At 61.3% G+C, this 230,686-nt stretch carries 200 protein-coding genes and 1 other RNA gene (2 of these 201 only partly in view); 90 read left to right on the top strand and 111 right to left on the bottom strand.

Annotation, left to right across the window (positions count from 1 at the left end):
- The 3 genes from fadA to AC30D9_RS17840 form a co-directional block, all read right to left on the bottom strand.
- Positions 1-1,067: the 5' portion of an acetyl-CoA C-acyltransferase FadA gene (fadA, locus tag AC30D9_RS17850; RefSeq protein WP_024618393.1), read on the bottom strand. 109 nt of this gene lie to the left of the window's left edge; only the first 1,067 of its 1,176 coding nucleotides appear in the window; the start codon lies at positions 1,065-1,067; the stop codon falls past the left edge of the window.
- 30 nt (positions 1,068-1,097) lie between these two features.
- Positions 1,098-3,245 carry a fatty acid oxidation complex subunit alpha FadB gene (gene fadB, locus AC30D9_RS17845; RefSeq protein ID WP_490144497.1) on the bottom strand — a complete coding sequence of 716 codons (2,148 nt, stop codon included), beginning with the start codon at positions 3,243-3,245 and terminating at the stop codon, positions 1,098-1,100.
- 489 nt (positions 3,246-3,734) lie between these two features.
- Entirely contained in the window at positions 3,735-4,172 is a 438-nt protein-coding gene (locus AC30D9_RS17840; RefSeq protein WP_134923507.1) for a hypothetical protein, read from the bottom strand.
- A 101-nt stretch (positions 4,173-4,273) separates the two neighbouring features.
- Here AC30D9_RS17840 and AC30D9_RS17835 point away from each other — a divergent pair, with 101 nt between their 5' ends.
- Entirely contained in the window at positions 4,274-4,717 is a 444-nt protein-coding gene (locus AC30D9_RS17835; RefSeq protein WP_490144496.1) for a universal stress protein, read from the top strand.
- A 164-nt stretch (positions 4,718-4,881) separates the two neighbouring features.
- Here the strand turns inward: AC30D9_RS17835 and AC30D9_RS17830 are convergent, their stop codons facing one another.
- Positions 4,882-6,801 carry an ATP-binding cassette domain-containing protein gene (locus AC30D9_RS17830; protein WP_134923505.1) on the bottom strand — a complete coding sequence of 640 codons (1,920 nt, stop codon included), beginning with the start codon at positions 6,799-6,801 and terminating at the stop codon, positions 4,882-4,884.
- 213 nt (positions 6,802-7,014) lie between these two features.
- On the opposite strand from AC30D9_RS17830, the gene AC30D9_RS17825 reads away from it, so the two are divergent.
- A complete protein-coding gene (locus AC30D9_RS17825; protein ID WP_490144495.1) occupies positions 7,015-8,943 on the top strand; it encodes a transglycosylase SLT domain-containing protein in 1,929 nt (642 codons plus the stop codon).
- A gap of 56 nt (positions 8,944-8,999) precedes the next feature.
- Here AC30D9_RS17825 and AC30D9_RS17820 read toward each other — a convergent pair whose 3' ends face one another.
- Both AC30D9_RS17820 and AC30D9_RS17815 read right to left on the bottom strand, forming a co-directional pair.
- Positions 9,000-10,028, bottom strand: coding sequence for a Fic family protein (locus tag AC30D9_RS17820; RefSeq protein ID WP_490144494.1), 1,029 nt, complete (start codon positions 10,026-10,028; stop codon positions 9,000-9,002).
- 61 nt (positions 10,029-10,089) lie between these two features.
- A complete protein-coding gene (locus tag AC30D9_RS17815; RefSeq protein WP_490144493.1) occupies positions 10,090-11,865 on the bottom strand; it encodes an ABC transporter transmembrane domain-containing protein in 1,776 nt (591 codons plus the stop codon).
- Between the two features lie 249 nt (positions 11,866-12,114).
- Between AC30D9_RS17815 and AC30D9_RS17810 the strand changes: the two genes are divergently transcribed.
- Positions 12,115-12,294, top strand: a complete 180-nt coding sequence (locus AC30D9_RS17810) for a PA1571 family protein (RefSeq protein ID WP_003199629.1) — start codon at positions 12,115-12,117, stop codon at positions 12,292-12,294.
- A gap of 223 nt (positions 12,295-12,517) precedes the next feature.
- On the opposite strand, the gene pdxB is transcribed toward AC30D9_RS17810, so the two are convergent.
- Complete coding sequence (gene pdxB / locus AC30D9_RS17805; protein ID WP_490144492.1) at positions 12,518-13,660, bottom strand: 4-phosphoerythronate dehydrogenase PdxB; 1,143 nt, start codon at positions 13,658-13,660, stop codon at positions 12,518-12,520.
- A 294-nt stretch (positions 13,661-13,954) separates the two neighbouring features.
- Here pdxB and AC30D9_RS17800 point away from each other — a divergent pair, with 294 nt between their 5' ends.
- Entirely contained in the window at positions 13,955-15,358 is a 1,404-nt protein-coding gene (locus tag AC30D9_RS17800; protein WP_490144491.1) for an MATE family efflux transporter, read from the top strand.
- Here AC30D9_RS17800 and tusA read toward each other — a convergent pair.
- Both tusA and rlmM read right to left on the bottom strand, forming a co-directional pair.
- Positions 15,355-15,606, bottom strand: a complete 252-nt coding sequence (gene tusA / locus AC30D9_RS17795; protein ID WP_014339369.1) for a sulfurtransferase TusA — start codon at positions 15,604-15,606, stop codon at positions 15,355-15,357. The genes AC30D9_RS17800 and tusA overlap by 4 nt on opposite strands.
- A 187-nt stretch (positions 15,607-15,793) precedes the next feature.
- Positions 15,794-16,867: a 23S rRNA (cytidine(2498)-2'-O)-methyltransferase RlmM gene (rlmM, locus tag AC30D9_RS17790; RefSeq protein WP_134923499.1), complete on the bottom strand. Its 1,074-nt coding sequence runs from the start codon at positions 16,865-16,867 to the stop codon at positions 15,794-15,796.
- A 172-nt stretch (positions 16,868-17,039) separates the two neighbouring features.
- Between rlmM and acnA the strand changes: the two genes are divergently transcribed.
- From acnA to AC30D9_RS17775, 3 genes are all read left to right on the top strand, one after another.
- A complete protein-coding gene (gene acnA / locus AC30D9_RS17785; RefSeq protein WP_134923498.1) occupies positions 17,040-19,781 on the top strand; it encodes an aconitate hydratase AcnA in 2,742 nt (913 codons plus the stop codon).
- A gap of 125 nt (positions 19,782-19,906) precedes the next feature.
- The gene (locus AC30D9_RS17780; protein ID WP_490144490.1) at positions 19,907-20,695 is read left to right on the top strand and encodes a CPBP family intramembrane glutamic endopeptidase; all 789 of its coding nucleotides are present in this window, start codon (positions 19,907-19,909) and stop codon (positions 20,693-20,695) included.
- 87 nt (positions 20,696-20,782) lie between these two features.
- Positions 20,783-22,348, top strand: coding sequence for a methyl-accepting chemotaxis protein (locus AC30D9_RS17775; RefSeq protein WP_490144489.1), 1,566 nt, complete (start codon positions 20,783-20,785; stop codon positions 22,346-22,348).
- A 190-nt stretch (positions 22,349-22,538) separates the two neighbouring features.
- Here the strand turns inward: AC30D9_RS17775 and AC30D9_RS17770 are convergent, their stop codons facing one another.
- Positions 22,539-23,231, bottom strand: coding sequence for an alpha/beta family hydrolase (locus AC30D9_RS17770; protein WP_490144488.1), 693 nt, complete (start codon positions 23,229-23,231; stop codon positions 22,539-22,541).
- Positions 23,232-23,327: 96 nt separating this feature from the next.
- Here AC30D9_RS17770 and ccoN (AC30D9_RS17765) point away from each other — a divergent pair, with 96 nt between their 5' ends.
- From ccoN (AC30D9_RS17765) to AC30D9_RS17680, 18 genes are all read left to right on the top strand, one after another.
- Positions 23,328-24,752, top strand: coding sequence for a cytochrome-c oxidase, cbb3-type subunit I (gene ccoN / locus AC30D9_RS17765; protein WP_490144487.1), 1,425 nt, complete (start codon positions 23,328-23,330; stop codon positions 24,750-24,752).
- A gap of 10 nt (positions 24,753-24,762) precedes the next feature.
- On the top strand, positions 24,763-25,371 hold the full coding sequence (gene ccoO, locus AC30D9_RS17760; RefSeq protein ID WP_134923493.1) for a cytochrome-c oxidase, cbb3-type subunit II: 609 nt from the start codon (positions 24,763-24,765) through the stop codon (positions 25,369-25,371).
- 3 nt (positions 25,372-25,374) lie between these two features.
- Entirely contained in the window at positions 25,375-25,578 is a 204-nt protein-coding gene (locus tag AC30D9_RS17755) for a cbb3-type cytochrome oxidase subunit 3 (protein WP_109751562.1), read from the top strand.
- Positions 25,575-26,528, top strand: coding sequence for a cytochrome-c oxidase, cbb3-type subunit III (ccoP, locus tag AC30D9_RS17750; RefSeq protein WP_307571376.1), 954 nt, complete (start codon positions 25,575-25,577; stop codon positions 26,526-26,528). Before AC30D9_RS17755 ends, ccoP (AC30D9_RS17750) begins: the two co-directional genes overlap by 4 nt.
- A gap of 481 nt (positions 26,529-27,009) precedes the next feature.
- Positions 27,010-28,452 (top strand): cytochrome-c oxidase, cbb3-type subunit I, encoded by a 1,443-nt coding sequence (gene ccoN / locus AC30D9_RS17745; protein WP_134923492.1) that lies wholly within the window; start codon positions 27,010-27,012, stop codon positions 28,450-28,452.
- Positions 28,452-29,060: a cytochrome-c oxidase, cbb3-type subunit II gene (gene ccoO, locus AC30D9_RS17740; RefSeq protein WP_003199605.1), complete on the top strand. Its 609-nt coding sequence runs from the start codon at positions 28,452-28,454 to the stop codon at positions 29,058-29,060. Before ccoN (AC30D9_RS17745) ends, ccoO (AC30D9_RS17740) begins: the two co-directional genes overlap by 1 nt.
- A 5-nt stretch (positions 29,061-29,065) precedes the next feature.
- The gene (locus AC30D9_RS17735; protein ID WP_003183474.1) at positions 29,066-29,251 is read left to right on the top strand and encodes a CcoQ/FixQ family Cbb3-type cytochrome c oxidase assembly chaperone; all 186 of its coding nucleotides are present in this window, start codon (positions 29,066-29,068) and stop codon (positions 29,249-29,251) included.
- Positions 29,248-30,231, top strand: a complete 984-nt coding sequence (gene ccoP / locus AC30D9_RS17730) for a cytochrome-c oxidase, cbb3-type subunit III (protein ID WP_134923491.1) — start codon at positions 29,248-29,250, stop codon at positions 30,229-30,231. The genes AC30D9_RS17735 and ccoP (AC30D9_RS17730) overlap by 4 nt, the downstream gene beginning before the upstream one ends.
- Positions 30,232-30,381: 150 nt before the next feature.
- Positions 30,382-30,636, top strand: a complete 255-nt coding sequence (locus AC30D9_RS17725; RefSeq protein ID WP_109751559.1) for a type II toxin-antitoxin system Phd/YefM family antitoxin — start codon at positions 30,382-30,384, stop codon at positions 30,634-30,636.
- The gene (locus AC30D9_RS17720) at positions 30,637-31,065 is read left to right on the top strand and encodes a type II toxin-antitoxin system VapC family toxin (RefSeq protein WP_307571378.1); all 429 of its coding nucleotides are present in this window, start codon (positions 30,637-30,639) and stop codon (positions 31,063-31,065) included.
- Between the two features lie 280 nt (positions 31,066-31,345).
- Positions 31,346-32,761 carry a cytochrome c oxidase accessory protein CcoG gene (ccoG, locus tag AC30D9_RS17715; RefSeq protein ID WP_134923489.1) on the top strand — a complete coding sequence of 472 codons (1,416 nt, stop codon included), beginning with the start codon at positions 31,346-31,348 and terminating at the stop codon, positions 32,759-32,761.
- 11 nt (positions 32,762-32,772) lie between these two features.
- Entirely contained in the window at positions 32,773-33,312 is a 540-nt protein-coding gene (locus AC30D9_RS17710) for a FixH family protein (protein WP_134923488.1), read from the top strand.
- Between the two features lie 138 nt (positions 33,313-33,450).
- Positions 33,451-35,901, top strand: coding sequence for a heavy metal translocating P-type ATPase (locus AC30D9_RS17705; protein WP_490144486.1), 2,451 nt, complete (start codon positions 33,451-33,453; stop codon positions 35,899-35,901).
- Between the two features lie 24 nt (positions 35,902-35,925).
- The gene (gene ccoS / locus AC30D9_RS17700; RefSeq protein WP_047227179.1) at positions 35,926-36,144 is read left to right on the top strand and encodes a cbb3-type cytochrome oxidase assembly protein CcoS; all 219 of its coding nucleotides are present in this window, start codon (positions 35,926-35,928) and stop codon (positions 36,142-36,144) included.
- Positions 36,137-36,820: a sulfite exporter TauE/SafE family protein gene (locus AC30D9_RS17695; RefSeq protein WP_134923485.1), complete on the top strand. Its 684-nt coding sequence runs from the start codon at positions 36,137-36,139 to the stop codon at positions 36,818-36,820. The genes ccoS and AC30D9_RS17695 overlap by 8 nt, the downstream gene beginning before the upstream one ends.
- Positions 36,821-37,011: 191 nt before the next feature.
- The gene (gene hemN, locus AC30D9_RS17690) at positions 37,012-38,394 is read left to right on the top strand and encodes an oxygen-independent coproporphyrinogen III oxidase (RefSeq protein WP_307571381.1); all 1,383 of its coding nucleotides are present in this window, start codon (positions 37,012-37,014) and stop codon (positions 38,392-38,394) included.
- A 94-nt stretch (positions 38,395-38,488) separates the two neighbouring features.
- Complete coding sequence (gene fnr / locus AC30D9_RS17685) at positions 38,489-39,223, top strand: fumarate/nitrate reduction transcriptional regulator Fnr (RefSeq protein WP_109751553.1); 735 nt, start codon at positions 38,489-38,491, stop codon at positions 39,221-39,223.
- A 76-nt stretch (positions 39,224-39,299) separates the two neighbouring features.
- Positions 39,300-39,848, top strand: a complete 549-nt coding sequence (locus tag AC30D9_RS17680) for an adenine phosphoribosyltransferase (protein WP_003183509.1) — start codon at positions 39,300-39,302, stop codon at positions 39,846-39,848.
- A gap of 131 nt (positions 39,849-39,979) precedes the next feature.
- Here the strand turns inward: AC30D9_RS17680 and recR are convergent, their stop codons facing one another.
- The 4 genes from recR to dnaX form a co-directional block, all read right to left on the bottom strand.
- Positions 39,980-40,582 (bottom strand): recombination mediator RecR, encoded by a 603-nt coding sequence (gene recR, locus AC30D9_RS17675; RefSeq protein WP_490144485.1) that lies wholly within the window; start codon positions 40,580-40,582, stop codon positions 39,980-39,982.
- 66 nt (positions 40,583-40,648) lie between these two features.
- Positions 40,649-41,683 carry an NADP-dependent oxidoreductase gene (locus AC30D9_RS17670; RefSeq protein ID WP_490144484.1) on the bottom strand — a complete coding sequence of 345 codons (1,035 nt, stop codon included), beginning with the start codon at positions 41,681-41,683 and terminating at the stop codon, positions 40,649-40,651.
- Between the two features lie 286 nt (positions 41,684-41,969).
- Positions 41,970-42,308 (bottom strand): YbaB/EbfC family nucleoid-associated protein, encoded by a 339-nt coding sequence (locus tag AC30D9_RS17665; protein WP_003183512.1) that lies wholly within the window; start codon positions 42,306-42,308, stop codon positions 41,970-41,972.
- 64 nt (positions 42,309-42,372) lie between these two features.
- The gene (gene dnaX / locus AC30D9_RS17660) at positions 42,373-44,445 is read right to left on the bottom strand and encodes a DNA polymerase III subunit gamma/tau (protein ID WP_490144483.1); all 2,073 of its coding nucleotides are present in this window, start codon (positions 44,443-44,445) and stop codon (positions 42,373-42,375) included.
- 142 nt (positions 44,446-44,587) lie between these two features.
- On the opposite strand from dnaX, the gene AC30D9_RS17655 reads away from it, so the two are divergent.
- Positions 44,588-45,358: a substrate-binding periplasmic protein gene (locus tag AC30D9_RS17655; RefSeq protein WP_490144482.1), complete on the top strand. Its 771-nt coding sequence runs from the start codon at positions 44,588-44,590 to the stop codon at positions 45,356-45,358.
- Here AC30D9_RS17655 and AC30D9_RS17650 read toward each other — a convergent pair.
- A complete protein-coding gene (locus AC30D9_RS17650; RefSeq protein WP_490144481.1) occupies positions 45,304-47,052 on the bottom strand; it encodes a putative bifunctional diguanylate cyclase/phosphodiesterase in 1,749 nt (582 codons plus the stop codon). The genes AC30D9_RS17655 and AC30D9_RS17650 overlap by 55 nt on opposite strands.
- 338 nt (positions 47,053-47,390) lie before the next feature.
- Between AC30D9_RS17650 and AC30D9_RS17645 the strand changes: the two genes are divergently transcribed.
- Positions 47,391-47,705 (top strand): helix-turn-helix domain-containing protein, encoded by a 315-nt coding sequence (locus AC30D9_RS17645; protein WP_134923479.1) that lies wholly within the window; start codon positions 47,391-47,393, stop codon positions 47,703-47,705.
- Between the two features lie 198 nt (positions 47,706-47,903).
- On the top strand, positions 47,904-48,410 hold the full coding sequence (locus AC30D9_RS17640) for a DUF4823 domain-containing protein (RefSeq protein ID WP_134923478.1): 507 nt from the start codon (positions 47,904-47,906) through the stop codon (positions 48,408-48,410).
- 175 nt (positions 48,411-48,585) lie between these two features.
- On the opposite strand, the gene ffs is transcribed toward AC30D9_RS17640, so the two are convergent.
- The 7 genes from ffs to AC30D9_RS17605 all read right to left on the bottom strand — a co-directional run bounded on the left by ffs (position 48,586) and on the right by AC30D9_RS17605 (position 58,846).
- Positions 48,586-48,682: signal recognition particle sRNA small type (gene ffs / locus AC30D9_RS17635), an RNA gene on the bottom strand.
- Positions 48,683-49,087: 405 nt separating this feature from the next.
- Complete coding sequence (locus AC30D9_RS17630; RefSeq protein WP_307571385.1) at positions 49,088-49,438, bottom strand: hypothetical protein; 351 nt, start codon at positions 49,436-49,438, stop codon at positions 49,088-49,090.
- A gap of 150 nt (positions 49,439-49,588) precedes the next feature.
- Entirely contained in the window at positions 49,589-50,749 is a 1,161-nt protein-coding gene (locus AC30D9_RS17625) for a zinc-binding metallopeptidase family protein (RefSeq protein WP_307571386.1), read from the bottom strand.
- Positions 50,750-50,979: 230 nt separating this feature from the next.
- Positions 50,980-53,337 (bottom strand): NAD-dependent DNA ligase LigA, encoded by a 2,358-nt coding sequence (ligA, locus tag AC30D9_RS17620; protein WP_307571387.1) that lies wholly within the window; start codon positions 53,335-53,337, stop codon positions 50,980-50,982.
- Positions 53,338-53,592: 255 nt separating this feature from the next.
- Complete coding sequence (gene zipA / locus AC30D9_RS17615; protein WP_490144480.1) at positions 53,593-54,438, bottom strand: cell division protein ZipA; 846 nt, start codon at positions 54,436-54,438, stop codon at positions 53,593-53,595.
- Between the two features lie 258 nt (positions 54,439-54,696).
- Positions 54,697-58,185 (bottom strand): chromosome segregation protein SMC, encoded by a 3,489-nt coding sequence (gene smc / locus AC30D9_RS17610; protein ID WP_490144479.1) that lies wholly within the window; start codon positions 58,183-58,185, stop codon positions 54,697-54,699.
- A gap of 1 nt (position 58,186) precedes the next feature.
- Positions 58,187-58,846 carry a GntR family transcriptional regulator gene (locus AC30D9_RS17605; RefSeq protein ID WP_490144478.1) on the bottom strand — a complete coding sequence of 220 codons (660 nt, stop codon included), beginning with the start codon at positions 58,844-58,846 and terminating at the stop codon, positions 58,187-58,189.
- 395 nt (positions 58,847-59,241) lie between these two features.
- On the opposite strand from AC30D9_RS17605, the gene xdhA reads away from it, so the two are divergent.
- From xdhA to guaD, 4 genes are all read left to right on the top strand, one after another.
- Positions 59,242-60,696 carry a xanthine dehydrogenase small subunit gene (gene xdhA, locus AC30D9_RS17600; protein WP_490144477.1) on the top strand — a complete coding sequence of 485 codons (1,455 nt, stop codon included), beginning with the start codon at positions 59,242-59,244 and terminating at the stop codon, positions 60,694-60,696.
- Positions 60,689-63,088 carry a xanthine dehydrogenase molybdopterin binding subunit gene (gene xdhB / locus AC30D9_RS17595; RefSeq protein ID WP_490144476.1) on the top strand — a complete coding sequence of 800 codons (2,400 nt, stop codon included), beginning with the start codon at positions 60,689-60,691 and terminating at the stop codon, positions 63,086-63,088. The genes xdhA and xdhB overlap by 8 nt, the downstream gene beginning before the upstream one ends.
- 123 nt (positions 63,089-63,211) lie before the next feature.
- Positions 63,212-64,054, top strand: a complete 843-nt coding sequence (gene xdhC, locus AC30D9_RS17590) for a xanthine dehydrogenase accessory protein XdhC (RefSeq protein ID WP_490144475.1) — start codon at positions 63,212-63,214, stop codon at positions 64,052-64,054.
- Positions 64,055-64,073: 19 nt separating this feature from the next.
- Positions 64,074-65,378 carry a guanine deaminase gene (guaD, locus tag AC30D9_RS17585; RefSeq protein WP_490144474.1) on the top strand — a complete coding sequence of 435 codons (1,305 nt, stop codon included), beginning with the start codon at positions 64,074-64,076 and terminating at the stop codon, positions 65,376-65,378.
- Between the two features lie 131 nt (positions 65,379-65,509).
- Here the strand turns inward: guaD and AC30D9_RS17580 are convergent, their stop codons facing one another.
- A complete protein-coding gene (locus AC30D9_RS17580; RefSeq protein WP_003183531.1) occupies positions 65,510-66,274 on the bottom strand; it encodes a GntR family transcriptional regulator in 765 nt (254 codons plus the stop codon).
- A 243-nt stretch (positions 66,275-66,517) separates the two neighbouring features.
- Between AC30D9_RS17580 and AC30D9_RS17575 the strand changes: the two genes are divergently transcribed.
- On the top strand, positions 66,518-67,708 hold the full coding sequence (locus AC30D9_RS17575) for a benzoate/H(+) symporter BenE family transporter (protein WP_490144473.1): 1,191 nt from the start codon (positions 66,518-66,520) through the stop codon (positions 67,706-67,708).
- A gap of 161 nt (positions 67,709-67,869) precedes the next feature.
- On the opposite strand, the gene AC30D9_RS17570 is transcribed toward AC30D9_RS17575, so the two are convergent.
- A complete protein-coding gene (locus AC30D9_RS17570) occupies positions 67,870-68,214 on the bottom strand; it encodes a YggL family protein (protein WP_134923465.1) in 345 nt (114 codons plus the stop codon).
- Between the two features lie 231 nt (positions 68,215-68,445).
- Between AC30D9_RS17570 and dacB the strand changes: the two genes are divergently transcribed.
- Positions 68,446-69,912 (top strand): D-alanyl-D-alanine carboxypeptidase/D-alanyl-D-alanine endopeptidase, encoded by a 1,467-nt coding sequence (dacB, locus tag AC30D9_RS17565; protein WP_490144472.1) that lies wholly within the window; start codon positions 68,446-68,448, stop codon positions 69,910-69,912.
- Between the two features lie 153 nt (positions 69,913-70,065).
- Here the strand turns inward: dacB and AC30D9_RS17560 are convergent, their stop codons facing one another.
- Together AC30D9_RS17560 and rlmKL are read right to left on the bottom strand one after the other, a co-directional pair.
- Complete coding sequence (locus tag AC30D9_RS17560) at positions 70,066-72,450, bottom strand: sensor domain-containing diguanylate cyclase (RefSeq protein WP_307571394.1); 2,385 nt, start codon at positions 72,448-72,450, stop codon at positions 70,066-70,068.
- Positions 72,451-72,592: 142 nt separating this feature from the next.
- Complete coding sequence (gene rlmKL, locus AC30D9_RS17555; RefSeq protein ID WP_134923462.1) at positions 72,593-74,863, bottom strand: bifunctional 23S rRNA (guanine(2069)-N(7))-methyltransferase RlmK/23S rRNA (guanine(2445)-N(2))-methyltransferase RlmL; 2,271 nt, start codon at positions 74,861-74,863, stop codon at positions 72,593-72,595.
- A gap of 531 nt (positions 74,864-75,394) precedes the next feature.
- On the opposite strand from rlmKL, the gene rmf reads away from it, so the two are divergent.
- Positions 75,395-75,610 carry a ribosome modulation factor gene (gene rmf, locus AC30D9_RS17550; protein WP_003223300.1) on the top strand — a complete coding sequence of 72 codons (216 nt, stop codon included), beginning with the start codon at positions 75,395-75,397 and terminating at the stop codon, positions 75,608-75,610.
- A gap of 360 nt (positions 75,611-75,970) precedes the next feature.
- Here rmf and AC30D9_RS17545 read toward each other — a convergent pair whose 3' ends face one another.
- The 11 genes from AC30D9_RS17545 to AC30D9_RS17495 form a co-directional block, all read right to left on the bottom strand.
- Positions 75,971-76,990 (bottom strand): quinone-dependent dihydroorotate dehydrogenase, encoded by a 1,020-nt coding sequence (locus tag AC30D9_RS17545; protein ID WP_307571395.1) that lies wholly within the window; start codon positions 76,988-76,990, stop codon positions 75,971-75,973.
- Between the two features lie 98 nt (positions 76,991-77,088).
- Positions 77,089-78,450 carry a hypothetical protein gene (locus AC30D9_RS17540; protein WP_307571396.1) on the bottom strand — a complete coding sequence of 454 codons (1,362 nt, stop codon included), beginning with the start codon at positions 78,448-78,450 and terminating at the stop codon, positions 77,089-77,091.
- A 45-nt stretch (positions 78,451-78,495) separates the two neighbouring features.
- On the bottom strand, positions 78,496-78,933 hold the full coding sequence (locus AC30D9_RS17535; protein ID WP_490144471.1) for a hypothetical protein: 438 nt from the start codon (positions 78,931-78,933) through the stop codon (positions 78,496-78,498).
- Positions 78,923-79,630, bottom strand: a complete 708-nt coding sequence (locus AC30D9_RS17530; protein ID WP_490144470.1) for an oxygen-regulated invasion protein OrgB — start codon at positions 79,628-79,630, stop codon at positions 78,923-78,925. Before AC30D9_RS17530 ends, AC30D9_RS17535 begins: the two co-directional genes overlap by 11 nt.
- Positions 79,602-80,168, bottom strand: coding sequence for a secretion system protein (locus tag AC30D9_RS17525; protein ID WP_490144469.1), 567 nt, complete (start codon positions 80,166-80,168; stop codon positions 79,602-79,604). Before AC30D9_RS17525 ends, AC30D9_RS17530 begins: the two co-directional genes overlap by 29 nt.
- Complete coding sequence (locus AC30D9_RS17520; RefSeq protein ID WP_490144468.1) at positions 80,155-80,877, bottom strand: EscJ/YscJ/HrcJ family type III secretion inner membrane ring protein; 723 nt, start codon at positions 80,875-80,877, stop codon at positions 80,155-80,157. The genes AC30D9_RS17525 and AC30D9_RS17520 overlap by 14 nt, the downstream gene beginning before the upstream one ends.
- Positions 80,874-81,182: a type III secretion system inner rod subunit SctI gene (sctI, locus tag AC30D9_RS17515; RefSeq protein WP_490144467.1), complete on the bottom strand. Its 309-nt coding sequence runs from the start codon at positions 81,180-81,182 to the stop codon at positions 80,874-80,876. Before sctI ends, AC30D9_RS17520 begins: the two co-directional genes overlap by 4 nt.
- A 59-nt stretch (positions 81,183-81,241) precedes the next feature.
- Entirely contained in the window at positions 81,242-81,505 is a 264-nt protein-coding gene (gene sctF, locus AC30D9_RS17510) for a type III secretion system needle filament subunit SctF (protein WP_307571402.1), read from the bottom strand.
- Positions 81,505-82,689, bottom strand: a complete 1,185-nt coding sequence (locus tag AC30D9_RS17505; RefSeq protein WP_490144466.1) for a PrgH/EprH family type III secretion apparatus protein — start codon at positions 82,687-82,689, stop codon at positions 81,505-81,507. The genes sctF and AC30D9_RS17505 overlap by 1 nt, the downstream gene beginning before the upstream one ends.
- A gap of 117 nt (positions 82,690-82,806) precedes the next feature.
- Positions 82,807-83,280 carry a transglycosylase SLT domain-containing protein gene (locus AC30D9_RS17500; RefSeq protein WP_307571404.1) on the bottom strand — a complete coding sequence of 158 codons (474 nt, stop codon included), beginning with the start codon at positions 83,278-83,280 and terminating at the stop codon, positions 82,807-82,809.
- Positions 83,277-84,536 carry a winged helix-turn-helix domain-containing protein gene (locus AC30D9_RS17495; protein ID WP_490144465.1) on the bottom strand — a complete coding sequence of 420 codons (1,260 nt, stop codon included), beginning with the start codon at positions 84,534-84,536 and terminating at the stop codon, positions 83,277-83,279. The genes AC30D9_RS17500 and AC30D9_RS17495 overlap by 4 nt, the downstream gene beginning before the upstream one ends.
- 413 nt (positions 84,537-84,949) lie before the next feature.
- On the opposite strand from AC30D9_RS17495, the gene AC30D9_RS17490 reads away from it, so the two are divergent.
- Positions 84,950-85,963 (top strand): m7GpppX diphosphatase, encoded by a 1,014-nt coding sequence (locus AC30D9_RS17490; RefSeq protein ID WP_307571406.1) that lies wholly within the window; start codon positions 84,950-84,952, stop codon positions 85,961-85,963.
- 339 nt (positions 85,964-86,302) lie between these two features.
- Here the strand turns inward: AC30D9_RS17490 and AC30D9_RS17485 are convergent, their stop codons facing one another.
- From AC30D9_RS17485 to AC30D9_RS17395, 19 genes are all read right to left on the bottom strand, one after another.
- Positions 86,303-86,695: a hypothetical protein gene (locus AC30D9_RS17485; RefSeq protein WP_490144464.1), complete on the bottom strand. Its 393-nt coding sequence runs from the start codon at positions 86,693-86,695 to the stop codon at positions 86,303-86,305.
- 410 nt (positions 86,696-87,105) lie between these two features.
- On the bottom strand, positions 87,106-87,408 hold the full coding sequence (locus AC30D9_RS17480) for a phosphopantetheine-binding protein (protein ID WP_307571408.1): 303 nt from the start codon (positions 87,406-87,408) through the stop codon (positions 87,106-87,108).
- A 22-nt stretch (positions 87,409-87,430) separates the two neighbouring features.
- Positions 87,431-88,528, bottom strand: coding sequence for an IpaD/SipD/SspD family type III secretion system needle tip protein (locus AC30D9_RS17475; protein ID WP_307571409.1), 1,098 nt, complete (start codon positions 88,526-88,528; stop codon positions 87,431-87,433).
- 13 nt (positions 88,529-88,541) lie between these two features.
- Entirely contained in the window at positions 88,542-89,825 is a 1,284-nt protein-coding gene (locus AC30D9_RS17470; protein WP_490144463.1) for an IpaC/SipC family type III secretion system effector, read from the bottom strand.
- Positions 89,826-89,921: 96 nt separating this feature from the next.
- Positions 89,922-91,691: a type III secretion system translocon subunit SseC family protein gene (gene sctE / locus AC30D9_RS17465; RefSeq protein WP_490144462.1), complete on the bottom strand. Its 1,770-nt coding sequence runs from the start codon at positions 91,689-91,691 to the stop codon at positions 89,922-89,924.
- A 2-nt stretch (positions 91,692-91,693) separates the two neighbouring features.
- On the bottom strand, positions 91,694-92,176 hold the full coding sequence (sicA, locus tag AC30D9_RS17460; protein WP_307571412.1) for a type III secretion system translocator chaperone SicA: 483 nt from the start codon (positions 92,174-92,176) through the stop codon (positions 91,694-91,696).
- Positions 92,177-92,465: 289 nt separating this feature from the next.
- Positions 92,466-93,500, bottom strand: a complete 1,035-nt coding sequence (locus AC30D9_RS17455; protein WP_490144461.1) for an EscU/YscU/HrcU family type III secretion system export apparatus switch protein — start codon at positions 93,498-93,500, stop codon at positions 92,466-92,468.
- The gene (gene sctT, locus AC30D9_RS17450) at positions 93,475-94,278 is read right to left on the bottom strand and encodes a type III secretion system export apparatus subunit SctT (RefSeq protein ID WP_490144460.1); all 804 of its coding nucleotides are present in this window, start codon (positions 94,276-94,278) and stop codon (positions 93,475-93,477) included. Before sctT ends, AC30D9_RS17455 begins: the two co-directional genes overlap by 26 nt.
- A 3-nt stretch (positions 94,279-94,281) precedes the next feature.
- The gene (locus AC30D9_RS17445) at positions 94,282-94,536 is read right to left on the bottom strand and encodes an EscS/YscS/HrcS family type III secretion system export apparatus protein (RefSeq protein ID WP_109751523.1); all 255 of its coding nucleotides are present in this window, start codon (positions 94,534-94,536) and stop codon (positions 94,282-94,284) included.
- Between the two features lie 10 nt (positions 94,537-94,546).
- Positions 94,547-95,206: an EscR/YscR/HrcR family type III secretion system export apparatus protein gene (locus AC30D9_RS17440; protein WP_280633895.1), complete on the bottom strand. Its 660-nt coding sequence runs from the start codon at positions 95,204-95,206 to the stop codon at positions 94,547-94,549.
- Entirely contained in the window at positions 95,199-96,122 is a 924-nt protein-coding gene (locus AC30D9_RS17435) for a FliM/FliN family flagellar motor switch protein (RefSeq protein ID WP_490144459.1), read from the bottom strand. The genes AC30D9_RS17440 and AC30D9_RS17435 overlap by 8 nt, the downstream gene beginning before the upstream one ends.
- On the bottom strand, positions 96,119-97,012 hold the full coding sequence (locus tag AC30D9_RS17430; RefSeq protein ID WP_307571416.1) for a SpaN/EivJ family type III secretion system needle length determinant: 894 nt from the start codon (positions 97,010-97,012) through the stop codon (positions 96,119-96,121). The genes AC30D9_RS17435 and AC30D9_RS17430 overlap by 4 nt, the downstream gene beginning before the upstream one ends.
- Positions 97,009-97,464, bottom strand: coding sequence for a type III secretion protein (locus AC30D9_RS17425; RefSeq protein WP_134923441.1), 456 nt, complete (start codon positions 97,462-97,464; stop codon positions 97,009-97,011). The genes AC30D9_RS17430 and AC30D9_RS17425 overlap by 4 nt, the downstream gene beginning before the upstream one ends.
- Positions 97,448-98,734 carry a type III secretion system ATPase SctN gene (gene sctN, locus AC30D9_RS17420; RefSeq protein WP_307571417.1) on the bottom strand — a complete coding sequence of 429 codons (1,287 nt, stop codon included), beginning with the start codon at positions 98,732-98,734 and terminating at the stop codon, positions 97,448-97,450. The genes AC30D9_RS17425 and sctN overlap by 17 nt, the downstream gene beginning before the upstream one ends.
- Positions 98,731-99,129 carry an InvB/SpaK family type III secretion system chaperone gene (locus tag AC30D9_RS17415; RefSeq protein WP_490144518.1) on the bottom strand — a complete coding sequence of 133 codons (399 nt, stop codon included), beginning with the start codon at positions 99,127-99,129 and terminating at the stop codon, positions 98,731-98,733. The genes sctN and AC30D9_RS17415 overlap by 4 nt, the downstream gene beginning before the upstream one ends.
- A 22-nt stretch (positions 99,130-99,151) precedes the next feature.
- Complete coding sequence (locus tag AC30D9_RS17410; RefSeq protein WP_490144458.1) at positions 99,152-101,203, bottom strand: EscV/YscV/HrcV family type III secretion system export apparatus protein; 2,052 nt, start codon at positions 101,201-101,203, stop codon at positions 99,152-99,154.
- 23 nt (positions 101,204-101,226) lie between these two features.
- Positions 101,227-102,333 carry a type III secretion system gatekeeper subunit SctW gene (gene sctW / locus AC30D9_RS17405; RefSeq protein WP_490144457.1) on the bottom strand — a complete coding sequence of 369 codons (1,107 nt, stop codon included), beginning with the start codon at positions 102,331-102,333 and terminating at the stop codon, positions 101,227-101,229.
- On the bottom strand, positions 102,330-103,982 hold the full coding sequence (gene sctC, locus AC30D9_RS17400; RefSeq protein WP_490144456.1) for a type III secretion system outer membrane ring subunit SctC: 1,653 nt from the start codon (positions 103,980-103,982) through the stop codon (positions 102,330-102,332). Before sctC ends, sctW begins: the two co-directional genes overlap by 4 nt.
- Positions 103,983-103,986: 4 nt before the next feature.
- A complete protein-coding gene (locus AC30D9_RS17395) occupies positions 103,987-104,718 on the bottom strand; it encodes a helix-turn-helix domain-containing protein (protein ID WP_490144455.1) in 732 nt (243 codons plus the stop codon).
- Positions 104,719-104,963: 245 nt separating this feature from the next.
- Here AC30D9_RS17395 and AC30D9_RS17390 point away from each other — a divergent pair, with 245 nt between their 5' ends.
- The 8 genes from AC30D9_RS17390 (at position 104,964) to cobA (ending at position 116,919) form a co-directional block, all read left to right on the top strand.
- Entirely contained in the window at positions 104,964-106,175 is a 1,212-nt protein-coding gene (locus AC30D9_RS17390; protein WP_307571423.1) for a CmpA/NrtA family ABC transporter substrate-binding protein, read from the top strand.
- A gap of 14 nt (positions 106,176-106,189) precedes the next feature.
- Complete coding sequence (locus tag AC30D9_RS17385; RefSeq protein ID WP_003199539.1) at positions 106,190-106,765, top strand: ANTAR domain-containing response regulator; 576 nt, start codon at positions 106,190-106,192, stop codon at positions 106,763-106,765.
- A 449-nt stretch (positions 106,766-107,214) separates the two neighbouring features.
- Entirely contained in the window at positions 107,215-108,426 is a 1,212-nt protein-coding gene (locus AC30D9_RS17380; RefSeq protein WP_025212688.1) for a nitrate/nitrite transporter, read from the top strand.
- 9 nt (positions 108,427-108,435) lie between these two features.
- On the top strand, positions 108,436-110,106 hold the full coding sequence (locus tag AC30D9_RS17375; RefSeq protein WP_490144454.1) for a bifunctional protein-serine/threonine kinase/phosphatase: 1,671 nt from the start codon (positions 108,436-108,438) through the stop codon (positions 110,104-110,106).
- 562 nt (positions 110,107-110,668) lie between these two features.
- Complete coding sequence (gene nirB / locus AC30D9_RS17370; protein WP_490144453.1) at positions 110,669-113,122, top strand: nitrite reductase large subunit NirB; 2,454 nt, start codon at positions 110,669-110,671, stop codon at positions 113,120-113,122.
- Complete coding sequence (nirD, locus tag AC30D9_RS17365) at positions 113,119-113,436, top strand: nitrite reductase small subunit NirD (protein ID WP_014337336.1); 318 nt, start codon at positions 113,119-113,121, stop codon at positions 113,434-113,436. Before nirB ends, nirD begins: the two co-directional genes overlap by 4 nt.
- On the top strand, positions 113,436-116,153 hold the full coding sequence (locus AC30D9_RS17360; protein ID WP_490144452.1) for a nitrate reductase: 2,718 nt from the start codon (positions 113,436-113,438) through the stop codon (positions 116,151-116,153). Before nirD ends, AC30D9_RS17360 begins: the two co-directional genes overlap by 1 nt.
- A 10-nt stretch (positions 116,154-116,163) precedes the next feature.
- A complete protein-coding gene (gene cobA, locus AC30D9_RS17355) occupies positions 116,164-116,919 on the top strand; it encodes a uroporphyrinogen-III C-methyltransferase (RefSeq protein ID WP_490144451.1) in 756 nt (251 codons plus the stop codon).
- A 223-nt stretch (positions 116,920-117,142) separates the two neighbouring features.
- Here cobA and AC30D9_RS17350 read toward each other — a convergent pair whose 3' ends face one another.
- The 8 genes from AC30D9_RS17350 to ppsA form a co-directional block, all read right to left on the bottom strand.
- Positions 117,143-118,177, bottom strand: coding sequence for an OmpA family protein (locus tag AC30D9_RS17350; protein ID WP_134923430.1), 1,035 nt, complete (start codon positions 118,175-118,177; stop codon positions 117,143-117,145).
- A gap of 107 nt (positions 118,178-118,284) precedes the next feature.
- Positions 118,285-118,875, bottom strand: coding sequence for an RNA polymerase sigma factor SigX (gene sigX / locus AC30D9_RS17345; RefSeq protein WP_092197526.1), 591 nt, complete (start codon positions 118,873-118,875; stop codon positions 118,285-118,287).
- 91 nt (positions 118,876-118,966) lie between these two features.
- Positions 118,967-119,791 carry a mechanosensitive ion channel family protein gene (locus AC30D9_RS17340; RefSeq protein ID WP_053183230.1) on the bottom strand — a complete coding sequence of 275 codons (825 nt, stop codon included), beginning with the start codon at positions 119,789-119,791 and terminating at the stop codon, positions 118,967-118,969.
- Between the two features lie 2 nt (positions 119,792-119,793).
- Positions 119,794-120,039 carry a hypothetical protein gene (locus tag AC30D9_RS17335; RefSeq protein WP_014337331.1) on the bottom strand — a complete coding sequence of 82 codons (246 nt, stop codon included), beginning with the start codon at positions 120,037-120,039 and terminating at the stop codon, positions 119,794-119,796.
- A gap of 62 nt (positions 120,040-120,101) precedes the next feature.
- Positions 120,102-121,097: a zinc transporter ZntB gene (locus tag AC30D9_RS17330; RefSeq protein ID WP_307571428.1), complete on the bottom strand. Its 996-nt coding sequence runs from the start codon at positions 121,095-121,097 to the stop codon at positions 120,102-120,104.
- 25 nt (positions 121,098-121,122) lie between these two features.
- Positions 121,123-121,614, bottom strand: coding sequence for a ribonuclease E activity regulator RraA (gene rraA / locus AC30D9_RS17325; protein WP_134923428.1), 492 nt, complete (start codon positions 121,612-121,614; stop codon positions 121,123-121,125).
- A gap of 126 nt (positions 121,615-121,740) precedes the next feature.
- Positions 121,741-122,730 (bottom strand): alpha/beta fold hydrolase, encoded by a 990-nt coding sequence (locus tag AC30D9_RS17320; protein ID WP_490144450.1) that lies wholly within the window; start codon positions 122,728-122,730, stop codon positions 121,741-121,743.
- Positions 122,731-122,946: 216 nt separating this feature from the next.
- Entirely contained in the window at positions 122,947-125,322 is a 2,376-nt protein-coding gene (gene ppsA / locus AC30D9_RS17315; RefSeq protein ID WP_134923426.1) for a phosphoenolpyruvate synthase, read from the bottom strand.
- Between the two features lie 184 nt (positions 125,323-125,506).
- Between ppsA and ppsR the strand changes: the two genes are divergently transcribed.
- On the top strand, positions 125,507-126,325 hold the full coding sequence (gene ppsR, locus AC30D9_RS17310) for a posphoenolpyruvate synthetase regulatory kinase/phosphorylase PpsR (protein WP_109751501.1): 819 nt from the start codon (positions 125,507-125,509) through the stop codon (positions 126,323-126,325).
- A gap of 124 nt (positions 126,326-126,449) precedes the next feature.
- On the opposite strand, the gene AC30D9_RS17305 is transcribed toward ppsR, so the two are convergent.
- Positions 126,450-127,295: a type 1 glutamine amidotransferase domain-containing protein gene (locus AC30D9_RS17305; protein WP_490144449.1), complete on the bottom strand. Its 846-nt coding sequence runs from the start codon at positions 127,293-127,295 to the stop codon at positions 126,450-126,452.
- Between the two features lie 103 nt (positions 127,296-127,398).
- On the opposite strand from AC30D9_RS17305, the gene AC30D9_RS17300 reads away from it, so the two are divergent.
- Positions 127,399-128,295, top strand: a complete 897-nt coding sequence (locus AC30D9_RS17300; RefSeq protein WP_134923424.1) for a LysR family transcriptional regulator — start codon at positions 127,399-127,401, stop codon at positions 128,293-128,295.
- Positions 128,296-128,482: 187 nt separating this feature from the next.
- On the opposite strand, the gene AC30D9_RS17295 is transcribed toward AC30D9_RS17300, so the two are convergent.
- From AC30D9_RS17295 to AC30D9_RS17275, 5 genes are all read right to left on the bottom strand, one after another.
- Positions 128,483-128,710, bottom strand: a complete 228-nt coding sequence (locus AC30D9_RS17295; protein WP_134923423.1) for an MbtH family protein — start codon at positions 128,708-128,710, stop codon at positions 128,483-128,485.
- Positions 128,711-128,794: 84 nt separating this feature from the next.
- Positions 128,795-130,207, bottom strand: a complete 1,413-nt coding sequence (locus AC30D9_RS17290) for an aspartate aminotransferase family protein (protein WP_490144448.1) — start codon at positions 130,205-130,207, stop codon at positions 128,795-128,797.
- Positions 130,208-130,299: 92 nt separating this feature from the next.
- On the bottom strand, positions 130,300-130,821 hold the full coding sequence (locus AC30D9_RS17285; RefSeq protein ID WP_490144447.1) for a GNAT family N-acetyltransferase: 522 nt from the start codon (positions 130,819-130,821) through the stop codon (positions 130,300-130,302).
- A 271-nt stretch (positions 130,822-131,092) separates the two neighbouring features.
- Positions 131,093-132,424 (bottom strand): ATP-binding protein, encoded by a 1,332-nt coding sequence (locus AC30D9_RS17280; RefSeq protein ID WP_490144446.1) that lies wholly within the window; start codon positions 132,422-132,424, stop codon positions 131,093-131,095.
- Positions 132,421-133,101 carry a response regulator gene (locus AC30D9_RS17275; RefSeq protein ID WP_092166779.1) on the bottom strand — a complete coding sequence of 227 codons (681 nt, stop codon included), beginning with the start codon at positions 133,099-133,101 and terminating at the stop codon, positions 132,421-132,423. Before AC30D9_RS17275 ends, AC30D9_RS17280 begins: the two co-directional genes overlap by 4 nt.
- 176 nt (positions 133,102-133,277) lie before the next feature.
- Between AC30D9_RS17275 and dsbD the strand changes: the two genes are divergently transcribed.
- Genes dsbD through dsbG form a run of 3 tightly spaced genes read left to right on the top strand, consistent with a single transcriptional unit; the run spans position 133,278 to position 136,617 of the window.
- Positions 133,278-135,005 (top strand): protein-disulfide reductase DsbD, encoded by a 1,728-nt coding sequence (gene dsbD, locus AC30D9_RS17270; protein ID WP_490144445.1) that lies wholly within the window; start codon positions 133,278-133,280, stop codon positions 135,003-135,005.
- Positions 135,005-135,874, top strand: coding sequence for a TlpA disulfide reductase family protein (locus AC30D9_RS17265; protein WP_134923418.1), 870 nt, complete (start codon positions 135,005-135,007; stop codon positions 135,872-135,874). Before dsbD ends, AC30D9_RS17265 begins: the two co-directional genes overlap by 1 nt.
- A complete protein-coding gene (gene dsbG, locus AC30D9_RS17260; RefSeq protein ID WP_490144444.1) occupies positions 135,850-136,617 on the top strand; it encodes a thiol:disulfide interchange protein DsbG in 768 nt (255 codons plus the stop codon). The genes AC30D9_RS17265 and dsbG overlap by 25 nt, the downstream gene beginning before the upstream one ends.
- Positions 136,618-136,786: 169 nt before the next feature.
- On the opposite strand, the gene AC30D9_RS17255 is transcribed toward dsbG, so the two are convergent.
- Positions 136,787-137,599, bottom strand: a complete 813-nt coding sequence (locus tag AC30D9_RS17255; RefSeq protein WP_490144443.1) for an alpha/beta fold hydrolase — start codon at positions 137,597-137,599, stop codon at positions 136,787-136,789.
- A 171-nt stretch (positions 137,600-137,770) separates the two neighbouring features.
- On the opposite strand from AC30D9_RS17255, the gene AC30D9_RS17250 reads away from it, so the two are divergent.
- On the top strand, positions 137,771-138,031 hold the full coding sequence (locus tag AC30D9_RS17250; RefSeq protein ID WP_134923415.1) for a hypothetical protein: 261 nt from the start codon (positions 137,771-137,773) through the stop codon (positions 138,029-138,031).
- Positions 138,032-138,132: 101 nt separating this feature from the next.
- Here the strand turns inward: AC30D9_RS17250 and AC30D9_RS17245 are convergent, their stop codons facing one another.
- Positions 138,133-151,119: a non-ribosomal peptide synthetase gene (locus tag AC30D9_RS17245; protein WP_490144442.1), complete on the bottom strand. Its 12,987-nt coding sequence runs from the start codon at positions 151,117-151,119 to the stop codon at positions 138,133-138,135.
- Between the two features lie 282 nt (positions 151,120-151,401).
- Here AC30D9_RS17245 and AC30D9_RS17240 point away from each other — a divergent pair, with 282 nt between their 5' ends.
- A complete protein-coding gene (locus tag AC30D9_RS17240; RefSeq protein WP_025212663.1) occupies positions 151,402-151,950 on the top strand; it encodes an RNA polymerase factor sigma-70 in 549 nt (182 codons plus the stop codon).
- 137 nt (positions 151,951-152,087) lie between these two features.
- On the opposite strand, the gene AC30D9_RS17235 is transcribed toward AC30D9_RS17240, so the two are convergent.
- The 3 genes from AC30D9_RS17235 to AC30D9_RS17225 all read right to left on the bottom strand — a co-directional run bounded on the left by AC30D9_RS17235 (position 152,088) and on the right by AC30D9_RS17225 (position 154,690).
- Complete coding sequence (locus AC30D9_RS17235; RefSeq protein ID WP_490144441.1) at positions 152,088-153,101, bottom strand: GNAT family N-acetyltransferase; 1,014 nt, start codon at positions 153,099-153,101, stop codon at positions 152,088-152,090.
- 70 nt (positions 153,102-153,171) lie between these two features.
- Positions 153,172-153,948: a substrate-binding periplasmic protein gene (locus AC30D9_RS17230; protein WP_167659382.1), complete on the bottom strand. Its 777-nt coding sequence runs from the start codon at positions 153,946-153,948 to the stop codon at positions 153,172-153,174.
- A gap of 115 nt (positions 153,949-154,063) precedes the next feature.
- The gene (locus AC30D9_RS17225; protein WP_116831802.1) at positions 154,064-154,690 is read right to left on the bottom strand and encodes a TetR/AcrR family transcriptional regulator; all 627 of its coding nucleotides are present in this window, start codon (positions 154,688-154,690) and stop codon (positions 154,064-154,066) included.
- A gap of 179 nt (positions 154,691-154,869) precedes the next feature.
- On the opposite strand from AC30D9_RS17225, the gene AC30D9_RS17220 reads away from it, so the two are divergent.
- The 6 genes from AC30D9_RS17220 to ppnP all read left to right on the top strand — a co-directional run bounded on the left by AC30D9_RS17220 (position 154,870) and on the right by ppnP (position 162,784).
- Positions 154,870-156,660, top strand: a complete 1,791-nt coding sequence (locus tag AC30D9_RS17220; RefSeq protein WP_134923412.1) for an acyclic terpene utilization AtuA family protein — start codon at positions 154,870-154,872, stop codon at positions 156,658-156,660.
- A 209-nt stretch (positions 156,661-156,869) separates the two neighbouring features.
- Entirely contained in the window at positions 156,870-158,486 is a 1,617-nt protein-coding gene (gene atuC / locus AC30D9_RS17215) for a geranyl-CoA carboxylase subunit beta (protein WP_307571439.1), read from the top strand.
- 31 nt (positions 158,487-158,517) lie between these two features.
- The gene (gene atuD / locus AC30D9_RS17210; protein ID WP_307571440.1) at positions 158,518-159,675 is read left to right on the top strand and encodes a citronellyl-CoA dehydrogenase; all 1,158 of its coding nucleotides are present in this window, start codon (positions 158,518-158,520) and stop codon (positions 159,673-159,675) included.
- A gap of 156 nt (positions 159,676-159,831) precedes the next feature.
- On the top strand, positions 159,832-161,802 hold the full coding sequence (locus tag AC30D9_RS17205) for an acetyl/propionyl/methylcrotonyl-CoA carboxylase subunit alpha (protein WP_490144440.1): 1,971 nt from the start codon (positions 159,832-159,834) through the stop codon (positions 161,800-161,802).
- Positions 161,803-161,864: 62 nt separating this feature from the next.
- Positions 161,865-162,407: a 3'-5' exonuclease gene (locus AC30D9_RS17200; protein ID WP_134923408.1), complete on the top strand. Its 543-nt coding sequence runs from the start codon at positions 161,865-161,867 to the stop codon at positions 162,405-162,407.
- Between the two features lie 92 nt (positions 162,408-162,499).
- Positions 162,500-162,784 carry a pyrimidine/purine nucleoside phosphorylase gene (gene ppnP, locus AC30D9_RS17195; protein WP_109751480.1) on the top strand — a complete coding sequence of 95 codons (285 nt, stop codon included), beginning with the start codon at positions 162,500-162,502 and terminating at the stop codon, positions 162,782-162,784.
- 240 nt (positions 162,785-163,024) lie between these two features.
- Here ppnP and AC30D9_RS17190 read toward each other — a convergent pair whose 3' ends face one another.
- Both AC30D9_RS17190 and AC30D9_RS17185 read right to left on the bottom strand, forming a co-directional pair.
- Positions 163,025-163,834, bottom strand: a complete 810-nt coding sequence (locus tag AC30D9_RS17190) for an MOSC domain-containing protein (RefSeq protein WP_490144439.1) — start codon at positions 163,832-163,834, stop codon at positions 163,025-163,027.
- 71 nt (positions 163,835-163,905) lie between these two features.
- On the bottom strand, positions 163,906-164,829 hold the full coding sequence (locus AC30D9_RS17185; protein ID WP_039588994.1) for a chemotaxis protein CheV: 924 nt from the start codon (positions 164,827-164,829) through the stop codon (positions 163,906-163,908).
- Between the two features lie 480 nt (positions 164,830-165,309).
- Between AC30D9_RS17185 and AC30D9_RS17180 the strand changes: the two genes are divergently transcribed.
- The 3 genes from AC30D9_RS17180 to AC30D9_RS17170 all read left to right on the top strand — a co-directional run bounded on the left by AC30D9_RS17180 (position 165,310) and on the right by AC30D9_RS17170 (position 167,563).
- Positions 165,310-165,780: a hypothetical protein gene (locus AC30D9_RS17180; RefSeq protein ID WP_134923406.1), complete on the top strand. Its 471-nt coding sequence runs from the start codon at positions 165,310-165,312 to the stop codon at positions 165,778-165,780.
- A 233-nt stretch (positions 165,781-166,013) separates the two neighbouring features.
- Positions 166,014-166,907, top strand: coding sequence for a sensor histidine kinase (locus AC30D9_RS17175; RefSeq protein WP_134926595.1), 894 nt, complete (start codon positions 166,014-166,016; stop codon positions 166,905-166,907).
- Positions 166,904-167,563, top strand: a complete 660-nt coding sequence (locus AC30D9_RS17170) for a response regulator (RefSeq protein ID WP_134923405.1) — start codon at positions 166,904-166,906, stop codon at positions 167,561-167,563. Before AC30D9_RS17175 ends, AC30D9_RS17170 begins: the two co-directional genes overlap by 4 nt.
- Here AC30D9_RS17170 and yegS read toward each other — a convergent pair.
- On the bottom strand, positions 167,547-168,464 hold the full coding sequence (gene yegS / locus AC30D9_RS17165) for a lipid kinase YegS (protein ID WP_307571443.1): 918 nt from the start codon (positions 168,462-168,464) through the stop codon (positions 167,547-167,549). The genes AC30D9_RS17170 and yegS overlap by 17 nt on opposite strands.
- Positions 168,465-168,811: 347 nt before the next feature.
- Between yegS and AC30D9_RS17160 the strand changes: the two genes are divergently transcribed.
- Complete coding sequence (locus tag AC30D9_RS17160; protein WP_245150903.1) at positions 168,812-169,120, top strand: hypothetical protein; 309 nt, start codon at positions 168,812-168,814, stop codon at positions 169,118-169,120.
- A gap of 59 nt (positions 169,121-169,179) precedes the next feature.
- Here the strand turns inward: AC30D9_RS17160 and AC30D9_RS17155 are convergent, their stop codons facing one another.
- Positions 169,180-170,367: a molybdopterin molybdotransferase MoeA gene (locus AC30D9_RS17155; RefSeq protein ID WP_307571632.1), complete on the bottom strand. Its 1,188-nt coding sequence runs from the start codon at positions 170,365-170,367 to the stop codon at positions 169,180-169,182.
- 22 nt (positions 170,368-170,389) lie between these two features.
- Positions 170,390-170,929, bottom strand: coding sequence for a molybdenum cofactor biosynthesis protein B (gene moaB, locus AC30D9_RS17150; protein WP_053120541.1), 540 nt, complete (start codon positions 170,927-170,929; stop codon positions 170,390-170,392).
- A 78-nt stretch (positions 170,930-171,007) separates the two neighbouring features.
- Here moaB and mobA point away from each other — a divergent pair, with 78 nt between their 5' ends.
- Entirely contained in the window at positions 171,008-171,610 is a 603-nt protein-coding gene (gene mobA / locus AC30D9_RS17145; protein ID WP_134923402.1) for a molybdenum cofactor guanylyltransferase MobA, read from the top strand.
- Positions 171,611-171,685: 75 nt separating this feature from the next.
- Complete coding sequence (locus AC30D9_RS17140) at positions 171,686-171,907, top strand: YgdI/YgdR family lipoprotein (protein ID WP_092197592.1); 222 nt, start codon at positions 171,686-171,688, stop codon at positions 171,905-171,907.
- A gap of 212 nt (positions 171,908-172,119) precedes the next feature.
- Here AC30D9_RS17140 and AC30D9_RS17135 read toward each other — a convergent pair whose 3' ends face one another.
- From AC30D9_RS17135 to AC30D9_RS17125, 3 genes are all read right to left on the bottom strand, one after another.
- Positions 172,120-173,010, bottom strand: a complete 891-nt coding sequence (locus AC30D9_RS17135) for a pseudouridine synthase (RefSeq protein WP_490144438.1) — start codon at positions 173,008-173,010, stop codon at positions 172,120-172,122.
- A 72-nt stretch (positions 173,011-173,082) separates the two neighbouring features.
- Positions 173,083-173,403, bottom strand: a complete 321-nt coding sequence (locus AC30D9_RS17130) for a hypothetical protein (protein ID WP_003199451.1) — start codon at positions 173,401-173,403, stop codon at positions 173,083-173,085.
- A gap of 92 nt (positions 173,404-173,495) precedes the next feature.
- Positions 173,496-173,732 carry a glutaredoxin family protein gene (locus AC30D9_RS17125; RefSeq protein ID WP_134923400.1) on the bottom strand — a complete coding sequence of 79 codons (237 nt, stop codon included), beginning with the start codon at positions 173,730-173,732 and terminating at the stop codon, positions 173,496-173,498.
- A 189-nt stretch (positions 173,733-173,921) separates the two neighbouring features.
- Between AC30D9_RS17125 and AC30D9_RS17120 the strand changes: the two genes are divergently transcribed.
- Positions 173,922-175,634 (top strand): cation:proton antiporter, encoded by a 1,713-nt coding sequence (locus AC30D9_RS17120; protein WP_134923399.1) that lies wholly within the window; start codon positions 173,922-173,924, stop codon positions 175,632-175,634.
- A gap of 8 nt (positions 175,635-175,642) precedes the next feature.
- Here AC30D9_RS17120 and AC30D9_RS17115 read toward each other — a convergent pair whose 3' ends face one another.
- On the bottom strand, positions 175,643-176,851 hold the full coding sequence (locus AC30D9_RS17115; RefSeq protein ID WP_307571445.1) for an ammonium transporter: 1,209 nt from the start codon (positions 176,849-176,851) through the stop codon (positions 175,643-175,645).
- Positions 176,852-177,189: 338 nt separating this feature from the next.
- Here AC30D9_RS17115 and AC30D9_RS17110 point away from each other — a divergent pair, with 338 nt between their 5' ends.
- From AC30D9_RS17110 to AC30D9_RS17080, 7 genes are all read left to right on the top strand, one after another.
- The gene (locus AC30D9_RS17110) at positions 177,190-177,504 is read left to right on the top strand and encodes an ElaB/YgaM/YqjD family protein (RefSeq protein ID WP_092166820.1); all 315 of its coding nucleotides are present in this window, start codon (positions 177,190-177,192) and stop codon (positions 177,502-177,504) included.
- A gap of 2 nt (positions 177,505-177,506) precedes the next feature.
- Complete coding sequence (locus AC30D9_RS17105; protein WP_024618372.1) at positions 177,507-177,896, top strand: phage holin family protein; 390 nt, start codon at positions 177,507-177,509, stop codon at positions 177,894-177,896.
- The gene (locus tag AC30D9_RS17100) at positions 177,893-178,219 is read left to right on the top strand and encodes a hypothetical protein (protein WP_134923397.1); all 327 of its coding nucleotides are present in this window, start codon (positions 177,893-177,895) and stop codon (positions 178,217-178,219) included. Before AC30D9_RS17105 ends, AC30D9_RS17100 begins: the two co-directional genes overlap by 4 nt.
- Positions 178,220-178,339: 120 nt before the next feature.
- A complete protein-coding gene (locus AC30D9_RS17095) occupies positions 178,340-179,668 on the top strand; it encodes a deoxyguanosinetriphosphate triphosphohydrolase (protein ID WP_134923396.1) in 1,329 nt (442 codons plus the stop codon).
- 387 nt (positions 179,669-180,055) lie between these two features.
- Positions 180,056-180,682, top strand: coding sequence for a response regulator transcription factor (locus AC30D9_RS17090; RefSeq protein WP_014337291.1), 627 nt, complete (start codon positions 180,056-180,058; stop codon positions 180,680-180,682).
- Positions 180,683-180,691: 9 nt separating this feature from the next.
- On the top strand, positions 180,692-184,312 hold the full coding sequence (locus tag AC30D9_RS17085; protein WP_307571446.1) for a transporter substrate-binding domain-containing protein: 3,621 nt from the start codon (positions 180,692-180,694) through the stop codon (positions 184,310-184,312).
- Between the two features lie 116 nt (positions 184,313-184,428).
- Positions 184,429-187,377 (top strand): HD domain-containing phosphohydrolase, encoded by a 2,949-nt coding sequence (locus AC30D9_RS17080; RefSeq protein ID WP_490144437.1) that lies wholly within the window; start codon positions 184,429-184,431, stop codon positions 187,375-187,377.
- On the opposite strand, the gene AC30D9_RS17075 is transcribed toward AC30D9_RS17080, so the two are convergent.
- Positions 187,378-187,860 (bottom strand): GAF domain-containing protein, encoded by a 483-nt coding sequence (locus AC30D9_RS17075; RefSeq protein ID WP_134923394.1) that lies wholly within the window; start codon positions 187,858-187,860, stop codon positions 187,378-187,380.
- Entirely contained in the window at positions 187,857-188,747 is an 891-nt protein-coding gene (locus tag AC30D9_RS17070) for an ATP-binding protein (RefSeq protein ID WP_134923393.1), read from the bottom strand. The genes AC30D9_RS17075 and AC30D9_RS17070 overlap by 4 nt, the downstream gene beginning before the upstream one ends.
- 163 nt (positions 188,748-188,910) lie before the next feature.
- Here AC30D9_RS17070 and AC30D9_RS17065 point away from each other — a divergent pair, with 163 nt between their 5' ends.
- On the top strand, positions 188,911-191,232 hold the full coding sequence (locus tag AC30D9_RS17065) for a hybrid sensor histidine kinase/response regulator (protein WP_307571448.1): 2,322 nt from the start codon (positions 188,911-188,913) through the stop codon (positions 191,230-191,232).
- On the opposite strand, the gene AC30D9_RS17060 is transcribed toward AC30D9_RS17065, so the two are convergent.
- From AC30D9_RS17060 to msrB, 3 genes are all read right to left on the bottom strand, one after another.
- Positions 191,216-191,677, bottom strand: a complete 462-nt coding sequence (locus AC30D9_RS17060; protein WP_490144436.1) for a MarR family winged helix-turn-helix transcriptional regulator — start codon at positions 191,675-191,677, stop codon at positions 191,216-191,218. The two genes, AC30D9_RS17065 and AC30D9_RS17060, sit on opposite strands and share 17 nt — an antisense overlap.
- Positions 191,674-192,159, bottom strand: coding sequence for a glutathione peroxidase (locus tag AC30D9_RS17055; protein WP_490144435.1), 486 nt, complete (start codon positions 192,157-192,159; stop codon positions 191,674-191,676). The genes AC30D9_RS17060 and AC30D9_RS17055 overlap by 4 nt, the downstream gene beginning before the upstream one ends.
- Before the next feature lie 248 nt (positions 192,160-192,407).
- Entirely contained in the window at positions 192,408-192,803 is a 396-nt protein-coding gene (msrB, locus tag AC30D9_RS17050; protein ID WP_134923391.1) for a peptide-methionine (R)-S-oxide reductase MsrB, read from the bottom strand.
- A gap of 221 nt (positions 192,804-193,024) precedes the next feature.
- On the opposite strand from msrB, the gene AC30D9_RS17045 reads away from it, so the two are divergent.
- Positions 193,025-194,236, top strand: coding sequence for a pyridoxal phosphate-dependent aminotransferase (locus AC30D9_RS17045; protein WP_018603142.1), 1,212 nt, complete (start codon positions 193,025-193,027; stop codon positions 194,234-194,236).
- 302 nt (positions 194,237-194,538) lie between these two features.
- Positions 194,539-195,426: a protease HtpX gene (htpX, locus tag AC30D9_RS17040; protein ID WP_003199411.1), complete on the top strand. Its 888-nt coding sequence runs from the start codon at positions 194,539-194,541 to the stop codon at positions 195,424-195,426.
- Between the two features lie 99 nt (positions 195,427-195,525).
- Here htpX and AC30D9_RS17035 read toward each other — a convergent pair whose 3' ends face one another.
- Positions 195,526-196,179 (bottom strand): thiopurine S-methyltransferase, encoded by a 654-nt coding sequence (locus AC30D9_RS17035; RefSeq protein WP_490144434.1) that lies wholly within the window; start codon positions 196,177-196,179, stop codon positions 195,526-195,528.
- Between the two features lie 103 nt (positions 196,180-196,282).
- Between AC30D9_RS17035 and AC30D9_RS17030 the strand changes: the two genes are divergently transcribed.
- Positions 196,283-197,050, top strand: coding sequence for a DODA-type extradiol aromatic ring-opening family dioxygenase (locus AC30D9_RS17030; protein ID WP_490144433.1), 768 nt, complete (start codon positions 196,283-196,285; stop codon positions 197,048-197,050).
- 215 nt (positions 197,051-197,265) lie between these two features.
- On the opposite strand, the gene AC30D9_RS17025 is transcribed toward AC30D9_RS17030, so the two are convergent.
- Together AC30D9_RS17025 and AC30D9_RS17020 are read right to left on the bottom strand one after the other, a co-directional pair.
- Complete coding sequence (locus tag AC30D9_RS17025; protein ID WP_307571453.1) at positions 197,266-198,939, bottom strand: DEAD/DEAH box helicase; 1,674 nt, start codon at positions 198,937-198,939, stop codon at positions 197,266-197,268.
- A 504-nt stretch (positions 198,940-199,443) separates the two neighbouring features.
- Entirely contained in the window at positions 199,444-200,199 is a 756-nt protein-coding gene (locus AC30D9_RS17020) for a spermidine synthase (protein WP_025212625.1), read from the bottom strand.
- A gap of 155 nt (positions 200,200-200,354) precedes the next feature.
- Between AC30D9_RS17020 and AC30D9_RS17015 the strand changes: the two genes are divergently transcribed.
- Entirely contained in the window at positions 200,355-201,701 is a 1,347-nt protein-coding gene (locus AC30D9_RS17015) for a class II 3-deoxy-7-phosphoheptulonate synthase (protein ID WP_134923386.1), read from the top strand.
- Between the two features lie 135 nt (positions 201,702-201,836).
- On the opposite strand, the gene AC30D9_RS17010 is transcribed toward AC30D9_RS17015, so the two are convergent.
- On the bottom strand, positions 201,837-203,066 hold the full coding sequence (locus AC30D9_RS17010) for a winged helix-turn-helix domain-containing protein (protein WP_490144432.1): 1,230 nt from the start codon (positions 203,064-203,066) through the stop codon (positions 201,837-201,839).
- 64 nt (positions 203,067-203,130) lie between these two features.
- On the bottom strand, positions 203,131-203,349 hold the full coding sequence (locus AC30D9_RS17005) for a DUF1127 domain-containing protein (protein ID WP_134923384.1): 219 nt from the start codon (positions 203,347-203,349) through the stop codon (positions 203,131-203,133).
- A gap of 97 nt (positions 203,350-203,446) precedes the next feature.
- On the opposite strand from AC30D9_RS17005, the gene AC30D9_RS17000 reads away from it, so the two are divergent.
- Complete coding sequence (locus AC30D9_RS17000; RefSeq protein WP_018603125.1) at positions 203,447-204,301, top strand: LysR substrate-binding domain-containing protein; 855 nt, start codon at positions 203,447-203,449, stop codon at positions 204,299-204,301.
- On the opposite strand, the gene AC30D9_RS16995 is transcribed toward AC30D9_RS17000, so the two are convergent.
- Positions 204,291-205,040, bottom strand: a complete 750-nt coding sequence (locus tag AC30D9_RS16995; RefSeq protein WP_490144431.1) for a sulfite exporter TauE/SafE family protein — start codon at positions 205,038-205,040, stop codon at positions 204,291-204,293. The genes AC30D9_RS17000 and AC30D9_RS16995 overlap by 11 nt on opposite strands.
- A 145-nt stretch (positions 205,041-205,185) precedes the next feature.
- Here AC30D9_RS16995 and AC30D9_RS16990 point away from each other — a divergent pair, with 145 nt between their 5' ends.
- From AC30D9_RS16990 to AC30D9_RS16980, 3 genes are all read left to right on the top strand, one after another.
- Positions 205,186-205,647, top strand: a complete 462-nt coding sequence (locus AC30D9_RS16990) for a MarR family winged helix-turn-helix transcriptional regulator (RefSeq protein WP_134923382.1) — start codon at positions 205,186-205,188, stop codon at positions 205,645-205,647.
- Positions 205,648-206,068: 421 nt separating this feature from the next.
- Positions 206,069-206,488, top strand: a complete 420-nt coding sequence (locus AC30D9_RS16985) for an organic hydroperoxide resistance protein (protein WP_003199389.1) — start codon at positions 206,069-206,071, stop codon at positions 206,486-206,488.
- 33 nt (positions 206,489-206,521) lie between these two features.
- Positions 206,522-207,535: an alpha/beta hydrolase gene (locus AC30D9_RS16980; RefSeq protein ID WP_307571458.1), complete on the top strand. Its 1,014-nt coding sequence runs from the start codon at positions 206,522-206,524 to the stop codon at positions 207,533-207,535.
- A gap of 207 nt (positions 207,536-207,742) precedes the next feature.
- Here the strand turns inward: AC30D9_RS16980 and AC30D9_RS16975 are convergent, their stop codons facing one another.
- Both AC30D9_RS16975 and earP read right to left on the bottom strand, forming a co-directional pair.
- On the bottom strand, positions 207,743-208,312 hold the full coding sequence (locus AC30D9_RS16975) for an elongation factor P (RefSeq protein WP_003199385.1): 570 nt from the start codon (positions 208,310-208,312) through the stop codon (positions 207,743-207,745).
- Between the two features lie 48 nt (positions 208,313-208,360).
- Positions 208,361-209,494 carry an elongation factor P maturation arginine rhamnosyltransferase EarP gene (gene earP, locus AC30D9_RS16970; RefSeq protein ID WP_490144430.1) on the bottom strand — a complete coding sequence of 378 codons (1,134 nt, stop codon included), beginning with the start codon at positions 209,492-209,494 and terminating at the stop codon, positions 208,361-208,363.
- Positions 209,495-209,614: 120 nt separating this feature from the next.
- Here earP and AC30D9_RS16965 point away from each other — a divergent pair, with 120 nt between their 5' ends.
- Together AC30D9_RS16965 and AC30D9_RS16960 are read left to right on the top strand one after the other, a co-directional pair.
- A complete protein-coding gene (locus tag AC30D9_RS16965; RefSeq protein WP_490144429.1) occupies positions 209,615-210,001 on the top strand; it encodes a hypothetical protein in 387 nt (128 codons plus the stop codon).
- Between the two features lie 2 nt (positions 210,002-210,003).
- Positions 210,004-210,486: a GreA/GreB family elongation factor gene (locus tag AC30D9_RS16960; protein ID WP_307571460.1), complete on the top strand. Its 483-nt coding sequence runs from the start codon at positions 210,004-210,006 to the stop codon at positions 210,484-210,486.
- Between the two features lie 7 nt (positions 210,487-210,493).
- Here AC30D9_RS16960 and cysB read toward each other — a convergent pair whose 3' ends face one another.
- The 4 genes from cysB to AC30D9_RS16940 form a co-directional block, all read right to left on the bottom strand.
- Positions 210,494-211,468 carry an HTH-type transcriptional regulator CysB gene (gene cysB / locus AC30D9_RS16955; protein ID WP_003199376.1) on the bottom strand — a complete coding sequence of 325 codons (975 nt, stop codon included), beginning with the start codon at positions 211,466-211,468 and terminating at the stop codon, positions 210,494-210,496.
- Between the two features lie 110 nt (positions 211,469-211,578).
- Positions 211,579-212,079, bottom strand: coding sequence for a universal stress protein (locus AC30D9_RS16950; protein ID WP_014337270.1), 501 nt, complete (start codon positions 212,077-212,079; stop codon positions 211,579-211,581).
- A gap of 96 nt (positions 212,080-212,175) precedes the next feature.
- Positions 212,176-213,081, bottom strand: coding sequence for a 5'-nucleotidase (locus AC30D9_RS16945; protein ID WP_134923377.1), 906 nt, complete (start codon positions 213,079-213,081; stop codon positions 212,176-212,178).
- 21 nt (positions 213,082-213,102) lie between these two features.
- Positions 213,103-214,056, bottom strand: coding sequence for a putative 2-dehydropantoate 2-reductase (locus AC30D9_RS16940; RefSeq protein WP_307571461.1), 954 nt, complete (start codon positions 214,054-214,056; stop codon positions 213,103-213,105).
- A 266-nt stretch (positions 214,057-214,322) separates the two neighbouring features.
- Here AC30D9_RS16940 and AC30D9_RS16935 point away from each other — a divergent pair, with 266 nt between their 5' ends.
- Positions 214,323-215,399, top strand: coding sequence for a 3-deoxy-7-phosphoheptulonate synthase (locus tag AC30D9_RS16935; protein WP_092176958.1), 1,077 nt, complete (start codon positions 214,323-214,325; stop codon positions 215,397-215,399).
- Positions 215,400-215,484: 85 nt separating this feature from the next.
- Here AC30D9_RS16935 and AC30D9_RS16930 read toward each other — a convergent pair whose 3' ends face one another.
- Positions 215,485-215,766, bottom strand: a complete 282-nt coding sequence (locus AC30D9_RS16930; RefSeq protein WP_053120470.1) for a GNAT family N-acetyltransferase — start codon at positions 215,764-215,766, stop codon at positions 215,485-215,487.
- A gap of 634 nt (positions 215,767-216,400) precedes the next feature.
- Here AC30D9_RS16930 and oprI point away from each other — a divergent pair.
- Positions 216,401-216,652 carry an outer membrane lipoprotei OprI gene (oprI, locus tag AC30D9_RS16925; RefSeq protein WP_011335311.1) on the top strand — a complete coding sequence of 84 codons (252 nt, stop codon included), beginning with the start codon at positions 216,401-216,403 and terminating at the stop codon, positions 216,650-216,652.
- A 124-nt stretch (positions 216,653-216,776) separates the two neighbouring features.
- On the opposite strand, the gene AC30D9_RS16920 is transcribed toward oprI, so the two are convergent.
- From AC30D9_RS16920 to AC30D9_RS16910, 3 genes are all read right to left on the bottom strand, one after another.
- Positions 216,777-217,748, bottom strand: a complete 972-nt coding sequence (locus tag AC30D9_RS16920) for a L,D-transpeptidase family protein (RefSeq protein WP_109751439.1) — start codon at positions 217,746-217,748, stop codon at positions 216,777-216,779.
- 241 nt (positions 217,749-217,989) lie between these two features.
- Complete coding sequence (locus AC30D9_RS16915) at positions 217,990-218,283, bottom strand: hypothetical protein (protein WP_003199347.1); 294 nt, start codon at positions 218,281-218,283, stop codon at positions 217,990-217,992.
- A gap of 56 nt (positions 218,284-218,339) precedes the next feature.
- Positions 218,340-218,945 (bottom strand): arylesterase, encoded by a 606-nt coding sequence (locus tag AC30D9_RS16910; RefSeq protein WP_307571462.1) that lies wholly within the window; start codon positions 218,943-218,945, stop codon positions 218,340-218,342.
- Positions 218,946-218,955: 10 nt separating this feature from the next.
- Between AC30D9_RS16910 and AC30D9_RS16905 the strand changes: the two genes are divergently transcribed.
- The 3 genes from AC30D9_RS16905 to greB are packed head-to-tail and all read left to right on the top strand — an operon-like array spanning position 218,956 to position 222,675.
- Entirely contained in the window at positions 218,956-219,639 is a 684-nt protein-coding gene (locus tag AC30D9_RS16905; protein WP_109751437.1) for an ABC transporter ATP-binding protein, read from the top strand.
- The gene (locus tag AC30D9_RS16900; protein ID WP_490144428.1) at positions 219,639-222,143 is read left to right on the top strand and encodes an ABC transporter permease; all 2,505 of its coding nucleotides are present in this window, start codon (positions 219,639-219,641) and stop codon (positions 222,141-222,143) included. Before AC30D9_RS16905 ends, AC30D9_RS16900 begins: the two co-directional genes overlap by 1 nt.
- 34 nt (positions 222,144-222,177) lie before the next feature.
- Complete coding sequence (gene greB, locus AC30D9_RS16895; RefSeq protein ID WP_134923374.1) at positions 222,178-222,675, top strand: transcription elongation factor GreB; 498 nt, start codon at positions 222,178-222,180, stop codon at positions 222,673-222,675.
- Positions 222,676-222,693: 18 nt separating this feature from the next.
- On the opposite strand, the gene AC30D9_RS16890 is transcribed toward greB, so the two are convergent.
- The 3 genes from AC30D9_RS16890 to AC30D9_RS16880 all read right to left on the bottom strand — a co-directional run bounded on the left by AC30D9_RS16890 (position 222,694) and on the right by AC30D9_RS16880 (position 225,207).
- Complete coding sequence (locus AC30D9_RS16890; protein ID WP_134923373.1) at positions 222,694-223,002, bottom strand: class I SAM-dependent methyltransferase; 309 nt, start codon at positions 223,000-223,002, stop codon at positions 222,694-222,696.
- Between the two features lie 248 nt (positions 223,003-223,250).
- A complete protein-coding gene (locus AC30D9_RS16885; RefSeq protein WP_134923372.1) occupies positions 223,251-223,685 on the bottom strand; it encodes a DoxX family protein in 435 nt (144 codons plus the stop codon).
- Between the two features lie 100 nt (positions 223,686-223,785).
- On the bottom strand, positions 223,786-225,207 hold the full coding sequence (locus tag AC30D9_RS16880; RefSeq protein WP_134923371.1) for an MltF family protein: 1,422 nt from the start codon (positions 225,205-225,207) through the stop codon (positions 223,786-223,788).
- A 236-nt stretch (positions 225,208-225,443) separates the two neighbouring features.
- Between AC30D9_RS16880 and AC30D9_RS16875 the strand changes: the two genes are divergently transcribed.
- From AC30D9_RS16875 to AC30D9_RS16865, 3 genes are all read left to right on the top strand, one after another.
- Complete coding sequence (locus tag AC30D9_RS16875; RefSeq protein WP_307571465.1) at positions 225,444-226,253, top strand: TatD family hydrolase; 810 nt, start codon at positions 225,444-225,446, stop codon at positions 226,251-226,253.
- A gap of 245 nt (positions 226,254-226,498) precedes the next feature.
- Positions 226,499-227,980, top strand: coding sequence for a methyl-accepting chemotaxis protein (locus AC30D9_RS16870; RefSeq protein ID WP_307571466.1), 1,482 nt, complete (start codon positions 226,499-226,501; stop codon positions 227,978-227,980).
- A 154-nt stretch (positions 227,981-228,134) separates the two neighbouring features.
- Entirely contained in the window at positions 228,135-228,509 is a 375-nt protein-coding gene (locus AC30D9_RS16865; RefSeq protein ID WP_116831775.1) for a terminase, read from the top strand.
- Positions 228,510-228,535: 26 nt separating this feature from the next.
- Here AC30D9_RS16865 and AC30D9_RS16860 read toward each other — a convergent pair whose 3' ends face one another.
- The 3 genes from AC30D9_RS16860 to AC30D9_RS16850 all read right to left on the bottom strand — a co-directional run.
- On the bottom strand, positions 228,536-229,333 hold the full coding sequence (locus AC30D9_RS16860; protein ID WP_307571468.1) for an acyl-CoA thioesterase: 798 nt from the start codon (positions 229,331-229,333) through the stop codon (positions 228,536-228,538).
- A gap of 221 nt (positions 229,334-229,554) precedes the next feature.
- A complete protein-coding gene (locus AC30D9_RS16855; RefSeq protein WP_490144427.1) occupies positions 229,555-230,316 on the bottom strand; it encodes a CHAD domain-containing protein in 762 nt (253 codons plus the stop codon).
- A 110-nt stretch (positions 230,317-230,426) separates the two neighbouring features.
- On the bottom strand, positions 230,427-230,686 hold the 3' portion of the coding sequence (locus AC30D9_RS16850; RefSeq protein WP_134923365.1) for a hypothetical protein. Its footprint extends 31 nt past the window's final position; 260 of the gene's 291 nt are visible here — the last part of the coding sequence; its start codon lies beyond the right edge, outside the window — the gene reads right to left on this strand; its stop codon occupies positions 230,427-230,429.

Raw genomic sequence — 230,686 nt, 5'->3', positions numbered from 1 at the left:
ATACGCGCACCGGAGCAACCGAACGGGTGACCCAGGGCGATCGCGCCGCCGTGCAGGTTAACCTTCTCGTTCATCTTGTCGAGCACTTTCAAATCTTTCAGCACGGGCAGGGCCTGTGCGGCGAAAGCTTCGTTGAGCTCGAAGAAGTCGATATCGGCAATACCCAGGCCTGCACGCTTCAAGGCTTTCTGCGTGGCCGGTACTGGACCATAGCCCATGATCGCCGGGTCAACACCCGCCACGGCCATCGAACGAATCACCGCCATCGGCTGGATACCCAGGTCCTGGGCACGCTGGGCCGACATCACGATCATGCACGAGGCACCGTCGGTGATCTGCGACGAGGTACCGGCCGTCACGGTGCCGCCCTTTGGATTGAATGCCGGCTTGAGGGCCGCCAGGCTTTCCAGGGTGGTTTCCGGACGAATGGTTTCGTCGTAGTCGAACAGTTTCAGGAAACCGTTCTCGTCATAGCCCTGCATCGGGATGATCTCATCCTTGAACTTGCCTTCCACGGTCGCCTTATGGGCGAGTTGGTGGGAGCGCACGCCAAAGGCGTCCTGCTGCTCGCGGGTGATGCCGTGCATCTTGCCAAGCATTTCCGCGGTCAGGCCCATCATGCCCGAGGCTTTTGCCGCGTACAGCGACATGTGCGGGTTCGGATCGACGCCGTGCATCATGCTCACGTGGCCCATGTGCTCGACCCCGCCGACGACGAACACATCACCGTTGCCGGTCATGATCGCCTGGGCGGCGGTGTGCAACGCGCTCATGGACGAACCGCACAGGCGGCTGACAGTCTGGCCCGCCGCGGTGTGAGGAATCTGGGTCATCAGCGAGGCCATGCGGGCGATGTTCCAGCCCTGCTCCAGGGTCTGGTTCACACAGCCCCAGATCACGTCTTCGACTTCGTTGGGGTCGACCTTGACGTTGCGCTCCAGCAGCTTGCTGATCAGGTGCGCCGACATGTCTTCGGCGCGGGTGTTGCGGTGCATGCCGCCCTTGGAGCGGCCCATCGGCGTACGACCGAAGTCGACAATCACGACGTCTCTAGGATTCAAGCTCATAAATGTTCTCTCGCTCTAGTCGTTGGGCGCTTAACCGAAGAAGCTTTGGCCGTTCTTGGCCATTTCACGCAGCTTCGCGGTCGGGTGGTACAGCGCGCCCAGATCAGCGTACTGGTCAGCCAGGGCAACGAACTCGGCCACACCGATCGAATCGATGTAGCGCAGCGCACCGCCACGGAATGGAGGGAAACCGATACCGTAGACCAGACCCATGTCGGCTTCGGCGGCGGTCTCGACAATGCCGTCTTCCAGGCAACGCACGGTTTCGAGGCACAGAGGGATCATCATCCAGTTGATGATGTCCTCGTCGGTGACTTCGCGCTGCTCGTAGACGATCGGCTTGAGCACTTCCAGCACCGACGAGTCGGCGACTTTCTTCTGCTTGCCGCGCTTGTCGGTCTCGTAGGCGTAGAAGCCCTTGCCGTTCTTCTGGCCCAGGCGCTTGGCCTCGTAGAGCACGTCGACGGCCGAACGACGGTCATCCTTCATGCGGTCCGGGAAGCCTTCAGCCATGACGTCGCGACCGTGGTGGCCGGTGTCGATGCCGACCACGTCCATCAGGTACGCCGGGCCCATCGGCCAGCCGAATTTTTCCATGATCTTGTCGATGCGCACGAAGTCCACACCGGCGCTGACCAGTTTGGCGAAACCGCCGAAATACGGGAACAGCACACGGTTGACCAGAAAGCCCGGGCAGTCGTTGACGACGATCGGGTTCTTGCCCATTTTCTTGGCGTAGGCGACGGTGGTGGCAATCGCATGTTCGCTGGACTTCTCACCCCGGATCACTTCCACCAGTGGCATCATGTGCACCGGGTTGAAGAAGTGCATGCCGACGAAGTTTTCCGGACGCTTGAGGGCCTTGGCCAGCAGCGAAATGGAAATGGTCGAGGTGTTCGAGGCGAGGATGGTGTCCTCCTTGACCTTGTCTTCGACTTCAGCCAGTACCGCTTGCTTGACCTTCGGGTTCTCGACAACGGCTTCGACCACCAGGTCGACGTGGCCGAAATCGCCGTAGGACAAGGTCGGACGAATGCCGTTCAGTACTTCGGCCATCTTCGCAGCGGTCATGCGACCTTTGTCGACACGGCCCACCAGTAGCTTGGCGGCTTCGGCCAGGCCCTGTTCGATCCCGTGCTCGTTGATGTCCTTCATCAGGATCGGCGTGCCCTTGGACGCCGACTGGTAGGCGATACCGCCGCCCATGATGCCGGCGCCGAGCACGGCAGCCTGCTTCACATCACTGGCGATTTCGTCGTAGGCCTTGGCCTTTTTCTTCAGTTCCTGGTCATTGAGGAACAGACCGATCAGGCTTTGCGCAGCCGAGGTCTTGGCCAGTTTGACGAAGCCGGCGGCCTCGACTTCCAGGGCCTTGTCACGACCGAAGCTCGCGGCTTTCTGGATGGTCTTGATCGCTTCGACCGGCGCCGGGTAGTTCGGGCCTGCCTGACCGGCCACGAAACCCTTGGCGGTTTCGAAGGCCATCATTTGTTCGATGGCGTTGAGCTTGAGCTTCTCCAGCTTCGGCTGACGCTTGGCCTTGTAGTCGAACTCGCCGCTGATAGCGCGCTTGACGGTTTCAAGGGCTGCTTCCTGGAGCTTGCCAGGTTCGACCACGGCATCCACGGCGCCGACTTTCAGCGCGTCTTCAGCACGATTTTCCTTGCCGGCGGCAATCCACTCGATGGCATTGTCGGCACCGATCAGGCGTGGCAGGCGCACGGTACCGCCGAAGCCCGGGTAGATGCCCAGCTTGACTTCCGGCAGGCCGATCTTGGCCGTGGTGGACATGACGCGGTAATCCGCCGCCAGGCACATTTCCAGGCCGCCACCCAGGGCAATGCCATTGATGGCCGCGACGGTCGGTACGTTGAGGTCTTCGAAGTCGCTGAAAATACGGTTGGCTTCGAGGTTGCCAGCGATCAGTTCGGCATCGGGCAGCTTGAAGTTATCGACGAATTCGGTGATGTCGGCGCCGACGATGAAGACGTCCTTGCCGCTGCTGACGATCACACCCTTGATCGAAGCATCTGCCTTGATAGTGTCCACGGCCTGACGCAATTCATTCAGGGTTAGACGGTTGAACTTGTTGACGGACTCACCCTTGAGATCGAACTTCAGTTCGACGATGCCACTTTCAAGAGCCTTAACCGTGATGGCTTTACCTTCGTAAATCATCAACTGATCTCCACGATATGGAAGCTGAACAGTACACGTTGAACGCTGGCTGCTGGTTCGGCATTGACGTCTCCGCCGATGCTACGCCAATCCGCCAGGCACACCCGTCAACGCGATAGTCGGGGTTCTGTAGGAGCATTCTGAAAATACAAACGCTCAATTCATACGCCCGTTTGATTTGGGTACGTCACCTTCACGGAATTTCCGACAATTGTCAATCGCCCTAAACAGGGGCCTGAACGCGACTTTACGGTCATTTCCGTACCATACGGATCCGCAACACGGCCCCGCATGAGCAGCTATTCATAGAATCAATAATTAGAAAAATCGCCCTAATTCCACACATAACGGATCCAACCGACTACGCTGTCGAGTGCGCGATTGAAAATTCAGGAATGAAGGGCGTTACGAACGCACGCCCTGGCACAAGCTTGATTACCGGCCTGCCTGGCCAACCCGCCCGATGAGACTGTCGGGCTTTTTTATGTCTCAGGCCAATGCCTTGAGCACATCGGCAATGACCAGCAACACACTGGCTTCGCCCTTCTCGCCCCAGTACAAGGCGATCATTTGTCGGTCGGCTTCGACCTTGTAGACGTTGGCCGGCAATTTTTCGAAATGATTGAGCAGAGATTCATCCAGGCAGACTTCCCGCCACTGATTGACCCAGACGCCCGGCGCAGTTTGCCAGTAGCTCCAACAGGCTGGCTGGCTGCCTCGTCGAGGCCGGTGGTACTGCGCGCAGGGGTTGGGCGGCTGCTGGCCGAGCCAGTGCGGCCACTCCTGCGGCGCCAGTTGCATGGCCAGGCCCAGGCGTCGCGCCTCCATGCGCAAGGCCATACGACCGCTCTGGACACGGGACGGCCGCAACCATGCAAGCGGACTTAACACCACCAACAGGATTGACAGCACTATCCAGACCGTCATATTCGTACTCCCAATTCTGATGAGCCCATTGACCCAGGTTGCCGTCAATGCGCTTGAAACCAGCCATACTTACCGTATCGCAATTCTCTGGAGTGCTTTCCATGTACGACTACACACACGTCCTGGTCGCCGTCGACCTCACGGAAGAATGCGATCCCGTCGTCAAGCGCGCCCTCGCCCTTTGCGCGGGCCGAGACACCCAACTGTCGCTGGTACACATCGTCGAGCCGATGGCCATGGCCTTTGGCGGTGATGTGCCAATGGACCTTTCCCAACTGCAGCAACAGCAATTCGATCAGGCCAAGGAGCGCCTCGACCGACTGATCGCGAAGTACCCCGACCTGAAAAAGGAAAACTGCCACCTGACCTACGGCCAACCGCGCCAGGAAATCCATCACCTGGCCAAGGAACAGGGCTGCGACCTGATCGTCGTCGGCAGCCACGGTCGCCACGGGCTGGCACTGTTGCTGGGCTCGACCGCCAACGACGTGCTGCATGGCGCGCCTTGCGATGTGCTGGCGGTGCACCTGGTCAAGCGCGCCTAAAACCTGTGTGGGAGCGGGCTTGCTCGCGAAAGCGTCATAACAGCCAATATCGAAGTCGACTGATACACCGCTTTCGCGAGCAAGCCCGCTCCCACAGGGATTGCGTTTTCAAATAGAAATCCCGGCGTTCATCTCTGGGCACCGGGATTCTTTACAGCAGTGGATCAAGCGTCCAGTTCAGCCCAACGCTCGACCAGCGCGTCCAGCTCGGCCTGCAATTGCTCCAAGTGCGCGATCACCTTGGCGGTTTCGGCGGCAGGTCGCTGGTAAAACCCGGTATCGGCCATTTCGGCTTCTACCGCTGCAATCTGCTGCTCCTTCGCGTCGATATCACCCGGCAAGGCTTCCAGTTCGCGTTGCAGCTTGTAGCTGAGCTTCTTCTTTGCCGGAGCCGGGGCCGCTGCGGCAGCAACCGGGGCTGGCTCGGCCTTGACCACAGCCGAATTCAAGTCGGCCTTGCCGGACTTGCTCTCGGTTACGCCCAGAAGACGTGGCGAGCCACCCTGGCGCAGCCAATCCTGATAACCACCCACGTATTCACGAACCAGGCCTTCGCCTTCGAACACCAGGGTACTGGTGACCACGTTGTCGAGGAATGCCCGGTCGTGACTGACCATCAGCACAGTGCCATTGAAGGTCAGCAGCACCTCTTCCAGCAACTCCAGGGTTTCCACGTCCAGGTCGTTGGTCGGTTCGTCGAGCACCAGCAGGTTCGCCGGTTTGCTGAACAACTTGGCCAGCAACAGACGGGCGCGCTCACCACCGGAGAGCGCCTTGACCGGCGTACGGGCACGCTGGGGGCTGAACAGGAAATCGCCGAGGTAGCTCAGCACGTGGCGGCTCTGGCCGTCGATATCGATGAAATCGCGACCTTCGGCCACGTTGTCGATCACGGTCTTCTCCAGGTCCAACTGATGGCGCAACTGGTCGAAGTAGGCGACGTCGATCTTCGTGCCCTCTTCCACCTTGCCGCTGGTCGGCACCAGCCCACCGAGCATCAGCTTGAGCAGGGTGGTCTTGCCGGTGCCGTTGGCGCCCAGCAGGCCGATACGGTCGCCACGCTGCAGGACCATGGAGAAGTCCTTGACCAGGAACGGACCGCCTGGATGGGCGAAGCTGACGTTTTCCAGCACCATCACCTGCTTGCCAGACTTGTCAGCCGTTTCCAGCTGGATGTTGGCCTTGCCAGTACGTTCGCGGCGTTCGCTGCGCTCCACGCGCAAGGCCTTGAGGGCCCGTACGCGGCCTTCGTTACGGGTGCGACGAGCCTTGATGCCCTGGCGAATCCAGACTTCTTCCTGGGCCAGGCGCTTGTCGAACAGCGCGTTGGCGGTCTCTTCCGCCGCCAGCACCGCTTCCTTGTGCACCAGGAAACTGGCGTAGTCGCCGTTCCAGTCGATCAGGCCGCCACGATCCAGTTCGAGGATACGGGTCGCCAGGTTTTGCAGGAAGGACCGGTCGTGGGTGATGAACAGCACCGCTCCCTGGAAGTCCTTCAAGGCCTCTTCAAGCCAGGCGATGGCGCCGATGTCCAGGTGGTTGGTCGGTTCGTCGAGCAGCAGCAGGTCCGGCTCGGAGACCAGGGCCTGGGCCAGCAGGACGCGGCGACGCCAACCGCCGGACAACTCGGCGAGGGTTTTGTCAGCCGGCAGTTGCAGGCGGCTCAGGGTGCTGTCGACCAGTTGCTGCAGACGCCAGCCATCGCGGGCTTCAAGGTCATGCTGCACGTGCATCAACTTGTCCAGGTCAGCGTCGGTGACGATGTTCTGGCTCAAGTGGTGATACTCGGCCAGCAGCGCACCGACACCGTCCAGGCCTTCGGCAACCACGTCGAACACGGTCCGCTCGTCGGCCACTGGCAATTCCTGGGGCAATTCGCCGATTTTCAGGCCTGGCGCGCGCCAGACCGAGCCGTCGTCGGGCTTCTGATCACCCTTGACCAGCTTCATCATGCTGGACTTGCCAGTGCCATTGCGGCCGATGATGCACACCCGCTCACCACGGGCGATCTGCCAGGACACCTTGTCCAACAACGGCATAGCGCCGAATGCAAGGGACACATCGCTGAATTTGAGCAGGGTCATGAGCTTCTCCAAAAACCGGGCGCGCATTCTACCTGAGATGAGGCCCCAAGAGTCCGCCAATTTCGCCACCGAAGCACTCTGCACAACAAATGTTGCGAACTTGCACCGACGGACCCGCAAAGCTTTCGCCGGCTGCTGGCAAAAGGCTAAGCTACAGGCAGTTACCCTGGGTTAACCCTTGGGCTTGTCATGTTTTTTCTGCCCGGACGTATCATGCGCAGTCGCCTTTTCAGTGCTTTATCTTGTCTTTTCATCTGTGCCACTGCCGTTCAATCCGCTCAGGCGGTGGATATCTCCACTCAGCGCCAATATTACGACGAAGCCAAGCGTGCCTTGGCCAAGGGCGATTCCGGCCCCTACTTTCGCTACAGCCAGGCCCTGCGCGATTATCCGCTGGAGCCCTATCTGGCCTATGACGAATTGACCGCTCGCCTCAAGAGCGCCAGCAACGCCGAGATCGAGAAATTCCTCGCCGAGCATGGCGACCTGCCCCAGGCCAACTGGATGAAGCTGCGCTGGTTGCGCTGGCTGACCGAACGCGGCGACTGGGAAACCTTCGTCAAGTACTACGACCCCAAGCTCAATTTCACCGAACTGGACTGCCTCAACGCCCAGTACCAGCTCACCCATGGGCTGAAGGCCGAGGGCTACGCCAACACCGAGAAGTTGTGGCTCACCGGCAAATCCCTGCCCCAAACCTGCGATGCGTTGTTCGGCCTGTGGGCTGGCCAAGGTCAGTTGACCGAACAGAAACGTTGGGACCGGGCAAAACTGGCCGCCCAGGCGCGCAATTATCCCCTGGCCAACAGCTTGGTCAGCGGCCTGACCACCCTCGCCCCCCGTGGCAAGTTGCTGGTGGACGTGGCGCAAAAGCCCGAGTTGCTCAACCAACCCTCACGCTTCAGTCCGGCCGATGAACCGATGTCCGACATCGTCAGTCTCGGCCTGCGTCGCCTGGCCCGTCAGGATCCGGAAAAAGCCATGGCATTGCTGGATGGCTATGCCAGCACCATGCATTTTTCCAGGGATGAAAAGGTCGCGATTGCCCGGGAGATCGGCCTGACCCTGGCCAAGCGTTTCGACAGCCGGGCCCTGGACGTGATGACCAAATACGACCCGGAACTGCGCGATGACACCGTTTCGGAGTGGCGCCTGCGCCTGCTGTTGCGTCTGGCCCGTTGGGACGATGCCTACCAACTGACCCGTCGCCTGCCCGAGTCGTTGGCCAGCACCAACCGCTGGCGATACTGGCAAGCCCGCACACTGGAACTGGCACAGCCGCAGAACCCCGAGGCCCTGACGCTCTACAAGCACCTGGCCCGTGAACGGGATTTCTACGGCTTCCTGGCCGCCGACCGCTCCCAGTCGCCGTACTCGCTGGCCAACAAGCCGCTGGTGATGAGCCAGGCATTGATCAACAAGGTGCGCAACACCCCCGGTGTGCGTCGGGCTCTGGAATTTCATGCTCGCGGAGAGATTGTCGATGGACGCCGCGAGTGGTATCACGTCAGCCGGCATTTCAACCGGGACGAGATGGTCGCCCAGGCGAAGCTGGCCTACGACCTGAAGTGGTATTTCCCGGCCATTCGCACCATCAGCCAGGCCAAGTACTGGGACGACCTGGACATCCGCTTCCCGATGGCCCACCGCGACACCCTGGTGCGCGAAGCCAAGATCCGTGGCTTGCATCCAAGCTGGGCGTTCGCCATTACCCGACAGGAAAGTGCGTTCATGGATGATGCCCGCTCCAGCGTCGGCGCCGCCGGCCTGATGCAACTGATGCCCGGCACCGCCAAGGAAACCGCGCGCAAGTTCAGCATTCCCCTGGCTTCACCACAGCAAGTGTTGAACCCGGACAAGAACATCCAGTTGGGCGCGGCCTACCTGAGCCAGGTCCACAGCCAGTTCAACGGCAACCGCGTCCTGGCCTCGGCGGCCTACAACGCCGGCCCCGGTCGCGTGCGCCAGTGGCTGCGCGGCGCCGACCACTTGAGTTTCGACGTCTGGGTCGAAAGCATTCCTTTCGACGAAACCCGTCAATACGTGCAGAACGTGCTGTCATACTCGGTGATCTACGGCCAGAAGCTCAACTCGCCACAACCGTTGGTGGATTGGCATGAGCGGTATTTCGATGATCAGTGAGGGAAAAATGCTTACGTGGGAGTTAGCTCCCACATCATCTTGTGTGCTGACAAGCCTCAGCGAGGGCGCACCGATACTTGCTTACCCTGCGAGGTAAGTCGATACCGTTGAACTGGGCTATTGGGCGATTCGGGGTGGGTCATTTCGATCAATCCAGCCATTAATGCCGGCTTGAGGTAATTGGCCCGGAAAGTAGCTCTATGGGCCAATCCCAATTGAACCATCAGTTCATTCACTTTTAGTGAATTGCCGTTGCGTAGCGCCTGAAGCAGTCTTTCTACTTGGTCGGTTACTTGGTCGGTTACTTGGTCGGTAGTCGGTTCGTTACGGATCGCCTCCCCAAGCGCCATACTCAGCGACTGCAACATGAACTCAACAAAAGGTGTCGCCTCAGCCAACCGGTCGGCGGCCGATAATGCAGCGTAATAGGCATCCTGCTGATCACGTATGACGGCCTCGACTGGCAGATAGGCCAGCACAGGTCGCCATCGACTAAGAATCAAGGTTTGCCAGAGACGCCCCATTCGCCCATTACCGTCTGCAAAGGGATGGATGAATTCGAATTCGTAGTGAAAAACACAGCTAACGATCAAAGGGTGCCAATCGCACGTACCGGTCCATTCCAACAAATCGTCAATCAAATCCGTCACCCGACTGGGCGGCGGTGCCATATGCACTAGTTGATCACCTCGATAAATGCCAACGCCAGCACGGCGTAACTGCCCGGCATCGTCAATCAAGCCGTGCATTAGCAGTTCATGCCCCCTGAGCAGGTCAATCCGGCTACCAGGCTGCCAGCCAGGCATGGCTTCGTAGGCGGCAAAGGCATTTCGCACTTCCTGGATTTCACGGGGTAGCCCCAGCACTCGCTGCCCGGCCAGAACTGCAGTCACCTGCTCGACACTCAACGTATTGTTTTCGATCGCCAGGGAAGCATGAATCGTGCGAATCCGATTTCCTCGGCGCAGTTGCGGTGTCTGCTGGTTATCACTTACAGCCGAAAGCTGGCCGATCTGCTCGCTAATGTCAGCGATCAAGCTCAGAATTCGGGTTGTCAGGGTCAACGGTGGCGTATAACGACTCATACCCTCATCCATACCAGAAGCTGGCCGACATAATGCCCCAACATGCCGGCGTCAGCACTCATCAAGCATTTTCACCCTGCTGATTGAACTGCAACGCCGCCAACCGCGCATACAGCGCATTGCTGGCAACCAGTTCCTGGTGCGTGCCCACGGCAACCACCTTGCCTTGGTCCATTACCGCGATCCGATCGGCATTTTTTACCGTGGCCAGGCGATGGGCAATGACCAGGGTCGTGCGGTTTTCCATCAGATTGGGCAAGGCTTGCTGGATCAGGTGTTCACTTTGCGCATCGAGGGCGCTGGTGGCTTCGTCCAGCAGCAGGATCGGCGCGTCCACCAGCAACGCCCGGGCGATGGCCAGGCGTTGGCGCTGGCCGCCGGACAAGCCAAGGCCGCCGTCGCCCAGATGAGTCTGGTAGCCGTCGGGCATTTTTTCGATGAAGTCGTGGGCATGGGCGATCTGCGCGGCCTCGCGCACCTGCTCGGACGTCGCTTGCGGGTTGCCGTAGCGGATGTTCTCTTCGACCGTGCCGAAAAACAGCGCCGGGTTTTGCGAAACCAGGGCAAAGTGACGACGCAGGTCCAGCGGGTCGAGTCGGGTCAACGGCACGTCGTCGATCAGGATCTGCCCCTGTATCGGATCGTAGAAGCGCAGCAACAGGTCATACACCGTTGACTTACCCGCACCGGAAGGCCCGACCAGGGCCAAGGTCTCGCCGGCCTTGATGCTCAAATCGAGGCCGTCGACTGCATAACTGTCCGGTCTGGACGGATAGGAAAAACGCACGCCTTCGAGGCGCAAATCGCCCCGGACCCGCTCCGGCAAGGTGACAAGGCCTGAAGCCGGCGGCTGGATGATGTTCTGCGAACGCAGCAGCTCGGCAATGCGCTCAGCCGCACCCGCCGCCCGTTGCAGCTCGCCGATCACTTCGCTCAGGGTACCGAAGGCGCTGCCGACGATCAGGCTGTAGAACACGAATGCCGCCAGCTCTCCGCCGGAAATCCGCCCGGCGATCACGTCCATGCCGCCGACCCAGAGCATCACCCCCACCGCGCCCAGCACCAGCACGATCACCAGGGTGATCAACCAGGCCCGCTGGGCGATGCGCTTGCGGGCGGTGTCGAAGGCCTGCTCCACCGTCACGGAGAACCGCTGTTCGTCCTGGACCTGGTGGTTATAGGCCTGCACGGTCTTGATCTGGCCGAGGGTTTCGGAAACGTAGCTGCCGACGTCGGCAATGCGATCCTGGCTCTGGCGCGACAAACTGCGCACCCGACGACCAAAAACCAGGATCGGCGCCAGGACCAGCGGCAGGGCAATCACCACAATGCTGGTCAGCTTGGGGTTGGTGATGAACAGCAGCACGATGCCGCCAACCACCATCAACGCGTTGCGCAAGAACAACGACAGCGACGAACCGATCACCGATTGCAGCAAGGTCGTATCGGCGGTCAACCGCGACTGGATTTCCGAACTGCGGTTGTTTTCGTAGAACCCCGGGTGCAAGTACACCAGATGGTTGAAGACCTGCCGCCGGATATCGGCCACCACTCGCTCGCCAATCCAGGACACCAGGTAAAAACGCGAAAACGTACCGATCGCCAGCCCAACCACCAGCACCATGAACAGGCCGATGGATTGATTGAGCAGGTGCGGTGAGCGGGTCATGAAGCCCTGGTCCACCAGTAACCGGATACCTTGGCCCATGGACAAGGTAATACCGGCGGTGACAATCAAGGCCAGCAAAGCGCCGGCAACCTGTTTGCGATAAGGGGCGATGAAGCCGCTGGCCAGGCGTATGGCACGGCGATGTCGGGAAGAAAGCATCAGGGGCATCCGATTATGCAGCAGGGAAAAGGCCGGCCAGCGACGCCAAAGCGCAGCGGAACCTATTTGAATCAGAATGAGTCAGGTTAAATATGACCACAACGACTAGGGGCTAGATGTTATCGGTCTAAAGTCTGGCTGGAAACGCAACTGTGTTTCTGATTGAGTGGAGGTGTCGCCATGAACCTACAGGGAGTGTCATGGCTCGGTCACCTGGCGACATTAAAATAGGCACACAACCTGATGAGGAGACAGGCCATGTCCTTGCAACACAGCAGCGACGACAAGATTCAAGTAATCCGCACGCAACCGGACCAGTCTCTGGGCTGCTCGTTCATCGATGCCCAAGGGCGCGAAGTACCGATCACCGAAGACATGATCCAGAAAGCCTGCAGCGAGCTGGAAAAACGACTGGTCAAGCCTGCCGAACAAAAGTGATACAGCCCGTCTCGATTGAACCCGACCTCGATGTCGGGTTTTTTATGCCTGAAAGAAAGGCTGCCATTGATCTCTGGCCCGACACAAAACCTGTGGCGAGGGGATTTATCCCCGCTGGGGTGCGAAGCACTCCCTGAAATCTGACGAATCCGGTGTATCAGTTTTGAACCATGGGGCTGCTGCGCAGCCCGGCGGGGATAACCCCCCTCACCACAAAAGGCGTCTAGACGATGGTGGCGCCCAGCGCGGTGACGATCTGCTGCAAGGTCGGGGACTGCCCTTCGATACGAACCTTCAAGCTGTCGATTTCCCGCCGTGGCGGATAATGCTTGCGCAAAGCATCGAACGCGCTGCGTTGCTCGCTGACCGTGCCCACCAGACTGCGACGAAAGTTCGCGTCGTCAACACGCGGGTCGTACACGCTCCGGCACAGCGTCGCCAAGGCCCAGGCCGGGTCGGTTTCGGCGTCCAGGGTGATGCCACCCAACCAAGGCCGAGGCAACAGGTCGCTGAGGTTGACTTCAATCGGCCGTTCCAGGAAGGCGCACAAGGCCTGGTAGATCTGGGCGGTGCCACGCTGGCGACCATCGAGGCTGTAACCGGCAATATGCGGGGTGGCGATCACGCACAAGTCCGCCAGGTCCACGTCCACGGTGGGCTCCTGCTCCCAGACATCCAGCACCGCCTGCAGGTCTTCGCGCTCCAGCAACACCTCACGTAGCGCGGCGTTATCGATCACCGGGCCGCGGGCCGCGTTGATCAGCCAGGTCCCGGGCTTGAGTTGGTTCAGGCGCGCTTCGTCGAACAAGTGCCAGGTCGGTTGCTCGCCGTCGCGCGTCAACGGCGTGTGCAGGCTGATCACATCGCACTGCTCGATGATCTGCTCCAGGCTCACATAGTCACCCCCTTCGGCAGCCTGACGCGGCGGATCGCAGACCTTGACGGTCCAGCCAAGCCCCTTGAGCACCTCGATCAAGCGCCCGCCTACCTGGCCTGCACCGACCACGCCGAAGATGCGCTGCTTAAGCTGCGCGCCTTCGATTTCCGCCAGGGTCATCAGGCTGCCCAGCACATAGTCCACCACGCCACGGGCATTGCAGCCGGGTGCGCTGGCCCAGCGGATGCCGGCCTCGGCCAGATAATCCAGGTCCAGGTGATCGGTGCCGATGGTACAGGTACCGACAAAGCGCACCTTGCTGCCTTCCAGCAGGGCCCGATTGACCTGGCTGACCGAACGCACCAGCAGCACATCGGCTTGCTCGACCATCGTCCGGTCGATCCCCCGGCCCGGTACCCGGCGGATTTCACCGAACCCTTGGAAAAATGCATCGAGCAGGGGAATGTTTTCGTCGGCGACGATCAGCATGGCGGAGCTCCTTTGGCGGGGATGGGCAGTGTAGGCGTTCCGCTGGGCCTGTGCATTACCCAGAGCGAATGATGTTGTGGCGAGGGTTTTATGTGGGAGCAAAGCTTGCTCGCGATGCAGACGCCTCGGTTCCTCGGGAGACCGCATCAGCTTCATCGCGGGCAAGCCTTGCTCCCACAGGTGCTCGAAAACTGAACAAGCGATTACAAATCCACAACACAGGTTTTTTCCTGACCACTGCGTCAAAGCGTAGAATTCGCCGCCCTGCGCTTAACCTTTTCGGACGCTTGCCCTGTGAATCCTGTGATCGACACCCCCACCGCCCTCTCCCGCCCGGCCCGGGTTCGCCTGGAACTCAAGACGTTGCTGGCCCTGGCCCTGCCGATCATGGTCGCGCAACTGGCGACCACTGCCATGGGCTTTGTCGATGCGGTGATGGCCGGCCGGGTCGGTCCACGAGATCTGGCGGCGGTGGCCCTGGGCAACTCGATCTGGGTGCCGGTATTCCTGTTGATGACCGGCACGTTGCTGGCGACCACGCCAAAAGTTGCCCAGCGTTTCGGTGCCGGTACGTTCGATGAGATCGGGCCGCTGGTACGCCAGGCGCTGTGGTTGGCATTGGTGGTGGGGTTGATCGCGACGCTGGCGCTGTTCAGCGCCGAACCGATCCTGCACATCATGAAGGTCGATCCTGAACTGATCGGCCCGTGCATGGAATACCTGCGGGGCATCGGCACGGGCCTGCCAGCGGTGGCGCTGTACCACGTACTGCGCTGCTTCAGCGACGGCCTGGGTCGCACGCGGCCGGCGATGGTGCTGGGGTTGTGCGGGCTGGCGCTGAACATTCCGCTCAATTACATCTTCATCTATGGGCACCTGGGTGTACCCGCCATGGGCGGCGTCGGGTGTGGCTGGGCCACGGCCATCGTGATGTGGGTCATGGCCCTGGGCATGGCCGGTTGGGCCCGGTGGGCGCCAGCCTATCAGTCGAGCCGGTTGTTCAGCCGTTTCGACTGGCCGCAATGGACCGTCATCAAGCGCCTGCTGGGCATCGGCTTGCCGATTGGCATCGCGGTGTTCGCCGAGTCGAGTATTTTCGCGGTGATCGCGCTGCTGATCGGCAGCCTCGGCGCCACGGTGGTGGCTGGGCACCAGATCGCGCTGAACTTCAGTTCATTGGTGTTCATGATCCCCTACTCCTTGGGCATGGCCGTCACAGTGCGGGTCGGCCAGGCCCTGGGCCGTCGCCAGCCCCGCGAAGCGCGCTTCGCCGCCGGGGTGGGCATGGGCACGGCCTTGGCCTACGCCTGCCTGTCGGCGAGCCTGATGTTCGCGCTGCGCGGGCCCATTGCCGCGATCTATACCGCCGATCCGGTGGTGATCGAAGTGGCGTCGATGCTGATCGTCTACGCGGCGCTGTTCCAGTTTTCCGATGCGATCCAGGTCACGGCGGCGGGCGCGTTGCGCGGCTACCAGGACACCCGGGTGACGATGATCCTGACCCTGTTCGCCTATTGGGGCATCGGCCTGCCGGTGGGCTACGCCCTGGGCCTGACCGACTGGCTCGGCGCGGCCAGCGGCCCGAGCGGGTTATGGCAAGGCCTGATCGTGGGCTTGAGCTGCGCGGCGCTGATGCTGTCGATCCGCCTGGCACGCAGCGCGCGCAAGCAGATCCGTCTCAGCCGCTCGAGCGATTAAGCGAGTTTCTTGCGGATCCAGTAGAGGTAAGTACCCGCCTCTTCCTGCTGGGCCACCAGTTCGTGGTCCAGGAACACGCAAAACTTGGGGATGTCGCGGCGAGTCGAGGGATCGGTGGCAATCACTTTCAGCAGCCCACCGGGAACCAGGTCGCGGATGTGCTGGTGCAACATCATCACCGGTTCCGGGCAATTGAGGCCGGTGGCATCCAGCGTGCCGTCGACCGGCGTGTCGTTCATTTCACTCATGTTCTACTCCTGAAACTGGCCGGCATTGTCGCGCAATGTCGGCGCCCGGTCACCCCTGGCTTGACACCGTATCCTGTGGGAGCGGGCTTGCTCGCGAAGGCGATCTGCCGGTTATTCAAATGTTAACTGACCCACCGCTTTCGCGAGCAAGCCCGCTCCCACAAGGAAATCTCATTGCCTTTGAGCGCTAGCGGGACTTGGGTTTCCTGGCATCCAACCGCCGCAGATGGCACGTTACTTCCTCACGGTCGTGGTACAACTGCTTGCAACCGATCTCGACCTTGATACCCCGGGCCTTGAAGCCTTCGGCGATGCGTTCGAGCAGGCGCTTGACCTCGGCGTAGCGCTGTTTCATCGGCAGCTTGAGATTGACCACCGCCTCGCGGCAATGCCCTTCGCCAATCCACTCTTCAAGCATTGCCGCGTTGCGCGCCGGTTTTTCGACGATGTCACAGACCATCCAGTCCACCGGCTGTTTAGGCTTGAACGTGAAGCCATCCGCCATCAGATGCTGCACCAGGCCAGTGTCCATCAGGCTTTCGGCCATCGGACCATTGTCGATGGCCGTCACCAGCATGCCGCGGTTGACCAGTTGCCAGGTCCAGCCGCCCGGTGCGGCGCCGAGGTCCACACCGGTCATGTCACTGTGCAGGCGCTCGTCCCACTGGTCCCGGGGGATGAAATGGTGCCAGGCTTCTTCGAGCTTGAGGGTCGAGCGGCTCGGCGCTTCCCTGGGGAACTTCAAGCGCGGGATGCCCATCGGCCACATCGCCGAATTATCCGCGTCCGCCAGGCCCAGGAAGACTTCGCGGCCACTCTTGAAGGTCAGCAGCAGACGCGGCTTGCGTGCGTCGTCCACCAGCTTGCCGGCGCCGACCAGTGCCTTGCGCAAGGGACCTTCGAACTTTTTGCAGAAGTTCGACAGTTCCTTGCCGTCGTTGGTGTCTACCACCTCCAGCCAGAGGCTGCCGCAGGTCGGGAAGTCAGCCATGTGAGCCAGGATCACGCTGATACGGTCGGTTTCCGGTAAATCAATGAACGTGCCACGGGCCCACTGGCGCGGAAAAATCAGCTCGGCAAAACGCTGCCCACGCATCAGCCGCTCGGCGCCGTCGTCCTCAGTGCAGACAAATTCGGCGCAGGCGCTGGCCGGTTTAGCCTTGGCGTAGCCGGCCACGTTGAGCCGGGCCGCGTGTTCGGCGATCTCGGAACAGACCTCGCCTTCGAAGCCCGGCCGGCAGTGCATAAAAAGCGTGTTCATTGAAACTCCGTAGCAAAGCCTGTCACGAAAACCGGCGCATGATAGCGGAGTTCGGAACCCCGAACCTGCCTATAGAGTCCAGTGATTAGTCATACGCTCAAAACAGGGCTAGGTTAAAGGCTCTGTCCGTTCCGTCAGTCCGTAGCCGTGCGGACTCAAAGGAGTCATTTCAATGCCGTCCCTCGATAGCCTGAAAACCCTTAAAACCCTGCAAGTCGACGCCAGGACCTACCACTACTTCAGCCTGCCGGATGCCGCCCGAAGCCTGGGCGACCTGGACAAACTGCCCATGTCATTGAAGGTACTGCTGGAAAACCTGTTGCGCTGGGAAGATGAAAAAACCGTCACCGGCACCGACCTCAAGGCCCTGGCCGGATGGCTCAAGGAACGTCGTTCCGAGCGTGAGATTCAATACCGCCCCGCCCGGGTGTTGATGCAAGACTTCACCGGGGTCCCCGCGGTGGTCGACCTGGCCGCCATGCGCGCCGCCGTGGAAAAGGCCGGTGGCGATCCCCAGCGGATCAACCCACTGTCGCCGGTGGACCTGGTGATCGACCACTCGGTAATGGTCGACAAGTTCGCCAGCAGCCAGGCGTTCGAGCAGAACGTCGACATCGAAATGCAGCGCAACGGCGAACGCTACGCCTTCCTGCGCTGGGGCCAGAGCGCCTTCGACAATTTCAGCGTGGTGCCGCCGGGCACCGGTATCTGCCATCAGGTCAACCTCGAATACCTGGGCCGCACCGTGTGGACCAAAGAGGAAGACGGTCGCACCTACGCCTTCCCGGACACGCTGGTGGGCACTGACTCCCACACCACCATGATCAACGGCCTCGGCGTACTGGGCTGGGGCGTCGGCGGGATCGAGGCCGAAGCGGCAATGCTTGGCCAGCCAGTGTCGATGCTGATTCCCGAGGTCATCGGCTTCAAACTCGTCGGCAAGCTGCGCGAAGGCATCACCGCCACCGACCTGGTGCTGACCGTCACACAGATGCTGCGCAAGAAAGGCGTGGTGGGCAAATTCGTCGAATTCTATGGCGACGGGCTTGCCGACCTGCCCCTGGCCGACCGCGCCACCATCGCCAACATGGCCCCGGAATATGGCGCCACCTGCGGTTTCTTCCCAGTGGACGATGTGACCCTGGACTACTTGCGCCTCTCGGGACGGCCAGCGGAAACGGTGAAACTGGTGGAGGCCTATTGCAAGGCCCAGGGCCTGTGGCGCTTGCCCGGCCTTGAGCCGGTATTCACCGACACCCTGGAGTTGGACATGGGTAGCGTCGAGGCCAGCCTGGCTGGGCCAAAACGCCCTCAGGACCGAGTCTCGCTGCCGAATGTCGGCCAGGCTTTCAGTGACTTCCTGGGATTGCAGGTCAAACCCACCAGCAAAGAAGAAGGACGCCTGGAAAGCGAGGGTGGCGGTGGTGTCGCGGTAGGCAACGCCGATCAGGTGGGAGAAACCGAGTACGAGTTCGAAGGCCACACCCATCGCCTGAAAAACGGCGCAGTGGTGATTGCTGCTATCACATCGTGCACCAACACCTCCAACCCCAGCGTGATGATGGCCGCCGGGCTGCTGGCAAAAAAAGCCGTGGAAAAAGGCCTGACCCGCAAGCCTTGGGTCAAGAGTTCCCTGGCGCCGGGTTCCAAGGTGGTCACCGACTACTACAAGGCGGCCGGCCTGACCGAGTACCTGGATAAACTCGGTTTCGACCTGGTGGGTTATGGTTGCACCACCTGCATCGGCAACTCCGGGCCACTACCGGAGCCCATCGAAAAAGCCATCCAGAAAGCCGACCTGACCGTAGCCTCGGTACTGTCGGGCAACCGCAACTTCGAAGGCCGGGTGCATCCGCTGGTGAAGACCAACTGGCTGGCCTCGCCGCCGCTGGTGGTCGCCTATGCCCTGGCCGGCACCGTGCGCATTGACATCAGCAGCGAGCCGCTGGGCAACGACCGGGACGGCAACCCGGTGTACCTGCGGGACATCTGGCCCAGCAGCCAGGAAGTGGCCGCCGCCGTGGCCCAGGTCAACACCAGCATGTTCCACAAGGAATACGCAGCCGTGTTTGCCGGTGACGAGCAATGGCAGGCCATCGAAGTGCCGCAAGCGGCGACTTACGTCTGGCAGGACGACTCGACCTACATCCAGCACCCACCATTCTTCGACAACATCGACGGGCCGCCACCGGCCGTCAGGAACGTCGAGGGCGCCCGGGTCCTGGCCCTGTTGGGCGACTCGGTGACCACCGACCACATCTCCCCCGCCGGCAACATCAAGGCAGACAGCCCGGCCGGTCGCTACCTGCGCGAACAGGGCGTGGAACCGCGAGACTTCAACTCCTATGGCTCCAGACGCGGCAACCACCAGGTGATGATGCGCGGCACCTTCGCCAATATCCGCATTCGCAACGAAATGCTCGACGGCGAAGAAGGCGGCAACACAATCTACATTCCCAGTGGCGAACGAATGCCTATCTACGATGCCGCCATGTTGTATCAGGCCACGGGCACGCCACTGGTGGTGATCGCCGGCCAGGAATATGGCACCGGATCGAGCCGGGACTGGGCAGCCAAGGGCACCAACCTACTGGGGGTCAAAGCGGTGATCGCCGAAAGCTTCGAGCGCATCCATCGCTCCAACCTGGTGGGCATGGGCGTACTGCCATTGCAGTTCAAGCTCGACCAGAACCGCAAGAGCCTGAACCTCACGGGCAAGGAAACCCTGGACATCCTGGGACTCACTGACGTCGAACTGACCCCGCGCATGAACCTGCCCTTGGTCATCACCCGCGAGGACGGCAGCCAGGAGCGAATCGAAGTGTTGTGCCGGATCGATACCTTGAATGAAGTGGAGTATTTCAAGGCCGGCGGGATCCTTCACTATGTCCTACGGCAATTGATTGCAGCGTAAAAAGACCCGTCCTACGAAAACACCGCCGCTTAAGGGCGGTGTTTTCGTCTGGGCCTGCCTATAATTCCGCCGGCTCCGCCCACCCCACCCGCTACAACTGTTCATTAGCCTCAAAAGGATGTGATATGCCTGCCCTACCCTGGCCCTACCTGGCCCTCCTCTCCATTGGCTATACCCTGGCCCTGGCCTACGGCCAACTGGCCTGGACCGCGGTCATTTCCATTGCGCTGTTGCTGTTTGCCGGGTATGCGGTTCGTCAGCAGCAAATGCCGGTGGGTCGGTTTCTCGGACACGTTCTTTTCGCGGTGATGGCATTGGCGTTGGCCATGCACTGGATGCCCGGGTTCTTCAATGGGCGGGTGATTCCGGCGCAACGCCTGACCGACGATGCCGCACCGTTCGCGATGTACCTGAACCAGGACAAGCCGCTGATCGGTTTCTGGCTGCTGCTGGCCTGCCCCTGGATCGTCGGCCGGCGCCCATTGCGCCTGTCAGTCCAGGCCACGGCGCTGGGCCTGGCGGTGAGTGCGCTGCTGGCCCTCGGCGGAGCCATGGTGCTGGGCATGGTCCACTGGGCGCCGAAATGGCCGGATCACGCCTGGTTGTGGGTGCTCAATAATCTTTTATTGGTGACGCTCGTGGAGGAAGCGCTGTTTCGTGGCTACATTCAGGGGAGCTTGAGCCGGCGCTTCAAACATTTGGCCCATGGCGACAACCTGGCGCTGCTCCTGGCCTCGCTGCTGTTCGGCCTGGTACACGCCGGCGCAGGTTGGCAATGGGTGCTGCTGTCGGGCCTGGCGGGGGTCGGTTACGGCCTGGCATATCGTTTTGGCGGCCTGGGCGCGGCGATTGCCACGCATTTTCTGCTCAATCTGCTTCATTTCGCCCTATTTACCTACCCAATGCTGGCGTGATAGCGACAGGCAAAAATAACTTCAACTAAAACCTGACGACGCCGACAACCTTTCATAGCCTTTCAAAGCCTTGCGGATCTACACACCATGCGTAACAACCAACCCGTCACACAACGCGAAAGGACCTTCCCGGCCCAGCAACGATTGATTTCTACCACTGACACCAAAGGCGTAATCACCTACTGCAACGACGCGTTCGTTGAGATCAGCGGGTATACGAAGGAAGAACTGATCCGTTCGCCGCACAACCTCGTGCGCCATCCCGATGTCCCATCCGCCGTGTTCGCGCACATGTGGGGCACGCTGAAACAAGGCTTGCCATGGATGGGCATCGTCAAGAACCGCTGCAAGAACGGTGACCATTACTGGGTCAACGCCTATGTCACGCCCGTGTTCGAGGGCAACCAGGTGATTGGCTACGAATCGGTGCGGGTCAAACCTTCCGCCGAGCAGATCAGCCGCGCCGAAGCACTTTATAAACGCATCAACCAAGGCAAGTCCGCGATTCCAGGCAGCGACAAATGGTTGCCGATACTGCAGGACTGGTTGCCGTTTATCCTGGTCAGCCAATTGAGCTTCGTCGTGGGTGCCTTCCTGAACTCCCACTGGGGCTTTGCCCTGGCCGCCGCGCTGTCGGTGCCCTTGGGGCTGATGGGCCTGCAATGGCAACAACGCGGGATCAAGCGCCTGCTGCGCCTGGCCGAGCAAACCACCTCCGATCCGCTGATCGCCCGGATGTACACCGACAGCCGCGGCGTCCAGGCACGCCTGGAGATGTCGATTCTCAGCCAGGAAGCGCGCCTGAAGACCTGCCTGACCCGTCTGCAGGACACCGCCGAGCACCTGAACGAGCAGGCTCGCCAATCCAACAACCTGGCCCATGACAGCTCCAGTGGCCTGGAGCGCCAGCGGGTGGAAACCGAACAGGTCGCCACCGCGGTCAATCAGATGGCCGCGACCACCCAGGAAGTCGCCAGCCACGTGCAACGCACGGCCGATGCCACTCAGGAAGCCAATCGCCTGACCAGTCGCGGTCGTGACATCGCCGGGGAAACCCGTGACGCCATCGAGCGCCTGTCGGTGGTGGTCGGCGAAACCGGCCAGACCGTGACCCAACTGGCCAAGGACAGCGACGAAATCGGCGGCGTGGTGGACGTGATCAAAGGCATCGCCGACCAGACCAACCTGCTGGCCCTCAACGCCGCCATCGAAGCGGCCCGCGCCGGGGAAATGGGCCGCGGCTTTGCCGTAGTGGCCGATGAAGTGCGGCAATTGGCGCAACGCACCAGCGAATCCACCGGGCAGATCCACGCCCTGATCGCCAAGCTCCAGCAAACCGCCACCAATGCCGTACAGACCATGGATGCCGGCCACCGCCAGGCCGAAGAAGGCGTGGCACGGGTCATGGAGGCGGACGCGGCGCTGGTGGGAATCAGCGAAGCAGTGGCCAACATCACCGACATGACCACACAGATCGCTGCCGCTACCGAAGAGCAGAGTTCGGTGGCCGAGGAGATCAGCCGCAACATCAGCAACATCTCGGAACTGGCCGACCAGACCTCGGGCCAGGCCCACAGCTCGGCGCTGCTCAGCGAAGAACTGACCCGCACAGCCAATACGCAGTATTCGTTGGTGGAGCGGTTTAACCGCTGAGAGATGCCTGTTCAATAAAAAACCGGGAAGGTGATGCTTCCCGGTTTTTTATTGCCAATTCAAAAGTGATGTCGCGTTATGAACCGTCTTCGCGAGCAAGCCCGCTCCCACAGGGGATTGCAGTTGTGTACGCGAACACATTCAAAATGTGGGAGCGGACTTGCTCGCGAAGAGGCCGGGACAGGCGCTATCAATCCTGAAGAAGAAACGCCGCCACCTTGCCCGCGGCTGCCTCCAGATGCTGCTCATGGCTAAATCCCGAAGCCTTCAGCGGCTTCAGATCATGATCCCCCGCCACCAGCCACATCACCTCGATGCTCGCTGACAGGTCATAGCCCCGCACCGCCTCCCGATTGCCCAGCGCATCCCGCTCGCCCTGGACGATCAAGGTCCGGGTCTTCAATGCAGCCAAGTGCTCGACCCGCGGTTTCTCCGGTTTGCCGACCGCATAGAAGGGGTAGCCCAGGCACACCAACGCGTCGGCGCCCAACTCGTCGGCCAGCAAACTCGCCATGCGCCCGCCCATGGACTTGCCGCCGATGGCCAGCCGCCCAGCGACATAAGGCCGCACCGTGGCGTAGACCTCACGCCAGCATTCCAGCAGCTTAGGTGCCGGGTTGGGTGGGCGCTTGCCCCCATCCAGGCGGCGCTGCGCCATGTAGGGAAACTCGAAACGCAACACGTTGACCCCATGCGCAGCAAGGCGCGCGGCCATTTCCTCCATGAAGCCGCTGTCCATCGGAGCACCGGCACCGTGGGCCAGGATCAGGGTGGGTGCCTTGGCGCTGGCAATCGCTTGTCCGGCTGTCCATAGCCAGCCGTGTTCGGCCACACATCGCGCCCATTGATCCCCGTCAATACTGGCCTTGTGCTGTTTGTCCATGCTGACCTCGCTTTTAGTCTGCCTATAACTCCAGGCGAAGAACGCCGCACTGCCTTGCGCAGGCGCTCACTTCGGCTGAACCGTGGATGGGGAACCATGAACACTTCTATCAGTACCGCCTACAACTACAAGGTGGTCCGCCAATTCGCCATTATGACGGTGGTGTGGGGCATCGTCGGCATGGGGCTCGGGGTTTTTCTCGCCGCCCAATTGGTCTGGCCACAGCTCAACTTCGATTTGCCCTGGACCAGCTTCGGCCGCCTGCGCCCACTGCACACCAACGCAGTGATCTTCGCCTTCGGCGGCTGCGCCCTGTTCGCCAGTTCGTTCTACTCGGTGCAACGCACCTGCCAGACCCAGCTGTTCGCGCCGAAAATCGCCGCGTTCTGCTTCTGGGGCTGGCAACTGGTGATCCTGCTGGCGGCCATCAGCCTGCCACTGGGCTACACCAGTTCCAAGGAATACGCCGAACTGGAATGGCCGATCGACATCCTGATCACCATCGTCTGGGTGGCCTACGCCATCGTGTTCTTCGGCACCGTGGCCAAGCGCAACACCAAGCACATCTACGTCGGCAACTGGTTCTTCGGCGGGTTCATCCTGACCGTGGCGATCCTGCACATCGTCAACAACCTGGAACTGCCGGTGAGCCTCACCAAGTCCTACTCGGTGTACGCCGGGGCCACCGACGCAATGGTGCAATGGTGGTACGGCCACAACGCCGTGGGCTTTTTCCTCACCGCAGGCTTTCTGGGGATGATGTACTACTTCGTGCCGAAACAGGCCGAACGTCCGGTGTATTCCTATCGCTTGTCCATCGTCCACTTCTGGGCGCTGATCACCCTATACATCTGGGCAGGTCCCCACCACCTGCACTACACCGCATTGCCAGACTGGGCGCAGTCCCTGGGCATGGTGATGTCGCTGATCCTGCTGGCGCCAAGCTGGGGCGGCATGATCAACGGCATGATGACCCTGTCGGGCGCCTGGCATAAGTTGCGCAGCGATCCGATCCTGCGGTTCCTGGTGGTGTCCCTGGCGTTCTACGGCATGTCGACCTTCGAAGGTCCGATGATGGCGATCAAGACCGTCAACGCCCTTTCCCACTACACCGACTGGACCATCGGCCACGTACACGCCGGCGCACTCGGCTGGGTGGCGATGATTTCCATCGGTGCGCTGTACCACATGATCCCGAAAGTCTTCGGCCGGCCACAGATGCACAGCATCGGCCTGATCAATGCGCACTTCTGGCTCGCGACCATCGGCACCGTGCTCTACATCGCCTCGATGTGGGTCAACGGCATCGCCCAGGGCCTGATGTGGCGCGCAGTGAACGAGGACGGCACGCTCACCTACTCCTTCGTCGAAACCCTGGTGGCCAGCCACCCTGGCTTCATCGTACGACTGGCGGGCGGGGCGATCTTCCTCCTCGGCATGTTGCTGATGGCCTACAACACCTGGCGCACCGTGCGGGCCTACCAGCCTGCCGAAGCCGCCGCTGCCGCGCAGATGGCCTGAGGAGTCCACCATGAAACACGAAACAATCGAAAAAAACGTCGGCCTGCTGATGCTGCTGATGGTGTTGGCCGTGAGCATTGGCGGCCTGACCCAGATCGTGCCGCTGTTCTTCCAGGACGTGACCAATAAACCGGTGGACGGCATGAAGCCCTACACCGCCCTGCAACTGGAAGGCCGCGACATCTACATCCGTGAAGGCTGCGTCGGCTGCCACTCGCAGATGATCCGTCCGTTCCGTGCCGAGACCGAGCGCTACGGTCACTACTCGGTGGCCGGCGAAAGCGTCTGGGACCACCCATTCCTGTGGGGCTCCAAGCGTACCGGGCCGGACCTGGCACGGGTCGGCGCGCGTTACTCCGATGATTGGCACCGCGCCCACTTGTACAACCCGCGCAACGTCGTGCCCGAGTCGAAAATGCCGGCCTACCCGTGGCTGGTGAGCCAGGCGGTGGACAGCAGCCACACCGAAGGCAAGCTGCGCGCCATGCGCACCCTGGGCGTGCCCTACACCGACGACGACATCGCCGGCAGCGTGGCCTCGCTCAAGGGCAAGACCGAAATGGATGCACTGGTGGCCTACCTGCAAGTGCTCGGCACTGCCATCAAGAGCAAGAGGTGAGCCATGGTTCTTGAAATGAGTACAGGAATGATCCGCGGCCTCGGCACCGTCGTGGTGTTCATCGCCTTCATCGGCCTGACCCTGTGGGTATTCAGCAGCAAGCGCGGACCGGAATTCGCCCAGGCGCGCCTGCTGCCGTTCGCCGACGAGCCGTCCGCCGATATCGCCACCCCCCAAGACCCTGCAACAAGGAGTACCCGGCCATGACCACCTTCTGGAGTACGTGGATCTGCGTACTGACCATCGGCAGCCTCATCGGCCTGACCTGGCTGCTGATCGGCACCCGCAAGGGCGAGACCAAGGGCAGTGTCGACCAGACCATGGGCCACAGCTTCGACGGCATCGAGGAATACGACAACCCGCTGCCGCAGTGGTGGTTCCTGTTGTTCGCCGGCACCCTGGTGTTTTCCGTCGGCTACCTGGTCCTCTATCCAGGCCTGGGCAACTGGAAAGGCATCCTGCCAGGCTACGAGAACGGCTGGACCGGCGCCCATGAATGGGAAAAGGAAATGGCCAAGGCCGACGCCAAGTTCGGGCCGATCTTCGCCAAATTCGCGGCCATGCCCGTGGAAGAAGTCGCCAAGGACCCACAAGCCTTGAAGATGGGTGGCCGCCTGTTCGCCTCCAACTGCGCGGTCTGCCACGGCTCGGACGCCAAGGGCGCCTTCGGCTTCCCGAACCTGACCGACAGCAACTGGCGCTGGGGTGGCGCCGCCGACACCATCAAGACCACCATCATGGGCGGTCGCATGGCGGCAATGCCGGCCTGGGGCGAAGTGCTGGGGGAAGCCGGGGTCAAGAACGTGGCCGCGTACGTACGCCACGACTTGGCCGGCCTGCCGCTGCCAGCGGACAGCGGTGCCGACCTGCAAGCCGGCCAGCAGGCCTTCAACACCACCTGTGTCGCCTGCCATGGCGCCAACGGCCAAGGGACCGAAGCCATGGGGGCGCCGAACCTGACGCAACCGGCCGGCTTCATCTACGGCACCAGCCTGGCACAATTGCAGCAGACCATTCGCCATGGTCGCCAGGGCCATATGCCGGCGCAGAATGAGTTGCTGGGCAATGACAAGGTGCAATTGCTTGCCGCCTACGTCTATAGCCTGTCCCATACGGCCGGTGCAGAGCGCCTGCAAGCCGAACACAAAAGCGAATAAATCTTGACCGCGTAAACAGCCGCATTCATCTGAATGCGGCTGTTTTGTGCCACTGCGCGACGCATTGTCGCACCCTCCCATCGTCTTCCTTTCGGTTCCCCGAAAACGCGTCTAAGCTTGCCGTTGCGTGCGCTGGCGACTGCCGGTTTCAGGTCGACCCGACCCGATGCGTTCGACAATCGTTCGTCAAAAAGGCCGCAAAGGCAGGTGAATACCGGCTGTTGCGACAGTTGCCTGGCATCACCCGAACGCTGTGTTCGAACACACCCCGTTACAACCGACCTGCCCCCCTCGCCTCTTTCCTTCGTTGCGACATTTTGCCGTGGGCCATTTTTGTCCCTACACGGAACATGGAAAGGCCGCAGAATCAGCTTTGGAAAGCATTGACCCAGGTCATGGCGCGTTGCAATGACCCCCCGCTTTCTCCATACTTGCGACCGATTTTTATCCTAATAAAACACCCAAACCGTGGAACCTTAGAATGAGCACAGCAATCAGTCCGACTGCTTATAACTATAAGGTAGTCCGCCAGTTCGCCATCATGACGGTGGTCTGGGGGATCCTTGGCATGGGGCTCGGTGTCTTCATCGCCTCGCAACTGGTCTGGCCGGAGTTGAACTTCGATCTGCCATGGACGACATTTGGACGCCTGCGCCCGCTGCACACCAACCTGGTGATCTTCGCCTTCGGTGGTTGTGCATTGTTTGCCACTTCTTACTACGTCGTGCAGCGAACCTGCCAAACGCGACTGATCTCCGACAGCCTCGCCGCCTTCACCTTCTGGGGCTGGCAAGCGGTTATCGTGGGTGCGATCGTGACCCTGCCACTGGGTTACACCACCACCAAGGAATACGCTGAGCTGGAATGGCCCCTGGCTATCCTGCTGGCCATTGTCTGGGTGACCTACGGTCTGGTGTTCTTCGGCACCATCGTCAAGCGCAAGACCAAGCACATCTACGTCGGTAACTGGTTCTACGGTGCCTTCATCGTCGTGACTGCCATGCTGCACATCGTCAACCACGCTTCCCTGCCGGTCAGCTTCTTCAAGTCGTACTCGGCCTATTCGGGCGCGACGGATGCGATGATCCAGTGGTGGTATGGCCACAACGCCGTGGGCTTCTTCCTGACCACCGGCTTCCTGGGGATGATGTATTACTTCGTGCCGAAACAGGCCGAGCGTCCGATCTATTCCTATCGCCTGTCCATCGTCCACTTCTGGGCGCTGATCACCCTGTACATCTGGGCCGGTCCCCACCACCTGCACTACACCGCACTGCCAGACTGGGCCCAGTCCCTGGGCATGGCGATGTCGATCATCCTGCTGGCGCCAAGCTGGGGCGGCATGATCAACGGCATGATGACCCTGTCGGGCGCCTGGCATAAGCTGCGCACCGACCCGATCCTGCGGTTCCTGGTGGTGTCGTTGGCGTTCTACGGCATGTCGACCTTCGAAGGTCCGATGATGGCGATCAAGACCGTCAACTCCCTGAGCCACTACACCGACTGGACCATCGGCCACGTACACGCCGGTGCGCTCGGCTGGGTGGCGATGATCTCCATCGGCGCCATCTACCACATGATCCCGAAACTGTTCGGTCGTGCGCAGATGCACAGCACCGGCCTGATCAACGCGCACTTCTGGCTCGCGACCATCGGCACCGTGCTCTACATCGCCTCGATGTGGGTCAACGGCATCACCCAGGGCCTGATGTGGCGTGCGATCAACGACGACGGCACCCTGACCTACTCGTTCGTCGAAGCGCTGCAAGCCAGCCACCCGGGCTATATCGTCCGTGCCTTGGGCGGCGCGTTCTTCGCCAGCGGCATGCTGTTGATGGCCTACAACGTGTACCGCACCGTTCGTGCCTCTGACCCGGCTGAAGCTGAAGCCGCCGCCAAGATCGCCGTAGTTGGAGCTCACTGATGAAGCACGAAGCAGTAGAGAAGAATATCGGCCTGCTGGCCTTCTTCATGGTCATCGCCGTGAGCATCGGCGGCCTGACCCAGATCGTTCCGCTGTTCTTCCAGGACGTGACCAACAAGCCGGTCGAAGGCATGAAGCCGCGGACCGCCCTTGAACTGGAAGGCCGCGACATCTACATCGCCAACGGTTGTGTCGGCTGCCACTCGCAGATGATCCGTCCGTTCCGCGCCGAGACCGAACGCTACGGCCACTATTCGGTTGCCGGTGAAAGCGTCTGGGACCACCCGTTCCTGTGGGGTTCCAAGCGTACCGGCCCGGACCTGGCCCGCGTTGGCGGCCGCTACTCCGACGACTGGCACCGTGCGCACTTGTACAACCCGCGCAACGTGGTGCCTGAGTCGAAAATGCCGGCCTACCCGTTCCTCGTAGAAAACAAGCTCGACGGCAAAGACACCGCCAAGAAAATGGAGGTCTTGCGCACCCTGGGCGTGCCTTACACCGACGAAGACATCGCCGGTGCCAAGGATGCGGTCAAGGGCAAGACCGAAATGGACGCGCTGGTGGCCTATCTGCAAGGCCTGGGCACCATCATCAAAAGCAAACGGTGATTTAGATGGATATCGGGATGATTCGTGGCCTGGGCACCGTCGTCGTGATGGTGGCCTTCATCGGTCTGGCCCTGTGGGTGTTCAGCCCCAAGCGCAAGTCGGAGTTTGACGACGCGACCTTGCTGCCGTTCGCGGATGATCCCGAAGCCATCAAGCACGTCGAGCAAGCTTCTAGGAGTAACAAAGAATGACTACATTCTGGAGTCTGTACGTCACAGTCCTCAGCCTGGGAACGATCTTCTCCCTGACCTGGCTGCTGCTGTCGACCCGCAAGGGCCAGCGCAGCGAAGCCACCGAAGAGACGGTTGGCCACTCGTTCGACGGGATCGAGGAGTACGACAACCCGCTGCCGAAATGGTGGTTCATGCTGTTCGTGGGCACCATCGTGTTCGCCCTCGGCTACCTGGTGCTCTACCCTGGCCTGGGCAACTGGAAAGGCCTGCTGCCCGGCTATAACTACCTGGACACCGAAAAGCAGACCGCCTTCGCCAACGGCCAGACCGGCTGGACAGGCGTTCATGAGTGGGAAAAGGAAATGGCACGTTCGGACGCCAAGTTCGGGCCGATCTTCGCCAAGTTCGCTTCCATGCCGATCGAAGAAGTCGCCAAGGACCCGCAAGCCCTGAAGATGGGTGGCCGCCTGTTCGCCTCCAACTGCTCGGTCTGCCACGGTTCCGACGCCAAGGGTGCCTATGGTTTCCCCAACTTGACCGACGCCGACTGGCGCTGGGGCGGTGAGCCGGAAACCATCAAGACCACCATCATGGGCGGCCGTCACGCCGTGATGCCGGGCTGGGCTGCCGTGGTTGGCGAGCAAGGCGTGGCCGACGTGGCTTCCTACCTGGTGACCAGCCTGCACGGTCGCAAGCTGCCGGAAGGCGCCAAGGCCGATCCGGCCAATGGCCAGAAGCTGTTCGCGGCCAACTGCGTGGCCTGCCACGGCCCAGCCGGCAAGGGCACGCCTGCCATGGGCGCACCTGACCTGACGCATCCGGCGGCGTTCATCTACGGTTCGAGCTTCGCTCAACTGCAGCAGACCATCCGTTACGGCCGTCAGGGCCAGATGCCGGCCCAGGCCGACCTGCAAGGCAACGACAAGGTCCACTTGCTGGCAGCCTATGTCTACAGCCTGTCTCACGGCGAAAAGGCTCCGGCCGCTGACGCCCAGTAAAGGCAAGCTGATACACCAAAGGCCCCGCCAATCAGATTGGCGGGGCCTTTTTGTTACCGGCCGAAAAACCTGGACAACCCTGTTGCGCTTGCTGCCCTCTCACACCAGTAGTAACGTGCCTACATTCGAATTCAAAACGAGGGCACGCCCATGTCCATCACGACTATCTCCAGCCGCGAATTCAACCACGACACAAGTGGTGCCAAAAAAGCCACCCGTGAAGGACCGGTTATCATCACCGACCGTGGCAAGCCGGCCCATGTGCTGCTAAGCATTGAGGAGTACCAGAAACTGACTGGCATCGGCACCAGCATTGTCGAGTTACTGGTCATGCCCGATGCGTCGGATATCGACTTCGAGACCGAGCGCGCCGTCATCACTCCCCGCTCGGTGGACCTGTCCTGAATGTTTCTACTCGATACCAATGTCATTTCCGAACTGCGCAGACCCCAGGCAGACAAAAACGTCCAGGCCTGGGCACGCAGCGTTCCCGCTCCCAGCTTGTATGTCTCGGCGATTACCGTACTGGAACTGGAAACCGGTGTGCTGCGCTTCGAACGCAAGGACCCGGCGCAAGGCAGCCGCCTACGGGCATGGCTGGACAATCACGTGATGCCTGCCTTTGCCGGCAGGATCCTGGCCGTGGACCGCGCCGTCGCACTGCGCTGCGCTCGCCTGCATGTGCCTGACCGCAGCAATGAATGTGACGCATTGATTGCCGCTACCGCCCTGGTCCATGGGCTGACCGTGGTGACCCGCAATGTGAGTGATTTCCAGAGCAGTGGCGTGGCCGTGCTCAACCCGTGGTCAGGCGATGAAAAGAACCAGATCTGAAGCTTCAGCGAACCAGGCTTGAGGGCTTCTCCTGTCTACTAACGGGTCCACAATCACCCGTTCGTTTTTCGCCAGCGCAACAGACTGTCTATAGTCAATTGATCTGGGTCATGAACTTGTTACATCCGCTACACCATTCTATGCAGAGGCCCAACGCGACCAAAGGTCGCACCCTTGGGCCAGAGCGACAGGCGTATCATTGCGCCACCGCAACACCCTTTCTGACCGTGGTCGGCACGTACTGGCCCCGGCACTTTTCCACTGCCGTGGGATGCAATTGATGAGCAACCAGATTCCGGTACATGACGTTACCCCGCCTGCCAAGGACGCGAACAAAAGCGTCGACCTGTATGCCTCTCGGGAAAAAATCTACACCCGCGCCTTCACCGGCCTGTTCCGTAACCTGCGGATGCTTGGCGGAGCGTTCCTGTTCCTGCTGTATTTCGGCACGGTCTGGTTGAACTGGGGCGGTCACCAGGCCGTCTGGTGGAACCTGCCGGAACGCAAGTTCTTCATTTTTGGCGCGACCTTCTGGCCCCAGGATTTCATCCTGCTGTCCGGGATGCTGATCATCGCGGCGTTTGGCCTGTTTTTCATCACGGTCTATGCCGGACGAGTGTGGTGCGGCTATACCTGCCCGCAGAGCGTGTGGACCTGGATCTTCATGTGGTGCGAGAAGGTCACCGAAGGCGACCGCAACCAACGCATCAAGCTCGACAAGGCGCCCATGGGCGCCAACAAATTCCTGCGCAAGTTCGCCAAGCACAGCCTGTGGTTGCTGATCGGCTTCGTCACCGGCATGACCTTTGTCGGTTACTTCACACCGATCCGCGAACTGGTGTTCGAGTTCTTTACCGGCCAGGCCGATGGCTGGTCGTATTTCTGGGTGGGTTTCTTCACCCTCGCCACCTACGGCAACGCCGGCTGGCTGCGTGAGCAAGTGTGCATCTACATGTGCCCTTACGCGCGGTTCCAAAGCGTCATGTTCGACAAGGACACCCTGATCGTTTCCTACGACCCACGCCGTGGCGAAAGCCGTGGCCCACGCAAGAAGGGCGTTGACTACAAGGCCCTGGGCCTCGGCGATTGCATCGATTGCACCATGTGCGTCCAGGTCTGCCCGACCGGCATCGACATCCGCGACGGCCTGCAGATCGAATGTATCGGCTGTGCAGCCTGTATCGATGCCTGCGACAGCATCATGGACAAAATGGATTATCCACGCGGCCTGATCAGCTACACCACCGAACACAACCTCTCGGGGCAGAAAACCCATAAACTGCGCCCGCGCCTGATTGGTTACGCCCTGGTCTTGCTGACCATGATCAGCCTGCTGGTAACCGCGTTCTTCATGCGTTCGCTGGTGGGCTTCGACGTCAGCAAGGACCGCGTGCTGTACCGCGAAAACGCCGAAGGGCGGATCGAAAACGTCTACAGCCTGAAGATCATGAACAAAGACCAACGCGACCATACGTACGTTCTGGAAGCGGCCGGCCTGCCGGACCTCAAGCTGCAAGGCCGGCGGGAGATCAAGGTCGCGGCCGGCGAGATCTACAGCCAGCCGGTCGAGCTGTCCAGCGCACCGGAACAACTGCCATCGAGCACCAACGAGGTGACCTTCATCCTCAAGGATGCCGATGACAGCAGCGTACATGTCGAAGCCAAGAGCCGGTTCATCGGCCCACAAACTCGTTGAGAGAAATGAACATGCCTGCAGCAACCGCCACCAGCCCTTGGTACAAGCACCTCTGGCCGTGGATCATCATTGCGATCCTGACCTGTTCGGTGACACTGAGCCTGACGATGGTGACCATTGCCGTGAAGAACCCGGACAACCTGGTCAACGACAACTATTACGAAGCCGGCAAGGGCATCAACCGCTCGCTGGAACGCGAACTGCTGGCCCAGACCCTGCAATTGCATGCCAACGTGCAACTGGATGATGTGACCGGCGAAGTGAACCTGCGCCTGAACGGCGACAGCCGCCCCCAGACCCTGGAACTGAGCCTGATCTCGCCAACCCAGCCGGAGAAGGATCGCAAGATCGTCCTGACCCGCAACGACAGCGAGCCGGGGCGCTATGTCGGCCAGTTGACGGACAAGATCGAAGGCCGGCGCTTTGTCGAATTGCTGGGTGTGGAGAACGACAAGACCTGGCGTCTGTTCGAAGAAGAACAGATCAATCACGGCCAGGACCTTTTGCTCGGCGATGAACCGCTGCAAGGCGCTGAAGATCTGAAGAAATAGCGGCTGCGCTTCGCGCAATCGCGAGCAGGCTCGCCCCCACATCCGGTTTATGTCATCACGACATTCCAATGTGGGAGCGAGCCTGCCCGCGAAGAGGCCTTCAGATGCATGCCAGCAAGTTTCGATATGTGAATACCCATGACCACTCCACAGCCCTGCTACCACTGCGCTCTGCCCGTTCCTCCCGGCAGCCGCTTCACCGCCGTTGTCCTCGGTGAAACCCGCGAGCTGTGCTGCCCGGGCTGCCAGGCGGTGGCCGAGGCGATTGTCGCCGGTGGCCTGGAAAGCTATTACCAGCATCGCAGCGAAGCGTCGGCCAACCCCGAAACCCTGCCTGTCCAACTGACCGATGAACTGGCGCTGTACGATCGCCCTGACGTGCAGCAATCGTTCGTGCGCCATGAAGGCGAACTGGCCGAAGCCACCCTGTTGATGGAAGGCATCAGTTGCGCCGCCTGCGGCTGGCTGATCGAAAAGCAGCTACGCAGCCTGCCGGCCGTGGCCGAGGCGCGGTTGAACCTGTCCAATCATCGCCTGCATGTGCGCTGGGCCGACGCTCAACTGCCACTGAGTACGCTACTCGCCGAGTTGCGCCAGATCGGCTACGTCGCTCACCCGTACCAGGCCGACCAGGCCTGCGAGCAACTCGCCGCACAAAACCGCCTGGCCCTGCGCCAATTGGGCGTGGCCGGCCTGTTGTGGTTCCAGGCAATGATGGCGACCATGGCCACCTGGCCGGAATTCAACATCGACCTGAGCCCGGAGATGCATACCATCCTGCGCTGGGTCGCGCTGTTCCTCACCACCCCTATCGTCTTCTACAGCTGCGCGCCATTCTTCAAAGGCGCCATGCGCGACCTGCGTACCCGGCACCTGACCATGGACGTTTCGGTGTCCCTGGCCATTGGCGGCGCCTACGTCGCCGGGATCTGGACGTCGATCACCGGCGTCGGCGAACTGTATTTCGATGCCGTGGGCATGTTCGCCCTGTTCCTGCTGGCCGGCCGCTACCTGGAACGTCGCGCCCGGGAGCGCACCGCCGCCGCCACCGCCCAGTTGGTCAACCTGCTGCCGGCCTCGTGCCTGCGCCTGGAGGCGGACGGCCAGAGCGAACGCATCCTGCTCAGCGAATTGCGCACCGGTGACCGGGTGCTGGTGCATCCAGGGGCGGTCCTGCCGGCCGACGGCAAGATCCTCGATGGGCAGTCCAGCATCGACGAATCGCTGCTGACCGGCGAGTACCTGCCACAACCTCGCCAAGTAGGCGATACGGTCACCGCAGGCACGCTGAACGTCGAAGGCGCCTTGACCGTCGAGGTACTGGCCCTCGGGCAAGACACCCGGTTGTCGGCCATCGTGCGGCTTTTGGAGCGGGCCCAGGCCGAGAAGCCGCGACTGGCGGAAATCGCCGATCGCGCCGCCCAATGGTTCCTGTTGTTCTCGCTGGTCGCGGCGGCGGCCATCGGCCTGTTGTGGTGGCAGCTGGATGCTTCGCGGGCCTTCTGGATCGTACTGGCGATGCTGGTCGCCACCTGCCCTTGCGCGCTGTCCCTGGCCACACCGACGGCCCTCACCGCTGCCACCGGCACCTTGCACAAACTCGGCCTGCTACTGACGCGCGGTCATGTGCTGGAAGGCCTGAACCAGATCGATACGGTGATTTTCGATAAGACCGGCACCCTCACCGAAGGCCGCCTGGCGTTACGTGCTATTCGGCCATTGGCGGTCCTCGACAGCGATCAATGCCTGGCCTTGGCCGCCGCCCTGGAAAACCGTTCGGAACACCCCATCGCCCGCGCCTTCGGCCGCGCCCCCTTGGCCGCCGAGCAAGTGCAGAGTACCCCGGGGCTGGGGTTGGAAGGCCTGGTGGCCGAACAGCGCCTGCGCATCGGCCAGCCCGGTTTCGTCTGCGAACTGAGTGGCGTCTCCGTACCGCTGATGCCAGACGAACCCGGGCAATGGCTGTTGCTGGGTGATGAGATAGGACCGCTGGCCTGGTTCGTCCTCGATGACCGCTTGCGCGTCGATGCCCCTGCCCTGCTGGCGGCCTGCAAGGCGCGGGGCTGGCGCACGCTGCTGTTGTCGGGTGACAGTTCGCCGATGGTTGCCAGCGTCGCTGCCGAACTGGGTATCGATGAAGCCCGGGGCGGCCTGCGCCCGGACGACAAACTGGCCGTGTTGCAACAGTTGCACCAACAGGGCCGCAAGGTGCTGATGCTCGGTGATGGCGTGAACGACGTGCCAGTACTGGCGGCGGCGGACATCAGTGTCGCCATGGGCTCGGCCACCGACCTGGCCAAGACCAGCGCCGACGCGGTACTGCTGTCCAACCGCCTCGATGCCCTGGTCCATGCCTTCAGCCTGGCCCGACGTACCCGCCGGGTGATCATCGAGAACCTGGTGTGGGCAGGGCTGTACAATGGCCTCATGTTGCCGTTCGCCGCCCTCGGCTGGATTACGCCGGTGTGGGCCGCGGTCGGCATGTCCATCAGTTCGTTGACCGTGGTGTTGAATGCGCTGAGGCTGACCCGTCAGCCCAAGGCGCAGGTTATCGACGCCACGCCCGATACCCGCCCGCTGCCGGTCTGAGCCGCGCGGGCATGGAGTTCCGACATGCCAGCTCTCTACGTGATGATTCCGGCCGCGCTGCTGATCGTGGCCATCGCCGTATACATTTTCTTCTGGGCCGTGGACAGCGGGCAGTACGACGACCTCGACGGCCCGGCCCACAGCATTCTGTTCGACGATCAGGACCCGAACCACAAAGCGGCGGTGGACGAAGCCAGTGGCGAGCCCCGCAAGCCGGACGACAAGGCCCCGCCCCATGCTTGACCTGGCGCCCCTGTTGGTTTCGGCGGTCATCCTTGGCCTGCTCGGCGGCGGCCATTGCCTGGGCATGTGCGGCGGCCTGATGGGCGCCCTGACCCTGGCGATCCCCAGGGAGCAGCGCAGCCGGCGCTTCCGGCTGCTGCTGGCGTACAACCTGGGGCGGATCCTGAGCTACGCAACCGCCGGGTTGCTGATCGGCCTGGCCGGTTGGGCCGTCTCCAACAGCCCGGCAGCGATGATCATGCGGGTGCTGGCCGGCCTGCTGTTGATTGCCATGGGCCTGTACCTGGCGGGTTGGTGGAGCGGCCTGACCCGCATCGAAAGCGTCGGGCGTGGCTTGTGGCGGCACATCCAGCCCGTCGCCAACCGTTTGCTGCCGGTGTCGAGCCTGCCCCGGGCCTTGCTGCTTGGCGCGCTGTGGGGCTGGCTGCCGTGTGGGTTGGTCTACAGCACCCTGTTGTGGTCCGCCAGCCAGGGCAATGCCCTGGACAGCGCATTGCTGATGCTCGCCTTCGGCCTCGGCACCTGGCCGGTGCTGCTCGCCACCGGGCTGGCCGCCGAACGCGTCACCGCCCTGCTGCGCAAACGCAGCGTGCGCATGGCCGGTGGCTTGCTGGTGATTATTTTCGGGATCTGGACACTGCCCGGGCCGCATCAGCATTGGCTCATGGGGCATTGACCGAGTCACCGCCCATCACGAGCAGGCTCGCTCCCACAAGGAGCCGCATTGAACGCTTCAAATCCACCGTGGGAGCGAGCCTGCTCGCGATGGGCCCTGACACAGGTCCCGCCCCGTTGACGCAAATCAAGACGGTCTCGCCTACGCGCCCCTAGACTCGCTCCATGCCAGTCTATCCGGGAAATGCCCGCATGCTCGACACCATTCGTTGGGACTCAGATCTCATCCGCCGTTACGACCTGGCGGGACCACGCTACACCTCGTACCCTACTGCGGCGCAGTTTGGCAGCCAGGTGGGCACCTTCGACCTGCTCCACGCCCTGCGTGACAGCCGCAAGGCCCTGCGGCCGCTGTCGCTGTATGTGCACATACCGTTCTGCGCGAACATTTGCTACTACTGCGCCTGCAACAAAGTCATCACCAAGGACCGTGGCCGTGCCCACGCCTATCTGCAACGCCTGGAACAGGAAATCCAGCTGATCGGCTGCCACCTGGACCCTACCCAACGCGTGGAACAGTTGCACTTTGGCGGTGGCACCCCGACGTTCCTCAGCCACGACGAACTGCGCCAACTGATGGCCAAGTTGCGCAAGCATATGAACCTGCTGGATGACGATTCCGGCGACTACAGTATTGAAATCGACCCCCGGGAAGCCGATTGGTCGACCATGGGCCTGCTGCGCGAATTGGGTTTCAACCGGGTCAGTATCGGCGTGCAAGACCTTGACCCGGCGGTGCAGCGAGCCGTCAATCGCCTGCAAAGCCTGGAAGAAACCCGTGCCGTGGTCGAAGCCGCCCGGACCTTGCAGTTCCGCTCGATCAATATCGACCTGATCTACGGACTGCCCAAGCAGACGCCGGAAAACTTCGCTCGCACCGTCCAGGAAGTCATCCATCTGCAACCGGACCGGCTCTCGGTATTCAACTACGCCCACCTGCCGGAACGCTTCATGCCCCAGCGGCGCATCGACAGCCAGGACTTGCCGAACCCTGAGCAGAAACTGGCGATGCTGCAAGGCACCATCGAACAACTGACCGCCGCCGGTTACCGCTACGTGGGCATGGACCACTTCGCCCTGCCCGACGACGAACTGGCAATCGCCCAGGAAGAGGCCACGCTGCAGCGCAACTTCCAGGGCTACACCACCCATGGTCATTGCGACCTGATCGGCCTGGGCGTTTCAGCCATCAGCCAGATCGGTGATTTGTACTGCCAGAACAGCAGTGACCTGAACCATTACCAGAACACCCTCGCCGACGGGCAACTGGCGACCAGCCGCGGGCTGATATGCAACGCCGACGACCGCCTGCGGCGCGCGGTGATCCAGCAGTTGATCTGCCATTTCCACCTGGCTTTCGCCGAGATCGAACAAGGCTTCAACATCGATTTCCGTGGCTATTTCGCGTCGTTGTGGCCGCAATTGCAGGCCATGGCCGAGGACGGCCTGATCGAACTGGACAGCACACATATCAAAGTACTACCGGCTGGTCGCCTGCTGGTGCGATCCGTGTGCATGGTGTTCGATGCCTATCTGGAGCAACAAAATCGACAGCGCTTCTCCCGAGTCATCTGAGCGCGACAATTTGACGACGAAAGCACACTGGTCGGGGCGACTACGCTGGGGTACCCTTACGCCTTATGTGTGATTTCCCACAAGGATTTAAGAAATGTCCGAGCCAGTCAAACTGCGCGCCCATAACCAGGCCCATTGCAAGGATTGCAGCCTGGCGCCCCTCTGCCTGCCACTTTCGTTGAACCTGGAGGACATGGATGCGCTGGACGACATCGTTAAACGGGGCCGACCGTTGAAAAAAGGTGAATTCCTGTTTCGCCAGGGCGACGCCTTCGACTCCGTTTATGCCGTGCGCTCGGGCGCCTTGAAGACCTTCAACTTGAGCGATGGTGGCGAAGAGCAGCTCACTGGCTTCCACCTGCCCAGCGAGCTGGTAGGCCTATCCGGCATGGACACCGAGAGCCATCCGGTCTCGGCCCAGGCGCTGGAAACCACCTCGGTGTGCGAAATCCCCTTTGATCGCCTGGACGAGCTGGCCTTGCAACTGCCGCAACTGCGCCGCCAGTTGATGCGGGTCATGAGCCGGGAAATCCGTGACGATCAGCAAATGATGCTGCTGCTCTCGAAAAAAACCGCCGACGAGCGTATCGCCACGTTCCTGGTCAACCTCTCGGCACGCTTCCGCGCCCGCGGGTTCTCGGCCAACCAGTTCCGCTTGAGCATGTCGCGCAACGAAATCGGCAACTACCTGGGTCTGGCGGTGGAAACCGTGTCCCGAGTATTCACCCGTTTCCAACAGAACGAGTTGATTGCCGCCGAAGGCAAGGAGATTCACATTCTCGACCCGATCCAACTGTGCGCCCTGGCCGGCGGCTCGATCGAAGGCTGATGGACCCGCGCGGCTGAGGGATTTGCCTCGCCGCGCTATACTGCCGCGTTTGCAGCCCTGCCAGGACACCTCCACGATGGTCTTCGACTCCTTCGACATCAAATCCCTGATCCGCCCCGTGATCGATTTCCCCAAGCCCGGCGTGATCTTTCGCGACATTACCCCACTGTTCCAATCCCCGACCGCCCTGCGGCTGGTCATGGACAGCTTCGCCCACCGCTACGTCGAGGCCGAGTTCACTCACATCGGCGCGATGGATGCCCGAGGCTTCCTGATCGGCTCGATCCTGGCCTATCAGTTGAACAAGCCGCTGGTCTTGTTCCGCAAGCAAGGCAAGCTGCCGGCCGATGTGCTGGCCGAGGGTTACCAGACCGAGTACGGCGAAGCCTTCCTGGAAGTGCACGCCGATAGCTTGTGCGAGGGGGACTCGGTGGTGATGTTCGATGACCTGATCGCCACCGGCGGCACGCTGATCGCCGCCGCCAACCTGATCCGCCGCATGGGCGCCAAGGTCCACGAGGCCGCGGCGATCATCGACTTGCCGGAGCTGCTGGGTTCCCAGCGCCTGGAAGACATGGGGATCCCGACGTTCTGCCTGACGCAGTTCTCGCTCAGCGAAAAATAATCCTCACCCACAACACATAACCCTTGTGGGGGCGAGCCTGCTCGCGATAGCGATAAATCAGCCAGTATTGATGTTGACTGGCACACCGCTTTCGCGAGCAAGCCCGCTCCCACATTAGTCTTTGGGTACGACTACAACGCGATCGGCTTGCGCCCCGCAAACGAATGCGCCAACGTCCCGCCATCCACCAACTCAAGCTCCCCACCCAGCGGCACGCCATGGGCGATGCGTGAGGCGATCAGGCCTTTGTTGTTCAGCAGTTGGGCGATGTAATGGGCGGTAGCTTCGCCTTCGACCGTCGGGTTCGTGGCAAGGATGACTTCCGTGAACGTACCCGCCTCTTCGATCCGCGCGATCAACTGTGGAATGCCGATGGCTTCCGGTCCCAAGCCGTCGAGGGGTGACAAATGCCCCTTGAGCACGAAATAGCGACCGCGGAATCCCGTCTGCTCCACCGCATACACATCCATCGGACCTTCCACGACGCACAGCAGGCTGTCGTCCCGACGCGGATCGGCGCATTGCGGGCAAAGATCATCTTCGGTGAGAGTCCGGCATAAACGGCAATGTCCCACGCCTTCCATGGCCTGGCTAAGGGCATGGGCCAGGCGTGAACCGCCGCTGCGATCACGCTCGAGCAATTGCAACGCCATGCGCTGGGCAGTTTTCTGACCCACACCCGGCAACGTTCGCAGGGCATCGATCAGTTGGCGAATCAAAGGGCTGAAGCTCATGGAGGAAATGTCCGACATAACAACGAGACGCGGTTTATACCCGCGCCTCCGATTAGCGTCAAATACTCAATCCTGCGCGACCCGAACCACCAACTTGCCGAAGTTGCGCCCTTCCAACAGGCCGATAAACGCCTGCGGCGCATTCTCGAGGCCATCGACCACGTCCTCGCGAAACTTGACCTTGCCATCACGCACCCAAGGGGCCATGGCACTGATGAACTCCGGCTGACGGTCACCGTAGTCGTCAAACACAATAAACCCCTGGATCCGCACGCGCTTGGTCAACAAGGTGCGCTGCAGTTGTGGCAAGCGATCCGGGCCGCTCGGTGCCTGTTGATCATTGTAGGACGCGATCAGGCCACAGAGCGGGATCCGTGCCTTGGCATTGAGCAACGGCACGACGGCATCGAAGACCTTGCCACCGACGTTTTCGTAATAGATGTCGATGCCCTTGTCGCAGGCCCGCGCCAGTTCCTCGGCAAAATTCGCGCTTTTATGATCGACACAGGCGTCAAAGCCCAGTTCGTCGACCACGTACTTGCATTTTTCCCTGCCGCCCGCAACGCCGACGACACGCAGGCCCTTGATCTTCGCCACCTGGCCGACCACCGAGCCCACCGCACCGGAGGCGGCCGCGACCACCAGGGTTTCCCCGGCCTTGGGTTGGCCAATGTCCATCAATCCCATGTATGCGGTCATGCCCGGCATGCCCAGCACCCCAAGGGCCATCGACGGGCTGGGCAGCCCGGCGGGGATAGGCATCACGTTGCGCCCATCGCTGATGCTGTGGCTCTGCCATCCCGTCGCGCCCACCACCAGATCACCTTCCTGGAATTTCGGGTGCAGCGAGCGCTCCACGCGGCTGACGGCACCACCGGTCATCACCTCATCGATTTCCACCGGCGCGGCGTAGGAAGGCGCGTCGCTCATTCGTCCGCGCATGTAAGGGTCCAGGGACAGGAACAGCGTCTTGAGCAGGATTTGCCCGTCCACCAGGTCCGGTAGTGTCACCTGCTCAAGACGAAAATTGTCCGGGGTGGGTGCGCCTTTAGGGCGGGAGGCGAGGACGATGCGCTGGTTGGAGGTCGATGCTTGTGACATGGAAAGGTCTCCTTGATCGTTGAGTGGCTCTTTATAAGGAGCAGACCCTTTTGAAGGGGGTGTGTTCGATGCTCTTGCCGTTGGACCGCGGTGCCAGCATCGCGAGCAGGCTCGCTCCCACAGGATGACGGTGGCAGACCTGGATTTTGTTAGTACCTTCAGACACTGTGGGAGCGAGCCTGCTCGCGATAGCGGCTTAACAGCCACCGAGGCTTTGGAGCAGAAACAAAAATGCCAGGCGCGATGCCTGGCATTGTGTGTAGCCCATCCCGACCGGGATGGCGAATCAGAACGGCAGCTTCATGCCCGGCGGCAGTTGCATGCCGGCGGTCATGCCGGACATCTTGTCCTGGCTGTTGGCTTCGATCTTGCGCACGGCGTCGTTGACAGCGGCGGCGAACAGCGCTTCGAGCATTTCCTTGTCGTCTTCGCTCAGGCCTTCGACCACGCTTGGGTCGATGCTCACGCGCTTGATGTCGTGGCGACCGGTCATGACCACGGTCACCATATCGCCGCCGGACTTGCCGGTGACTTCGGCGTTGGCCAGTTCTTCCTGCATCTTGGCCATTTTTTCCTGCATCTGCTGAGCCTGCTTCATCAGGCCGGCCATGCCACCTTTCATCATGGGAATCACCTCGAAAGTACTTGGATAAACAACGCGCCCGGCCCGTAGGACCCGACGCCTTCAGTTATGAGCCCTGGGTGACCGGGGCCTCGACAGGTTCGATAGTATCGTGACGGACCACGGCGCCGAACTGTTGCATCATCTGCTGGATGAATGGATCACTGTGGATCGACTCTTCGGCCTCGCGCTGACGGTCGGCACGGCGACGGGACGCGGCCTGGGCCGGAGTCTCCTGCTCGGGCTTGATCAGCTCGATGGTCAACGTCAGGGGGCGCTGGTGGTACTGGTTCAGTGCATCGTTGAGGCGACGCTGCTGGGTCGCGTTGAACAATGCGCTGTGGGCCGGGTCCAGGTGCAACAGCCAGTGATCGCCTTCCACGGAGATCAGCGTGCAGTTGGCGGCGATGCTACCGGTCATGCCGCTGATCGGCAGTCGAGGGAACAGTTCCAGCCATTGCAGCGCCAGCCCGGTGGCCGGCATCGCCGCTGGTTCCGGCTCGGGCTCCGGAGCCGGCTCGGCGGCGTGCTCGCTGGCCAGGTCGTCCAGGTAGCTGTAGGCCGAATCCATGTCCGGCTCGATGTAATCCTCGTCCAGCGGTGGCTCGTCGTCCAGGTCGATGCCCGGCGTGGCGACATCGACGTCGGCCACTGTTGGCTCGGGCACTGGCGCGACGACCCACTCCGGCGCATCGGGCACCACGCTGTCGGGCGTTGGCAATGGCATCGGCGGCAACTCAGGCTGCTCGGCGATGGTCTCCAGGACCGGCTCCACGGCGGGTTGCTGGACAACCTCCGGCTCGATCGGATCGTTCCAGGGCAGGTCGACCACGGCTTCGACGACAGGTTCGGGCGCCGCCTCGACGACCGGTTCGACTTCCGGCTCAGGGGCCGCCGTGACAACGGGTGTCGGGGTCGGTTGTACCACAGGCGCGACCGGAGCCGAAGCCACTGCCGGCGCAACGACGGGCGCGGCAGCCACTGGCTTGGCGGAATCAGCTGTGGCCTGGCTGATCCCCACTGGCTTTAGCGGTTGCCTCGGGGCGTCTGCCGTGTCGGCTGGCCGGAACGCCAGCATTCGCAACAGGACCATTTCGAAGCCGCCGCGCGGATCCGGCGCCAGGGGCAGGTCGCGACGGCCAATCAGGCCCATCTGGTAATAGAACTGCACGTCTTCGGCCGGCAGCGCCTGAGCCAGGGCCAGTACGCGATCACGGTCGCCATGGCCGTTGTCGACACCATCCGGCAAGGCCTGAGCGATGGCGACACGGTGCAGCACGTTGAGAATTTCCGAGAGCACGCCATTCCAGTCCGGCCCCTGCTCGGCCAGGTGACGCACAGCCTCGAGCAGCGCCTTGGCGTCGCCTTCGATCAGCGCATGCAACACGTCATAGACCTGGCCGTGATCGAGGGTACCGAGCATGGCCCGGACATCGGCGGCCATGACCTTGCCTTCACCGAAAGCGATGGCCTGATCGGTCAGGCTCATGGCATCGCGCATCGAACCATCGGCGGCGCGGCCCAGCAGCCACAGCGCATCGTCCTCGAAGGGTACGTTCTCGACACCCAGTACGTGCGTCAGGTGCTCGACGACCCGTTCCGGCGTCATGTTCTTGAGGGAGAACTGCAAGCATCGCGACAAAATCGTTGCGGGAAGTTTCTGCGGGTCAGTGGTCGCCAGGATGAACTTGACGTAGGGCGGTGGTTCCTCGAGGGTCTTGAGCAGCGCATTGAAGGAATGGCTGGAGAGCATGTGCACTTCGTCGATCAGGTAGACCTTGAAGCGCCCACGGCTCGGCGCGTACTGCACGTTGTCGAGCAGTTCGCGGGTGTCTTCGACCTTGGTGCGGCTGGCGGCGTCGATCTCGATCAGGTCGACGAAACGGCCCTCGTCGATTTCCCGGCAGACCGAGCACTCGCCGCAAGGTGTCGAGGTGATGCCGGTTTCACAGTTCAGGCACTTGGCGATGATCCGCGCGATGGTGGTCTTGCCCACACCGCGGGTACCCGTGAACAGGTAGGCATGGTGCAGCCGCTGGCTGTCCAAGGCATTGATCAGAGCCTTGAGCACATGGGTCTGGCCGACCATTTCGCGGAACGAGCGCGGACGCCATTTACGTGCAAGAACCTGATAACTCATCGAAAACCGTCGCAACGAAGGAACATAAGCGGCTAATGCTAGCGGAGCAGGGGCGAAATTGCATCCGGTGTGCTCGTCTAATCTGACTAAGATTGGTCAAGGACTCGGTTGTCGACGCGGTTTTGTACAGTCAGGAGAGTTTATGCGCTCAGCCATGGGGGCTTTGCTGTTGTTGGGTACCAGTTGCTTTGCCGAGGAAGGCCCCTTGCGCTTCGCCGTTACCGACGGCTGGGCGATGCCCATGGTGCAGATCGAACGAGGTCGGCCGACTCAGGGCATCATTCCCGACATCATGACAAGCCTGGCGACCCAGGTAGGGCTGCCGGCGCAATTCCACGTCCTGTCCCGCGCCCGGCTGGACGGCGCCATGAAACACGGCGAAATCGACCTGCGTTGTTATGTCAGCCCCGACTGGGTGAAGGACAGTGGCGATTATTTGTGGAGCATCCCGTTGTTTTTCCAGCGCGACCTGCTCGTCGCCACGGCAAGCACCCCTGCGGCGGTCACACCCGCAACGTTGCCGGAACAAGCCATCGGCACGGTGCTCGGCTATACCTACCCGACCTTGCAACCCTTGTTCGACAGCGGCCAACTGCACCGCGACGACGCCCGCAGCCAGGAACAAGTGCTGGCAAAACTGCTGGCCGGACGTTATCGCTACGGGATCAGTAACCAATGGGCGCTGGACTGGTTCAATCAACGCCATACCGCTGATCGACAACTCCATGAAGTGGCGGTGCTCCAGGAACAGCAGTTGAGCTGCTACGTGCGCAACGATCCGAACATCCCGGCACAACGCATCCTGAGGACATTGCTGAACATGAAGACGTCCGGGGAGATCGACGCAATCATCCGGCTTTACACCGGTCGCAGTGACGTATCGCCGGCCAGCAGCAACGCGCCCTCTCCCTGATCGCTGGGTCGCTGCCGCCATTGTGCCGGCGGGACGAACCCCTGGACCCAGCCGGGGATCTGCTCGGGCGGCATGGGCCGGGCGATGAAGTAACCTTGGGCCACCTCACAGCCCAGGCGCAGCAGCAACTGGCCATGCTCCAGGCTGTCCAGACCCTCGGCGACAACCTCACGGCCAAACGCCCGGGCCAGGCCGATCACTGCTTCGGTCAGCGCCAGGTCGTCCTGGTCGTCGAGAATGTCGCGGACAAAGGTCTTGTCGATCTTGATGGTTTGCGTGCGCAGGTGCTTGAGGTCGTTGAGCGAGCAGTAGCCCGTGCCGAAACCACCCAGAGAAAAACCCACGCCCAACGCCTGGCAGGCCTGGAGGCAAGCACTGACGTGCGCAACGTTTTCCACCGCGACGGATTCGACAATCTGCAGATCCAGCAGGCGTGGCGGTACCGCCGGATGCCGCTCCAGCACCTGACGCAGCCGCTCGACAAAATCCGCCCGCTGGAAATGCCGCACCGAGATATTGATGCTCACCGGCCAGCCCTGCCCCGCCTGCTGCCATTGCTGCAACTGGATGAGTACCTGCTCCATGACCCACTCGCCGATCTCGACGATCAGGTCAGTCTCTTCCACCAGGGGCAGGAACTCCCGAGGCGGCACCAGGCCACGCTGTGGGTGCTTCCAGCGCAGCAGCGCCTCCAGGCCGACCACGGTGCCATGGCGCATATTGACCTTGGGCTGGAAATGCAGCCGCAGCTCATCGTCGGCCAATGCCTGGCGGACCCGTTCGACAGTCTGGTAAGTGGCTCGCACCTCCTTGTCCCGGGACACATCGAACAAGTGGAAACGATTACGACCGCTTTGCTTGGCCACGTACATCGCCTGGTCAGCGTGGCGCAACAAGGTCTCGGCGTCTTCGTTGTCCCACGGGAACAGCGTGACGCCAATGCTGGCGAAGACCTTGATGTCCTTGCCGTCGATGCCATACGGCATGGAAACGGCGATCAATACCCGGTTCAACGCCGCATGCAATTCATCCATCCCACGCACATGGCGCAGCACCAGCACGAATTCATCCCCACCCAGCCGTGCTACCACGTCCTCGCCACGCACAATGCTGCGCAGGCGCCTGGCAACCTCCACCAACAACCGATCGCCGCTGGCATGGCCATAGCCGTCATTGACGGCCTTGAAGCCATCGAGGTCGAGCATGCACACCGCCAGGGGCAGGTTCTCCGCGCGGGAAAACTCCAGGGCCTGATCCAGCAGATCGGACAGATAAGTGCGGTTGGGCAGTCCGGTCAGCACATCGTGACCTACCCGCCATTGCAGCGAATGCAGCAGGCGCCGCTTTTCGCTGACGTCGAAACGAATCGCCAGGTAGCGTTCGATTTGCCCTGTCTGGTCGTCGATCACCGGCACCAGCGTGGTGTCGACCCAGTGCAGCGTACCGTCCTTGGCCCGGTTGCAGATCTCCCCTTTCCAGACCTGGCCCAGGGCAATGGTGCGCCACATGGCGCTGAAGAACTCGTCAGGGTGTTGGCCGGAATTGAGCAGGCGATGATTGGCGCCCAGCAACTCATCGCGCCGGTAACCAAAAAGGCTGCAAAATTGATCGTTGACGTAGGTGATGCGCCCGCTCAGATCGGTTTCGGAAAAAATCGCGGCGGCGTCAACGGCTCTGCGGTACTTCTTATCCATCGAAGCAGTCATCCATGAGTCAGGCTCATTTGTCGCGCGCGGTTGCACCGCCTTCAAGACAGGCGAAAATCAACTAGGCTCAAACACTTTGAGAAAAGCCGGAGCGCGGGCCCTGGTGGTGCCAAGGCAAGGCTTCGGCCCTTGCCTTGTATCGCGGCAAGAAACGCAAGGACCGGTCTGCGCACACACCCAGGCTTCTGAAGCAGGTCACCAAATGCCCGTGCCAAAGGCCGATTCTACGAAACACATCACACTTTGCAAAGCAAGGTGATGGATCAAGCGGTTGCCTAATGCGAAAATCTATCGTTAAGTTCTTGATTCTAAATGGGAATTAAGCGATGCAAATTTCAAGTTTGGGTCCAGCCATCAGACGCTACCGCAAAGTAGCGGGGCTTACTCAGGCTGAACTTGGCGAAAAAACCGGTTTTGACCCCAAAACCATCAGCCGCTTTGAAACCGGCACCTACACCCCCAGCGTCGAAGCCTTGTTCCTGCTTGCCAATGTGCTGGATGTACAACTGAAAGCCTTTTTTGCCGACATGGATGACGAGGACGAACAGCGTGCGTATCTGTTCGGTGTCATACACAGAGCCACCCCGAAGGATCTGGGAAAGCTGATCGCAGCGGTCGACCAGGCCTTGTCCAAGCCTTGACGCTATGAAAGAGAAGCCTGGCCTGTCGATGCGAGACAGGCCAGGCTTCTCTTTGCTCGCTTGCCCAATTCCGAGGGTGACGCAAGACATAATGTCGCGTTGACATCGCCCACCACGAACCCGGACTATCAACGCGCTGATTCCTGCGTCCCTATGACGCCTATGACTCGTCTACACAATAAAATCCCAGGGGACATCGTGCATAAACTTTCGATCATTCTTGTTTCGATACTCGCCACCGGCTGCACCGCCAAATACGCGCAACAAGAAGTATTCCCCAACCCTGGAAAACTTGATCGGCAAATGCCCGTCACCATCGCCACACCGGTTGACGGCCGCTACGAAACGACACCCTATCCTGCCTCCGGCGATATGACAGCTGCCGCCACCAAGACAGCATTCTCTTATTACACCAACCGTGTGACGGTAACGGGCACGTGCCATGAATTGAACTGCCTGAGGCAGAACAACCCTTCGGGCTACTACGTCATCCCGGAAATCCTCCATTGGGAAGAACGCGCCACAGAATGGTCGGGCCTCCCCGACAAAATTGAAGTGAAGCTCGCCATTTATGGCCCGACTGGGGCACAGCCGCTGGGGTCTGCGATCCTGTCCGGTAAAAGTAAGTGGGCGACTTTCGGCGGGGATCACCCACAGGATCTTTTACAAGAGCCGATTAATGAGTATGTGAAAGCTCAGTACTGACTGTAGGGGCCCGTCCTGCCGATGCACAGGGCCGCCCTCCTTATCGACGCTCGATTGCCCCGCCCAGCCAAAACCCGGACAGCAGAAAGCACCGATCGATATCGATCAGCAAAACGAAAGGAAATTTTGAATTTGGCAAACCTTGCGAACGAAGGCTTGGGCGTTATGGAGGCAACCCCACCAGCCACACCCCGGCACACAATGTTCCCGCTGTGGCTGCTTCCTTCCGGATCTGACCAGGTTCACGGGTAATCGTTGCGGGGGGACCGATGGGGTCACCATAACGACGCCCGCCTGACGGCGAGCCGCGCCATTGTACCTATCTGGCAAGAAGTTACAACCGTTCGTGCCGGATAAAAAAACTGAAGATGTTCAAGCACTTGCTGTGGGGGCTTCAACGTTAACGCTGGCTGACCCAGCGCTTTCGCGAACAAGCCCGCTCCCACAGGAGATCAGTGGTGAACACTGGATCTGTGGACACCCGTGTACCCGTGTGGGAGCGGGCTTGCTCGCGAAGACAGTGGCACATTCAACATGGATGCAAGCCGACCCACCGCCATCGCGAGCAGGCTCGCTCCCACAGGGAACCTGTAGTGAAGTCGTAATAGATTGAATCTTTCAACCAACTGTTTGTGACCAACTATGGCCTTGAATCATTGTCGATGCTAAAGGGCCGATCATGACGACGTATTACAAACTACCACTGGACAGAACGGCCCATACTCACCATTGGAAGCTTGCGCCCGAACTTGAACATTGAAATAAACAGGCCGGGAGCCGCCACTGACGCCTATTTCATGTCGGTACCAGCCACGCCCGTCCGGTTTCACTTGGGTTGCGGGAACGAACTGCGGCTGTCCAGTTGCCACCGCCGTTACTTTAAACGTGTGACCCGCAATCTGATCGGGCCGAACATTATCCGAGATTTGCCAAGCCAATATAATGGTGTATTGGGTCAGTCCGGCCTGGGCAAGCCCCCGAGGCGCATTGGGAATGGTTGTCGCTTTATCTGCTTCATCATGTTTCATCGTATTTTCCATAATAAATATAGCCATCATCCATGGCGGCCTTAGGGTAAAGGAAAATTTGAATATAAAATCACTATCAAAACAAATGGCATCACTTTAACGCTGCCTAGCCTCCTAACGAGGCAGGCAAAACCCAGCGCGAGAACAAAGTTACATCAGCACCTCATCCGCCCGACCACCCTCCTCCTGAATCACCAGATGGATGAAATGCAACTTGGTGATGACGGCGGCGGGCACGACGAACGGATAGAAATCCGGCTGGCCCATACTGCGGGACAGTTCGTTGAGCATCCCGGCCAGTTCGATCCAGGCGTTGACGAACGAGAGGAAGGCCGTACCCCCGGTGTGCTCGGGGTCGTACAAGGTCTCGGGCGGAAAAGGCTGGTAGTCGATATCCATTTCCCGAGCACTCATGCCAAAACCCAGCGCCGTGTCCACCGCATCCATCATGTGCAGATAGTGGGCCCAGGTTTCCGCCCAGTCTTCCCAGGGATGCATGGTGGCGTAGGCGCTGACGTAATGGGTTTGCCAGTCCAGCGGCGCTCCCTGCTGATAATGCCGCTCCAAGGCTTCGGAATAACTGGCACGCTCATCGCCGAACAGCTCGCGAAACGCCTCGAGCCAGTGGCTGTTGGCGATCAGCCGATCCCAGTAGTAGTGCCCCACCTCATGCCGGAAATGTCCGAGCAGGGTGCGATACGGTTCGCGCATCTGCTGACGCACGTATTCGCGATGGGCATCGTCGGCTTCTTTGATATCGAGGGTGACCAGTCCGCTGGCGTGACCTGTGGTCGGAGGCGTGCCATCGGGATCGACGCCAATGAAATCGAAAGCCAAGCCGATGTTTTCGTCGACGATTTTCGGGATCACCGGCAAGCCGAGGGTGATCAGTTGCGCCACCAGCCGGCGCTTGGCCGTTTCGACCTTGCGCCAGCGCTCGGGGTTTTCCGGGATCGACAAATCGGGAATGGTGCGATTCAGGCTGCAAGCAATGCACAAGGCATCATGTCCGTTGGCCGGCAACAGCCAGTTGCACGCCGCCGGGGTATCGAGGTTGGCGCAGCGGCGGAACAGCCCGGCTTGCGGGTCGGCGTCCAGCGTCCAGGTGTCGGGTTGCTCGCCCGGTTGCAAGGACGACAGGCGGCTCCGTTCAGGCTGATAGCCAAGCGCCGCCAGGCAGGCCAGGCATTGGCTGTTGCGAAAAAACAAGGACTGGCCGCAACGGCACGACCAGATCTTGCTATTGCGTGAGCGATCGCCCATGAAAGGCGCGGCGATGCGTGAGCTCAGTTGTTCGAAGAAGCGGTACATGGCGATCTCTCCCTGGAGCCTGCAAGACTAGATCACCCTGCGTCCATGATCGTTCCGCGTTATCCGCAGCTGGCACCAGATAAACCGTGGCGAGGGGATTTATCCCCGCTGGGTCGCGCAGCGGCCCCAAAGAAGCTGGACACTATCCACCTACATATACAGCGACAGATCTGGGGCTGCTGCGCAGCCCAGCGGGGATAAATCCCCTCGCCACAAAAGCGAGTGTCCACTCAGATAGGGATGCCATGATCAGTTAGGAACTTGGCAAAAGCTTGTTCGTCTAGGACTTCAATCCCCAGCTCATTGGCCTTGGTCAGCTTCGACCCCGCCCCCGGCCCAGCCACGACGCAATGGGTTTTCGCCGATACCGAACCGGCTACCTTGGCCCCCAGGCTCTCCAGCTTGTCCTTGGCGACATCGCGGCTCATCAACTCCAGCGAACCGGTCAATACCCAGGTATGTCCCGCCTCGGGCAAGCCTTCGACAACTTTCTTCTCACTCTGCCAATGCATGCCGAAGTCCCGCAACTGTCGTTCCGCGGCTTCGGCCTGCTGGCGATTGGCGGCGACAGTGAAGAACTCGCGTACGGCGTTGGCCTGTTTCTCCGGCAGGGCCTGGCGCATGTCCAGCCAGTCGGCGTTCATCACAGCTTCGAGTGAGCCGAACTTGTCCGCCAGTTTCTGTGCCCCGCCCGGCCCGACCGAGGGAATGTGCAGCTTGTCGAGAAAGCCGCCCAGGGTGGTGCTGGCGGAGAATTCGGCGCCCAGCTCGCCCTGGTCCTGGATATCGAGACCATGACGCAGCAGATCCTTGATCACCTCGCGGTTGTGCGAGTCTTCGAAGAAGCTGTGGATCTCGTGGGCCACTTCCAGGCCGACGTCGGGCAAGTACGTGAGCACCTGGGGCAAGGCCGCCTGCACGCGTTCCAACGAACCGAGGGAGCGAGCCAGGACCTTGGCGGTCTCCTCGCCCACATCGGGGATGCCGAGGGCGTAGATGAAACGCGCCAGGCTCGGTTTTTTGCTGTCGACGATGGCCGCCAGCAGATTCTTGCTCGACAGTTCGGCGAAGCCTTCCAGGTCGACTATCTGCTCAAAGGTCAGGGCATACAGATCGGCAGGCGAACCCACCAGCCCCTCGTCCACCAACTGCTCCACGCTCTTTTCACCCAAGCCCTCGATGTCCATGGCCCGGCGCGACACGAAGTGAATGATCGCCTGCTTGAGCTGTGCGCCGCAGGCCAGGCGACCGACGCAGCGGTACACCGCGCCTTCGCTGATGGTCTCGCGACCCTTGCTGCGCTTGATCAGTTGCGTGCGCTCCACATGGGAGCCACACACCGGGCACTGTTGCGGGATTTCAACAGGGCGGGCGTTTTCCGGGCGACGTTCGGTGACGACTTGCACCACTTGCGGGATCACGTCCCCGGCACGACGGATGATCACGGTGTCGCCGATCATAAGGCCTAGACGCGCCACTTCGTCCATGTTGTGCAAAGTGGCATTGGCCACGGTCACGCCTGCCACCTTGACCGGCTTGAGCCGCGCCACGGGTGTCACGGCGCCAGTGCGACCGACCTGGAACTCGACGTCCAACAGTTCGGTGAGTTCTTCAGAGGCCGGGAATTTATGGGCGATGGCCCAGCGTGGCTCCCGGGCGCGGAAACCCAGTTCGCGCTGGGAGGCAATGCTGTTGACCTTGAACACCACACCGTCGATTTCATAGGGCAGCGCGTTGCGCCGTTCGCCAATGTCGCGGTAGTAATCCAGGCATTCATCGATACCGTGGGCCAGTTTCAGTTCGCGACTGATGGGCAAGCCCCAGGCCTTGAGCTGCTTGAGATTGCCGATGTGGGTATCGGCAATGTCCGCGGTCACCTGGCCGATGCCGTAGCAGCAGAACTCCAAGGGACGGTTGGCGGTTATCTTCGAATCCAATTGGCGCAAACTGCCGGCCGCCGCGTTGCGCGGGTTGGCGAAGGTCTTGCCGCCTGCCTCCAACTGCGTGGCATTGAGGCGCTCGAAGCCAGCCTTGGACATGTACACCTCGCCGCGCACTTCCAACAGCGGCGGCCAGCCACTGCCCTGCAATTTGAGGGGAATGTTGCGCACGGTGCGTACGTTGACGCTGATGTCTTCGCCGGTGGTGCCGTCACCACGGGTGGCACCGCGTACCAACATGCCGTCCTGGTACAGCAGGCTGACCGCCAGGCCATCGAGCTTCGGCTCGCAGCTGTATTCCACCGCCGCGCCACCGCCCAGCAAGTCGCCCATGGGCAGGTCGAGACCTTCGGTCACCCGCCGGTCGAACTCGCGCATGGTGGTTTCGTCGAAGGCGTTGCCCAGGCTGAGCATCGGGATCTCGTGACGGACCTGGCTGAAGGCCGACAGCGCCACGCTGCCGACCCGCTGAGTCGGGGAGTCGCTGGTCACCAACTCCGGATGCTGCTCTTCCAGAGCCTTGAGCTCGTGGAACAGGCGGTCGTACTCGGCGTCCGGGATGCTCGGCTCATCGAGGACGTGGTAGCGGTAGTTATGCTGGTCCAGCTCGGTGCGCAGCTGTTGGATACGGGTTTCGACGGCAGTCATGGGTGTTCTCTCATAAAGCAAAAGAGCAGCCGAGGCTGCTCAATTTCTTGAAATCATCGGCAGTCGGACCTGAGCCCGCCGAACATACAACCTGTGGCGAGGGGATTTATCCCCGCTGGGCTGCGAAGCAGTCCCAAAGCCAACGACTCAACTAGCTGATAAGGCCAAGGCGCCAGGATTGAGGGCTGCTGCGCAGCCCAGCGAGGATAAATCCCCTCGCCACAAAAGCCCTTCAGCCAGAAAACCCTGCCGACTTCAGCGCTTCTGGGTCAGCGCCCGGCGCTCGAATTCGACGATACGCTGGCGGTAGTGTTCGATGGTCTGGGCGGTCAGCACGCTGCGCTGGTCATCCTTCAACTCACCGTTGAGTTCCTGGGACAGCTTGCGCGCCGCGGCCACCATCACATCGAAGGCCTGCTTGGGATGACGCGGGCCTGGCAGGCCGAGGAAGAAGCTGACGGCCGGGGTGCTGAAATGGTCGATGTCGTCCAGGTCGAACACGCCTGGCTTGACCGCGTTGGCCATGGAGAACAACACCTCGCCATTGCCGGCCATGCTCTCGTGACGGTGGAAAATGTCCATCTCACCGAAACGCAAGCCGCTTTCCAGGATGTTCTGCAGCAACGCCGGGCCCTTGAAGCCAGCCGGGTCGCGGCAGATCACGCTGATCACCAGCACTTCTTCGGCCTGGGCCTGGTCTTTGTCGGCGCTCGAGGTCTTGCTCTCGTCCGGGAAATCGTTGTCGCGGCTGCTGAAGCTCGGGCCACCATCCAGGTCGAGGTTCAGGTTCAAATCCCCTTGGGACGGCTCGCTGTTGCGCTTGCCGCGCTTGGAACCCGACTCCCGTGGCTCACGTACCGGCGCACTCATCGACGGCAGGTCATGCTCGTCCAGCTGCGGCTCCTTGTGGGTGTCCAGCACCCGGGGCGGGCCCAGCAGCTCGGCGTTGTCATCCTCATCGGGCAGGTTCGACAGGCTGCGATCCAGGCGAAACTTCAGCTTCCCCTTGCCGCCGCGCATGCGACGCCAGCCGTCGAAAAGAATACCGGCAATGACAATGATGCCGATGACGATCAGCCACTCGCGCAGACCGATTTCCATGTAATCCCGTGCCTCTATAAAAATGCTGAAAAATAAGGGGTTTAGCTATTTGCAAACCGCTTTAAAACGTGGCGCCAACTCTATGTTCTGAATGGCGTTTTGCCCACGCACACGAAAAATTGACATTAAACTAGCACGACCAAAGATAACTTTACACCGTCTGTCGCACAGGCTCGTGCCCAATCTGTGAATTGAACAACAGGCGCAAGGGTAAAAAATACCTACATCGTTCCCGGTAAATGCCCTACAACACCTGCCTCAGGCATCCACCATGGCCATGGCCTCCTCCACATCTACCGCCACCAGCCGCGAACAGCCTGGCTCATGCATCGTCACGCCCATCAGCTGATCGGCCATTTCCATGGCGATCTTGTTGTGGGTGATGTAGATGAATTGCACCGTTTCGGACATCTCCTTCACCAGCCGTGCGTAACGGCCTACGTTAGCGTCATCCAACGGTGCATCGACTTCGTCGAGCATGCAGAACGGCGCCGGGTTCAATTTGAAGATGGCAAATACCAGGGCCAATGCGGTCAGCGCCTTCTCGCCACCGGAGAGCAAATGGATGGTGCTGTTCTTCTTGCCAGGAGGACGCGCCATGATGGTCACCCCTGTATCGAGTAAATCTTCGCCCGTCAGTTCCAAGTAGGCGCTGCCTCCACCGAAAACTTTTGGGAAAAGTGCCTGTAAACCGCCGTTGATCTGATCAAAGGTATCCTTGAAGCGGTTGCGGGTTTCCTTGTCGATCTTGCGAATGACGTTTTCCAGGGTCTCCAGCGCTTCCACCAGATCGTCGTTCTGGGCATCCAGGTAGCGCTTGCGCTCGGACTGTTGCTGGTATTCGTCGATGGCCGCCAGGTTGATCGCCCCCAGGCGCTGGATGCGCTGGGCAATGCGCTCCAGCTCCTCCTCGGCTTCCTTCTCGTTCGCCCCGGCCACCAGGGTGGCGAGTACGCCATCAAGGTCGTAGCCGTCTTCGAGCAATTGGTCCTGCAAGGCTTTGCGCCGCACCGTCAGCGCCTGCCATTCCATGCGCTGCTGCTCCATCTGGCCGCGGATCAGTTGCGATTGCTGCTCGGCCTGGCTGCGGCGCTTCTCGGCGTCGCGCAGTTCGCGATCGGCGTCCTCCAGAGCGATCTGTGCCGTCTTGAGCTCCTCGTCGACGCTCATGCGCTTGTCGAGCAACTCTTCGAGCTTGAGGCGCAGCTCTTCCAGCGGCGCTTCACCCTCCTCCAGATTGAGGCTCAACTGCTCGCGTTTTTCGGTCAGGCGCTCGGACTGCATTTCCAGCCGCTCCAATGCCTGGCGCGTGGAGTCGTGCTGGGCCTTGAGCGAGCCCAGGCGCACCGCCAACTGATGGGCATGATCCTTGTGCTGCCGCGCTTCCTGGCGTACCCGGTCCAGGCGTTCGCGCAGGCTGTCGCGCTGAGCCAGCAGTAGCTCGCGTTGTTCGGTGTCCAAGGCCATGGCATCGAGGGCTTCCTGCAACTGCAAGCGCGCCTCACCGATCTGTTCGTGTTCCAGCGCCCGTTGCTCGCCCAGTTCGGCGATCTCTTCTTCGAGGCGGGTGCGGCGCAGGGCCAACTGTTCGACCTTGGCCTTGCCGGCCGACAACTGCGCCTTGAGCTCGCCTTGCTGGCGCGCTTCGTCCTGCAACAGCCGCCGCAAATGTTCGCGGCCGTTCTCCTGTTGACGCTGTTGCGCCCGCAGGTTCTGCAATTCGGTTTCCAGGGCCTCGACGCTGGCCTCGCGTTCTTCGCGCTCGGCACTCAGGCGCTGGATCTCCTGGCCGCGGGCGAGCATGCCGCTCTCGGCTTCGCTGGCCCGACGCACCCGCAGGAAATGCCGGCCAACCCAGTACCCGTCGCGGCTGATCAGGCTTTCGCCTGGGGCCAATTGCCCGCGCAAGGCCAAGGCCTGCTCGAGACTGTCCACCGGTTTGACCTGCCCCAGCCACGGCGACAGATCGACCTGGGCCTCGACCTTATCCAGCAAACTGCCGGGGATTCGTACCCCGTCGCCAGCCGGACTGAGCAGGCGCAAGTCGCCCTGGGTGAAACCTGACAGGTCGAAGCCGCCAAAGTCATCCACCAGTACCGCTTGCAGGTCGGCGCCCAGCACGGTTTCCACCGCAAGCTCCCAACCAGCGTCGACCTTCAAACCTTCGGCCAGTCGCGGACGTTCGGCCAGGTGCTGGTCGCGCAGCCATTCGGCGGTGCCGGTGCCCGGGTCCAACGCGGCTTGCTGCAAGGCCTCCAGCGAAGCCAGGCGCCCATTGAGCCGCTGCAACTCACCTTGGGCCTGTTGTTGGTTCTGCAAAGCCAGTTGCAAGGCCTGGCGCAGTTCTTCAAGCCGCTCGACCTGGGCATCTTCGCTGGCTTGCAAGTCTTCGAGGGTGGCTTCGCTGGCTGCCAGTTGCTCGCTCAGATCCAGAATCGCTGCGTCTTCCGGGTCCGCCGCGAGTAAGGCGCGTTCTTCGGCCAGCCGGCGCTGACGTTCGGCCAGGCGCTCCATGCTGGTTTCCAACTGCTGGATGCGCGACTGCTGGACTTCAGCCTGACGCCGCGGCTCGGCCGAGGTCAGGTTGAAGCTGTCCCATTGCTCTTGCCAGCCGTGCATGCTCAGTTCAGCTTCTTCCAGGGCCGCGGCAGCCTCTTCAGCGGCGGCACTGGTGATTTCCTGTTCCGGTGTGAGCCGGTCCAGTTCCTCGCCAAGGGTCAGCAGCAAGGTGCGGTCGTGGCCCAGGTGCGATTCGGTCTCCAGGCGCGCCCGCTCGGCTTCCTTCAAATCATCCTGCAACTGCCGCAGCCGTTGCTGGCCATGCTGGATGCTCTGCTCGACCCGGGCGATGTCGCCGCCCACGGAATAGAAGCGCCCCTGCACCAGATTGAAGCGTTCGGACAGGTCATGGTGCCCGTCACGCAGGCGCTCGATGGCGGCGTCGGCGTTACGCTGCTCAGCCACCAGTGCTTCGAAGCTGACCTCCTGGTTGCCGATGATCGCCTCGCGCTGGCCGACCTGCTCATTCAACGCCTGCCAACGCAGGGCCGAGAGCTGGGCCTTGAGCTGACGCTCCTCGCCCTTGTACTCCTGATACTTCTTGGCCGCCTCGGCCTGACGGTGCAAGCGCTCCAACTGGCGTTCGAGCTCTTCGCGCAGGTCGGTCAGGCGCGCGAGGTTTTCGTGGGTGCGACGAATACGGTTTTCAGTCTCGCGGCGGCGCTCCTTGTATTTGGAGATGCCGGCGGCTTCTTCGATGAAGTTGCGCAGGTCCTCGGGCTTGGCCTCGATCAGCTTGGAGATCATGCCCTGTTCGATGATCGAGTAGCTGCGCGGGCCCAGGCCGGTGCCGAGGAAAATATCGGTGATGTCGCGACGTCGGCACTTGGTACCGTTGAGGAAATAACTGTTCTGGCTGTCGCGGGTCACTTTGCGACGAATGGAGATTTCCGCATAGGCCGCATACTCGCCCACCAGGGTGCTGTCGGAGTTGTCGAACACCAGTTCGATGCTGGCCTGGCTCACCGGTTTGCGGCTGGTGGAGCCGTTGAAGATGACGTCGGTCATCGACTCGCCGCGTAGGTTCTTGGCCGAGCTCTCGCCCATCACCCAACGCACGGCGTCGATGATGTTCGACTTGCCGCACCCATTGGGCCCGACCACCGCCGCCATGTTACTGGGGAAGTTCACCGTGGTCGGGTCGACGAAGGATTTGAACCCCGCCAGCTTGATGCACTTGAGCCGCACGTCAGGCCGCCGTCAGGGCAGAAACCACCAGATCGCAGCTGCGCTGGGCGTAGGCCGTGAGCACGATGCGGATCTGCGGCAAATCACGGGCCAGCACGGCGGCAAGCAGGCGCTGGAACAGGTCGAGGAACTCGCTCATTTCCGCCTTGCGCTGCTCCAGAGCCAGGAAATAGGCACGGCTCATGGCCGGCTGCAGGTTCTCGACGGTTTCCTGCAGGTACGGGTTGTTGGCAAAGGGATAGGCGGCGCGCATCACGCTGAAGCTTTCATCGACGAAGGTGCGGATGTCCTGGTGCGCGTAGGCGTCGTTGAGGCGCTGCTGGATCGCCAAGAACGGCGCCATGTCGGCCTGTTCTTTCCAGCCATGAGCCACGGCGTTGCCCAGCAGGATGTACAGCTCGCTCATCAACGCGCAGAGGCTGCGTACCTTGTGTTCGGTGAGCTCGGTGACGTGGGCGCCACGGCGCGGCAGGATCGCGATCAAATGGCGTCGCTCCAGGATCAGCAAGGCCTCGCGGACCGAGCCGCGGCTGACGTTGAGCGCCAGAGTGACCTTCTGCTCCTGGATGCGCTCTCCCGGTTTCATTTCGCCGCGAATGATGCGTTCGGCGAGGTGATGGGCGATTTGCTCGGCGAGGCTGTCCGGGGCCTTGAACGTCATGGTTGTCCTTCAAACTCTTCGATCTGCACAAGCGGCGCAGTGTAGCGCACTCGACACGTCATGGCGCAGGGCCTGCACCGGGTTTTTGGCACGATATAAGCAAATTTTTCAGTAGTGCAGACCTTGTGGGAGCGGGCTTGCTCGCGAAGAAGCCAGTCCGTGAGCGAGAAATTTTCCGACACAAACGCCGTCTTCGCGAGCAAGCCCGCTCCCACATGGATTTGCGCTTAACTGATAGAAGTAGGACATCGCCCAAGGACCAATACCCGAACCCCATTGTTCATCGACAAAACAGATTTTCCTGACCTTTAAGTCAGAAAATCGTTGACCGAAAAGTCAGACCTGATAAATTCAGGTCCAGTCGGTACAACAATAATGAGTCTGCGAGGCCTTCCGTGATCCAGTTTTTACTCAACCAGGAACTCCGTAGCGAGCACGCCCTGGACCCGAACCTGACCGTGCTCAACTATTTGCGCGAACACGTTGGTAAACCAGGCACCAAGGAAGGCTGCGCCAGCGGCGACTGTGGCGCGTGCACTGTGGTGGTGGGCGAATTGCACACGGACGAAAAAGGCCAGGTGCGCATTCGCTATCGCAGCCTTAATTCGTGCCTGACTTTCGTCTCGTCCCTGCACGGCAAGCAATTGATCAGCGTCGAAGACCTCAAGCACCAGGGCCAACTGCACAGCGTCCAGCAAGCGATGGTCGATTGCCACGGTTCGCAATGCGGTTTCTGCACCCCGGGCTTCGTCATGTCGCTGTTCGCCCTGCAAAAGAACAGCGAGCAAGCCGACGCTCATAAAGCCCATGAAGCCTTGGCCGGTAACCTGTGCCGTTGCACCGGCTATCGGCCGATCCTGGCCGCCGCCGAACAGGCCTGTTGCGGCAAGCAGCCGGACCAGTTCGACGCCCGCGAGGCCGAGACCATCGCCCGTCTCAAAGCCATCGCCCCGACCGAGACCGGCGAGCTCAATAGCGGCGACAAGCGCTGCCTGGTGCCACTGACCGTGGCCGACCTGGCCGATCTCTACGACGCTTACCCCCAGGCACGGCTGTTGGCCGGTGGTACCGACCTGGCCCTGGAAGTCACGCAGTTCCACCGGACCTTGCCGGTGATGATCTACGTAGGCAACGTCGCTGAACTCAAGCGCATCGAGCGCTTCGACGATCGTTTGGAGATCGGCGCCGCCACTCCGCTTTCCGATTGCTACGAGGCCCTGAAAGCCGAATACCCGGACTTCGGCGAACTGCTGCAGCGCTTCGCCTCGCTGCAGATCCGCAACCAGGGCACCCTGGGCGGCAACATCGGCAACGCCTCGCCGATTGGCGACTCGCCGCCCCTGCTGATCGCCCTCGGCGCGCAGATCGTGTTGTGCAAAGGCCAGACCCGTCGCACCCTGGCCCTGGAAGACTATTTCATCGATTACCGGGTCACCGCCCGCCAGGAAAGCGAATTCATCGAAAAAATCATCGTGCCCCGGGCCAGTGCCGCACAGGCGTTCCGCGCCTACAAGGTGTCCAAGCGCCTGGACGATGATATTTCCGCCGTGTGCGCCGCGTTCAACCTGCGCATCGACAACGGCGTGGTTCGCGACGCCCGCGTGGCCTTCGGCGGGATGGCCGCGACCCCCAAGCGCGCCACGCATTGTGAAGCCGCCTTGATCGGCGCCCAGTGGAACGACAGCACGGTCGAGCGCGCCTGTGTCGCCCTGGCCGAGGACTTCACCCCGCTGTCGGACTTCCGCGCCAGCAAGGAATACCGCCTGCTCAGCGCCCGCAATCTGTTGCGCAAGTACTTCATCGAACTGCAAACGCCGCACATCGAGACTCGGGTGACCGCTTATGTCTAACCATCACGCCGTAGAAAAGACCCAAGCCGAACTGGCCGAGCTGTTCGCCCGCGACCTGGCCACTGGCGTGGGCCGCAGCGTCAAGCATGACAGCGCCGCCAAGCATGTGTCCGGCGAGGCGCAGTACATCGATGACCGCCTGGAATTCCCCAACCAGTTGCACGTCTATGCCCGGCTGTCGGACCGCGCTCACGCCCGGATCCTGCGCATCGACACTACGCCCTGCTACGCCTTCGAAGGCGTGCGCATCGCCATCACTCACGCAGACATTCCGGGCCTCAAGGACATCGGCCCGTTGCTGCCCGGCGATCCGCTGCTGGCCATCGATGACGTGCAGTTCGTCGGCCAACCGGTGCTGGCCGTCGCCGCCAAGGACCTGGAAACCGCGCGCAAGGCCGCGATGGCGGCCATCGTCGAGTACGAAGACCTGGAACCGGTGCTGGACGTGGTCGAAGCCTTGCGCAAACGACACTTCGTGCTCGACAGCCACACCCACCAACGGGGTGATTCGGCCGCGGCCCTGGCAAGCGCCGAGCATCGCATCCAAGGCTCGCTGCACATCGGCGGCCAGGAACACTTTTACCTGGAAACCCAGATCTCCTCGGTGATGCCCACCGAAGATGGCGGCATGCTCGTCTACTGCTCGACCCAGAACCCCACCGAAGTGCAGAAACTGGTGGCCGAAGTGCTGGGCGTGTCGATGAACAAGGTCGTGGTGGATATGCGCCGCATGGGCGGCGGCTTCGGCGGCAAGGAAACCCAAGCCGCCAGCCCGGCGTGCCTGTGCGCAGTCATCGCCCACCTCACCGGCCAGCCGACCAAGATGCGCCTGCCCCGTGTGGAAGACATGCTGATGACCGGCAAGCGCCACCCGTTCTACATCGAATACGACGTGGGCTTCGACAGCACCGGGCGCCTGCACGGCATCGCCCTGGAACTGGCCGGCAACTGCGGTTGCTCGCCGGACCTGTCGGCGTCGATCGTCGACCGGGCGATGTTCCATGCCGACAACGCCTATTACCTGGGCGACGCGACCATCAACGGCCACCGCTGCAAGACCAACACCGCGTCGAACACCGCTTACCGGGGTTTCGGCGGGCCGCAAGGCATGGTCGCCATCGAAGAGGTGATGGATGCCATCGCCCGGCACCTGGGACTCGATCCGCTGGCGGTGCGCAAGGCCAACTACTACGGCAAGACCGAGCGCAACGTTACCCATTACTACCAGACCGTCGAGCACAACATGCTCGAGGAAATGACCGCCGAGCTTGAAGCGAGCAGCCAGTACGCCGAGCGCCGCGAAGCGATCCGCCGCTACAACGCAGGCAGCCCGATCCTGAAAAAAGGCCTGGCGCTGACCCCGGTGAAATTCGGTATTTCCTTTACCGCCAGTTTCCTCAACCAGGCAGGTGCCTTGATCCACGTCTACACCGACGGCAGCATCCACCTGAACCATGGCGGTACCGAAATGGGCCAGGGCCTGAACACCAAGGTCGCGCAAGTGGTGGCCGAGGTATTCCAGGTGGAAATGGACCGGGTGCAGATCACCGCGACCAACACCGACAAAGTGCCGAACACCTCGCCCACCGCCGCCTCCAGTGGCGCCGACCTGAACGGCAAAGCCGCGCAGAATGCCGCCGAAACCATCAAGCGGCGCTTGGTGGAGTTCGCCGCGCGGCAGTACAAGGTCAGCGAAGAAGACGTGGAATTCCACAACGGCCATGTACGGGTTCGCGATCACATCCTGACGTTCGAGGCGCTGGTGCAACAGGCGTATTTCGCCCAGGTCTCGCTGTCGAGCACCGGTTTCTACAAGACCCCGAAAATCTACTACGACCGCAGCCAGGCCCGTGGTCGGCCGTTCTATTACTACGCCTTTGGCGCGGCCTGTGCCGAAGTGATCGTCGACACCCTCACCGGCGAGTACAAGATGCTGCGCACCGACATCCTCCACGACGTCGGCGCCTCGCTGAACCCGGCCATCGACATCGGCCAGGTCGAGGGCGGTTTCATCCAGGGCATGGGTTGGCTGACCATGGAAGAGCTGGTGTGGAACGACAAGGGCAAGCTGATGACCAACGGTCCGGCCAGCTACAAGATCCCCGCCGTGGCCGACATGCCGCTGGATCTGCGGGTCAAGCTGGTGGAAAACCGCAAGAACCCCGAAGACACGGTGTTCCACTCCAAGGCCGTGGGCGAACCGCCGTTCATGCTCGGCATCGCCGCGTGGTGCGCGATCAAGGACGCCGTGGCGAGCCTGGGGGATTACCGGCACCAACCGAAAATCGACGCCCCGGCGACACCGGAGCGGGTGTTGTGGGGGTGTGAGCAGATGCGCGGATTGAGGGTGGCGAAGGTTGGGGAAGCTGAAACCGAGTTGGCTTCGCTCTAAGACCGCGGCGCAGCCAATCGCGAGCAGGCTCGCTCCCACAGAGAATTGTGAACACCAGCCAATGTGGGAGCGAGCCTGCTCGCGATGAGGCCCGAACAGACAACAGAAATGTTGAGGTGAACTATGTACAACTGGATCAGCGCCCTCGCCGACCTGCAAGATCGCGGCGAACCCTGTGTGCTGGTGACGATCATCGAAGAGCTCGGCTCAACCCCGCGCAACGCCGGTTCTAAGATGGTCATCAGCGCCAGCCAGACGTTCGACACCATCGGTGGCGGGCACCTGGAATACAAGGCCATGGAGATTGCCCGGCACATGCTCGCCAGCGGCCAGCAAAGCACCCATCTGGAGCGCTTCAGCCTCGGCGCCAGCCTGGGCCAGTGCTGCGGCGGCGTGACCGTGTTGCTGTTCGAACCCATGGGCCAGGTCCAGGCGCAGATCGCCGTGTTCGGCGCCGGCCATGTCGGTCGTGCCTTGGTGCCGTTGCTGGCGAGCCTGCCCTGCAAGGTGCGCTGGATCGACTCACGGGAAGCCGAGTTTCCCGAACACCTGCCCCACGGCGTGCGCAAGATCGTGACTGAAGACCCGCTGGATGAGGTCGACGAATTGCCCGCCGGCAGTTACTGCATCGTCATGACCCACAACCACCAGCTCGACCTAGAGCTGAGCGCCGCGATTCTCAACCGCAACGACTTCGCCTACTTCGGCCTGATCGGTTCGAAGACCAAGCGGGTCAAGTTCGAACATCGCCTGCGTGATCGCGGCTTCGACAGCACCACCTTGCAACGCATGCGCTGCCCGATGGGCATCGGCGAGGTCAAGGGCAAGTTGCCTGTGGAAATCGCCATCTCCATCGCCGGCGAAATCATCGCCACCTATAACGCCGATTTCGGCCAGCACACCGCCCGCGCCGAACCGATTGCCAAGCTGCTGCCGGCCTCGCGCCGTAGCCAGGCGAACCGTTGAACAATCGTTGAGTATTCCCATGCCCCTGACACGCAAAGCCTACCGCGCCGCCCTGCTCCACAGCCTCGCCGACCCCGCCGAAGTCGGCATCGAGGCGTCTTATGAATATTTCGAAGACGGTTTGCTGGTGGTGGAGAACGACCAGATCAGCGCCATCGGCCACGCCCACGACCTGCTGCCGACCCTGGCGGCGGACATCGAAATCAAGCATTACCCGGATGCGCTGATCACCCCCGGCTTCATCGACACCCACATTCACCTGCCACAGACCGGCATGGTCGGTGCCTACGGCGAGCAATTGCTCGACTGGCTCAATACCTACACTTTCCCCTGCGAAAGCCAGTTCGCCGACCAGGCCCACGCCGATGCGGTGGCCGATATTTTCGTCAAGGAACTGCTGCGCAACGGCACCACCACCGCACTGGTGTTCGGCAGCGTGCACCCGCAATCGGTGAATTCGTTTTTCGAAGTGGCCCAGAAGCTCGACCTGCGCATGATCGCCGGCAAAGTGATGATGGACCGCAACGCCCCGGACTACCTGGTCGACACCGCCGAATCCAGCTACACCGAAAGCAAGGCGCTGATCGAGCGCTGGCACGGCAAAGGCCGCCTGCACTACGCCGTGACCCCGCGCTTCGCGCCTACCAGTACACCGGAACAATTGGCCCTGGCCGGTCAGTTACTGGGGGAATATCCAGACCTGTACATGCAGACTCATATCAGTGAAAACCTGCAGGAAGTGCAGTGGGTCAAGGAACTGTTCCCCGAGCGCAAGGGTTACCTGGACGTCTACGATCACTACCAACTGCTCGGCGAGCGTTCGGTATTTGCCCATGGCGTGCATTTGTGCGACGAAGAATGTGCGCGCCTGGCCGAGACCGGTTCGGCCATCGCGTTCTGCCCCACCTCGAACTTTTTCCTCGGCAGCGGCCTGTTCAATCTGCCCATGGCCGAGAAGCACAAGGTGAACGTAGGGTTGGGTACGGACGTGGGCGGCGGCACCAGTTTTTCGCTGCTGCAAACCCTGAACGAAGCCTACAAGGTGATGCAGTTGCAGGGCGCGCGGCTGAGCCCGTTCAAATCGCTGTACCTGGCCACCCTCGGCGGCGCCCGGGCCTTGCGCCTGGAGGACAAGATCGGCACGTTGCAGCCGGGTACCGAAGCGGACTTTCTGGTGCTGGATTACAACGCCACGCCGCTGCTGGGCTATCGCCTCAAGCAGGCCCGGGACATTGCCGAGAAGTTGTTTGTGTTGATGACGCTGGGGGACGATCGGACGGTGGCGCAGACTTATGCGGCTGGCCGGTTGGTGCACCACCGCTAGATTTTTGTTGCCTGTCAGATCGCCAATCGCGAGCAGGCTCGCTCCCACAGGGGAATGTGAACGACACAAATCCACTGTGGGAGCGAGCCTGCTCGCGATAGAAGGCGACTCGGTATAACTGGCTCAACCCATCAAAGCTTGGCCGTCGACCGCCCCGGTTTCTTGCTTTGCAACAAATGCGAAAACACCGCATGCAAGTCATCCGACGCGCTTTCCTCGTCGAGGTTGAGCTTGCTGTCGATGTGATCCATGTGATGCATCATCAGGTCCACGGCCAGCGTGGCGTCGCGGGCCTCGATGGCGTCGATCAACTGGGTGTGTTCGTCGTAGGAACAATGGGAACGGTTGCCGCTTTCGTATTGGGCGATGATCAGCGAAGTCTGCGACACGAGGCTGCGCTGGAAACTGATCAGCGGGGCGTTCTTCGCCGCTTCGGCGAGCTTGAGGTGGAACTCGCCCGACAGGCGGATACCGGCGCCGCGGTCGCCACGGGAGAAGCTGTCGCGTTCGTCGCTGACCATCTGCCGCAACTCAGCCAATTGTTCGGCCGTGGCGTGCTGCACCGCCAGCTCAGTGATCGCCCTTTCCACCAGGCGACGGGCCATGAACACCTGGCGCGCCTCTTCGACACTTGGGCTGGCCACCACGGCACCGCGATTGGGCCGCAGCAGCACCACGCCTTCGTGGGCCAGGCGTGACAGCGCCCGGCGAATGATCGTGCGGCTGACCCCGAAAATCTCCCCCAGTGCCTCTTCGCTCAACTTTGTACCGGGCGCCAGGCGTTGTTCGAGGATGGCCTCGAAGATATGCGCATAGACAATATCGTCCTGGGTTCCGCTGCGACCGGCTTTACCTGCTCGCGGTTGTTTCTTGAGGGGTTGCAACTGTTCGTTCATGGGCACTCGAGTCGGGAGAACTGCGGCGAATTGACCGTGACTGTAATACGGCACAGCGGGTCGCTGGCAAGTATCGCGTAAAAAACAGCTCGATTGTACACAACCTCTGATGGCAACACGACTGTACGGCTGTTTGCGGGCATGGCTGTATTGCAATCGATAACTTCGTTGAGTTTAGGCTTAAACCCGCAATCCGTGGCTCCACCAGGCCAGGCAAATCTACAATAAGGACCACTCTGCATCATGACCGAAGTCACGACCACGCCACTTCGTCCGCTGGCCGACACCTCGCCCTCGGCCATCGTCGCCGGGTTCATCGCGATGATGACCGGCTACACCAGCTCCCTGGTGCTGATGTTCCAGGCCGGGCAGGCAGCGGGGTTGACCAGCGGACAGATTTCCTCGTGGATCTGGGCGCTTTCCATCGGCATGGCGGTGTGCTCCATCGGCCTGTCGTTGCGTTATCGCACGCCGATCACCATCGCCTGGTCGACACCCGGCGCGGCGCTGCTGATCACCAGCCTTGGCGGCGTGAGTTACGGCGAGGCGATCGGCGCCTACGTCACCTGTGCGGTATTGGTGACGGTCTGCGGCCTGACCGGCAGTTTCGAGCGCCTGGTCAAGCGTATTCCGGCCTCACTGGCGGCGGCGTTGCTGGCGGGGATCCTGTTCAAGATCGGCAGCGAGATATTCATCGCCACCCAACATCGCACCGGCCTGGTACTGGGGATGTTTTTCACCTACCTGATCGTCAAGCGCCTGTCGCCCCGCTACGCGGTACTGGCGGCACTGTTGATCGGTACGGCGTTGTCGGGCCTGATGGGGTTGCTGGACTTCAGCGGCTTTGTCCTGGAAGTCGCGACACCGGTCTGGACCACGCCGCACTTTTCCCTGGCGGCCACCATCAGCATCGGCATTCCGCTGTTCGTGGTGGCGATGACCTCGCAGAACATGCCCGGCATCGCCGTGTTGCGGGCCGACGGCTACAACGTACCGGCCTCGCCGCTGATCACCAGCACCGGCATCGCTTCGTTACTGCTGGCGCCGTTCGGTTCCCATGGCATCAACCTGGCGGCCATCAGCGCGGCCATCTGCACCGGGCCGCATGCTCACGAAGATCGCAACAAGCGCTACACAGCGGCGCTCTGGTGCGGGGTTTTCTACGGGATCGCCGGGGTGTTCGGCGCGACGCTGGCGGCGTTGTTCGCCGCGCTGCCCAAGGAGTTGGTGCTGTCCATCGCGGCCTTGGCGCTGTTCGGGTCGATCATCAATGGCTTGAGCATCGCCATGAGCGAAGTGAAGGAACGGGAAGCGGCGCTGATCACTTTCATGGTCACGGCGTCGGGGATGACGCTGTTTTCCATCGGCTCGGCGTTCTGGGGGATTGTGGCGGGGGTGTTGACCTTGCTGATCCTGAACTGGCGTAGCGCCTGACAACTAAAAGCTTCGCGAGCAAGCCCGCTCCCACAGCAGACCTGTGTCGCCCACATAACTCCTGTGGGAGCGGGCTTGCTCGCGAAGGCGGCCTGACAGACAACCAGTAAATGACAGGCACAAAAAAACCGGCGCCCAAACGGGCTGCCGGTTTCTGACCATCAAGCGACCGGATTGATCGGCTTTTCCGGGTACCAGACGTCTATCAGCGGGCTGACTTCCACGCTGGTCAGCTCAGGACGTGCCTTGAGCCAGGCTTCAACGGCAGCGCGTTGCTCCTGGGTGACCGAACCACGCTTCTGCAGGCAAACCAGACCGTAGTCGTCACCGCCGACATAGCCCAGGCCGTTGGCTTCCATGGCTTCTTTGAGGAAAGCGTCGAGGAAAGCGTCAATAGCCTCATCGGCCAGATCTTCTTTGAAATCCAGGTTCAGTTCGAAACCCAGCTCTTGAAATTCATCCACGCACAGTTTTTTGCGCAGACGCTGGGAACGGTTAGTCGCCATTGGAACAATCCTCATAAGTAATAACGGCCGGCACTTTACCAGTTTGGTGCGTCGATTGCCCGACTGATCGGGCGTATCGGCCTACCGTCGGTAAAAAATAGCATTCGAAGGGCTCAGGCACGGCCCAAGCCGTTGCGGCTTGGGGCATAATGCCGACACTTTCATGACCGTTGAGGACGTTCATTTTCATGTCCTCGTTTTTTCCCCCTCGCCCGTAGGGTTTTATTTCAAATGATCAAATCTTTGCGTCCACTGCTTCTGGCCAGCCTTCTTCTTCCCCTGGCCCTCCCTGTCACCACCCACGCCGCCACGATCAATACCGCCCTGTCGCCCAACGTGCAAAAGGCCCTCAAGGCCAGCAAGCTGCAGGACAACGCCCTGTCCCTGGTGATGGTGCCGCTCAACGGCCCCGGCACCCCGACCCTGTACAACGCCGACGTCTCGGTCAACCCGGCTTCCACCATGAAACTGGTGACCACCTACGCGGCCCTGGAAATGCTCGGCCCCAATCACCAGTGGAAAACCGAGTTCTACACCGACGGCACCCTCAGCGGCGGGATTCTCAACGGCAACCTGTACCTCAAGGGCGGCGGCGACCCCAAGCTGAACATGGAAAAACTCTGGCTGCTGATGCGCGACCTGCGGGCCAACGGCGTGCAGCAAGTCACCGGCGACCTGGTGCTCGATCGCGGCTTCTTCATCCAGCCGCAACTGCCCGAGTTCAACGACGACGGCAACGACGAGAACAAACCGTTCCTGGTCAAGCCCGACTCGCTGCTGGTCAACCTCAAGGCCCTGCGCTTCGTCGCCCGCAATGACGGCGGCCGGGTGCTGGTGTCGGTGGAACCACCGATTGCCAGCATTCGCATCGAAAACCAGGTCAAGGCGGTCAACTCCAAGCAATGCGCTGGCGGCGTGCGCTACAACCCGGTGACCCAGCCGGACGGCAGCGTGACGGTGACCGTCGGCGGCCAGCTCGGCGACGGTTGCAGCTCGCAGACTTACCTGTCACTGCTGGACCACGCTACCTACACCGCCGGAGCCGTGCGGGCGATCTGGAAGGAGCTGGGCGGCAGCATCCAGGGCCAGGACCGCCTGGCCGCGACCCCAAGCAACGCCAAGGTGCTGGCCCGGGCGTTCTCCCCGGACCTGGCGGAGATCATCCGCGACATCAACAAATACAGTAACAACACCATGGCCCAGCAGTTGTTCCTGAGCCTGGGCGCGCAGTTCCGCAACGAAGCCGACGGTGACGACGCCAAGGCGGCGCAACGGGTGGTGCGCCAGTGGTTGGCGAAGAAAGGCATCACCGCGCCGCACCTGGTGATGGAGAATGGCTCCGGGCTGTCTCGCGCCGAACGGGTCAGTGCCCGGGAAATGGCCGCCATGCTGCAAGCCGCCTGGCGCAGCCCGTACTCGGCGGAGTTCATCAGCTCGATGCCGATTGCCGGCACCGATGGCACCATGCGCAAACGCCTCAAGACCACCGCCATGGCCGGTGAAGCCCACGTCAAGACCGGCACCCTGAACACCGTCCGCGCCATCGCCGGCTACAGCCGCGATATCAATGGCAACACTTGGGCGGTGGTAGCGATTCTCAACGATCCGAAGCCTTGGGGCGCGTCATCGGTACTGGACCAGGTGCTGCTGGACCTGTACCGCCAGCCGAAACTGCCGCAGACGGCTTCGGTGCTCTGACCCGGCACAAACCCAGTGTGGGAGCGAGCCTGCTCGCGATTCGGTCGGTCAGCAAACATCGATGTTGATGACACACCGCTATCGCGAGCAGGCTCGCTCCCACAGTGAAGCTGTGTCGTACACGGATTTGTGCCCACAGAAGATCGATAGGGGCTAGCCCAACTGCACCTCGACCCGATCCCGTCCGGCCTGCTTGGCCGCATACACGCCCGAGTCAGCCCTCAGCAGCAACGCATCGGCGCCCTCCCCGGCGCGCCAGGTGGCGATACCGAAGCTGGCAGTGACAAAACCTACATCCTCGATGGGCGCAGCCCGCAAGCCTTCCCACAGCCCTAGCGCCAGGGAATAGGCACTGTCGCTGTCGGTGTCCGGGCACAGCACTACGAACTCTTCGCCACCCAGCCGGCAGAACACATCGGTGCGACGTAACCGTTGGGCCACGCGCTGGCAAACCGCCTGCAGCACCCGGTCGCCCACCGCGTGGCCATGCTGGTCGTTGATGCGCTTGAAGTGATCGATGTCGAGCATGATCACCGCCAGCCCCCCGGAACCGCGTTCGACCCGGGCCATCTCCGAGGTCAGGCGGTCCTGGAAATAGCGGCGGTTGCGAATACCGGTCAAGGCGTCGGTCACGGACAAGGCTCGCAGCTCTTCCTCCACCCGCTTGAGATCGGAAATATCCGAGATGTAGCCATGCCACAACACCCCGCCGCCGGGCAGTTCCTCGGGTGTGGCCTCGCCGCGTACCCAGCGCAGGCCGCGCAAGGGCAACTGCACCCGATACTCTTCCCGCCACGGGCTCAAGGTGTGGGCCGAAGAACGAATCGAAGCGCGAACACGCGTGTTGTCCAGTGGGTGGATGCGCGAGAAGATCGCCTCGGCGTTCTGCACCAGTACGTCGGGCTCCAACTCATAGATGTCGCGAATGCCGTCGCTGGCATAGATCACACTGAAACGGCCGTTGAAATCCATTTTGAACTGGTAGATCCCCCCGGGCACGTGGGCGCTGAGCTTTTTCAACAACAGGTCTCGGGCGGCCAATGCTTCGTGGACGCGCTTGCGTTCGGTGATGTCGATACAGATTGCCAGGTGCCCGACCCACAGCCCCTGGTCATCGAGCATTGGAGTGGCGAGCATGTTCACGGTCAGGTGGCTGCCATCGCGGCGCACCAGGGTCCACTCCCGCGCCTGTTGCCCGCCCTGCTCGCCGCCCTCGAGCAGCATTGCATGACACGTGGGAATCGGTTTGCCAAAGCGCGCGCCGAGTTGCGCGGCGCGGGCCTGGAGTTCACGCGGTACATGCAGGCCTTCCAGGGTCATGCTTTGCAGGACCTCGCAGCTCTGGTAGCCGAGCATCTGTTCGGCACCGGCATTGAAGGTGGTAATGACGCCGCGCAGGTCCGTGGCGATGATCGCGACCTGGGTCGCGGCATCCAGCACACCGCGCAATTGGCCGTGGGTACCGCGCAGTTCCTGCTCCCGGGCGCGCAGTTCACGGGTGCGTTGCTCCACCAGTTCCAAGGCTCGCTGCCGCTGGCTGACCAGTACATAGAGCAAGGCACTGAGCAGCAGGCTGAGCAAGCCACCGAGTATCACCATGCTGGTGACTGACGAATGATTGGTCGACAGGAACACCCGGCTGGGCCGCAACTCCACCCGGAAGTCGCGATCGGCCAGGCGCAACAGGCGGGTCGCCGACAAATCACTACGACCCGTTGGGTTGTGGGACTCGAACAGCGCCTCTTCCGCGTTTTCGACAGACAGGTCCATGATACGCATCGACAGATTGTCGTGACCGGGCGCGGGCAGTCCATCACCCACCAGTTGCCGCATGCTGATAGCCGCCACCACGTACCCGAACGGTTCGCTGGCCGATTTCCGGATAACCGGCGCAACCAGCAGTACCCCACGGGCAAACACCGGGTCGGCGCCCATCAGGTCCACGGGTTGCGAGACCACCAGCCCGCCACGCTGACGGGCACGTTCGAGGGTGGCACGGCGCAAGGGTTCGGAAAGCAGGTCCAGGCCCAGTGGTGCCCCGTAGGGAGTCCGATTGTGGATGTAGAGCACCGGTGCGTATTCGTCCCGCTCGGCGGCCTGCCGCAGGCCACCGTTGCCGTCCGCCTCGCGGATCGCAAATTGGCTGGCCCCTTCGGCCCGCGCCTGTTGTTCGAACGCTTGCCGTTCGTCGCGTAGCACCCTGGGTGCCCAGGCGAAGGCCCGGGTACGGCGCAACAGTGCGTCGGCGTAACCATGGAATTCGCTGTTGGAGACCTCTTCGGAGTTGGCAAAGAAACGCCCCAGGCTGTCGAGGAGTAGCTCCTCGTCCTGGAAATGTTCCTCGATGCGACTGAAACGCTCCTCGGCCTGCAGCTCGAAGCGCTGGCGCAATTGCTGATTGAACAGGTTCATCATCGCCCAGGTCAGCAAGCCGGTCAGGACAGTACCGGCCAGCAAGACCAGCGAAGCCACCAGCCAGGCCGACACATCTTCGCTGATAAAACCCAGAATCCTGGGACGCACCTGATGCAATGCCATAAATACAACTCAGAAAGGAGCCAGGCATAGGCACAGCCCTGGACACAGCCTAAGTTATAGCTATTAGCCATTACTTTGACCAGCCCCAAACGAGGCTAGAAGCCTTGAATTACAAGGCTTCGTGGATCCAATCAGCTACGAGTCAACGGGCCATGATCTTCCAGGCACGGTGGATCTTACCGTTGCGTGCAAAATCCGGATCAATGGTCTTGGCCGTGATCTCTTCCACCGCATAACGCTCGCCGAGGTTGTCTTCGAGCTGGAACTTGCGGAAGTTGTTGGAGAAGTACAGCACACCGCCCGGCGCCAGGCGCGCCATGGCCAGGTCCAGCAACTGGACATGATCGCGCTGCACGTCGAACACCCCCTCCATGCGCTTGGAATTGGAGAAGGTCGGCGGGTCGATGAAGATCAGGTCGTATTCGTCGCGGCTGGCTTCAAGCCAGGCCATCACATCGCCCTGCTCCAGGCGGTTCTTGTCGGAAAAACCATTGAGCGACAGGTTGCGCCGTGCCCAGTCCAGGTAGGTTTTCGACAAATCGACGCTGGTGGTGCTGCGCGCCCCGCCCTTGGCCGCGTGGACGCTGGCAGTCGCGGTGTAACAGAACAGGTTGAGGAAACGCTTGCCAGCCGCTTCCTTCTGGATCCGCAGGCGCATCGGCCGGTGATCGAGGAACAGCCCGGTGTCCAGGTAATCGGTGAGGTTGACCAGCAGCTTCACACCGCCTTCGTTGACCTCGGTGAACTTGCCCTGGGCACTCTGGCGCTCGTACTGCTTGGTGCCGCTCTGACGCTCGCGGCGCTTGATCACCACGCGGCTCTTGTCGACGTTCAGCGCCTGGGGAATCGCCGCCAGGGCGTCGAACAAACGGGCCGAGGCTTTCTCCGGGTCGATGGACTTTGGCGCGGCGTACTCCTGGACGTGCACCCAGTCGTGGTACAGGTCGATAGCCATGGAATATTCCGGCATGTCGGCATCGTAGACCCGGTAGCACTCAACGCCTTCACGCTTGGCCCACTTACTCAGCGACTTGAGGTTTTTTTGCAGGCGATTGGCGAACATCTGCCCGCCTTCGCTCAACCGCGCCTGCTCGACCACAGGGGCTGGCGCCGGGGCCGGTTTGATCGGGTTGCCGTTCTTGTTGTACTGGCGCTCTTGCGGCACTTCCGGGGTTTGATCGTAGGCGGCCTGTTCACGCTCGGCCTGACGCTGTTCCGGGCTACGACGCTCGCCGGTGACGAACTGATCCGGCAACACCTTGATCAGCAGCAACTTGCACGGCAAGGCCCCGTTCCAGAACGAATACTGCTTGTGACTGCGAATGCCCATGCGCTTGCCCAGGTCCGGCGCGCCAGTGAACACCGCCGCCTCCCAATTCAAGCAGGCCTGGCGCAGGCGCTCGCCCAGGTTCTGGTAGAGGTAAAGCAGGCTGGCTTCATCGCCCAGACGTTCACCGTACGGCGGGTTGCAGATCACCAGGCCCTTCTGGTTCTGGTCCGGACGTGGTTCAAAGGTGGCGACTTCGCCTTGATAGATCTTGATCCACTCGCTCAAACCCGCCCGCTCGACGTTGTTGCGGCCCGGCTGGATCAACCGTGGGTCGGCTTCGTAGCCGCGAATCCACAACGGCGGCTTGGCCAGCCCGGCGGCGGCGCGGGCGGTCGCCTCTTCGTGGAGCTTCTTCCACAGCGCTGGCACGTGGCCGAGCCAGGCGGTGAAGCCCCACTGCTGGCGACGCAGGTTCGGTGCCATGTCGGCGGCGATCATCCCGGCTTCCACCAGGAACGTGCCGACACCGCACATCGGGTCGGCCAGCGCCCCGCCTTCAGCGGCAATGCGTGGCCAGCCGGCGCGGATCAGGATCGCGGCGGCGAGGTTTTCCTTCAGCGGCGCAGCGCCCTGCTGCAAACGATAGCCGCGTTGGTGCAGGCTGTGGCCGGAGAGGTCCAGGGAGAGGATCGCTTCGCCACGGTCCAGGCGCAGGTGGATGCGCAGGTCCGGGTTGAGCTTGTCGATGGACGGTCGCTCACCTGTCGGAGTGCGCAGCTTGTCGACGATGGCATCCTTGACTTTCAAGGCGCCGAAATGGGTGTTGTCGATGCCCGAACCGTGGCCGCTGAACTCCACCGCCAAGGTACCATCAGCCAGCATGTGGTCTTGCCAGTCGACGTCCAGCACGCCGTGGTACAGGTCTTCGGCGTCCTTCATCGGGAAGCGCTTGAGTACCAGCAACACGCGGTTGGCCAGGCGCGACCAGAGGCACAGGCGATAAGCCGTTTCCATGTCGGCCATGCCACGCACGGCGGAGGTGTGCTCGCGCGCCTCTTCAAGGCCAAGCCCGACGGCTTCCTCGATGAGCAGGCCTTCGAGGCCCTTGGGGCAAGTGAGGAAGAGTTCGAAACGATCGGACATGGGATTTCCAGAGCCTTTGGCTAAGTGGACCGGGCAACGCATTGCCGGGCCGGGTTCAATCAGGTGCTTTTCTCAAGAGCACCCGCGTGGCACGACAGTGTGCCGTTCCGCCCTCGCAGCTCGGGTTAAAAAAGCTTTGATCCGAGGGCAGATAAAAAATTCTGTGCAACAAATTGTGAAAACTCGACCCTTTCGTCGAATAGTACCCGAGTGCAACAGGGGGACATTCTCATTCGAGGAAAGACCGCCCCTTTTGGCGCAGGGCCGATCATACAGGGGTCTTGCTCAAAAGCGGTCAACGAACATCAAGTTACTTATCGCCCTAACATCTTTATTGTTACGTGCTTATGACAAAACGATCATTCCATCCATGTGACGCTTTGGTTAGAACTCAACACAGGTTGACGTCGCAACGGCGTCAACACCTCGGCTCGTCACGCCGGCAACGAGCCACCAACGGCAGAATGATTCTGCCCCGGCCTCGATAGAGGTCGACGCTAAGCAACAGTCAACAAGTGAGGGCAACACCCTATGAGAAGACTTAAGCGTGATCCGTTGGAAAGAGCATTTTTACGTGGTTACCAATATGGCGTTGGTGGTAAATCCCGTGAGCTTTGCCCCTTTACTCTACCGTCGGTACGTCAAGCCTGGATCAATGGCTGGCGAGAAGGACGCGGCGACAATTGGGACGGTATGACCGGCACTGCGGGTATCCATAGACTCAACGAACTTCACGCCGTCGGCTGACACAGGGCTTAATACTCAAGAACTCGACAATTTGACAGCCATATCGATTTAACCACGCACGTCCCATCCGGACGGCGGGCTACGGCCCAGGGGGCTCCTTCGAGGAGCCCTTTTTAATTCTGGGGTTTCATGGGTGCCCGAAACTGAGCTGCAAACGCCACTGGACCCGAGCTGTGAACACTGTTGTGGCGAGGGGATTTATCCCCGCTGGGCTGCACAGCAGCCCCCAAAACAGCTCATTCGATAAACCTGACACACCGAAGCGTTGCCTACAGGGGCTGCTGCGCAGCCCAGCGGGGATAAATCCCCTCGCCACAGATAAATCCCCTCGCCACAGATGGAACTGACCAGCCCTGGCAATCAACGCAACGCCGCAATCGCATCCACCGACTCACGAATCAGCGCCGGCCCTTTGTAGATAAAGCCCGAATAAATCTGCACCAGGCTCGCCCCGGCGGTGATCTTCTCGGCGGCGTGCCGGCCCTCGGTGATGCCTCCCGCCGCAATGATCGGCAAACGCCCCGCCAACTCACCAGCCAGCACTTTCACGGTGTGGGTGCTCTTGTCACGCACCGGCGCGCCAGACAAGCCGCCCGCCTCGTCACCGTGCTCCAGCCCTTCAACGCCTTCGCGCCCCAGGGTCGTGTTGGTGGCGATCACCGCGTCCATGCCCGTCTCGATCAGGGCCTGGGCCACCTGGCTGGTCTCTTCGTCGGTCATGTCTGGAGCGATCTTGATCGCCAATGGCACGTGCCGGCCGTGGGTCAACGCCAGTTCCGCGCGACGCTGGGCCAGGTCGGCCAGCAGTTGCTTGAGGGAATCACCGAATTGCAGGCTGCGCAGGCCCGGGGTGTTCGGCGAGCTGACGTTGACCGTCACATAGCTGGCGTGGGCGTAGACCTTGTCCAGGCAGATCAGGTAGTCGTCGACGGCACGCTCCACCGGGGTGTCGAAATTCTTGCCGATGTTGATGCCCAGCACACCTTTGTACTTGGTCGCCGCTACGCGGGCCAGCAAATGGTCGACGCCCAGGTTGTTGAAGCCCATGCGGTTGATGATCGCCTCGGCTTGCGGCAGGCGGAAAAGCCGTGGCTTGGGGTTGCCCGGCTGAGGGCGCGGGGTGACGGTGCCGATTTCCACGAAACCGAAACCCAGCTGGGCGAACCCGTCGATGGCCGCGCCATTCTTGTCCAGGCCCGCCGCCAACCCGACCGGGTTGGGGAACTCCAGGCCCATGACCGTCACCGGCAATTTCGCCGGGGCCTTGCACAGCAAACCGTTGAGGCCCAAACGTCCGCCCGCGCCGATCAGGTCCAGGGACAGATCATGGGAGGTTTCCGGGGAAAGTTTGAACAGCAGCTCACGGGCCAGGGTGTACATGGGTGGGTTTGACTCGTTCGAAGAAATGAGGCGGCGATTATAGCCAGGGTGGAGGGACAGGAGCGAGCAACCGATGGTGGCTAGCTCCTTGGGTTAGATCAAGCCGAGTTCAACGTCTCTAGATCGTAGGTGTTGTCGGTGCGTTTGGCGACGCTATTGATGAGTGCAACGTAAAGAAACACCGCTAGCACAGCGAGACAGCCTTGGAGAATATGGCCTTGTGTATCGTCGCCAAATTCGGATTTACTTAAGTAGTCCGCTAGCATCGCACTGGACGCGGCAAGGGCCACACCAAACGAGATGCGTGCCCCTGTAACGTTCAAAATTGTATGGGCCGTTTGAGTTTGGGTGGGCCATTGAAGAACCGTTTCCGTCTTCAAGGTCCGGTGTCGTAAAGCCTCCTCATCAAACAAGGCCGAATCCGCTCCTCGCCGGGGTGATAACCAATTGCTATTTTTAGTAGCAATCAAGACACCCGCATCGATCAACTGTACGACAGTAGTCGACACGATGGGAAAAAGGTCATCCCGGAAACAGTAACCAAGCCCCTGGGCTGCCCTGGCGAGACCATCCAATGGCATGAGTCTGGCCACTTCCGACTGCGCCAATTGAAATGCACCATAAACCATGGCTGTAACGCCGGTTGCCGCTGCACTCGCAGGGCCAGCGTTGTCCTTCAAAGGCACGAGCAAATCAGCCAACGCTCTTAATAGGTTATAGATAACTACACCCGCCACCTTAGAAAAAAGAGTCTGCGCCGCTCCCGTGACACAGGCCCCAATTGCGAATCCCGTCGCTCCGATTGCCAGGAACGCAGCCGCTAGCTTCGACTCCAACCTCGACTCCCCTTCCAAATGCCGGACCAAGGCTCCCGCCACTACCAGGCCGGGCCCTGTCATTGCCGCCGCAGCAGCCAACCAGGCCCGACCTGCTTCAGGTGTGTCGCCTGCGAGGAGAGCTTGTTCTAAGAGATGAGCAAAATATCCACGCGCAGCAGCGGCCAAAGCTATGACCAACCCCGTGCGCCCGACGACATGGAGTGCATTGCGCCCAGGCTCCTTGGCGGATTCGAGCAGTTCCTTGGCGGCATCAAGCACGTTTTTCATGCGTTCTACAGGGAGTTCGGTGGTTGAAGCTCCAGTTAAGTTGTCACCAAACACAGCCGAAGGGGGCTTATCACCCAGCTGGATGTAGTGTTCAACGCCACCAAGAACCTCGCGGTCTAACTCACCCAAGTTGTTGCGTATTTCATCCAGCGAATTATTTAGCGAGCTATCTATTCTCATCAGGAGCGCGACGACTTTCTTGGGATTTCCAAAATCGCTCTGCGTAAAATCCACAGCTTCCACACCCGAAACGTCAAACACGCTTTCCTTAGATTCTGAGGGTGAAACGCTGCTGGAGTCTGTTACAGCTACAGAAGAAGGGGCAGATGACGGGTTGACGTTCGTAATTTGCATATTTATTTCTCTTAGTTAGTTATAAGCAATTTTCTCAAGCGATTCTCACCACTCACTCTTCTCCCAAGCGTCATCCTCCATCGGCTGCATCACATCACGCATCACGCCCAGGACAAAGACTTCCATGGCGAACGCCAGGCCATTGGCCCCGAAGACTTCCTTGTAGAGCTGCGACTTTTCCAGCCCGTCCTCCTGCAATCGATACAGAACCTGTTGCGTGATCACCTTCAACGCCTTGGCGGTGGGGTACGCAGCGGTTGCTCCATCCGCTCCCCGCAGGGTGCGGAGAAACTCATGAATCGCCTTTTCCCCTTGCCCTTCCATGGCCAGCAGCAATTGATACAAGTGCTCGAACTCAGGGTCCGGACGCTTGCTGCCAGACACTTCCTGGCGGGCGGCCAGCAACCTCGATTCCAGCGTCTCGACCAACGCACCGGCGCCGAGCTCAAGAGGGCCGGAAGCGCGCACGGATTCAATCTTCATGGCGGATTTCTCCAGAGGCGGTCTGCGCGGTGTCGACGAAGCTCGAGCACAGATCCTTCAGCGCCTGCTGCGAGGCCTGGTCCAGGACACGGACCGACTCCGGCAGATCAGCGATGCTCGCCAAAAGCCTTGGCGCCAGCCGTTGTCGGGTCGTTTCAACATCGAATTCCAGCAGTTGATCCGCCAGGCGCAGCACATAGCGGTCTTGCGGGTGATATTCGACAATCAGCTCGCCAGCCCAACGCTCGTGCAGGTTGGCGCGCAGTTCATCGCCACGCGGGCGACAATGCAGCGGCAGCAATACGTGCAGCACCGCCTCTGAATCGCCCACTTGCCCGGCCAGCCAGCGTTCAAGCATTTCGTCCAACCATTGCGGGCGGCTCAAGGCTTGCGCGAGCAAATCACTCGCAGCCCCGGCCAACTCGTTGCGCAATTGCAGCGCCAGGGTTTGCGACTTCAGCAAGCCGTCCGCCAGATGCCCAGTCGCGCGCAGGATGCCCTCGGCATAACCTTGCTGAAATGCCTGCGCATGGACCGCGTCGGCCTCGCGCTGGGCCTGCTCGATGCATTCGCGCGCCCGGCGCTGGGCCTCGTGTTGCAAGGCGTGACGGCGGCGGGCGGCAGCGATGTCCTCGCGGGCCAGGCGCGCGTCCTTGGAAACCGGCAGGTCAGTCAGGGAGCGGATGGAGTCGAGCATGTTGCACCGCCAAAAAGAAAAGAGTGGGATCAGGTTTCAAGACTGGCCATTGCCGGTGCAAGCGAACCACCGGTTCGGAGAATTGCAAGGCCAGGCGCTCGAGCAACATCGACGGGACTTGCCCGTGCCAGCTCCATAACGCATTGAGGCCGGCGGCTTCGACCTGCTCCATGGCAACGGGCGAGCACTCGATTGGCGGGCCGCTTCGCGCGCCGAGGCTGTAGCCGGCGAAGCGCCGAACTGACACAGGCAAGCAGCGCAGCGCCGCACCGCGCGCCAGGTCGGGCATCAAGCGATAGGCGCCCAACAGCGAGGCGATATAGGGCAATCGGCGCCAATGGCGAACCCATTGCCGCACCACACCGGTCAGTGGCGTCGACGGCCACGGCCCTTGCAGTTCCAGCCCCTCGAGCACTATTCGGTTGAGGAGGCTGCGAGCCTCGGCCTCCTCGAATCCCGCCGGTATCACCAGACGCTGGGGGTGCAGATAAGCCAGGGGCTCGGCGAGGATCTGCCGCAGGCGCTCAAGGTCCGACATCGCGCCGCCCTGGGTTTGACTGGCGATAGGCCCAGGCTGCGCCACCGGCCAGCAACACGCCGCCGATCACGGCGAACAACCAAGGCCAGCGCGACTGCCCCTTCGGTGCGGCCACCGACGGCGCGACATGTTGGGTCGGCGAACGCTTGGACAGCACCACCGAAATGTTCTCGTACTCCACCGCCGCAAAACTGTTCTTGAGGAAACGCTTGATGTCAGTGATCAGCAATTGCGCTTCGATATCGCGCTCATGCAGCACCAACGCCGAAAGATGGATAGGCACCGGCTTGCGTCCGCCCTCGCCAGCATCCAGGTCGTAACTGACATGCACTCGCGCCGAAACCACACCTTCGAGCACCGCCAGCGACTGCTCGATGCGCTGCTCCAACGCCGAATACAACCGGGCCTTTTCGGCGCGGGGCGAGGCCACCAGTGAGTCGGACGGGAACATCTCGGCGACTTGCAGGCGTGGCCGGGACGGCAACGAATAGAGATTGAGCAGATCGACCGCGGCGGAAAAATCCAGCTGATCGATTTTCACCGCATAGCCAGCTTTGCCGCCATCGACTTTCACCGCCGCGATGTTGTTGCGTTGCAGCACCGAAAGCACTTCGTTGGCCTGCTGCTGATCCAGCCCTTCCAGCAGGCTCGGCTGCCGACACCCCGCCAGCGCCAGGCACAACAACAGCAACAACAGGCCTGGCTTCATGACGCACGCATCAGGGTTTCTGCCGTGCCCACCGCTTTGCGCACCAGCACGTTGAGCAAGTTGATGTCGACGTTGTATTGCCCGGTCAATTCCTGCAACTGGGCCAACACTTCAGGGTCGGTGATGTCCGGGCGCTGTAGCAGTTGATTGATCGCCGAAACGTCTTGCGCACTGTCGACGGCGGAACCGGCAAACGCTTCGATCAAGCGCGATTCCAGGGAAACGATTGGGCCTTGCTGCGGGCCACGCAATTCAACGAAGGCTGAACGCGCGATAAGCGACGGGGAAATAGTTTGGATGGACATACGGGGCACTCATGAAAATGGCCATTGTCACGAGCAATGGCCAGCCGAAAGAGCAAGCGTCAGCGAGCCGCCTGGATGATCGCCATGTCGATATCCTTGAAGCCCTTGACCGTGTTGGTCTGGGCGTTTCGAAATACCGTGTAGGACGAAAAGGCGGTTTGGTAAGCGGCGAGCTTTCCAGGGTCCGACGCATCGCTTTTTAGATCATCGAGCGCTTTGTCCAGGGCTTCCTTGAGGCTCTGGGCGCCAAGCTCGAACGCAGCGGCCTGCTCTCCGAGAAAGTCATCGGGAAAATCGGGAAACATGATCGGGATACCAGGCATTAATCACCTACTCTGTCTGTTTTTGGAAAGTGCCAGGACGAGGAACCCGTCTTGACGTAGCCCTGTGGGCCGGTTTGAAACGACAGGCCCTTGAGCGCGTCGTCCTTGAGCTCGACGGTGAAATGCACGTAGCGATCACCCCACTGCCGGTAAAAACTGTCGACATACTGGCGAGCGGCGGCCAGCTCGGAATCCTGCAGGTTGCCCTCGACGGCAAACGTCACGCTGCCCTGGTGTTCGACCCGGCTGAAGGCCAGTGAAAGACGCTCCAAACCACCCTGGGCGAGATCGGCGAGCAGCCTGTCATCCTGCATCTGCACCACGGCGTCGCGGGCATAAGGCGCCGCCGCGAGCAGCGTATCGAGCAGCTGTGCCTGCCTGTCGGGCGTGAGTAGATTGCGTTGGGCGCTGAGCAGCAGTCGCGGCACCGAAGGGTCCTTGAGGTCCAGGAAATGCCAGGCCAGTTGCGGGTCATGGTCGACCAGCACCTGCTCCAGCCGATGACGCTCCTGGTCGATCATCAGCACCTGGCCGTCCAGGTTGCTGTGGCGGGTCAACACCTGGCGACTCCAACCGGCATCCCGCTCGGAAGATACAAAGACGTAGACCGAATGATCACGACCGCGCAACACCTGGACCTCGGCGCTGGCGCCGCTGATCAGCGCACGGATATCGGTTTCCGGCACGGGCCCCGGCGTTAACCAAAAGCCAATCGCAACGACCATCGCCACCAGCGCCAGGCCGCCAGCGATCCACCGCGTTGGTGGGACACGCCCCCTCATGAAATGGGCGGGCTCGGCTGAAGTGCCAGGCCCATGGCCGAGCAGCTCGGGAGCCCAAGGCTGGTCATCAGGACGCAAGGCGATGTGCAGGTCGCCAATCTGCACCCTGGCTTGAAAGGCACAGTGGCGCACTTCCACCGAATCACCGAGCAGTCGCAGCGGCAAGCCGTCCGGCGCGGCCTGATCGGCCAACACCTCGAAATTGCGTCCCCCTTGTTCCAGCGGAATAAAAATCGCCTCCGCCGGAACACTGGCCGACAGCGCGCCGTCCCCGAGCAACTCCATCGCACCGACCACGAACAAGGTGCTGCCTTGGCCAAGCGCGAATTCGCAGCCCTGCAACGGACCATTGAGGATCCGCAGGACGCAGGGCTGTAGGGTGGGGGCCGTCGGGACTGTCACCGTCCTAACTCCAGGGCAGTCGAATGAGCACACAGGGTAGGAAGGTCGGCGGCAGGATTCCTGATCGAATTCTGCCGATTGCCCGGTGCAGAGGATCAGAATCCTGCGCCAGCCTGCTCATCGCGCCGCTTGTCGAGCCTGGGTGAGTACTTGATAGCGTTGCCAGACTTTGCGCGCGTAGCGAAGCCGCGCGGCTTGCCGGTGGGGCGAATTGCCGGCGTTGTAGGCGCCGACCGCCGTCCAGTTATAGCCATGACGGGCGATGAACTCGGCCAGCACCGATGCACCGACCTCCACCGACAGGCATGGCTCATCCAGCAGGCGTTGCTCGGTAATGCCCTGGGCATGCAATCGAGGTAGATGAATGCTGTTGATCTGCATCAGCCCGATATCGCGGGTGCCGTTGCGGTTGTGGTTGATCGCATCTGGCCGCTGCCCGGACTCAACATCAGCAATCGCTTGTAGCAGTTCGGGTTCAATGGCATGCAACTGCCCCGCCCTGCTCCAGCACCACGCGTGCGCCTGGGCTATGCCAAGCCCCAGGCCCAGACACACCGGCCAGCACAACCATTTGCTCCTGCGCCGCTTCATGCCAGGCGCCGCTCGCGGATCCACGTCAGCTGTTCGTGAATACGCACCCGCATGATCTGCGCCCGCACACATCCCGGGTCATGCTCCAAGCACTGGTCGATCATCTGCGCCGCCTGCTCATTGCGCCGCCAGAACCAGTGATGCCAGGCATGAAAATACAGTACGTCCGCCTGATCGGCCGACAACAGGCACTGCCGGAATAACACCTGGGCCGCCTGCTCACAACCGCGCAAACTGGTGAGCAACGCCAGGCGCGTCAATGCCGGGATGCTGCCGGGGTCCAGCGCCAAGGCGTTGGAAACCGCCGAATGCGCTTCTTCGATGGCGCGCTCCGGATCACCCAGGCCCATCATCGCCTGTCCCAGCCATACATCCGCCAAACCGCACCAGGGCGGCGCGTAGCCGGGATCGAGTTTCAAACACTGCCTGAACAGCACCAGGGCATCACGCAGGCTTTGCGCCGTGTGCCGCTGCACACTGCACAAGCCATTGAGATACGCCACCGCCACCGCATAAGACCCACAACGCTCGCCGACCGGACGCAACCCGGGTACGCGTTGGGCCACCAGACACGTCAGCGCGCCCAGCGCCTCTCCGGGATCACCGGCGTCCAGCGTCTGCCCATGCAGCAACGCCTGGTCGCGTCCACGAATCAACTCGATCGACCAGTGTTGCAACCCGCCCGCACCTATAAAACGGCCGTTCAAGCAATAATCCGCCGACAGCCGCCCGGCCAACGACCGCACATCGCTCGACGCCCTGCAGGCTGCGATCAGCCCCGAGGGAATGATGTGCAATGCCTCACCGAACGCCGTGGTCAGTTGGCGGATCATCAGATCCTGCAGATCCAGCGCCGCGATCTCGTCCAGATTGCGAAAAGGCAATACCGCCAGCGACGGCGCCACCGCCCTCGCCTGGCTCGTCACGTCGAGCTCAACCACGGGACCGGTGAACCGATAACCCTGGCCGTAAACCGTCGCAATGTAGCCCTTGTTCTCCTTGAACAACTTGCGCAAGGCATAGATACAACGGGTCAACGACTCCTCCGCCGCATCCATCCGCGGCCAGACATGATCAAGCAGATAATCCTTACTCACGACCGCGCCCGCCGATTTCAGCAGCAGGCGCAGTACGTGTAGTTCTTTGGGTGGAACATGAACTCCTTGTCCATCTCGCATCAGCGTTCCATCGCTTTGCAATAGCCAGTGGTCAAAAACGAATGACTTCACCAGCGGTTGATCAGTTGCACTGTCCATACTCTGGGATTTCTCTATAGAAAGTTACTGAGCGCGATTGAGCCTGTGGGGGGCACAGGCTCGGGATGGCGGGCTACGTGACTATAGGAAGTTGAATCAGAGCATGCCGTAAGGAAATTAACTTATACATTGACGAAAATACGACCCGCAATGTAGGACAAATCCCACTGAGCGCTTTTTGAAAGAAACAGAAGACCCTAAAAAACAATATGCAGGAGTTCCAACCCACATAACAATTGCATCAAAGGAATTAGACCTTGCACGTAGCACAAAGAAGCTTGTCGACCGGCAACCTATACAACGAGAACATCAAAACCCAGAACAAACTCCCCAACACACTCGGGGAAAAACTTGAATCCACTTCAAACTCACCCCACACACTCCATCGAACCTTGGACAACCTAGGAATCGACATGAGCACTCAAGCCACAAACAAAACGTACGAAAGAACGGTTTTCGCACACAAAGATCAAAACAACAATTACAAATTAGAAAGCGGCATTTATATATCCGACCCGAATACAGGAGATAAATATGGTGATTTTAAATTCTATCAAGGGCGCGGAGCAATAAAGTACCAACGATCAGACGTCGCCAAACTGGAGTTCGATAGAGCCAGCCTAAATACTCTGAAAGATACTTACCACAAAACCTCATCCCCTACGTCCTTCTTGAGCGGACTACTCGCACTCCATCCGGAAAAAGATTTTGATCAATACCAAAAAAACCCCAGCTTGTTTTCGTACCTCCCTCCGCTAAACCAACATTCAAATGCCTTCCTGATTTTCCCCAACCTCCCTTACATCGAAACTCCATCATTACTGGACACACCCACTACTATGAAGGATAGTCGGGAGGGCATTGCCATATGCGCCTACGCCGTCCACCCCAATCAAGACCTATCACTCATTCAACACATAGAAAATAAGAGCCAGCCAAATAACACAAACACTTCGTACTCGAACGACATTCGTACTGCAAACGAAATTGAGTCAGGCACAACGGTAAAATATCTGACAAGTATTCTCGACCTTGACGCAGGAGACATCCCTTTACTTGAGGGCTTACGCGAACACATGCTAGAACACCTTACTCAAGTATACAACATCAATATAATCGAGGATAAAGTTCAACTATTTTTCCATTTTCCAGTAGCGGAGGTCACTGCAACTCTACACCTCCACGCACGCGTTAACAAAGCTGACCATCCGCTAAATGAAGCCAGATCATTCCCCTTATCTGAGGTCATCGAAACGCTAAAAAATGGAAGTTCAATAATTGATATGATTCTAACGAGAAACAACGGCATCTACTATACAGAAGCAGAAACGGGAGTATCACAGATACAAAACATCCCTAACAAGGGCATAGTGAAAAACCCTTTCATCTTGGATCTCTCTCAACCATTCGAAAAACATAACACCTGACAGCCCTCCACCCGCAAGAAAATCAAATGATTTATTGGCTTGTAACTATAACCATCTATAGTTACAAGCCCGTCCCAAACCAAGACTTACACCAGCTCTCCCTAAAGCACCTAATCTAGTCTCGGGCAAACCACAACATCAACTTAGGCCAACGGCAAAAAACAACTTTGATAGTAGAGCTTTGCAAGTTACTAGCATTATCTGAACGCGTGCGCCTGATATTGTACCAATGCGACCAACATCAATGCGCCGAGTAAAACATGGATGACAAACGCAACCCAACATACATTGGGCGTCACATTCTTGACAATGGAAGGTATATTGGAGCCCCGTATCGAATCAGGTTGGGGGATACGACACCGAACGTGACTTATGTGTCGCAGGTTGATCAGTAGCGCATTCGCTATCCAGACTCAGCCCCATCCCATCTCCGACAGAAATAAGCACCACAAAACCACACACAACCCGGCCTAAGCCTAATAATTTATGCAGACAATTCGCTGTTTTCTGCCTAGCAACCTCCTCAATATCGAATGGAGAGTCACTCACGGCTGCCTGCCCTTTGAGCAAATCATTAATCATATCCATTGCCGCACCATGCCCGAGCAGATGTGCTGCTTCTTGTGCAGGACCATTGAGAACTTGTCTAAGGCTCGATACGCTCTGTTTTCTTAAGGAGGACCAGCGACATAAAAGCCGCCCTCCTAACCCAAACAAAGGCTTGCTCAACATTTTTTGATCTTCGGGCGTTAGATCCAGGATCAGATCACACGATGTCTCGGCGACCTCGCCGAGTTCTTGTACGAGCGAGTCCCCCGGATAATAAAGAAGCGCCCTTGCCACGTCCGTCGTGATAGTCCCTACTCAGCTGTCACCGATTCTTCTTCGGAGCGTAGGGCTGAATCGATGTGCGAAATCTTAAGCGCTCCATCCATTATTCGATCGAATACTGAACAAGACACTGACCTGAAGTTATCAGCAGCGACCGCCAAAACGTCCACCATCGAGCTTGCATTGACAACATTTCACTGCTTGACTACGCCTTAATTAATGTTGTCAACAACGCCGTAGGCGCAGACCTTTCAAGATCACTAATACCAACAGAGTCAGCTGGCACATTCACGATCTTCATTGCAATTCCATTAGGTAAATCTTAGTCGTGGCTCGCCCTTATCTTCAATTACAGCTTGCATTCCCTCGCTACTTGCAATTGAATTAACAATATCGACCACAGTCCTCCATTCCGCCACCTGACTCGACGACAGTTCTATGTTAAAGGCCTCATCCATAATTACGATAACCTCTACTATATCCACAGAATCAGCATTCAAATCCTCCACCAACCGCGAGCGACTATTTATCTTGTATTGCATGACCGAAAAATAGCCAGACAGTAACTGTATGACCCTGGATTCAACGCAAATATTGACAACCGGCGTATTCATTTACAGGCCCTGCATTTAAATATTAGAAATTCAACATCGCCCTCAACATATCCGCAAACTGATTCAAATGCGCCGACAACGTCTTATTGAAATTGTCATGATACGAATTGGCATTCGAATACTTCTGCGTCAACGACTGCAGCATGTTTTTCAAGCGTTCCTCCTGAGCGTTGAAACCGGTTTGCCATTGGTTGTACTTGGCGGTATTCCAGGTCACCGTGCCGCTGGACGGCAGTCCTTCTTTCATTAACGTCAGCGGCCCGGTATCGATGACCACACACCAGGTACCGTCGCCGTTTGGTTTTAGGCAACTGTCAGGCAAGCCCAGTGCTTGACGCCATTTGTCTGCCTCTTCCTCGCTGGCTCCACCTTCCCCCGGTTTCGGAAAAAGAATGGAGTCCGGGTTCGGATGGCTGAAATCGGCGATCAGTAGCCTCAACGCTTCGTACAATTCACCCGCTTTCAGCTTTACGTCTTTACCGTCGTTCGCCCCGTCGACCCACTCACTCATCATCGCGGTGATTCGGGCATTGAAGGCGGCGAAGAAGTTCGTATAGGCCGAGATGATGTGCTCGTAGCCGGCGAGGTAGCCGTTCTTGATCAGGTCGATCAGTTCAAGGAGTTTTTCGAAGAAGTCATTCGATGAATTTATCGTCGCATCCAAAGCCTCTGCAATATCGAGAGGCTTGTGCTCTTGCAGATGTCGTTCGAGGGTGTGGAGGATTTGGTTGTGTCCGTCATCGACCTGCTGGAGCTGACTTTCGTCCAACAGCCCGGTCGTCAGACTATGGGCCATCACGGCACAGCACTGGCGCAGTTGCATGGCCAACATTTGTGCGCGGTCACGCTTGGCGTGGATCTGTTCGACAACCTCCGCGATGAATTGCTGCGCTGTCGCCTCGGCGGCCATGCCTTCCTTCTGCTCGGCGGTGATTGCCGAGCACTTGAGCATATTGCCGAGGCTGCGATTCATTGCGTTCATCGACCTGTCCAGCAGATGGGTCAGGGAACTGACCGTTTGTTCCTCAACGGGTACCTCAGGAGGCGGCGCTGTATCAGTGATGGCCTCCACATTCGGCAGCAACACAATGGGCGAACGAGCAAATTGGGTGATTTCCATGGGTCTCTTCTCCTCAAGCCGTCAGGGCGCGAATGACATCGCTGCGCGATTGAAAAAGTTGCATCACCATGTCCATCAGTTTTTGCAAGAACGCCGCATCGGCCGCGTCTTTCTGGCTGACTTCGTCGCTCAGGCTCTTCTGGCTGTTCTGCGCACTTTGCAGCAGCACTTCCTTTTCCCGCGCGGCGTGCTCGGCCAGGCGCACGATGCTCGCCACCACCTGACTCAAGTTCATCGACATGGCGCTGAGCGCGCGACTGAGTTCCAGCTTCCTTTCGATGCCCTTGCTGCCCATCTGGCTCAGCCAGTCGGAGGTCTCGCTGACCTTTTGCGCGTTGAGTATTTGCTTGTCGAACCAGGCTTGATCCTGGGCTGACAGGGACGAAGCCTTGGGTTTGAAATCGACCAGCGTCGGACGGCCAAACTCGTCGAAGGTCCTGACCTTAGAGGTGACGTCCGAATTCCAGTCGGTGCGGTCGCGCTCAAGCTTGAGGTCACGCTCGATGTTCCTGGCGTTCAGGGCGTTGGGCTTGTGCAGGTTCAATCTGTTCTGGGGGTCGGTCTCACTCAGCCACTTGGCGTTACGACCGACCTCCTGCGCCTTGAGGATTTCCTTGTCGAACCAGGCCAGGTCCTCGGGTGGCCGGGATGCGCCGCTCAGTTTGAAGTCGACCGTCGTCGGGCGACCGAAGTCATCCACGGTCTTGATCTTGTAGGTGGTCTGCGGATTCCACTCGTTGCGACTGCGCTCAAGCTTGAGGTCGCGTTCGATGTTGCGAGCGTCCATGGCGTTACGCTTGTGCAGGTCGATGTCCGCATGCTTCAACTTCTGGCCCTGGAAGGTCTTGAGCAGGGCGAATCCGGAAACTGCTCCAGACACGATTGCCCCGGCGATGGCGCTGTACATCGCGGCCTTGCCGGACTCGACAATTGCCGCGCCCTGAGCCTCGGCCGCATCGGAGGCCATGACGCTGAAATGCCCGCGCAGTTGCGCGTTGGCCACTCGGGCGATGTTCAGCGCGATGATCGCGGCCACCAGTACGTTGGCGTGTTTTTCCCAGGCGCCTGGGTCGAATATCAGGTCGTTGCGTACTTCATCGCTGAGCATCATCGTGGCTGAAAGGAAGTCCTGCCAGTCCGATTCGGTGGGTTGGTAGGCGTTGATTTCACTCTCGAGCTCCGCAGCCGAGGGCGCTGGGAAGCCGTCGTTCTGGAGCACTTGCCTGGTGATGCGATTGTCGGAAATCCGAGAGCCCACAAGTGGCTTGGCTTTAGGATCCTTTGAAACCTCGCTCAACCCTGTGTCGTTAGTCAAATCGTGGTCAATGGCAACGGGGGCGATTCTGATTGGAGCGTGAATAGCATTCATCGTAGATACCTGTTCTCAGTGATTTCAAACATGCCGAACCATTTGCAGGCTGACGGAATGGCTGCGTTGCATGTCGGCAAACAACTGCTCGATCTGCCGGGTTCGCTCGTGCATTGCCTGGCCGTAGTTCTCGACCACCTGGGTCAGGTACTTGCTGATTTCCTCGCTGATCGCCATGCGCACCCGCACGCTAGCCAGGAGCACGGCAGCCTGGGCGGTATGCCGGCCGCTTTCGATTTGCAGCACGCCCTGCGCCGCCACATTGCCGAACTCGGTGACGGCCTGGGCGATCTCCAGGTTGGCGGCATAACGGGCCAGTGACACCGCATCGGCGCCGTTGGTGATGAACCCGCGCAACTGCGTGAGTATCTGGGTCAGCGAGTTGCCCACCGACGTTGCCATCTGCTTCATGGCTTGCATCGCGGCAGGTGCGGCTTGGGCGGCCATCGAGGCCAGTTTCGAAGCAAGGCTGCTGATCATCGGCCCGATCACCTGCACCCCGACCACGGCCACCAGCGCGATGGCGGCCAGCGTCGAAACGATGCCCTGGATCATGCCGGCGATCTGCCCGATTTCCTTGGCCTTGTCTTCATCAACACCCAGGTCTATCAGTATCTGGGTGTAGAGCTCGGTGAACCGCTTGATGGCTTCCTGCATGACGACGGTCAGCGGCTTCATGGCCTCGGCCATGAACGACTTGCCGGTTTTTTCCTCCACCACCACATCGGCAATCATGATCCCCATGCCAACCACCCCTACCACGATCAACGGCAGGTTGGCGGTCATGACCCCGGCAACGATGACCGCAACGGACAATATCGCGCCGACGATCTTGCCGATGCAGCCCATGGTTTTCTGCAAAGCCTCGGCCTTGCGGACTTCCTCCAGGTATTTATCCGACTCCCGCTTCATGTGTTCCTGAAGCTTGACCTGCAACGCCTGGAACAGCTCCTGGCTGAGCTCCTCCTTGTTCTGCGCCGCCTCGCCGAGCAATTCGATGATCTTCAAGCGATTGAGCAATGCCAGAGCACTGCTACTGAGGGCTTTTTCGTCGGTTTCCTTGCGGGCCGGGCCGCTGTCGCCGGACACCACCACTTTCGCGACCACCCCGCTCAGGGCTTTGGCAAAGGCATTGGCGATCTCGATCAACTTCAAGTGAGCGTCGGTCGCCACATTGAAGGCTTGGGTATGGCTTGCCAGTTCGCCTTTGAGCTGGTCGCGACGGGCCAGCTCCTGGGCGTACTCCGGCGAATCAGGATCCAACTGCGCCAGGCGCGCTTCGCTTTCTTCCAGCAGGCCCTCGGCCTGCTGGATGCGTTCACGCAGCTGTTCGAGGTGTTCCTGGCTGCTGCCAACCTGGCCCTCGGCAGCCTCCAAGGCCTGGACGGCGGCGGTATATTCGGAAGAGAGGTTGGCATAGCCCTGCTGCTTGGCGCCGGCCATGCTTTGCAGCATCGCCAGGCGGTTTTTCAACTTCTTGACGTCGACCTCACCAATCAGCTCACTGATCATCGCCATCAATAACGTGAACAGATCGCCGTCGGTTTCCTGTTTGTTGCCATCGACGCGCGGCGCTGGCGCATGCAGCACGGGCCGGCCGGTAGCGGCGGCGGACGGGCCATTCTGACCTTCGTATTTCACCGACATCAGGTCCGCCAGGGCTTGCTTGCCGGCCTCTTGAAAATCGGCGGTCCTGGCAGCCTTGCTGGCCGCCGCACCGTATTTTTCAAAGGCCTCGCTGCGACTCATTACCCCCTGGAATGCGGGGCTTGGGGTGTTTCTGATTTCACTCATGTTCAATCCTCCGAACATTGCTGTTCCATGTGGGCCAAGGTGTCGAGATACACCTTGGCCTGCTCGCGCAGATCGTCTTCCGTGGCTTGCTCAAGCACGTATTCGAAACACAACCGGGCCTTGCCGATCTTGCCCAGGGCCAGATGGCACTGGCCGGTGTAAAACATCGGTCGGTAGTCGTTCTTGCCTTGGGCAAAAGCGATGGCATACAGGTCGATGGCCTTCTGGTGGTTTTGCTTGAGCTGGTGCACCGCAGCCAGTCCCATCCAGTAATGGCTGTTGTAGAAGTCGTAGATGCACAGGAAGTGAAAGAACTTCTCGGCATCGTCCAGCCGCCCTTGTTCGTAGAACTGGAAAGCGAAGGCATAGAGACTGTCCATGTGCTCGTCACTGATGCCTTGCACATCTTTCAACGCCGCCCCGCCGAGCATCGCGTCGACGACGTCCTGGGCCACCTGTTCGTCTTGTTTGTTGTCGCGACTCATCAGCCATACTCCTGAAAAAACGCCAGCGTCGCTGACCGGTGCCATTGAGCCAAAACGTCGGGAGGCCCGCTGCCAAATTGCGCTCATGCTGCTGTTCAAAGGAAAAAGAAGATCTCTGTGGCGAGGGGATTTATCCCCGTTGGGCTGCGCAGCGGCCCCAAAACTGAAAACTCGGTGCGCCAGACAGATTGAGTTCACTGCCTTGGGTCTGCTGCGCAGCCCAGCGGGGATAAATCCCCTCGCCACAAGGGTTGTGCCTGGCTTTGTCATTCACTGGCTGACATCGGCCTCACGCCTGTTCAACCTGCTCCAGCCAGATCAGCAACCGCAGCACTTCCTCGATTTCCTGCACCTGGAGGAAGCTGTAGCGCTGGTGGGTCTTGAAGATCCGCCGGGCCAGTGCGACGTCGTTGATCACCGGCACCCCGACCTCCTTGGCATACGCCCGCACGGCCAGGGCGCGCTGGTTGGTTTCCATCAGGGAGATAAACGGCAGCAGCGTGATTTCCGGGCGGAAGTACACGCCGATGGCAATGTGAGTGGGGTTGGCGATGATCATGCGTGAGCTGCGCACATCGGACTTGACCTGCTCCGACAGCAGCTCCATGTGCAGGTCGCGGCGGCGCCCCTTGATCTGCGGATTGCCGTCCTGCTCCTTGTGTTCGCGCTTGACCGAATCCTTGTCCATCATCTGGTCTTTCATGAACAACCAGTATTCGCTGAGGGCGTCGAGCACGACGATCAGCAGGACGCAGGCCAGGAATGCCAGTACCAACACCAGCAGCAAATGCCCCCAGATCGCGAACAGGTCCGACGCCTGGGCGAACAGTTGGGCAAACAGCAGTTGCCGCTGGGTGACCCAGACAAGCCACAGCGCCATGGCAAAACTGCCCAGGTACAACAGCGCCTTGAACGTGTCCTTGACGGTGCGCAGGCTGAACAGTTTCTTGAAGCCATTGATCGGGTTCAACGCACCGAGGTTCAGCTTCAATGCTTCGCTGGCCAGGGCAAAACCGCTTTGCAGCAGGGCCGGCAAGGCACTGGTCAGCACGCACACCAACAACAACGGCAGCAACGCCTTGAGGCCGACCTGCACCAGCATCGCCGAGTACGCTTGCAGGTCCGCGTCAAAATCGCTGGCGATGATGCGCCGGTAGACCTCCATGATCTCGCCCAGCGAGCTGTTGAAAACCATGTAGCTGATGCCACACAACGTCAGGCAGGTGATGACCAGGTCCTTGGCCTTGAACGTCTGGCCTTTGCGCGCGGCATCCCTGAGACGCTTGGCGGTGGGCTTTTCAGTCTTCGAGGCGCTGGACGACATGCCCGCCCTCCCCGCCACCCAGATACCGGGCCAACCCATCGGACGTCGTGCCCATGCGCAAGACTTCATCCGGCAGATGCACGCCGAAATACAACATCAACACCACCAGCGCCACCAGGCTCTTGACCGTCAGCGACACCGAGAAGGCGTTCATCTGTGGCGCATACCGCGAGAGCAAACCGAGCAACGCTTCGCTGACCAGCAACGTGGCCACCACCGGCGCACTGATCACCAGGGTCTTGCTCACCACCCCGTCGAGCAAACCATTCAGGGCCGACAGATGCAGCTCGCAGCCGTGGGCCGGCGCGCAGATGCGATAACTGTGACCGACGGTTTCGAGCATCAACAACATGCCGCCACCTTCGAGATACACCGCCGCCGCAAACAGCTGGAGAAAATTCGCCAACTCCGACGTATCGACACCGTTGGCCGGGTCCACCGTGCTGCTGAGCATCGCGCCGCGCTGGTTGTCGATCAGGTTGCCCATGGCGTGCAGCACCCAGAACGGCCAACACAGCAGCCCCCCCAGCAACACGCCAATACCCGCCTCGCGCAACACCAGGCCAACAAAGGCCACGCTGTCGAGGGCCGGCGCGGGCACGCCAACGTAGCGCCAGAACCCCAGCGCGACCAAGACGATTACCGCTTGGCGCGCCACGCCCGTCAGCACACCGCTGTTGAGAAACGGCAACATGAAGAAAATCGGCGCCAGGCGCGCCACGCCCAACAGCGCCGCAGCGAACCAGGCGTACAGCTCGAAGAACAACGTCACCGACATCGCCTAACCCAACGCCAGGCGAATGACTTCACGACTGAAATCCAGCAGGGTTTCGCCGTACCAGCCCGAGAGTAAAAACAGGCACGCGGCGACCGCCACCAACTTGAAGCCGAATGGCAGCGTCTGCTCCTGCAACTGGGTCACGGTCTGGATCAAGCCGACCACCAGGCCGACCACGGTGGCGACAATGATCGGCCACGCCACCATCAGCAGAATCAGGTACAGGGTCTTGTTACCGGCATAGACCAGCTCGTTCATGGGCGTGGGCCTATGCCAGCAAGGTCAGGTATTGCTTGACCAGCCCGGTCGACAGCAGCGCCCAACCGTCCAGGGCGACAAACAGCACCAGTTTGATCGGCACGGAAATGATCACCGGGCTCATCATCATCATGCCCAGCGCCAGCAGGATGCTGGAGATCACCAGGTCGACGATCACGAAGGGCAGGTATAGGTAGAAACCGATCTTGAAGGCGCTCTTGATTTCGCTCAGGGCATAGGCCGGCAGCAGCGAAAACAACGACGGCGCCAGTTCTTCATCGGCGGGCCAGTCGGCGTCGGTTTCATCCTGGGCCACCTGGGCCCGTTCGAAAAACAGCGCCAGCTCCGGGTCGGTGTACTTGCGCAGATAGTCCTTGTAGCTGCCCAGGCCGTTCTCGGCGAAATTCACCACCGACTCGATGTCGGTGAAGGCCACCGCTTCGGTCTTGTAGTAGTCATGGCCCTGCTTCATGACCGGCGTCATGACGAAAATCGCCAGCATCAGCGCAATCGCATTGAGCGCCATGTTCGACGGCACTTGTTGCAGGCCCAAGGCGTTGCGCACGATGACGAAGACGATGGAGAACTTGAGGTAGCAGGTGCCCGCCGCCACCAGGAACGGCAACAGCGAAGCGAATGCCAGCAGCGCGATCAGCGAGACGTCATTCATCACCGTCGTTCCGATAGACCTTGAGCAATTCAACACCCAACTGGCCGTCCAACTGCACCAACTCTCCCTGGGCAATCGGCTTGCCGTTGGCACGTACCTCGATGTGTCGCGCCGCGTCGTCGGCCAGCGGGATCAATTGCCCGGCGATGATTTGCGACAGTGTCGCCAGGTCGGTGTCGTGGGTCGCAAGCAGGAACTCCAGGCGCACCGGCAGCGCCCCCAGGTCGACATCCACGTCAGGCTCGGGCGCGTTCTCCGGATGGGTATCGGCCACGGTCGGTTGCATGTGTAAACCCTCTTCGCTAAAGGTAAAAACGCCAAGGCAGCGGTCCGCCAGAAAACAGCGCTGAGCCCGCTGGGTGATGCGCAGCACATCGCCTTCACCCAGGCGCATCCGACTGGCAAGACTCAGGTGGCTGACGCCGAGCATCAGCGCCAGGCGCACCGGCAAGTCCCTCAGCCATGAGTCGGCACCCAACGGACCACGCACGGCGGTGCGGGACGGCAATTGGGTCAGCCACACGCGCCCTCGCGGTGTGTCGAGCCACGGCAAGTCGTGCGTAGGCAATCGCGCCGGGGCCACGCATTCGATGTCCGCCAGCGTGCGGTAACGCAACTCCTCCACCTCCAGCAGCAAGGGCCGTGGCACCGCCTGGAACAGTTCGACGATGCTCGGCAACGGGCATTCGAGCACCAGCAACGATTGCAAGGTCGGGAGCGTGTGATGCAGCCAATCGCGGGCAAGAATCAGCCCGCGCCAATCCGCGCCTTCACCCTCTGCGCAAAAACCCAGGTAACCGGAGCGCACCGGCACCTTGCCCAAGCCCGCGTCCCGACCGGTGCGCCGCCAGCGTTGAATTGCCTGCGCGCGAGCATGGGCGACAGAATCGATCCGACGGAGCCGCAATGCGCTCACGCTTCAAACCCGGACTGCTCGTCCTGATCGTCATCCGGCCTCTGCTGTGAACCCTGGCGCTGCTGCTCGCCACCGCTGTCAGCCAACCGCCAGGCAGGTTCCCGGGCCAGTTCGAAAGGCGCCTTGAGTTGCTCGAACACCTGGGCATTGCTGGGGCTGAGCGTCAGTTGCCGTGTGGGTTCCTCGGGCAACCGACTGATCGTCACTTGTCCGCTGGCCGCCCCTCTGTTGAAAGGCACTTGCAGTAAGCCCCGGTCGGCGCCCGACAAGGGCTCGACCATGACTTCGGGCGTTGGCAGCGCTGCCGATGTTGCCGCTGGCGGGATCGATGCAGGGGCACCCGAAGGAGCATGGCGCGTGCCGTGAAAGCTCTGCGGCGCTTGGGGCAACGGCTCATCTAAGCGCGGCATCGAGCGCGTATCGGCAGCGGTGAAAAGGTCCAGCGTCATCGGCTCGATCGACGCTGGGGATGTCGGCGCCGCCAGGTGATCGCGGGCGGAAGTAACAAGCTCCAGGCGTTGCGGCAACGCTTGTTGTATCGCTTTGTTGAACAGCAGATCGGCGTCTGGGAAGGGCATCGCGTTGCGGGCTGTCGGTGGTGCTCTATCAGGTTCCAGGTCCGTCGTTATCGGGACAATCGATCGTGCTTCATCGTGATCGACATCCACCACCGCCAGGGCCATGTTCATCGAATGCCCCGTCACTGCCCGGGCGGTTTCCATCGTCGGTTGTCGCTGCCGAATCAACGCAACCACAAGATCCAGCACGCCTTGCGGCAACTCGTCCTCTTGCACCGGAACGAGCGGGTCTTGCAGCTCGTCGATTGGGCCTTCATCGACGGGGTCCAGGGTTTGCACCGGTCGAGCAGGCATCACAGATATTTCTTTCATCGCCGAACCCCAATCGTTTCTTCCAACTCTCGTTCTTCCCGGCGCACCGCCTCGAGCCGTTGCGCACGCAACAATTGCTGGACTGAGCGCACATACTTGTCGTGCTTGCGCTGGAGCAAGCGCAGGTGTTCATGCTGCGCCTGCAACTGCTGCTCGACCTGCCGGCATTGCTGCTCCACGCGGTCGCGCTCGACACGCAACAGATCGATCCGCCGTCGGATCACCGCCTGGGTACGCAACAGCGCCAACAGCTGCCCGTGCTCCAGCACACAGTCATTGGCCCGATGACTGGCCAACAGGCGTTGCAGCGCAGCCTCCTGTTCCTCGAAGCCACCGCGCTCGGCAAGCAGCGGCTGCAACTGGCGCTGGACCCGCAGCACGGCCTGTTCGCCGCGTTGCCGGCGGAACTGACTGAAGGCCAACAGGCGCCGCTGGTCAGGCAATGATTTCATGCAGGCTCCGCAAGGTTTCGTCCGGCGCGCAATACTCGCCTGTCGGCTGGCGCAACCACTGGCTCAGGGCCTCGCGACGCTGCATGGCATGGTCATTGGCCGCGTCCGCGCCCGGGCTGTACTCGCCCATGTCGAGAAAGACCTGCAGTTGCTCGAGACGCGCCAGGGTTTCCCGGGTCGACGACGCCAGTTGCTGGACCTGCGGCGTAGTGACTTGCGTCGCCACCCGGCTGACGCTGCGCAATACATCGATGGCCGGATAGTGCCCCTTGGCCGCCAGGGCCCGGCTGAGGTAGACGTGGCCGTCGAGAATCGAGCGGATCTCCTCGGCAATCGGGTCCGGTTCATCGTCACTTTCCAACAGCACCGTGTACCAGGCGGTGATGCTGCCGCTCGCCGTCACGCCAGGCCGTTCCAGCAAGCGCGGCAAGGCATCGAACACCGAAGCCGGATAGCCGCGCCGCGCCGGCGCTTCACCAGCCGCCAAGGCCAGGTCGCGGCGGGCGCGGGCGTAGCGGGTCAACGAGTCCAGCAGCAACACCACGCGCTTTCCCTGGTCGCGGAAATACTCGGCGATGGCCGTGGCTTGCAGCGCCGAGTTGCAGCGATCCACCGAGGAAAAATCCGAAGTGGCGTACACCACCACGCACCGGGCGCACTTGGGCGACTGGCGCAAATGCTCGATGAACTCGGTCACTTCACGGCCGCGTTCGCCAATCAGGCCGATCACGAACACATCCGCATCCGTGTGTTCGATCAGCATATTGATCAAGGTGGTCTTGCCGGAGCCGGCGGCGGCAAAAATGCCGATGCGCTGGCCGACACCGCAGGTCAGCAAGCCGTCGATCACGCGAATACCGGTGCTCAAGGGTTCCGCCACCGGGCGCCGTTGCTGGTACGTCGGCGGGTCGGCATCCACTGGGCGGTCCTGTTGCGCCACCGCCGTCGACGGTGCCAGGCGCTCGACAATCGTGCCCTGGGGATCCACCACGCTGCCGAGCAAGGCATCACTACAAGTCAGCTGCAGGATCGCGCCCGTGGGCACGATCATCGATTCCCGGGACAGGCCTTTGGCATCGCCCAGCAAACTGAGCAAAACCACGCCGGGTTTGAAGCCGATGACCTGCGCCCGCGCAGTGACCTCGGGCGAGCGCCAATGCCGGCGCACGTCACAGACTTCGCCGATCACCACCCCGTCCAGCGCCGCTTCGATCAAGGGCCCGCTCAAACGCAAGGGGTGGACGGCCTGCCTTTCCAGCCGCAGATTCATCGACGCAGGATTTCCAACAATGCCTCGACGGCCTGTACAAAGGAGTCCAACGCCTGCGCCAAATGTTCGGCATCACTCAATGCCAGGGCATTGGCCATCAAACGCAACTCCAATCGCCCCTCGACTTCGCACAGGTGCAATTGCCCGGTGCGGGAAAAAGCGTTGCCTTCAAGCAGAAACTGCATCAGGTCGAAGGCGCAATAATTGAATGTCTGCGGGGTCGCTTCGGCAACCACCGCCCAGATCCATACATCGCCTTCAACGACCGCCACGTTGACATCAGGCAGATTCCTCATCCGCATTTCTATCGTGCCGTGGCCGTCGAAGTGACCTATCTGGCTGTCCGCGCAGCCACTATGACGTAGCGCTTGACGCAGTAGGCCGGCGATATCCATCGGTACCATTTACAGGGTTTCCTCACAGGGTTTTGATGACATTGACCGAGACGGTCTCGGAGATTTCGCCGAACGACATCACGTCCAGCTCCCGGAAGCGTCCCTCGATCAGTTTCTTGATGTAGCGCCGCACATCCACCGAACACAGCAGCACCATGTCCTTGTGGGCGATGTGCACGCTGTCCAGGCCGACGCTGAGGCGGTCCATCAGCTCTTCGGACTCGGCCGGTTCCAGGTTGAGGAAACTGCCGCCCGAGGTTTGCCGGATGCCCCGGCGCACCACATCTTCGAACTCCGCCGACAGCAACAGCACCCGCAGGTCGTTGCCCTGGGCAAACTTGTTGCTGATGTAGCGGGCCATCGCGCCGCGTACATGCTCGACCAGCGCCAGCACGTCCTTTTCCCGGGAGGCCCAATGGGCGAGGGATTCGAGGATGAGCTTCATGTTGCGCACGGAAATACGCTCGCCAATCAGGCGTTGCAGCACTTCGGCGATCTTCTGCACCGTGACGTGGCGATAGACTTCCTTGAGCAGGTCGGGGTAGCGCGCCTCCATTTCGTCGAGCAACTGCTTGGTTTCCTGCACGCCGAAGAATTCCTGGATGTTGCGCGCCAGCAGCGTGACCAGGCAGCGATAGCATTCCTCGTCCGCCGGGCGCAGGTGATAGCCCAACTGTTGCACCCGCTCGCGGTCGGCCGCGGTGACCCAGACGCCGCCCAGGCGATTGCTGTCGTTGCCGCGCACCAGGGCAAAACCCAAGGGTTCCAGTTCCGGGGAATAGTCCAGCAGGCGCCAGTGCTCGAAATGAATATCGAACTGCTCGGCGCGCACCTCATTGATCAGCACCGCCACTTGATGGGCCGGCAGTGCCTCGCTGGCCCGTAGCTGCGGTTCGGGAATGCGCAGTCCGTAATCGACGAAGAACTGGCTGCGAAAGCGCGCAGCCCAACGGTCCTTCTCCAACGCTTGCAGGCGCGCGGTGGGCACCAGCAACATCAGGGCGACGGTTTCGGTGGCAATGTTGTCGATATCCTCCAGCAACCCGGAGTCGCTCGGCAACGCGTCCTGCTCGGCGGGTGCGGCACGGCTTTCCCCCGAGCCGGCCGGGCGCGCGGATCGGCGGTGGCGCACAAACACCACCAGCCCCAGCACACAGGCGATCGAGAGGAAGGTCAGCAGCGGAAACCCCGGCAACAGGCCCACGCCCACCGCCAGCAACGCGGTGACGCCGAGGACGAACGGGTTGCCCAGCATCTGGGTGAGCATGTTGCGCCCCAGGTTGCTGTCATCGCCGTTGACCCGGGTGACGATGAAGCCGGCGCCAATGGCGATCAGCAGCGCGGGAATCTGCGCCACCAGGCCATCGCCGATGGTCAACAGGGTGTAGGTCGACAGGGCCGTGGACATGTCCATGCCCAGTTGCCCGACACCGATGGCCATGCCGCCGATGAAGTTGACGAAGATAATGATGATGCCGGCGATGGCATCGCCCTTGATGAATTTCATCGCGCCGTCGAAAGAGCCGTACAACTGGCTTTCACGCTCCAGCACGCTGCGCTTTTCCCGGGCCTGGGCCGCGTCGATGGCGCCAGCCTTGAGGTCGCCGTCGATGCTCATCTGCTTGCCGGGCATGCCGTCCAGGGAGAAGCGCGCCGCCACTTCGGCGACCCGTTCCGAGCCTTTGGTGATGACAATGAACTGGACAATGGTGACGATGGAAAAAATCACGAAGCCCACCACCAGGCTTTCGCCAATGACGAAGTCACCGAACGACGCAATGATCTCGCCGGCATCGGCCTGGCTGAGAATCAAGCGGCTGGTGCTGATCGACAGCGCCAGGCGAAACAGCGTCGTCAACAGCAGCAACGCCGGGAACGTCGAATAGCTGAGGATGCGCTCGATATAGAACGAGCCCATGAACACCAACAGCGAGATGACGATGTTCAGGCCGATGAGAAAATCCACCAGCACCGTGGGCAGGGGGATGATCAGCATGGCGATGATCATCACCATCAAGCTCAGGATCAGCAGTTCCGGGCGAGCGCCGACGTTGCGCAAAAATACATTGAGCATTCAGGACTGGCTCCGGGACAACATCATGGATGACCACCGGCGCGGCGCTGGTCGATGCACTCGTGGGCATAGGCCACGTCCGCCAGGCGGGTGAATTGTGTGGCCAGGCGCAACGGCGCCTCTTCATCGGCAAACAGCGGTGGCGGTAATCGCAGGCTGAGCCGGCGCAGGGTCTGGAGCAGTGTCGAGCGTTCACGGTGGGCACTGAGCAGCACACCCTCCCCCAACGCGCCGAGCAACAGCTGGTCGAGTTCGTCGGGGTAGGCCAGCACGCCGAACAGGAACACCAGCCAATCGGACTCATCGGGGTTGTGTCGGCAGATGAGTGCATCGCCGAGCAGCGCGCCGATAAACAGTTCATCGGCCGAGCGCAGGCGCTTGAGGTCGGTCACCCGGGCCAGCAGTTGGCCGAACTCGGTGCGCGAGCAACTGGGGTCCTGGGCGCTTATATCAGTGAGCAGCGCGGCTTCGATGAAGGCCAGCACATTCATGCGCTGTGCCGGGCCGTACAGGGCAATCCAGTCCTGGTAGCAACTGAGCGGGCCGTCGTCGGACTCGAGGAAATCCCGGTAGGTCTCACGCAACAGGCCGGCCCGCACCGCCATGCTCTTGCCGAACAGCCTGGCCTTGAGCGCGGCGTTGATCCCGGCGTTCATACGCTTGGGAGAGCCTTGGGCAATCACCGTCTGCAAGAGCGTTTCGAGCCGCTGCCGTGTGCGCGTTTCCAATGTCCTTCGGCGCAACAACGCCCGCAGCACCAGCGCCAGGTCGCTGTCATCGGGGAACAGTTGTCGCGCCATTTGCAGCAGCCAGGCGACGGTTTTATCCGCCAGCCGCGCCAGGCTCAGCACCTGTCGCGCCTTGGGCACGGTGTCGTCCTCCAGCACGCGTTCGAAGGTGTCGGTCAGCCCCTCGGACTTTTGCTCGAACAAGCGCCGGCCACGAAACTGCGTCAGCGCGGCTGACAATTCGTCGCTGATCTGCACGAGGCGCTGCGCCACCGCCGCCGTTGCGCTGTCGTCCAGCCCCGTCTCGGCCTCCATTTGCGTCTGGGGATGTTCGGCGGCCTTCTCGGCATTCAGGCGAGCCTGGGCCGCTCGCCCTCCCAGGGAGATCGGCGGCAGGATCATGGTTCTGACAATCGAAAATAGGAGCGGCGCAGGCGCTCATACTGCTCCGGGCTCAGCAATTGCGCGCCGTGTTCGACGGTGGCGGGTTCAAAGCCGTCGCGAATCTCCTTGGGCTGGATCAGGAACACCCGCACGGTGTTGGCCGAACGGTTCTGACGATAGCTGAACAAGCGTCCGATCCACGGAATCGAACCCAACACCGGTACGCGTCCGATTTGTTCGCCGTGGTCATCGCGGGTGAAGCCGCCCACCAGCAGGCTCTTGCCCTGGGGCACCCGCGCCACCGTACTGATGCGGGTACGGCCAACCGTGGGCAACGCGCCCAGGCGTTCGCCCTGCCCCGAATCGACTTCATTGCCGTCCTCTATATTGAGCGACATCTCGATCTCGTCCGCCTGGGCGAAACGCGGCAGTACGCTCACCAGCGTGCCGTAGGTCACGTGTTGCAGATCGACACTGCGCTCGCCGACCAGCGGGGCATAAAACGTGCGGTTGTTGTCGAAGATCGCCGGCACGTTCTCCTGGGTCAGGATGACCGGGCGCGAAACCACATTCGCTCGCTGGGTCCGCTCCATCGCCATGACCTGGGTCACGAACGATGCGCCATCGAGGGTGGTCGCCGAGCCAGCGTTGAGCGATGCGCTGAAGGTGCCCCCGGACTTCACGGCGCCTTGCCAGTTGATGCCCAACTGATTGAGTTCATCCTTGTGCAGATCGATGATCCACAACGACAGCTCGACATGTCGTTTCGGCGTATCCAGGGCATTGACCAGGTTTTCGATAAAGCGCACCTGCTCCGGCAGGCCCTTGATCAACAGGCTGTTGGTGTCCGGGTAGGCCACCACCCGGATGTTGCCGGCGGCCACCTCGCGCGCAAGGATGCGCGGCGCCGTTGGATCTTGTTCCGAGGATGTGTTTGCCAGGCCCTCCAGGGGAAACACCGGCATCGCTCCCCGCGCTCGCGGCTCGGGGGCTTGCGCCACCGACGGCTCGACCTGGTGCTTTTCGCCGCGCAACAATGCCTCGATCACCGTGGCCAGCCCGGGAATGGTCACTTTGTCGTCGCGCAGTTCATATTGACGGTCGTTGACGAAGGTATTGCGCACATGGATGACGCCAATCTGTTGCTTGCCGAGCAGCAGTTCGGAGCGCTGGTTGTCCATCAACCCCGCCGCTTGCAGCACCAGGTCGACGTAGATGGGCGGCCCGGAGACGTGAAACGTGCGCAACCCATCAGTGCGTAGCGGATAGCGCGCATCATGCAGCCCGGACTGCTTGAGAAACCCCAGCAGCTTGGCCACGGTCAAGGTCTGCAACGAGGCCATGGCGCTTTTGATTTCCGAGGCGTCATAGAGGTAAATCGCCTGGCCATCGCTGTACCAGATCAGCCCCATCTGCACGCTGATGCGTTCAAAAGTCTGTTGCGGCGTGCGCAGGTCGAACGTACCGCCAATCCGCTTGGTGGCGGCGGCCTTGCTGACAATGACCGGCTTGCCCAACGACCCGGACAATTCGCTGAAGAAGGTGCGCGCGCTCTGTTCACGGGCTTCGAAGGTATAGACATCGGCCCGCGCGGCAACGGGCACGAGCAGCGACACGGTGCTCAAGCAGACGGATAAAAGGGACAGGGATATCCATCGGCGACTCATCGGATCAATGACCGGAAAGATAAGTGATGTCAGCGAGATTGCTGGGGGCAAAGCCCACCAATTCGCGGACTTCCTTGGAGAAATGCGAAGAAGAGGCAAAGCCGAACTCCAGTGCCACATCGGTCAGCGAGCCGCCTTGAAGGCTCATGTTCAACAGTGCCTGGGCCGTGCGCCAGCCACGCAGGACCGGCTTGGCCGCACTGCCCAGGGCCTGTCGGCAAAGCCTGCGAAAATGCGAAACCGATACGCCATAACGCTGCGCCAGGGTCTGCAGTTTTTCGCTGCGGGTGCCCTGCGCCAACAAAAACCGCACGAGCCCGTAGCTCTCGTGATGACGCAGCAGGTTGGCAACCGCGTGATAATCCGGCGTTCCGCCCATCGCTTGCTCGATGTACCAGCGCTCGAGCCGTTCCCCGGATCCAACGATCTCATCCTCCACCGGTAACACTGCCCACGGCGCAACCTCCGTTCCCTGGCTGGCGAAGGCATCGCTCATGTCGAAAAAAGCCTGCAGCTTCACCAGCGGCGCTGCGCAAACCGGCAATACGTGCAGCTCGCCGCCGGTGAATTGCAACGAATCGCGCAACACCAGCAATCCTTGCCAGCCGACCGGCAAGCAGCGGTCGAGCCCAAGCCCCCCGGCGTCCAGTCGAACCGGGCTTTGGGCGACACGCAGGTACAGCACGCGTTCGCGCAGATCAGGCCATGCCGTGGCGCGAATGGATTTGTTTTGCACAGCCGTCTCCTTTGCTACGTGGCGGTGGAAGCAGCGACAGGATGGAAGACTGGGCGCCTTGAATCTTGATGGAAAGGTGATGGGCAACCGGGCTGGCATATGCCTTGCACCATTACTGTTCATCGGCGCTCATGCCAACGGCGGAATGCGTGCCACACTGTTTTTAGGGACAACGGCGTCGTCATCCGGTCCTGCTCCGGCAGTCCTCGGGTGCGGCGCTTTTTTTATGTGAAAGGTGATGCGCGATGAATGAAGTTCCAGCCAATCCCCTGGCCTGGGTCAACGGCAGCGATGCCCCGGAAAAGAGCGCGGTCAACCTTGGCTTCATGGCTTTGAGCGACTGCGCCCCGGTGGTCGTGGCCGCGACCCAAGGTTTCGCCCAACCCTACGGCCTGACCCTGAACCTCAAGCGCCAGGCGTCCTGGGCCAACCTGCGGGACAAGCTGGTGAGCGGTGAAATCGACGCCGCCCACAGCCTGTACGGCCTGATCTATGCCGTGCACCTGGGCATCGGCGGCGTCGCATCGACCGACATGGCGGTGCTGATGGGGCTGAACCAGAACGGCCAGAGCATCAACCTGTCCCATGGCCTCCAGGCCCAGGGCGTGACCAGTCCTGAAGCACTGGAACGGCACGTGCACCAAACTCGCCCGAAACTGACCTTCGCCCAGACCTTCCCCACCGGCACCCACGCCATGTGGCTGTATTACTGGCTCGCCGCCCAGGGCATCCACCCCTTGTCGGATGTCGACAGCGTGGTGGTGCCGCCGCCGCAAATGATTGCGCACCTGCAAGCTGGGCGTATCGATGGGTTTTGCGTCGGCGAGCCTTGGTGCGCCAGCGCGGTGAAGCAGAACCTCGGCTTCACCCTGGCGACCACCCAGACCATCTGGCCCGACCACCCGGAAAAAGTCCTGGGCTGCACCCGCGCGTTCGTCGAGCAATACCCCAATACCGCCCGGGCCTTGGTCATGGCGATCCTCGAAGCCAGTCGCTTTATCGAACAAAGCCCGGAAAACCGGCGCAGCACCGCACAATTGTTGAGCGCGCCCGAATATCTCGACGCGCCGCTGGACTGCATCGAGCCGCGCCTGCTGGGCATCTATGCCGACGGCTTGGGCAATAGCTGGCAGGATCCTCACGCGATGCGCTTCCATGGCAACGGCGAGGTGAACCTGCCGTACCTGTCCGACGGCATGTGGTTCATGACCCAGTTCCGTCGCTGGGGCCTGTTGCGCGAAGACCCGGATTACCTGGCCGTGGCGCAGGAAGTCCAGCAACTCAAGCTGTACCGTGAAGCCTGCGCGGCGCTGGACATCGCGTCCCCGCGCCAGGACATGCGCAGCAGCCAACTGATCGACGGCACCATTTGGGACGGCTCGGATCCGGCCGGGTACGCCCGCAGCTTCAAACTGCACGCCTTGAGCGATGCGGCTCCCCTTCTCGCCAGCCGCTGACAGGAGCCACGACCATGCTGCGTATCCTGCTGATCAACGACACGGCGAAAAAAGTCGGCCGTCTCAAGGCCGCCCTGATTGAAGCCGGCTTCGAAGTCATCGATGAATCCGGCTTGACCATCGACCTGCCGGCGCGCGTCGAAACGGTGCGTCCGGACGTGATCCTGATCGATACCGAGTCACCCGGGCGCGATGTGATGGAGCAAGTGGTACTGGTCAGCCGCGACCAACCACGACCGATCGTCATGTTTACCGACGAGCACGACCCCAATGTGATGCGCCAGGCGATCAAGTCAGGCGTGAGCGCCTACATCGTCGAAGGCATCCACGCCGCGCGCCTGCAACCGATCCTCGACGTCGCCATGGCCCGCTTCGAAAGCGACCAGGCCCTGCGCGCCCAACTCCTGGCCCGCGACCAGCAACTGGCCGAACGCAAGCGCATCGAACTGGCCAAGGGCATGCTGATGAAGATGAAGGAATGCAACGAAGAACAGGCCTACACCCTGATGCGCCGCCAGGCCATGAGCCGCCAGCAGAAGCTGATCCAGGTGGCGGAGCAGATCATTGCCATGAATGAGTTGCTGGGCTGAAAGCCCTGTAGCGCCTGGCCTGCCCCCATCGCGAGCAGGCTCGCTCCCACAGGTCCTGTAGCCACTGAAGTTCCAATGTGGGAGCGGGTTTGCTCGCGAAAGCGGCTTTCCATTCAACATCGATGTCGACTGACCGGACGCCTTCGCGAGCAAGCCCGCTCCCACAGGTATTGTGTCCACTAACGATCCATTGTGGGAGCGAGCCTGCTCGCGATAGGCCTCCCCACAATCTCCGGGTTGGCACAGATCTCGCTTAAGCAATCCCACAGGTAACCAACGGCGGTTGCCCCACCTACGACAAAGACGTCGCACACCCTCCTTGCCTTTCTGGCGATCCGGGTTGCGGCGTTTTTTTGTTTTGGCCTCTCGGGGCCGGTGGTGCGACCACAGACGGCGCACTGCTCAAAGCACTGACTCATTTCTCGAGACTTTTACAGCTGAGGTGCGCGATGAATTCAAGCTTCTGGAAATCCGGCCACACCCCGACACTGTTCGCGGCCTTCCTTTATTTCGACCTGAGTTTCATGGTCTGGTACCTGCTCGGCCCACTGGCGGTACAGATCTCTGCCGACCTGCACCTGACCACCCAACAACGCGGCCTGATGGTCGCGACGCCAATCCTGGCCGGCGCCGTACTGCGCTTGTTCATGGGCTTGCTGGCCGACCGGATCTCGCCAAAGACCGCCGGCATGGTGGGCCAGGTGATCGTGATCGGCGCGCTGTTCTGCGCCTGGAAACTGGGCATCCACAGCTATGAACAAGCCTTGCTGCTGGGCCTGTTCCTCGGTGTGGCCGGCGCCTCGTTCGCCGTGGCCCTGCCGCTGGCGTCCCAGTGGTATCCACCACAACACCAAGGCAAGGCCATGGGCATCGCCGGTGCCGGTAACTCGGGCACCGTGCTCGCGGCGCTGATCGCACCGGTCATGGCGGTGGCCTTCGGCTGGACCAACGTGTTCGGCTTCGCGCTGATCCCGCTGGTGCTGACCCTGGTGCTCTTCGCCTGGCTGGCCAAGAACGCCCCCGAGCGGCCAAAAGCCAAATCCATGGCCGACTACCTCAAGGCCCTGGGCGACCGGGACAGCTGGTGGTTCATGTTCTTCTACAGCGTGACCTTCGGTGGTTTCATCGGCCTGGCCAGCGCCCTGCCCGGCTACTTCAACGACCAGTACGGCCTGAGTCCGGTCACCGCCGGCTACTACACCGCCGCCTGCGTCTTCGGTGGCAGTCTGATGCGTCCGTTGGGTGGCGCCCTGGCGGATCGTTTCGGTGGCATCCGCACCTTGCTCGGTATGTACACCGTTGCTGCGGTCTGCATCGCGGCGGTGGGCTTCAATCTGCCGAGTTCCTACGCGGCCCTGGCCCTGTTCGTCTGCACCATGCTCGGTTTGGGTGCGGGCAACGGCGCGGTATTCCAACTGGTGCCACAACGTTTCCGTCGCGAAATCGGCGTGATGACCGGGCTGATCGGCATGGCCGGCGGCATCGGTGGCTTCGCCCTGGCGGCGGGCATGGGCGCGATCAAACAGAGCACCGGTAGCTATCAACTGGCCCTGTGGTTGTTCGCCAGCCTCGGTGTCCTGGCCTGGTTCGGCCTGCACGGCGTCAAGCGTCGCTGGAGAACCACTTGGGGTTCGGCCGCTGTCACCGCTGCCCGGGTATAACCTGCAACCATGAGCCTGCAATTGAGCTTCGCCGAAGCCAGTGCCATCGGCCCGCGGGAAGAAAACCAGGACGCCCTGCGCCTGGTCACCCCGGCCCCGGCCCTGGCCGCCAGCAAGGGTTACCTGTTCGCCATCGCCGACGGCGTGAGCCAATGCGCCGATGGCGGGCTGGCGGCCCGTTCGACCTTGCAGGCGCTGGCCCTGGACTACTACTCCACACCGCAGACCTGGGGCGTGGCCCAGGCGCTGGATCGCTTGCTGCTGGCGCAGAATCGCTGGCTGCAGGCCAACGGTGGCGGGCAGCCGCTGCTCACCACCGTCAGCGCCCTGGTGCTGCGGGGCCGACGCTTCACCCTCGCCCACGTCGGCGATTGCCGGGTCTATCGCTGGCACGCCGATCACTTGCAACGGGTCAGCGAGGATCACGTCTGGGAACAACAGGGCATGCAACATGTGCTCAAGCGTGCCCTGGGCCTGGATCAACACCTGATCCTGGACTTCCTCGACGGTGAGTTACGCACCGACGAAACCTTCGTGCTGCTCAGCGACGGCGTCTGGGCAGTCCTGGGGGACACGGCCATCGCCGGCATCCTTCGCGACCAGCCGGACCTCGACCTTGCGGCGCAGACGCTGGTCAATGCCGCGCACCTGGCTGGTAGCCAGGACAACGCCAGCGCCTTGTTGGTGCGGGTCGATGCCGTGGGCGAAGCGAGCATCGGCGATGCTCTGATCCAACTGCAGCAATGGCCTCTTCCGCCGACATTGAAACCGAGCCAGGTATTCGAAGGCTGGCACATCGAAAGCCTGCTCGGCCATAGCCAACAATCGTTGCTCTATCGGGTACACGACGGTCAGGGCCAGCCGTGGTTGCTGAAAACCTTGCCAACTCAGTTGCGCGACGATAGCCGGGCCGGACAGGCATTGCTCTCGGAAGAATGGTTTCTCAAACGGGTCGCCGGGCGGCAATTTCCCGAGGTCCATGGCGTTCCCCAGCGTCAGCATCTCTACTACGTGATGCGCGAGTATCCGGGCGTGACCCTGGCCGAGCTGTTCAACCAGGACGGGCCACTACCTCTCGCCCAATGGTTGGAGTTGGCGCAGCGACTGGTGCGGGCGGTAGGCCTGTTGCATCGAAGGCAGATCTACCACCGCGACATCAAGCCGGAAAACCTGCACCTGGGCGACGACGGGGAATTGCGCTTGCTGGATTTCGGCCTGGCGTACTGCCCGGGCCTGTCCGAGGACCAGGCCAACGTGCTACCCGGTACCCCCAGCTACATTGCCCCAGAAGCCTTCGCCGGCACCGCGCCAACCGCGCAGCAGGATTTGTATGCCGTCGGTGTGACCTTGTATTTCCTGCTGACCGGGCATTATCCCTACGGCGAAATCGAAGCCTTCCAACGCCCGCGCTTTGGCGTGCCGGTCGGTGCCAGCCGCTATCGGCCGGACTTGCCCGAATGGCTCGGGCAAAGCCTGGAGCGCGCCGTCGCGGCGGATCCGGACCAGCGCTTTGAAACCGCCGAAGAATGGTTGTTGCTGCTGGAACAGGGCGAGCGCCGCAGCTTGAGCGTCAGGCCCAGGCCGTTGCTGGAAAGAGAACCGTTGAAGGTCTGGCGGACGTTGGCGCTGGTATCGTTGGTGGTGAACATCGTGCTGTTGTTTCTGGTATTTCATGGCTGAAATCCAGTTGCGCCCATCGCGAGCAGGCTCGCTCCCACAGGTTTTGTGGCCACCACAGATCCAGTGTGGGAGCGGGCTTGCTCGCGAAGGCGGCGGCACATTCAGCATTGATGCAAGCTGATCCACCGCGTTCGCGAGCAAGCCCGCTCCCACAGGGGATTTGCTTGGTATGCAGTTGCAGCATGCACTGAAGCCCTCTGTGGGAGCGAGCCTGCTCGCGATGGCGGCCTAGCTGCCACTACAAAGCTATCGGCTACCACGCTCCATTACCGGGCAACACGCTTTGATTCGGTGCAATAAATCCCTCTTCCCTGCGTGCCATCAGCCGCTCCCCCAATAAATCCGTGCCCCAGAGCCACTTGGCACAACCACTGCATAACCTCTCTCACCATACATACAGCAACGCCTCCAACGATGAAGGCGGTGCTTCCCGAGAGAACGGGACCAGGACAAAGGCGTCCTCGCTAGGCAACTAGCGGGACGCCTTTTTTTGTTTTCGAAAAAATTGCCGAGCCAGCCCGATCACCGTGATGAAACGGGCCTGAACTTGCGGAGAACCCTGATGAAAAAACTCAAACTGGTAATGATCGGCAACGGCATGGCCGGGGTTCGAACCCTCGAGGAACTGCTCAAGCTGAGCAACGAGCTGTACGACATCACGGTATTCGGTGCCGAGCCCCACACCAACTACAACCGCATCCTGCTCTCGCCGGTACTGGCCGGCGAGCAGACCTTCGAAGAGATCGTGCTCAACGACCTGAGCTGGTACCTGGACAACAACATCAAGCTGCTGCTCAACCGCAAAGTGGTGGAAATCGACCGGGTCAAGCGCCGGGTCATCGCCGAAGACGGCAGCGAAGCCGAATATGACCGCCTGCTGATCGCCACCGGTTCCACGCCCTTTATCCTGCCGATCCCCGGCAACACCCTGGACGGCGTGATCGGCTACCGCGACATCGCCGACACCCAGGCCATGATCAACACCGCCAAGACCCACAAGCACGCGGTGGTGATCGGCGGCGGCCTGCTCGGCCTCGAAGCCGCCAACGGCCTGAAGCTGCGGGGCATGGACGTGACCGTGGTGCACTTGGGTGAATGGCTGCTGGAGCGACAACTGGACAAGACCAGCGGCCAACTGCTGCAAACCGCCTTGGAGAACCGTGGCCTGAAATTTCGCCTCAGCGAACAGACCCAGGCCCTGCACGACGCCGGCAACGGCCGGGTCGGCTCGGTCCAGTTCAAGAACGGTGACATCATTCCTGCGGACCTGGTGGTGATGGCCGCCGGCATCCGGCCCAACACCGAGTTGGCGGAAAAGTCCGGCATCCCGTGCAACCGCGGGATCCTGGTCAACGACACGATGCAGACCTACGACCCGCGCATCTACGCCATCGGTGAATGCGCCAGCCACCGTGGCACCGCCTACGGCTTGGTGGCACCACTGTTCGAACAGGCCAAGGTCTGCGCCAACCACCTCGCACAACTGGGCTTCGCCACTTACAAGGGCTCGGTCACTTCGACCAAGTTGAAAGTCACCGGCATCGACCTGTTCTCCGCTGGCGACTTCATGGGCGGCGAAGGCACCGAGACCATCACCCTCTCCGACCCCATTGGCGGCGTCTACAAAAAACTGGTGATCAAGGACGACGTGCTGGTCGGTGCCTGCCTGTACGGCGATACCGCGGACGGCGGCTGGTACTTCCGCCAGATCCGCGAGAACCACACCATCAGCGAGATCCGCGATCACCTGATGTTTGGGGAAAACGCTCTCGGCGACGTAGGCCACCAGGGCCAGGACAAAGCCATGAGCATGGCCGACAGCGCCGAAGTCTGCGGCTGCAACGGCGTGTGCAAAGGCACCATCGTCAAGGCGATCCAGGAGCACGGGCTGTTCAGCGTCGACGACGTGAAAAAACACACCAAGGCCGCCAGTTCCTGCGGTTCTTGCGCCGGCCTGGTGGAGCAGATCCTGATCAACACCGTGGGCGGCGCGGCGGACGTCAAGCCGAAAAGCGAAAAAGCCATCTGCGGTTGCAGCGACCTCAACCACGGCCAGATCCGCCAAGCGATCCGCGACCAGCATCTGCTGACCATCGCCGGGGCCATGAGCTACCTGAACTGGCGCACGCCGAACGGCTGCGCCACCTGCCGCCCGGCGTTGAACTACTACCTGATTTCAACCTGGCCCGGCGAAGCCCATGACGACCCGCAATCGCGCCTGATCAACGAGCGCGCCCACGCCAACATCCAGAAAGATGGCACCTACTCCGTGGTTCCACGGATGTGGGGTGGCGTGACCAATCCGGCGGAGCTGCGGCGCATCGCCGACGTGGCCGACAAGTACAACGTGCCGATGGTCAAGGTCACTGGCGGGCAGCGCATCGATTTGCTGGGGATCAAGAAGCAGGACTTGCCTGGCGTGTGGAAAGACCTCGACATGCCCTCCGGGCACGCCTACGGCAAGTCCATCCGCACCGTGAAGACCTGCGTGGGCAGTGAGTTCTGCCGCTTCGGCACGCAGAACTCGACCCAATTGGGTATCGAGCTGGAGCACGACCTGTTCAACATGTGGTCGCCCCACAAGGTCAAGCTGGCCGTTTCCGGTTGCCCACGCAACTGCTCGGAAGCGGGGATCAAGGACGTCGGCATTATCGGTGTCGATTCCGGCTGGGAGATGTACATCGGTGGCAACGGCGGGATCAAGACCGAGGTCGCCGAGTTTTTCGTCAAGCTCAAGACCGCCGAAGAAGTGCGTGAATACAACGGCGCCTTCCTGCAGCTGTACCGCGAGGAAGCCTTCTACCTCGAACGCACCGTGCACTACATGCAGCGGGTCGGCATGGAACACATCAAGAAAGCCGTGCTCGAAGACCCCGAGCGGCGCAAGGCCCTCCACGAACGCCTGAAGTTTTCCCTGTCGCTGGAACAGGACCCGTGGAAACAGCGCCTGGAACAGCCCCAGCTGAAAAAAGAGTTTGAAGTCATCCCCGTGAAAAACCTGGAGGTGCCGGCATGAACTGGTTGGATATCTGCGCCCTGGAAGAGATCAATATTCTCGGTTCGCGCATCATCAATGGCCCGAAAGGCGATATCGCGATTTTCCGCACCAGCGATGATGAGGTGTTCGCACTCGATGACCGTTGCCCGCACAAGGGCGGCCCGCTGTCCCAAGGTTTGGTCTACGGCAAGCGCGTGGCCTGCCCGCTGCACAACTGGCAGATCGACCTGGAAACCGGCCAGGCCCAGGCCCCGGACGTGGGCTGCGCCCATCACCATTCGGCCCGGGTCGAAAACGGCCGGGTGCAGCTGGCCCTGCGGGACGCAAGCTGATGGACCGCCAGATCACTGCCTCGACCTGCTGTTATTGCGGGGTCGGTTGCGGCGTCCTGATCGAGCATGACGGCGAGCGCATCCTCGGCGTCAGCGGCGATCCCGCCCATCCGGCCAACTTCGGCAAACTGTGCAGCAAAGGCTCCACGCTGCACCTGACCGGCGACCTCGCCGCGCGCGCCCTCTATCCGGAACTGCGCCTGGGCAAAGGCCTGGCCCGAGCCCGCAGCGACTGGGACAGCGCCCTGGATCACGCCGCCAGCGTCTTCGCCGAGACCATCACCGAACACGGCCCCGACAGCGTGGCGTTCTACATCTCCGGCCAATTGCTGACCGAGGATTACTACGCCTTCAACAAACTCGCCCGGGCATTGGTGGGCACCAACAACATCGACAGCAATTCGCGGCTGTGCATGTCCTCCGCCGTGGTGGGCTACAAGCGCAGCCTCGGTGCCGACGCCCCACCCTGCAGCTACGAAGACCTGGAACTGAGCGACTGCGTGATGATCGTTGGCAGTAACATGGCCTACGCCCATCCCATCCTGTTTCGCCGCCTCGAAGAAGCTAAATCCCGCCGGCCGCAGATGAAAATCATCGTCATCGACCCGCGGCGCACCGACACCTGCGACCTGGCGGACCTGCACCTGGCGATCCTGCCCGGTACCGATGTCGCCTTGTTCCATGGGATTTTGCACCTGCTGCTGTGGGAAGACTGGGTCGACCGCGACTTCATCAAGGCTCATACCGAAGGCCTGGCGGACCTGAAGAACCTGGTTCGCGACTACACCCCGGCGATGGTCGCGCAGTTGTGCGGCATCAGCGTCGAACAGTTGCATCAGTGCGCCGAATGGGTCGGCACCTCGCCGAGCTTCCTGTCGCTGTGGTGCATGGGCCTGAACCAGTCCACCGCTGGCAGCGCCAAGAACAGCGCGTTGATCAACCTGCATTTGGCCACCGGGCAAATCGGTCGCCCCGGCGCCGGCCCTTTCTCGCTGACCGGCCAACCCAATGCCATGGGCGGCCGGGAAACCGGCAGCCTGTCGAATCTGCTGCCGGGCCATCGTGAAGCGGCCAACCCGGAGCATCGCGCCGAAGTCGCCCGCTACTGGGGCGTCGAGCAATTGCCCGCCACCACCGGTTTGAGCGCCATCGAGCTGTTCGAGCAGGTTCGCAGCGGCAAGATCAAGGCCTTGTGGATCGCCTGCACCAACCCGGCCCAATCGATGCCAGACCAGACGGCGGTACGTGAAGCGCTGCAAGCCTGCCCATTCGTGGTGTTGCAGGAAGCCTTCCGCACCACCGAGACCGCTGCCTTTGCCGACCTGTTGCTGCCGGCGGCCAGTTGGGGCGAGAAAGAAGGCTCGGTGACCAACTCCGAACGGCGGATTTCCCACGTCCGTCGGGCCATCGGCGCACCGGGGGAAGCTCGTCCGGACTGGGCAATCACCGTGGATTTCGCACAACGCCTGGAGAAACGCCTGCGCCCGGGCCAGCCCAGCCTGTTCGCCTTTGACACCCCGGCCCAACTGTTCGATGAATACAAACAGCTGACCCGTGGCCGCGACCTGGACTTGTCCGGCATCAGCCACGCCCTGATCGATCAACTCGGCCCACAACAATGGCCCTTCCCCGAGGGTGCGACGGTCGGAACGGCGCGCCTGTACATGGACGGGATTTTCCCCACCGACAGCGGTCGCGCCCGGTTTGTGGCCGACCCCTATCGGGCCGCCAAGGAACTGCGTGACGCCCGCTACCCATTGACCCTGAACACCGGCCGCTTGCGTGACCAATGGCACGGCATGAGCCGCACCGGTACCGCCGCGCAGTTGTTCGGTCATGTGAACGAAGCGGTACTCAGCCTGCATCCCGACGAACTGCTCCGGCATCGCCTGCAGGCGGGCGACCTGGTCAGCCTCAAAAGCCGGCGTGGCAGCGTGATCGTGGCCGTGGACAGCGACGACAGCGTGCGCCCCGGCCAGGCGTTCCTGCCCATGCATTGGGGCGACCGGTTCCTCAAGGGCGGGGTCAACACTCTGACTCAACCGGCCTTCGATCCGTTGTCGAAACAACCGGAACTCAAGCACAGCGGCGTACGCCTGGAGCCGGTGAACCTGCCTTGGCAGCTTTTCGCCTTGATCGAAGGTGATGTTCAACAGCATTTGGAGGCCTTGCGCCCCCTGTGTGAGGCGTTTTCCTACGTCAGCCTCAGCCTGACCGGCCGTGAGCGTCCCGCGTTGCTGATTCGCGCGGCCAGCGCTGTTGCCCCCGAACCGCAACTGCTCCAGGCGATCGACGAGCAACTGGGGCTGATCGAGGGGCCAGTATTGGCTTATGACGACCCGCGTCGCTCCATCGGTAAACGGGTTCGAATCGAAAACGGCCGCATCACCGCCATTCGCCTGGCTGGCGAAACCCTGGCTCGACACTGGCTGCAGAACCTGTGGCTGGAAGGTCGTGCCGATGAACAACTGCGGCGCTGGCTGCTGGCGCCTCTGAGCGCACCGCCGGGCAATGTCGGCGCCACGACGGGGGGCAGCAAAACCCTGTGCAACTGCATGAACGTCAGCCAGCGCGCGATCTGCGCGGGCATTGAGCGTGGCCTGGACTTGCAGGGGCTGAAACAGGAACTGGGCTGTGGCACGCAATGCGGTTCCTGCGTACCGGAAATCAAGCGCCTGCTGGTCGCCACTGCGCAACCGCTGGCGGCTATCTCATGAGGAAAACACTATGAACGCAAAAGTCTGGCTGGTGGGTGCGGGTCCCGGTGACCCCGAACTGTTGACCCTCAAAGCTGTGCGCGCCCTGGGCGAGGCCGACGTGGTGTTGATCGACGATCTGGTCAATACCGCAGTGCTGGAGCACTGCCCCAATGCGCGCATCATTGCCGTAGGCAAGCGCGGCGGCTGCCGTTCCACGCCCCAGGCGTTCATTCATCGATTGATGCTGCGTTATGCCCGCCAGGGCAAATGCGTGGTACGCCTCAAGGGCGGCGACCCGTGCATCTTCGGTCGCGGCGGTGAAGAAGCCCAATGGCTGCGCGAGCATGGCGTCGAGGTGGAACTGGTCAATGGCATCACCGCCGGCCTCGCAGGGGCGACCCAGTGCGATATTCCACTGACGCTGCGCGGGATTGCCCGGGGCGTGACGCTGGTGACGGCCCACACTCAGGATGGCAGCAGCCTGAACTGGCAAGCCTTGGCGCAAAGTGGCACGACATTGGTGGTGTACATGGGCGTGGCGAAACTGAGCGAGATTCGTGAGCAACTGCTGGCCGGTGGCCTGGCGGCGGACACGCCCGTGGCCATGATCGAAAACGCCTCCCTGCCCCACCAGCGTGATTGCCGCAGCGACCTGGCCTCGATGGAAGCCGATGCCAGCGCCTTTCAACTCAAGAGCCCGGCGATCCTGGTGATTGGTGCGGTGGCAGGCGCTGCCGAACGTGCGGGGTCGCAGCCTGCGTGGGTCCAGGCTTCGGCGCTGTAACAAAATTGAAGATCACCACAGAACGAATGTGGGAGCGGGCTTGCTCGCGAAGGCGGTGTGTCAGGCACATGATCGTAACTGACACACCGCCTTCGCGAGCAAGCCCGCTCCCACAGTTTTTTTGTTTTAACCGAACACTTTGTGGCAGCCCACCGCTCTTTTCATAAATCCCAGGCAAAGAAAAGCCCGGCCTAGGCCGGGCTTTTCCAAAGCTGTGGGCTAATTACTTAGCTTGGGCTTCAACCTGCGCTTCTACGCGACGGTTAACTGCACGACCAGCTTCAGTGGCGTTGTCAGCCACTGGGCGGGATTCGCCGTAACCAACAGAGTTAACGCGGGACGATTCAACACCGTACTGGTTGGTCAGAACTTGCTTAACGGCGTTTGCACGACGCTCAGACAGTTTCTGGTTGTAAGCGTCAGGACCGACGGAGTCAGTGTGACCTTCAACAGTAGTGGTGGTGGATGGGTACTGCTTCATGAAGTCAGCCAGGTTCTTGATGTCGCCGTAGCTGTTAGGCTTGACGACCGACTTGTCGAAGTCGAACTTGACGTCCAGCTCAACACGAACGACTTCAGCAACAGCCGGGCAGCCATCAGCGTCAACAGTTACGTTGGCTGGGGTGTCAGGGCACTTGTCGACGTTGTCGCAGACGCCATCGTTGTCGCTGTCGGAGCAGACTTCAGCCGGAGCTGGAACTGGAGCAGCGGCAGGCTTGGAACCGCCACCGAAGTTCACACCGATACCGACGCTTGGAGCCCACTCGGTGTCGCCCTGGTCGATGTTGTACTGAGCTTCAACGCCAGCACGGGCGTAGAAGTTCTCGGTGAAGTACAGCTTGGCACCGCCGCCAACGTTGGCGAAGGTGGAACGGTTACGACCGTTGCTGCCATTCTGGTCGATGCTCTGGTCCGAGAAACCGGCAGAGACGTAAGGACGCAGCATGTCGCCTGGGTTGTTGAAGTGGTACAGAGCGTCCAGAGCGGTGTTGGCGCCTTTGACGTTGGTGCCGTCGTCAGTACGGGCGTTGTGCACTTCGTCATAGGCCAGACGCAGTTCAACGTCGTCGGTCAGGAAGTAACCAACCGAACCGCCGAACAGGTTGCCGTTGTTCTTGAAGTTACGAGCGCTGTCGAATTGTTCTTTCTTGGCGAAGCCTTCGATTTCAACTGCGCCTTGGCCTTGTGCCAGAGCGCCGAACGAAGTGGCAGCAATCAGAGAACCAATGGCAAAGCCCAAGGTGTTTTTCAGTTTCATCCGTTAAATCCCCATCTGGTGATTGTGAAGCAGTCCCGCAAACCGGGGGACAACTCGGCGGCAAGTCTATCAGAACTTGCCTACACGTAAGAGATATTTGCGCCGAACTAAGTTTCAGCAATGCCCGCAAATTTCTCACGCAATTTGTCTAGAGCGCGCTTGTAACGCATTTTTGTCGCGCTCAAACCCATGTGCATTATGTCTGCGATCTCCTGGAATTCCAGCTCTGCGACAAATCGTAGCACCAGAATCTCCCGATCGATCGGGTTTACATGGACCAGCCAGCGATCGAGTCCACCCTTTTCCTCGGGCTTGGGCGCCTTATCTTCAGACGCTTCCTCGAGAGGGTCCAGGCTCAACGCGTCCATCAAGCGACGCTTTCGCCGTTCCTTGCGATACTGCGTGATGCATTCATTGTACGTGATGCTGTAGAGCCAGGTCTTGAACTTCGATTTCCCCTCGAAGTTCTTCAGGCCATACAGCACCTTCAACATCACCTCCTGACAGACATCATCAGCGTCGCGATCGTTCCCGAGATAGCGTGCACAAACGTTAAATAATGTCCTCTGGTAACGGCGCATCAATTCTTCGTAAGCACGCGTTACGTGGAATAACTCCGTATGCGCGCGTGCGACCAACTCCTCATCGGAGAGATCACGGGGGTCATAGCGCGTGGATAGCGATTGGGGTTTGTTCAAAACAAGTCGGGCCGACAGTCTAGGTCAATGTGCGCCGCAGCCTGCGGTATCGGGCATTTTGCGGCGGCATACATTAGCAGGGTTTGCCGGGTTAGCGGCTACTCACATGCTGTTCCAGCAGGATCCGATTGGAAAGCGACACCAGCTCGCCCTCCTCGGTCAGCAATGTGGTCTTCACCGTGCCGATCTCTTCGATCTGGCCTTCGACCTCGCCAACACGCACTTGTTGCCCAACCTCGTACAATTCACGCACATAGATTCCCGCCAGGATCTGACCGGCGATTTCACGACTTCCCAATCCCATTGCCAGCGCAATCGCCAGACCAACGGTAATCAATACGATCACGATCACGTGGTTGAGCAGGTCAGTCTTGACCTCCAACTGGCTGATCGCCACCGAAATACTGATGATGATCACCAGGCCCTGGGCAATTCGCCCCACGCCAGCGGCGTAGTCCAGCCCAACGCCCTCGGCCGCGCCGCGCACCAGCCCGTTGGCCAGTTGCGCCAGCAGAACGCCGACCAGCAACACCAGCGCGGCACCAAAAACCTTCGGCAAATACAGCGCAAGCATATCGAGCGTAGCCGAAACTCGCTCGAGGCCAAGGGATTCTGCAGCGGAAACCAGGAAAATCAGCAGTACGAACCAATACACGATCTTGCCGACCAGGGTCGAGATCGGTACCTGGATGCCGCCACGGGACAACAGTTTGGTCAGGCCGGTGCCGCCCATCAGGCGGTCGAGACCCAGTTTGGCGAGCAGCTTGGACAGCAGCGTGTCCAGCAGCTTGGCCACGACAAAACCCAGCAACAGCACCACCAGGGCGCCGAACAGGTTCGGGATGAAGTTAGCCACCTTGGTCCACAACGCAGTCATTGCCGTGACGAGGCTCTGGGTCCAGAGATCAAGTTCCATATTCAATCAGCCTTATCAGCGGTGCGAGTAACAGGTTTACGGCGGGAAACCGGCGAGACATGGGCCGATCCGTTATTCAGAGCGATCATCAGCGCGGGCAACCAGCGGCCCAGCAGGCTGAACAGATCGCCCGCACCGACCTGGCGGTTGGCGGTTTTCAGTACACGTCCCAGGCACGCATCATCGTCCCGGCTGGACGGCGAAGCCTTGAGCATGTCGCGCAAAGACTGTTCAAACGGATCGTGCATACGCACCTCTCGTGATGTCTGTGGAAGACGCGATCAAATTTCGTCGGGTCACATGAAACCCATCACACCCAGCGCAAGCGGCGGAACAACCACCACTGCCCGAGCGCCACGCAGATCATCAACAGGCAGGCAATCATGAAACCGTAGGGGCTTTCGGAAAACGGAATGCCACCGACATTGATGCCCAGAAGGCCGGTGAGAAAACTCATCGGCAGGAAAATCCCGGTGACGATGCCGAAGCGGTACATGGTGCGGTTCATGCGCACCGAAAGGCGCCGGTCTTCGGCCTCCAGCACAAGCCCCACGCGCTCTCGGGTCAGTTCCAGCTCCTCGAGATAACGGGTCAGGCTGTTGTTCAATTCGTTCCAATAGTCGCCGTCATCGTCGAAAAACCACGGCAGCTTGAGTCGCGTCATCTGGCCGAAGATGTCCCGCTGTGGTGCCAGGAAGCGCTTGAGTCCGGCGGCCCGTCGGCGGATGTGCAAAATGGCGTCGTGCTCCGGGGTATACCGTTCGTCGGTATCAAGTTTTTCTTCTTCGCCATCGACGATTTCGGAGAGGCAGGTGACCAGGTCCTGCACCTTATTGGTGAGGTATTGCGCCATATAAAGGATGAGTTCGGACGCGGTCTTCGGGCCCTTGCCCTCGGCCAGTTGCGCCAACAGCTCATCGGTGGCGCGCAACGGACGCAGGCGCAGCGAGATCACCCGCTGGGCGGACGCGAAGATCCGCACCGAAACCATGTCTTCCGGCTCGGCGCCCGGGTTGAGGTTGATGCCTCGAAGAAACAGCAGCAACTCGGCGTTGGGCAATGGCAACAGGCGTGGCCGAGTGTTCTCCTCGAGCAGCAGATCGCAGTTGAATTCGCTCAAACCGCTGGATTTGCGCAGCCAGGTGTGGGTTTGCGGATGACTGCGATCCCAGTGCAGCCACAGGCTTTCATGGGCCTGCAACTGCAAATCGTCGAGTTCGGTCCGGGCTATGGAACGCGCGCCGCCTTTACCGTCCAGCACCAGGGCATGCACCAGCCCCCATTGCGCGTTTTCTTCCTCGAACATCCTCATCCCTTATGGCAGTGGTGCTTCATTCAGGCATTTTCAGCGGGCTAGGCGAGACGATCACGCCGTTGTTGTCCGCGTAGACATACTCGCCTGGACGAAACGTCACGCCGGCAAAAGTCACCGGCACATTGAGTTCGCCGACGCCACGCCGGTCGGTTTTCATCGGGTGGCTGGCCAGGGCCTGGACCCCAAGGTCCGTCTGGGCGATAACGTCTACGTCGCGGATGCAACCGTAGATCACCAGCCCTTCCCAGCCATTTTTCGCGGCTTTTTCCGCCAGCATGTCCCCCAGCAGCGCCCGACGCAGGGAGCCGCCGCCGTCGACGACCAGCACCTTGCCGTTGCCCTCGAGTTCAACCTGCTCCTTGACCCGCGAGTTGTCTTCGAAGCACTTGACGGTCACGATTTCGCCGCCGAAGGAGTCGCGGCCACCGAAATTGCTGAACATCGGCTCCAACACCTGCACCAGTTCCGGGTAGGCGTCGCACAGGTCGGGCGTGAGGTAATGGTTCATCGAACAACTCCTGAAAGGCTGGAACGTCGGACTGAATGAGCAACCGTTTGTGACTGGAACCGCGTCAAGCGTCATATCTTAGCCGCAAGCCGACCAGAGCGAAATGCCCATGTCAGAGCCTTTCTCTCAAACTGCCTCGGCCAGGGCGGGCAGACTTTCCAGCAACGGCGCCTGCTGATCTTGCAGCCAACGGGCTACCAGAGGCCAGACCTCAGCCTGTGCCGCCTTGCTGACCAGCATCTCGACGTGGCCGAAATCGCCCTTGAAACCCTGCGCCTGGCCCAGGCAGACAAACTGCTTGTGCTCGGAACCGATCTGCTCGAAGAGTTTGCGGCAGGCCCAGGTCGGGTCCTGGTGATCGCCCGCAGCACTCACCGCCAGCACCGGCACCTGCACATCGGCCAATCCGGCCCACCAGTTCTTCTCGGCATCGCCGAACCGTCCGAACAGGCCGTACCAGCGCATGCTTTCCAGCGCCAGGCCGATGGGCTCGTCCTCGGGGCCGCGCTTGAGCCTTGAACCGGACAACTGGGCAAAGCGCTTGAGGATGAACCGGCCGCTCCACTCTACCGGCGGGATCTTCAACGGCCAGTAGGTGCGACTGACCTGGGTGCCGAAAAACGCCGCCGAAGCCACCGCAGGTTCGCCCAGGTAATGACCGCCCAAGGCTGCCGCGAGGGTAATGCCGCCCAAGGAATGACCGATCCAGTGGGGCACTTGCCCGCTCTGCTCACGCACGAAGGCACCGATGGCCGGCAAGTCGTAACGGGCATAGTCGGCCACCCGGTTGTTGCGATAGGCCTGGTTGCGCTGGGATAACCCATGGCCGCGCATCTCGGGGATCCAGACATCGAAACCCAGGCGTGCCAGGTAGGCCCCCAGCCCCAGGCCCTTGGGCGAATACCAGAAGCGCCGATTGGAAAAACTGCCGTGCAACAGGATCACCGGGACGCCACGGGTTTCGCTGGCGTCGGCCATGCCCAGCCGGGTGACGGCCAGTTCGACGCTGGCGTCGGGGCTGTTGCCAGGTTTCAAGCGGTAGACATCTTCGCTCAGATCACCGCGCCGCTCGGCGCTGATCAGGGCGACAGGAAAGAGGTTGCTGCTGCTTTGCATAATGCTCTTGCACAAAAAAGGGCGGCATCCATGAGGAGCCCGCCCTACTTCAATCAAAAGGGACCGGGGTGTATAGCCGCGGACCTGTGGGAGCGAGCCTGCTCGCGATAGCAGAGTGTCAGCCGAGACTAATCTTGCTGATCCAACGCTATCGCGAGCAGGCTCGCTCCCACAAGGTCGCCCGGCTTACATTACCGGTGAGGCCCCTTCACTCAATCAGACCGCAGCCTGTCCCTCAGCCAGGAAGAACCAGGTTTCCAGCACAGAGTCCGGGTTCAACGAAACGCTTTCAATGCCCTGCTCCATCAGCCATTTGGCCAGGTCCGGGTGGTCCGAAGGGCCCTGGCCGCAGATGCCGATGTACTTGCCGGCCTTGTTGCAGGCGGCAATGGCGTTGGCCAGCAGCTTCTTGACCGCCGGGTTACGCTCGTCGAACAGATGGGCGATGATCCCGGAGTCGCGGTCCAGGCCCAGGGTCAATTGGGTCAGGTCGTTGGAACCGATGGAGAAACCGTCGAAGAACTCGAGAAATTCTTCCGCCAGGATCGCGTTGGACGGCAGCTCGCACATCATGATCACGCGCAGGCCATTGTCGCCACGGGCCAGGCCGTTTTCCGCCAGCAGGTCGACGACCTGGCTCGCTTCGCCCAGGGTCCGGACGAACGGCACCATGATCTCGACGTTGGTCAGGCCCATCTCGTTACGCACGCGCTTGAGGGCACGGCATTCGAGCTCGAAGCAGTCGCGGAACGATTCGCTGATGTAGCGCGAAGCACCACGGAAGCCCAGCATCGGGTTTTCTTCTTCCGGCTCGTAGAGCTTGCCGCCGATGAGGTTGGCGTATTCGTTGGACTTGAAGTCCGACAGGCGCACGATGACCTTTTTCGGCCAGAACGCCGCCGCCAGGGTGCTGATGCCTTCCACCAGCTTCTCGACATAGAAGCCGACCGGATCGTTGTAACCGGCGATGCGCTTGTCGACGCTGTCCTTGATTTCCTGCGGCAGGCCGTCGTAGTTCAGCAATGCCTTGGGGTGCACGCCGATCATGCGGTTGATGATGAACTCCAGGCGGGCCAGGCCCACGCCCGCGTTCGGCAACTGTGCGAAGTCAAAGGCACGGTCCGGGTTGCCGACGTTCATCATGATCTTGAACGGCAGGTCCGGCATGGCGTCCACGGAGTTCTTCTTGATGTCGAAGCCTAGTTCGCCTTCGAAAATGTAGCCGGTATCGCCTTCAGCGCAGGAAACGGTCACGCCCTGGCCATCCTTGAGCAATTCGGTGGCGTTGCCGCAACCCACCACTGCCGGGATACCCAGTTCACGGGCAATGATCGCCGCGTGGCAGGTACGACCACCACGGTTGGTGACGATGGCGCTGGCGCGCTTCATCACCGGTTCCCAATCCGGGTCGGTCATGTCGGAAACCAGTACGTCACCGGCCTGGACCTTGTCCATTTCCGAGACGTCCTTGATGATCCGCACCTTGCCGGCGCCGATGCGCTGGCCGATGGCACGGCCTTCCACCAGCACGGTGCCGGTTTCCTTGAGCAGGTAGCGCTCCATGACGTTGGCCTGGGTGCGGCTCTTCACGGTTTCCGGGCGGGCCTGCACGATGTACAGCTTGCCGTCGTCACCGTCCTTGGCCCACTCGATGTCCATCGGGCACTTGTAGTGCTTCTCGATGATCATCGCCTGCTTGGCCAGCTCGCTGACTTCGGCGTCGGTCAGGCAGAAACGCGCGCGTTCGGCCTTGTCCACGTCGACGGTCTTGACCGAGCGACCGGCCTTGGCTTCGTCGCCATAGATCATCTTGATGGCCTTGCTGCCCAGGTTGCGCCGCAGGATGGCCGGGCGGCCGGCTTCCAGCGTGCCTTTGTGGACGTAGAACTCATCCGGGTTCACGGCGCCCTGCACGACGGTTTCACCCAGGCCATAGGCGCCGGTGATGAACACCACGTCACGGAAGCCCGACTCGGTGTCGAGGGTGAACATCACGCCGGCGGTGCCGGTTTCGGAGCGGACCATGCGCTGCACACCGGCGGACAGGGCAACCAGCTTGTGGTCGAAGCCCTGGTGCACGCGGTAGGAAATGGCACGGTCGTTGAAAAGGGAAGCGAAGACTTCCTTGGCGGCACGGATGACATTTTCCACGCCACGAATGTTCAGGAAGGTTTCCTGCTGGCCGGCGAAGGAGGCATCCGGCAGGTCTTCGGCGGTGGCCGAGGAACGCACGGCGACAGCGACATCCGGATTGCCTTCGGACAACTTGGCGAACGCGGTGCGGATCTCGGTATTCAGTTTCTCGGGGAACTCGGCTTCCATGATCCATTGGCGGATCTGGGCACCGGTCTTGGCCAAGGCATTGACGTCATCGACGTCCAGGGCATCGAGCGCATCGTGAATCTGCTTGTTCAGGCCGCTCAGTTCCAGGAAATCACGATAAGCCTGGGCGGTCGTGGCGAAGCCACCTGGCACCGATACGCCGGCACCGGCGAGGTTGCTGATCATCTCGCCCAGGGATGCGTTCTTGCCCCCCACATGCTCCACATCATGGACGCCGAGCTTATCGAGGGAAACTACGTACTCTACCAAGGTGATCTCTCCACTAACTGTGTTGGAAAAGCTCAAGGTACCGACGGCTCCAGGGGAGCGCTTGCCGGCGATATGGCCTGGACCTGGAAAATAAGTGAGAATGCGGGCCACTGGCGGCCGGCAAATCGCGCCTATCATATCCAAGAATCGTCACTAGCTCACTAGCTTAAGGCCCAAGGCGCAAATGAAACGATCTGCTTTCTTTATCTCCGACGGCACCGGCATCACGGCCGAAACGCTAGGTCAAAGCCTGTTGGCGCAATTCGAAAACATTACCTTCACCAAAGTGACACGTCCGTACATCGACAACGTCGACAAGGCGCGGGCCATGGTACAGCAAATCAATAAAGCCGCCGAAAACGACGGTTTTCGCCCGATCATCTTCGATACCATCGTCAATCAGGACATCCGTGAGATTCTCGCAACGTCCAATGGTTTCATGATCGACATTTTTTCCACCTTCCTGGCCCCCCTGGAACAGGAACTGAGCGAGCATTCGTCCTACTCGGTCGGCAAGTCCCATTCCATTGGCCACAACTCCAATTACATGGAGCGGATCGAGGCGGTCAATTTCGCGCTGGACAATGATGACGGCGCACGCACGCATTATTACGACAAGGCCGACCTGATCCTAGTGGGCGTGTCGCGCTGTGGTAAGACACCGACGTGCCTGTACATGGCGATGCAATTCGGCATCCGCGCGGCCAACTATCCGCTCACCGAAGACGACATGGAGCGCCTGCAACTGCCCAGCGCCCTGCGCGCCCATCAGCACAAGTTGTTCGGCCTGACCATCGACCCGGACCGCCTCACCGCGATCCGCAACGAGCGCAAGCCCAACAGCCGCTATTCGAGCTATGCCCAGTGCGAATTCGAAGTGCGCGAGGTGGAAAACCTGTTCCGGCGGGAGAACATTCCCCATATCAATTCCACGCATTTTTCCGTGGAAGAGATTTCGGCGAAGATCCTGGTGGAGAAAGGGGTGGAGCGGCGGTTCAAGTAAACCGGAGAGTCCCTGTGGGAGCGAGCTTGCTCGCGATTGCGCAGTGTCAGCCGGCATCAATGTTGCTGATCCACCACAATCGCGAGCAGGCTCGCTCCCACAGAAGAACCTGTGGCGTTCCTGGTCAGCGCTTCAACCGCTTGACCAACGCCTGCCCCACCTCCAGCGCCGACGCCGGGTTCTGTCCCGTGATCAATTCACGATCGATCACCACATGGGACGTCCACGGCGAGGTGTTGCTGCTGTAGTGCCCACCCGCCTGCTCCAACGCGGTTTGCGGATAGAACTTCATGCTCCCGCCGCCCAGCAACCCCTTGGCCAACTCTTCTTCCTGATTGCTGATCACCGTCATCTTGTACCCCGCGTAGATCCAGTCGGCCTGGGCCGAGGCCTGGCCATTGGCGGCCAACTGACCAGTGAAGCCCTTGGCGTCGGCCAGGGTCGACAGCAACGCTATCGGCCCGTGGCAAACCAGCGCGGTGGTCTTGCCCTGGGCATGGAAGTGCGTCAGCACCCGCCCCAGCGATGCGCTCGTGAGCAAATCCTGCATCGGTGCATGCCCGCCGGGGATGTATAGGGCGTCGAACTGCTCCAGGCCAATCTGCTCGGCACGGGCCAGGCTGATCACCGGTGAGTTCTTGGTCGACGTGATGTTCAACTGCGCCAGCAACGCCTGGTAGCGCTCCAGTTCCGCCGAGTCGTTATTGAAGTACATCTTGTCCACCGAGGACCGATCCAGCGTCGGCGCCTTGCCCTCGGGCGTCGCGAATGTCACCTGATGACCGGCATCCAGCAACAGTTTCACCGGTTGCAGCAATTCGTTGAGGTAAAACCCGGTGGAGAAGACCTTGCCATTTTTCAGATCCAGATGATCGGAATCGGACAGGACCACCAGCACGTTATCGGCATGGGCCGCGACACTGATGCCTGCCAGAACAACAGATGTTGCCAGGGTCGTGAGCTTTTTCATGATGACTCCAGGACGCTTCGATAAAAGATGCGCTCACTGTATTGATGCGCTTACCGGCGATAAACTGGCGCCTCGGAACATCACCTGGCCCCTGGAGGCAATAATGCCCCGTCGATTCGATTACCTGGCCGACGTGGAAGCCTTCGTCACGGTCGTGGAAAAAGGCACCCTCAGTGCCGGAGCGGTGGCGCTGGGGACCACGCCTTCGGTCCTGAGCCGCGCCATCTCCCGCCTCGAAGCCCGGCTCGGGGTGCAACTGCTACGACGCACGACCCGGCGGCTGAACCTGACCGATGCCGGTGCCTTGTACCTGGAACAGTCGCGCTCGGCCTTTGCCCTGATTGACGATGCCGAGCGGCGCATCCAGGGCCAGGACGGCGTCCTGTCCGGTCGCGTGCGCCTGAGCGTGCCGACCACCTACGGCCATTACCGCTTGCCATCGCTGCTGTCGCGCTTCGGCCAGGCTTTTCCACAGGTGCGGGTCGAGCTGAGCATTACCAACCGCAATGTCGATCTGGTGGCTGAGGGGTATGACTTGGCGATCCGTCTTGGGCCGCTGCCGGACAGCGGACTGGTCGGCCGCAAGCTCGAAGACGCCCGCCTTTGCCTGGTAGCCGCGCCGCAATACCTGGAACGCGCCGGAACGCCCCGGCACCTCGACGAACTGGCCACCCACGCCTGCCTGCCCTTCGTGATGCCCAGCAGCGGACGCATCGCACCCTGGCTGTTTCGCATAAACCATGAAGATCGGGAATGGCTGCCGGCGGGCAATGTCCAGGTGTCCGACGATGTGCTGGGTATCGTGTCCCTGGCCCAGGCCGGGATGGGGATCTGCCAGACCTATGATTTCATCGTCCGGGAACGAATCGAGCGAGGGGAGCTGGTGGCGTTGCTGGAGGACGTTGGCGGACGCAGCCGTCCGTTTTCAATCATTTACCCACCCCATCGACAATTGCCGGCGGCGGCGCGGGCGTTGATTGATTTTTTGATCGGGCAATAGCTGGTAACGCCGGCCGGTCCCTGTGCGAGCTTGCTCGCGATGGCGGCGTGTCAGCCGGCATCGATGTTGCTGATCCGCCGCCATCGCGAGCAAGCCCGCTCCCACATGGATTCCGATGTGACTGCAGGATTTGCATCCTCCCGCAGCCATCCTGTGGAAAGCTTCCTTGCTGCCACAGGTTCTACATTCAATGAACCGCAGCCGCCTGCTCTTCCATCTTCTTGCGCAGGCTCAACGGGCGCATGTCGGTCCAGACTTCTTCGATGTAGGCCAGGCAGTCTTTCTTGAATCCGCTTTTGCCGACGGTACGCCAGCCTTCGGGGACGGCCTTGTAGTCTGGCCAGATCGAATACTGTTCTTCGTGGTTGACCACGACCTGAAAGACGATGTCCTCGCGGTCGAATACTGAAGTCATGGGTGTTTCTCCATCGTTGCTCGAGGTTCGCTACGTCGTATGCGCAGCCGGGATATGAAAGGAACGTACGGGGCCAGGTGAAAATTAGGCATCGGCGACGGCAGCCTTCAAGGCGCGTCCGAAAATCTCGGCGACCCGGTCGATTTCCGCTGCCGTGATGATCAGTGGCGGCAGGAACCGCACCACGCCGCCCTGCCGACCGCCCAACTCCAGGATCAACCCACGCTTGAGGCATTCACGCTGCAGCCGGGGCGCCAGTCGTGCGTGCACCGGCGGATGACCCAGGGCATCCGGCTTACCCGCGGGGTCCACCAGTTCGACTCCGAGCATCAGCCCGCGACCGCGGATATCGCCCAACTGCGGGAAATCCCGCTGCAGGATGTGCAGGTGCTCGCTCAGGCGCTCGCCCATGGCGGCAGCGTGAGCCGGCAGGTTGTGCTCCAGCAGATAACGCATTACCGCAGAGCCAGCGGCCATGGCCATTTGATTGCCACGGAAGGTCCCGGCATGGGCGCCCGGCAGCCAGGTGTCGAGCCAGTCGCGATAAACCACCACCGCCAGCGGCAGGCTGCCGCCGATGGCCTTGGACAGCACGACCACGTCCGGGATGATCCCGGCATGCTCGAACGCAAACATTTTGCCGGTACGGCCAAAGCCGCTCTGGATTTCGTCGACGATCAACGCCACTCCCGCCTGCTCGGTGATCCGCCGCAAGCCACGCAGCCAATCCAGATCAGCCGGAATCACCCCGCCCTCGCCCTGCACCACCTCGACGATCACCGCCGCCGGCAATTGCACGCCAGCCTCGGGGTCATTCAGCAGGTTTTCCAGGTAATGCAGATTGGCCTTCACGCCCTCCATACCGCCCAGCCCGAACGGGCAGCGGTAATCGTAGGGGTATGGCATGAACTGCACGCCGCTGCTGAGCAAGGCGCCCAGGGGTTTCTTCGGCCCGAGGCTGCCCATCAGGCTCAATGCCCCCTGGCTCATGCCGTGATAACCGCCCTGGAACGACAGCACGGTGCTGCGCCCGGTGGCGGTGCGCACCAGCTTGAGCGCCGCTTCCACGGCATCGGTGCCGGTGGGGCCGCAGAACTGGATCTTCGCCTCGGCGGCCAATTCCGCCGGCAACAGGCCGAACAGGTCCTGGACGAAACGGTCCTTGACCGGCGTGGTCAGGTCCAGGGTATGCAAGGGCAGCTCGTCGGCCAGCACCTGCTGGATCGCCTCGATCACCACCGGGTGGTTATGCCCCAGCGCCAGTGTGCCGGCACCGGCCAGGCAATCGATGAAGGTGCGGCCCTCGACGTCCTCGACATACAACCCCTTGGCGCGCTTGAGGGCCAGGGGAATGCGCCGTGGATAACTGCGGGCATTGGACTCCTGTCGACTCTGGCGAGCCAGCAGCGGCGACTCATTGAACTGGTAGAGCGTCTCGGCCGGCGCCGGGCTGACCCGGGCCGGCTGTGCTTCGATAAGGCTGTTGGCGACTGACATCTCTCGACCCCGCAATAGTGACCCAAACGACACACCGGGCAGGTGCGCATCCGGTCGGGGCGCACGTGCAGGTTTCCTGTTGTGGAAACGCATCAGCCGCGAAGGGATTTACTCTCGGCCAGAACTTTCGCCGTCGGCGCGATCAATGGCTTGTGCATCGCAATGGCCTTGACCCCGCCGATGGCGAAGGCGTCCGAGCTCTGCTCGAACCCCAGGCGTCGATAGAAGGCATGGCTGGTACGCGTGCTGTTGAGGCGCACCCGGGATACCCCACGCCCGCGCAGCCACGCCTCGATGTCCCGCACCAGCGCCTCACCGACACCACGGCGAAAAGATTCCGGCTGCACGTAGCAGAAGGCGATCCGGCCGCTGACCGAAGCCATGGCGACACCCACCGGCCGTCCCTGCAAGCGCGCCACGGTCAGGCGCAACCGTGGGTCGGCCAGCCAGGGGGGGATATGAGCGAAGGTGTTGTTGCGTACCCAGGCAGCCACGATGCCGGGGTCGTTACGGTGTTCGGCGGCACACCCGACCCGGATGGAGCGCTCGGCGATCCGGCAGATGATGCCGGCATCACTGGGCGTGGCCGTGCAGATTTCGATGAAGGTATCCATGGCGCGGTTTTCCTCAGTCCTTGAGTCGAGCTGAAAAAAACATAGACCCGGATCAGGTGGGCGCGCCAATGGCAGGTCGTTACAACAGATGTACGCAAGTGCACTGCCCTCAGGATTTGCCTGAACCTGTGGCGAGGGGATTTATCCCCGCTGGGCTGCACAGCAGCCCCAAAAGCTGCGAACCCGCTGTGTCAGATTAATTGAGGTGTCCTCTCGAGGAGGCTGCTTCGCAGACCAACGGGGATAAATCCCCTCGCCACAATGCATCCATCTAGCCGGGCATTATCTGCACCGGCATCGTCAGCTCGACCCGCAACCCATCCGGGCGACTATCGAAATGCAGGCCGCAGCCGCAACGCTGGACGATGGCCTGGACGATCGCCAACCCCAGACCGCAGCCGGTGCTCTGGCCGTTGCGCCAGAAGCGTTGGGTCAGGTGCTGGATGTCGTCGGCGGCGATGCCGGGGCCATGATCTCTGACCTGAAAGCGCACGCGCTGGCCGATCATCTCCAGGCTCAATTCCACGTCGGTATCGACCGGGGTATGACGCAAGGCGTTATCCAGCAGGTTGCGCAAGGCGGCGATGGACAGCACCGCCGGCATCTGTACCGGCGCGTCGGACAACCCCGGGGAAAGGTGCAGCTTGATTCGCCGGGAATCACTGCTGGCCGCGTCCTGGATCGCCAACCGCGCGACCTGTTCGGCGTTGCAGTGCACACCATCGTCGAACGACAGGCTGCCTTCGACCCGGGCCAGCAGCAACAATTGTTCGAGCGTGCGGTGCAAGCGGTCGGCGCCCTCCTCGGCCCGGGCCAGGGATTGGTCGCGGGCGACACCCTCGGTCATGCGCGCCACTTGCAGGTGGGTCTTGATGGCGGTCAGCGGACTGCGCAGTTCATGGGCCGCATCGCCGGTCAGCCGGCGCTCGCGCTCGATGGTCTTGCCGATGCGCTGGAACAATTGGTTCTGGGTTTCCAACAACGGTCGCAATTCACTGGGCAGCGGATGGATCTGCAAGGGTTCCAGTGAATCGGCATTGCGCCGCATCAACGCATCGCGCATGCGATTGAGCGGCGCCAGGCCCTGGCCAATGCCCAGCCAAAGCAAGCACAGGCAACCGAGCAACGCCACGCCCACCGGCACTGAGGCGGCCAGCAGTATGGACATGTTCAAGGCTTCGCGTTCGATCTGGCGGTCGGCGGTGGTGATACGCAGATCGCCCCGGGCCAGGGTGAAGCTGCGCCAGGGCGCGCCGTCGATCATCTGGTCGTGAAAGCCCATCTTCTCGGCTTCCAGGGCCTGTTCCGGGGTGCCATGGCTGCGGGCCAGAATCTCCCCGCGCAAGGAGCTGACCTGGCAGGCCATGCCGCCGGGAATGCTCAATTGCTCGGAGCTCAAATGCGTGCCGTCGCCCTTGCTGGGCAACGGCGGCATCTGCTCCAGCAACCCGGCGACCATCCGCGCCGAGGCCACCAGGCGTTGATCGAGGGAAAACATCATCTGGTTGCGCAGGTCGCTGAGCATCCACGCCGCAGCCAGCGCCCAGATCAAGGCAAAGGCCGCGCCGAGGGTCAGGCTCAGGCGCAGTCGCAGGCTCATCACTTGGAGGACTCTCCACCGTCGGCCGGCCCCAGGCGATAGCCCAGGCCGCGCACGGTCTCGACAATCCCGTTACCCAACTTGCGCCGCAGGTGATGGATATGGACATTGAGGGCGTTGCTTTCCAGTTCGTCGTTGAACCCGTAGACACTGTCCTTGAGTTGCTCGGTGGACAGGACCCGGCCACGACTGTGCAGCAGTGCCTGCAACAGCGATTGCTCGCGCCGGGACAGATCCACCGGTTGGCCGTCCAGGGTGGTTTCCCGGCTGCTGGGGTCGTAGGTCAGGCGACCGTGCTCGATCAGGTTGACGCTGCGCCCCGCCACGCGCCGCAGCAACGTGTGCAGGCGCGCCGCCAGTTCGCGCAGGTCGAAAGGCTTGAGCAGATAGTCGTCGGCGCCGGCCTGCAAGCCGTCGACCCGGTCGGTCACCGAGTCCCGGGCGGTGAGGATCAGCACCGGTGTCTCCAGCCCCTGCTGGCGCAGTTGCCTGAGCAGCTTGAGACCATCCTCGTCGGGCAGGCCCAGGTCCAGCACCATGACATCAAACTCCGCCACGCCGACCATCGCCCGCGCCGCCGATGCGGTGGCGACGTGTTCGACAGTCAGGCCCTGCGCCGTAAGGCCGGCAACGATCCCGCTGGCAATCAACTCATCGTCTTCGCAAACCAGTACGCGCATGGGTAAGCCCCGTGGAAAAAGGTACATTAGGCCGCCGGCCGATTAAGCCGACATTATGCGACGAGTACGGCAAACATGGGCGATCATCGCTACCTGCCGGTCGTCGTCGGGTTAATCGACGGTTAATCGCCAGCCGCCATTGTGTTTTCCACTTGCTTCGTTCTAAGGCTTTATCCATGCGTCGATTGTTTTTGCTGTGGCTGTTCCTGATCTCGGGCCTGGCCCAGGCCGCCAATCCCTTCGAAACCAAACCGGACTTCCTGCCGGTGGAAAAGGCATTCGTGTTTACCTCCGAACGCCTGGATTCCGGTGAAACCCAGCTGTTCTGGCAAATCGCCGATGGATACTACCTGTATCAGCAGCGGCTCAAGTTCGATGGCCTGGCCGAAACCCAGAAACCGAAATTGCCGGAGGGCGAGGCCCACAGCGACGAGTTTTTCGGCGACCAGCAAGTCTACCGCCAGGCACTGGAGCTGAAGATACCCGCCGGTGTCACGGGCAAGATCAAGGTTGGCTTCCAGGGCTGCGCCGACGCGGGCCTGTGCTATCCCCCCCAAACCCAGGTGGTAGACCTGGGTGGCAGCGCACCTGTGGCAGCCACTGGCGAGGCGCCGGACCAGGCCCTGGCCAGCGGCCTGCAACAACGGGCGTTAGGCTGGAGCCTGCTGGTGTTCTTCGGCCTGGGCCTGCTGCTGGCGTTCACGCCCTGTTCGCTGCCAATGCTGCCGATCCTGGCCGGGCTGGTGGTAGGCAGCGGCGCCGGGCCCCGGCGCGGCCTGGCCTTGGCCGGCAGCTACGTGATCAGCATGGCCCTGGTGTATGCCGCCATGGGCGTGCTCGCCGCGCTGCTGGGGGCCAACCTTCAGGCGCTGCTGCAACAACCGTGGCTGCTGGGCAGCTTCGCGGCTGTATTCGTGGTGCTGGCGTTGCCCATGTTCGGCTTTTTCGAATTGCAATTGCCGGCGGCCTTGCGTGACCGCCTGGAAAACGCCGGACGCCAGCGGCGCGGCGGCAGCCTGGTGGGCGCTGGCATTCTCGGAGCGCTGTCGGGCCTGTTGGTGGGCCCGTGCATGACCGCTCCGCTGGCCGGCGCGCTGCTGTATATCGCCCAGAGCGGCAATGCACTGCACGGCGGGCTGATCCTGTTCACCATGGGCATCGGCATGGGCCTGCCGCTGTTGCTGCTGGTGACCGTGGGCAACCGCTTCCTGCCCAAGCCCGGCGCCTGGATGAACCTGCTCAAGGGCGTGTTCGGCTTCCTGTTCCTGGGTACGGCGCTGCTGATGATTCGCCCGATTCTTGACGGCTCGCTGTGGGTCGGCCTGTGGGGCGTGCTGTTGCTGATCGCCGCCTACAGCGCCTGGCGCCAGACCGAAGGGTTCGGTCGCATCGCCTACGTCTGCGGCAGTGCTTCGCTGCTGTTCGGCCTGTGGGGCAGCCTGCTGGTGATTGGCGCAGCGGGTGGTGGCGATGATTTTTTCCAACCCCTGAAGGTGTATGCCGGCACCAAGGGCAGTGCGACCGTCAGCGCCCATGACGCGTTCGTCACGGTCAGCGAGCCCGCCGCCCTGCAACGGGAACTGGACGCCGCCAAGGCCCAGGGCCAATGGGTACTGCTGGACTACTACGCCGACTGGTGCGTGTCTTGCAAGATCATGGAAAAACAGGTATTCGGCCGCGCCGAGGTGCTGGACGCCCTGAAAGGCGTGCGCCTGGTGCGCCTGGACGTCACCGCCGACAGCCCCGCCAGCCGCGAGCTGCTGGGCCGTTACCAGGTGCCGGGGCCGCCGAGCCTGCTGTGGATCGGTGTCGACGGTGCAGAGCGCCGCAGCCAGCGGATCACCGGGGAAGTCGACGCCAAGGTGTTCCTGGAGCGCTGGAACCTCACCCGGGACGACCGCTGATGCTCACGTTCACCTTGGGCACCTTTGCCATCGCCCTTAACCACCTGTTGCTGATCAGCGCCCTGGCGCTGGCGACCTTCGTGGGCTGGCGGGTGGCCAAACGTGGTGGCGAAAACCCCGAGTCGGTGCTGTTCGTGCTGTTTTTGCTGGGCCTGCTGGCGGCGCGGATCGGTTTCGTCGCCGCCTATTGGCAACATTACCGGGACGATCCGTGGCAGATCGTCGACCTGCGCGACGGCGGCTTCCTGGCCTGGCCGGGCATCGTGGCGCTGCTGATTGGCGCCTTGTCGTGGGCCCGGCACCGCCCTGCCCTGCGCCGGCCGTTGGGTTTTGGCGTCGGCAGCGGTTTGCTGTTCTGGCTGGTGGCGACCCTGTCGTTGACGATTTATGAACAAGGCACCCGACTGCCGGACATCAACCTGCGCACCGCCGACGGCGAGACCGTGAAGCTCACCGATTATCAGGGTGGCCCCTTGGTGATCAATCTCTGGGCCACCTGGTGCCCGCCTTGCCGGCGTGAAATGCCGGTGCTGGAAGAAGCCCAGCAACAGCGCCCGGACCTGACGTTCCTGTTCGTCAATCAGGCCGAAAGCATGCAAAGCGTCAGCACCTATCTCGCCACCCAGGGCTTGAGCCTGACCAATGTGCTGTTCGATGGCAGTGGCCGCCTCGGCCAGGCCGTCGGTTCCATGGCCCTGCCGACTACCCTGTTCTACAGCGCCGATGGCCGCCTGCTGGGCAGCCACCTGGGTGAATTGTCGGAAGCGAGCCTGGCTCGTGCCCTGGAAAACTTCGAAACGCCGGACTCGTCCGCGACGCCCCACTCCGCCACAAGGAAACCGCCATGCCCCGCCTCCGCCACCTGCTGACCCTGGCCGTTGCCGCCACCCTGTCGCAGGCCCCGTTGCTCCAGGCCGAAGAGTTGCCTGCGGCCATCAAGAAGATCGAAGCCAAGGGCGCGAAAATCGTCGGCACCTTCGAGGCGCCGGACGGGTTGCGCGGTTACGCGGCGCAATACCAGAACCGAGGCATGGCGCTGTACCTGACCCCGGATGGGCAGCACGTCCTGTTGGGCAACCTGTACGACGCCGACGGCAAGGACCTGAGCGCCGAGCCGCTGCAAAAACTGGTCTATGCACCGATGGCCAAGCAAATCTGGGCGAAGATGGAAGCGAGTAACTGGATCGCCGACGGCAACAAGGACGCACCGCGCACGGTGTACCTGTTCAGCGACCCGAACTGCCCGTACTGCAACATGTTCTGGGAACAGGCACGGCCCTGGGTCAAGGCCGGCAAGGTGCAGTTGCGGCACATCATGGTGGGCATCATCCGCGAAGACAGCCCAGGCAAATCCGCCGCCTTGCTGGCGGCCCAGGACCCGGAAAAAACCCTGGCCGAGCATGAAAAAGCCGGCAAGGGCAGCCCGCTCAAACCACTCAAGAACATACCGCCCGCCATCCAGGCGAAACTGGACGCCAACCAACAGTTGATGGACGAGCTGGAACTGTCCGCCACCCCGGCGATTTTCTATCTGGATGAAAAAGGCGACCTGCAACAGCAGCAAGGCGCGCCGTCGCCGGACAAACTGGTGAAGATTCTCGGGCCGAAATAAAGCCCTGGACCAACACCTGTAGCGAGGGGATTTCACCGCTGGGCTGCGAAGCAGCCCCGAAACAAACCTGACACCTCGGTAAACCTGATAAACCAAGTCGCCAGCATTGGGGCCGCTTCGCGCCCCAGCGGGGCGGTGAGACGTTTCGCTAAATCCCCTCGCCACAACTTCAGTGCTTGCGCGTCAGGAACTCCAGCAATGCCTCGGTCACGAACTCCGGGTTCTCCAGGTTGGAGATATGCCCCGCCTCCGGGATCGATATATGAGGGCAACCGATCAGCTCGGCCATTTCCAGGGACTCGGACGGTGGCCGCGGTTTGTCCTGGTCGCCGAACATCACCGTTGTGCGCTTGGCATCCAGTTCATGCAGGCGCGACAGAATGTCGTCCCGACCGAAAATAATCCGGCCCAATGGTACGACGCTGTCGCGCAGACGGTCGGCTGGCAGTGCGGCCAATGCGGTGCGCAACTGCTGGTAGAGCGCCGACTGCGGGTCGATACCCGGCCGGAAGAAGATCGGCACGACGATGTCCAGCAACGGCTCGGGAATGCTGCCACTGGCTTCGATCTTGTCGAACAGTGAAAAATAATAAAGGCGGGTCGGCTCTGGCTCGACGCCGACGTAGGTGTCCATCAATACCAGCGACTGCACGCGCTCAGGCGCGGCCAACGCCAGCCGCGCGCCCCACATCCCGCCCACCGACAGCCCGACCAGGTTGAAGCAGTCGATATCCAGGTGGTCCATCAACGTCAATGCCTGGCGGGCCAGGTCGTCCAGGGAAGTCATGCCCTCAGGCAACTGCCCGGACTGGCCGTGCCCCCATAGATCCGGGGCAATGACCCGATAATGCCGGGACAACACCTCGATCTGCGGCGCCCACATGGTGTGGTCCCACAGATAGCTGCTGCCCAGCAACACCACCGAGCCCTGGCCTTGGTCCAGGTAGTGAAGCGGTTGTCCGTCAATCATTGAAAAAGGCATCGATGACCTCCTTGTTTTGAATATGAAAAAACCTGGGCAGACTGACCCGGTGCACGGCCAGCCGTCAACCGCCGGATCCATACCGCAACTTACCTGTAAGGTCTGACAGTAGATTTGCTCAACGACTGGCGATAGCTTGAAATCCCAACAGTCGACGGATGGAGAGCCACCATGACAAAAACCGAGCTTGAAGCATTCGCCCGGGAGCAGGCCGATCTCCTGAGGCCGAAACTCAACACAAAAGCTTCCGGACAAAGAGCCAAGGGAAAACTTCAGTTCTACGAGGCGCTGCTGGCCGCTTATGACAACACTCAAACGCCGGAACAATTTGGTTTACTGGATGCGGTAAACGACACCTTTCAAAAAATCGGCGCATTTGAGTCTGGCGTTACCTTCATCAATAAGCCGGAAGCATGTTGCTCAACTCACTGACGCCTTCGCGAGCAAGCTCGCTCCCACAGATTTGCGTCGATCACAGATCCAGTGTGGAGGCGAGCCTGCTCACGATGAGGCCTCTATAAGAGGCCGCAGAACTACAATCCTTCCAATTGCGCCATCAAATCATTCAACCGATCCACCTTCTCCTCAGTGATCTCACTGGCCGCCAACCCATCGATGTACTCGGCCAGCTCCTGCACCGTGCTGCATTCGAACATCGCTCGCAGCGGCACGTTGCGTTGCAGGGCCTTTTGCACCCGCGAGGCGATTTGCGTCGCCAACAGGGAATGGCCGCCCAGCTCGAAGAAGTTATCCCGCACCCCCACGCGCTCGACTTTCAGCACCTGGGCCCAGATGTCCGCCAGGGTCTGTTCCAACTCATTGCCGGGAGCCTGGTAGTCCTGGCTTTGCAACTGGCCGATCTCCAGGGCCGGCAAGGCCTTGCGGTCGAGTTTGCCGTTGGCGTTGAGGGGTAGGCGATCGAGCCACAGCCAGTGCAACGGCACCATGTATTCCGGCAGTTCGGCCCGCAGGCGCTGCTTGATACGCTCCAGGCGTTCGGCGGGTTTCAGCGCCGAATCGGTGGCAACGAGATAACCCACCAGATGCTTGCCATTGGCGCCCTCCTGCACGCCCACCGCCCCATCGCGTACTTCCGGCTGTTCATGCAACCGCGCTTCGATTTCCCCCAGTTCGATGCGGTAGCCGCGAATTTTCACCTGATGGTCGATACGCCCGACGTACTCCAAGACTCCGTCGCGGCGCCGCCGCGCCAGGTCGCCGGTGCGGTACAAACGCTCCCCCGGCGCGCCGAAAGGATTGGGCACGAACACCGGGGCGGTGCGCAACGGATCGCTGACATAACCGCGCCCTACCCCGGTGCCGGCCACGCACAACTCACCCACCGCGCCCAACGGCACCAGGTCCAGCGCGCCATCGAGCAGATACAGGCGATTGTTGTCGGTGGGCGTGCCAATCGGCAGGTAAGTGCCACGGGTCGATGCCAGGTCGACCCGGAAAAACGCTACGTCATCGGAGCATTCCGCCGGACCGTAGGCGTTCACCAGGCCGATGTCCGGATAACGCAACAGCCACTGATGGGCCAGCTCCGGCGGCATCGCTTCGCCGGTGGGCAGCAGCCAGCGCAGGCCATCCAGGCCGATGCGCTCCTGGGCGAGCATGCCCTGGATCAGCGATGGCACGCTTTCCAGCACGGTAATGCCTTGCTGCTGCACATGCTCCAGCAGCCCTTGCGGGTCGTGGGCGATGACGTTGGGCACAATGTCGACCCGGGCGCCGAACAACGGCGCGGCCAGGAACTGCCACACCGAGATATCGAAGCTCTGGGACGCCGTCTGGGCAATCACATCCATCTCGCTCAGCGCCAGGTATGGCACTTTGCTGAGCTGGTTGTTGAGCATCCCCCGCTGTTCCACCATCACGCCTTTGGGCAGGCCGGTGGAGCCGGAGGTGTAGATCACGTAGGCGAGGTTGTCCGGCCCGCCGTAGACGCCGGGATTTTCCTGCGACACAGCGCTGGCCTGGATGGCTTCCCACACCAGCAACTTCGGCCGCCCGGCACAGGCGAACGCGTCCAGCAAGTCCTGCGCCTGGGCCTGGCAGGCCTGGGTGCAAACCAACAGCGGCGTGCGGCTCAGTTCGATGATGCGGCTCAGGCGCTGGCTCGGCAGCCCCGGATCCAGCGGCAGGTAACCGGCACCAGCCTTGAAACTGCCGATGATCATGCCCAGCAGGTCTGCATCTCGTTCGGCCAGCAGCGCCACCGGCTGATCCAGGCCTACGCCGGCAGCGATCAGGGCGTGGCCGAGGCGGTTGCTGCGGGTATTCAACTCGGCGTAGCTGTAGCTCGTATCCAGGCAACTGACGGCGATGCGTTGCGGATGGGCCGCCACCCGGGCCTCGAACAGCTCGACGTAACTCTGCTCCAATGGATAGGCATGCTCGCTCTGGTTGCAGCCTTCGATCAGGAAATCCTGTTCTTCGGCACCGATCAGCGGCAGCTCGGCCATGTCACCGTGGAAACCTTCCATCAGCGCCAGTAGCAAGCGCTTGAACTCGCCGAGCAAGCCCTGGACGGTGGCCTCATCGAAGTAACGCTGGTCATACGAAAGGTGCAACCCCAGGTCATCCCCCGGATAGCAGACCGCCGTCAACGGGAAGTTGGTGTGGGTGCGGCCCGAGTCGGAGGTGGCGTTGAGGCTTTGGGCGCGGTCCAGCACCGAGACTTCCACCGGGGCGTTCTCGAACACGAACAGGCTGTCGAACAACGGCTGGCCCTTGGGCAGTTCGCTGACCTCCTGGATGCTTACCAACGGCAGGTATTCGTACTCGCGCAGTTGCATGTTGCTGTCGAGCAAGGTGCTGAGCCACTGGCGCACACTGCAACGCAGATCGTCCTCCGGCATCTGCACCCGCAAGGCAATGCTGTTGATGAACAGCCCCACGGTGCGTTGCATCTGCGGCAACTCCACCGGACGCCCGGCGACGGTGACGCCGAACAGCACGTCGCGCTCACCGCTGACTCGCCGTAGCACCAAGGCCCACGCCGCCTGGGCGAAAGTGTTGACCGTCAGTTGATGGGCCTGGGCCAGTTCCCGCAGCCGCGCGCCATCCCGGGCATCGAGGCGGGTGTAGCAGTCGCCGACGATCATGCCGCCGCTGTCACCGGCGTGCTCGCGCAGGAATGGCCGGTCGCTGGGGATCGGCGTGGTCCGCTCGAAGCCTTGCAGGTTGCGCTGCCACCACTGCCGGGCTTCGGCCAGGCTCTGGTGTTGCAGCCAACCGATGTAGTCGCGATAACGCGGCGGCACGGCCAACTGTGGTTCGCGGTTCTCACCCAGGGCGGTGTAAATCTCGAAGAAGTCGTCCATCAGCAGCGAACGGCACCAGGCATCGATCAGGATGTGGTGGTTGCTCATCATGAACCAGTAGCGCGCCGCGCCGACCCGGATCAGCCGCAGGTGGAACGGTGCCTGGTTCAACAGATCGAAACCGGCCTCGCGCTCGTCCTTGAGCAAGGCTTGCAGCTTGGCTTCTTGCTGGTCTTCGGGCACCTCGCACCAGTCGAGGTAATCCACCGGCGTACGGCCGGGCTTGTGGATGATTTGCAGCATGTCTTCGCCGACGTTCCAGCAGAACGATGCGCGCAAGGCTTCGTGACGGGCGATCACTGCCTGCCAGGCCTGGGCAAAACGCTGCGGGTCCAGTTCGCTGTTGATGCGGTAGCGGTCCTGCATGTAGTACAGGCCGGTGCCCGGCTCCAGCAAAGTGTGCAGGAGCATGCCTTCCTGCATCGGTGTCAGCGGGTAGACATCTTCGATTTGCCCGGCCGGTACGGGCAGGCTGTCGAGCTGGCCCTGGGTCAGCTTCGCCAGGGGGAAGTCCGATGGCGTCAGCCCGCCTGCCTCGTCCGTCAGGCAGTGTTCGATCAGGCGTTGCAGCTCGTCGAGGTAGGCTTCGGCCAACGTGGCAATGGCTTGTCGATCATGGCGCTCGGCACTGAAGGTCCAGCGCAGCACCAGCTCGCCACCGCTGACCTGGCTGTCGACGCTCAGTTCATTGGGCAGTGGCGCGTCGGGGTCGTGGATCGCACCCAACGGCGCATCCAGCGGCTGGAACAGCGCAGCTTGACCCAGGGTGTGGTCGAGTTGGCCCAGGTAGTTGAAGGTAATCGCCGCTTGCGGCAGGCCAGCCATCGCTTCACGAGTCGCCGCGTCCGCCAGGTAGCGCAGCACGCCATGGCCGAGGCCCTTGTGGGGCACCGCGCGCAGTTGTTCCTTGATGGCCTTGATCGAGTCACTCAAGCCTTCGGCCGCTGGACTCAGGCGCACGGGATAGACGCTGGTGAACCAGCCCACGGTGCGGGTCAGGTCGATGTCGTCGAACAGCGCTTCACGGCCATGGCCTTCGAGCTGGACCAGGACCGATGCATCGCCGTTCCCACGGCACAGGACCCGGGCCAACGCGGTAAGCAGCAGGTCGTTGACCTGGGTACGGTAGGCGCTCGGCGCCTGTTGCAGCAGTTGCCGGGTACGCTCGGCATCCAGGCGCACGCTGACGGTTTGCCCGTGACGCTCCTGGAGCCCGCCGTCGGGATTCGCGCACGGCAGCGTCACCTGCGGGCCTTTCAACTGAGCCTGCCACCAACCCAGCTCCTCACGCAGGGATTCGCTGCCGGCGTAAGCCTGCAAGCGCGCGGCCCAGTCCCGCAGTGAGCTGGTCTTGGCCGGTAGTTGCGCCTCCTGCCCAGCGGTGAGCTGACGATAAACGGTTTGCAGATCGTCCATCAGCACCCGCCATGACACACCGTCCACCACCAGGTGATGGATGACGATCAGCAACCGCTGCTGACCATCAGGGAGCTGCGCCAGCACTGCACGCAGCAATGGCCCGGTCAATAGATTGAAACGGCTTTGCGTCTCGGCAAACAACGCTTCACAAGCCTGCACGGTGTCTACGGACACGTGCTGCAACAGCGCAGCGTCAGACAATGGCTGGTGCTCGGCACGCCAGTGCCCGGCGGCTTCGCTGAAACCCAGGCGCAAGGCATCGTGGTGCTGGAAGACCGTGCGCAAAGCCTGTTCCAGCGGTTGCGGCGCCAAGGCCGTGGTCGGCTCCAGCACCAGCGCCTGGTTCCAGTGATGCCGGTTGGGGACCTGGCGCTCGAAGAACCAGTGCTGGATCGGCGTCAAGCCCGACTCACCCTGCAACAGGCCCTGCTCGGCGTGCACTTGCTGGCTGCGCGTGGCAACAGCGGCCAGGGTCTGTACGGTCTGGTGCTGGAACAAGTCCCGGGGCGTGAAATGAAGGCCTTGCTGCCGGGCGCGGCTGACCACCTGGATAGACAGGATCGAATCGCCGCCCAGCTCGAAGAAGTTATCGTTGAGGCCCACCTGCCCCACGTTCAGCACCTCGCACCAGATCGTCGCCAGGGCCTGTTCCAGGGCATTGCTCGGCGCCACGTAGTGTTGGCGATTGAGTCCGGGATCGGGCATCGGCAAGGCGCGGCGGTCAAGCTTGCCGTTGGCGGTCAGCAGCATGCTCGCCAGCAGGATCAGGTGCGTGGGCACCATGTAGTCCGGCAACTGGGCCTTGAGGTGGTTTTTCAGTGCTTCGCGCAGGGCCGCTTGTTGATCGGTGTCCTGTTCGGCGACGTCGGTCACCAGGTAACCAGCCAATTGCTTACCCCCCGGTGCATCGAGGGCCAGCACCACGGCTTCGCGCACGGCGTCGTGTTCCAGCAGGCGGCTTTCGATTTCCCCCAGCTCGATGCGGAAACCACGGATTTTCACCTGATGGTCGATGCGTCCGAGGTATTCCACCAGGCCGTCGGCACGCTGGCGCACCAGGTCGCCGGTACGATAGAGCCGTCCGCCAGCGACGCCGAACGGGTCGGCGACGAAACGCTCGGCGGTCATATCCGGACGCTGGTGATAACCCTGGGCCAATCCCGCGCCGCCGATGTACAGCTCACCCGTGGCACCTTGCGGCACCAGCGCCAGGTCGGCATCGAGGATGTACGCCACCCGGGCGCCGATCACGCTGCCAATCGGCACACTGGCCGCGCCCTCCTCCAGCTGCTCCGGGGCCAGGCTCGCCAACGGCATGACCACGGTTTCGGTCGGGCCATAGGCGTTGAAGAACAGGCTCGGGCTGAACGCGGCGCGAATGCGTTGCAGATGTTCGCCAGTCAGGGCTTCGCCGCCGGTGATGCACATGCGCACCGGCAGGGTTTGCCCTTGGGTCGCCAACCATTGCGCCAACTGGCTGCCGTAGCTGGGGGTGAAACCGAGAATGTTGACACGATGCCGGCGAATCAGCCCGCAGATTTCCTCAGCGTCCCATTGGCCTTGGGCCCGCAGCACCACCTGGGCACCACTGAGCAACGGCACCAGCAGGCGCTCGGTGGCGGCGTCGAAGTTGATGGAATAGAAATGCAGCTCGCAATCGTCGGGACGCATGCCGAAGCGCTGGATCACAGCCTGGCAATGCATGGCGATTTCACCGTGGGACACCACCACGCCCTTGGGCTTGCCGGTGGAACCAGAGGTGTAAATCAGGTACGCCTGGTGCTGCGGCAGGTTGATCAATGGCAACGGGTGATCCGGGTATTGTGCCAGGGCCGCCGAATCGTCTTCCAGGCACCAGCAACCCACACCTTCAGGCAACGCACCGAGGGCCTGGAACATCGCCCGGTCACTGAGCAGCAAGCCTACGCCGCTGTCCTCGATCATGTAGCTCAGGCGGTCCAACGGATATTCCGGGTCCAGCGGCACGTAGGCACCGCCGGCCTTGAGGATCGCCAGCAGGCCGATGACCATTTCCAGCGAGCGCTCCAGGGCCAGGCCGACCCGCACCTGCGGCCCGACACCTCGCTCACGCAGCATCCAGGCCAGGCGATTGGCGCGGCTGTTCAGTTGCCCATACGTCAGGGTCTGCCCAGCGAACGTCAGGGCCGGCGCGTCGGGTCGAGCATTGGCCTGTTCGTCGAACAGTGGGTGAATGCATTGGTCCAGGCGATGCTCACCGGGTTCGACACCCAGGCTATCGAGCATCCGTTGCTGTTCGCCAGCGTCCAGCAATGGCAGCTCGCTCAGCCGTCGGCTCGGATCGACCAGCAAGGCTTCCAACAGATTGCGCCAGTGCCCGGCCATGCGTGCGATGCGCGGTTCGTCGAACAGGTCGGTGCTGTAGGTCAGGCAGCAACCCAGGCGCTGGTCGAGGTCGGTGACTTCCAGGTTGAGGTCGAACTTCGTCGCGCGGGCGTCGTTGACCAGGTATTCAACCGTCATGCCGGCCAGCGTGCGGCTCTGCTGGAACTCCCAGCGCTGCACGTTGCACATCACTTGGAACAGCGGGTTATAGGCGGCGCTGCGTGGCGGTTGCAGGGCTTCCACCAGATGATCGAAGGGCAAATCCTGGTGGGACTGGCCTTCGATGACGGTGTGGCGCACTTGTTCGAACAGTTCGCCCACCGACATCTGCCCGTCGAGCTGGCAACGCAACACCTGGGTGTTGAGGAACGCCCCGATCAGCCCTTCGCTTTCCGGGCGGATGCGGTTGGCCACCGGCGCGCCGATGCGCAGGTCGGTCTGGCCGCTGTAGCGATAGAGCAGCACGGCCAGGGCGGCGGTCATGGTCATGAACAGGGTCAGGCCCTGTTGCGCATTGAAGGCGCGGACCCGCGCGGCCAGGTCATCGCTGAGGTCGAAACGCAACAGTTCGCCGCGATGGCTTTGCACCGGCGGACGCGGGCGGTCGCCGGGCAGCTCCAGCAGCGGATGTTCGCGACCCAGTTGCGCGGTCCAGTAGTCCAGTTGCCGTTGACGCTCACCGGACTCCAGCCACTGGCGCTGCCAGACGCTGTAGTCCAGGTACTGCACCGGCAAGGGTTCCAGCGGCGATTCGCGGTCGTCGATAAAGGCTTCGTACAGCGCGCTCAATTCACGGGCGAAAATGTCCATCGCCCAGCCTTCGGTGACGATGTGGTGCAACGTCAGCACAAAGTAATGCTCATGCTCGGCGGTCTTGACCAGGCAGGCTCGCAGCAGCGGCCCGGTTTCCAGGTCGAAGGGCTTATGAGCCTCGCTATCGGCCAATTGCTGGACCCGCTGTTCGCGGATGTCAGCAGCCAGCATCGAGAAATCCTTCCAGTCCATGCGCAGGCCTGTCTCGCTGTGCACCTGCTGGCGGGCCACGCCATCGACGCTCGGGAACGTGGTGCGCAGGGTTTCGTGGCGCAGGATCAACGCCTGCAACGCGGCCTCGAAACGCCCGACATCCAGCACCCCACGCAGGCGCGCCATGCCGCCAACGTTGTAGGCCGGGCTATCCGGCTCCATCTGCCAGAGGAACCACATGCGCTGCTGGGAATACGACAGCGGCACCGGTTGGCTGCGGTCGACCTTCTCGATGGGCGGCTGGCGGTTGGTCTGGCCACTGGCCTGGATCAAGCGCACCTGTTCGACGAACGCCCCCAGTTCACTGGCCTCGAACAGCGCCCGCAACGGCAGCTCGACATCACAGGCCTGGCGGGTTCGGGAAATGATCTGGGTCGCCAGCAGCGAATGGCCGCCGAGGGCAAAGAAATCGTCCCGCAGGCCGATACGCTCCAGCCCCAGCACGTCGCGCCAGATGCCGGCGATTTGCTGCTCCAGGGCGTTGGTCGGCTCGACGTGTTCGCGCACCTGCCACCGCGGCTCGGGCAAGGCGCGACGGTCGAGCTTGCCGCTCGGGCTCAAGGGCATGGCGTCCAGGCGCAGCAGTTGGGCGGGTACCATGTAGTCCGGCAGTTCGGCGGCCAGGGCGGTCTTGAGCCGGCTGTTCAACTCGTCCTGGTCTTGAGCGACCTCCGGGGCAGTGTAGTAACCGATCAACTGCGGACCGGCCGAGGTGTCGCACACCAGCACCGCCACCTGGGCGATGCCGGCCTGGGCCAGCAGGCGCGCCTCGATTTCCTGCGGTTCGACCCGGAAGCCGCGTAGCTTGACCTGCTGGTCGAGGCGGCCGAGGTATTCGATCACCCCATGGGCATTCCAGCGAGCCCGGTCACCGGTCCGGTACACCCGTGCACCGGCCAACCCCAATGGGTCGGCGACGAAACGCTCGGCACTCAGGCCCGGACGACCGAGGTAACCCCGGGCCAGGCCCAGGCCGCCGATGCACAGTTCCCCCGGCACACCGACGGGCACGGGATTGAGCTCACTGTCGAGTACCCGGCACAGCACGTTGCCCAGCGGACGACCGATCGGCGAGCGCTCGCCATCGGCTTCGGTGCAATGCCAATGGGTGACGTTGATCGCGGTTTCGGTCGGGCCGTAGCGGTTGTGCAACTGCACCGATGGCAGTTGCGCCAACACCCGGTTGCGCAACTCGGCCGGCAAGGCTTCGCCGCCAGAGAAGACCCGGCGCAGGCTGGTGCAGCGGGCGCTCAGCGGCTCATCGACAAACAGGTTGAGCAACGGCGGCACGAAGTGCAGCGTGGTCACGCCAAATTGCTGGACCAACTGGGCGATGCGGTGCGGGTCGCGGTGTTCACCCGGGCCGGCCAGCACCAATTGGCTGCCGGTGATCAGCGGCCAGAAGCATTCCCACACCGACACGTCGAAGCTGATCGGTGCCTTTTGCATCAGTACGTCGGTTTCATCCAGCGCGTAAGTGGCCTGCATCCATTGCAGGCGCTCGGCCAGGGCCGCGTGGGTGTTGCCGACGCCTTTGGGTTGGCCGGTGGAACCGGAGGTGTAGATCACGTAGGCCAGGTGATCGCCGTGCAGATGCAGGCCCGGCGGATTGCTCGGCCATTGCTCCAGATGCAAGGCATCCATGGCGATGACACTGACGCCTTCGCAGGCCGGCAAGCGTTCGAGCAACGCGGTTTGCGTCAGCAGCAGATCGACACCGCTATCGGCCAGCATGTAGGCCAGGCGCTCGGCCGGATAGTCGGCATCCAACGGTACGTAGGCACCACCGGCCTTGATGATCGCCAGCACACCGATGAGCAACTGCGGCGAGCGCTCGGCGGCAATCGCCACGCACACGTCCGGGCCAACGCCCTTGTCCCGCAGGTAATGAGCCAGGCGATTGGCCTGGGCGTGCAGCTCGGCATATTCGAGTTGACCACCGTCCCAACGCAGGGCGATCCGTTGCGGCGTGCAGCGGACCTGCTCGTTCAACAGCTCCGGTAGCCATTGGCTGGCCGGCGCACAGGGGGCCGCGCTCCACTGCCGCTGTTGGCTGTGTTCATCGGCGGTCAATAACGGCAGGTCGCCGATGGCTTGCTGCGGATCCGCGCAGACTGCCCGCAACAGGTTGCAGTAATGCACCGCCAGCCGCTCGATGGTCGTCGCCTCGAACAATTCATCGGCGTAATCGAACGACAGCGTCAACCGGCCGTTGCGATCTTCTTCGCTGTGCAGTTGCAGATCGAACTTGGCTTCGCGGCTGTGCCACGACAACTCCTCGGCCAGCAACCCCGGCAGACGCCGCAACGCACCCAGGTCACGTTGCTGGTGGTTGAACATCACCTGGAACAGACCTTGCTCGCGCGCCTCGGGAAACGCTTCGAGCAGTTGTTCGAACGGCAGGTCCTGGTGGCCCTGGGCACCGAGCGTGGCTTCCCGGGCCTGGGCCAGCAGCGCAGCGAACGGCTGACGTGAATCGACCTGCCCGCGCAGGACCTGGGTGTTGATGAAGAAACCGATCAACCCCTGGGTCTCCAGGCGCGGACGGTTGGCGTTGGGCACACCGATGCGAATATCGGATTGCCCGGTGTAACGCTGCAACAGCGCCTGGAAGGCTGCCAGCAACAGCATGAATAGGGTTGCGTCACGGGCTAGTGCCACTTGGCGCAGGGCATCACTGAGACTTTTATCCAGACGCAGGCTATGGCGTGCGGCGCTACGCTGGTGTTGCGCGCTACGGGGATGATCCGTACTCAGCGCCAGGGCCGGATGTTCGTCGCCCAGTTGTTGCTTCCAATACGTCAGTTGGCGCTCGGCCTCCCCTTGGGCCAGCCACTGGCGCTGCCAACTGCCGTAGTCGGCGTATTGCAACGGCAACGGCGCCAGCCCGGCGACCTGGCCTTGGGACGCAGCGGCGTACAACCGGGAGAACTCTTCGATCAACACATTCATCGACCAGCCGTCGGCGATGATGTGGTGCAACGTCACCAGCAACTGATGGTCATCCTCGTCGAGGCGCAACAGGCTGACCCGCAGCAGCGGCCCCTTCTCCAGATCGAACGGCATGGTCGCTTCGTCTTCTCGTATCTGCCGCGCCCGGGCTTCGCGCGAGTCGGCAGGCAGGTCACCGAGGTCGATTACGTGCAGCTTGAATTCGCCTGCCGGATCGACCTGTTGCAAAGCCACGCCGTCACGTTCCAGAAAGCGCGTGCGCAGGGACTCATGGCGCTCGATCAGTCGCTGGAAACTGGCGCGCAGCGCGTCTTCGTCCAGCTCGCCGCGCAGGTGCAAGGCCCCGGGAATGTTGTAGGCGCGGCTCGCCGGATCAAGCTGCCAGGTAATCCACAGACGGTTCTGCGCCAGGGATTGCGGCAGTGGCGCATGGCGCGGCAATGAGCTGATCGCGCCCTGGGCCTGGCCACCGTCCTGTTGCTGGCTCGCCACTGCTGCCGTGAACGCGGCCAGGGTCGGAGCTTCGAACAGCAGGCGCAAATTGAGCGTCAGCCCCAAGGTTTCGCTCAGGCATGCGATCACCTGAGTGGCAGCGATGGAGTTACCGCCCAGCAGGAAGAAATGGTCATCAGCCTGGACTCGCTCGATCTGCAATTGCTCACGCCAGACTTGGCCGATAAGGGTTTGCAATTCAGAGGACGGCGCAGGTTCATCGGCCACATCCACGTCGGCTGACGGAAACTGTGCATAGCTGTCCAAGCTGCCGTCGGCCAGTCGGGTGCGGCAGGCCGAGCGTTGCAGCTTGCCGCTGGAGGTCTTGGGCAACGCGCCGGGATTGAGCAGCGCCACCACGCTCGGGGCTTGCTGGCAGGTCTCGGCCACGGCCTGGCGAATGGCTTTGATCAAGGCTGCCGGTGGCAGGATTTTCTGCACGCTACGGCTGATTTCCGCAGCGATGCCGATGCCTTCCTCACCGTTGTCGTTGACCGCGAACGCGGCCACTCGCCCCTTGCGCACCACCTCCACTTCGCGCTCGATGGTTTGCTCGATGTCTTGGGGATAAAGGTTATGCCCTCGCACGATCAGCAGGTCTTTCAGGCGACCGGTGATGAACAGCTCGCCGTCGCGCAGGAAGCCCAGGTCGCCGGTGCGCAGCCAGGTCCGACCGTCGTGCTGGACAAAGGTCTTGGCACTGGCTTCGGGGTTGCGCCAATAGCCCAGGGCAATGCTCGGGCCGGCGGCCCAGACTTCACCGACCTGATTGTCGGCCAGCGGCTGCAACGTGGCCGGCTCGACGATCAGCACCGCGTGCCCGGGCTGGCTGACACCACAACTCATCACCGCACTGCCCTGCCCCGGCTCGGCACGGTTTTGCGCCAAGGCCGCGTCATCCACCCGCAGCGAAGGAATGCCCTGGCAACGTGGCGTGCCGGCGACGAACAAGGTCGCTTCGGCCAGGCCGTAGGAGGCCATGAAATTGTCCGGCGTGAAGCCGCATGGGGCGAACTTCTCGGCAAAACGCTCCAGTGTGTCGAGGCGGATCGGCTCGGAGCCGGAATAGGCCACGCGCCAGCCGCTCAGGTCCAGACGCTGGAGGGCCGAGTCACTGACTCGTTCGCTGCACAATCGATAGGCGAAGTCCGGGCCGCCGCTGATGGTGCCACCGTATTCGCTGATCGCTTCGAGCCAGCGCAGGGGCCGGGCCAGGAAGTAGGCCGGCGACATCAATATGCACGGAACGCCGCTGAACACTGGCTGCAACAAGCCGCCGATCAAGCCCATGTCGTGATACAGCGGCAGCCAACTGACGATGACGTCCTCGGGATTCAGGTCGATGCCGAAGCCGTGGCGGATCAGCAATTCGTTGGCTACCAGGTTGCCGTGGCTGACCTGCACCCCCTTGGGCAATGCGGTGGAGCCGGAGGTGTATTGCAAAAAGGCAATGTCATCGTCCCGCAGCACCGGCATCCGCCATTGACCGGCGCGGGCCGGGTCGAGGGTATCGACGCATAACACTGGTGGCGCCGCTTCGATGGCTTGCAACGGCTCGTGCAGATCGCTGCTGGTGAGCAACAGGCGCGGTTCGGCGTCTTGGATGATCGACAGCAAACGCTCCTGATGATGGCGACGGGCGGACTCCGGCGGATAAGCCGGCACGGCAATCACCCCGGCATAGAGGCAGCCGAAGAACGCCGCGACGTAATCCGGGCCGCTGGGGAACAGCAGCACGGCGCGATCGCCCAGCGCCGCTTCGGCCTGCAAGGCGGCGGCGATGGTTCGGGCACGCAGGTCCAGGTCGCGATAACTCAACACCACACCCTGCCCTGGGGTGTCGGCTAGGAAGCGCAAGGCCACCCGGTCCGGCGTCAACGCGGCGCGGCGCTGGAGGGCATGAGCCAGGGTGTGGGGGAGTTCGAACGCGTCGGTCATGGGGGTTTCCTGCCTGAATTCGGCTTGCAAGTTGTCACCCATGGGAACGGATAGCCCCGGCAAATAATTAGTCGGGGCGCCCTCTCACCGAAGCCTGCGGCGAAGCATCCGAGCGCCATGCGCCGCGGCAATGGGTCGCGGTGCCGAGGCTGGACCTTATTACATCAATAATTCTTCTTCTCAATTGACAATCATTATCATTAAGCCTAATTTGGCCGTCGATGTGTAGGACGGGTCCGGCATCCGGCCGTCCTGCTAACTTTTTGCAGCAAGGTGAATTCCATGACGGAACAAGTATCCACAAGCAGGTGCGACTCACCGTTACTCCAGGCATTCGTCGATAATCGAATGATCCTGGTCAAGATCGCGGCACGCATCACCGGCTGTCGATCCCGCGCGGAAGATGTAGTGCAGGACGCGTTTTTCCGGCTGCAATCGGCGCCCCAGATCACCTCCTCGTTCAAGGCACAGCTCAGCTACCTGTTCCAGATCGTGCGCAACCTGGCGATCGACCACTACCGCAAACAGGCGCTGGAACAGAAATACTCGGGGCCGGAAGAGGAAGGGTTGAACGTGGTGATCCAGGGTGCTTCGCCAGAAACCTCCCACATCAACTTCTCCACCCTGGAGCACATCGCCGACGCGCTGACCGAACTGCCCAGCCGCACCCGCTATGCCTTCGAGATGTACCGCCTGCACGGCGTGCCACAGAAGGACATCGCCAAGGAACTGGGCGTCTCGCCGACCCTGGTGAACTTCATGATCCGCGATGCCCTGGTGCATTGCCGCAAGGTGTCGGGGGTTCGGGGGGATACCTTCGCCCGCCGGTAATATTGCAGTGTTTTTTCGGGCCTCATCGCGAGCAGGCTCGCTCCCACAATGGATCTGGGTGCTCACAAAGTCTGTGTTCACCGCAAATCCCTGTGGGAGCGAGCCCGCTCGCGATGGGGCCCCAAGGGTCTACAGCCTCACATCAACCCACACCGATCAAAGAACCGCTCACGCCCCAGGATCATCAGCGCCGCGCGCTTGTGAGGGAAATCGAATTCCTTTTCGCAATGGAAGCACTGGTTGTGCAGGTGCCCGATCATCCGGGCATTGTCGGCCCGGGGCTCGGCCACCACGCGCTGGGTGCGCGGGTCGTCCAAGAACAGGTAATGCACCAGCGCCGACAGCCAACTCGCCACCTTGTGCGGCCCCCGGTGTTGCTCTTCGCCCACCAGCATGTGGATGCCACGGTCGTAGTTCCCGGCGTCATAGAACGGCGCGATGCGGTCTTCCTTGGCCCAATAGGCTTCAAAGTAAGCGAACGGCTGCTCGTCGAAGCAACCGATCAGGGTCAAGACCCGGGGATCGGCCTGCAATTTGCCCAGGTACTCGCGATGCTGTTCCAGGCTGCCCTCCTCCTGCCAGAAGCTCGCCACCCGGGGGCTGTTCTGCCAGCGATTGAAGCGCTCCAGGTCCTGCTCGATTTCCAAGGTACGCAAGGACACCCAGCCCCCCAGCCGCGCATCGAAACGCCGGTACACCTCGCCACGCGGCTTCATGGGCCGGCGTGGGTGGCGCTTGCCGTCAGTGATGATCATCTGTTGCGGATAACTGCCGTTGAACGACTCCCCCAGCCAGGGCTGCGGCAGTTGCCAGAACATCGTGCGCTCGCAAATGTATTCGCCGGCACGCTCGGTGTCCGTCAACAAGCCGCTGAGCAAGGCTTCGCCGGGGCGCTCGTCGAGGTGCCAGGTCAGGCGCTGGCAGTCGGGATCGCGAGCAAACAGCCAATAGCAGGCCGCCCACAGCGCTGGGCCTACCGGGCGGTCATGGATTTCCTGCAAGTGCACATGCAACTGCGGGCCACGCACAAGGCGCAGCCGGATCAGCGACGCGCCTTCGAGCATCAGGCTCAGGTGGCGTTCGGTTTCATCGGCGCCGAGACGACGACCGCCAGGCAAGGGCAGCGTCGTCGGCTGATTGAGGTTGGACATGGGAGGGGCTCGCGTATTCGTCGGTAGTCAACGTGGGACGTGAGCCGGGAAGGGAAATTTAGTGTCACCTTCAATGAGAATGCGCGGGCACCAGATGAATCTGGTAGGGCTGGAAAATCTTCAGCAACTGACCGTCATCCCGCAGCTTTTGCAGCAACTGTGCGAACGCTTCACTGGAGATGGGCGCTTGCGGTCGGATCAGCGCGTAATGGTGGTAAATCTGATCGATACGTTCCGATACCAGCAATTGCGGGCCGACCTCAGGATTGCGCAACACGTAATCGTTGAGGTACGAACGGGTCACCAGGGCGATATCCGCGCGCCCTCGCAACACCATCAACAAGTTGCTGTCGTGGGAATAGGTCAGCGTGGCGTTGTATTGGCCGGCGAGGAACTTGGGGTCGGCGTTGAATTGGGCGAAGGCGTAGTGATAGCCGCTGAACAGGGCCAGGCGCTTGCCCCTGAGGTCTTCGAAATAACTTTGCTGGCGATCCGGCTGGCGCTGGGAGACGAAGACTTCCGCATCTTCCAGGCCCATGTCTACCGCGGTATGCGGCACATCCTGCCAACCCCATTCGGGGTTTTCGAAAATCGCCATGTCCACCCGGCCCTGCTTGAAATCATTGAACCGGCGCGGGATCGACGTCGGCACCAGCACGAACTGATAGTCGGTTTGCGACTGGTTCAAGGCCTCCACCATTTGCGGCAACAGGCCGGTGTCGGCGCCGTTCTCGGGACGAACGGTATAAGGCGGAAAATGCGCCGCGCCGATCCGCACCAGTTGCGCCGCCTCGATCGGCAACGCCAGGAAAACGGCCAAAGCAGCCAGCAGCAGACGCGAGGTCATCCCCATCGGTGAAAACGTCAAGATAACCCACTCCCCAAAAGTCACCATCAATACAATCAAGCTAGGCGGTTTCAGCCACTTAGCCAGCCACACGATCGTTTAAGGCACTGTTCGATTATTGTTTTTCTTCAAGCACCAGGATCAAGGCCTGCTCGGCCAGCTCATCGAGGCTCAGGCTGCCTTCGGTGCGAAACCAGGTGGTGGTCCAGGATAGCGCTCCCGTGAGGAACCGCCGGGTAATGAACACGTCCCCGCGAATATACCCAGCCTCCTTGGCCTGGCCCAGGACCTCGAGCCACAAGTCTTCATAAATATCACGCAGGGCTAGCACCTGCCGCTGCCCTTGCTCCGATAGCGAACGCCATTCATAAACCAGTACCGCCATGGCCTCGCCGGTACCGCCCATGATCGACTGCAATTCGCAGCGGATCAGCGCCAATACCCGCTCACGCACGCTGTCGGCCTCGGCCAGGGCGGCGCGCATCAAGGCGGTGTTGTAGCGGATGGTTTCTTCCATCACCGCCCGCAGGATCTCATCCTTGCTCTTGAAATGGTGAAAGATGCTGCCCGACTGAATGCCCACGGCACTGGCCAGGTCACGCACTGTGGTGCGCTCGAAGCCTTTGTTGCGAAACAGGTGGGCGGCGGTCTGGAGCAGTTTGCCGCGAGCACTGTCCGGGTCGGTCAGTTGCCCGTTGTCGACCAGCTCACGCATCACGCCCAGGGCTTTTTGCTCGTCCACCCATTCTCTCCTACAGTCGATCAACCAACGCGCGGGCATTGCACACCAAATCATCAGTGGCGCGGGCAATTTAAGCCGAGCGAGCCAACCAAGCAAGCGCTCGGCAGAAGAACCCGCGGTCGTTTACAAACCAAGCGCTTGCTTGGTAGTCTCGAACCACCTTTGCCGGAGGGAACGCCATGCCAAAAACGATCCGTATCGGTTGCGCCAGCGCCTTCTGGGGCGATACCTGTACCGCGGCGGCGCAACTGGTCGAGGGCGGGGCCCTGGATTACCTGGTGTTCGACTATCTGGCCGAGGTGACAATGTCGATCATGGCCGGCGCGCGCCTGAAGGACCCGCTGAGCGGCTACGCCACGGACTTCATCGAGGTCCTCACACCGCTGCTACAGCGTTTGCATGCCGATGGGGTCCGCGTCATCAGCAACGCCGGCGGGGTCAACCCCCAGGCCTGTGCGAAGGCCTTGCTAGCGGCCTGCGACCAGGCGGGCGTGCCGTTGAAGATCGCCGTGCTGCTGGGCGATGACCTGCAACCGCAATTCGAACAACTGGCCGCCCAGGGCATCCGTGAAATGTTCAGCGGCGAGCCCCTGCCGCCGGCGTGCGTCTCCATCAACGCCTACCTCGGCGCACCCGGCATCGTCGAAGCGTTGCGCCTGGGGGCCGACGTCGTGATCACCGGCCGCGTGGTGGACAGCGCCGTGGTCAGCGCCGCCCTGATACATGAGTTCGGCTGGGCCTGGCACGATTACGACAGATTGGCCCAGGCCGCGCTGGCCGGGCATCTGATCGAATGCGGCGCCCAGTGCACAGGCGGCAACTTCACCGACTGGCAGGACGTACCGGATTACGAGCACATCGGCTTTCCCATCGTCGAGGTCAGCGCCGACGGCCAGTTCCTGGTCACCAAGGCCGAAGGCAGCGGCGGCCTGGTCACGCCGTTGACCATCGGCGAGCAGTTGCTCTACGAAATCGGCGACCCGCAAGGCTATCTGCTGCCGGACGTGATCTGTGATTTCAGCCAGGTCAGGTTGGTCCAGCAAGGCAAGCACGCCGTACGGGTCCACGGGGCCAAGGGCCTGCCGCCCACTGACCAGTACAAGGTCTGCGCCACCTGGCTGGACGGCTGGCGCTGCACCGCCACCTGCCTGATCGCCGGCATCGATGCGGTGGCCAAGGCTGGCCGGGTCAGTCAGGCGATCATCAACAAGACTTCGCAAATGTTCGACCAGCGTGGCTGGGCGCCCTACAGCGAAGTGAATGTCGAACTGCTGGGCAGCGAAGCCACTTACGGCCAGCACGGTCGGCGCCGGGACAGTCGTGAGATCGTCATCAAGCTGGCGGTACGGCACCCGGACAAGCAGCCGCTGACGCTGTTTTCCAGGGAAATCGCCCAAGCCGCCACCGGCATGGCGCCAGGGCTGACCGGCCTGGTCGGTGGCCGGCCGACGGTGTCCCCGTTGATTCGCCTGTTCTCGTTCCTGGTCGCCAAAGACACTTGTCGGCCCGAAATTGAATTCGATGGCCAGCGCCACCCTTGTCCCCTGCCCGCTTTCGAAGCGCTGGACACCGCCGACCTGCCGCTCACCCCGGACCTGCCCAAACCCCAAGGCCGGGCCGATGCCAGCGTGCCGCTGGTCAAACTGGCGGTGGCGCGTTCCGGCGACAAGGGCAACCACAGCAACATTGGCGTGATCGCCCGGCATCCCGAATACCTGCCCTGGATCGCCGAAGCGCTGACGCCGCAGGTGCTGGTCGACTGGATGAGCCACGTGCTCGACCCGCGGTTGGGCCGGGTCGAACGCTGGTACCTGCCGGGCACCCACAGTTTGAATTTCCTGCTGGAAAACGCCCTCGGTGGCGGCGGCGTCGCCAGCCTGCGCATCGATCCCCAAGGCAAGGCGTTCGCCCAGCAGTTGCTGGAGATTCAAATACCGGTGCCGCAGCACATTGCAGACCGGGTCAACTAAGGGATGGTCGCCATGGCCCATGTCAGTCACACATGATGAGCAGGTTGAATTGAATCTGTGGCGAGGGGATTTATCCCCGCTGGGCTGCGCAGCAGCCCCCAAAACAGTCAACTCAAACCATTGCACGCATTTAGGGCCGCTTCGCGCCCCAGCGGGGATAAATCCCCTCGCCACAGGGTTCTGCGCTAATCCGCTTGAAAGGAGGCTGCATGCCGATCATCGAATCGCACCTTGACCCGCACAGCGCCGACTTCGCGCGCAACCGCGCGGCGATGCTGGCCGGCGTCGAGCAACTGCGCCAGCTCGAGCAAGCCATGCTGGAGAAGGCCGCCCAGGCCCAGGGCAAGTTCGACCAGCGCGGCCAACTGTTGCCGCGCCAGCGCCTGAACCTGCTGCTCGACCCCGGCGCCCCGTTCCTCGAACTGGCGAGCCTGGCCGGCTACAAACTCCATGACGACAAGGACGGCAGCCAGGCCGGTGGCGGCCTGATCGCCGGGATCGGCTACGTGTCCGGGGTGCGGGTGCTGGTGGTGGCCAACAACAGCGCGATCAAGGGCGGCACCATTTCCCCCAGCGGCCTGCACAAGACCCTGCGCCTGCAACAGATCGCCATGGAAAACAAACTGCCGGTCATTACCCTCGCCGAAAGTGGCGGCGCCAATCTCAATTACGCCGCGCAGATTTTCGTCGAAGGCGCGCGCTGCTTCGCCAATCAGGCGCGGATGTCGGCCATGGGCCTGCCGCAGATCACCGTGGTGCATGGCTCGGCCACCGCGGGCGGTGCCTATCAGCCGGGTCTGTCGGATTACGTGGTGGTGGTGCGCGACAAGGCGCGACTGTTCCTGGCCGGGCCGCCATTGCTCAAGGCCGCGACCGGTGAAGTCGCCACCGAGGAAGAACTGGGCGGCGCACAAATGCATGCGCAAGTGGCGGGCACCGCCGAATACCTGGCCGAGAACGACGCCGACGGCATCCGCCTGGCCCGGGAAATCCTCAGCATACTGCCCTGGAACACACAGCTGCCGCCACAGTCCGAACCACGCTGGGTGGAGCCACGGTATCCAGCCGAAGAACTGCTGGGATTGATTCCCGACGACCCTAAGAAACCCTACGACGTGCGGGAAATCATCGCGCGCATTGCCGATGGCTCGAACTTCCTCGAATTCAAAGGCGAATTCGATTCACAGACCATCTGCGGCCACCTGCACATTCGCGGCCATGCCTGCGGCCTGATCGGCAACAACGGACCGATCACGCCCCAGGGCGCGAGCAAGGCCGCACAGTTCATCCAGTTGTGCGACCAGAGCCGCACGCCGTTGCTGTTTCTGCACAACACCACCGGGTTCATGGTCGGTACCGAGTCGGAACGCCAAGGGGTGATCAAGCACGGCGCCAAGATGATCCAGGCCGTAGCCAATGCCCGGGTGCCCAAGCTGACCGTCGTGGTGGGAGGCTCCTATGGCGCCGGCAATTACGCCATGTGCGGTCGCGGGCTCGACCCGCGCTTCATCTTCGCCTGGCCCAATAGCCGCACCGCCGTGATGGGCGGCGCCCAGGCCGGCAAGGTGCTGCGCATGGTCACCGAGGCTACCCAGCTCAAAAACGGCCTGACCCCGGACCCGAAGATACTGGACCTGCTCGAACAGACCACTGCGCAGAAACTCGACAGCCAGTCCACCGCCCTCTACGGCAGCGCCAACCTGTGGGACGACGGGCTCATCGACCCGCGGGACACCCGCACGCTACTGGGCTATTTGCTGGACATCTGTCACGAGGCCGAGCACCGGCCACTGCAAGCCAACAGCTTCGGCGTGGCCCGTTTCTGAGGACGCTCCACGGCTCACAGGAGACAATAAAATGATCTTCACCCAGGAACACGAAGCACTGCGGCGCACCGTTCGCCAGTTTGTCGAGCACGACATCAACCCTTACGTCGACGAATGGGAGAAGGCCGGGCGTTTCCCCATCCACGAGATTTTCCGCAAGGCCGGCGAGCTGGGCCTGCTGGGCATTTCCAAGCCCCAGGCGTTCGGCGGGATGGGGCTGGACTACAGCTACTCGATCGTCGCGGCCGAGGAATTCGGCACCATTCATTGCGGTGGTGTACCGATGTCCATTGGCGTGCAGACCGACATGTGCACCCCGGCCCTGGCCCGCTTTGGCTCCGATGAACTGCGCGAAGCGTTCCTGCGTCCGGCCATCCGCGGCGAACAGGTAGGCTGCATCGGCGTTTCGGAGGTTGGCGCCGGCTCCGATGTCGCCGGGCTCAAGACCACGGCGCGCAAGGACGGCGACGACTACGTCATCAACGGCAGCAAGATGTGGATCACCAATGCACCGAGCGCCGACTTCATCTGCCTGCTGGCCAACACCTCGGATGACAAGCCCCACGTCAACAAGTCGCTGATCATGGTGCCGATGCGCAGCCCCGGCATCAGCCTCGGCCAGCACCTGGACAAACTCGGCATGCGCAGCTCGGAAACCGCCCAGGTGTTTTTCGATGACGTGCGGGTACCGCAACGCAATCGTATCGGCCAGGAAGGGGCCGGATTCATGATGCAGATGCTGCAGTTCCAGGAGGAACGCCTGTTCGGCGCGGCCAACATGATCAAGGGCCTGGAGCATTGCATCGACAGAACCATCGAGTACTGCAAGGAGCGCAAGACCTTCGGCGCGGCCCTGATCGACAACCAGGTGATCCACTTTCGCCTGGCGGAACTGGCCAGCGAGATCGAATGCCTGCGAGCGCTGGTCTACCAGGCCACCGAGCAGTACATCAACGGCCAGGACGTCACGCGGCTGGCGTCGATGGCCAAGCTCAAGGCCGGGCGCCTGGCCCGGGAAACCACCGACAGTTGCCTGCAATACTGGGGCGGTATGGGCTTCATGTGGGACAACCCGGTGGCCCGGGCCTATCGCGACGTGCGCCTGGTGTCCATCGGCGCCGGTGCGGACGAGATCATGCTGGGGATCATCTGCAAACTCATGGGGATTTTGCCGGGGAAGAAAAAGTGAGCGCCCTGTCTGCTCGGTTGTGGAGTTTCAAAAGCTTCGCGAGCAAGCCCGCTCCCACAGTTGACCGAGATCATCAGGTAGCCCCAGTTCAATGTGGGGGCGGGCTTGCTCGCGAAAGGGCCCGAATAGGCCCCACAAAAACCCAGGAATGACCCCATGCCCACCTTCAGCAAGATCCTCATCGCCAACCGCGGCGAAATCGCCTGCCGGATCCAGCGCACCGCCCAGGCCCTGGGTTATCGCACGGTGGCGGTATTCAGCGAAGCCGACGCCGACGCGCTGCACGTGCGCATGGCCGATGAAGCCGTGCTGATCGGCCCGGCTCCGGTGCAGCAGTCCTACCTCGACCCCTCGGCCATTCTCGATGCAGCCCGACGCTGCGGTGCCGATGCGATCCATCCCGGCTATGGCTTGCTCTCGGAAAATGCCGGCTTCGCCAGCGCCTGCGCCGAGGCGGGTCTCGTGTTCATCGGGCCCAGCCCCGAGGCCATCGACCTGATGGGCAGCAAACGTCGCTCGAAAATCGCCATGATCGAAGCCGGCGTTCCCTGCATCGCCGGTTACCAGGGCGCCGCCCAGGACGATGACACGCTGCAGCGCGAAGCCGGGCGCATCGGCTACCCGTTGATGATCAAGGCCAGCGCCGGTGGCGGAGGCCGAGGGATGCGCCTGGTCCAGCGTGCCGAGGATCTGCTGGAGCAGTTACGCAGCGCGCGCTCGGAGGCTTTGCATGGCTTGGGCAACGACGAGTTGATCCTCGAACAGGCCTTGCTCGATCCGCGTCATGTGGAGGTACAGATTTTCGGCGACCACCACGGCCAACTGATCCACCTGGGCGAACGCGACTGCTCGATCCAGCGTCGCCACCAGAAAATCATCGAGGAAGCGCCCTGCCCGGTCATGACCGCCGACCTGCGCCAGGCCATGGGCGACGCGGCGCTCAAGGCAGGGCGCGCGGTGAGTTACGTCGGTGCCGGGACCGTGGAGTTCTTGCTCGCTGGGGACGGCCGGTTTTACTTCCTGGAGATGAACACGCGCCTGCAGGTCGAACACCCAGTCACCGAGCTGATCACCGACCTGGATCTGGTGGCCTGGCAATTGGACGTCGCCGCCGGCAGGCCCCTGCCCCTGCGCCAGGAGCAGGTGATGCTCAGCGGCCACGCCATGCAAGTGCGGCTGTACGCCGAAGACCCGGCGGCGGATTTCCTGCCCCAGACCGGGCGGCTGACCGGCTGGGAGCCGCCCATGCGGGACGGCGTGCGAGTCGACCATGGCCTGCTGGAGGGCCAGGCCATCACCCCGTTCTACGATTCGATGCTGGGCAAACTCATCGTTCACGGCGTCACCCGCGAGGAGGCCCGGCGCAAATTGTTGCGAGCTGTGGAAGATTGCGTATTGCTTGGCGTCCAGAGCAACCAGCGATTGCTCGCCGCGTTGCTGGCACATCCGCGGTTCATCGACGGCGACTTCGGCACCGGCTTCATCGGGCAGCACTTAGCCAATCACCCGGCGCTCCTGCCCCTTGAGCCCTCGGCCGAACAGCTCGCCATCGCCGCGGCGGCGTTTTATCAAGCCTCGCAGGCACGCCATGCCCCTGGCCTGGGCGGATGGCGCAACAACATCGGCGCGGCGCTGCACTACCGGATCGGCGTTGGGGAGCACGACTGGGTGCTGAGCCTGCTGGCCGAAACCGACGGGAGGCTCAGCATCCAAAGTGCCGGGCACTTGATTGAACTGAGACTGCTCGACGTTGACCCACATGGCGCAACGCTGGTCATCGACGGGGTTCGCCGCCGGCATGCGTGGCGCCTCGATGGCAACGATCTTTGGCTGTCTACCCGCCCCGGTGGCCTGCACTTGCAAGACCGGACCCATGCGCCCATCGCCGCCAAGGCCAGAGCCAACGACGGGACGCTCGAGGCGCCAATGGACGGCGCCATCGTCGAGCTGCTGGTCAGTGAAGGCAGCACGGTGCGCCAAGGCCAATTGCTGATGGTGCTTGAGGCGATGAAAATGGAGCACCCGCTCAAGGCTGGCATCGACGGCGTGGTCAGGCAATTGCAGGTCACGCGCGGTGACCAGGTGAAAAACCGTCAGGTTTTGTTGCGTGTCGAAACAGGCCACTAGTCGGATGCCGAGGGTTTGACTACGCTCAAACCCATCAGCACGCCGACACCGGGAACCCTGCGATGCCTCACTGGCTGGTGATTGATCTGGAGGCCACCACCGATGAAGGTGGCTGGCCGGTAACCGAAATGGAAATTATCGAAATCGGCGCCACGCTGGTGAATCGTGACGGTCGCGAGGTGGATCACTTCCAGCGCTTCGTGCGGCCCTTGAGACGCCCGCTGCTGACGCCTTTCTGTCGCGAACTGACCCACATCACCCAGGCCAATATCGACGGTGCCGCGCCCTTGACCGAGGTATGGCCGGCATTCGAGCGCTGGCTGGCGCCGTATCATCCGAAGCTGGAAAGCTGGGTCAGTTGGGGTGATTACGACCGCAAGCAACTGCTTCAGGAATGGCAGCGCCAGCAATTGCACAGTGTCCTCGGCCAAGTGCCGCACATGAACCTCAAGCAACGCTTCGCCAAGGTCCGTCGGCTGGAACGACCGCTGGGGCTCAATGGCGCGTTGCAACTGGCTGGCCTGCAGTTCTGCGGTCAACAGCACCGTGCGCTGGAAGATGCCCGCAATACCGCACGATTATTGCCCCTGGTGCTTCCCGGTTGAGCGGCAACCACCTACCGGCCGGCAGATGACGAATCTTGAAGCCTTGTGCATACTGGCCAGCCTTTTTCAGCCCCTTTTTCGAGGAATCGCCCATGTTTAAAGTCAACGAGTACTTCGACGGCACCGTCAAGTCGATCGCTTTTGGCACTGCCGAAGGCCCTGCGACCATCGGCGTCATGGCACCGGGCGAATATGAGTTCGGCACGGCCCAACGTGAAATCATGCACGTCGTCTCCGGCGCCCTGACCGTGAAGCTGCCTGACAGCACCGACTGGGAAACCTACGAGGCCGGCAGCCAGTTCAATGTACCGGCCAACAGCAAGTTCCAGCTCAAAGTGGCCGTCGACACCGCCTACCTGTGTGAATACCGCGGCTGATTCGGCAGATAACCCTGTGGCGAGGGGATTTAGCGAAACGTCGCACCGCCCCGCTGGGGTGCGCAGCAGCCCCAAGACCTGCCGCCTCGGTGTGTCAGGCTGATTATGCTGAGCCTTGTTGGGGCTGCTTCGCACCCCAGCGGGGATAAATCCCCTCGCCACAAAAGCCCTGGCATGGCATTGGGGTAATGAAAAAATGCCCGTGTCCAACGACACGGGCATTTTTGTTCACGGATCTTTTTATTCCAGCACTTCAACCGGCATGCCGACTTCAAGCCGACCGGCGCTGTCGTTGACCAGGTTCTGGCCGAACATCGCACCGTCCGGTGTCGAACGATATTGCTGCAACGTGGCAAAGGGTTCGCGATTCGGATCGCGCTCGCCGGTCTGCGGATCGACCGTGGTCATGATGCAACGCGAGCAAGGCTTGACCAGGCGCAATTCCACCTCGCCGATACGAATGCGCTTCCAGCCGTCCTCGGCAAACGCCTCGCTGCCCTCGACCACCAGGTTGGGGCGAAAGCGCAGCATTTCCAGCGGGCGACCGACCCGGCTCGACAGGTCCTGCAAGGACGCCTGGCCAATCAGCAGCAGCGGGAAACCATCGGCAAAGGCGACCTTGTCGTCATCCTTGCCATAACCGGCTGCCGTGGTGCGCGCCAGTTCCACAGGCACGTGCACCAACCGGGTAGGATTGCCGATGAACTCGCTGACCCAGGCCGCGGCCTCGTCACCGGCATCCGGCACACGCAAAGTGTCACGCCAGATGATCACCCCGCGCCGCTGCTCCTCCAGGACCGGCGGCAGCGGCACATCGATAGCGCCATGGCCCGGCGCACTGAGCGTCAGGCCGCCAGCCTCGTTCCACAGGGCCGAGAGCTGGCTCATCTTCGCCACGGCGCGCTGGGTCAGGAAACGACCGGTGCCTTCATCCACCAGCATCCAGCGCCGGTCACCGTCCAGGCCGAGCTTGTCCAGGCCGATCCCTTGCAAGGGCTGGCCCTTGCCGGACTTCAACGGATACCGATACAGCGCGCTCAGCCGCAACATGGTCAACTTCCCTGGTGGCGAAAAAATGCCACCTTATACGAGCCGGCCATTGAAGCAAACCACCATCAACTTCAGTCGAGCATCAGTCGTTGACGCACCACATCGACCAGCTTGTCCGGCTGGAATTTGGAGAGGAAATTGTCGCAACCGACCTTCTTGACCATCGAATCGTTGAAGCTGCCGGACAGCGAGGTGTGCAGTACCACATAGAGCCCACGCAAACGCGGGTCGTTGCGGATTTCGGTGGTCAGGCGGTAGCCGTCCATTTCCGGCATTTCCGCGTCGGTGAAGATCATCAGCAATTTATCGGTCATCACCTCGCCGCTATCGGCCCAGGCCTTGAGCATGTTCAGCGCTTTCAGGCCGTCGCTGGCGATGTGCATTTTCACGCCCAGTTGACCCAAGGTATCGCGCAGTTGCGAGAGCGCGACGTTGGAGTCATCCACCAGCAACACTTCGCGGCCACGGGCACGCTCCAGCACCGGGTCTTCGAGTTTGTCCCGGGAGACCTTGGCGTTGTATGGCACGATCTCGGCCAGGACTTTTTCCACGTCGATGATTTCCACCAACTGATCGTCCACCTTGCTGATGGCCGTCAGGTAGTGCTCGCGACCAGCGCTGGTCGGCGGTGGCAGGATGGCTTCCCAGTTCATGTTGACGATGCGGTCGACACCGCCCACCAGGAATGCCTGAACCGAGCGGTTGTATTCGGTCACGATAATGGTGCTGTTTGGACCCGGCACCAGCGGGCGCATACCAATGGCCTGGGACAGGTCGATCACCGGCAACGTCTGGCCCCGTAGATTGACCACACCGCACACGAACGGGTGGCGCTGCGGCATCAGGGTCAGCTTCGGCAGTTGCAGGACTTCCTGGACCTTGAACACGTTAATGGCGAACAACTGTCGCCCCGCAAGGCGGAACATGAGAATTTCCAGGCGATTCTCACCCACCAGTTGGGTTCGCTGATCTACTGTGTCGAGAATGCCGGCCATCGATGACTCCTGGGCTTGTTCGGATGAATCCAATAAAAGAGATATCGGCCGCACGAACCGAATCTTGACCCCGGATAAAATACGAGCGCGAGGCATTGATGTCACATTAACATCATGCTTTACTGGCTTCATGATTTCACCTGCAATTTCCCCAGCCGCGCGACCCTGGTTTGCGTGCAAAGTTCCCCTGCCTAAGGGATTCCCCTAGGCACAATCAGGTCCAACCTGATATTCCCGTTATCCAATAGCCATTAATGTGACGCCATTCTCATTGCTGAACGGAGTCAGGCTTTTGTGCGCGACCACAGGACATCGGACCTGCAGCCTCTCGGCCGATCCCACCCGTGCAATCGTTAGCGAATTTGCCTTCGCTGAGCGGCCCGGGCATGTCGCCGTGCGTCCATCCGCGGTCGTCCTTGAGATCCAGCCGTTCGCCGTACGCGGTTTTCTTTCGCCTGACATGATGTTGTGGAGATAAGCATGCCGAACGATCGTAGAGACTGGAGTCAGCGTCTTCCCGAGCTTCTGATCGAGGCCGAGACGCTGTTGGCCAAGTCGGAGGAATGCCTGAGCCATCTGCAATTGATCAACAACGACAAGGACGCCATCGATTGCATGCTCAGCACCTTGCTGAAACTGTCGAACAAGGCCAATGCCCTGGCGCTGGAAGCCGTTTCGGAGTTTTCACTGCATATCCATGGCTTGCTCAGCCACGCGCAAAACCACATGCAGTTGCATGACCAGGCCCTGGACGCCCTGAAGGATTGCCTCACCCTGATGGCCTGGCAATTGGAACTGGTCGATCACACCACCGGCCAGTTGAGCCTGGACGACAGCGAACAGACCTCGTTGATCGAGGCATTTGCCTTCCAGGTAGGCCAGAGTCCTGGCCAGGCATTGGCGGCGTCACGTCCGCTGGCGTTGGTACCCTACTCCCAGAAACAAGCCTGATACGATGATGCCGGCTCAGTGCGGTGTGCCTGGTCCATAGCGCTTTCGTCGCGCCATGCCGAGCGCGACCAACGAAATATGAAGTGGTACTATCTCCCGCGTCAGCCACTTCAAGACAGCGCCGTAAAGACCGCCAACCGAAGCAGCCCTCGACCTGAAACGTTTACCCGACCCGGCCTGTCAGATGCGCTGACCGGCCAGCCCGCAGCGAACATTCATTGGCTCCATCCGCTATGCACGCCAGCCTCAAGTCATTTATCACCTGGCCTCCCTCCCGAGAAAACGCCCGCCGCTTCACATTATTGTTGTGCATCTGCTCGACCCTCGGCTGCCTGGTGACCTACCTGTACGCTCATACGGTGCCGTTGAGCTTGCTGGCACTGAATGTCGCGGCAATGACCTGTGTCTGGATCCACCATCGATTGTCGCGCAAATCCATCAAGTTCCAGCCGCAGGAACTGGCCGAGCGGTTGCTCGAGGTCCAGGAAAACGAGCGCCATCGGCTCAGCCGCGAACTACACGACGACATTGGCCAGTTGCTGACTGCGGCGAAACTGCAAGGCGAATGGCTCAAGCGCCGGGTACCGGAAGAACTGCAAGGCCAGTGCGAGCTCCTGTGCGAGACCCTGGACGAAACCCTCAACAAGGTCCGCGATGTATCGGCGATCCTCAACCCCAGGGAACTGGCCAGCCTCGGGCTTGAAGCCAGCCTGCGGGCGCATTTGCTCAAGACCCTGGCCAATGCCCCGGTAAAATGGAGCCTCGATTGCCAACAGCGCATGACAGGCATCCCCGAGGAGATGTCGGTCGCGGTGTTCCGGATCACCCAGGAGGCGGTCACCAACATCTTGCGCCATGCCCGGGCGACGAATCTGCTGGTACGCTTGCAACGCCTGCCCGACGGCCTGACCCTGCTGATCAGCGACGACGGCCAGGGGTTTGTCCCGGCCACCCACCCCGCTCGTGAAGGTCAACGGGGCATGGCCGGCATGTCGGAGCGGGTCGAACAATTGGGCGGCACCCTCAAGGTCATCAGCGAGGCCGGCAAAGGCACGCACATCGAAGCACGCTTTCCCTGGGCGCCGCGTGCCCTGGAACGAGCCAGTAAGAATAAGGTTCTCCTTTGATTTGTAATTTGCTTCTGGTAGATGACCACTCCCTGATCAGGGCTGGCGTACGCGCGCTGGTCACGGACATCCCGGGCTATGCCGTGATCGGCGAAGCCAATGACGGCACGCAATTGGTGGAATTGGTAGAGCGGCTGAACCCCGACATCGTGCTGCTGGACATTTCCATGAAGGACACCAGCGGCCTGGATGCCTTGCAACAGCTCAAGCGGGTGCGTCCCCATAGCAAGGTGCTGATCCTGTCCATGCATACGGATCCAGCACTGATCATGCAGGCGCTGGAATCCGGAGCCCATGGCTACCTGCTCAAGGACACCACCGCCAATGAGCTCAAACACGCCCTGGAGGCGCTGCGCAACAACGAACGCTACCTGAGCCCGGCCATCGCCCATACCGTGATCAACCAGGCACTGATCCGCGTCCAGAAGCAGCAGCCGGACCCCGCCCAGGCCCATAACCTGACGGCACGCCAACTGGAAATACTGCGGCTGATCGTGCGTGGCAAGTCCACCCGGGAAATTGCCAACGGCCTGAACCTGAGCATCAAGACCGTCGAAACCCACCGGGCGCAAATCATGAAGCGCCTGCAGATCCATGACGTGGCCGGCCTCGTGCTGTTCGCCGTGCGCGAAAAAATCATCAGCCTGGACGATTGAGCGCCGCCGCAGCGCCCAACAGCGGCGAATCGGACGGCAGGTGCACGCGCAGAGCCTTCGGGCGGACAGTGAAGCGCAGGGTGTCCACCTGCAACGGCTCGCCATCGAGATTGATATCCAGGCCTTGGGCGACCTTGATCTCCACCCATGGCAAGCGCGCGCGGACAAACATGTTATCGATGCCCAGGCCTCCCGCCAGCAAGTCCTTCAACGTACTGACCACTTCCTGAGGCGCCGGCAGGATGCTGATGTCCAGCAACCCATCATCGGCCAAGGCCTGCGGGCACAGCACATGACCGCCCCCCGCCTGCCGGCCATTGCCGATACCCAGCGCGAGCAAATCGCCTCGCCAGTGAAAATCGGGACCCTGCAACTCGCCATAGGCGGCACTCAGTTCACTGAATCGCGATAGGCCGGTGAACAGGTAGGCCGCGCCCCCCAGGACTTTCTTGAGATCCTCGGAAGTGTTCGCCGTCACTTGGCTGCCGAAACCGCCGGTGGCCATGTTCAGGAAAATCCGGCCGCAGACCTCGCCCACATCCACGGCCTGCGGCGCAACGTCGAGCAAATCCAGGGCCTGCGCAGGTTCCAACGGAACACCGGCGGCCCGGGCGAAATCGTTGGCAGTGCCCAGCGGCAGCAATACCAGGCTGGCCTCGCTCGACTTGAGGACGATCGCTTCGGCGATATCACGCAAGGTCCCATCACCGCCGCCGGCGATCAGTCGCGTATAACCGGCTTCCAGCGCCTCATCGACGCATCGTTGGGCGTCACCGGCCTCCCAGGTCAACCGTACTGCCAGCTCCCAACCCTGCTCGCGCTTGAGCATCACTGCCGTGCGAACCTCTTCGTTGAGCGCTTGCTTGCCATGCAAAATCAACAGCGCCTTGCCTTTGCTCATCGTTGTCTCCGTCATTGGAAGGTTCAGGAAATGGGACCACTCATTCGACCGAAAAAGCCTCGACGCACCTCAATTTATTAAAAAAGCAGGAAGTCTTGCTCCGGGAGAACACCCGTTGGGCAACTTGCCCCTGTCGGTACGCCTTGATTCGAAGAGTTTTCTTACAAGACCTGGCGAATCCGCTCAATTGACCCTCTAGCGGTATTGAGACACCTTGGCCTTCTGTTTTGCTGGAACGCTAAAACCTCATCACATAAGGAAGCACTTACCCATGGATGGATACATCACGGCTCGCCGGGGCCGGCTCAGTCGTTCGAACAGTTATGGCCAAGGGGATGAACCGTCCCATGCATAACCGTGAATACAAGCTGCTGCCCCGGCAGCGCGCACCCCTCGGGAGCGGGCAGGCCGATACTCGAAACGAATGCAAAAGTTGCAGTAATCCCGTTGGAGGAATTGATTTGGAACCGCGCGTCGTTGAACTGGAAACCCACCTCAAATACATCCGCAAAGACATGGATGAAATTCGCACCGACGTAAAGGTGATCCGCCACAGGCTGGCCTATTCGGCTGGCGCCGCAGCGGTGGTGCTCGGTCTGTTGGGCTGGATTGCCAACAATCGATTCGATCAGCTGGTGATGCTGCTCACGCGCTGAAGGTGAGGTGCATGAAGGCCCGGGTATCCGACTCGGGCCGGAGAACAGCTGCCATAGTGCTAGCCCAGGACTTCGCTCAAGGGAATGAAGCCCACTTCATCGCCCTCAACCAATGTCCGCCCCTCGAGTACTTCGACCAGGCCCTCGGCCCAGGCCGCGCTGCGCAGGACTCCCGAGCTTTGATTGCGGTAGATGATCGCTCGACCATTCTCCATGCGACCTCGCAAATACTCTCGTCGACTGCCCGCCTTCGGCCAGGCGAAACCGGCCGGCACCTTGAACTTGAGCGGCGCCACCGACTGGACGCCTTGGCGCCTTAGCAGGTAGGGCCTTGCCAGCAGGGCGAAAGTCACGAGGGTCGAGGCTGGGTTTCCAGGCAGACCTATGACTGGCACGCCACGGTAATGCCCGAACGTCAGCGGCTTACCCGGCTTGATGGCGAGCTTCCAAAGCGCCAACTCACCGTCCTCGCGCAAGGCGATGCCCAGGAAGTCCGCCTCTCCCACCGATACCCCGCCGGTGGACAGGATCAGATCGACATCCGACAACTGCGCCAGGCGCTCGCGGGTGGCCGATAAATCGTCGGGCAGAATACCCGCGTCAACCACTTCACAGCCCAGGCGCTGCAGCCAGCCACACAGCAGCACGCGGTTGCTGTTATAGATCTGGCCTGGGCCCAGCGCCTGACCGGGTTCGACCAGCTCATCCCCCGTGGACAAGACTGCGACACGGACCTTGCGCACCACTTCCAGCGATGCACAGCCCAAGGATGCCGCCAGCCCCAGCTCGATCGGCCCCAAGCGAGTGCCGGCAGCAAGAACCTGCTCCCCAACGGTAGTCTCCTGTCCCTGGGGGCGAATGTTCTGTCCGCTGACCATGGGCTCGGTAAACCGCACGCGCTGGTCGCTTTCAACCACAGCGTTTTCTTGCATCTCGACGCAATCGGCGCCGGCCGGGACTGGCGCCCCCGTGAAGATCCGCGCACATGTGCCAGCGGCCAGCGGTTCCGGTGCCTGCCCGGCAAAAACCCGCTGGCTGACCCTCAACGGCTCGCCATTCCAGTCAGCCAGCCGCAAGGCATAGCCGTCCATGGCGCTGTTGGGCCATGGCGGCAAATCAAGGGTCGATATCAGATCTTCGGCAAGCACTCGCCCTGGCGTCGCAGCCAAAGGCAAATGCTCGCGTTCGACAATCGGTGTGGCCGCCGCCATCTCGAGTAGTCGCTCCAACGCAACCTCAACGGCCATCAAGGCACCGCCCTTGCCCGGTTTACCCACGGGATTCACAAGGAGCCGCCTGTTTCAAATGAGCCACGAAGTTGCACGGCCGATGCCGCACATCCAGCTGTTCAGCCAGGATGCCATCCCATCCGGTACGCACCGCGTTGGTCGAACCCGGCAGGCAACACACCAGCGTGCCATTGGCCAGGCCCGCCAACGCGCGGGACTGCACGGTGGAAGTGCCAATGTCGGCCACGGATATCTGCCGGAACAGCTCGCCGAAACCATCGACCTGCTTGTCCAACAGGCACGTGACGGCTTCCGGCGTGCTGTCACGCCCCGTGAAGCCGGTGCCACCGGTGATCAGCACCACCTGCACCACGTCCTCGGCAATCCAGGTCGCGACTTGCGCACGGATCTTGTACAAATCATCTTTGAGCAGGACTCGCGCCGCCAGGTTGTGGCCGGCCGCCGTGAGTCGATCGACGAAGACCTGCCCGGACGTATCGGTTTCCAGGGTACGGGTATCACTGACAGTCAGCACCGCGATATTGAGCGGCACGAAAGGTACATCAGCCTTGGCTTTCATAGGCTCGTCCAGTTGTGGAGGAAACAGCCCGGTGTTATATCACAGCGCTTCATTTTTTCGCCCGTGCGGAGACACGCCATGACCACGAACACGTCACTGCCCTCTTGCTCCATCTTGCTCTTGGCGGGCGGACGCGGGCAACGCATGGGCGGCCAAGACAAAGGCCTGGTGCAGTGGCAGGGCGAACCGCTGATTGCCCATCTCCATCGCAAGACCCGCGCCATGAGCGATGACCTGATCATCTCCTGCAACCGCAATCCGCAACGTTATGCGATGTATGCCGATCAGTTGGTGCATGACGAGGAAGGTGACTTCCCCGGGCCGCTGGCGGGTATCCGGGCAGGCCTCAAGGCAGCGAGACATCCGTATCTGCTGGTGCTGCCATGCGACGTACCGCAAATCGACGCAAGCCTGCTCGACAACATGCGCAAGATGGCCAGCCAGCACCCCGACAAACCACTGATGGTGCGGCACGGCGAGCACTGGGAGCCGCTGCTGTGCGTCATTCCGCTGGTCCTGGCAGAAAGCTTCGAACACGCCTGGAGCGAAGGCGAACGCAGCCCCGGCCGAATCATGCGCGCACTGCACGCCGTTGCATTGCAATGCCCGGCCGACGATCCCCGGCTGGCCAATCTGAACACGCCGGAGTTACTGGCCCAACATAAAGGCGTGTCAGATTGACACTAGCCAGGAACTTGCGCGCGATGTATACGTCTGAAGGTCAGTAACTTGAAGAATCCATTTCGGAGAAACACCATGATACAACGGACCCTCGCCACGTTCATGCTCGCTCTGGGCCTCGCCACCCTTGCCGGGTGCGCATCGCCTACAGTGATCACCTTGAATGACGGTCGCGAAATCCAGGCCGTCGATACCCCACATTACGATGAAGAAAGCGGCTTCTACGAATTTGAGCAACTGGATGGCAAGCAGACTCGCGTGAACAAGGATCAGGTTCGTACCGTTAAGGATTTGTAATCTGTAACGTTGCTGCCCCGATGTTGCTGGAAAAACCGGCGCTTCCTGAAGAGGGAAGCGCCGGTTTTTTTTGGGGCTTGGGGCTTGGGTGTATATCCGTTGCTGCGGTAACGGCCACTTAGGGTTCCGCCCTTACGGCGGCCGTCAGGGCGAAACCGCCAGCGGCCGTTACCTAAATAACGGATATACACACCATACCCTGAACAAAAAAACTACCACTGCAACGAAATACCGCTCTCGAACACCCGCTCCTGCCCCGTAACCGGATCAACAAAACGCAACCCCTGAGCCAGCAGCTTAAGCGGATTGGCGTAATCATCCTCAACATCCCGAAGCACATCAGGATAAAACGGATCGTTGCAGATCCCCGCCCCCAGGGCATTCATGTGAACCCGCAACTGATGCTTCTTGCCCGTAACCGGATACAAGCCATACCGCCACAGCTCGCCATTGCGTTCCAGCACTTCGATGGCCGTTTCGGTATTGGGCTCGCCCGGCCCTTCCTGCATCCGGAAGAACGGCTCGCCATCGACCATCCGGCTTTTATGCACCCGGGGAAAGGTCAATCCAGGCAATGCGCGGGCAATGGCCTGGTAGCGTTTCTCGATCCGTCGCGTCGGGAATAACGACTGATACGCCGAACGGGTGTGCGGGTTGGCCGAAAACAACACCAGCCCGGCCGTATGCCGGTCGATGCGATGCAAGGGCACCAGATGCGGATTGTCCAGCCGCCGGATCAGCCGTCGCAACAAGGTTTGCTCGACGTATTCACCCGCTGGGGTGACAGGCAGGAAATGTGGTTTATCCGCCACCACCAGGTGCTCGTCGACATACAGGATCGACTCCACCACCGGGATCGGCTTCTCGTCGGGCACTTCACGGAAGTAGTGGATGCGCAGGCCTTCGCGGTACGGCAAATCGACTGGGATGGCCTTGCCCTCCCCATCCAATACCCGGCCCCGGGCGATCCGGTCCAGCCACTGCTCGCGACTGATAGCGCTGAAATGCTCGCACAGACACTCCAGCACCGTCGGCCAGGAACCGGGCGGCAGATACAGCGTACTGGCCTGATGATGAGCGGCGGAAAACGATGGACCGGACATTGAAGACTCTTAGGCATTTTTGCAGGGCGGCATTATCCGACAGTCGCACCAACCAGCCCAGCGATGATTGCTTTACGCCGTGACTGACGTCGATTTCGCCGCCGCTTCGGTGAACTCCTTCAACCAGCGCAGCACCTCCACCGCCTCCCAGCGACCCGGATCGTACAGCGCGTAGAGCAAGCCCTGGTAACCCACCACATCCAATTGCTTGTGATAGCCGGCACGCTGGAACAACGCTTCGATCTCGGCGAAGCAGGTGTTGAAATGCAGTTTATTGAACGGTGTCTTGCCTTCGGTCACCAAGCCATCCAGGCGCAGCTCCAGGACGGCCTCACGCACAACGTCCGCGGACATCCTGTTTACGCTGCTTTTCAGTTGTTCGACATTGACCAAGGGGGAGCACTCCAGATAGCTGTATGCACATACAGTAACCGAAGCACGCTACTTTCGCCAACCGCCGTCTCAGGAACCGACGGACGAACCGCTCAACGGAGGAAGGTCACGATCTGTTCGGCCTCGAAGGGCCATTCCAGCTCGGCACCGGTATCCAGCCTGCGCAGCACGGGGATACGCAACGCATAATCGTCCACCCAGTCTTCACGCTCTGAAATGTCCACCAGCTCCACCATCAATCCATGTTCGACGAAAGGCATCAGCACCCCTTCTGCAACTTCACATAGATGACACCCCAGGGTGCCGAACAGCTGGCATTCAGGAAGCATGGCGGGTAGACCCAAAAAAGATAGACGGTCATTCTAGGCCGGCCCCGGGAAACCGTCGAGTCGCTGGCTCGCTTCAGGGTGTTTCGGTAAAACGCTGATGCAAATCACTGAACACAAATGCTTTTCCAGCGACGCTTGGTGCATTTTCCCCTCTACGCTGTAGGTCGTGGCCTTGAAACGGAGTTCCCCTTGTTTGCCAATCTGCTGATCATCCTTGCCTCGTCCCTGGTGGTCATCGCCTTGTTCAGGCGGCTGCGCCTGCCACCCGTGCTGGGGTATCTCTGCGTCGGGTTGGCGGTCGGGCCTACCGCGCTGGACTGGGTGAACGACAGCGAAGAATTGCCAGACCTGGCCGAGCTCGGGGTGGTGTTCCTGCTGTTCTCGCTGGGGCTGGAGTTTTCCCTGTCGAAAATGCTCGAACTGCGTCGGGTCGTGTTCGGCTTGGGCAGCCTGCAGGTGCTGTGCTCGGGGGCGATCCTGGCCGGACTGCTGGCATTGTGTGGCGCGCCGGTGATCGCCGCGTTGTTGCTCGGCGCAGGCCTGGCCTTGTCCTCCACTGCTATCGTCAGCAAGGAGTTGACCAGCCTGGGCGAGATCTTCAGCAGCCACGGCCAGAACGCCATCGGCGTGTTGTTGTTCCAGGACGTTGTCGCGGTGCTGTTGTTGACCCTGGTGCCGGTATTCGCTGGCAGCAGCGAGCACCCGTGGTACTGGGCGCTGCCCCTGACCTTGGGCAAGACCCTGGTTTTGTTCGGCGGCCTGCTGCTGACCAGTCGGCTGCTGTTGCCCCGGCTGTTCCATGAGGTGGCGGCGTCCCGGTCCGCCGAACTGTTCGTGCTGCTGGCTCTGGTAATCGTATTGCTGACGGCGTGGCTGACCCATTTGCTCGGTTTGTCACCGGCCCTGGGGGCTTTCCTGGCGGGCATGTTGCTGGGGGAAAGCCACTATCGGCATCAGATCGAAGCCGACATACGCCCGTTCCGCGACATCCTGCTGGGGCTGTTCTTCGTCAGCATCGGCATGCTGATCGACCTGCAGCTATTCCTCGATGACGGCTTGTTGATCCTGGGATTGACCCTCGGCTTGATGCTCATCAAGGGCTGCGTGGTCGCCGCCCTGGTGAAATGGCGCGGCAGCGACGGTGAAACGGCCTGGCGTAGCGGCCTGGCACTGGCCCAAGGTGGTGAATTCTGCTTCGCCCTGATGGCACTGATGCAGCAAAACCGCCTCATGCCCGCCGACATCAGCGGCCTGCTACTGGCTGCGACATTCTGCTCGATGCTACTGACCCCGCTGTTGCTGCGTGCGGCACCACGCATCGCCGCGCGCCTGCATCGCAAACCGAACGAAGAAGCACAACTGGACCAGATCAGCGCACTCAATGCCGGCTTGTCGGGTCACGTAGTCATTTGCGGCTACGGGCGCGTCGGCCAGTCCATCGGGCGCTTCCTGCGCCGCGAAGGCCAGGCGTTCGTCGCCCTGGATGACGACCCGGTGATCATCCAGGAAGCCACCGTCGGGGAAAACTGCGTGCACTATGGGGATTCGCGACGAGGTGACCTGCTTGCGGCCGTTGGCTTGAGCCGCGCCAGGTTGCTGGTGATAGCGGTGGACAAGACCGACATCGCTATCACCGTGCTCAAGGCGGCCCGACAGGTCAACCACCAGGTACCGATCCTGGTGCGTACCCGTGACGACAGCCAACTGGCCGAGTTGCAGGCTGCCGGGGCCAGCGAAGTGGTCCCGGAACTGTTGGAGTCGAGCCTGATGCTGGCCTCCCACGCCCTGATCATGCTGGGCCTGCCCGAGCAACGGGTCCGGCATCATGTGGATCAGGTTCGTCACGACCGTTACCGCCTGCTCCATGGCTTTTATCCCGGCAACCAGGACAAGGAACCTTAGTGCGACGATCAGTCCTGGCTGACCGCGCCGATCTTGTGAATCGACAGGTCGGCGCCGTAATACTCTTCTTCCTGGGTCAGGCGCAGCCCCAGCACGGCCTTGATCACCCCGTAGACCGCGAAGCCGCCGGCCAGGGCGACGACAACACCCAGCGCCGTGCCGATCGACTGGCTGATCAGGCTGACCCCACCCAGGCCACCCAGGGCACTCTGGCCAAAGATGCCACAGGCAATGCCGCCCCAGACCCCGCACAATCCGTGCAATGGCCAGACGCCGAGTACATCGTCGATCTTCCACTTGCCCTGGGCCGCAGTGAAGCACCAGACAAACAAGGCTCCGGCAATGGCGCCAGTGACCAGCGCACCAACCGGATGCATCAGGTCGGAACCGGCACAGACTGCCACCAACCCGGCCAGCGGGCCGTTGTGCAGGAAACCAGGGTCATTGCGCCCGACAATCAATGCCGCCACGGTACCGCCCACCATGGCCATCAGCGAGTTGACCGCCACCAGCCCGCTCACCCCAGGCAGGGTCTGGGCACTCATCACGTTGAAACCGAACCAGCCGACAATCAGGATCCACGAACCCAAGGCCAGGAATGGGATGCTCGAAGGCGCGAACGCCACCAGGCGACCGTCCCGATAGCGGCCGTTACGCGGTCCGAGCAAGAGTACGGCGGCCAGCGCCAGCCAGCCGCCCATGGCATGCACCACCACGGAGCCAGCGAAATCATGGAAACTGGCGCCGAACCGAGCTTGCAACCAGGCCTGCAGACCGAAATTGCCGTTCCAGACCAAGCCTTCGAAAAACGGATAGACAAACGCCACGATCAGCACCGTGGCGCACAACTGCGGTGCGAACCGCGTACGCTCGGCAATACCGCCGGAGATGATGGCGGGGATCGCGGCGGCAAAGGTCAGCAGGAAGAAGAACTTCACCAGGCTGTAGCCATGATCGGTGCTGAGCACCGCCGCCGGTTGCAGGAAGGTCACACCGTAGGAAATCCAATAACCTATGAAGAAATAGGCCAGGGTAGAGATCGCGAAATCGCTGAGGATTTTCGACAGCGCATTGACTTGGTTCTTTTGTCGGACCGTTCCTACTTCAAGAAACGCAAAGCCGGCATGCATGGCCAGAACCATGACTGCGCCAAGCAGGATGAACAGCGTATTGGAGCTGTGGACCAGACTGTCCACGGCACTTTGCATATTTTCCATGGTGTTGGCAGACCTGAAAAAGTTGAAAAAAGCACCAAACCGGTTCGCCTGCCTTTCAAGCGCACCAAGTTGAAACAGCTCATCTGCCGAACGCAGGTCGATGAACTGCTTTGGTGCGCAAGAACGGGCAAAACGAAATCCCGCTTGGAGGTGCTTCGCGGGTTTTGATTATTTGGGTTAAGGTTTTGCAGGCTTTCGCCCAGCTTCAGCGCACTGGCGCAGGCTGACGCACCAGTACATGGCAAAGCTTGAGCAAAAGTTGTACCAGTCACTTGTACTGAACCTTCCAGCAAGGCTCATACTCGAACGTTTCAGACGTCACTTACGGAGATCCACCGATGGCCAGAACCCAGGCAAAGACTGCTCAAGAAATCCTGATGGAAGATTTCCAGACGCTGGTCAGCGACACGGAGCGGTTGCTCGATCACACCGCGACGCTGGCAGGCGATCAAGCCGATGCACTGCGCAGCCAGATCCACGAAACCCTCTTGCGCGCCCGCGAAACGCTAAAGCTGACGGAAGATTCCATGCGTGAACGCGGCCAGGCCGCGGTGGTCGCCACCGAGGAATACGTACAGGCCAACCCTTGGCAATCGGTAGGCATTGCCGCGGGCGTTGGCTTTCTGATTGGTTTGCTGGCGACACGGCGCTGATGATGGGTATCGACGAATCCGGCTCGTCCGAAGCGGGCACCCAACCGACTGCACGCCGCCTCGGCGCGGCGTTTCTTGGCTTGTTGCACAGCCACGTCGAATTGTTCGGCATGGAGCTGCAGGAACAGAAGGCACGCACCGTCAGCCTCCTGCTGTTCGCCGGCCTGGCGCTGGTGTTCGGCTTGCTGCTGTTGGTCGGGCTTTCGGCGTTGGTACTGATCCTGGTATGGGACACCTATCGCCTGGCGGGCATTATCGGCCTGTGCCTGTTCTATCTGCTGGCGGCGCTGTTCTGCGGTCTGCGGCTCAAGGCAGCGATCTACGACGAGTCTTCCCCTTTCAACGCCACCCTCGAAGAACTGGCCAATGACCGGGAGCGCCTGCTGCCATGAGCCTGCCTGATATCCCTCAAGCCCGCACAAGACAGGAAATGCGCAAGGCGCTGGTGCGCCTGCGCATGGAAATGCATCGCCAGGAAATCCGTCAGGAAACCCGCCAGTTGCTGCAACCCTTGCAACGGGTACGCGGCCTGACGCAAAGCTGGCACGAAGGTTTCGGCATCAAGCACGCGCCACTGTGGGGCGTGGCGGCGGTGACCTTACTCGGCTTCATCACCGGCAAACGCAGTCGTAGCGGCGGCGTGACCAGCCTGATCCGGTTGGCAACGACGCTGTTGCCGTTGATCAAGCTGGCCAAGAGTGTGCGCAAGCCCTGAGGCTCGCCACAGGGTTTTGTACTTGACCATATTCCTATCCTGCACGAGCCCTGGTCCTTGCAGGACGCCCCACGAACCGGGAAGCTAGGGCATCGACCTCATCAAACGGAGCAACCGGCCTTGGATTGGCACACCCTGCTGACTCGCGAACGCCTCGGAAAACCGCTGCACAGTCCGCAAGAGCTGGGCCGCAGTCCCTTCCACAAGGACCACGACCGCATCATCTTTTCCGGGGCCTTCCGCCGCCTCGGACGCAAGACGCAAGTGCATCCGGTCTCCAGCAACGACCACATCCACACGCGCCTGACCCACTCCCTGGAAGTCAGTTGCGTCGGGCGTTCCCTGGGCATGCGCGTGGGAGAAACCATCCGCAATGCCCTGCCTGACTGGTGTGAGCCCAGCGACCTGGGCATGGTCGTGCAATCGGCCTGCCTGGCCCACGACATCGGCAACCCACCGTTCGGTCATTCCGGCGAGGACGCTATTCGTTATTGGTTCCAACAGGCCGCCGGTCGTGGCTGGCTTGATGGCATGAGTGAAGCCGAGCGCAACGACTTCCTCAACTTCGAAGGCAACGCCCAGGGATTTCGCGTGCTCACACAGCTTGAATACCATCAGTTCGACGGTGGGACCCGACTGACCTATGCCACCCTCGGCACCTATTTGAAATATCCCTGGACCGCCCGCCACGCCGACTCGCTGGGCTACAAGAAACACAAGTTCGGTTGCTACCAGAGCGAACTGCCGCTGTTGGAGCAGATTGCCCACAAGCTCGGCCTGCCACAGATCGAGGATCAACGCTGGGCGCGACATCCCTTGGTGTACCTGATGGAAGCCGCCGATGACATCTGCTACGCACTGATCGACCTGGAAGACGGCGTGGAGATGGACCTCCTGGAATACCCGCAGGTGGAGTCCCTGCTCCTGGACCTGGTGGGCGACGATCTACCAGACACCTACCGGCAACTTGGGCCACAGGATTCACGGCGGCGCAAACTGGCGATCCTGCGGGGCAAGGCCATCGAGCACCTGACCAACGCCGCCGCCCGGGCTTTTGTCGAACAGCAGGAAGCGTTGCTTGCCGGCACGCTGCCAGGAGATCTGGTGGAACATATGCATGGTCCGGCAAAACGCTGCGTGTTGAATGCCAAGGACATGGCGCGGCGGAAAATTTTCCAGGACAAGCGCAAGACCCTGCATGAAATCGGCGCCTACACCACGCTGGAAATCCTGCTCAACGGATTCTGCGGAGCCGCCCTCGAACAGCACGGTGGCCGCACGCCTTCGTTCAAGAATCGCCGCATTCTCGACCTGCTGGGAAACAACGCGCCGGATCCCAACGGCCCCTTGCATGGGGCCTTCCTGCGAATGATCGATTTCATCGCCGGGATGACCGACAGCTACGCCAGCGAAATGGCCCAGGAGATGACAGGCCGCACACGCCAATAAATAGGTGGGGAAGCGGGCTTGCTCGCGAAGCGGTGGGGCAGGCTGCGACGATGTTGAATGAGCCTGCGTCTTCCTGAGCAAGCCCGATCCCACAATGGCTTCATCGTACAAGTTCCACAGCGTGAAACTTCCACGCAATATTGAACGAATCCACCCCACTTGTTTGCATAAACATCCCATCGCAAGAAATATCCCTTCACAAACGGCCAGTAACCCTCCCCGTCTTATTTCAATCGCCTACTAAAAACCCAATTACATCGTAATATCTTGCCTCTTTTTTTGTAGGAAACTTCTGAAATTGAAGTTGCATGCCTGTCTCTTCGTACGGCCCGGGCGGTAAGTGGGCTAAGGTGCGCGCTTTATTCAAGTTCGCAGGGTAATTTATTCATGAACTCCGTTTTCATTGTCGACGATCATCCGGTCATCCGCCTCGCCGTTCGCATGCTTCTGGAGCATGAGGGCTATAAGGTCGTAGGAGAAACTGACAACGGCGTCGATGCGATGCAAATGGTGCGCGAATGCATGCCAGACCTGGTTATCCTGGACATCAGCATTCCCAAACTCGATGGACTGGAAATCCTCTCGCGCTTCAACGCCATGACGACTCCGCTCAAGACGCTGGTACTCACGGCCCAGTCGCCGACGCTCTTCGGCATTCGTTGCATGCAGTCCGGTGCCTCTGGTTACGTTTGCAAACAAGAAGACCTCAGCGAACTTGTCAGCGCGATCAAAGCGGTATTGTCCGGCTATAACTATTTCCCCAGCCAGGCGCTGAATCCGGTGCGCCCGGATGATCCACGCAGTATCGAGCTGGACCTTTTCAAAAGTGTCAATGATCGGGAACTGATGGTGCTGCAACTTTTTGCACAGGGCCGTACCAACAAGGAAATAGCCAAGGGAATGTTTCTCAGCAATAAGACCGTCAGTACTTATAAGAAACGGCTGATGCAGAAACTCAAGGTCAAGTCCCTGGTCGAGTTGATTGAAATGGCGAAGCGCAACGCGCTGGTGTGAGAAAAAAGGATGCTCAGACGCCTATCGGAATGCCTCTTGCTGATCAGCGCAGCGTTATATACGGGAGTGCTCACGGCGGCACCGGATATGCCCGAGCGATACACGCTGCTGGGTCGTTCGTCCATGACCCATACCGAGATCAAGCTCGATGACGTTCATCGCGCCTGGCTACAGGATCGACAGAAGCTGGTCGTGGGAACTTCCGCCCCGGATTACCCGCCCTTCGATCTCACTACCAGTGGACACGACTACGAAGGCCTGACCGCCGATTATGCCGACATCCTCGCCAAGGCCACCGGCCTGCCCATCAGCGTCCTGCGCTTCGGTTCCCGCGAGGCGGCCATGGCCGCACTCACGGAGGGGCAAATCGATTTGCTGGGCACCGCCAACGGTTTCGAAGCCCGCAACCCCGACATCGTGCTATCGACCCCGTACGCCGTGGACCAACCCGTTCTCGTCACCCGAACGAATGAAAGCCGATCCCTGACCGACGATCTCGAGGGGTTGCGGCTGAGCATGGTCTATCACTACCTGCCGCTACAGGAAATTGAAAAACTCTACCCCAAGGCACTCATCACCACCTATCCGTCCTACCAGAACGCCATCAACGCCGTCGCCTTCGGCCAGGCCGACGTATTTCTCGGCGATACCCTTTCCACCCACTACATGATCAACAATGGCTACTTGGGCAATATCCGCATGGCCAGCTTCGGCAAACATGAATCCCACGGGTTCGGGTTCGCCGTACGACGCAGCGATACCCGCTTGCTGGAGGTCATCAACGCTACGCTGAACCAGGTCCCCATTGCCGAGCAGGCAGCCATCTCCAAGCGCTGGAGCGCAGGCAGCGACCTGTACCTCACGGACCACAGGATACAACTGACCGAGCGCGAGCAACGCTGGCTGGCGAAACATCCGGTGGTCCGGGTGGTGGTGAACGAAACGTCCGCGCCCTTCACCTTCTTCGATTCGGACGGCGACTTTCGCGGCATCAGCGCCGACCTGCTGGAACTGATCCGGCTGCGCACCGGCCTGCGCCTGGACATCCAGCGCCGCCAGAACGACAGCGAAATGATCGCTGCGGTCCTGAACGATCAAGCCGACATGATCGCTGCACTGTTGCCCAGCAATGAACGACAACTCCAACTGAAATTCAGTCGTCCCTACATCACCAGCTCGTTCGTCCTGCTGACCCGCAAACAGTCCGACACGCCCGCGACACTCGACCAGTTCGGCCACGCAAGCCTGGCAATCGCCAAAGGCAACCCGGTCATTGAATGGCTACGCAACCAGTACCCGAGCATCCAGATCATCGAAACGGACGGCCCCCTGCGCGCCGTGGAAATGCTCGCCCATGGCCAGGTCGACGGCAGCGTGAACTCGCAAGTGATGGCCAACTATTTCATCGCCTCCCACGTGTTGCGGGACAGGTTGCAAATCAGCAGCACGGTGGGCACCCAGCAGGCCATGTTCGCACTGGCCACGGCCCAAAATGCCACCGAGTTGAACGCCATCCTCGACAAGGCCCTGACCAGCATCGACCCCGACGAACTGGGCGTCATCAACAACCGCTGGCGCGGTTATGTCTCACCCTCGGAACACACCTGGCGCACCTACAACCGCCTGTTCTTCCAGATCGTCGCGGGCGTCGGCCTGTTGCTGCTGCTTTCCCTGGCGTGGAACGCCTACATGCAGCGCCAGATCAGGCAACGCCAACGGGCGGAACTGGCCCTCAATGATCAACTCGAGTTCATGCATTCGCTGCTCAACGGCACCCCTCACCCCATCTACGTAAGGGATCGCAACGGCATCCTGCAAAGTTGCAACGACAGTTACCTGCAAGCGTTCAGTGCAAAACGCGAAGACGTCATTGGCAAGAGCCTGATGCCAGGTTCCATGAGCAATGCCTTCGAAGCGCAGGAGTACCAGGCGGACTATCAGCGCGTCATGGCCGAAGGCAACGCCCTGATCATGGATCGTCCCTTGCACATCGGGGACAGGAAACTGACGATCTATCACTGGATCCTCCCCTACCGAAACTCCGCCGCCGAAGTGCAAGGCATCATCGGCGGCTGGATCGACATCAGTGAACGGCGCCAGCTGTTCGAGGAACTGCGCGCGTCCAAGCAACGGGCCGATGACGCCAACCGGGCCAAAAGCACGTTCCTGGCAACCATGAGCCATGAAATCCGCACCCCCATGAACGCGGTGATCGGCATGCTCGAACTGGCTCTCAAACACGCCGACAAGGGCCACGTCGACCGCTCGACCATCGAAGTCGCGTACGAGTCGGCCTCCGGCATGCTCGAGCTGATAGGCGATATCCTGGACATCGCCCGTATCGAATCAGGCCATCTGACCCTGGCCCCCGAGCGAGTCAATCTCAGGGCCCTGCTGCAATCGGTGATACGGGTATTCGAGGGTGTGGCCCGGCAGAAAAACCTGGCGTTGACGCTGCAGTTCGACACTGCCGAGGGCAACCCTGACGTATTGATGGACCCGTTGCGATTCAAGCAGGTGCTGTCGAACCTGATCAGCAATGCCCTTAAATTCACCGAGCAGGGCCAGGTCCTGATCAAGGTCCGGCTGTCTCCAACCGACCGGGACGACGTGCTGCAAATGCACCTGGAAGTCAACGACAGCGGCATCGGCATCAGCCCGGCGGACCTGCAACGTTTGTTCGAGCCTTTTGCCCAGGTCGACAATAGCGGCCGGATGGCCCGTACGGGTGCGGGGCTGGGGTTGGTGATCAGTCGCAACCTGTGCCGGATGATGGGCGGCAACCTGCACATGAACAGCCAGCCCGGTATCGGGACCCAGGTCCGGGTCTGCCTGCACCTGAACGTCCTGCCGCCGACAAACGCTTGCGCTGCGCTTGAGCCGGTCATCGAAACGGCCGGGGCCGCCTTGAATGTGCTGGTCGTGGACGATCATCCGGCCAACCGCCTGCTGATGTCGCAGCAACTGGAGTATCTCGGCCACCACTATCAGGTTGCCTACGATGGTGCACATGGGCTCAAGGTTTGGCAGGAAGGGCATTTCGATCTGGTCATCGCCGACTGCAACATGCCCATCATGAGCGGCTACGATCTGGCCCGGTCGATTCGTCGCAACGAGTCCGAGCAGCAACGGCCGCCCTGCACCGTCCTGGGCTTCACGGCCAATGCCCAACCGGAGGAAAAACAACGCTGCCAGGACGCCGGAATGGACGATTGCCTGTTCAAGCCGATCAGCCTGAGCGCCTTGAGCCAATGGATCAAGACGGTCAAACCCACCGGCCACCCCGCGATTTTCAGCGTACAAAGCCTACAGGCACTGACTGGCGGCGACCCTTCGTCCAACCGGCGCCTGTTGGCCGAACTGCTCAGTAGCAGCCGCTCGGACCGCCAGGAGTTGCTGGGCGTCGCCCACGGCGCAAACCGGCAAGCATTGACCGAAACGGCACACAAGATAAAAGGCGTCGCCCGCATCGTCCAGGCGACCTCGCTGATCCAGCGGTGCGAGGCTTTGGAACAAGCGTGTCAGCAGGCACAGGCGCCTGAGGGAATCAGCGCTTGCGTCAACGCCCTCGACCGCGCCATGAGCGAACTGGAGCGGGCTCTGGAAACGGAGATCGCCAAGGCAAAATAATCCAGCGTTTACTATGCTGTTCGCTCAGCAGTGCGTACCTGGGGGGGTTCTCGATCGGTTTCCCTTGCACGCGCAAACACCTATCGAGAACGCCCCCGACACTTGGAGTGACTGCAATGCCCAGCGCACCGCGTCCGGAAAAACGCCGGTTCCCTCTGCACGTCCACATCAGCGTGATGTTTACCCTGCTTTTGCTGCTGACCGGGGTGGTGCTGGGTATTTTCAATTACCGGCAAACCACGCAAATCATCCTGTCCAGCAGTGAAAAATTGTTCAACCGCGTTGAACAGGATGTGCGCCTGGATTTGTACGACACTTACGAACCGATCCGCCATCTATTGAGCCTGTTGGCCGACTACCCGGCGACGCGCACGCCGCAAATGGCGCAACGCCTGGCCCTTCTCGTGCCCTTCAGCCAGGCGCTGCGGGATAATCCGAACCTGGCGTCGTTGTACCTGGGCGATCGTCACGGCAACTTCCTGATGGTCCGGCCATTGCGCACCGCGGCCCTCAAAGCCGCCCTGCAGGCACCGGCCGAGGCGGCCTACCAGGTCTGGACCGTGGAACGGGCAACCGAGCAGGCCCCGATACTCGCCCAATCGCTGTTTTACGATGAAGCCCTGACGCTCATCGGACGCCGGGACATTACCAATGAAACCTACGATCCACGCAGTCGCGGCTGGTTTCGCAGCGCCGCCGGCAGCACCGAGCAGATCACCACCGAGCCCTACGTTTTTTTCTCCATCCATAACGTCGGCACCACCCTCGCCCGGCGCAGCGGCGAACAGGCTGTCATTGGCGCCGACCTGACCCTGGCGGCCCTGTCCCAAACCCTGGCCAAGCACAAGGTGACCCGCGGCACCGAAATCGTCTTGCTCGATCCCAAGGGCAACGCAGTGGGTTATCCCGACAGCAGCCGGCTGCTCGTCGATGCCCAGTCGGCACGCCTGATCAAGGCCCGCGACCTCAGCCCCGCGATCGCCGCCGCGCTCGATGACAACACCGATGCGACGCGCCTGGAGGCGGCCGGACGCCAGTGGATCGTTTCTCGCAGCCATATGCAGGAAGGCGGGCCCCAAGGCCTGGAACTGGCATTGCTGGTCCCTGAGGATGAGCTGCTGGTCGATGCCTATCGCATGCGCTGGCAAGGTGCGCTCATCACCCTCGCCACCTTGCTGCTGTGCCTGCCGCTGGGCTGGCTGACGTCCAGGATCCTGGTCAAGCCCTTGCGCGAACTCGTGCAGGAGGCCGACGCCATTCGCAGCTTTGACTTCAATTATCCGGTGTCCCGTCGCTCCCCGGTCCTGGAGGTCGATCAGTTGAGTGTATCGATGGCGCGCATGAAAGAGACCTTGGCAAGTTTCTTTGAAATCACCGCCAGCCTGCGCGCCGAAACCCGCTTCGCACCATTGCTGGAGCGGGTGTTATTTGAAACCGTGAAAATCGGCCAGGCCCAGGCCGGCCTGATCTACCTGCGCGAGAACGACGATAATCGGGTCAAGCCACATGGGCTAGTGATCGACGGCACCCCTCGGGATCTCGATGACTTCAAACTGCGCGGTCATGAGTTGCAAGCGGGCGATAGCCCTCAATGGCTCCAGCAACTGGCCGTCTCGGAAAATCTCGTGACATCCCTGGGCTTCGAGCAGGCGGGCGACTTGCAGAGCGTCCTGCGGGAGCTGGACTCACCGCGGGTCCACCTGATCGGCATCCGTCTACGCAATCGGCACCAGGAAACCGTCGGCGTACTGGTATTGCTGATCACCGACAGCGGCACCGAAGCCGACCTGGAAAAACTGCAACCCGACCGCATCGCCTTCCTGCAGGCCGTATCCGGTGCCGCCACCGTGAGCATCGAGAGCCAGCGCCTGCAAGCCAGGCAAAAGCAATTGCTGGACGCATTCATCCAATTGCTGGCCGGCGCGATCGATGCCAAGAGTCCCTATACCGGCGGCCATTGCCAGCGGGTGCCGGTCCTGACCCTGATGCTCGCCCAGGCCGCCGCCGCCAGCCAGGCACCGGCATTCGACGCCTATCGGCCAACGGAGGATGAATGGGAAGCCCTGCACATCGCCGCCTGGCTGCACGATTGCGGCAAGGTCACTACCCCCGAATACGTCGTCGACAAAGCCACCAAGCTGGAAACCCTGAACGACCGGATCCACGAGATACGTACCCGTTTCGAAGTGCTCAAGCGCGATGCCTGGATCGATTACTGGCAAGCCGTGGCAAGCGGCGGCGAGTCGTCATCCCTGGCGCAACGGCGCGACGCGACATTGGCTGCCCTGGATGACGACTTTGCCTTCGTCGCCCATTGCAACCAAGGCAGCGAAGCCATGGCCGAGGCCGATCTGCAACGCTTGCAACAGATTGCCCAACGCCCATGGACCCGGACCCTCGACGATCGCCTGGGGGTTTCCTGGGAAGAGAACCGTCGCCAGGCCCGCACGCCCAAGCCGACACTGCCAGTCACTGAGCCGCTGTTGGCGGACAAACCCGAGCACCTGTTCGAGCGCCACGCGAGCGAACTGATTCCGGCGGACAACCCGTGGGGCTTCCAGCTCGATGTACCGGCCTGGAAATACAACCGCGGCGAACTCTACAACCTGAGCATCACCCGAGGCACGCTGACCCGCGAGGAGCGCTACGTCATCAACCATCACATGGTGCAGACGATCCTGATGCTCAGCCAGTTGCCCTTCCCCAGCCATCTGGAAAACGTGGCGGAGATAGCCGGCGGTCATCACGAGAAGATGGATGGCAGCGGTTATCCCAAGCGCCTCAAACGCGAAGAGATGAGCCTGCCGGCGCGCATGATGGCCATTGCCGACATTTTCGAAGCACTGACGGCGGCCGATCGCCCATACAAGAAAGCGAAGAAACTGAGCGAAGCCCTGGGCATCATGGCCACCATGTGCCGTGACGCCCATATCGATCCCGAGCTGTTCGGGCTATTCATCGATGAAAAGGTCTACCTGAGCTACGCCAATCAGTTCCTAGATCCGCGCCAGATCGATGAGGTCGACCCCGACGCCCTGCTGGTCAAGGCCGGACTGAAGGCATGATCAGCAATCCGTCAGGCGCAGGAATATCGCAGCCAACGCTTCAATGCCGGCCTGGTCATGTTCGGTAAAGCGCGCCAGTTTCGGGCTGTCCAGGTCGAGCACGCCAATCAGCCGCCCGTCCTTGACCAACGGCACCACCAGCTCGCTGTTCGACGCACTGTCGCAGGCGATGTGCCCGGCGAAGGCATGGACATCTTCGACGCGCTGGGTCTGCCGGGTCGCTGCCGCCGTGCCACACACGCCGCGGCCAAAGGGAATCCGCACACAGGCGATCTGGCCCTGGAACGGCCCCAGGACCAGCTCTTCGTTGCGATTGAGGTAGAAACCGGCCCAGTTCAGGTCGTCCAACTGACTGGACAGGAAAGCCGAGAACTGCGCGGCGTTGGCGATGAAATCACGCTCATCGGCCAGCAAGGATTCCAGCTGTGCCGATAACAACGCGTAGCCGTCCAGGCCAACTCCGGTGCCATTCAAATCGATCATGCCTTGTGCTCCAACAATTTCAGGCCAACCCAATAACGGGCAAACTGATAGGCGCAACGTCCATTGCGGTTGCCGCGACCGGTTGCCCAGCGCACCGCCAGCACATCCAGCGCTTCGTCGCGCTGCCAGGCCAGACCGGCCTTGGCCGCCAGTTCGCCGATCCAGTGCTCCACCACGTTGAGGAAATGCTCCTGGGTAAAGGGATAAAACGACAGCCACAAGCCAAAGCGGTCGGACAAGGCGATCTTGTCCTCCACCGCTTCGCTGGGGTGAAGTTCGCCGTCGACCCGCTTCCAGTTCTCGTTGTCGCTTTCCTTTTCCGGCACCAGGTGCCGCCGGTTGGAGGTGGCATACAGCAGCACGTTATCCGGCGCCTGCTCCAGAGACCCATCCAACACGCTCTTGAGCACCCGGTAATCGCCCTCACCGGACTCGAACGACAGGTCATCGCAGAACAACACGAAACGCTGTGGCAGTTTCGCGACCTGCTCGACCACCCGAGGCAGATCGGCCAGGTGATCGCGTTCGATCTCGATCAACCGCAGGCCTTGCTGGGCATGTTCGGCCAACAGGGCACGCACCAGGGACGATTTGCCGGTGCCACGCGAGCCCCAGAGCAACGCATGGTTGGCGGGCATGCCATCGAGGAACTGCCGCGTGTTGCGGCCCAGTTGTTCGACCTGGCGGTCCACGCCGATCAGGTCCGACAGGCGCATGTCGAGGCTGACCTGCAGCGGCAGCAGGTAGCCGCTACGCCCATCACGCTGCCAGCGGGCGGCCAGGGTCTGGGTCCAATCGATGGCGGGCCGGGGCGCCGGCAGCAAAGGCTCGATCCGGGCCAGCACGGCATCGGCACGCTCAAGAAAAGCATTCAATCGCGAGTCCACGTCTTCTCCTCGGACAGGTTCACAGTAATGATGGCGCTCGGGCTACGAAACGCCGTAGCCAATGGCGGGTCTACTTCACACAATACACACCGGCTACACCGGTATTCAGAGATGATCGGCTATGCTTGACCGGCGAAGGGAAACGTAAGTGGTTCATCACTCAATGGACATCAGATTCACCCAACGGCTTTCCTATAAGCAGGCCCGCCTGACCGTCCTGGTGGGCTTCGTGTTGGGCACCTTGCTCAGCCTGATGCAGATCGGCATCGATTATGCCAGTGAAGACGCATCGATCAACCGTGAAATCCTCTCGCTGCTGGAAATCAGCCACAACCCGGCCTCGCGCATCGCCTACAACATCGACGCCGAACTCGCCCAGGAACTGTCCATGGGCTTGTTGCGTTCACCGGCCATCATCGGGGCCGAATTGATCGACAACAACAATACCGTACTGGCCAGCGTCAAGCGGCCCGAGCTGCAAAGCAACTATCGGTTCATCAGTGACTTCCTGTTCGGCGCCCAGCGGCAGTTCGAGGACCGACTCTACCTGGACCACCTGCCCGGCGAGTCCCTGGGCATGCTGCGACTGGACGTCGACACCTATGCGTTCGGCAGCCGTTTCCTGCGCCGCGCCGAGGTCACCTTGCTCAACGGCTTCGCCCGCAGCCTGATCCTGACCGGCCTGTTGCTGGCGCTGTTCTACGTGATGCTGACCAAGCCCCTGGTGCGGGTCATCCGCGAACTGAGCAGCCGCGACCCGAGCAGCAGCGAGCAGAACCGCCTGGAATGCCCTTCCGGCCACCAGTCCGATGAAATCGGCGTGCTGGTGTCCGTCGCCAACCAGCAGTTCGAAAACATCTCCACCGAAATCCAGCAACGGCGCACGGCCGAAAATCGCCTCACCGAATACCTGGCGCAACTGGAAAACATCGTCTCGGCCCGCACCGCCGAACTCAAGGCCATCAACGCCCGCCTCAGCCAGTCCAACGAGGAGCTGGAGGTGGCTCGGCGCACCGCCCTGGACATGGCCGAAGCCCGCTCCGTGTTCCTCGCCAACATGAGCCACGAGATCCGCACACCGCTCAACGGCCTGCTGGGAATGATCGCCCTGTCCCTGGACGGCCCCCTGACGGCCGAACAACAGCAACAGCTATCGATTGCCCATGACTCGGGCAAGGTACTGGTCGAACTGCTCAACGACATCCTCGACCTGTCGAAATTCGACGCCGGCCAACTGGAGCTCGAACGCATTCCGTTCGACCTCGGCTCCCTGGTGGAGGACACCGCCAACCTGCTTTCCCAGAACGCGGCCCCCAGTGTCGAACTGGCCTGCCTGATCGACCCGAAGTTCCCGGCGCAGGTACTTGGCGACCCGACCCGGGTGCGCCAGATCGTCAGCAACCTGTTGTCCAACGCACTGAAATTCACCCGCTTCGGCCGGGTCGACGTGAAGTTGAGCCATTACGAAGGCGGCGTGCGAATCGAGGTCTGCGACACGGGCATCGGCATCCCCCAGGAAGCCCAGGCGAGAATCCTGCAGCCATTCACCCAGGCCGGCGCCGGGATTACCCGCCAATTCGGTGGCACCGGGCTGGGCCTGGCATTGACCTACAACCTCTGCGAAGCCATGCGGGGCCGGTTGACGATCAGTTCCGAAGCCGGCTTTGGCAGTCAGTTCTGTGCCGACCTGCCCCTGCCTTGCCATACCCCTGCACCGCCGGTCGAACCGTTGCACGGCAATGTCGTCGCCATCACCGCCAGCAGCAGCGGGCTGGCCGAGTTGTTGGGCATGCTGTTGCCGGGATGGGGACTGGATTATGTGCAACGCTCCATCGACGACGGGTTGCTGGGGCTCACGCCCGACGTGCTGATTACCGACTGCCCGGAATGCCTGTTCAACCTGCGGCCCACCTTTGACGCACCGATCCTGCTTGTGACCGCCTATGGCAGTTTCATGCCCGGCGAAGAAGCCGCCGCCCTCGCGCCGCTGATCCAACAGGCCCGGCCACTGGCGCGCCATGCGCTGTACCAGATTCTGCGGCGTGCCATGCAGAGCGAGGCGACCATCATCAATGACGCACAGATCGAAGCCCTGGCGCCGTCCTTGCGAGGACGGGTGCTGCTGGTGGAAGACAACCCGGTCAATCAACTGGTGGCCAAGGGAATGCTGGTGAAACTGGGCTGCGAAGTCACCGTCGCGGCCCACGGCGCCGAAGCCCTGGCTCAATTGGAACAGCGGGTTTTCGACCTGGTATTGATGGACTGCAACATGCCGGTGATGGATGGCTACGAAGCCAGCCGACAAATCCGCCACAGCGGGCGCTGGTCGGACCTGCCGATTGTCGCCCTGACAGCCAATGCGATGCCCGAGGAACGCGAGCGCTGCCGTGCGGCTGGCATGAACGACTACCTGTCCAAGCCGTTCCGCCGCGAAGAACTGGCGGCGGTGCTGGACCAGTGGGTGCCCACTACGTCAGCGCTTTGATCTGGCCAAGCAGGTGATCCAGACCATCTCGCAACGCCCCCAGGCGGTCCAGGTCGATACCGCTGTCGCACAACAAGCGAGCCTTGAGCGGGCCGACCTGTTCACGCAAGGCTCGCCCGGCAGCCGACAGGCTCAAGTGCACCTCCCGTTCGTCCAGGGCTGAACGCTGGCGCTGGACCAGATCCAACTGTTCCAGGCGCTTGAGCAGCGGCGTCAGCGTGCCGGAATCCAACAGCAAACGCTCCCCCAGGGCCTTGACCGTCGGTTGTTGCGGGGCCGTGTCCTGCCACTCCCATAACACCAGCATCGCCAGGTATTGCGGATAGGTCAGGCCGAGCTGATCGAGCATTGGCTTGTAGCCACGGATCACCGCACGCGAAGCGGCATACAGCTTGAAGCACAACTGGCTGTCGAGCTTCAGCGAATCGACTGACAGGTCATTCATTTGAGCAGCGCTTCGATCTCACCGGTCAAATCCTCGGGCTTGGTGGTCGGGGCAAAACGCTTGACCACCTGACCGTCCTTGCCGATCAGGAACTTGGTGAAATTCCACTTGATGCCTTTTGACCCCAGCACGCCGGGCGCCCGCTGTTTAAGCTGGACGAACAGAGGATGAGCGTTGGCACCGTTGACTTCTATTTTCTTGAACAGCGGAAAACTTACGCCATAGTTCAGTTCGCAGAACTCGGTGATCGCCCCCTCGTTGCCTGGCTCCTGCTTGCCGAACTGATTGCAGGGAAAGCCCAACACCACCAGGCCCTGGTCCTTGTAGGTCTGCCACAGCGCCTCGAGGCCCTTGTATTGCGGGGTGAATCCGCACTGGCTGGCGGTGTTGACGACAAGCACAGCCTTGCCGGCGAAATCGGCGAGGGTCTTTTGCTCACCCTTGATGGTGGTACAGGGGATGCTCAGCAGGCTGTCGCTCATGGCAAGGCTCCGGATGGGAAGAAGAGGACGCTGAAGATAGCGAACGATTCAATTGTGTGCAATTTAATTGCTCGAAGCGGCGGTAATTGCCCCGACGCCCCTCAGACGAACACAAACCTGTGGCGAGGGGATTTATCCCCGCTGGGCTGCGCAGCAGCCCCAATACAGTCAACTCAGTCTGTCCAGCCTATCGAGATGCCTGGGATCGCTTCGCAACCCAGCGGGGATAAATCCCCTCGCCACACGGCTCAATCGCGGGGCACGAGATCCAGGCACACCGAGTTGATGCAGTACCGCAGCCCCGTGGGCGGCGGACCGTCGGGGAAGACGTGGCCCAAGTGGGCATCACATTTGGCACAGACCACCTCGGTGCGGATCATGCCGTGGCTGACGTCCCGCACCTCCACCACCGCGCTGCCTTCGATCGGCGCGTAGAAACTCGGCCAGCCACAGCCGGAATCGAACTTGGTCCGCGAATCGAACAACGGTTCGTTGCAGCAGATGCAGTGGTACACACCGTCAGTCTTGGTGGCGTTGTACTTACCGGAGAACGGTCGTTCGGTGCCCTTCAACCGACAGACGTTGTACTGCTCCGGGTCGAGCATGTCGCGCCATTCTTCAAGGGTTTTCTGCAACTTTTCCATCGTCCTACCTCGGCAATTGAAAAAGCCCGATCCGACGCTTTTCCGCAGATCGGGCGGCACGTATGATTGCGCCTCGTCAGACGCCAGTCTGGCAGTCACGTCATGCGCATTCAAACGGATTGTGGCGCCTATTACCGCGTCAGGCCTGGGCACAGACGCAGGATCCCCAGTACGGTAGTTCATACGCCGCCTGGATCGTTCATTTTCGGGAACACATCGCCATGCAGGTCAGCAAATCGAACAAGCTCGCCAACGTCTGCTACGACATTCGCGGCCCGGTGCTCAAGCACGCCAAACGCCTGGAAGAGGAAGGCCATCGCATCCTCAAGCTGAACATCGGCAACCCGGCCCCCTTTGGTTTCGAAGCGCCCGATGAAATTCTCCAGGACGTCATCCGCAACCTGCCGACCGCCCAGGGCTACAGCGACTCCAAGGGCCTGTTCAGTGCCCGCAAGGCCGTGATGCAGTACTACCAGCAGAAGCAGGTCGAAGGGATCGGCATCGAGGACATCTACCTGGGCAACGGCGTGTCCGAGCTGATCGTCATGTCCATGCAGGCCCTGCTCAACAACGGCGACGAAGTGCTGGTGCCGGCACCCGACTATCCGCTGTGGACCGCTGCCGTGAGCCTGTCCGGTGGCAACCCGGTGCATTACCTGTGCGACGAACAGGCCAACTGGTTCCCCGACCTGGCGGACATCAAGGCCAAGATCACGCCCAATACCAAGGCCCTGGTGATCATCAACCCGAACAACCCGACCGGTGCCGTGTACTCCAGGGAAGTGCTGCTGGGCATGCTGGAACTGGCTCGCCAGCACAACCTGGTGGTGTTCTCCGACGAGATCTACGACAAGATCCTCTACGACGATGCCGTGCATGTCTGCACCGCGTCCCTGGCACCGGACCTGCTGTGCCTGACATTCAACGGCCTGTCCAAGTCCTATCGGGTCGCCGGTTTCCGCTCCGGCTGGATCGCCATCTCCGGGCCCAAGCACCACGCCCAGAGCTACATCGAAGGCATCGACATGCTGGCCAACATGCGCCTGTGTGCCAACGTGCCAAGCCAGCATGCGATCCAGACAGCGCTGGGCGGCTACCAGAGCATCAACGACCTGGTCCTGCCCCAGGGCCGGCTGCTGGAACAGCGCAATCGCACCTGGGAATTGCTCAACGACATTCCTGGCGTCAGTTGCGTCAAGCCGATGGGCGCGCTGTATGCCTTCCCACGGATCGACCCGAAGGTCTGCCCGATCCACAACGATGAAAAATTCGTCCTCGACCTGCTGCTGTCCGAAAAGCTGCTGGTGGTCCAGGGAACGGCGTTCAACTGGCCGTGGCCGGACCACTTCCGCGTCGTGACCCTGCCGCGGGTCGATGACCTTGACCAGGCCATTGGCCGGATCGGCAACTTCCTCAAGTCCTACCGTCAATAAGCCAGACAGCGTGCGGGGAGCCCTCGCCTCGCACGCTGTTTGATTCAGCAACATATCCGTTCTGCCGACTCCGCCAGGCCTTCTACACTAGGGGTTGGAAAGCCAACGGGCACCCCGGCTCAACGTTCACGGGGGGCAGGCGCCGTATTTCTTTTCCCCAGTCACTTTCAGAAAAGTCTTTCAAACATTTAGGACGCCTGTAGGACACAGTTTGAAATAGTCGGTGAGTTGAATAGCCTGCGGCAGCACCTTATATACCCCGCATAACGCTACATCTTTAGCACGAGGAGATTTCCACAACCATGATGCGCATCCTGCTGTTCTTGGCCACTAACCTGGCGGTCGTGCTGATTGCCAGCATCACCCTGAGCCTCTTCGGCTTCAACGGGTTCATGGCGGCCAACGGGGTTGACCTCAACCTCAATCAGCTGCTGATTTTCTGTGCGGTGTTCGGTTTCGCCGGTTCCCTGTTCTCGCTGTTCATCTCCAAGTGGATGGCGAAGATGAGCACCAGCACCCAGATCATCAGCCAGCCGCGCACTCGCCACGAGCAATGGCTGCTGCAAACCGTCGAGCAGTTGTCCCGCGAAGCCGGTATCAAGATGCCAGAAGTCGGTATCTTCCCGGCCTACGAGGCCAACGCCTTCGCCACCGGCTGGAACAAGAACGACGCACTGGTCGCTGTCAGCCAGGGCTTGCTCGAGCGGTTTTCGCCCGATGAAGTCAAGGCCGTGCTGGCCCACGAGATCGGCCACGTCGCCAACGGCGACATGGTGACCCTGGCGCTGATCCAGGGCGTGGTGAACACCTTCGTGATGTTCTTCGCCCGCATCATCGGCAACTTCGTCGACAAGGTGATCTTCAAGAACGAAGAGGGCCAAGGCATCGCCTACTATGTGGCGACCATCTTCGCCGAGTTGGTACTGGGCATCCTCGCCAGCGCCATCGTCATGTGGTTCTCGCGCAAGCGCGAGTTCCGCGCCGACGACGCCGGTGCACGCCTGGCTGGTACCAGCGCCATGATCGGCGCCCTGCAACGCCTGCGCGCCGAGCAAGGCTTGCCGGTGCACATGCCCGACACCCTGAATGCCTTTGGCATCAACGGTGGCATCAAGCAGGGCCTGGCGCGCATGTTCATGAGCCACCCGCCGCTGGAAGAGCGTATCGACGCACTGCGTCGTCGCGGCTGACAATTGGAGCTTCAAGAGAAAGCCCGCAGCGATGCGGGCTTTTTTTGTCTGCTGGTTTAGGTGCGCCTGCTCGCGACGGCGTCAGCACAAACACTCACATCAACGCCTGGAAATTCGATACACCCGCTCATCCAGCCGCTTCACTCCAGCCTGCAAGAACTTCCAGCTTTCCCCCAGCACATCCTGTTCCTGCAAGACCTCCAGCCGCCAGACATTTCCCAGCAGCCGTAGCACCTCATCGTTTCCTACGGAGAAAGGTGGGCCAGGCATTTCATCCTGGTCGTAATCCAGGGTAATCAACAATCCCACGCACGCCGGCATGATTTTCTGCAAATGAGCCGCATACCGCTCTCGCATCGCCACTGGCAAGGCAATCAACGCAGCACGGTCATACAACGCCGCGCAATCGGCCACATCTTCGACACTCATGGCAAAGAAATCACCACAGCGGATTTCGATATCCCCGGCACGGAAGACCTTGAACGTGCCCTCTTCACTCACGCTCGGCTCAAGCTCATGCTCAAGAAAAAAATCAGTGGCGGCTTTTTCCGACAATTCCACGCCCAACACCGAATACCCCTGATGGGCAAGCCACAGCAGATCCAGGCTTTTCCCGCACAACGGCACCAGCACCCGACTGCCCTGCGCCAGGCCCAGTTGCGGCCAGAAACGTTGCAGGTAGGGGTTCACTTCCGGCAGGTGAAAACCAATCTGGTTCGATGACCAGCGCTTGTGCCAAAACTCGGGCTCCATGATTCGCTCCAAAAAAATCGATCAAAAGGGGCTAAAACTTATATTAGATTTAGATCATTGACCTGACGGAAGATGATCACATCTTAACGCTCAGGAGTCCCTCATGCTGCCCAGCCTGTTTATCTCCCATGGCTCACCGATGCTTGCCCTGGAACCTGGCGAGAGTGGTCCGGCATTGGCTCGCCTGGCCGCTCACTTGCCCAAGCCCAAGGCCATCGTCATCGTGTCCGCCCACTGGGAAAGCAATGAACTGTTGGTCAGTGCCAATCCGCAGCCGCGCACCTGGCACGACTTCGGTGGCTTCCCTCCGGCGCTGTATGAGGTGCAGTACCCCGCGCCTGGCGATCCTCAACTGGCGACGCAAGTGGCAGACATGCTCAATGCCGCGCACCTGCCGGCACGCCTCGACCCTCAACGGCCCTCCGACCATGGCGTCTGGGTGCCATTGTCGTTGATGTACCCGGAGGCCGACATCCCGGTGGTGCAGGTTTCCCTGCCCAGCCGCCAAGGGCCGGCGTTACAGACACAGGTCGGCCAAGCCCTGGCGAGCCTGCGCCAGCAAGGCATCCTGTTGATCGGCTCCGGCAGCATCACCCATAACCTGCGCGACCTGGACTGGAACGCCGGCCCTGACAGCATCGAGCCTTGGGCCAAGGCCTTTCGTGATTGGATGGTCGATAAGCTGGCAGCCGACGACGAGACTGCGCTGCACGACTACCGGCGCCAGGCGCCGAACGCCGTGCGCAGCCACCCCAGCGACGAGCATTTGCTGCCTCTGTATTTTGCCCGGGGTGCGGGTGGGAAATTCAGTGTTGCCCATACGGGGTTCACGATGGGGGCGTTGGGGATGGATATCTATCGGTTTGACTGACAGATAGACCGAGTCGATGCATTCGCGAGCAAGCCCGCTCCCACAGGTGATTGTGGTGAACATTGCCTCTGTGCGCACCGCAGTCCGGTGTGGGAGCGGGCTTGCTCGCGAATGAGGCAACGCCAGTCAACCTGAAGAAACCCTAAACGACAGACAAAAAAATCCCCGAACCAGTCGGGGATTTTTCATGTTCGATCAATCAGCCCAATAGCCGATCAATCTTCGCGATAGCGACGCAGCTTGAGTTGCTTGCCAGCCACGCGGGTGTCTTTCAGCTTGGTCAGCAACTTCTCCAGACCATCTTCCGGCAGCTCTACCAGGCTGAAGCTGTCACGCACCTGGATGCGGCCGATAGCTTCGCGGGCCAGGCCGCCTTCGTTGAGGATGGCACCCAGCAGGTTCTTGGCCGCGATGCCGTCACGGGCACCCAGTGCGGTACGGCAGCGAGCACGACCTTCGGCCAGCGGGATCGGGGCACGACGCTCGCGATCACCACGGTCCGGACGATCACCGGTGCGCTCAGGACGATCGCCACGCGGTGCGCTGTTCGGCACCAGCGGGCGTTCCTTCTCGATGGCAGCCAGGTTCAGCGCTTGGCCGTTGGTGGCCTTGCGCAGCAGTGCGGCGGCCAGGGCACGCGGGCTGCAACCGATGTCGGCGGTCAGGCGATCGAGCAGCTCACCGTGGGTCGATTCGGCGTCAGCCACCAGTGGCGACAGGCTGTTGGTCAATTTCTTGATGCGGGCATCGAGAACGGCCTGGGCGTCCGGCAGGCGAACTTCAGCGACTTTCTGACCGGTCACACGCTCGATCACTTGCAGCATGCGGCGCTCACGCGGAGTGACCAGCAGCAGCGCACGGCCTTCGCGACCGGCACGGCCGGTACGGCCGATACGGTGGACGTAGGACTCCGGATCATACGGCATGTCCACGTTGAATACGTGGGTGATGCGCGGAACGTCCAGGCCACGGGCAGCGACGTCAGTCGCGACCACGATGTCCAGGCGACCATCCTTGAGGGAGTCGATCACGCGCTCACGCTGGTTCTGGGCAATGTCACCGTTCAGCGCAGCGGCTTTGTAGCCTTTGGCTTCCAGGGCGCTGGCCAGGTCCAGGGTCGCTTGCTTGGTGCGCACGAACATGATCAGGGCGTCGAAGTCTTCCACTTCCAGCAAGCTGAGAACGGCGGAAGTCTTCTGGTCAGCGTGAACCAGCAGGTGAGCTTGTTCGATCGCGGTAACGGTCTGGGTCTTGGTCTGGATCTTCACGTGCTGCGGATCGCGCAGGTGGCGCTCGGCAATGGCACGGATCGATTGCGGCAGGGTGGCCGAGAACAATACGGTCTGGCGAGTAGCTGGCAGGGCCTTGAAGATGACTTCCAGGTCATCCATGAAACCCAGCTTGAGCATTTCGTCGGCTTCGTCGAGAACCAGGTGGTTCACGGTGGCCAGGACTTTTTCGTCGCGACGCAGGTGATCGCACAGACGACCCGGAGTGGCGACAACGATCTGCGCACCATTACGGATGGCTTTCAGTTGTGGGCCCATCGGCGCACCGCCGTAGACGGCCACAACGGTAACGCCAGGCATCTGCTTGGAATAGGTTTCGAAAGCGGTTGCTACTTGCAGCGCCAACTCACGAGTTGGCGCCAGGATCAGGGCTTGCGGTTCGCGCTTTGCAGGATCGATGCGATGCAGGATCGGCAGGGCGAACGCAGCGGTTTTACCCGTACCGGTTTGCGCCTGGCCAATCATGTCGTGGCCGGCCATGATGATCGGGATCGATTGCTGCTGAATAGCCGAAGGTTCTTCGTAGCCAGTCGCAGTGACGGCAGCAAGAATGTTCGGGTTGAGATTAAAAGCGGCGAAGCCGCCGGTTTCCTGGGTCATGGGTCTGCCTCTAAGTGCATCCGCAAAGACCCATGCTCCAAAGCTGCGCGTGCCGTGTTGAGACTCAAGAGTCGCCCTGGCTGCTTTGTCGGCGGGGATTTGCGAAAACGAATGAATGGAAAAAGAACGTCGTGGAAGCATCCGTTGTGCGGACATGCAACCGAAGCTGACTTCGGGGAATTGCGCTACCTTGACGCGGCCCGGCTAAAGGCCGGCGCGCACTATACCGGAATTCGCCCAAAAAGGGAGCTTTTTTTATCGGAAAAGCCCGATACATGGCTCTCTGCCACAAGGCCTTGGGGCAACCAGCTAAAACGATTCACCTCAACACCGATATCGACACTGCATTTCAATGTGACGAGGGGATTTATCCCCGCTGGGCTGCGAAGCGAGCCCCGACATACCTGACATATCTGCCAATCACCGAGCTTCGAGGGGCCGCTACGCGCCCCTGCGGGGATAAATCCCCTCGCCACAGGATCTTCCTCATGCCCTGGGTTCGTGTCACGTTGCCGGGCGGATGGCCTTGATCAACGACTGCAACGAATAACCCAATCGCGGCGCCAGCCCTTCGGCCCTGGCGACCAGGCCTTGCATGTCCAGTTCCTGATCCAGATCCGCCGGCACGATCAGGATCACATTGCCCTCCTTCACCGGCAGTTCCCAGTAATGCCGGTGGTACAAACCGCGCAACAGCGCCGCGCCCAATGGCTTGCCGTCATCGGTGGCCCACTGGTTGATCACCAGCCAGCCGCCCGGGTTGAGGCGCTTCTGGCAGTTTTCCAGGAAACCCCAGGCCAGGTGTCCGACGCCTGGGCCGACATCGGTATAGAGGTCGACGAAAATCAGGTCCGCCGGCTCCGCCGTTTCAAGCAATTCCAAGGCATCGCCAACGCGGATGTACAGTCGCGGATCGTCATCCAGCCCCAGGTATTCGATGGCCAGACGCGGCACGTCAGGGCGCAGTTCAATGGCTTCGACATCTTCCAACGGCAGGAACTTGAGGCAGGCCTGGGTCAGCGTACCGGCGCCCAGCCCCAGGAACAGCGCGCTCTCCGGCTGCTCGTGGCATAACGCACCGATGAGCATGGCGCGGGTGTAGTCGTATTCGAGCCAACTCGGATCCGCCGTGAACACGCAGCTCTGCTCGATGGCATCGCCGAACTCAAGAAACCGGTAGTCGGCCACTTCGAAGACCCGAATCATGCCGAACTCGTCGTGCACCTCGGCGAGCAGATGCTCGACGCGCTCCTCTGTCATTTCATCTCCTGATGGTCGCCGGACGGACTGCGGCAACGCGCTGGACTGTACGCAAGTTGTACAAAGGGGCAATTGTCCGCGAAGCGACGCAAACAGGTCACGCACTAATTTGCTGATAACATGGCCGTCCGAGCGTAAATCACCTAGAGATCATGATGAGCCAACCCTGGAGCCCTGACAGCTGGCGCGCCCTGCCGATCCAGCAACAACCCCGTTACCCCGACGCCGCGCACCTGTTGCAGGTGGAGCAGACCCTGGCCAGTTATCCGCCACTGGTGTTTGCCGGTGAAGCCCGGGAGTTGCGCCGTCAGTTCGCCGAAGTGACCCAGGGCCGGGCGTTCCTGCTGCAAGGCGGCGACTGCGCCGAGAGCTTTGCCGAGTTCTCGGCGGCCAAGATCCGCGACACCTTCAAGGTGCTTTTGCAGATGGCAATCGTCATGACCTTTGCCGCCGGCTGCCCGGTGGTCAAGGTCGGCCGCATGGCCGGGCAATTCGCCAAGCCGCGCTCGGCCAACGACGAAACCATCGACGGCGTGACCCTGCCGGCCTACCGGGGCGACATCGTCAACGGTATCGGTTTCGACGAAAAAAGCCGCGTACCTGACCCAGAGCGGTTGCTGCAGTCCTACCACCAGTCCACCGCCACCTTGAACCTGCTGCGCGCCTTCGCCCAGGGCGGGTTCGCCGACCTGCACCAGGTGCACAAGTGGAACCTGGACTTCATCGCCAATTCGGCCCTGGCGGAAAAATACAGCCACCTGGCCGACCGCATCGACGAAACCCTGGCGTTCATGCGCGCCTGCGGCATGGACAGCTCGCCACAACTGCGTGAAACCAGTTTCTTCACCGCCCACGAAGCGCTGCTGCTCAATTACGAAGAAGCCTTCGTGCGCCGCGACAGCCTGACCAACGACTATTACGACTGCTCGGCCCACATGCTGTGGATCGGCGACCGCACCCGTCAGCTGGACGGCGCCCATGTGGAATTCCTGCGCGGGGTGAACAACCCGATCGGGGTCAAGGTCGGCCCGAGCATGGCCCCGGACGACCTGATCCGCCTGATCGACGTGCTCAACCCGGACAACGACCCTGGCCGGCTGAACCTGATCGCCCGGATGGGCGCGAACAAGGTCGGCGAACACTTGCCGCCGCTGTTGCGCGCCGTACAGCGTGAAGGCAAGCAGGTGCTGTGGAGCAGCGATCCGATGCACGGCAACACCATCAAGGCCAGCAGCGGCTACAAGACCCGGGACTTCGCGCAGATCCTCGGCGAGGTGAAGCAGTTCTTCCAGGTCCACGAAGCCGAAGGCACCTATGCCGGCGGGATCCACATCGAAATGACCGGGCAAAACGTCACCGAATGCATCGGCGGTGCACGGCCGATTACCGAGGACGGGCTGTCGGACCGCTACCATACCCATTGCGATCCGCGGATGAATGCCGACCAGTCGCTGGAGTTGGCGTTTTTGATTGCCGAGACGTTGAAGCAGGTTCGGCGGTGAGGCAGTAAGCTCTTCTTCGCCGGTTAAATTGTCATCGCGAGCAGGCTCGCTCCCACATTGGATCTGCTGTGAACATAAAAGCTGTGGTCACCCGAGATCCCTTGTGGGAGCGAGCCTGCTCGCGATAGCGTCGGGTCAGCCATCACTTGACTGAGCCAATGCCCGGGCCAACCGAACCCCACTCACTCGCTGGCAATTAAGCTGTACCCGCTCCAACCCCAACCACCGGGCCATGCGCCGCAGGTTCAGCGCGAGGGCCTGCATTCCCTCCTCGTCCAGCCCCGACGCATCTTCGTGCACGGCATGCACCGCCAGTTGCCCCAAGGCCTGCTCCGCCCGCAAGTCCACCCGCGCCGCAATGCGCTCGTGGTGCAGGAACGGCAGCACGTAGTAGCCGTACACCCGCTTGTGCACAGGCGTGTAGATTTCCAGCCGGTAGCGAAAGTCGAACAGTCGCTCGGTACGACCGCGCTCCCAGACCAGCGAATCGAACGGCGACAACAAGGCACTGGCGGCGACCTTGCGCGGGATTTTCGCCCCGGGTCGGCACCAGGCCGGTTGTTTCCATCCCTGCACTTCGCAGCGCAGCAGGTCCCCGGCTTCCTCCAGCTCGACCAGTCGTGCCCGGCTGTCGGCCGGGTCGAGGCGAAAGTAGTCGCGCAGGTCTTTCTCTGTGGCAATGCCCAAGGCGTCGGCAGCATGTGCCAGCAAAGCGCGTTGTGCCTGGGCTTCGTCCGGCAACGGTTGTTGCAGGATCGATTCCGGTAGCACCCGTTCCGGCAAGTCGTAGAGCCGCTCGAAACCGCGTCGCCCCGCCACCGTGACTTCACCTGCGGCGAACAGCCATTCCAGCGCATGTTTCTCCGCACTCCAGTCCCACCACGGCCCGGCCTTCTCCTGGCGCGTGGACAAGCTGCCGGCGCCAAGGGCGCCCTGCTCCCGGACCGCCACCAGGACACGGCGGATGACATCCTGGCGTTCTTGGCCGAAACGCGCCAATTGCTGGTAGATGCCCTCGCCACGTGACGCCCGATCCATGCGCCAACGCATCAGCGGATACATCGACATCGGCAGCAACGACGCTTCATGGCCCCAGTATTCGAACAGTGTGCGACGTCGGCCCTGGCTCCAGGCTGCTTGATCGAGCAAATCGCGATTGTAGTGACCAAGGCGGGAAAACAGCGGGAGGTAATGCGAGCGCACCAACGCATTGACGGAGTCGATCTGCAGGACGCCGAGGCGTTCGATCAGGCGGTTGAGGCGCGAGGGTTGCACCGAAGCTGGCGGCGGCCGCCCATCGAATCCTTGGGCGGCCAACGCCAGACGCCGGGCCTGTTTGAGGGTAAAGGACAGAGTCGCGGGCATGGAGATCTCCTTGTCTGCTCGCAACCTACCTCACCAATAAGGGGTTTGTGTAGGAAAGGATGGCTCATTTGTGCATTGGGTCATCCCAGAATGGCCGGACCACTTCCTGCTCCACGTCGGCACGGCTGACGCCGATGTCCTTGAGCGCCTCGTCGCTCATTCCAGCGAGCAGCTCGCGTTCATGGTGCAATTCGTACCAGCGACTAACCTTGTGCATGAGGGCGCTGATGGAAAAACCATGGGAGAGCTTGTCTATCAGTAAGTATCCTTTTTGACCTTTCATCGTGATGTCCTCCGTTGGGGATGGCTCAAGTCTCGCGCCAACGCTAAGATCAATCCAACGAATGTTTCTTATGCAATACATCTCGGAGATTGATCAATTGTCGAGTTACCCGAGCATCGATACGGAAGTGCTGCGTACCTTTGTCGCCATCGCCGACCAGGGCGGTTTCACCCGGGCCGGGGAGTTGGTCAATCGCACCCAGTCTGCCGTCAGCATGCAGATGAAGCGGCTGGAAGAGGACGTGTTGCAACGGCGGTTGTTCGAGCGTGACGGGCGCCAGGTCAAGCTCACCGCCGAAGGCCAGGTGCTGCTGGGCTACGCCCGGCGGATCCTCAAGCTGCACAGCGAGGTGTTCAATACCCTGCGTGAACCGCACATGGTCGGCACGGTGCGCATCGGCACGCCGGACGATTACGTGATGCGCTTCCTGCCAGGCATCCTGCAACGCTTCGCCCAGTTCTACCCCTTGATCGAAATTGAAGTGCACTGCGAGTCGTCCAAGCAGTTGCTGCTGCGCCAGGACCTGGACCTGTCCATCGTCACCCGCAAACCCGGGGACGAAATCGGCCAGTTGCTGCGCAAGGAACGCTTTGTCTGGGCCGAAGCCGCCTGCTTCAACGTCCACGAACAAACACCGCTGCCGCTGGCGATGTTCAACAGTGACTGTTTCTGCCGGCAATGGGCCTGCAATGCGCTGGATGCCATGGGCCGCGATTATCGCGTGGCGTACAACAGCTCGAGCCTGTCGGCGCTCATGGCGGTGGTGGGCGCCGGCCTGGCAATCACGGCGCAACTGGAAAGCCTGCTGACCCCGGACATGCGCGTACTGGGCGAGGCCGAAGACCTGCCGGAACTGCCCGAGGCCAGCATCATGCTGATCCGCAACCTGCATAATCCGTCGCCGATCACCGAGTGCCTGGCCGAGCACATCATCGAGGGTTTCAAACTTTAAAGGCGAGCAGCACCGCGCACAGCACCAGGAAACCGCAGAACAGCCCGCGCAACAGTCGCTCTGGCAAGGCGTGGGCGACTTTCACTCCCCAACTGATGCTCAGCAGCCCACCGACGGCCAGCGGCAGGCCGATGCCCCAATCCACCTCATGGTGAAACGCATAGGTGGCGAGGGTCACGCCGGTACTGGGCAAGGCCAGCGCCAGGGACAGCCCTTGGGCAACCACTTGGCTGGTGCCAAAAATACTGGTCAGGATCGGTGTCGCGACAACGGCCCCGCCAACACCGAACAGACCGCCCATGGTGCCTGACGCGGCCCCCAGTACCCCGAGCCAAGGCCAGCGATAACGCATCTGCCCCGAAGCCGGTGCGGTAGCGACAAACATCCGCGCCAGGTTGTAGAGCGTCAACGCGATCAGGAACGCCACGAAGCCGATCCGCATGCTGTCCGCGTCAATCCCCACGGCCCAGATCGAACCGAGCCAGGCAAAGCAGAAACCCATGGAAGCCAACGGCAGGACGTGGCGCAATTCGATACGATTGCGCTGGTGATAACGCCACAACGCGAGCATCACGTTGGGCACCACCATGACCAGCGCCGTACCTTGGGCCAATTGCTGGTCGAGACCGAACCAGACGCCTAGCACTGGAATGGCAATCAGGCCGCCACCGATCCCGAACAATCCCCCCAAGGTGCCCAATGCAGCACCGAACACCAAAAACAGCACAAATTCGAACAAGACGATTCCCCTTTCCCAAGGCGCTTATCCTACGCAGTCGGCGCCAGCGGGGAAACGTAACATCTGATCAGAACGTCAGAATTATCTGGCGCATTAAAGATTCGCCCGCTAGATTCATCACGATCATTGATTGAAGGTTTTTGCCATGAACACCCTGCGCGATACCCCCGAAGCCTGCGAAGCCCTGTTGCTCGACAACCAGGTCTGTTTCGCCCTGCACTCCACGTCGCTGCTGATGACCAAGGTCTATAAGCCGCTGCTGCAGGCCCTGGGCCTGACGTATCCGCAATACCTGGCGATGATGGTGTTGTGGGAAAAGGATGGTTTGACCGTCGGTGAAATCAGCACGCGCCTGCTGACAGACCCCGGCTCGTTGACCCCCCTGCTCAAGCGCCTGGAGGCCGAAGGCCTGCTGAGCCGCACCCGTAGCCGGGAAGACGAGCGCGTGGTGATTGTCGAACTCACCGAACAGGGCCGCGCCCTGCGCGAAAAAGCCCTCGACATCCCCCAATGCATCCTCGCCGCCAGCGGCCAGACCCTGGAGCAGTTGAAACAACTGCAACTGGACCTGCAGGCACTGCGCGGGAATTTGCAAGACAGTCTCTGACTTTCCCTGTAGGAGCGAGGCTGACCCACCGCTATCGCGAGCAGGCTCGCTCCCACAGGTACTGAGTCAAACCCAAACGCTGTGAACACCACAAATTCAATGTGGGAGCGGGCTTGCTCGCGAAGGCGGCGGCACATCCTGAATCATCTCTGACTGACCCACCGCTTTCGCGAGCAAGCCCGCTCCCACAGGAGAATCGTGGCGGGCCTGAATGTTGCGTTCAGCCTGGCGTCACTGAAAAAAATTCAACCCTCTGAAACAGCTCTAGCTCAAGGGTTACACGCCCTTTCAGCTTCTCAAATTCAACTCATCACGAAAATTTAACTTGCGCACAAAATATTAGCGCTATACATTCGCTTCACATCTACTTAGCGCGCAAACATTTAGCGCGAAAACACCAACCCAAAGCGAGGCTCTCATCATGCAAACTCTCTACACCGCAATCGCAACATCCACTGGCGGCCGTGATGGTCGTGCCATTTCCAGCGACAACATTCTCGACGTGAAACTCGCCACGCCCAAGGAACTCGGCGGTGCCGGCGGTGCGGCGACCAACCCTGAGCAACTGTTCGCCGCCGGCTATTCGGCCTGCTTCATCGGCGCGCTGAAATTCGTGGCCAGCCAGAGCAAACGCAAGATCCCGGACGACGCCTCGATTACCGCCCATGTCGGCATCGGCCAGATTCCCGGCGGTTTCGGCCTCGACATCGACCTGCACATCAGCCTGCCAGGCCTGGACCAGGCCGACGCGCAAAGCCTGGTAGACGCGGCTCACCAAGTCTGCCCGTACTCCAACGCCACTCGCGGCAACGTTGATGTACGCCTGCACGTGACCGTCTGACCCAACCCTGGACCCGAACTCAAGGAGATGCACATGAACACGCTCAGCAAAGCCCTTACCGGCACCCTTCTCGCCCTCAGCGTCAGCAGCGCCTTCGCCGACGGCATCGTCGAACACAACACCCAGGCGTTTCTCGACGCACTGAATGCCGGCACTGGCAAGCCCTTGGAGCAACTGTCACCCAAGGACGCCCGCGCCGTATTGGTCGGCGCCCAGGCCGGCGTGAAGCTGACCTTGCCCAAGGCCGACGTCAGCCAGAAAACCATCCAGGTCGATGGCCAGTCGATCAGCCTGACCATCGTCCGGCCAGCCGGGGTCAAGGGTGAGTTGCCCGCGTTCATGTTCTTCCACGGCGGTGGCTGGGTCTTGGGCGATTTCCCGACCCATGAACGACTGGTTCGGGACCTGGTGGCGGGATCGGGCGCTGTGGCGGTGTTCGTCAACTACACACCCTCACCCGAGGCACATTACCCGGTGGCGATCAACCAGGCTTACGCCGCCACGAAATGGGTGGCCGAGCATGGCAAGCAAATCAATGTCGATGGCAAGCGCCTGGCCGTGGTGGGCAACAGCGTCGGCGGCAACATGGCGGCGGTCGTGGCGTTGATGGCCAAGGACAAGGGCACGCCGGCGATCCGTTTCCAGGCCCTGTTGTGGCCGGTGACCGACGCCAGCTTCGAGACCGCGTCCTACAACCAGTTCGCCGAAGGACACTTCCTCAGCAAAAACATGATGAAGTGGTTCTGGGACAACTACACCACCGATGCCGGGCAACGCAGCGAGATCTATGCTTCGCCGCTGCGCGCCAGCACCGCGCAACTCAAGGGCCTGCCGCCCGCGCTGGTACAGACCGCCGAGGCCGACGTGTTGCGCGATGAGGGTGAAGCCTATGCCCGCAAGCTGGACGCGGCCGGAGTGCCCGTCACCGCCGTGCGCTACAACGGCATGATCCACGACTACGGTTTGCTTAATGTGGTGAGTCAGGTGCCAGCGGTGCGTTCGGCGATGTTGCAGGTGTCCGAAGAGCTCAAGCAGCACTTGAAGTGACTGCAGGCCAAAGCCTTTGTGGCGAGGGCTGTGGGAGCAAGGCTTACCCGCGATGAAAGCGACGCGGTGCCTCTGGAACCGAGGTGTCTGTATCGCGAGCAAGCTTTGCTCCCACACAAGCTCCCGCTGTCCCCCGGTCTAACAGAAGACATCGGAAATAAAAAAGCCCGACTCAATGGTCGGGCTTTTTCATACACAAGGCTTCGCTTATTTAGCGCGGCCTTTGTAGGAACCGCCTTCGCGGGTATCGATCTCGATCATGTCGCCGATTTCGATGAAGTCAGCAACCGACAGCTCGGTACCGTTCTTCAGCTTGGCAGGCTTCATCACCTTGCCGGAAGTGTCACCGCGAGCGGAGCCTTCGGTGTAGTCAACCTGACGCACGATAGTGGTCGGCAGCTCTACGGAAACCAGGCGCTCTTCGAAGAACACGGCTTCGCAGACGTCGGTCATGCCTTCTTCGATGAACGGCAGAACGCTTTCGATGTCTTCGGCGTTCAGCTCGTACATGGTGTAGTCAGTGGTGTCCATGAACGTGTAGGTGTCGCCGCTGATGAAGGACAGGGTCGCTTCCTTGCGGTCGAGGATCACGTCGTCCAGTTTGTCATCGGCGCTGTAGACGATCTCGGTCTTGTAACCGGTCAGCAGGTTCTTCAGCTTGGTCTTCATGATCGCGCTGTTACGACCCGACTTGGTGAACTCAGCTTTCTGAACCAGCCAAGGATCGTTTTCGAGACGGATCACGGTCCCGGGTTTCAGTTCTTTACCAGTTTTCATTGCGAATATCCGAATTTGGATGGGATTTACAAAAATCTAGGCCGCGTATCATATCCAATTTCCATAAAACTTCACCAGCGCTGCGGCAAGATCGGCTCGCGAGGCCTGTTCCAGACACCACGCCTGGGCATGTTCGGCCAGTTCCTGCTGCTGTTCACGGGTGGCTTTCCAGTGTTCGGCCATGTCCTGGCCGGCATTCCAGGCCCGCCAAAGACCGCTGATCGCTTTTTGCGCCGCCGGCGAAAGCCCCTGGGTGTAGAGCCTGAGAAATGCCTCGAGTTTTTCCAGGTGGACGTCTTCTTCCTGCTGGTAGATGTGCCAGAGCAGCGGCCGACCGGCCCACTGGGCACGGACGAAAGAGTCTTCGCCACGCACGGCATTGAAATCGCAGCACCATAACAGTTGATCGTACTGGTCCTGGCGGACGAACGGCAGCACCTGCACCGTCAACGCCCCGCGTCGATGCAACGCTCCGACCTTCAGACCGTCGATCCCGAGCCAACGCTCGACATCGCCCAGTACCCGTCCTTCGGGAACCAGCACATGAAACGCCTGGGTATCGCTTGCCATTGCGTCAAACCAACTCGCCACCCCGGCGTTCTCGTAGGCAAACAGCGAGATCAGGCAAGTATCCGGCGCCCGTTCGACACCCAATTCTTGCAGGAAAATTCGTTGCGCCCCGGCATCCTGTTGAAATTGCCGACGACGCTCCAGAAGACCGGCCTCACGCAGCAGGCCACCGGTTCCCGCCTGGAAGCCCGGGAAAAAGAAATATTTCTGCACATGTTTATATTTGACCGACGGCAAGCCGTGGCAACCGATTACCCAGTCCTCGGCGCTCAAATAATCGAGGTTCATCCACAATGGCGTTGTCTGACGCTCGGCCATCGCATCCATGTAGGCACTCGGCAACTGGCAGGCGAATGCGGCAATCACCACATCGGCGGCTTCGGTGGGCACCCACTCCCCGGGCCAGTGACGCACTTGCACGCCCTGCTGCCATTGCTCGGACAGGGTGACGTCGATTTCTGGACACAACCGCTCGAAGGCACGCAGGTCATCGACCCACAGTCGCACCGCGCATCGATGCTCGGCCACCAACTGCCGAGCCAGACGCCAAGTGACACCAATGTCGCCATAGTTATCGACGACGGTGCAAAAAATATCCCAGCGCACGGTCATTTCCGACTCCCTGTGACAAAGGCCCGATTGTCCCGAATAAAGCGATGATGCAGAAGAGCCGACGGCGATTAATCTTCATGCGACAATCACCGCCTCCCATGCCCCTGCCAGGAAGCAGCCATGCCCGCTCACTCGATCCCCTCGCGCCTTACGGCTTTGCAATTGACCCTCAGCATTGCCCTGGGCCTGTGGCTGGGGTTCCTCGCCATCGTGTTGACGGGCTGGCTGCTGTCCAGATTCCTGTTCAACGAACAACTGGCCCCGGTGGCCGCCGCTGTCCATCAACTGGCGCAACCACCGGCAGTGCAACCAGCCCCCGAGCCGCCCACGCCAATGTTCGAGCAGTATCAGCAGAACCTGCAAAGGAACGAGCAGCGCCAGGCCCTTGATCAGGCCCGCAACAACCCGCGCAATCTATCCAACCCCAAGTGCCAGTTCTGGTTGCAACAGGACCAGAACGCGCCCAGCGAAAAAAGCCGCGCCAACGTTTTGCAGTTCTGTGAATAACCATGAACAAACAGACCGTCCACCAGTTGATTCTCGACAAACTCAGGATTGATCTCGACATCGCCGAACGCGCCGCCCAGACCGCCTACGAAACCGCGACCCACGAAGAAAACATCGCCGAGAACAAGTACGACACCCTGGGCCTGGAAGCGTCTTACCTCGCCGCCGGGCAAGCCAGGCGCGTGGAAGAAATCCGCCAGGCCCTGGCACTCTGCCAAAACCTGACGCTGCGACCCTACGACGAACAGCGCGGCATTCAGGTCGGCACGTTGATCGGGCTGGAGGATGAGGACGGCCGCCAGCAATGGCTGTTCCTGGGGCCGGATGCGGCGGGCTTGAAGGTCTCGCTGGTAGGCCAGCCAATCACGGTCATCACCCCTCGCTCACCGCTGGGCCGAGGCCTGCTGGGCAAGTTCGAAGGGGATGAGGTGGAGATCGTGGTAGCGGGCGCCCGGCAACAGTTCGCTGTCACCGAGGCGATCTAGGAGGGCTTTAGTGCACCGGTAGTTCGACGCCGTCGAACAGCTCTTCGAGCTCCTGCTTGTTGTGGCACTGGATGGCCTTGGCCATGACTTCCCGAGTCAGGTGCGGTGCGAATTTCTCGATGAAATCGCACATGAAACCCCGCAGGAAGGTGCCACGACGGAAGCCGATCTTGGTCACGCTGGATTCAAACAACTCGCTGGCATCCAGTACCACCAGATCACTGTCGAGCTTGGTATCGACGGCCATCTTCGCGACGATGCCCACGCCCAGGCCCAGGCGAACGTATGTCTTGATCACGTCGGCGTCGGCGGCGGTGAACACCACTTTCGGCGTCAGGCCACGATGGCTGAAGGCTTCGTCGAGTTTGGAGCGACCGGTGAAACCAAACACGTAGGTCACGATCGGGTATTCGGCCAGGGCTTCGAGGGTCAGCTTTGGCAGCTTGGTCAACGGATGTCCCTGGGGCACGACCACGCAGCGGTTCCAGCGATAGCACGGCATCATCACCAGGTCCCCGAACAACTCCAGGGCCTCGGTGGCAATGGCGAAATCCACCGTGCCGTCGGCCGCCATCTCGGCGATCTGCATCGGCGAACCCTGGTGCATGTGCAGCGCCACGTCGGGGTATTGCTTGATGAAATTGCTGATCACCGGTGGCAGCGCATAGCGGGCCTGAGTGTGGGTGGTGGCGATCGACAGGGTGCCTTTTTTCTCGTTGGAAAACTCCTGGGCGATCTGCTTGATGCTTTCGACCTTGCGCAGAATCTCGCCAGCCGTGGTGATGATGCGCTCGCCGGCCGGTGTCACGCGGGTCAGGTGTTTGCCACTGCGGGCGAAGACTTCGACGCCCAGTTCATCTTCCAACAGGCGGATCTGCTTGCTGATGCCGGGTTGCGACGTGTAGAGGCTTTGGGCAGTAGCGGAAACGTTGAGGTCGTGGTGCGCCACTTCCCAGATGTAGCGCAGTTGTTGAAGCTTCATATGTATCCCTCAAAGCAGTTGGACGCCACGGGCATCAGCGACGGTATATAACTATATGAAAGGTTTCGACAATAAATCTAGAACTTTTTATAAAAAGCCATCATTTAGCCTCAAGCCTCTCCCTGGCGTCGGCGCTGTACCAGCGGTACCAGGTAGACCGGCACCCGGGATAGCTGCAATACCCGTGCAGCCGTCCTGCCCAAGGGAGTTTCACCGCTTGCCCCTTGGCAATGACTGCCTACGATCAGCAAATCGACAGAGAGTTTCGCAGCCTGCTCCAGAATGACCTGGGAAGGATCACCCTGGTACACCCTGACCGACTTGATCAGTTTCAAATCCTGCTGCCCTTCTCCCAACTCCTCGCGGAAACTGTCGAGCACTCGCTGTTCGATATTGGCCATCACCGTATTCAGACCCTGACGGTGAAATTCGTTCAGCGCCTGCTCGTCGAGATAGCTTTGCAACACCGACTCGGCGAACAGCCCCATCGGTTCTACCGCATGCACCACATACAACTCGGCTTCAAACGTCCGTGCCAGCGCCAAGGCATGCTGCATCACATAAGGGGCATAGAGACCCAGGTCTGTGGCGTACAGCATCGAACGAATCATGTGACCTCCTCGCGTGCCAAGATGGCGGAGATTGATTCAGCTTAGCAGCGCCTTGGGGACTGCGACGTACGGCTTGACGTCCCGGACCGGAGGCACTCAGGGCTTAATTTCGTTACTGATACCGTGGGGCACGTGGCCGGTGGCGACGACCTCTCGGGCCAGCTCGCAGTGGCCGGTCTGGTCATCGAAAAACACATCGGCGGCGAACGCCTCGAGGAAGGCCGATTTGGTCAGGCCGCCGAGAAACAATGACTCATCCAGGCGAATATCCCATTCACGCAAGGTCCTGATGACCCGCTCGTGGGCCGGTGCCGAACGGGCCGTCACCAACGCCGTGCGGATTGGGCAGGCGTCTTCGGGAAACTCGCGCTGCAGCGCATTGAGCGCGGCCAGGAACCCCTTGAACGGCCCGCCTCGCAGCGGCTCGCGGGCAGCCTGTCGCTCGCTGGCCTGGAAGGCCTCCAGACCGGCGGCCTGATAGACGCGCTCCGACTCATCGGAAAACAGCACCGCATCGCCATCAAAGGCAATGCGCAGTTCTTCGCTGGCGGCGCGGCTGGCACCGCCCGACAGGATGGTTGCAGCGGCAAACCCGGCGTCCAGGGCGCTGCGTACGTCTTCAGCGTGGGTGGACAAAAACAGATCGCAACCGAATGCCTTGAGGTACGGGTAAGGGCTGCGCCCGCCAACGAAGGCCGCGCGTGAGATCGCCAGCCCATAATGATGAATCGAGTTGAACACGCGAAGGCCGGTGTCGGCACTGTTGCGCGAGACCAGGACCACCTCGACCCGGGCCCGGCCCAGGTGTTCGTTGAGGTTCAGCAGTTTTTGCACGAGAGCGAAGGCGTCCCCAGGCGCGAGGACTTCGTCTTCATGCTCGATCTGGTATTGCCGATAGGCCTCGACACCACTCGACAGGTACACCTTGTGGCTTTCGCTCAGGTCGAACAGCGCTCGCGACGAAATCGCCAGCACCAGTTTGTCGTCGATGTTACTTGCCATGCCGCTCCCCCTTACGCCCGCTCAACGGTTATATCGGTCCACGAACGCCAACGCCTGGTACAAGGCTTCGATTTTCGGCAATTCACACCCGGCCGCTTTCGCCGCCGCCAATGGCCGGCCGTAGATCGCGTCCAGTTCCAGCGCACGCTTGTGAGAATAATCGTGATACATGCTCGGCCAGTAGTCGGGCATCTTCTCGGTCATCGTGAACAGATACTCGGCATAGCCCGGCGCGATCTGATGCCCGCAGGCTTGCGCACCGCGGACCACTTCCCCCATCAGTGCCTGGATCAATTCGCGGCTATGGTCGTTGGCCATCAACGGTGTGGTACTGGCGCCCAACAGAACCGAAAGACCGTTATACGGTACATTCCACACCAGCTTTTGCCAGCGGGCCAGCTGCAGGCACGGCATGGCCTGGGCGTCGATACCGGCGTTGCGAAACAACGTCGCCGCCTCTTCGACGATCGCCATGCGTTGCGCCTGATCGGCGCCGGGACCACTGTGGTAACCGACGTTGACCGCGCCGAGCGCCTGGTGGGCGATGACACCAGGGCCGACACGGTGCACGCAGATCAGGCACAGGCCACCCAACAGGTGCAACGAATCAGGCAGCAAGGGTCGAAGATCGTCTTCGACATCCAGGCCGTTCTGCAGCAACAGGACTTTTGCACCGTCAGCGGCAGCCTGGGTAATGGCCGGGGCCAGTTCGGCATTGCTGGTGGTCTTGGTGCCTACCAGCAGCCAGTCGCAGGGCGGCATGTCGGCGGCCGAGCAATAGGCCTGGGCCGGATCGAGGGTCAGCGCGCCATGAACCGCGCTGTCGATCTGCAAACCGTTTTCGGCCACGGCAGCGAACTCGCTGCGCAGTAAAAAATGCACGTCATAACCGGCACGCGCCAGCATCACCCCGTAGAATCCGCCGATCGCACCGGTGCCGATCATCCCGATCCGCGGTTTAACGCCTGACTGCATCTTTGCAACTCCTCTGGTAAACGGCCCTGCACACTATCAGCGGGAGCGGCATGGCATGCAATCTCCATTACATCTGCTCACGATTCTGTTGCTGCCCCCTCTTCAAGGCTTTTCCCCAGCCTGTAGGGCATTAAACCGCCCCCAGCCCATTGTCGAGCCACCTCGGAACGCGATAAGGTTCGGCTCCCCGACGCGCTTAACATTCGCTGTGCACCGCCGCGCGGGGATCGCTGGCGGCCGGCACCCGTGACCTGACGAGTAACACGATGGCTGATTTACCGATCAATGACCTTAACGTCGCCTCCAACGAGACCCTCATCACGCCTGACCAGCTCAAGCGCGATATCCCCCTGAGCGACGCTGCCCTGCGCACCGTGACCAAGGGCCGGGAAGTCATTCGCAACATTCTCGACGGCACCGACCATCGCCTGTTCGTGGTCATCGGGCCCTGCTCGATCCATGACATCAAGGCCGCCCACGAATATGCCGAGCGCCTGAAGGTGCTGGCGGCGGAAGTCTCCGACACCTTGTACCTGGTGATGCGGGTGTATTTCGAGAAGCCGCGGACCACCGTCGGCTGGAAAGGCCTGATCAACGACCCGTACCTGGACGACTCCTTCAAGATCCAGGACGGCCTGCACATCGGTCGCCAGTTGCTGCTGGACCTGGCCGAAATGGGCCTGCCCACCGCGACCGAAGCCCTGGATCCGATTTCGCCGCAATACTTGCAGGACCTGATCAGTTGGTCGGCCATCGGCGCGCGCACCACCGAATCCCAGACCCACCGCGAAATGGCCTCCGGCCTGTCCTCGGCGGTGGGCTTCAAGAATGGTACCGACGGCGGCCTCACCGTGGCGATCAACGCCTTGCAATCGGTTTCCAGCCCGCACCGTTTCCTGGGCATCAACCAGGAAGGTGGCGTGTCGATCGTCACCACCAAGGGCAACGCCTACGGTCACGTGGTGCTGCGCGGTGGCAACGGCAAGCCGAACTACGACTCGGTCAGCGTCGCCCTGTGTGAACAGGCGCTGAACAAAGCCAGGATCAAGCCGAATATCATGGTCGACTGCAGCCACGCCAACTCCAACAAGGACCCGGCGCTGCAACCGCTGGTAATGGAGAACGTGGCCAACCAGATCCTGGAAGGCAACCAGTCGATTATCGGCCTGATGGTCGAAAGCCACTTGAACTGGGGCTGCCAGGCGATCCCGAAAGACCTCGCCGACTTGCAGTACGGCGTCTCCATCACCGATGCCTGCATCGACTGGAGCGCGACCGAGAACACCCTGCGCAGCATGCACGCCAAACTCAAGGACGTGCTGCCAAAGCGTCAACGCAGCTGATCGACCTGCTTCAACGCATAAAAAGCAACGCATAAAAAAACGCCGGGCTTTTCAGTCCGGCGTTTTTTATTGGGAATCCGTTTTCTCAGAGCTTCGCCGCGTGCCGCTGGTGACGCTCCATGTAGCGCTCCACGTAGGAGCAGGACGGGATCACCGTGTAGCCCATTTCTTCGGCGTACTGCAGCGCCCTTTCGGTCAACGCCGCCGCGATACCGCGGCCGCGCAAGGCATTGGGCACGAAAGTGCGATAGATATCCAGGGTCTGCTTGCCCAGGTCCATGTAGGTCAGATAGGCACGATGACCGTCCACATTGGTCTCGAACTGATGACCAGCCTGGTCATGGTGGATGGTAACCGCCTCGCTCATCACTACTCCTCGCGGGTCTGAATGCTGACCCCTACCTTACCGATGTTTTTCCGGCGAAGGAACATCTACGCCACCCCGTGCCTTCCTGGTCACCGAGCGCCAAAACCGAACCGCTCAAACCCGAGCACGTCGTGAATAGTAGGCACCAATGACGCAAATGCTCAAGGCACGCCTGTCATCGAAGGGGTAAACCTCGTCGGGTTTATCGATTGAGCGCCATCGTCGCGCTGTAGTCGGTCACGGTGCAATAGCTGAACATCGCCAGTTGTTGAGTCTTGAGACGAGCGCGCGTAGTTAAAGTCACTGCCAATACCAATAAAGATGCCTGGGGCATTGCACAAAAAATGTACAAAAGTGTAGGTGAATCAATAAACAACGACGTTAGCGAGGGTTGCAAGAGTTCTCCCCGAAGCGGAACTTTTCTTCGTCGACGCGTTCCAGCCAACGGCTTGGGGCTGTATATTTTTTAAACAACCCTAAGAAAAGTTGCTCGAAAAAGAATCACCGCCTACAATTTTTTTGCTTCTTGCGCTACGTCAGTTTACTTACTACAAGTAATGGGTAGTATGTACGCCGGCTAACTCCTCAGTCTGAGGAGACAGTCACTAATAGAAAGTCCTTGAAGGGGAACACGATGAACAACGTTCTGAAATTCTCTGCTCTGGCCCTGGCCGCAGTTCTGGCTACCGGTTGCAGCAGCGCATCGAAAGAAACCGAAGCACGTCTGACTGCTACCGAAGACGCAGCAGCTCGCGCCCAGGCTCGTGCAGACGAAGCCTACCGTAAAGCTGATGAAGCTCTGGCTGCTGCTCAAAAAGCACAACAGACTGCTGACGAAGCTAACGAGCGTGCTCTGCGCATGCTGGAAAAAGCTAGCCGCAAGTAATAGTCCTTCGGGATTGTTACCGAGCCGACCCATTTTTGGGTCGGCTTTTTATTGCCCGGTGTTTTCCCAGGCAATAAAAAACCCGCCGACATCGTGAAACGTCGGCGGGTTGTTTTGGACCTTTTTACTGCTGCAAGTCGATCGGCGCACTCGTGACCATCGGTGCCGAAGTATTCGGAACAGCGATTTCCACCGGCAGGCCATCTTCAGCCGCGACCACGTCCCGCACCACATCCCAGTTCATGCGCAGGTTGCTGGTGATGTCTTCACGCTTGAGCATCGCGTTGATCACTGCGGTGTGCTTGTCCACCACCGATGGATTGCCTTTGTCGTCCAACGGTGTGTGAGCTTCCAGGTACACCTTGCCGCCGCTCAAACCCAGCTTGTAGGGGTCGTTGATGATCCGCACCGACGTACCTACCGGCACCATGCTGGCCATTTCCAGTACGTTGTTGTTGAACATCCGGAAGCAGCCGTGACTGGTACGCATGCCGATGCCGAACTTCTTGTTCGAACCATGGATCAGGTAGCCCGGGGTGCCCAGGGTGAATTTGAAGGGCCCCAGCGGGTTATCAGGACCAGCCGGCACTACATTGGGCAAGGGGTCGCCGTCGGCGGCGTGTTCGGCCTTGATCGAAGCAGGCGGAGTCCAGGTCGGGTTCGGCGTCTTGGCGATGATGCTGGTGTGAGCGATCGGCGATCCCCAGCCCTCACGCCCAATCCCCAGCGGGAAGGTGTAGACCACGTTCCGCCCCTTGGGGAAGTAGTAGAGACGGTACTCGGCCAGGTTGATCACGATGCCCTCGCGCGGGCCCGGTGGCAGGATGAAGCGAGTCGGCAGCACGATCTCGGTGCCAGCACCCGGCAACCAGGGATCGACCCCCGGGTTGGCAGCGACCATCTCGCTGTAGCCCAGGTCATAGGTAGTGCCCAGGTCGGCGAAGGTATCTTCGTACTTGGCCTTGATGACCTGTACCTGGCCAATGATGTCTTCACCCGGCGGTGGCAGTGGCAGCTCCAGGGCGGCAACGGGGCCCGCCATACACAGGGCGGCAAGAGACAGGCAGCGGGCGACGGCAGGCAAGCGCGGCAACATCCGGGAAATCCTTCGCAGATCGAACAGGAGGTATGAAAGCGGCGATTGTACACTGCCACCTGTTATTTCGGGGAGAGCGGTACAGCGGCGTCCGATGCGCAGCATGTCTGGAGCTGAAATGAACCTATGGGAGCGAGCTTGCTCGCGATAGCGTTGGGCCTGCTTGCATCAATGTCGAATGTGCCGCCGCCATCGCGAGCAGGCTCGCTCCCACAGGGGCATACCGGGAATCAGGGGAACTCTACAGCTCGAACCGCAGTTCCGGCCAGATCGGCGAAGTACCGCGCTTTTGCGACTCCAGGATCGCCCGGCACAGCGAGCACAGGCGATGGTCCTGGAAAATCTTGCGATCGACGCTCGACCAGCGCGGTTGGGCCGGCAGCAGGCTGCCACAGAGGGTCCGGTCGGCCGAACCACCGAGTTCCAGCTGCCGGGTCACCAGGTGCACCCGTACTTCCTGGCAGGCGAACAGATCCAGCTGCTCGTCAGGCTCGATCAGTTGGTAGGCAAACAGGGACCAGGCGGGACGTGGCATCGAGGGCTCCAAATCGGGGGCGCCACATTAGCCGAAAGCCCGCTTGTAGAAAAGCGTCAAAGCAGCGGTTTGAGCGTCGGCCAGACATTTTCCAGCAACTTGCCCTGGGCCGCGACGGACGGGTGCAATCCGTCGCCCTGCATCATTGTTGGAATGCCACCGACGTCCTTGAGGAAAAACGGCACCAACGGCACTTTTTTCTCCTCGGCCAGGGTGCTGTAGACCCGGGCAAAGGCATCGGTGTAGCGCCGCCCGTAATTGGGTGGCAGTTGCATGCCCAGCAAAAGCACCTTGGCACCACTGGCGCGAGCACTGTCGATCATCGCTGCAAGGTTTTGTTGCAATTGTGTTGGCGGCTGTCCGCGCAAGCCATCGTTGCCACCCAGCTCCAGGATCACCACGTCCGGCTTATGGGCTGCAAGCAGCGCCGGCAGCCGCGCCTGGCCTCCCGCACTGGTGTCGCCACTGATGGAAGCATTGACCACTTTATCGTCAAAACCCTCGGCCTTGAGCCGTTGTTCGAGCAACGACACCCACCCTTGCCGGGTATCCAGGCCGAAAGCCGCGCTGATACTATCGCCAACGATCAGGACTGTACCCGCCGCTGCGCTCTGGGCCATGCACATCAGGGCCAGGCCGGTACTCAAAAACCACACACGCATCGGATTCTCCATGGGCTCAAGCATTCTCACCGCGACGGACCTTAGCAAAGTGGTCTCCAGCGCGGAAGGTGAACTGACCATCCTGCACGAACTCAGCCTGGAACTGAACAAAGGCGACAGCCTGGCCATCGTCGGCGCGTCCGGTTCCGGCAAATCCACTCTCCTGGGCTTGCTGGCTGGCCTCGACCTGCCCAGCGGCGGCGAAGTGACGCTCGCCGGCCAGGCCCTCAGCGCGCTGGATGAAGACCAGCGTGCACGGATCCGCGCCGAGCATGTCGGTTTCGTCTTCCAGTCGTTCCAGTTGCTCGACAGCCTCAATGCCTTGGAAAACGTCATGCTGCCGCTGGAACTGGACGGCCGCAAGGATGCCCGCGAGCGCGCCACGCAACTGTTGCAGCGCGTTGGCCTGGGCCAGCGCCTGACCCACTCGCCGCGCCAGCTCTCCGGCGGCGAACAGCAACGCGTGGCGATTGCCCGCGCCTTTGCCGCCGAACCCGACGTGCTGTTTGCCGACGAACCCACCGGCAACCTCGACAGCCACACCGGCGAGCGTATCAGCGACCTGCTGTTCGAACTGAACAAGGAACGCGGCACGACCCTGGTGCTGGTGACCCATGATGAACGCCTGGCCCACCGCTGCCGGCGCCTGATCCGACTTGAAGCCGGCCAGATGGTCGCCCCCCTGGAGCCTTGATGGCACGCTTGCCGCTGTTGCGCCTGTTCAGTCTCGCTGTCCGTCAATTGCTTCGCGATGCCCGCGCCGGTGAGTTGCGGGTGTTGTTCTTCGCCCTGTTGGTGGCGGTGGCGGCAAGTACCGCCATCGGTTACTTCGGCGCCCGCCTCAACGGCGCGATGATGATGCGCGCCACCGAGTTCCTCGGTGCCGACCTGCTGCTCGAAGGCAGCACCCCCGCCCGCCCGGAGCAGATCCGCAGCGGCACCGAACTGGGGCTGGACCACGCTCGGGTGGTGGAGTTTTCCAGTGTCGTGGCCACCGACAATGGCATCCAGCTGTCCAGCGTCAAGGCGGCCGATGACAACTATCCATTGCGCGGCGAACTGAAAAGCACCCCGGCCCCGTTCGCCCCGGAAGAAACCGGCGGACGTCCGAACCCGGGCGAGGCCTGGGTCGAAGCACGGCTGCTGACGGCACTGGACCTGAAGATCGGTGACAGCATCGACGTCGGCAACCAGACCCTGCGCCTGAGCCGCGTGCTGACTTATGAACCGGATCGCGCCGGCAATTTCTACAGCCTCACCCCGCGGGTACTGATCAACCTTAAGGACCTGGAGGCCACTGGCGTGGTCCAACCGGGCAGCCGTGTCAGCTATCGCGACCTGTGGCGCGGCCCGGCACCGGCGCTGCAAACCTACCGCGACCTGCTCAAGCCAGGCCTTGAGGCCAACCAGCGCCTGCAGGATGCTCGCGACGGCAACCGGCAGATCGGTGGTGCCCTGGGCAAGGCCGAACGCTACCTGAACATGGCCAGCCTGGTGGCGGTGCTGCTGTCCGGTGTCGCCGTCGCACTCTCGGCCAACCGTTTCGCCACCCGACGTTTCGATGCCAGCGCGCTGCTGCGTTGCCTGGGCCTGTCACGCCGGGAAACCATGGTGCTGTTCAGCCTGCAATTGACCGTGCTGGGCCTGCTCGCCAGCCTCAGTGGCGCCCTGCTCGGCTGGATCGCCCAACTGGGCCTGTTCGCCCTGCTGCATGACCTGCTGCCCACCGCAGTGCCTCCGGGTGGCCTGCTGCCGGCAGTCGCGGGAATCGGTACAGGGTTGGTGGCACTGGCGGGGTTCGCCTTGCCGCCACTGGCGGCGCTGGGCCGGGTACCACCATTGCGCGTGCTGCGCCGGGACATGCTGCCGATTCCCTCCAGCTCCTGGATGATCTACGGTGCCGCATTGGGTGCCCTGGGCCTGATCATGTGGCGCCTGAGCCTGGACCTGGTCCTCACCTTCGCCTTGCTGGGCGGTGGCGTCGTTGCCGCACTGGTGCTCGGCGGCTTGCTGTTGCTGCTACTCCAGAGCCTGCGTCGCCTGCTGGCCCGCGCCTCCCTGCCCTGGCGGCTGGGCCTGGGCCAATTGCTGCGTCATCCTCTGGCGGCGGCCGGCCAGGCCCTGGCGTTCGGCCTGATCCTGCTGTCCATGGCATTGATCGCGCTGTTACGCGGCGAGTTGCTGGACACCTGGCAAAACCAGTTGCCCAAAAATGCCCCGAACTATTTCGCCCTGAACATCCTGCCCAACGACAAGCAGGCCTTCACCGACAAATTGCTGGCGTTGTCGGCGCAATCGGCCCCGCTCTACCCCGTGGTACCCGGACGCCTCATCAGCATCAATGGCGAGCCGGCCACGGAGTTCGTCACCAAGGATTCGGCGGGGGACCGGGCGCTGCAACGTGACCTGAGCCTGACCTGGGCCGCGGACCTGCCGGCGGGCAACATCGTCACCGCCGGGACCTGGTGGCCGCAGCAACCACCGAACGATATCCCGGGAGTTTCGGTGGAAGGCAAAGTGGCCGAGAACCTCAAGATCAAGTTGGGCGACCGCCTGCTCTTCAGCGTGGGTGGCGTCAACCGTGAAGCGAAGGTCACCAGCCTGCGGGAAATCAACTGGGACAACTTCCAGCCCAATTTCTTCATGATCTTCCAGCCCGGCACCTTGAAGGATCTGCCGGCCACTTATCTCACCAGTTTCTACCTGGCGCCGGGCCATGACCAACAGATCGTCGACCTGTCCCGAGCCTTTCCGGCTGTGACGATCCTGCAAGTCGAAGCCCTGCTCGAACAGCTGCGCAGCATCCTGGCCCAGGTGACCCTGGCGGTGGAGTATGTGTTGCTGTTTGTGCTGGCAGCGGGAATGGCAGTGCTGTTTTCCGGCCTGCAGGCGACCCTCGACGAGCGGATTCGCCAAGGCGCGCTGTTGCGTGCACTGGGTGCCGAACGCCCCTTGCTGGTCAAGGCCCGGCGCATCGAGTTCGGTCTGCTGGGCGCGGTCAGTGGCCTGCTCGCGGCCCTCGGGTCGGAGCTGGTGAGCCTGGTGCTTTACCGGTACGCCTTCGACCTGCCCTGGCATCCGCATCCATGGCTGTTGGCATTGCCGCTGTTGGGAGCCTTGTTGATCGGCGCGGCCGGGGTGTTTGGCACCCGTCGAGCACTCAATGCCAGCCCGCTGACAGTATTGCGCGAGGGTTGATAGACTCCCGACTTCGCTACTACAAGAAGTTGCCATGAGCCGTTATCGCCCACCCCGCACCGCCGGCACCGCGCTGATCACCCCCGAAGGTGAAGCGCGGATGCGCGCCGAATTCCATGAGCTGTGGCATGTGCGCCGCCCCCAGGTGACCCAGGCGGTCAGCGAGGCGGCGGCCCAGGGTGATCGTTCGGAAAATGCCGAATACACCTACGGCAAGAAAATGCTGCGGGAAATCGACAGTCGCGTGCGCTTCCTCACCAAGCGCCTCGAGGCGCTCAAAGTGGTCAGTGAAAAACCCAGCGATCCGAACAAGGTGTACTTCGGCGCCTGGGTGACGGTGGAAGATGAGGATGGCAAGGAGTCACGCTATCGCATCGTCGGCCCGGACGAGCTGGACCTGAAGCAGAACCTGATCAGCATCGATTCACCGTTGGCACGGGCACTGATTGGCAAGGCCCTGGACGCCGAGGTCAACGTCCAGACGCCTACGGGAGAGAAGCGGGTCTACATCGTGGACATCGCTTATCCATAGTCTTTCAGGCCGGATACCTCAGCGGCGGGTGATCAAGCCCTGTCGCGCGATACGAGTCAGTTGTCGGATCATTTCAGGAGCGTCCGCCCCACTAGGAGACTGGATGACGGCCAGGTCGAAACTGTCATTGGCAAACCGCGCCAGTGATTCACCGTCTTCGACAAACTGGATCAGGAAAGCGGCAGGCCCGTGGTTACGGCGCGGCCAACCGTCGAGATAGCGCAAGAGCGTTGGCTGGTGAGTACCGCCCAGGAGAATTTTCGGGTTGCGCTGCACAAGGTTCGCCGTGATCGGCGCAAGACGTACAAGGGGGCTGGGTGCGTTCATCGTGTCGTGTCTCTGCCTCAAAAGTCTGCATGGCAGGTGAGAGGCAACACCGAACCAGCGCTTTAGCGGTATTTCGAAGCCTTATCTCCGGCTTCTATCGGCAACTGGATGAGTCACCTGGCGCCCCGCAAGTAGCTGTTTAAATCGGCGCATGAGCGGCATCCTAGAGAAGCTGACCGGCCAGTGTCAAGAATCACCACCCACAAAAAAGGCCCGTACAAGACGGGCCTCGAATTCAAATCGTGCAATCAATCCGCGATGGCACGATCGACCGACAGCTTGCCCGCACCTTCGATCAGCACGGCAATACTTCCCGCCAGCAACGCCAGGGCAAACTCATAACCGTTGTTGGCCATGAACAAGCCGTTACCGATGTGCACGGAGAAAATCGCTACCAGCGACAGGAAGGCCAGGCCCAGCGCCGCAGGACGCGCGAGCAAACCGATGATCAGCGCCAGCCCGGCGAAAAACTCAGTACCACCGGCCAGTGTCGCCATTACGTAGCCCGGGGTCAGGCCGATGCTTTCCATCCACTGCGCGGTGCCTGCCAAACCATAGCCACCGAACAGGCCGAAGAGTTTCTGCGAGCCGTGGGCGGCGAAAACGATGCCGACAACGATGCGCAAGACCGTCAGGCCGTAGCCGGCGCGGGTAAACAAGACTTTATTGATCAATGAGCTCATGCGGGTTCATCCCTAGATGTGTGGTTGTTGGTCGCCATATTAATCAAAAAAACTTGTACTAAAAGCGCAAAAAATGCGAGATACCAATCGAATTAATAGATCACTTTCGCAAGGCGACTTTTTGATCTCCAGGCTCCAGCGACTCTCGTTCACGATCGAATGCCAAGTAGTACTTATTGACACTATTAACGTAGCTGACGGCGCCCATTCCCACCTGCTCCATGGCAATGCGCTCGACCTGGAAGAACCACTGGTTGGGGTTCAGCCCCCGCCGCCGGGCCTCGGCTCGCATGCCTTGGACGCGCTCGGGCCCCATGTTGTACGCAGCCAAGACGAAGGCCATGCGCTCGCGCTCGTTGAGCTTGGGGCTGGCAAAGAACTTGCGGCGGATGAGGGCCAGGTACTTGGCACCTGCCAGCACATTGGCATCCAGGTTCTGGATGTTATCGACCCCGACTCGCTGGGCCGCCGCCGGGGTGATCTGCATCAGGCCGGTGGGGCCGCTGCCACTGCGGGCATTGGGTTGCAGGGCTGATTCCTTGAAGGCCAGGGCCGCCAGGTTGAGCCAGTCCATGCCTTGGGCCTCGGCATGTTTTTGCAGTACCGGGCGCAGTTTTTCCAGGCGTTGGCGATCGGCCCGGGCCAACGGATAGTGGACCTGGTACAAACGACGGTAGATCCGCAGGAATGCCGCATCCTGGTTGGAAGGCACCTTGTAGGTCGCCAGGAATCGATCGATGCTCGCCCGTAGCATGGCGGCGTCACGGCGCACGAACCAATACTCGTCAGCCGGCTCGCCGATCAGTACCTGACGGTCCAGGCGCAGCTTGGGCAGGATCTTGCCCCAACGCTCGGCGATGGGTTGCTCGACGATGGTCAAATGGAAAATCCCGCCCTGGACCATTTCCAGGACATCCTCTACAGCCAGGGTGGGATCGACCCATTCGATCTTCACTGGCGGCAGCTTGAGCAGCGCCAGCTTCTGGTTGATCTGGCTCACCGCATCCCCCGCCGCACTGCCGTTGGGCAGGGCCAGGGTCTTGCCGGAGAGTTGCTCCACGCGCGTGTAGCGTTTCTCGCCCTTGATACCCACGAGCAGCAAAGGCACATCGGTACGGATCGGATCGCTGGCGCTGACCGCATGGCCGGCCTGGGGTTCGAGCAACTCCCCAGGCGCCACGAGGTCACCCTCCCCGCGTTGCAGGGCGCCGAGCAGTTGGTCCTTGGCCTTGGGAATGATCTTGAGGGTGATTTCCTGGCCGTCCCGGGCGTGGCCGTTGAGGTATTGTTCGAAGGCACGCAGCCGATGATATTCGACGCCAATGGGTTGCCCCTGGACTTCACCGGAGCTGTTGCGACTCTGGTTGACCAGGACCTTCAACTCCCGACTGCTGCGGATCTGCGCCAGGTCGCGCACCGTGCCCGGAGCCACCGCTTGCACCGGACCGGGCAGCCGCGCTTCGGCCGGCATTGGCAACAACAGCGAACAACACAACAGTAGCAACACCAGGGGACGTGTCATCCACTCTCCGGAAGGAATACTGCGGACCGCCTCCGTGAAAAAACGAGGCTGAGTCGACAGAAACAGAGCGCCTGGGGCGCTGAAAAAGTGCGAAAGACCGGCACAGTGATGGCTTTTATACCAACCCGATGTGTCTCGCGGCCTTAACAGACAGCCTCAACTCTTTGTAGTTCTTGGCTTTTCTTATAAATCTACAGCTCTGATATGCTTTCCGGCCTTTGGGCCGAGGTAGCACCATGCAACTCATCGATATCGGCGTCAACCTGACCAACCCCAGTTTCGCCGACAAACATCAGGCGGTGCTTGAACGCGCCTATGAATCCGGGGTCTGCCAACTGGTCTTGACCGGCACCAGCATCGAGGGCAGCGAGCAGGCCCTGGAACTGTGCGATCACCTCGACGACACTGGCGAGCGGCTGTTTTCCACCGCCGGCATTCACCCCCACAGCGCCAGCGAGTGGACCGCCGACAGCGCCCGGCACCTCAAGGATCTGCTGATGCACAGCCGCGTGCGCGCGGTGGGTGAATGCGGGCTGGATTTCAATCGGGACTTCTCTCCCCGACCGCAGCAGGAAAAGGTCCTGGAAGAACACCTCGCCTTGGCCGTCCAGTTGCAATTACCGGTGTTTCTCCATGAACGCGACGCTGACCAACGCTTGCTGGACATCCTTCGGGATTTTCGCGATCAGTTGCCGGCAGCGGTGGTGCACTGCTTTACCGGTGAAAAAAAGGCGCTGTTCAGTTACCTCGACCTGGACCTGCACATCGGCATCACCGGCTGGATATGTGATGAACGCAGGGGTACGCACCTGCATCCGTTGGTACGCGAGATACCCCGTGGTCGGCTGATGCTCGAAAGCGACGCGCCGTACCTGCTGCCCCGCACGCTGCGGCCAAAACCCAAGAACGGTCGCAACGAGCCGGCCTACCTGACAGAGGTCCTGCGCGAAGTGGCCTTGCACCGGGGTGAAACCCAGGAAGACCTGGCAGCCCACAGCACCGCGTGCGCCCGGGCGTTTTTCGGGTTGCCCACCCTTTCCGAATGAACCCACATCCCCCTGTGGAAGCGGGCCTGCTCGCGAATGCAGTGGATCAGCAAATACGGTAGTGACTGATCCACCGCATTCGCGAGCAAGCCCGCTCCCACAAGGGGTCTGGTTATCTGTTGGTCCCTATCAAAATCCCCGACACCTATATCGTCTGTTGACCCACATCAAAATCCCGTCACCTGAGTAGCGGCAGAATAATGGCACCTTGCCAATGCTGTTTCCGCTATCAGAGAAGACCTTCCATGGGTGCCTGGCTTAGCAATATCTCGTTGAAATACAAATTCTGGGCGGTCAATGCGGTCGCCTTTGTCACTACCCTGCTGCTGGTGCTCTATGCGGTGCACCTTGAACAGCAAGCGCGCAACCTCGCGGCCCAGGCGAACGCCCAGGCCCAGGCACACGTGCTCGCTGCCTGGCCTGCCGGACAACCCTTGCCCAAGGCCGACGGCCTCCTGGAATTGCATCGCGACCAGGTACCGGTGTTCAACGAACAACCGTTGCCTTCACTGGCGCAAACCGATGGCTGGATAGACTTCGATACCGGGTCGCTGCTTGATAACGATCCACTGCTGGGCGCCCAAGTGATCCGTCGAGGTGACGGCCAACAGCTCGCCGTGCTGGCGCAAGGTGTAAGCCTGGGCCAAGTGTTCGGTGAACGCTTCAGCCAATACGCCGTGGCAGTGTTCGTGTTGATGCTGGCGATGCTGGGTGCATCACAGCTGTTGATCCGCTTTTTGCTCAGCCAGCTCAACACGCTCAAAGACGTGATGCTGCATGTGGAAAAAACCGGTGACCTGGCCGCCCGCGTTCCTCTGGCGTGCAAGGACGAAGTGGGTCAGATGGCGGCCGCGTTCAACGCCATGCAGGCCGGTTATCAACGGGTGGTCGACACCGTTGCCAGCACCGCCCGGCAGTTGGACAGTGGTGCGGCGCGTCTGGCATCGAGCATGAACGATGTGCGCCACGGCATGCTGGGCCAGCAAAGCGAAACCGATCAGGCAGCCACGGCGATCAACGAAATGTCCGCCACGGTTTATCACATCGCCCAGCATGCCGGCGCCACCCGCGACCTGTCGAAAACCGCCGACACCCTGGCCGGCAACGGTCACGAAGTGGTAGGCCGGGTGCAACAGTCGATCACCGGGCTGTCTTCGGGTGTGCAGCAGACCGCCGAAATGATCCAGCGCCTGGCCGAAGACAGCCAGAAGATCAACGGCGTGGTCAGCGTGATCCACAGCATTGCCGAACAAACCAATCTGCTGGCCCTGAACGCCGCCATCGAAGCGGCGCGGGCCGGGGAAATGGGCCGGGGTTTTGCCGTGGTGGCCGACGAGGTGCGCAACCTGGCCAAGCGGGTACAGACCTCCACGGATGAAATCACCACCATGGTTTCGGCCCTACAGGCCGGTACTCGGGACGCGGTGGACTTCATGCAGGAGAGTTCGCTCAAGGCCGACGATTGCGTGCAACAAGCCCGCGAGGCCGGCGATGCGCTGGCGCAGATCACCGCAGCGGTGGCACAAATGCGCGAGAGCAACACTCAGATCGCTGTCGCGGCCGAGCAGCAAAGCCACGTCGCCGAGGAAATGAACCGGGCGGTGGTGAGCATTCGCGACGTGACCGAGAACACTGTGCGTCAGACAGTGGATTCAGCCACCACCAGCGATGAGTTGGCAACGTTGGCGGGCGAGTTGAGCAAGGCGATCGGGCAGCTGAAACTTTAGAGCGCTGGCTTGCCCGAGCTCCTACAGATAAGTCCCCTGCCACCACAGCAAGCAAAACTGTATGGCCACCTATCGCGTCGATAGCCAACCGCGATTCGCCGCCCTGTTCGGCCAGGCCTATTCTTGGGTTATTCAGAACTCAAGGAACAGCATCATGGGCAAACGTCACCCCAATCTTCCGGCCTGGCAATGGCGCGCTTACCCTGACAATCATCGCCACCCCACCAACCTGGTGTTGCACCTGATTGCCGTGCCGCTGTTCATCGTCGCGTTTCTGCTGATTGTGTCGGGGGTGTTCAGCTTGAGCCTGGGCGATGTCGCCATCGGCATCATCGGCCTGCTCGCGGCACTGGGCTTGCAGCGTCACGGCCACAGCCTGGAGGCCCAGGCCAGCGAACCGTTCAGCGATCGCAAGGATGCCGTCTCGCGCCTTTTGGTGGAGCAGTTCCTGACTTTTCCGCGGTTCTTTCTCAGCGGTGGCTGGTGGCGCGCCTGGCGGGATCGCCACCGTCACAACCACAAGCCTTAACCGGAACAGCCTTGCCCGCAGCGGCCTTACCCGAAGATGGTGACCGTCTGCCGGCTCATGGCGATCAAGCGGCCATCGGTGCTCCAGAACTTCGCGGCGACATGGCCGTAGCCGTCCTGGGCATGCTCGATCTCAGCCAGGTACTTGCACCAGTCCAGTGTCGTGAGTTCCAGCAGCGGCTGGACGAACTCGATGGTCCAGGTGAGCGTGCTGCCCGGGGCCATTTGCGAAAGGTGGGGCAACAGGGCCGGCGGCCAGGCATCCACCAAAGCCAGGATATGGCTTTCGTTCAGCGGCTCCTCCTGCACATCGCCACGCAAGCGCACCCAGCCACCCATGCTCCGGGACTTATTGCCGCTGAACGGCCAGCCGCCAACGCTCCAGCGCATCGCCAGGTACCGCATGAACTCCGGCGTAGCGCCCTTGACGTAAGGCAGTTCCTGGCATTGCTCCACACTTTTGAATTCCGGCGCGGGGTCGGCCTGCACCGCCACAACGGATGAGCGCGATGCACCGAAACTGCCTTGCAGAACGGTCACCACCTGGCCGTTCTGCACGGCGCGCCCCAACACCTGGCTCACGGCCTTGCCTTCACGCAACACGTCGACTTCGAAACTGACAGGCACATCGGGTTCGACCGGGCCGACAAAGGTAATCGCCAGCGAGCGCACCGGGCGATCCGCCGGCACCTTGGCACGCATCGCTTCATATTGCAGTGCCGCCACCAGCCCGCCAAAACTGGCCCGCCCCTGGCCCCATTCAGGCGGGATGCTCACCGCACCTGGCTGCCGGCGCACGGCATCGATCAAATCGGAAAAGCGCATGACAACCTCGAAAACAGGGAAAAGGATGAAGGGATCTTAACCAGCCCGGGCTGGCGGCACAGGGCTCATTCCGGCCAAAGAGGCTGACAGAAAAGCCGAGGATCTTGAATTGCTTCCCTGTGGGAGCCTGCTCACGATGACGGTGGGCCAACTTGCCTATCTATCGACTGATACACCGCTATCGCGAGCAGGCTCGCTCCCACAGGAGGTAAGTGCAAGATTCAGGACTTTTCGAAGCAACTGGCAATCAGCTTGTCGAGCACCTTGTCGGACTTGGCCTCGGCCTTTTCCATCGTGGCGTGCCAGGTAAGCACACAAGATTGCAGATCGGTTTCCTCCCTGGCCCGGGCCAGCCATTGCCAGCAATCGTGCCAGTCGCCCAGCGCGGCCTGGGCGGACTTGAGCCGTGGCATGGCGGCTTCAGGCAGACGGTCGAGTTCAGGATAAGCTTCGAGGGCGTAGCGCACGCGCTTGATCAGCAGGCGCAACCGGTGACGGTCATGGGCTGGATCGCGCAGGGCTTCGCCAAGTTTCTTCCACTGTTTGTCCAGGCGCTTTTCGATGCGTTTGCGCAAGCCCTTCAGCAGCCCCTCACGCTGGGCGGCGCGAATGAAACGCGGGAAGGCATCGAGGATCATCAGCAACTGCGCCAGTTCAACGCTCGCGGCCACGGCGGGATAGGCATCGGCCATTTGCACCTGGCGTCGTCGCGCGGCCTCGACCTGGCCATGTTGCTCAAGGTAAGCGGCCAGGACTTCCCGGTCGCGCAAGGGCGTGGTCAGGCTGCCAACCGCCGAAGCAGCCGTTTCCAGTTGTTCGACGCCGGGCAATCCGCGCAACGGGCGAAGCAGGCTGCGTAAACGGCGTACCGTGGTCCGCAGGTCATGCAGCGCTTCGCTGTCGGTATGGGCATTCAAGCGGGCCTGACAGGCCAACAGGCGGACTTCCAGGCCCAGTATCCGGGCCACCAGCCGATCGATCATGGGACGTACTCCGTACGCAGCTTCGAGTTGCAAGCTTCAAGCTGCAAGTGAGGAGCGGTGTGTCGCATCCTCTTGCAGCTTGTCGCTTGAAACTTGCAGCTGCTTTTATCCTATCGTCCCGCGCGGGATTCCCGGATGTAGAAACGCGCTTTCTCGGCCTTTTTGGTACAGCCTTCGAATGCTTCGAATTGCTGCTGGGTCTTGGCGCCCGTCAGCAGGGACAGGGCCTTGGAGTAGCTGACGGTGCCGGCAAAACCTTCGGCCTTGGCCAGGTCCAGTTCATGCCAGGCGCTGTCGAGTTGGCTGCCACAGCTGTCACGGTAAGCGGTTTTGCCTGCGCAACCGGCCAGGGCCAGAACCATCAGGGATG

This window comes from Pseudomonas sp. DF11, assembly GCF_058148565.1.
This window is presented reverse-complemented; position numbering and strand designations above follow the sequence as displayed.

What these genes read in the sequence shown, in the direction of transcription:
- AC30D9_RS17545 (WP_307571395.1), bottom strand. Translation starts at nt 76,990, where the DNA reads ATGTACACCCTGGCCCGTGAGCTGCTGTTCAAACTTTCCCCGGAAACC.
- AC30D9_RS17710 (WP_134923488.1), top strand. Translation starts at nt 32,773, where the DNA reads ATGCCTGCAGCAACCGCCACCAGCCCTTGGTACAAGCACCTCTGGCCG.
- AC30D9_RS16905 (WP_109751437.1), top strand. Translation starts at nt 218,956, where the DNA reads ATGGGCTCAAGCATTCTCACCGCGACGGACCTTAGCAAAGTGGTCTCC.
- msrB (WP_134923391.1), bottom strand. Translation starts at nt 192,803, where the DNA reads ATGGAAAAGTTGCAGAAAACCCTTGAAGAATGGCGCGACATGCTCGAC.
- AC30D9_RS17475 (WP_307571409.1), bottom strand. Translation starts at nt 88,528, where the DNA reads ATGGAAATCACCCAATTTGCTCGTTCGCCCATTGTGTTGCTGCCGAAT.
- oprI (WP_011335311.1), top strand. Translation starts at nt 216,401, where the DNA reads ATGAACAACGTTCTGAAATTCTCTGCTCTGGCCCTGGCCGCAGTTCTG.
- AC30D9_RS17045 (WP_018603142.1), top strand. Translation starts at nt 193,025, where the DNA reads ATGCAGGTCAGCAAATCGAACAAGCTCGCCAACGTCTGCTACGACATT.
- AC30D9_RS17035 (WP_490144434.1), bottom strand. Translation starts at nt 196,179, where the DNA reads ATGGAGCCCGAGTTTTGGCACAAGCGCTGGTCATCGAACCAGATTGGT.
- htpX (WP_003199411.1), top strand. Translation starts at nt 194,539, where the DNA reads ATGATGCGCATCCTGCTGTTCTTGGCCACTAACCTGGCGGTCGTGCTG.
- AC30D9_RS16915 (WP_003199347.1), bottom strand. Translation starts at nt 218,283, where the DNA reads ATGCCACGTCCCGCCTGGTCCCTGTTTGCCTACCAACTGATCGAGCCT.
- AC30D9_RS17780 (WP_490144490.1), top strand. Translation starts at nt 19,907, where the DNA reads ATGCCTGCCCTACCCTGGCCCTACCTGGCCCTCCTCTCCATTGGCTAT.
- earP (WP_490144430.1), bottom strand. Translation starts at nt 209,494, where the DNA reads ATGACCGTGCGCTGGGATATTTTTTGCACCGTCGTCGATAACTATGGC.
- hemN (WP_307571381.1), top strand. Translation starts at nt 37,012, where the DNA reads ATGCTCGACACCATTCGTTGGGACTCAGATCTCATCCGCCGTTACGAC.
- cobA (WP_490144451.1), top strand. Translation starts at nt 116,164, where the DNA reads ATGAACGCAAAAGTCTGGCTGGTGGGTGCGGGTCCCGGTGACCCCGAA.
- AC30D9_RS17775 (WP_490144489.1), top strand. Translation starts at nt 20,783, where the DNA reads ATGCGTAACAACCAACCCGTCACACAACGCGAAAGGACCTTCCCGGCC.
- sctI (WP_490144467.1), bottom strand. Translation starts at nt 81,182, where the DNA reads ATGTCCATCCAAACTATTTCCCCGTCGCTTATCGCGCGTTCAGCCTTC.
- AC30D9_RS17020 (WP_025212625.1), bottom strand. Translation starts at nt 200,199, where the DNA reads ATGACAGAGGAGCGCGTCGAGCATCTGCTCGCCGAGGTGCACGACGAG.
- zipA (WP_490144480.1), bottom strand. Translation starts at nt 54,438, where the DNA reads ATGGAAATCGGTCTGCGCGAGTGGCTGATCGTCATCGGCATCATTGTC.
- yegS (WP_307571443.1), bottom strand. Translation starts at nt 168,464, where the DNA reads ATGAGCAAAGGCAAGGCGCTGTTGATTTTGCATGGCAAGCAAGCGCTC.
- guaD (WP_490144474.1), top strand. Translation starts at nt 64,074, where the DNA reads ATGCCCCTGACACGCAAAGCCTACCGCGCCGCCCTGCTCCACAGCCTC.
- rlmKL (WP_134923462.1), bottom strand. Translation starts at nt 74,863, where the DNA reads ATGTCCGATCGTTTCGAACTCTTCCTCACTTGCCCCAAGGGCCTCGAA.
- ccoS (WP_047227179.1), top strand. Translation starts at nt 35,926, where the DNA reads ATGCCAGCTCTCTACGTGATGATTCCGGCCGCGCTGCTGATCGTGGCC.
- AC30D9_RS17500 (WP_307571404.1), bottom strand. Translation starts at nt 83,280, where the DNA reads ATGAAGCGGCGCAGGAGCAAATGGTTGTGCTGGCCGGTGTGTCTGGGC.
- AC30D9_RS17820 (WP_490144494.1), bottom strand. Translation starts at nt 10,028, where the DNA reads ATGAGTCGTTATACGCCACCGTTGACCCTGACAACCCGAATTCTGAGC.
- AC30D9_RS17825 (WP_490144495.1), top strand. Translation starts at nt 7,015, where the DNA reads ATGCGCAGTCGCCTTTTCAGTGCTTTATCTTGTCTTTTCATCTGTGCC.
- pdxB (WP_490144492.1), bottom strand. Translation starts at nt 13,660, where the DNA reads ATGCTGATCGTCGCCGACGAAAACATTCCCCTGCTCGATGCATTTTTC.
- AC30D9_RS17220 (WP_134923412.1), top strand. Translation starts at nt 154,870, where the DNA reads ATGCCAAAAACGATCCGTATCGGTTGCGCCAGCGCCTTCTGGGGCGAT.
- sctN (WP_307571417.1), bottom strand. Translation starts at nt 98,734, where the DNA reads ATGAATCTGCGGCTGGAAAGGCAGGCCGTCCACCCCTTGCGTTTGAGC.
- AC30D9_RS17560 (WP_307571394.1), bottom strand. Translation starts at nt 72,450, where the DNA reads ATGGCATTGCATCAGGTGCGTCCCAGGATTCTGGGTTTTATCAGCGAA.
- AC30D9_RS17430 (WP_307571416.1), bottom strand. Translation starts at nt 97,012, where the DNA reads ATGAAAGAAATATCTGTGATGCCTGCTCGACCGGTGCAAACCCTGGAC.
- dsbG (WP_490144444.1), top strand. Translation starts at nt 135,850, where the DNA reads ATGCCCCGCCTCCGCCACCTGCTGACCCTGGCCGTTGCCGCCACCCTG.
- AC30D9_RS17725 (WP_109751559.1), top strand. Translation starts at nt 30,382, where the DNA reads ATGTCCATCACGACTATCTCCAGCCGCGAATTCAACCACGACACAAGT.
- xdhC (WP_490144475.1), top strand. Translation starts at nt 63,212, where the DNA reads ATGTACAACTGGATCAGCGCCCTCGCCGACCTGCAAGATCGCGGCGAA.
- AC30D9_RS17375 (WP_490144454.1), top strand. Translation starts at nt 108,436, where the DNA reads ATGAGCCTGCAATTGAGCTTCGCCGAAGCCAGTGCCATCGGCCCGCGG.
- AC30D9_RS17005 (WP_134923384.1), bottom strand. Translation starts at nt 203,349, where the DNA reads ATGAAAGGTCAAAAAGGATACTTACTGATAGACAAGCTCTCCCATGGT.
- AC30D9_RS17055 (WP_490144435.1), bottom strand. Translation starts at nt 192,159, where the DNA reads ATGAGCGACAGCCTGCTGAGCATCCCCTGTACCACCATCAAGGGTGAG.
- AC30D9_RS17155 (WP_307571632.1), bottom strand. Translation starts at nt 170,367, where the DNA reads ATGGCCGTTGAGGTTGCGTTGGAGCGACTACTCGAGATGGCGGCGGCC.
- ccoG (WP_134923489.1), top strand. Translation starts at nt 31,346, where the DNA reads ATGAGCAACCAGATTCCGGTACATGACGTTACCCCGCCTGCCAAGGAC.
- AC30D9_RS17390 (WP_307571423.1), top strand. Translation starts at nt 104,964, where the DNA reads ATGAATGAAGTTCCAGCCAATCCCCTGGCCTGGGTCAACGGCAGCGAT.
- AC30D9_RS16935 (WP_092176958.1), top strand. Translation starts at nt 214,323, where the DNA reads ATGGCTGATTTACCGATCAATGACCTTAACGTCGCCTCCAACGAGACC.
- AC30D9_RS17185 (WP_039588994.1), bottom strand. Translation starts at nt 164,829, where the DNA reads ATGGCCGGCATTCTCGACACAGTAGATCAGCGAACCCAACTGGTGGGT.
- AC30D9_RS17350 (WP_134923430.1), bottom strand. Translation starts at nt 118,177, where the DNA reads ATGAAACTGAAAAACACCTTGGGCTTTGCCATTGGTTCTCTGATTGCT.
- AC30D9_RS17720 (WP_307571378.1), top strand. Translation starts at nt 30,637, where the DNA reads ATGTTTCTACTCGATACCAATGTCATTTCCGAACTGCGCAGACCCCAG.
- AC30D9_RS17110 (WP_092166820.1), top strand. Translation starts at nt 177,190, where the DNA reads ATGGCCAGAACCCAGGCAAAGACTGCTCAAGAAATCCTGATGGAAGAT.
- rmf (WP_003223300.1), top strand. Translation starts at nt 75,395, where the DNA reads ATGAGAAGACTTAAGCGTGATCCGTTGGAAAGAGCATTTTTACGTGGT.
- AC30D9_RS17680 (WP_003183509.1), top strand. Translation starts at nt 39,300, where the DNA reads ATGGTCTTCGACTCCTTCGACATCAAATCCCTGATCCGCCCCGTGATC.
- ccoN (WP_490144487.1), top strand. Translation starts at nt 23,328, where the DNA reads ATGAACACTTCTATCAGTACCGCCTACAACTACAAGGTGGTCCGCCAA.
- AC30D9_RS17650 (WP_490144481.1), bottom strand. Translation starts at nt 47,052, where the DNA reads ATGGATAAGAAGTACCGCAGAGCCGTTGACGCCGCCGCGATTTTTTCC.
- AC30D9_RS17115 (WP_307571445.1), bottom strand. Translation starts at nt 176,851, where the DNA reads ATGGAAAATATGCAAAGTGCCGTGGACAGTCTGGTCCACAGCTCCAAT.
- AC30D9_RS16940 (WP_307571461.1), bottom strand. Translation starts at nt 214,056, where the DNA reads ATGCAGTCAGGCGTTAAACCGCGGATCGGGATGATCGGCACCGGTGCG.
- dsbD (WP_490144445.1), top strand. Translation starts at nt 133,278, where the DNA reads ATGCGTCGATTGTTTTTGCTGTGGCTGTTCCTGATCTCGGGCCTGGCC.
- AC30D9_RS17305 (WP_490144449.1), bottom strand. Translation starts at nt 127,295, where the DNA reads ATGAAAAAGCTCACGACCCTGGCAACATCTGTTGTTCTGGCAGGCATC.
- AC30D9_RS17255 (WP_490144443.1), bottom strand. Translation starts at nt 137,599, where the DNA reads ATGCCTTTTTCAATGATTGACGGACAACCGCTTCACTACCTGGACCAA.
- nirB (WP_490144453.1), top strand. Translation starts at nt 110,669, where the DNA reads ATGAAAAAACTCAAACTGGTAATGATCGGCAACGGCATGGCCGGGGTT.
- sctW (WP_490144457.1), bottom strand. Translation starts at nt 102,333, where the DNA reads ATGATCCTGCCGCCGATCTCCCTGGGAGGGCGAGCGGCCCAGGCTCGC.
- cysB (WP_003199376.1), bottom strand. Translation starts at nt 211,468, where the DNA reads ATGAAGCTTCAACAACTGCGCTACATCTGGGAAGTGGCGCACCACGAC.
- AC30D9_RS16900 (WP_490144428.1), top strand. Translation starts at nt 219,639, where the DNA reads ATGGCACGCTTGCCGCTGTTGCGCCTGTTCAGTCTCGCTGTCCGTCAA.
- AC30D9_RS17085 (WP_307571446.1), top strand. Translation starts at nt 180,692, where the DNA reads ATGCTCAGACGCCTATCGGAATGCCTCTTGCTGATCAGCGCAGCGTTA.
- AC30D9_RS17815 (WP_490144493.1), bottom strand. Translation starts at nt 11,865, where the DNA reads ATGCCCCTGATGCTTTCTTCCCGACATCGCCGTGCCATACGCCTGGCC.
- AC30D9_RS16990 (WP_134923382.1), top strand. Translation starts at nt 205,186, where the DNA reads ATGAACACCCTGCGCGATACCCCCGAAGCCTGCGAAGCCCTGTTGCTC.
- AC30D9_RS17340 (WP_053183230.1), bottom strand. Translation starts at nt 119,791, where the DNA reads ATGGAACTTGATCTCTGGACCCAGAGCCTCGTCACGGCAATGACTGCG.
- sctE (WP_490144462.1), bottom strand. Translation starts at nt 91,691, where the DNA reads ATGAGTGAAATCAGAAACACCCCAAGCCCCGCATTCCAGGGGGTAATG.
- AC30D9_RS17075 (WP_134923394.1), bottom strand. Translation starts at nt 187,860, where the DNA reads ATGATCGATTTGAATGGCACCGGAGTTGGCCTGGACGGCTACGCGTTG.
- AC30D9_RS17385 (WP_003199539.1), top strand. Translation starts at nt 106,190, where the DNA reads ATGCTGCGTATCCTGCTGATCAACGACACGGCGAAAAAAGTCGGCCGT.
- AC30D9_RS17580 (WP_003183531.1), bottom strand. Translation starts at nt 66,274, where the DNA reads ATGAACGAACAGTTGCAACCCCTCAAGAAACAACCGCGAGCAGGTAAA.
- ligA (WP_307571387.1), bottom strand. Translation starts at nt 53,337, where the DNA reads ATGACTGCCGTCGAAACCCGTATCCAACAGCTGCGCACCGAGCTGGAC.
- AC30D9_RS17415 (WP_490144518.1), bottom strand. Translation starts at nt 99,129, where the DNA reads ATGGATATCGCCGGCCTACTGCGTCAAGCGCTACGTCATAGTGGCTGC.
- AC30D9_RS17160 (WP_245150903.1), top strand. Translation starts at nt 168,812, where the DNA reads ATGCATAACCGTGAATACAAGCTGCTGCCCCGGCAGCGCGCACCCCTC.
- greB (WP_134923374.1), top strand. Translation starts at nt 222,178, where the DNA reads ATGAGCCGTTATCGCCCACCCCGCACCGCCGGCACCGCGCTGATCACC.
- ccoP (WP_134923491.1), top strand. Translation starts at nt 29,248, where the DNA reads ATGACTACATTCTGGAGTCTGTACGTCACAGTCCTCAGCCTGGGAACG.
- AC30D9_RS16965 (WP_490144429.1), top strand. Translation starts at nt 209,615, where the DNA reads ATGCCCGCTCACTCGATCCCCTCGCGCCTTACGGCTTTGCAATTGACC.
- AC30D9_RS17605 (WP_490144478.1), bottom strand. Translation starts at nt 58,846, where the DNA reads ATGACGTTCAAGGCCCCGGACAGCCTCGCCGAGCAAATCGCCCATCAC.
- nirD (WP_014337336.1), top strand. Translation starts at nt 113,119, where the DNA reads ATGAACTGGTTGGATATCTGCGCCCTGGAAGAGATCAATATTCTCGGT.
- ppnP (WP_109751480.1), top strand. Translation starts at nt 162,500, where the DNA reads ATGTTTAAAGTCAACGAGTACTTCGACGGCACCGTCAAGTCGATCGCT.
- tusA (WP_014339369.1), bottom strand. Translation starts at nt 15,606, where the DNA reads ATGAGTGAAATGAACGACACGCCGGTCGACGGCACGCTGGATGCCACC.
- AC30D9_RS16975 (WP_003199385.1), bottom strand. Translation starts at nt 208,312, where the DNA reads ATGAAAACTGGTAAAGAACTGAAACCCGGGACCGTGATCCGTCTCGAA.
- AC30D9_RS17060 (WP_490144436.1), bottom strand. Translation starts at nt 191,677, where the DNA reads ATGAATGACCTGTCAGTCGATTCGCTGAAGCTCGACAGCCAGTTGTGC.
- AC30D9_RS17570 (WP_134923465.1), bottom strand. Translation starts at nt 68,214, where the DNA reads ATGGCGACTAACCGTTCCCAGCGTCTGCGCAAAAAACTGTGCGTGGAT.
- AC30D9_RS17285 (WP_490144447.1), bottom strand. Translation starts at nt 130,821, where the DNA reads ATGGATACCTTCATCGAAATCTGCACGGCCACGCCCAGTGATGCCGGC.
- AC30D9_RS17300 (WP_134923424.1), top strand. Translation starts at nt 127,399, where the DNA reads ATGCCCCGTCGATTCGATTACCTGGCCGACGTGGAAGCCTTCGTCACG.
- AC30D9_RS17495 (WP_490144465.1), bottom strand. Translation starts at nt 84,536, where the DNA reads ATGGACAGTGCAACTGATCAACCGCTGGTGAAGTCATTCGTTTTTGAC.
- atuD (WP_307571440.1), top strand. Translation starts at nt 158,518, where the DNA reads ATGATCTTCACCCAGGAACACGAAGCACTGCGGCGCACCGTTCGCCAG.
- fadB (WP_490144497.1), bottom strand. Translation starts at nt 3,245, where the DNA reads ATGATTTACGAAGGTAAAGCCATCACGGTTAAGGCTCTTGAAAGTGGC.
- AC30D9_RS17290 (WP_490144448.1), bottom strand. Translation starts at nt 130,207, where the DNA reads ATGTCAGTCGCCAACAGCCTTATCGAAGCACAGCCGGCCCGGGTCAGC.
- fnr (WP_109751553.1), top strand. Translation starts at nt 38,489, where the DNA reads ATGTCCGAGCCAGTCAAACTGCGCGCCCATAACCAGGCCCATTGCAAG.
- rlmM (WP_134923499.1), bottom strand. Translation starts at nt 16,867, where the DNA reads ATGAACACGCTTTTTATGCACTGCCGGCCGGGCTTCGAAGGCGAGGTC.
- AC30D9_RS17250 (WP_134923415.1), top strand. Translation starts at nt 137,771, where the DNA reads ATGACAAAAACCGAGCTTGAAGCATTCGCCCGGGAGCAGGCCGATCTC.
- AC30D9_RS17105 (WP_024618372.1), top strand. Translation starts at nt 177,507, where the DNA reads ATGGGTATCGACGAATCCGGCTCGTCCGAAGCGGGCACCCAACCGACT.
- AC30D9_RS17235 (WP_490144441.1), bottom strand. Translation starts at nt 153,101, where the DNA reads ATGTCCAACCTCAATCAGCCGACGACGCTGCCCTTGCCTGGCGGTCGT.
- ccoO (WP_134923493.1), top strand. Translation starts at nt 24,763, where the DNA reads ATGAAACACGAAACAATCGAAAAAAACGTCGGCCTGCTGATGCTGCTG.
- AC30D9_RS16945 (WP_134923377.1), bottom strand. Translation starts at nt 213,081, where the DNA reads ATGGCAAGTAACATCGACGACAAACTGGTGCTGGCGATTTCGTCGCGA.
- AC30D9_RS17025 (WP_307571453.1), bottom strand. Translation starts at nt 198,939, where the DNA reads ATGACCCAGGAAACCGGCGGCTTCGCCGCTTTTAATCTCAACCCGAAC.
- rraA (WP_134923428.1), bottom strand. Translation starts at nt 121,614, where the DNA reads ATGAACCATTACCTCACGCCCGACCTGTGCGACGCCTACCCGGAACTG.
- AC30D9_RS16950 (WP_014337270.1), bottom strand. Translation starts at nt 212,079, where the DNA reads ATGATTCGTTCGATGCTGTACGCCACAGACCTGGGTCTCTATGCCCCT.
- AC30D9_RS17575 (WP_490144473.1), top strand. Translation starts at nt 66,518, where the DNA reads ATGACCGAAGTCACGACCACGCCACTTCGTCCGCTGGCCGACACCTCG.
- AC30D9_RS17670 (WP_490144484.1), bottom strand. Translation starts at nt 41,683, where the DNA reads ATGTCACAAGCATCGACCTCCAACCAGCGCATCGTCCTCGCCTCCCGC.
- AC30D9_RS16920 (WP_109751439.1), bottom strand. Translation starts at nt 217,748, where the DNA reads ATGTTGCCGCGCTTGCCTGCCGTCGCCCGCTGCCTGTCTCTTGCCGCC.
- AC30D9_RS16860 (WP_307571468.1), bottom strand. Translation starts at nt 229,333, where the DNA reads ATGCGCTTTTCCGATTTGATCGATGCCGTGCGCCGGCAGCCAGGTGCG.
- dacB (WP_490144472.1), top strand. Translation starts at nt 68,446, where the DNA reads ATGATCAAATCTTTGCGTCCACTGCTTCTGGCCAGCCTTCTTCTTCCC.
- AC30D9_RS16980 (WP_307571458.1), top strand. Translation starts at nt 206,522, where the DNA reads ATGAACACGCTCAGCAAAGCCCTTACCGGCACCCTTCTCGCCCTCAGC.
- AC30D9_RS17015 (WP_134923386.1), top strand. Translation starts at nt 200,355, where the DNA reads ATGAGCCAACCCTGGAGCCCTGACAGCTGGCGCGCCCTGCCGATCCAG.
- AC30D9_RS16910 (WP_307571462.1), bottom strand. Translation starts at nt 218,945, where the DNA reads ATGCGTGTGTGGTTTTTGAGTACCGGCCTGGCCCTGATGTGCATGGCC.
- AC30D9_RS17630 (WP_307571385.1), bottom strand. Translation starts at nt 49,438, where the DNA reads ATGAAACATGATGAAGCAGATAAAGCGACAACCATTCCCAATGCGCCT.
- AC30D9_RS17625 (WP_307571386.1), bottom strand. Translation starts at nt 50,749, where the DNA reads ATGTACCGCTTCTTCGAACAACTGAGCTCACGCATCGCCGCGCCTTTC.
- mobA (WP_134923402.1), top strand. Translation starts at nt 171,008, where the DNA reads ATGACCACGAACACGTCACTGCCCTCTTGCTCCATCTTGCTCTTGGCG.
- AC30D9_RS17810 (WP_003199629.1), top strand. Translation starts at nt 12,115, where the DNA reads ATGTCCTTGCAACACAGCAGCGACGACAAGATTCAAGTAATCCGCACG.
- AC30D9_RS17410 (WP_490144458.1), bottom strand. Translation starts at nt 101,203, where the DNA reads ATGCTCAATGTATTTTTGCGCAACGTCGGCGCTCGCCCGGAACTGCTG.
- AC30D9_RS17245 (WP_490144442.1), bottom strand. Translation starts at nt 151,119, where the DNA reads ATGACCGACGCGTTCGAACTCCCCCACACCCTGGCTCATGCCCTCCAG.
- AC30D9_RS17440 (WP_280633895.1), bottom strand. Translation starts at nt 95,206, where the DNA reads ATGAATGACGTCTCGCTGATCGCGCTGCTGGCATTCGCTTCGCTGTTG.
- AC30D9_RS17190 (WP_490144439.1), bottom strand. Translation starts at nt 163,834, where the DNA reads ATGTTGCGGCTGAGCGCGCTGTATCGGTATCCGTTGAAGTCCGGCAAG.
- AC30D9_RS16870 (WP_307571466.1), top strand. Translation starts at nt 226,499, where the DNA reads ATGGGTGCCTGGCTTAGCAATATCTCGTTGAAATACAAATTCTGGGCG.
- AC30D9_RS17200 (WP_134923408.1), top strand. Translation starts at nt 161,865, where the DNA reads ATGCCTCACTGGCTGGTGATTGATCTGGAGGCCACCACCGATGAAGGT.
- AC30D9_RS17830 (WP_134923505.1), bottom strand. Translation starts at nt 6,801, where the DNA reads ATGACCCTGCTCAAATTCAGCGATGTGTCCCTTGCATTCGGCGCTATG.
- AC30D9_RS16880 (WP_134923371.1), bottom strand. Translation starts at nt 225,207, where the DNA reads ATGACACGTCCCCTGGTGTTGCTACTGTTGTGTTGTTCGCTGTTGTTG.
- ppsR (WP_109751501.1), top strand. Translation starts at nt 125,507, where the DNA reads ATGAAACGATCTGCTTTCTTTATCTCCGACGGCACCGGCATCACGGCC.
- AC30D9_RS16875 (WP_307571465.1), top strand. Translation starts at nt 225,444, where the DNA reads ATGCAACTCATCGATATCGGCGTCAACCTGACCAACCCCAGTTTCGCC.
- AC30D9_RS17735 (WP_003183474.1), top strand. Translation starts at nt 29,066, where the DNA reads ATGGATATCGGGATGATTCGTGGCCTGGGCACCGTCGTCGTGATGGTG.
- AC30D9_RS16985 (WP_003199389.1), top strand. Translation starts at nt 206,069, where the DNA reads ATGCAAACTCTCTACACCGCAATCGCAACATCCACTGGCGGCCGTGAT.
- AC30D9_RS16890 (WP_134923373.1), bottom strand. Translation starts at nt 223,002, where the DNA reads ATGAACGCACCCAGCCCCCTTGTACGTCTTGCGCCGATCACGGCGAAC.
- AC30D9_RS17240 (WP_025212663.1), top strand. Translation starts at nt 151,402, where the DNA reads ATGACGGAACAAGTATCCACAAGCAGGTGCGACTCACCGTTACTCCAG.
- AC30D9_RS16960 (WP_307571460.1), top strand. Translation starts at nt 210,004, where the DNA reads ATGAACAAACAGACCGTCCACCAGTTGATTCTCGACAAACTCAGGATT.
- ccoO (WP_003199605.1), top strand. Translation starts at nt 28,452, where the DNA reads ATGAAGCACGAAGCAGTAGAGAAGAATATCGGCCTGCTGGCCTTCTTC.
- AC30D9_RS17530 (WP_490144470.1), bottom strand. Translation starts at nt 79,630, where the DNA reads ATGCTCGACTCCATCCGCTCCCTGACTGACCTGCCGGTTTCCAAGGAC.
- AC30D9_RS17090 (WP_014337291.1), top strand. Translation starts at nt 180,056, where the DNA reads ATGAACTCCGTTTTCATTGTCGACGATCATCCGGTCATCCGCCTCGCC.
- AC30D9_RS17665 (WP_003183512.1), bottom strand. Translation starts at nt 42,308, where the DNA reads ATGATGAAAGGTGGCATGGCCGGCCTGATGAAGCAGGCTCAGCAGATG.
- AC30D9_RS17030 (WP_490144433.1), top strand. Translation starts at nt 196,283, where the DNA reads ATGCTGCCCAGCCTGTTTATCTCCCATGGCTCACCGATGCTTGCCCTG.
- AC30D9_RS17080 (WP_490144437.1), top strand. Translation starts at nt 184,429, where the DNA reads ATGCCCAGCGCACCGCGTCCGGAAAAACGCCGGTTCCCTCTGCACGTC.
- sicA (WP_307571412.1), bottom strand. Translation starts at nt 92,176, where the DNA reads ATGAGTCGCGACAACAAACAAGACGAACAGGTGGCCCAGGACGTCGTC.
- AC30D9_RS17425 (WP_134923441.1), bottom strand. Translation starts at nt 97,464, where the DNA reads ATGAAATCATTGCCTGACCAGCGGCGCCTGTTGGCCTTCAGTCAGTTC.
- moaB (WP_053120541.1), bottom strand. Translation starts at nt 170,929, where the DNA reads ATGAAAGCCAAGGCTGATGTACCTTTCGTGCCGCTCAATATCGCGGTG.
- AC30D9_RS17520 (WP_490144468.1), bottom strand. Translation starts at nt 80,877, where the DNA reads ATGAAGCCAGGCCTGTTGTTGCTGTTGTTGTGCCTGGCGCTGGCGGGG.
- dnaX (WP_490144483.1), bottom strand. Translation starts at nt 44,445, where the DNA reads ATGAGTTATCAGGTTCTTGCACGTAAATGGCGTCCGCGCTCGTTCCGC.
- AC30D9_RS17840 (WP_134923507.1), bottom strand. Translation starts at nt 4,172, where the DNA reads ATGACGGTCTGGATAGTGCTGTCAATCCTGTTGGTGGTGTTAAGTCCG.
- AC30D9_RS17330 (WP_307571428.1), bottom strand. Translation starts at nt 121,097, where the DNA reads ATGTTCGAGGAAGAAAACGCGCAATGGGGGCTGGTGCATGCCCTGGTG.
- AC30D9_RS17100 (WP_134923397.1), top strand. Translation starts at nt 177,893, where the DNA reads ATGAGCCTGCCTGATATCCCTCAAGCCCGCACAAGACAGGAAATGCGC.
- sctC (WP_490144456.1), bottom strand. Translation starts at nt 103,982, where the DNA reads ATGAGTCGCCGATGGATATCCCTGTCCCTTTTATCCGTCTGCTTGAGC.
- AC30D9_RS17655 (WP_490144482.1), top strand. Translation starts at nt 44,588, where the DNA reads ATGCGCTCAGCCATGGGGGCTTTGCTGTTGTTGGGTACCAGTTGCTTT.
- AC30D9_RS17295 (WP_134923423.1), bottom strand. Translation starts at nt 128,710, where the DNA reads ATGACTTCAGTATTCGACCGCGAGGACATCGTCTTTCAGGTCGTGGTC.
- AC30D9_RS17525 (WP_490144469.1), bottom strand. Translation starts at nt 80,168, where the DNA reads ATGTCGGACCTTGAGCGCCTGCGGCAGATCCTCGCCGAGCCCCTGGCT.
- AC30D9_RS17755 (WP_109751562.1), top strand. Translation starts at nt 25,375, where the DNA reads ATGGTTCTTGAAATGAGTACAGGAATGATCCGCGGCCTCGGCACCGTC.
- sctT (WP_490144460.1), bottom strand. Translation starts at nt 94,278, where the DNA reads ATGTCGGTGACGTTGTTCTTCGAGCTGTACGCCTGGTTCGCTGCGGCG.
- AC30D9_RS17065 (WP_307571448.1), top strand. Translation starts at nt 188,911, where the DNA reads ATGGACATCAGATTCACCCAACGGCTTTCCTATAAGCAGGCCCGCCTG.
- AC30D9_RS17645 (WP_134923479.1), top strand. Translation starts at nt 47,391, where the DNA reads ATGCAAATTTCAAGTTTGGGTCCAGCCATCAGACGCTACCGCAAAGTA.
- AC30D9_RS17380 (WP_025212688.1), top strand. Translation starts at nt 107,215, where the DNA reads ATGAATTCAAGCTTCTGGAAATCCGGCCACACCCCGACACTGTTCGCG.
- AC30D9_RS17705 (WP_490144486.1), top strand. Translation starts at nt 33,451, where the DNA reads ATGACCACTCCACAGCCCTGCTACCACTGCGCTCTGCCCGTTCCTCCC.
- AC30D9_RS17135 (WP_490144438.1), bottom strand. Translation starts at nt 173,010, where the DNA reads ATGTCCGGTCCATCGTTTTCCGCCGCTCATCATCAGGCCAGTACGCTG.
- sctF (WP_307571402.1), bottom strand. Translation starts at nt 81,505, where the DNA reads ATGCCTGGTATCCCGATCATGTTTCCCGATTTTCCCGATGACTTTCTC.
- xdhB (WP_490144476.1), top strand. Translation starts at nt 60,689, where the DNA reads ATGTCTAACCATCACGCCGTAGAAAAGACCCAAGCCGAACTGGCCGAG.
- AC30D9_RS16885 (WP_134923372.1), bottom strand. Translation starts at nt 223,685, where the DNA reads ATGAGCTCATTGATCAATAAAGTCTTGTTTACCCGCGCCGGCTACGGC.
- AC30D9_RS17480 (WP_307571408.1), bottom strand. Translation starts at nt 87,408, where the DNA reads ATGAATACGCCGGTTGTCAATATTTGCGTTGAATCCAGGGTCATACAG.
- AC30D9_RS17535 (WP_490144471.1), bottom strand. Translation starts at nt 78,933, where the DNA reads ATGAAGATTGAATCCGTGCGCGCTTCCGGCCCTCTTGAGCTCGGCGCC.
- AC30D9_RS17485 (WP_490144464.1), bottom strand. Translation starts at nt 86,695, where the DNA reads ATGTTGAGCAAGCCTTTGTTTGGGTTAGGAGGGCGGCTTTTATGTCGC.
- AC30D9_RS16865 (WP_116831775.1), top strand. Translation starts at nt 228,135, where the DNA reads ATGGGCAAACGTCACCCCAATCTTCCGGCCTGGCAATGGCGCGCTTAC.
- AC30D9_RS17205 (WP_490144440.1), top strand. Translation starts at nt 159,832, where the DNA reads ATGCCCACCTTCAGCAAGATCCTCATCGCCAACCGCGGCGAAATCGCC.
- AC30D9_RS17490 (WP_307571406.1), top strand. Translation starts at nt 84,950, where the DNA reads ATGAGCACTCAAGCCACAAACAAAACGTACGAAAGAACGGTTTTCGCA.
- AC30D9_RS16855 (WP_490144427.1), bottom strand. Translation starts at nt 230,316, where the DNA reads ATGATCGATCGGCTGGTGGCCCGGATACTGGGCCTGGAAGTCCGCCTG.
- AC30D9_RS17695 (WP_134923485.1), top strand. Translation starts at nt 36,137, where the DNA reads ATGCTTGACCTGGCGCCCCTGTTGGTTTCGGCGGTCATCCTTGGCCTG.
- AC30D9_RS17455 (WP_490144461.1), bottom strand. Translation starts at nt 93,500, where the DNA reads ATGTCGTCCAGCGCCTCGAAGACTGAAAAGCCCACCGCCAAGCGTCTC.
- AC30D9_RS16930 (WP_053120470.1), bottom strand. Translation starts at nt 215,766, where the DNA reads ATGAGCGAGGCGGTTACCATCCACCATGACCAGGCTGGTCATCAGTTC.
- AC30D9_RS17770 (WP_490144488.1), bottom strand. Translation starts at nt 23,231, where the DNA reads ATGGACAAACAGCACAAGGCCAGTATTGACGGGGATCAATGGGCGCGA.
- AC30D9_RS17140 (WP_092197592.1), top strand. Translation starts at nt 171,686, where the DNA reads ATGATACAACGGACCCTCGCCACGTTCATGCTCGCTCTGGGCCTCGCC.
- AC30D9_RS17360 (WP_490144452.1), top strand. Translation starts at nt 113,436, where the DNA reads ATGGACCGCCAGATCACTGCCTCGACCTGCTGTTATTGCGGGGTCGGT.
- AC30D9_RS17230 (WP_167659382.1), bottom strand. Translation starts at nt 153,948, where the DNA reads ATGACCTCGCGTCTGCTGCTGGCTGCTTTGGCCGTTTTCCTGGCGTTG.
- recR (WP_490144485.1), bottom strand. Translation starts at nt 40,582, where the DNA reads ATGAGCTTCAGCCCTTTGATTCGCCAACTGATCGATGCCCTGCGAACG.
- AC30D9_RS17175 (WP_134926595.1), top strand. Translation starts at nt 166,014, where the DNA reads ATGCACGCCAGCCTCAAGTCATTTATCACCTGGCCTCCCTCCCGAGAA.
- AC30D9_RS17010 (WP_490144432.1), bottom strand. Translation starts at nt 203,066, where the DNA reads ATGCCCGCGACTCTGTCCTTTACCCTCAAACAGGCCCGGCGTCTGGCG.
- AC30D9_RS17445 (WP_109751523.1), bottom strand. Translation starts at nt 94,536, where the DNA reads ATGAACGAGCTGGTCTATGCCGGTAACAAGACCCTGTACCTGATTCTG.
- acnA (WP_134923498.1), top strand. Translation starts at nt 17,040, where the DNA reads ATGCCGTCCCTCGATAGCCTGAAAACCCTTAAAACCCTGCAAGTCGAC.
- AC30D9_RS17835 (WP_490144496.1), top strand. Translation starts at nt 4,274, where the DNA reads ATGTACGACTACACACACGTCCTGGTCGCCGTCGACCTCACGGAAGAA.
- AC30D9_RS17320 (WP_490144450.1), bottom strand. Translation starts at nt 122,730, where the DNA reads ATGCAAAGCAGCAGCAACCTCTTTCCTGTCGCCCTGATCAGCGCCGAG.
- ccoP (WP_307571376.1), top strand. Translation starts at nt 25,575, where the DNA reads ATGACCACCTTCTGGAGTACGTGGATCTGCGTACTGACCATCGGCAGC.
- AC30D9_RS17180 (WP_134923406.1), top strand. Translation starts at nt 165,310, where the DNA reads ATGCCGAACGATCGTAGAGACTGGAGTCAGCGTCTTCCCGAGCTTCTG.
- ccoN (WP_134923492.1), top strand. Translation starts at nt 27,010, where the DNA reads ATGAGCACAGCAATCAGTCCGACTGCTTATAACTATAAGGTAGTCCGC.
- AC30D9_RS17275 (WP_092166779.1), bottom strand. Translation starts at nt 133,101, where the DNA reads ATGCGCGTACTGGTTTGCGAAGACGATGAGTTGATTGCCAGCGGGATC.
- AC30D9_RS17125 (WP_134923400.1), bottom strand. Translation starts at nt 173,732, where the DNA reads ATGCTTCCTGAATGCCAGCTGTTCGGCACCCTGGGGTGTCATCTATGT.
- AC30D9_RS17265 (WP_134923418.1), top strand. Translation starts at nt 135,005, where the DNA reads ATGCTCACGTTCACCTTGGGCACCTTTGCCATCGCCCTTAACCACCTG.
- AC30D9_RS17540 (WP_307571396.1), bottom strand. Translation starts at nt 78,450, where the DNA reads ATGCAAATTACGAACGTCAACCCGTCATCTGCCCCTTCTTCTGTAGCT.
- atuC (WP_307571439.1), top strand. Translation starts at nt 156,870, where the DNA reads ATGCCGATCATCGAATCGCACCTTGACCCGCACAGCGCCGACTTCGCG.
- AC30D9_RS17335 (WP_014337331.1), bottom strand. Translation starts at nt 120,039, where the DNA reads ATGCACGATCCGTTTGAACAGTCTTTGCGCGACATGCTCAAGGCTTCG.